Origin of the sequence: Phormidesmis priestleyi ULC007, from assembly GCF_003003695.1 — a bacterium.
GTDB lineage: Bacteria > Cyanobacteriota > Cyanobacteriia > Leptolyngbyales > Leptolyngbyaceae > Phormidesmis_A > Phormidesmis_A priestleyi_A.
The window spans coordinates 54,320-280,893 of record NZ_PVWG01000002.1 but is presented as its reverse complement, the minus strand read 5'-3'; the positions used below and the strand labels follow the sequence as shown (position 1 = coordinate 280,893).

Below are 226,574 nucleotides of genomic sequence, written 5' to 3'. Positions count from 1 at the left end.
AACTCCTTCAGTTGTGGTGCGATAACGAGGAGTCGTTTCATCTGCAATATAGGTGGGTTCTTGCGAGACTTCGGTGACTCGCTCTCCCAATTCAGTCCGCTCGATCACGTCTACGATCTTGTGATAGTCGCCCGTCCCAACCAGCGCGACAGCTTCGGGGAGTTCGTCTAACAGTTGCTCTTGAAAGTGCTGCGCCATGCAGCCCGTGATCACAATCTTTTTGTTGGCTTCTGCCAGTTCTACTAACGTCCGAACTGACTCTTCTCGCGCCGCTTGAATAAAACTGCACGTGTTGACGATTACATAATCTGCGAGTTCATCGTTTGCGTCAACCTCATAACCTGCTTGCACTAGCAGACCGAGCATATGCTCGGTGTCAATTCTGTTTTTTTCGCAGCCTAAATGAGAGATGGCAATAGTTGGCTTGTTGCCCATGAAAAACCTGATGGAGTGAATAACGAAGGGTTAGTATCGGTTTAAACCGTAGCGATCGTCGGTGCGACGGCTCTTCCCCTCGCTTCCCATCCAAGGAGCCAAATGCTTAATGGATACAGATACTCGCAATCGCTTTGTTACGTTGATCTCTATGATAGCGCAAAATTGGAAATATTACGTTCTGTTAAATAGATTCTTTTTCAATCAGAAAAGGGGAAAGGCAAAAATCTACGTCTATACACTGTTTTGCGCTTTTTCAAGCTTAAACCCTAAACCGCTGCAATCCACCTTTTCTCCTTCGTCTTTTACACTTCTTAATCTATCTGACTGAGAACGCTTCGCTAAATTTCTTAGTCACAGGTTCAATCAGGAAGCTGAGAATTGACTTCTTACGGGTCACGATCTCAGCGGCACCTGTCATACCAGGAGTTAGTGCAACGTCTTGACCCCGGACGCTAATGGCACTTTTGTCGAGCCGAATCTTAGCCAAGAAGACCGGACCCATATCGCGACCGTTTTCATCTTTCTCAACGACGGCATCTGGGCTGATCTGAAGCACTTCACCCTCGATAACGCCAAACTCTTGATAAGGAAAGGTCGCTAATTTAATTTTCGCATTCATGCCGGGCCGAACAAAGCCAATATCTCGGTTGAGAACTTTAGCTTCTAGAACGAGGTCTTGATTGTTAGGCGAAATCGAAAGCAATTCTTCGCCCTGCTGCACTGGGCCTTGAGTCACTTTAATGTTGTAGACTGTTCCATCAAAGGGAGCGGTGACGGTTTCTTTGTCAGACTGCTGCTTTTTGGCGATCGCAATCTCGCCGAGCTTTTTCGTCAACTCTTCACGGCGTTGGTTGAGTTGAGTCAGAATTTCGCCTTGACGCTGAGGAGCCAAGCCCTGAGACGTGCTTTTTGCTGACTCAAAAGCTTGCTGCGCTTGATGAATTCGATCCTGTTGAGCTTCGGCTTCTTTCGCTAGAGACGTAATTTTATCTTCTGCATCGTTGATCTGGTTTTTGGCATTGGTGACCTGATCGATGGCGTTGAGATAATCTAACCGGGGAACAGCATTGCTGGCAATCAGCGTGCGGAGGCTTCTCTCTCGCTCTTGAGCCGTGACGAGATTGGCTTTAGCATTTTGCAGCGTTGTCTGAGCATTCGCCAGGTTTTCTTGATATCGCTCTAGGCGAGTTTGCGCTTCGTTAATCGTCGCGATTTGACGATTGGCTTCGGCGATTGCTCCAGCTTGCTTTTCAGTAAATTCTCGTTGACGTGCGTTCAACAACTGATCTTGGATGGGATTTCCCCCTGAAACCGTTTGCCCTCGGCTCTCTGCTTCTAGACGATTGACATCTTCTTGAATCTTTTGGGCATCTGTTTCTAGACTCGCGACATTCGTTTCGCTAACTCCTGGATCGATTTCGACTAAGATATCTCCCTTTTTGACAACGCTTCCAGCTTTGACTCTAGTTTGAGAGACGCTGCCGACCCCAAGTGCTCGAATTGGTCGAACTTCGGTCGAGGGAACGGTTTTGCCTTGAGTGATCGCCACTTCATCAATTTGGCTAAAGTGCGCCCAGCCGATCGTGCCAAACACGATCGCGCTGACCGTTCCTGCCAGAATGCGAGTGTAGAGAGGTGGCAACTCTTGAACGGCTTTGCCAAGCTCAAACGAGAGCGAATCTTCAGGGTTAGCAAGCTGTTGTTTGACTTGCTGAGATTGAGCGGGAGTGGAAGAAAGAGAAACGCGCATAAGTCTTTTGTTTTACCGGGGCAGAAATAAACAGCCAGGTACACTAGCCTCAAAGATAGCCGATCGACCGGAAAGTCTATCAAAGGTTACAGAATGTAACGACACCTGAATAACTCTTAAGCGAGGCGACGATCGTAGACCAGCCTACTAATATGAATCCAGAATGCCCATTTATGTCAATGGTGACACACCTGTGTTTCAACTCCTTTATCCACTAGTTCATGCCATTCAACCGTTTTTGGTGCCAATTTGCTTTGTGTCTGCCTGGTTATTTGTGATTCTCACAGTCTGGAGTTTGTTTTCAACTGTGTTTGAGGGCGTGGGCAGAGCTAGACAGATGCACCAGATCCCTTGTGCAAACTGTCAATATTTTACGGGTGATTACGGGCTTAAGTGTACGGTTCACCCCTCGATCGCGCTGTCTGAAGATGCCATTCACTGTCCTGACTATGATCCGGCTCCCAATCTCTACTAAGATTTTAGAGAAGAATTTGGAACGGTGGAGACGATCGTCATGTTGGTGCAAAAACTCAGTCACTGTCCAGAGTTTGTAGCTGGCGACGGAACGCTGCTGCGTGAGTTATTTCACCCAGACAAGCAGCCGTTAGATTTGAGATATAGTCTGGCACATGCGATCGTCCCAGTCGGACAAACCTCGATTCCCCATGCGCTGACTACATCTGAAGTCTATTACATTCTCACGGGCGAGGGAGAGATGCACATTAACGACGAAACCCAGACCGTAGAGCCTGGGGATGCCATTTATATTCCGCCCAGTGCAACACAGTTTATCTACAACAGTGGCAACGAGCCGCTAGTTTTCATCTGTATTGTTGACCCAGCTTGGCAGAAGGAAGATGAAACGGTCTACCAATGAGCGATCGCAGGGTGATGAAATTAATCTTCACCCCTGACGATTGCTAATCTTGGTTTAACTCTGGGTAATGGCGCTTAGGAAGCTGTTCGGCCTCTGGACAATCATCCGAAACTAGGGGATCGACATTTCCTTTCGGTACAGAAGCAAGCTTCTGAGTGACAGCCCCAATGCTTTCTAGGCGCACCATTTCCTCCCAAGAGCAATTTTCGTCGTCTTCTTCGGTTTCATAACGCAACGTGACCAGATCGCCTTCGATATCTAGAATCTTGGCACGCTCAATCCAGCGTTGCTGATCCCGCAAGAAAATCCAGACTTCTCGACCATCGCAACAGAGTTGATAGATCTTGCGGTGTAGCATGTATTGCTTCTCCTGAGCAAATGACTCTTAAAACTGCATCTTGAAACTGCGATTCCCTAAGCTTTAGAGTGGCAGTGTTCTTCAAATCTGGCAAGGAAGAATCCGATCTCCTTGTCGGCACCATTTTTCATTTTCCTGCTGAGAGAGGATTGCTGACGTTGGTACAAATCATTTAAGGTAGGCAAAGGTTGAAGTGGCTCAGTTTAATAAAGTGCAGGGATTGAATCAAAAGAGCAAGGGTTGATCAGACGGGTGAGAAGCACAGGCATATCGGCATCGGTCAGGGGCTTGGGATGGGGCATCGATGAATCTAGCCATTGTGCAAAGCGTTCCCATAAGTTTACGAGCCTTTCAAGGTCTTGCTAGTTAACTGCCTCTAAGTATCGGATTGTACCAACTATTCTAGCCATTGTTAAGCAAAGTGACTAAATATAGACTAACAAGTTTTGAGGTCAAGGAAGCCAACGGGGATGAAATCCGGGCATGGGCAGAGCTTCGGGTTGAACTTTAGCGGTTAAATTGCCAGTGAGAGGCAAGAGCCAGAGACGGCCGTTAGCCAGTGATTTGCCATCGGGCGACTGAGCATCTCCATCGGTTTGGTCAAAGATCAGCGCTAACCCATCGGGGGCAAGGCTCATCTGAATATCTCGCTGTTTAGGCAGCAGCACCATTGGATGCAGGGCACGTTCACCGCCTTGGGTCATGGCAGTTTTGAGGTCGATCGCGGCGAGATAGGGCTGTTCTTGATAAGTGGCACCCGGAATGAGATTAGTCAACAAACAATAGAGAATCTGCTCGGTGGGGTCAAACTGAGCGCTGACGATCGAGCCTGTGGTTTTAAAGATTTCTTTTGAGTCTCCTTGATTGGTCACGAGAAACAGCGATCGGGTGTAATCAGTGTTGAACTTTAGCATTGCGGCGCTGGAGCCATCTTTGGAGAAACTCAGCACAGTGCCAAACTTGGGTAAAAAGTCTAGCGGATCAGCCTGGGGTTGCAGAGGAATGATGGCGAGTCCTTGCCCTTGCGCGATCGCGAGAGACGAACTGTCGGGCGTAATTAAAAATTCACCGCCAGGCTGTTTATTATCTAACGGCTGGGGCGCAGAGCCTTGACGAATGATCCACGGCCCAAAATCGTTGGGATTTTTGCGACTGACGCGCTGCACGACAATCACGTTTCCATCGGGTGACACATCGAATTTGAGATTTTGGTAATCTTGATTGTCGAGAACGCGCTCAATTTGTCCAGATGACGGGCTAGGCGAGGGTTTAACTGAGTTAAAGAAATCCCAATCAGATTTTTGAATATCACTGGGTTGGGCAGGGGAATTGATCGCAAGTCCGGTTGTAACGGTGTAGAGTTTTTGATCCACTAACGTTTGGGACTGATTGGCGCGCTCGATGGCAGAAAAAAGAATCCGATCGCTTTGGGTATAGGGCTTAAAGTCCATTACCACTAGATTTTGAGGAGTCAGGATTTTTTTCTCCTGCTTTGTCATGTTAAAGAGAATCAGCCGTCCCGCTTCGTCTCCGTCAACCCCAATGTAGGCAAAGGCACGATCGCGGCTCTGAAAGTTTCCGACAAATGGCTGAATGCTGACGCGATCGCTGCCCTCTTGAGTAAAGCGGTCTTGAGCGTTTTGCAGCTTGACATTAAAAGACGTGCCATAAGGAGCAGGCGCATTCAGGGTATACGCCATTCGTCGCCCTGCCCAGCTTGTCTTTCCGGGCAAAGATGGCTCGATTTGCAAGTTTTGCTCAACGCTGTTGTGATCCATCGGGCGACTAAACGTCAGCACAAACGCACTATCATCTGAGCCAACTTGCTTGTTTTGCCAGCTAAAATCACGGACTCGTGGGGCACTGCGATCGCCGCTCAATAACAGCAGCCCAATCACAACGCTCAAAATTGCCATCACAAATAGCGCGGCACGATCGAGCGGTTGAAAAAACTGCTTGGGCGGAGCGGTTGGCGTGGGTTGCATACTCAATGATCAAACACTTGAGAATTCAGTATAGATTACTGCAAATCGTTTTCAGGCAGGGTTAACCCTAATCGCTGCTGAAGCGCCTGAATCACTTCTTCACCCGATTGCGGGTCTAAAATTTTTAGATCTTCTTCGGTGTAATTCATCAGATCGCCGATCGTCTGGATTTGAGTGCGTTTAAGCGAACCGAGTGCCTTCATCGAAAGCTGAAGATCTTCAATGGGTCTGCGATCGAGCGCGTCATTCATAACTCTAAAAGTGTTTGAAAATAGGAGTTTTGAATTCTAGTCTAGAGCTTTCTGAAGAATTGCCTTCTCGATCGCCCCTATCTCACATTCAATCACTCAATCTGATCGTCCTCATTCTTATCCGGGAACTCTAGAACTCGATCGCGCTCCACAAAGCGAGTCGGCAAGCCCCATTTGCACCTGTTTTAAGAGATCTTCTCATGAATTTAGAGTCAAAAGCGCCAGAACATTCTAATCCCCTAACGCAGGAAATTTTATCATCAGATCCTCAAGAGAACCTTGCTGTAGAAATTGCCGAGCAAGCTTTCTGGAGCGATCAAGATTCGGATGATGATGAGAACAGCCCCGCTAAAGCGCAAACTTTATTACTCAACGGTAGACCGATTCCTGAAGCTGATTTCCCTCACTTGTTTGCCGCAGAGAGAAAGCTGAAATATGTTCAAGGAGTCTCGCAGTCAGGGCAAGTTTATCTGCTCACAAACCTGCTGCAAGATGTGTCAGAAATGCTGTTGCAGTCTCAAAACGTCTGGACGATCGGGCGACATCGCGGAGCCGCTATATCTCTGAGCGATCGTAAACTGTCGCGCCGTCATGCCGTGATTCTCTACGATGCCGATCAAGGGTTTTATCTGATTGATCTCAACAGCATGAATGGCTCTTATGTAAATGGCGATCGAGTTCAGCAGCGTCATCTTTTACACGATGGCGATCGAGTTTGTTTGGGCAGCATCGAGTTTTTCTTCTTTATCAGTCAACAGCAACACTTTTTAGAGCCAATTCACCCAGAAGTGTTGTCTCGCCTGCACAACTTGAGGTCGCGCTCAACGCCTTTTGCTGACTACTCAGAAGAACAGCAGGCGATCAAGTCCAAGCTTTAGCGCCCCAATCATGCCTTTATCAAGTTGCGTAGAGACATTCTGGCGGAACATCTCTACGGGGGTTAGCGATCGCTAGATCAACAAAGGGCTGAAGCCGTGCTTCACAGATGCCGCACCAATTTCCTCCATCTTTTCAACGGTGATATAGTTCCGCCCCCAAGAAAAGTTAGTGTGCAACTTCTCAAACTCTAGCAGCATCGACTCAGCAAAACAGGCAAATAGCTGACGAGCAGGCACGTCCATATTAACGATGCTCATAATCCGCCAGTCAATGTCTAGCGAGTGTTCGACAATGCCGCCATTCAGAACGTGCACACCGGGATACTGCACCTTCGTCCCCAAATTTTTGGGATAGCCACCATCGATCAGCAAGCAAGGCTGCTTAAGAACGGCTGGATTGATCTCAACGCCTTTGGGCATACTAGCAACCCAAACGATGATGTCTGCTTGGGGTAGAGCTTCTTCCAGCCCCATAATTTTGCCGCGACCGAGTTCGGCTTGCAGGTTTTGCAGACGTTCTTGGTTACGAGCAATCAACAGCAGTTCAGCAACGTCGGTGCGCTTGTCTAACCAACGGCAAACCGCGCTGCCAATATCGCCCGTTGCGCCACAGATCGCCACCGTCGCTTCAGACAAATTAATGCCCAATTGTTTAGCGGCTTGCTCGACTTGACGGCAGATGATGTAAGCGGTATGGGTGTTGCCTGTGGTGAATCGCTCAAACTCCAGCATCACATTGCGGACTTGGCGAACCTGACTGAGGTTAAAGTTTTCAAAAATAATTGATGAAAATCCACCTAACGCAGTAATGTTGATGCCGTGCTTTTGGGCGTGTGCCATCGCATTGATAATTTTGCGAGTAGCTGCCTTGATCCGACGGGTCGCTAACATTTCTGGAAGAAAACAAGACTCGACGTATCTGCCCTCGATCTTTTGCCCAGTAATGCTTGTAACGGTGATGTTGTCAACAATTTGCGGAGGAGCGCTGCACCAAAAATCCAACCCTTGGTCGGCATATTCGGGATAGCCTAACTCTCTAGCAACTGATTGAGCGTGCTCTAGACTCGTGAGATGACCAATTAAACCAAACATCGACGAATATATATGTAGCCTGCGGGTAAGGCTGAAATGAGGTGGATATCGAAGGAGATTTCAGGTTTCAGGGTCAGAGTACTTGCGCTCTGTCCGACTTCTGAAACCTGGAACCTTTAGACGGTTGCTAATCCGTAGGCTGACATTCGCATGATGTCGCGAGTGGTAAACCCAATATTGCTGAGAGCTTCACCGTATTGGATCATGAAGTCTTCGACCAATGCTTCTCGCTCCATGCCGAGAACTTTGGCATCGACATCGACTTGGTTTAGCATCTTCCAGACGATCGGAAGGTTAGCGCGGTTGGCTTCTTCAAGTTCGGCTTTTGAGGCTTCAAAGTTTGCTTTGAGCCACTCTTCACCAAAGTTGAGGTGTAGATATTCGTCTTTGACAACTCCTTCGGTGATCTTGCGGGCGAAGTCATCTGCAACGGGGATATAGATGTTGTAGGCAGCGATCGCAAAACATTCAATGATCAAAGACTGAATCAGCAAACAGGTGACGGTCTTATTTTCTGCTGCCGCCGTTTGAAAATTCTCGTGTAGTGGAGAGAAAAATTGACGGGCAAACTCCATATCTGGAGTCACTTTAAGATTGCGACCACAAGCTTCAAACCCTTTTTTGTGACGGCTCTCCATTTTTGCCAAGCCGACAAGCTGATCTTTTTGATCAGGCAGCAGCCCGCCAAGACTGTGGTAGTTTTCGTATGCTTCTTGCTCGCCCTCAATCACGATCGCGTTGATGCGGCTGTAAGCGTCTTTATAAGTTTCGCTGTGGAAGTCAATGTCTTGAATCGCCTCAAGTTGGGGCATAAAACAGTAGTCTCCTGGTCATGAATAAGTCGTCACAAATCGATCCGGGGCTTTGAAAGTTAGAAAACAAGGGTCGCGCAACGTGTTTAGCGCCCAGTCTACACTTTACCGTCTCTCGTCAAGGGTGAAGATGAGAATCGTTAAATTCTGCTCTATTTTGCACGTTTGGGGGCTAAAATGCCAGACTCTTAATTTTGTATCATTCAGCGTTAGTGTAGCCTGTGAAGATATCGTTTTCCTATAGAGAAGCTGTTTATCTACCTATTTACTGAGCACAATGCTGTTAGAAAGCTCCGATCGTCAGCCTCCCAATCCTCGCTTGAACTTTAAATCTGGATTATTCGATCAAGATAAAATCCTTCAGAAACTGAGTCTAGTTTTGCTAATTGTCGGCGCAGGTTTGGTGCTGTTGCCGTTGGGCATCGTGGTCAAGACTTCGTTAACTTCAGAAAATGGAGGCTGGTCTTGGGCAAATTATCGTCAGGCTTGGCAGCGAGGCGGATTTTTGCTGGCGTTTGCAAATTCGACCTTTGTAGCGCTAGCGGTCACGGCAGTTCAGATTTTTACGTCGGCGCTGTCGGGTTATGCGCTGGCTCGACTAGAGTTTCGCGGCAAGCAAGCGCTGTTGTTGATTATTTTGACGACGCTGGTGATTCCGTTTCAAATTTTGGTGATTCCGATTTTTTTGGTTCTGAAATGGGGACATCTCATCAATACTTACGGAGCGTTGATTTTGCCAACGGCGGTGAATGGGTTTGGAATTTTTCTGTTGAGGCAGTTTTTTCTAACGATTCCGATCGAGCTTGAAGAAGCGGCGATGCTCGATGGCGCAAATCGGTTACAAATCCTCTGGCGGGTGATGTTGCCGTTGGCGCGTCCAGCGTTGGTAACGCTATTTCTATTTAGTTTTATCGGCGAGTGGAATGATCTGTTTAAACCACTGGTGTTTACGACGCGTCCAGAATTGCAAACGGTGCAGTTAGCGCTGGCGGGGTTTCAAGAGCAGTTTACTAACGATTGGAAACTGATGATGGCGGCGGTCGTGATTGCAACGATTCCAGTAGTCGTGCTGTTTTTGTTAGGTCAGCGGCAATTAATTCGCGGCATCGCAACCACTGGAATTAAAAACTAGCAGATGAAAAACTTAGGAATCGGCTTAATATTGGTGTCATTTTTGCCCTGGGTTACAGTCGCGGCTGTGCCTTTTTTGGCAGTGTCGATCGCTCAAAAAGCAGTTCTGGTTCCCGTGTTGTTAGGAAGTGCTGAAGTGATGTTTTGGCTTGGTATTTTGATCGTTGGTAAAGAGGTCGCTGAACGATATCGACGCTGGTTAAATCCACGTTATTTGTGGGAGAAGATTCGGCGATCGTTTCGCTAGCTGAAAGTGAATTATTCCCAGGTGCCAACGTCGGATGCTTCCTGGTCGTCGTCTAACTTCAAGCGAATGGTGCGCGAAAAGCCCTCACCTTTTGGGTCGCCGAGACAGAACTCGATCGAGTGGCTAGATAACCTGTCCAAGCAGCTTAACAAGGTTCTCAAATGGGGAGAACTGGCTCCAGTATCAACATATACTCGCTCAGACAAAGTGTTGATACGCTTCCAGGTGGTGTAGAGTTTGGCGATCGCTTGCTCTAACTGTGCGGCTTGGCTGACTAATTCTGCGGTCGAATTCAAACAACCCAGGCGAAGCGCTTCTTCGAGTGCCAATTCTAAGTTTAAGGATTCGTTGTTCAATGCTTGAACTTGAGTTGCTGATTCTAGATAACGAGACAAATAGCGGGCTTCTGAAGTGACTTGTTTAAGCGTATCGACATCGGGATTTTGAGCCACCGCGTCTCGAATTGAGACTTGATGAGACTCTGGAAGCTTTTCTAACTGTTTGACTAACGGCGCTAAATAACGAGTCGGAATGGTTTGATCGGCAGCTTTTTCGCGAACTTCAACGGGCAGCAAATCAGAAGTCATTGCCGTCCAATCATCAGAGAGTTGCCGGACTTCTCGACGAGTAATGCGATCGCCCTTTCGTGCCGTGTCGCCAATCATCTGCTGCACTTCGGGCGCAGCTTGAGCCGTTTCAACAAATGCCCGTTTGGTAAATTGATTCACATCTTCAGGCTCTAAACAGCCGCTATCGAGCAGCGTGTCGGCACTGTTGGCTAACTCAATTAAGTTATAAGCCTGACTTTTGCTGATTTCCCGATCTTTGAGCCAATTGAGAAACCCCACACCTCGCCCTTCGCCGCGCTTTTTCTCTCGATCGCGCACGGTTTTGAGAATGCGCCCACGCCAAATGTCGGTTTGTAAGTCAAAGCGATCGCACACCTGCCACGCGGTCTCAATCTGCTGCTGAAATTCGAGGTCTAAAATCTGGTCGTCTTCTGGGTCGGGTAGCTGAAAGCCGAGATCTAAGAATGGCTCTGAGTCAGACGGAGCAAGGTTTGTCGGAAGTTGAGGCGCTTGAACCATCGGGACGTTTTAATGACAGCCGCACCATTATTGCACGATCGCTTTCCACACTAGCCCAATCACAAAAACGCTGAGGGCTGCAATGCTAACCACTAATAATAAAAATCCGAATAGCAATAGCAACACAAATCCTTGGTTTGCTTTTTTCTGATGCTGAGGTGAATCGAGGTGAGCCTCTAATAGACGAATATTTTTGCTGTTGGCTTTCCAAGTGACATCTAATAAATCTCCGGCAACCGGAACTGTCCCGGCTAGCGTGTCAAATACAAGATTAGACACCATTTGCGTCACGGTCGATCGCGGCAGCCCCAATCGAGCCGACTCCCACACAATGTAGACCGAAAATCCTGCCATCACCAAATCTCCCCCACCGGGAATTAAGCCAACGATCGGGTCAATTCCAACTCGGTAAGGAGTGAAGGGAATGGGAATAGCATTATCGAGGATGTGAGCGATCGAGCGTAATCGTTGCAGAGAAGCCGTTTTAGAATCGGGTCGCATAGAGGCTCAAAAAACATCAGCATAGAGGAAGTTAAAGCGATCGGTATAGTATCGAAATCCTTTTGCCCTTCGATGATCTTGGATCAAACTAACAAATCTTTCCCAACTAAGCGCAGCGATCGCACCGTTTCAATCACAACCTCTGCCGCTCGATCGAGGTCTTCAACTGTATTGAATCGCCCGATCCCAAACCGAATCGAAGCATAGGCTAATTCGTCTGAAACTCCCAAAGCTTGCAGGACGTGAGACGGCTCAATTTTGGCAGACGTGCAGGCAGAACCCGAAGAAACGGCGATCGTGGGCTGCAATCCTAATAAAAGTGCTTGCCCGTCTACACCTTCTACACTGATGTTGAGATTTCCGGGTAAGCGTTGAGTGGGATGTCCATTGAGATGAATGCCGTCTAGTTGAGACACTTGCTGCCACAGGCGATCGCGCAATTGGGTCAAGCGCTGCGATTGGGCGGGCATCTCTGCGATCGCTAACTCAACTGCCTTGGCAAATCCGACAATTTGGGGCGGATAAAGCGTGCCCGATCGCAGCCCTCGCTCGTGCCCGCCACCATGCATTTGAGGTGCCACCTGCACTCTAGGATTTCGTCGCCGCACATACAATGCCCCAATGCCCTTTGGTGCGTAGACTTTGTGAGCGGTTAAAGACATTAAATCGATCTGCATCGCCTCCACGTCGAGAGGAATCTTGCCGATCGCTTGGGCTGCGTCAGTATGAAACAGAACTTGATGCTCGTGGCAGAGATGCCCGATCGCCTCTAACGGCTGCAACACCCCAATCTCATTATTTGCCGCCATCACAGACACTAAAATTGTGTCTGATCGCAGGGTCTTTTCTAACAAATCCAGGTCGATTAAACCATCTGATTTCACAGGCAAAAATGTCACCTCAAATCCTAACGATTGCAAATAGTGGCAAGGATCAAGAACGGCATTATGTTCGGTTTGAAGGGTGATAATGTGTCGTCCTCGATCGAGATATGCTTCTGCAACGCCCTTGATTGCTAGATTGTTGGCTTCAGTTGCACCACTCGTAAAAACAATCTCTTCAGGTGCCGCGTGAATTGAGTCTGCCAGAATTTCTCGTGCTTGCTGAATCGCGGCTTCGGCTTCCCAACCGTAGATGTGCCCCACACTCGACGGGTTGCCAAACTGCTGGGTGAAATAAGGCAACATCGCAGCTAACACGCGATCGTCTACTGGGGTTGTCGCTTGATTGTCAAGATAGATCGGACGTTGAGCCATCATTTGCCTATTCTAACTGAGTGCGCGTTTGCGAAAGATAGACGTTTTGCTGCTGTTGATCGCACTCATCTTGAAACACAGTTCTGCTGCAACTGATATATCAATGTGTGCTACTAAAGGTACAAAATTATTCGCAGCCCTTCATCTACTTCCTCTTGCAAATAGTCTGGTAGTGAACCAATGCGCTCAACCAAAAACGTTTTATCAAGCGTGAGAATTTGAGATACGTTAGCAACAGAATCTCTGGGCAAACCTGATGCTTCATGCGGTAACAAGACATTGCCTGGGGCTTCTGCCAACTGAATGTTGGAAGTGATCACTGCGACGATGACCGTATTGATTCGGCTTTGAGTAAAAGTATCGTCTTGAATCACCAAAACGGGACGGCGATATCCAGGCTCTGAAGCTACTGGTTCAGGAAGGTTTGCCCACCAAATTTCTCCTCGATACATTACCAATCCTCACGCGGCAAGGACATGATTTGCATCCTTGCCAACATGGGTTCTAAATCAGAAGACTCTTCAGCATAAACTTCGTTCAGCTTGTTGAGGATTTGATTACGGTTGTGCTTTCGCAGATAGGCTTGCAAAGCTTGTTTATAAAGCTCACTGCGTGACAGCCCCAACTGTTCAGCGAGTGCTTCTGCCTCCTCAAAAACTGAGTCTGGAAGCGAAATAGCAGTTTTCATAGTGACCCTGAGCTGGATTGCTACACTATTAGTTATACTTTAGTTATACCAAAATTACAAGAGCCATTTATGCTGTAACGCCTACAGAAAAATTTGAGCGATCGGGGTGCTGAATCCTGGCAGCAAAGGTGAGGTGAGACTGTCTCCGTCGAGTAGAGTGGCAACCAGTTGAAGTTGGGCTTCGTTACGGCGATAAACTTCTAGAGTTTTTAGTTGCCAATTAACAATCCAATATTCCTGGACACCGTGCAAGGAGTAAAGCTTGAGTTTAACTTCCTTATCTCGCTGTTCGTTGAGATCACCAGGAGAGAGCACTTCAACTATTAGCTCAGGGGCAACGGTTAGATGCCCTGCTTGATCAATGCCGCTGTCAAGGCTTTCTCGGCTGATCCAAACGACATCAGGAATCACCGCATCAGTTGGGGTGAAAATAACGCCTGGTGTCTGAAAGGCGTTCCCCATCCCACTTGTCTCTGACCAAGTTTCTAAGCGAACGTGCAGTTTGCCTGCTGCGCCTTGATGGCGAATGTGAGGGGCGCGGGTCACAAGCAGTTCTCCATCAATAATTTCATAGCGTTTCCAACCGCCATCGTCGGGCATGGCATCAAGATCACGGGTTGTCCAGCGCAGGGATTTGGCGACCATAGGGTTGACCATTGAGCTTGTTTTTTAGTGTAGTCGATCGTAGAAACGGCTGCTGATTGTCAATAAGCGGTTTAGCTCAACAACGCTCGATCGAGGCTGCTTAACTAAGTCCTGTTCAAAGAATCACCAACTCAAATTTTGACCGATCGCTTTTCATCAACTTATTTAGAAATGCGCTTTAAGGGTAAAGTTTGAGAACCTCCTCTACCTTTTTTCTAGCAGCTAATGGCGAAAACTGTTCTCATTACTGGCGCTTCAACAGGCATTGGGCTGGCAACTGCAAAACTATTTCAGCAGCAAGGCTGGAACGTGGTTGCGACCATGCGATCGCCCGAAAAAACCTCTGACCTAACAACACTCGATAACACGCTGTGCCTACGATTAGATGTCACCGAGCCGGACTCGATCGCCCAAGCCGTCACCGATGCCCTAGAGAAATTCTCAACGATCGATGTACTAGTCAACAATGCCGGATATGCTTTGCTAGGCGCATTTGAAGCCTGCACACCTGAACAGATTGAGCGACAATTTGCGACTAATGTTTTTGGATTGATGGCGGTGACTAGAGCTGTGTTGCCGCACTTTCGAGAACGGCGATCGGGCACCATTATTAACGTCTCCTCGATCGGGGGCAAAACGGCGTTTCCGCTCTATAGTCTCTATCATTCTACAAAATGGGCGGTTGAAGGCTTTTCAGACTCGCTGCGATACGAATTAGAGCCGTTCAATATTCGGGTAAAAATTATTGAGCCAGGCCCGATTAAAACTGATTTTTATGGGCGATCGACTGACCTCGCAACCCGTCCGGGATTGATGGCTTATGATGCCTTCGTTGCAAAAGTGTTGCCCAAACTCAAGCAGGTAGGCGACAGCGGCTCACCGCCAGAAGTTACGGCAGAGGTGATTTATCAAGCCGCGATCGATTCATCTCAGCGACTTCGCTACCCGGCTGGCGGCAATGCGGGGGCGTTGTTGCTGTTGAGAAAACTATTGCCCGATCAGATCTTTAGTACAATAGTTCGGAGCAGCACGATCGGATAATCGCGACTTATGATCAAAATCCTCCATCTTTCCGACATTCACTTAGGAAGCGGATTTTCTCATGGGCGAATCAACCCAGAAACCGGACTCAACACGCGACTAGAGGATTTTGTTGCGACACTGGGACGGTGTATCGATCGTGCCCTCTCTGAACCCGTCGATCTCGTCTTATTTGGAGGCGATGCCTTTCCTGACGCAACGCCGCCTCCGTATATTCAGCAAGCCTTTGCCCGTCAGTTTCATCGCCTGGTTGAGGCGGGCATTCCCACTGTGCTGCTCGTCGGAAATCACGATCAGCATTCTCAAGGAGCGGGCGGCGCGAGTCTATGTATTTATCGAACTTTGGGTGTACCGAATGTGATTGTGGGCGATCGCCTCGATTCTCACACCATCCAAACCCAGAATGGTGCTGTTCAAGTCATCACTCTGCCGTGGCTGACGCGATCAACGCTGCTCACCCGCCCCGAAACAGAAGGGCTGTCAATGTCAGAAGTGGGGCACTTGTTGCTTGATCGTCTCCGCGTTGCCCTCGAAGGTGAAATTCGTAAACTCGATTCTGCCCTGCCGACCGTTTTGTTGGCTCACTTGATGGCAGATTCTGCCACCTATGGCGCAGAGCGATTCCTAGCCGTGGGCAAAGGGTTCACCATTCCACTTTCTCTGATCACGCGCGATTGTTTTGATTATGTGGCGCTGGGTCACGTTCATCGTCACCAGATTCTTTGTCAACAGCCTTTGATTGTTTACCCTGGCAGCATTGAGCGAGTCGATTTTAGCGAAGAGAAAGAAGAGAAAGGATTTGTTTTAGTGGAGCTAGAGCGGAGAAAAGTTGAGATGGAGTTTTGTCCGCTTCCGGTGCGATCGTTTCGCACCATAGAACTCGATTTGTCTGAAGAAGATGAGCCACAGGCGACATTGCTCGATGCGATCGCATCCGAACTCGTTGAAGATGCTGTGGTGCGACTGATTTATCAACTTCGCCCCGAACAGGTTGATCGCGTTGACGATTCTCTGATTCACCAAGCTCTGAGCAGCGCTCATAATTACACCATTCACCCTGAGCTAATCAGTCAACTCTCTCGTCCGCGTCTGCCAGAATTGGGACTTGGCACCACGATCGAGCCATTGCAAGCCCTCCAAGCTTATTTGCAAAACCGCGAAGATTTGCGCGACCTGCAAGAACCCATTCTCGAAGCGGCTCAACGATTGTTGACTGACGAGACGGTTTGGGCAGGTTCGATCGGGTTGACGATTAACTTAGAGGACGCATTACCCGTTGAGTTAGAAGAGACGCAACTGCGATTGCTATAGTGCGATGCAGTTGCATTTCTCCAGTCATGTCAGATTCTCCGAACTGTTTTCACTGAACTTAGGATCGTGGATTAAATGGTATCGGTTACTTGCGATGGCAATGGGCACGGCAATGCCATGCCCCTACTTATTTCTGCTTAACTAGGTTTTGGATCTCTTGACGCAATTGAGGACTCTTTTGCACTGCCTCAAAAATTTGGTTAAAGCGCGGCACCTCTAACCCTTGAGCCTGCACCGCTTTCTCCATCTTGGCATCGCTGTCTTTTTGAATTTGCACTATCTTGGTCACGACTCGATCGTAGCTTTGCCGTTCTTTAGGCTGAATCTGCACAGCAGGAGCCGCCTTGGGATCTTTCTGTGCTTTGTAAATCTCATCAAAGCGCTGCTCGGTCAACCCCTTCTCGTCTTTAATTGCTTGAGCGGCTGCTTTCTCAGATTCACGATTGATCACCAAAATTTGCTTAATGGCATTCGCAAACTTCTGCACTTCATCTTTGCTGACGGATGTAGTTGGGGCTGCTTGAGACGCAGGGGCTGAAGTTTGTGCCTGAGCCGGGAGATGAGCAGCACCTAACAGAGCAACGGTGCAACAAGCGACCAAAACACGCTTGATCATGTTGAATTCTCCTATAGACGTGGGGAGGTGAACTTGTCGCCAACTGCACTGGCTTAAAGTGGTTAAAAAACAACGGCTTTAGAGTGGGTTGTAGACTTGCTTTGACCTATAGTACCGAGAATTGATCGAATCAACATCCGATCGTGACAGTTTTCTCGATCGTCCTCGGCTCAGTCAATTTATCTCTCTAGGCATATCTGAACAACCGCAAGTCAGAACCCTTGATAGAGATAACTTTTTTAGCGCATCGATACAAATTAAAAGCATAGGTGGCGTGAGTTGTCACCCAGTTTCACGCACGAGTTAACCTCTATGCAGTCTTCTGATTTTAACCAGCCCGCTGACTTTCAGTTCTCTGCTCAGTCAGCCCTAGCTGAATCTCCTCCTTTATCCGCTTCTCAAAGTGCCACTGCGATCGCGACTCAAGACGCAGCGCTGTTAATCATTCCACTTTGCTTTGTGGCGATTTGGGCAGCCGTTGTCTGTGTCATCTCTAACACCTGGAAGCCCAGTCGTAAAGAGATTGAAAGCAACAAGCACACGTCTCAACTTCCTTGTAAAAAATGTGCTTACTTTAACAATAATCCTTATATAAAGTGTGCGGCTAACCCTCACATTGCAATGACAAAAGCTGCCAACGATTGTGGTGATTTTCAATCACGAGATCAGAAAACATTACGTTAAGAAAGCACTTCAAAACAGATAGAGTCTCTACCCCTTAAGACCACAACTCCAAAATTCAAACTGGCATGAAATCTCTGGCGATCGTTCCGGGTCGAGCAGGGCAAAGCGTGGATGTTGGTTAAGTAGGCACTGTTTGCTTGCTAACCACGTCAACTTTGCCTGTAGACTAAAGGGCTAGAAAAGTTTAGCCCTTTGTTTCAGACGAGCGAAACCTAGACCCTCAGTGATTGATGCCTATGAAATTGCAGTTTGTACTCCCAGGTTGGCGACGATGGGTTCGGCATCTCCTCCCATTCCTGCTTTTGCTGTCGTTTGTGACGGTCTTGCTGGTCGGTCGCGTGACTTCTGCGATCGGACAAGATGCCCGTCAAGAGATTCGAGGGGTTTGGATGACCCTCAACGACATGGACGTTCTCAAAGACCACACCAAACTGCAAAATGCAATCGGTCAACTGCGACAGCTAAACTTCAACACGGTTTACCCCGTAGTCTGGAACTCTGGCTATGTGATGTATCCCAGCGCGGTGGCACAACGCGCCGGAATTCAACCCTTTGTCTACACAGGTTTGACTGGGCAAGACATCATCGCTGATGTGACGGCGCAAGCCCATCAGCAAGGCTTACTCGCCATTCCCTGGTTTGAGTTTGGGTTGATGGCCCCCGCAACCTCAGAGCTGGTCTTAAACCATCCAGAGTGGCTGACGCAAAAGCGAGACGGCAGCCAGACCTCAGTGAGCGCTGCGGGTGAAGTGATGTGGCTAAATCCGTTTCTTCCTAGCGTGCAGCAATTCATTACCGATCTGGTTGTAGAAATCGTCACTCAATATGATGTTGATGGCATTCAGTTCGACGATCATATGAGTCTGCCTTATGAGTTTGGTTATGATGACTACACAGTTGCGCTGTATGTGAAAGAAACTAAAAAAGCGCCGCCTGCAAATGCCGCCGATGCCGCCTGGATGCGCTGGCGTGCCAATAAGATTACGGCGTTTATGGCACAACTCAACCAAGCTGTAAAAGCCAAAAAGCCCAACGCGATTTTTTCGATTTCTCCTAACTACTATGACTTTGCTTACCGATTTCACTTGCAAGACTGGCTAGGCTGGGTGCGGCAAAACCTAGTTGATGAGCTGATTGTGCAAGTTTATCGACCTGATCTGCAAAGTTTCACCGAGCAGATCAACCGATCGGAGATTCGAGAAGCTCAACAAAAAATTCCGACTGGCATCGGCATCATGGCTGGCTTGAGAAATAGCCCAGTTTCAATGGAGCAAATTCAGTCTCAGGTGCGGGCATCTCAAGATCGCGGGTTGGGCACGTCTTTCTTCTACTATGAAAGCCTCTGGAACGATGCTCCAGAATCGGTTAGCGATCGTCAGGCTGGGTTTCAAGCCATTTTTGCGGCTCCTGCTTTGCGATCTGCCAACAAATAGCGTAGTTGGTCTTCCAAAATTACAAATGCTTTACCATAAAGACGGGCGAGTTGTGAACTAACCGATTATGGCAAAGCGCAAAAAAGACGACCTCAAATGGATTAAAGAAACCCTCGAACTCAAAGACGATCATCGCTGGCAGTGCAGCCCTGGCTATAAAGTGTTTGTGGCCGATCGAGGTGCCGTTCGTTTCGATGTGCCTCAAAATTGGTTTTTTGAGCCAGATGTTAAGTCGTTTAAGTTTCTCGATCGCGAACCCCCCGATGATGATTGCCGTCTCGAAATGTCGTTTACTCGCCTCCCTGACGCAGATTGGAGCCTGTTTCCGCTCCAACATACCCTTAAGAAGATTTTGCAAGATGACGAACGCGATGTGATTGAGCGAGGGGAAGTGATCACGCTCAAACGTCAAACGGCTCGCATTGTCTGGGCAGAAATTAAATTCATCGATACTCAAGACAGTCGAGAAGCCTTTTCTCGCACTTGCATTGGCTTGGGATCAAACGTCCAGTGCCTGATCACGTTTGACTATTGGGCAGATCAAGCCGAGGAATTGACCCCCGTTTGGGATGAAGTCTTGCGATCGCTGACTCTGGGGCTTTATATTCGTGACCCCATGAGCGGCACCGCTTTCCCTGACTGAGTTGTAACGAGACTAGACCGCTTGCAAAAGCCAATTTGGGTTCTGCAAGCGGTCTAGAGTGTGAGTTACCCCATTGCTCCAGGCAGGAGACTCCGCGAATTTAATGAAGGCAATAGCTACTTAGCTTCAGAGCCTACGCCTGCCTTCTCGATTTTTTTGGCGGCTTGAGCTAACGCCTTGCCAACGCTGTGCAGCGGGCCTTTGACTCCTCTCCCGGCTTCGTCACCGATCGCGGTGGTCTGTTCACCTAACTGCTCTAAAACCTCAGCAATTTCACTGGCTTCAGACTTCTTTCCTTTCAGAAGCTTCTTTAGTTCCTTCAGGCTGGCAGAGAGTTCTTTAAGGTTTTCTTCTTTGTGACCTTTGAGAAAGTTCACCCACACATCGACCGACGCGATCGCAGCATCAGACTCGATCTCGGTCAGATCACCATGCAGAACTTCTGCTAGAGAATCCACATCAGGAGATGCGTCATCTTGATCTGCGTCTACGTGTTTTGCTTCTTCAGATTGAGCTTTTGTAGATTGCTTTTCTTCTAGGGTCGAGTCATCTTGCTTGCCTTTCGTCTCTTTTTGAGATGCCATCTTAGTGATTCCTTATGTTAAAGGTTGTCATTACAGTCACTAACTTAAGCCCTTGACAAAGGGCTTTCCTCTCTCTGGAGAGCAACATTAGAATTCACTTGAAATCGTTCAATAGAGAGACGCAAATCAAAAACTTTATCGACTCAAGCCACTAATTAAACAGCGTTGAAAGCGTCAGTACGGTCGTGACATATTACGTGTTTCTGCTGACCGTCTAAAGCATAGATCTGGATCAGTACCGTAGATCGACGATGGCTGATCACTTTCCATAAACAGAGAATAAGCTCAACGCTGATGTGGATGACGACCCCTTAAAAAAGATGATGGCAACTCAAACTTCCCTTCGTTCTCGTGGCATGGAACTGTTAGTGTCCTACCACAATAAACCTTCGGTTCGTGTGCGAAATCAGTTGGTGCAGTTAAATGCGGGTCTTGTCCGCAAGATTGCTCATCGAGTTAGCCATCAGTGCGCCGAACCCTACGAAGATCTAGAACAAATTGGCTACATTGGTTTAATTCGTGCCATTGAGCGGTTTAACCCTCATCAAGGCTGTGCGTTTAGCTCGTTTGCAGTGCCTTACATTCGAGGTGAAATGCTTCACTTTTTGCGAGATCGGGCCGGTACTGTTAAGATTCCCCGTCGCTGGCAACAACTCAACAAAGAAGGGCAACGAGTTCGCGAAAGATTGACCGAGGCATTGGGTCACCAGCCGAGCGACGATGAAATCGCCAACGAGATGGGCGTAGAAGTTCACGAATGGCGTGAGAGTAAGCTAGCAGCTAGAAATCGGCTGCCGTTGAGCTTGGACGCAACGATTAGTCAGCAACTCGATTCTCCGATGACGTTGGGTGACACGCTGCCCGATGCCCATTATCAGCAGCTTCAGCACTTAGAAGAAGACCGTCAGCAATTGCACAAAGCGCTAAACCAGTTAGAAGACAAAACTCGGCAGGCGATCGAATACGTTTTTTTGCACGACTTGTCTCGCAAAGAGGTAGCCGAACAAATCGGAGTTAGCCCGATGACGGTGACTCGTCGCATTCACCGAGGCATTCAGCAGATGGTTGGCTTGTTGCAGCCTCAAGTTTTGCAAACCGATCCTTAATGATTGACTCGTTCTGATCAGTTGCTCATCATTCACGAAAGCGCCGGGTTGAATCTAGTTCAGTCCGGCATTTTCTATACAAAAGATTGTTTGAGGATCGTGAATTAAATCGTATCGGTTACTTGCATAGGCAATGGACACGGCAGTGCCATGCCCTTACGCAGATTTTGAGTCATCGGGTTTTCATGTCAGCGATCGCATTCCGGGTCATGGAAGCGATCGCCTGATCGCTTGCTTTAGGTAAGTGATAATACTTACCTCCCGCTTGTTTAGCGAGTTCCTTGGCAAAGCCTGTCGAGACAAATTTGTTTTCGGTGTCAATCACGAGGAGTTGAGTGCCCATCGCCCGAATTTTGCCTGCGATATCTAGCAGTTCGGCTTTGATGTCGGGCTTTTCACCTTCAGGAATGGTTTCGCCGAGCGATCGCGCCAGCGGCACATTTCCCCGACCATCTGTAATCGCCACAATTACCACTTGACCAATATCTCCCGACTGTTGGGCATTGATCCCCACCCGGACGGCTTGAGTTAACCCGTGTGCTAAGGGAGAACCGCCTCCGCAAGCCATGCGATCGAGACGACGTTTTGCAGCTTCGATCGATCGCGTGGGTGGCAACAAAACCTCTGCCTGTTCTCCCCTAAACGGAATCAGCGACACTTGATCACGATTTTGGTAAGCCTCGGTTAAGAGCGTCAACACCGCTCCCTTTGCGGAGTTCATGCGGTTGAGCGCCATTGAACCAGACGCATCGACGACGAAGATAATCAAGGCTCCGGCTTTGCGGGCAAGTCGCTTTTGTCGAATATCACTTTCTTCAACAAAAACGCGCTTGCGGGAAGCGGCACTCGTTTCGGGTCGGTTGTCTTCAGCACGTTGACGGCGAGACTTTTGGTAAGGAGCCGCCGATCGTAACGTGGCATCGACTGCAACTCGGCGCACTTTTCCTTTGGGCAGCATCGGTTTGATGTAGCGTCCTCGATCGTCAGAAAAGATAACCGAGCGACTCCCAGATTTGCCTTGACGAGTTGCCATTTGAGCAAAATAAAGCACGTCTGGGTCAAGAATCACGCCTTCTGCATCAAAGACAAACTCTTCAGGAATGCTAGGTGGTTCTTGTTCTTGCTGATCTTCAGGTTCTTCTTTTTCTTCCTGCTCGTCTTGATCTTGTTCAGATTCGTCTTGGGGTTCGTCTTGGTTTTGAGGGGGCGGCGGTGGCGGTGGCGGATTCTCGTCAGGTGGAGTTTGGACGATCGTCGATCGTGGCACGATCACCAGTTTGACGGCTTGGTGCAAATCTTCTGCCACTACATCTATGCGTCCGTCTAGCGCGGCGTGGGCTTTGGCAACTCTGAGGGCAAATAGTTCGGCTCGATGCCCCTGAACGCCACCTCGAATCGCTTCATTCACTAAGTAATTAATCTGTTCAGTGGTGATGCGGACATCTTTTAACCACTCTCTCGCCAAAATAATCTGAGTTCTCAACGAGTCGAGATCTTCGGCATATTGCTGGAGAAATGCTTGTGGAGAGTCAGAATAGCGAGTGGCTTGCTCAACGGCTTGCACGCGATCGTCTAGTTCTAAAACCGCGTCGGCAGAGAGTGCGATCGCGATCCGATCCAGTAAATGTTCTCTCAGTGATCCTTCTTCAGGGTTGTAAGTAGCAATCAGTAAGGGCTTACACGGATGCTGAAAGCTAATGCCTTCTCGCTCAATCTGGTTACGTCCATCCGTTAAGGCAGTTAATAGGAAGTTAGAGATCTGATCGTCTAGCAGATTAATTTCGTCGATATAAAGAACGCCTCGATTGGCTTCTGCTAAAAGCCCTGGTTGAAAAACAGTTTCACCTTGTCTAATCGATTGGCTGACATCGACGGAACCAAGCAGCCGATCTTCGGTGATGCCGAGCGGAATTTGTACAAAAGGTGCCCGAATTACCTCAGTTGGAATCTCTGACAAATTTTTTATTTTTTCTAAAGTCAAGTCGTCCCAATCTTCGGGAGTGTTGGGGTCACAATTGCTGAGAGAATCTTTGACGACCTCGATCGGAGGCAGCAACGCATGAATTGCCCGTGCCATCACTGATTTGGCGGTGCCTCTGCGCCCAGCAATCACGACTCCTCCCAATGTCGGATCGACCGCCGCTAAAAGGAGTGCCATTTTGATGGCTTCTTGACCCACGACCGCAGCCAGCGGAAACGTGGTAATTGGGGAATCAACTACGGACATATCATCTCAAAAATAATAATTAGTACATTAAAGAAAAGAAATTGCGCTCAGGGTTCTCCAGCTTTCTGAGATTGTTGGATCACGGCGCTCCAATCATCGTTTTCGACGGCGGCTTCTAGGTTTTGACGACGCTCGGCTTCTGAGGTTGAAAGCTGATCTGACTCTTTGCTGAGTGCTTGATCTGCCATTGCCTTACGAAGTTTCAATTTTTTCTCCTCATATGCCTCTCGATCGGCAGCAGACATCACCAGTTTTGCCGCTTCTCCGACGGTGCCAGCCCAGCGATCGCTCTCGTCTCCATTCCCAGATGGAACTTCACCATTCTCAGCAATCCACGCATCCCTTAACTGCTCCATTTCTTCGCGCTTAGGAAACTTGAAGGTTTTTAGCCGCAAAAAGGCACAGGTCTCGTCGCCAACTTGAGACACATGACCACTGAGAGAAAGCGGCACATTGCGCGAATAGCCCACGTATTGAAGTTGAAGACTGCGATCGAAGACTGCGTAAACTCCCGCAATTTTGGCATTTACCGCTTGAGCAGACCAGTCTACGACAGACATCACTTCATTGCCCTGACTTTCTAAGTTAGGAGCGCTGGTCGTTGTCTCAGTATGCTCGTCATCAGAGCTATATAAGAAGCTGTGTAAGCCTTGGTGCGCTTGGGGGACATTTTGATGCTCGATCGCAACTGAGTTATCTGCTTCCACTTGAGTTGATCTCCGTTTCGCACTGCATCAGATTCATTTTATTATCGGAGATCTAGGCAACCGAATTTTGCGAGATCGGAGATCATCCCCTCCCATTCTTTCTAAAGATGGCGTAAACTTTTGTAATCAAGTTTTAAGGTAATTTTCAGAAATGGCAACTCCTGCTGGATTTGGGAAGGCGAAACCGCAGACACAGAAGCAGCCGAGTAAGGGTGCTGAAAAGCGGGCTGAGGCATCGCAGCTTTACGATCGGTTCAAAGATGATGGCACACCTGAATATGAGATTTACATTCGGGTTCAGGGCAAGAAAAGCTGGTTTCCGGTCGGTGCGATCGCGGTGAAGCGCTCAAATCAAATCAATCATGCCATTTTTGACAACTTAGAAGAACTACAAAAAGGGGCGTTTCGGCTGTTTCCGGTGCTGAAGAAAAATCAGGCTCAGTTGGAGTATGGCTATCGTCTGAAAGGCTTTAAAGACGACGAGATCGAGTTAGCCGAACGTCCTTCAGCCGGGTCAAACGCGGGAATTGGCGTTCAGAATGCGCTGTCGATGATTGGCGATCGTGTCTTCTCAATCTTCAAACGCAAATAAGATCTATAGCAATCCTATTTCAGTTGTCAGAGTGGGACAGCCTTCTAGCCTGTACGGGCAAGATGCCCATCCCACAATTCACCTAGGATTGCTATAGAACTCGTCATTTTGCGAAAAATTAGCCTAGATTTCTCTGTAGCTGCAATCCCAAAAGTCCAATTTTGATGTGTTCTAGCAAGCTGTCTTTGCCCGATGCCCGATCGCACTGTGTCAAGGGTTTACGACAATTCTTGGCAACTCGTTTGGCGCTAATAGTTTGCTTGTGAGGTGTGCCACGGCCGGTAATGATCACGACAAGATCAGCCTGGGCAATGTGGCTCTCAGTTTGTTTCGCCCACTGATCGCCATCCTCGGCGGTGCACCAGACCAGATGCACTTTTGACTGCCGCAAACACTCTTCTACCTGCACTTTGACGTTGTTTTGACCTCCAAAGATCACCACTTTTCCGGCTAATTCTGCATAAGGGTCAGGTTTTTCGTCTGATTGGCCGCAATCATCAGCCGCCGCACGAGAGCGAGAGCTAGGGTTTCCACTGGGCGGCACTAAGGTCAGATGAGATGGATATTTTTGTTGACGTAGCTTAGTCGCCTTTTCATACATCCGAGACAGCTTCCATTCTGGAGTGCCCGCAATCACGATCGCCTTTCCGTCCCGATTACAGTCGTTGATTTTGTCGAGTAAGGCGTTAACCACTTCTTCGAGCGCTTCTAGTGACTTCAGATCTTCTTTGGCGTAGTGAACCTCGATCGCTAAATCGGCGGCTTCATAGTAGTTTTCTTGAGCGGCGATCGTGTCCAGTAGCTGACGCTTTTTCTCGTGTCGTCGGCGCTGAAGCTCTTCTCGTTCACGCCGTCTCAATTGGGTGTCAGACTCTTCGCGCTCTTGTCGCTGCCGTCGCTCTTCGATCAGTTGCCCGACCCAATCAATGGGTTCTTGAGGTTGACTCTGACGAATCTCTAATAATTTTTCTGCCAGCTTAAGCAACTCATATTTAAGCTGATAGCGATAGTGACGAATTCTAACCTCTAGCTGCTGATAGCGATCGTCATCGATCGGCGTGTTGACCCGTTGCAGTTCCCGTTGCAGGTTTTCTAACTTGATGCAAAAATGTTCTAGCTTTTGCTGAATCTCAAGACAGGCTTCTCGCTTAACAATTTCTGTTTCATAACTCTGGACAAATTGCTCGAAGGGATCAAAGCTTTGCATACTGGTACAACCTTTTTTGAGTTGGGTGAGAGAACCAGACCAATGTCAGGATGTTGCTCAAAAGATAAATATTCTTAATATCTCTGTCTAAACTAGGTAAGGTCAGCGTGGAAGTACGGAATCATTCTTTGTCTGCCATCCAACGAGTCCTTGTCTTTACTTACGTTTCATGAAATACAGACGTTTTGGGCGCACTGAGTTACAAATCCCAGTCTTCACCTGTGGCGGAATGCGCTATCAGTACAAGTGGCAAGATGTTTCATATCAGGAAGTCCCAGCCGATAACCAGAAAAATTTAGAAGCGACGATTCACCGATCGCTAGAAGTGGGGATCAACCACATCGAGACGGCTCGCGATTATGGCACGTCAGAGTTGCAGCTTGGAAAAGTTTTGCCAAAGTTGCCCCGTGAAAAGCTGATTGTGCAAACCAAGGTTGGGCCGATGGCAGACGCGAAAGCGTTTTTAAAGACGTTTGAGCAATCGCTGCGGCTGCTAAACCTGGAGTATGTGGATCTGCTGTCAATTCACGGAATCAATCTCGACAGTCACTTAGATGAGTGCTTGCGATCGGGTGGCTGCTTAGAAGTGATGCAAAAGCTTCAAGCTCAGGGAAAAGTCCGATCGATCGGGTTTTCGACTCACGGCCCGACTGATGTAATTGTGAAGACGATCGCGACTAATCAGTTTGATTATGTCAATCTGCACTGGTATTACATCAATCAAGTCAATTGGCCCGCGATCGAAGCCGCAAACCAGCTTGATATGGGTGTCTTCATCATCAGTCCTTCTAATAAAGGAGGGTTACTTTACCAACCTTCGCCGAGGCTAGTAGATCTCTGTGCGCCACTCAGTCCGATCGTGTTTAACAATTTGTTTTGTCTCAGCCATCCGCAGGTTCACACTCTGAGCGTGGGGGCTGCCCGTCCTGAAGATTTTGACGAACACTTGAAGACGCTAGACTGGCTTGATCGAGCAGACGAAATTCTGCCGCCTATTTTGAAGCGACTAGAAGATGCTGCGATCGAGCGATTGGGCGCTGACTGGGTTAACACTTGGCGAACCGGATTGCCATCGGTCGATGAAACCCCCGGTCGATTAAATATTCCGATCATTTTGTGGCTACGAAATCTGGCGATCGCTTACGACATGGTGGACTACGCCAAAATGCGCTACAACCTGCTGGGTCAAGCAAGCCACTGGTTTCCGGGGGCAAGAGCCGACGCGATCGACCCCAAATCTCTACAAAAATGTCTAGTCAACAGTCCTCATGCCGATAAAATTCCAGGCATTTTGCAAGAAGCTCACGAGCTGTTGAGTGATGCGATCGTCAAACGCATGGGCAGCTCATAACTTTTAAATTTCTGTCTAAAGTTGTATGCCACAAGCAAGACATTTGTATCAATCAACTAAGTCTATGATTAGAGACAAATACGGGTCGGTTAAGGAAGCTATCGATTCTTGTCGATTAAAGAAGTTGCAGGTTAGCAACCTCAGTGAATCGACTGGATTGAAAGTGGTGGCATTGCAAAAAAAAGCAGACAAGCTAACACTTAGTCCAGTAGTTATCTGTCGTGCTTCAGTTAACGTCAGTTCGATGAGTTCTTTCGCTTCGTTCTTCAGGGCTTCAGCCCCCTAAATCCCCCAACTCTGGGGGACTTCAAGCCCAGAATTTAGGTTCAAAGTCCCCCAATTTGGGGGGATTTAGGGGGCAACCCGGATTGGCAACCGTAGCGAAAAGCTTCATCGAATTCACGCTTAGTTATGTTCTAAAAACTATAGGAGCTTACTTTGATGGAGACTGATATTCGGATTACTCTTATTGAAGATCATGACCTGACCAGAGTTGGTATGAGAACTGCACTACAGCAGAGACCTGGGTTTAAAGTGGTCGGCGAAGCCTCAAATGGCACCGATGGCTTGAAGCTGATGACTTCTGCAAAGCCAGATGTCGCGATCGTTGATATCGGCTTGCCTGACATTGACGGCATTGAGCTAACTCGTCGCTTTCGCCAAGCCCAAGCAGCAATGGAAGACGAACCCATTACCAAAGTTTTGATCTTGACGCTGCAAGACAACGAAGATGTCGTATTAGCCGCTTTTGCAGCCGGGGCAGACTCCTATTGCATGAAAGACGTGAGCTTAGACCAGCTTGTAGAAGCGCTGCGCGTCACCCAAGAAGGCAACTCTTGGATTGATCCCGCGATCGCTCGTGTCGTCTTGCGGCAAGCGCGAGACACCCAGCCCGAAGACAGCGCAGTGGTTGAATTCAAAACGGTTTCGATCAGTGCCGCCGAGCCAGAATATAACCAAATTATTGAAGCTTACCCTCTGACCGAGCGAGAGTTAGAAGTCTTACAACTGATTGTTGATGGGTGCAGCAACGCCGCGATCGCTGAGAAACTCTACATCACGGTGGGAACAGTTAAAACTCACGTTCGCAATATCCTCAATAAACTGTGTGCAGACGATCGCACCCAGGCAGCCGTGAGAGCACTGCGATCGGGCTTAATTGGGTGAAGAGAGTTAAGCAGCCATTCCAGAAACCTGTGCGATCGCTGATTCGTCATCTAGCAGCGCTGATGGTTTGCATTTCTCTTTGTCTGTTGGCTCCGATCGCGAGTTGGGCATCTGATGCCGATCTTTCTTCTATCACTTCACCTAGCAGCAATTTGGCTAGACCCGACACGAATAATATTCCGTCTGAAAAAGTGACTCAATTTGTCAATGTCTATCTGCAAGTTGTAGCGTTGATTGAGCGGCGAGAAGGAGAGCTACAGGCAGCCGAAACTGAATCTGAGTCACTCCGCATTCAGCGCGATATCGAAATGGCAGCGATCGTCCTGATTGAAACCGCAGGCTTAAATCGTCAAGAATATTTGCAACTTTTAAGTCTCGCCAACGTTGATCCTGAATTTGGCGAACGGGTTGTAACCCTCATACAAGAGACTGCTACCTGATCCCCAGCTATCTGAAGCAGATTGGAAACACAAAGGGCTGAACTTTCCCAATGAGGGAAGCCGCACAACTGGAAATGGGTGATTAAATAGAAAGACAGATTCCAGAAGTCGGCTTATAAATCGTGGTAGAGCAATTGTATTGTCACGATCGCAGCTTCTCTCAATATCTTGCTAAAACCCGATCAATGTAGATCAGTCTTGAAAAGATCCGTTCGCCTTTGCAGTGAGGGTTCATCGACTTGATTCTCTAATTTGCCCATTTTCTAGCTTTATTCAGTGAGCATTCACGATGACCAGCATTGCTCCCATTTCTCAGACTGAGTTAACCCAGCGACGGCAAAAACTGCGCCGTCAGCGACGAGTCAGGTTTTTTCAAACAAGTTGGCGCAGTCTCGCAGTTACAGGCTTGGCAGGTGGGGCGGTTTGGGTTGCCACCTTGCCTGCTTGGGTGATTCGCAAGCCAGAGCAGGTTACAATCAAAGGCAATCAATTTATTTCTGCTCAGACAATTCGCACCTTGCTGCCGATCGCTTATCCTCAATCTTTGCTCAAAATTCAGCCTCAAGCCCTTGCAGATGCGCTGAAATCAAAGGCTCCGATCTCTGAAGCAACCGTTGACCGTCAACTGTTTCCTCCAGGGTTGACGGTGAGAGTTCGTGAGCGCAACCCGGTGGCGATCGCTCAACCCAGTTCTAGAGTCTCAATCTCTAGCCCGCCTACTGCCTCAAAAGGCGGTCAACCTGCTCAAGCTTCTGACCTGCAAGCAAACCCTACTCAGTCTGGTCTTCTCGACGAAAATGGGATTTGGACTTCGCTTGAAACCTACACCGCGCTGAATCAAAGCTTTAAACTGCCAACGCTTAAAGTTACCGGGAACCTATCGCAATATCGCCCGAATTGGACTACCCTTTATCAAATGTTAAGCCGCAGCCCGGTCAAGGTTTCTGAAATTAACTGGGAAGACCCCAATAATTTAATTCTTAAAACTGAGATTGGTTCCGTTCACTTTGGAATGTATGGTTCTAACTTTGCAAATCAACTAAAAGCGCTTGATCAGATGCGCCGATTGCCTAATCATGTCAATCCTAGCCAACTCTCCTATATCGATTTAAGAAACCCAGATTCCCCATTTCTTCAAATGAATCCTTCAAAAACTCCTGTAAAATTAAGTACTCCTTGAGCCGAGCTATGAGAAAATTTGCAAATTAACTGCTAGAAAACTTAACCTGATATCGTTAATCTAAATACCTTTTCGCCGCGATCGATGTGGCAGCATCGTTCATTCTTCTGTCTTTTTCTCTGATTATCTAGCTTCGTCTAGCGCTGATCTCTTGTTCATAACCCTCGCTGAAATTCCAATGACGCTTAACAATGAGTCAGACACCTCAACCCCTCTCGACAGCCGACTAGAGCGCGGCTACGAAAGTTCTCATGAAGGACAATCTAGCTTCTCATCCATGGCAGAAAATCCTAACCCGTTTGGCGGCAACTCCAGTCTATATTTAAGTCAAAACTCCAGCCTCAAAGGTTTGCCTGAAGATTCAAGGAGTGGTGATATCGTGCCAGGAAGCGTAGCAAAGATTAAAGTCATCGGCGTGGGCGGGGGTGGCGGCAATGCAGTCAACCGAATGATTGCCAGCGATGTGTCTGGAGTTGAGTTTTGGACGGTAAACACCGATGCTCAAGCGTTGTCTCAAGCTCAGGCTCAAGCTTCAAAACGTTTGCAAGTGGGTCAAAAATTGACGCGAGGGCTAGGGGCAGGGGGAAACCCGGCGATCGGGCAAAAAGCCGCCGAAGAATCTCGTGATGAAATCGCCACAGCGTTAGAAAACTCAGATCTTGTGTTTATCACAGCAGGGATGGGGGGCGGCACGGGCACGGGGGCGGCTCCGATCGTCGCCGAAGTCGCAAAGGAGTTAGGGGCCCTGACGGTTGGAGTCGTGACTCGCCCCTTCACATTTGAAGGACGGCGACGCACCACTCAGGCCGAAGAAGGGATTGCCGCGCTGCAAAGCCGAGTCGATACCCTGATTATTATTCCTAATGACAAGCTGCTGACGGTGATTTCTGAGCAAACGCCTGTACAGGAAGCGTTTCAGACCGCAGATGATATTTTGCGTCAGGGCGTACAAGGCATTTCAGACATCATCACGATTCCCGGTTTGGTAAACGTAGATTTTGCTGACGTAAGAGCGATCATGGCAGACGCAGGTTCGGCACTGATGGGCATCGGCATCGGGTCTGGTAAGTCTAGAGCTAGAGAAGCAGCGATCGCCGCAATTTCATCGCCTCTATTAGAAGCGTCCATCAACGGAGCCAGAGGAGTTGTTTTCAACATCACGGGTGGCACCGATCTGACGCTTCATGAAGTCAATGCGGCGGCAGAAATCATTTATGAAGTCGTTGACCCCAATGCCAATATCATTTTTGGGGCAGTGATTGACGAGCGGCTTCAAGGCGAAGTCCGAATTACGGTGATTGCGACCGGGTTTTCTCCTGAACCTCAACCCCAGCAAGCTGCTGGAAAACCAACTGCGCTCCCGAAACGATCAGTGACTCCGACGACTCCGACTCCAGCTTCAACTCCCGATCCGAAAAGCAAGCCTCCAGGTTTAGATATTCCTGAGTTTTTGCAGAAACGCAGACCACCGAGATAAAGGTTAGGCTCTTCAAATCTGGAGCACTTGAAGTGATTCTCCTGCCATAATTTGAGTCTGCCCGATCGGAATGACTCCCAAACTATTTGTTCCAGCAAGATTAATTAAATTGCCGGAACTGCTGCTTCCTGTCGCGATCGTAAACTCGTAGGAGTCATTAACCCAGTGCAATTGACCCCAGAGATAAGACTCTCGCTTGCCGTCTGATCGTAAGTCTTGTTGAGCGATCGCTTGCACAAATGTCGGCTCCCATCCTTGGGGCAAGCCCGATAGTTTTTTGAGAGCGGGTTGGACAAATCGCCAAAACGTCACGAGGGCTGAAACGGGATTGCCGGGCAGCCCAAAATAAAGCGCTTTTGGAAACGTGGCAACCGTTAAGGGCTTTCCGGGTTTAATGGCGACCGCGCGGATGTGAATCTGTGCGCCTAGCTCTGCCAAAATGCGATCGACATAATCATAATCGCCAACCGAAACGCCTCCAGACGAGAGAACGACATCGGCGATCGCAACCGCATCAGCGATCGTGCGTTTCAGAGCTTCGGGCTGATCTGCCACAATGCCTAACGGAATCGCTTCTCCGCCCATCTGCTCGACCAGTGCCGCGAGTGCATACTGATTAGAATCAACAATTTGTCCGGGTTGCAACGGTTGATCGGGTGTGACTAACTCGCTGCCCGTAGACAAAATTGCCACGCGAGGACGACGATAAACTCGCACTTGACTACATTGTGCTGCTGCCAACACTGCGATTTCGGGTGCCTTCAGCACCAATCCTGCTGACAACAAGGGCGCACCTGCTTGATAGAAAGCCCCGCGATGACGTACAAAAGCTTGCGGCTCGATGGGAGGTTTCAGGATCAAAACTTGTTCATCTTCCCGCTTTGTCTCTTCTTGGATGACGATCGTATCTGCCCCTTCTGGCATCACAGAGCCTGTGAGAATTCGGGCGGCTTGTCCGGGTTTGACCGATCGCTGGGGTTGATATCCAGCCGGAATCTCTTCTACGATTTCCAAGACGACGGGCTTCTCAGCGCTAGCAGATTTGACATCCTCAAACCGCACGGCGTAGCCATCCATTGCCGAATTGTCCCAGTGGGGAAAGTCTAGATGACTGGTTACAGAGACTGCCAGGATGCGATCGCGCACGGATCGCAAATCCACATCCTCCACGTCCTGTATATTAAACGGTTGGACTAAGTTAAGAATTAGCTCTTCTGCTTGCTTTGCTGGCACCATTGTTTTCTCACCCACTTTATTCAGTCAGCGTAAACCATCTCTGACCTGACACTTAAACGGTTTTTTGCACAAGTTCGCTGTCATGTGGAATAATAGTTGTTTGTGTCCAAATCAGTGTCTTCACAATTAACCGATCATGGCTAAGAATAAGGGCGTTAGAATCGTGATTACTTTAGAGTGCACCGAGTGTCGCACCAATCCTGATAAGCGATCGCCCGGTGTCTCTCGTTACACCACCACCAAAAACCGTCGTAACACTACAGCACGGCTAGAACTAGCTAAGTTCTGTCCTCACTGCAACAAACATACTGCCCACAAAGAAATCAAGTAACTAGTAGATCGTTAACTAGTTATATCGGCTGTCAGCAATAAGCTGGTAACTTCTTGCCCGTAGTCTCTCAGCCCGACTACTGACCACTGACCACTCACCAAGGAATCACCATGAGCTATTACCGTCGTCGCGTCTCGCCTCTCAAGCCTGAAGAACCGATCGATTATAAAGATGTCGATTTGTTGCGGAAATTTATCACCGAGCGAGGCAAAATTCTTCCCCGTCGGATCACAGGACTCACCGCTAAACAGCAGCGTCATCTGACCGTTGCCATTAAGCGCGCTAGAATCATGGCGCTGTTGCCCTTCATCAGCCAAGAAGGTTAATCTGCGGGGTGTTAAGGTGTAGAGTGTGAGCGCGTTTTGCTGCTAGATATCAGGCACCACTCCCCGGCTCTCATTTGCTGTCCTTAACACCCTTAATTGCACTGACCTCAATGGAGAAGGGAACCCTAGTTGAATTTCGCCTCAATAGCGATCGCCGTCTTGCCGTTGCCGAACGTCCAGAAGGCAAAAAACATTGGATTGTGACCGACGATCGTGGGCAAGCTCACACCCTTCATCCTCGACAAGTCACTTACGAAATTGCTGACGAAACTTATAAGTCTGCCGACATTCCCAAGTTTTTGCAGGAGATTCAACCCTATCTTGATCCATCAAGTTTAGAAGTTGCCTGGGAGATCTTGAGCGAAACTGGCGAGAGCACTGCGCCGATCGAAATGGCGATGTTGCTGTTCTCAGAGAAGACCGCGCTCTTGTGTTATGCGGCGTACTGCTTACTTTCAGACGATAAGATTTACTTTAAGCAGAAGGGCGATCGCTACGAACCTCGACCTGCTAACCAAGTTGCCGAACTCAAGCACCAGATTGAGATGGAAGCTCAACGGCAACGCGACTGGGAGAGCTATCTAGAGCGCCTTCAGCAAGCCTTAAAGGGTGAAGCCGTCGAGTGGCAACCCAGCGATCGAGTTCGCCTCGATGCCATTGAGCGATTTGCGACCTTGGGAGATGAGGCAACTCATCGCACGCCTGCCCTTGAAACCTTGGGCGCTCTTAAACGGCAGGAAACTCCTCAATCCGCTTTTCAACTGCTGATCGATCTGGGTTTGTGGAGTCCTCACGAGAATCTGTCCCTGCGGCGCAGCCAGATCCCTACTCACTTTTCTACAAAGGTTTTGGAAGTGTTGCACCACCGCTTGGAGTTTCCGCCTGCTGACTCAAACGCCGATCGGTTAGACCTGACTCACTTAAAGGTTTATACGATCGACGATGAAAGCACCCGTGAAATCGATGACGGCTTGAGTCTAGAAATTCTGCCAGATGGTCAGCAGCGCCTCTGGATTCACATTGCTGACCCGACTCGCTGGCTCATCCCTGGTGATGACTTAGATTTAGAGGCTCGTCGTCGAACCACCACTATCTATCTGCCGACGGGAATGATTCCGATGTTTCCGTCTGAGTTAGCAACCGGGCCGATGAGCTTAAATCAAGGCGAAGTCTGCTGTGCCCTCAGCTTTGGGGTCGTTTTAGACGAATCGGGCGGCGTACAAGATTTTAGCATTCACACCAGCTTGATCAAAGCCACTTACCGCCTCACCTACGACGATGTAGACGAGATGCTGCAATGGGGCGTTCAGGCAGAGTCAGAATTGGAAACGATCGCGCGTTGGGCAAAACGCCGTGAGCAGTGGCGACAGTCTCAGGGAGCGATTAGCATTCACATGCCCGAATCGTCCATCAAGGTCAACGGCGACGGCGAGGTTGTGGTCTACGTCCTGGAAGATTCCGTTTCTCGGCAACTCGTGGCTGAAATGATGATTTTGGCAGGAGAGGTGGCTGCACGCTATGGTCAAAAGCACGGCTTGCCAGTGCCTTTCCGCGCTCAACCGCAGCCCGAATTGCCTCCTGAAGGTGAACTGCTGCAACTTCCGGCGGGCCCTGTGCGCTCCTGTGCGATTCGCCGCTGCATGCCTCGTAGTGAGTTGAGCATCACCCCTGCTCGTCATGCCAGTTTGGGGCTAGACACCTACACTCAAGTCACCTCTCCAATTCGCCGCTATAGCGATTTGCTGACGCACTTTCAGATCAAAGCGCATTTGCGAGGTGCAACGCTGCCATTCTCCCCGGACGAAGTGAAAGATTTGATGCTTACTATTGCCAGTACGGTGCAGGAAGCCTCTCTTGTCGAGCGTCAAACCAATCGCTATTGGGGCTTAGAGTTTCTGCGTCGCAACTCGTCTGAGGTCTGGCAAGCTCTAATGCTGCGCTGGCTACGTGAACACGAAAACCTTGGACTCATCTTGTTAGAAGATTTAGGGTTGGAGTTGCCGATTCGGTTTAGCCGATCGATCGAACCTGGCGATCGCCTCGATCTCAAAGTCAGCCACGTCGATCCGCGTCAAGACATCATCCAATTCCAGGAAGTGGTCACTCAAGCAGTGGGATGAAGAAGCAACAGAGAAGTCACGAACTCCTTAGTCTTTCTTAACAAACAAATAAACCTGGTCATGCTCGTATTGAAGCTGAAACTGGGGAGTCTTTTGGGCTAACTGAAAAACCTGATTCGCAAGCTCTAGGCTACTTGCCCACCCAGGATGACGGAGATTGAGCAACACGTAGTCAAACTGATTGAGAGTCGTAGGTGGCGCAACCAGATTTGTGTACTCCAAAAACGGACGATGGGTGAGATGAGGAGCGATGTAGCTGGTGGTGAGAACGGCACCTTTTGAATGCACTTGGGCGATCGCCTCTCGCGTCGCTTGCCAGGTATCGAGACGATCGAGATACTTCTCCCAAAAAAAACCGTACTTTGCCAACGCCAGAAATGCCATCAGCGACCAGAGGATTATGGTTCGTGAATTTTTGATCCACCCTTTGCCGGCTGCCATTGCCGAGATCACAGACAGCACCAAAAATGGTAGAGCAGGCAGTGAGTATTGGTGCACCAAGTTGCGCTGAGATTCTGACTCTGACAGAATGTTGATGACAAAAGTAGGTAGTGCTGCAACTAGGGGCGTAAGCGATCGCAGTGAAAGCCCCCAGGCGATCGGGATTACTAGTAAAAATACGTAGAATAGGGTGTCGATCGAGAACAACTTTTCCAAAATTAACCAAGGCTTGAGAAAAAGATTCTTCACAACCTCCGCCAAAGAAGTTCCCAGATATCCGTATCGCGCCACTGACTCGACTCCACCGGGACGAAAATAGGGAATCACAAGCTGGGTGGCGATCGCAAACCAGATACCGCCTAGCAGAATCGCGATCGTGCCACACTGTCGCTTTTTCTCGAATACCAAAAGCCAAAAACCCATCGCTGCAACGGTTAGCGACAAAGCATCTCGACAGCCCAAAATCAACACAATACAGAAAGTAAACCAGCCCACGCGATCGGCTCTTGCTGCTAAAACTGCGGTGAGAATTAACGGTAAAGCGATGACTTCTGGATGAAAATCAAACAGATTAAGGTTGAACAGTAAGGGGTAAAGAAGATAAGAGAGGGCGATCGTGTTTGCCTGTGACGCATTCAATCCCGCTTGTCGTGCCAGGTGCCAGATAGGTAAAGCACCCATGCTCAGAGAAATCGCCTGAATCGCAAACAGCCAATACACACTGGGATAGAGCTTGTAGAACACGGCGACCCCATACAGAATCCAATCTGCGTGACCGCCCATGAAGTGATAGCCCCAAAAAGACACGATCGGCGTGATTCCCTGACTAATCAGATAAATTGCCTGGTCAAAATATCCCAAATCTAGAGCGGTGGATTGAAACAGCAAATGGCGGACGCTACTGCACACAAAAAAGATCAGGCTGTTGATGGCAACTATTCGCGCGATCGCTGGAGGCACAATTTTCTGAAGGTAGGTGCGATCCAGATATTTTTGCCAAGCTTGGACTTTCTGAGTTTGCATGAGTTGAGAAAATGGAGCGATCGGGAGAGACAAGTTAAGTTTCTGCACAGTCTTCATCAATTTACCTGAACACAGCCAGTTAAAAGCTGTCGCACCATCTGGCTCTAGTAATTTCTTGCAGCGATCGCTCCCCGTTGCGAGAGAATGATAGATACTATCAGCCTTTGGGAATTTTTCCCGGTGGGAATGCCATCTGATAGAATTTATGAGGTTTTTATAAACTGAGCCAATGAGATCGACGCGGGTACGAATTGCAATTGATGCGATGGGGGGAGACAACGCCCCTGCTGAAATTGTGGCGGGCGCACTCAGGGCGCAAGAAGAACTAGGGGTAGATGTGTTGCTGGTGGGTGACCCTCAGCAAATCGAAGCCTCCTTAAAACAGCACACTCAATCCTCATCGCTAGAGATTGTGCCGTCAGAAGGCGCGATCGAGATGTCTGAGGAGCCGCTGATAGCTCTACGCCGCAAGCCCAAAGCCTCGATCAACGTGGCAATGGATTTGGTTAAAAAAAAGCGGGCAGATGCCGTGGTTTCGGCAGGTCACTCTGGGGCAGCGATGGCGGCGGCTCTGCTGCGGTTGGGCAGATTGCCAGGAATTGACCGTCCTGCGATCGGGGCTGTTTTGCCAACCATGATTGCAGGCAAACCTGTCTTGATTCTCGATGTTGGCGCAAACGTAGACTGTCGCCCAAAGTTTCTAGAGCAGTTCGCCTTAATGGGCAGCATCTATTCTCAATACGTGCTGGGAGTCGCAGAACCCAAAGTAGGGTTGTTGAACATCGGCGAAGAACCCAACAAGGGCAACGAGTTGGCGATTCAAACCCATCAGCTTCTCGAAGAAAACCCCAACATTCCTTTTATTGGCAACGCCGAAGGACGAGATGTGTTGTCGGGTCATTTTGATGTCATCGTCTGTGATGGCTTTGCGGGGAACGTGCTGCTAAAGTTTGCCGAAGCCGTCGGAGAAGTTGCCCTACAAATCTTGCGGCAAGAGTTGCCCCGTGGCTTACACGGCAAGGTAGGCGTTTCGTTTCTGCGTCCCAATCTGAAGCGGATTAAACAGCGAATGGATCACGCTGAACATGGTGGCGGCCTGCTGCTGGGGGTGGCCGGAATCTGCATCATCAGTCACGGCAGTTCTCAAGCGCCGACGATCTTCAACGCGGCACGGTTGGCAAAAGACGCGATCGACAATGAAGTCCTCGATCGCATCGCGGTCACCAGCCGTTTGGCAGAGAGCTAGGCGCACCACCAATCTAAGACCCGGTAATGATGGAGAAGGAATCTTGGAACAGTCAGGGGTAGGGATTGCAATCACGGGGAGCGGCTCATCGACTCCGACCGTTGCCCTCAATAATGTTGAGCTGAGTCGAGTTGTCGAAACGTCTGACGAATGGATTGCATCTCGCACAGGCATCCGTGAGCGCCGATTAGCAGAGCCGGGATGCTCACTCACAAAATTGGGAGTCGCGGCGGCGAAGGATGCGATCGAGATGGCGGGCATCGCTCCGACCGATCTCGATTTGATCATCTTGGCAACTTCGACCGCCGATGATCTGTTTGGTAGTGCCAGTCAAATTCAAGCGCAATTGGGCGCATCTAGAGCGGTTGCCTTCGATTTGACTGCCGCTTGTTCTGGCTTTGTATTTGGCATGGTCACGGCAGCGCAGTTCATTCGCACGGGCGTTTATAGAAATGTGCTGTTGATCGGAGCCGATGTGTTATCTCGCTGGCTCGATTGGTCTGATCGCCGCACTTGTGTGTTATTTGGGGATGGAGCCGGGGCGGTGGTGATGCAGGCAAGTCAGCACGATCGGCTTTTAGGATTTGAACTCCGCAGTGACGGCACGCAAAACAACTGTCTCAATTTGTCCTATCACTCTCAGCCAAAAGAACTGCTGGCAGGTGTGACAATTAATCAAGGCACCTTTCACCCGATTACGATGAATGGTCAAGAAGTTTATCGCTTTGCAGTCAAGAAGGTGCCTGAAGTGATAGAAAAAGCTCTATTTCGGGCAAATTTAACCGTTGCGGAAATTGACTGGCTCTTGCTGCATCAGGCAAATCAGCGCATTCTCGACTCGGTTGCCGATCGGCTCAAAATTCCTCCCGAAAAAGTGATCAGCAATCTGGCAAAATACGGCAATACGTCCGCCGCGTCGATTCCTTTAGCGTTAGATGAAGCCGTTCGACAAGGCAAAATTAAACCGGGCGATACGATCGTCACTTCTGGCTTTGGAGCCGGGTTGACGTGGGGTGCAGCCATCTTTCAGTGGGGATAGCAGGATTATGACTAAGACCGCATGGGTGTTTCCGGGACAGGGGTCTCAAGCGATCGGCATGGGAATGGATTTGCTTGAATTGCCAGAAGCGATGGCTAAATTTGAGCAAGCCGAACCGATTCTTGGCTGGTCAGTGATTGAAGTTTGCCAAAATCAAGACGACAAAGTTTCTCATACGCTCTACACTCAGCCTTGCTTGTATGTTGTGGAAAGCATTTTGGTAGACTTGCTGAAGGCGAAAGGGCAGCACCCTGATTATGTCGCAGGGCACAGCCTGGGAGAATATAGCGCACTTTATGCGGCGGGTGTGTTTGGCTTTGAGGATGGGTTGCGGCTGATCAAGCGTCGCGCAGAATTGATGGACAGCGCATCGGATGGCATGATGGCGGCGTTGTTGGGCTTCGATCGTCCCCAGCTTGAAAGGGTGCTCGCCAAAACTTCCGGTGTGGTGTTGGCCAATGACAATAATGCAGGTCAGGTCGTCATTTCTGGCACTCCAGAGGCGGTCGAAACCGTGTTAACTCAAGTCACGTCTAAGCGATCGATTCGGCTTAATATCAGCGGGGCGTTCCACTCGCCTCTGATGGCAGACGCGGCAACTCAATTCAAACCTGTTTTAGATTCTGTCCCTTTTGCGGCGGCTCAAGTTCCAGTCCTCTCAAATGTTGACCCGACTCCTAGCACCGATCCGGCAGTGCTTAAAGACCGTCTAGACCGTCAGATGACTGGCGCTGTGCGCTGGCGTGAAATTTCTCTGCAACTGCCTCAAGAAGGCGTTAAGCGTGTGGTCGAAGTGGGCCCTGGCAAAGTCTTGACTGGAATTATTAAGCGCACCTGCCCTGATTTAATGCTAGAAAATATCGGTAGGTTTGCCGATCTCTCTTCATGACTCGCGCTTCTCACTCAGAACCATTTCCCGATCGAGAACCGTTGATCAGCCTGCTGCTTTACCGTCTGTTCAAATGGTCGATCGTCAGCCCGGTGCTGCACACCTATTTTAGAGGACGGATTTATGGAGCCGAGAATGTGCCCCAAAAGGGACGCTTGCTCGTCGTCAGCAACCATGCCAGCGATTTTGATCCGCTTTTGCTCTCGTGCGGTGTGGGTCGTCCGGTGGCCTATATGGCAAAAGAGGAACTGTTTCAGGTTCCTGTACTGAAGCAGGCAATTCGAGCCTATGGAGCCTACCCGGTTAAGCGAGGATCTGCCGATCGCAGTGCAATGAAAGCGGCGATCGCATCCATTGAGTCAGGTTGGGCAACAGGCGTGTTTCTCGATGGCACTCGCACCCTTGACGGACGCATTGCAGATGCCAAACTCGGCGCAGCTTGGATCGCGGCAAAGACTCAATCGCCTCTACTCCCCGTCAGCCTCTGGGGAACTCATACCATCTTTCGCAAAGGCTCTGCTATTCCTCACCCGGCTCCAGTTACGGTGCGAATTGGGGAACTGATTGCACCCCCAGCATCGAGCGATCGCTCAGAACTCGAAGCTATCACTCAACGCTGTGCACTAAAAATCAATAGCCTGCATGACTTGGGACGCTAGAGTTGAAGTTTGAATTGCTAGAGTAAAATTCTGTCTCTCATCACGATTCTTGAAATGTCAGATTTAAGATCAGAACTCACCGAATCTCTAGACGAAGCCGAATGGAATTGGCTGATTCCCCACGTCGATCGAGATGCCGTGATCGTCGTCGCTCCTCAACTAAATTTAGTCGATGTGGGAATGGCGATCGTCAATGACCACTCCGCCTCAGTCCAACATTGGATCGCTGAAGGTCTGATTTACAAGCCGTCTGAGCAACAAAAAACTGACTGGAACGCGCATCAAGACAAGCGATTTCATGCCTTGATTGTTCAGCCTTATGTATTGGTGCAGGACTCGATCGCAGCTTGAGCTTTAGGATTCTCTGCCAACTATCGCCCTCCATGCAGTCGGCTCCAGCTTGCCCCCGTATGCCCTGTAGTCACCCAGAGAACTGCTCTACCTCCGTCTCGGAGTGCCTTCGATAAGGGTTCTTCAGGCTGCTCAGAAGGCACTGAGACGGGTTTGAGATGAATTCCTCGACTTCCCAGCACAATCTCGCCAATGATTTGAGCGCGTCGCATGTGATAGTCAGAAGTCACCAAATAGACGCTTTGAACGCCTTGCTGCTTTAACTCATCGACTAGCGTCGTGAAGTTTGTCACCGTATCTACGGCTTGATAGTCTAAATTGAGTCGATGCAGATCAACGCCCGCTTCTGAAAATACCTGTTCTGTATAATCTCTTGGGCTGCCTGAAGAAATCCAGATCGGCAAGCCAGGATGCTCACGAGCAAACTCCGCCGTAAACCTCTCACGCTCCAACGCCACGGTCGAACCGCCTAAGACGAGAATTGCTTGAGGCTTCTCAAAATAGATACGAACGGCTCGGAAGCCAAACCAAACCACTAAAGGCAAGATGAACAACATCCAGGGAAATCGTTTCCCTTTCGATCGAGTTTTCTTCTTTGAGTGGTGAAGCTGATGATTGTGAGACGCTTCTCTCGATCGCATGATGACACCCGAACTCAACCACTCACTCGATACAAAGTCTACTGCACACCCCTGATCAACTCAAGACCTCGCCGATTACTCAGGTCGCTGTGGCTGAACGGGAGGGGCTGATTGGGCTTGAGCGATCGTCGCCTGAATTCTCGGCACAGACAAGAACTTTTGGGTTGCCGCCAACAGCTTTTCGCCCCACAAATTGTCTTTGAGAAACTTCAAGTCACCATAGCGACTATCTAACCGAATGGCTGCTTCGCCCAGGGTTAAACCTTGCTCACGATCGCCTTTGTTATAAAGCGCGACGGCGGCTGCTAATTTAGGTTCTGCCGCTTTGGGGTCGATCGCTACCGAAGTCCGCCACAGCCGAATCGCATCGTCAACGTCTCCCTGCTCATATTTAACCAGCGCCACATTATTGATAGCGGGCCAATATTCTTTGTCTTGAGCATAAGCTTTTTCGTAACTGGCGATCGCTTCCCGATTTTGCTTCAGCATCAGGTAGGCGTTGCCCAGATCAAATAGCGCTCCAGGCACATTTGGTTTTAACTTCAGCCCAGATTGAATGTAGTCGATCGATTGCTGATAGCTGGCTTTCTGAAAGTGCGCTGTTCCCAAGGCAAATAAAATTGCGGCATTACGGGGATCAATCGTCTGTGCACGTTTGAGCGCATTAATTCCCGGATCAATCTGATTGGCTTGAAGATATAACCCGCCTAAAACTGCCCAAGCTTCAGGAATCTTTGGAGCTAATTGGGTTGCTAACCGTGCGCGCGATAATGCCAGATCAAACTGTTGAAACTGAGCCAGTTGTGTCGCTTCCTGCACTAGACCAATGCCCTGCTGCTCTAGCTTTTTGGTGTCAAGTTGCAGCATGTGGGGCACCAACGCCTGTCCGAAAGCGGGATGAGCGGCAGTCCACACACTCAAAATGGTCAGGGCAGAAAGAAAAGAAATACGTTTGGGCACGGTATAAGCTTGTCCGAAAAAACAGTGGGGCTTCAGTTAGCTTAATCCATCTTGCGGAGGATCGGGGCAAAAAAGCATCCGAAGAGAATCGAAAATTTAAGGATCAAAAAGTCAATATCGGGCACGATCGGAGCTAATCTTATTAACCTTAAACAATTTGTTCTCAACCGCCCAAGGCTAACCTGGCTCCTTTTATGGATCGTTTTAAAGTCGAAGTCATTTCCCAAACGCCAAACCCGCAGCAGACTATCTATGCAGCGATGCACCAAGATTATGCAGAGAATTTCGTCTGTGATGATCGCGATCGCTTTCCCGACGAAGCCAAGTGCGGCGAAGTGATCATCAAACAACTGCTGGCAGGCAATCGGGGTCACTACGGCCCGTTAGAACATCCGCAAATCGTGTTGAACTGCGGCTGGTTTCCCCATAGCACCATGCAGCAAATCCGCACTCATCGTGTGGGAATCTCATTTGATGTCCAATCTGGACGCTATACAGGGCAACGGGTTCTGGATGTGGTAGAAGGCAAGCGCGACATTGAAGAGGTGTTTTATTTGCGTCCGTTGGGCTTTTATAGCGATCGCCAGGGCAAAAAATATGAATACACGCTAGAACAGCGTCAACAAGATATTGAATGGTGTGTCACCGCCTGTCAGCGCTATAAAGACCGAATTGATCAGGGGTTCTCAGAAGAACACGCGAGAGGATTGATCCCGTTTGATGTGCGTCAGCATTGGGTGATGTCTGCCAACGTGCGATCGATGATGCACTTAATTGACCTGCGCTGGAAAGCAGATGCCCAGCTAGAAGCTCAAAAGCTCTGCGAATGCATTTGGGAACCCTTTCAGAAATGGGTGCCAGAGATTGCGAACTGGTACGAAGCCAATCGCCTCAAGAAAGCGCGTCTTGCACCTTAGCTTCATATAAAAGAAACCTTCTTGATGTGATCTTCACATCCGTACGGAACTTGTCACATTTCTAACAGGTCTCGTGAGCAAGAGATGATTCCATTCTACTGATCCGCAGAGCTTCCTCATTGGATTGGTAGAAGGCAGCTTTGCTGTGTCTACTCAAGTTCGATTTGACCATACTAAGCCAAACATTCACTGACAAAACCTATGAAGAATTCTGTGCCTAGTTTCGATTCACACAACGAGACTCTGAAAGATCGTGAGACTCGCAGGTCGATTTGGAGGAAAGCTGCGATCGCGCTCATGGCATCCACGTTGCTTTTGGGTAGCTACAGCACTCAAAAAGCAGTAACGGCGGCTCCCTTACAAGTCAGTCAACAACAAAGCTGGAATGCCGTTCTCAAAGTTGCGCGGCTGGTGCAAACTCGGCAAGATTCAGCCCTAGTGGTGCAACTGGGCATTCTTAACAAGCCGCAAACCAGCTACGCCAACGCGGTTTATCAGGTGTTTGCGCGTCGGAACGATCGGTGGGTGCAGATTTTCACCAGCACAGGGGCGCGTCTGATCACCAACGCTTCAGGACAGACCACTCTGCTACCTGAAGTGATCTCTTTTAATGACTTGCGACAACAACTCGGCAACGACGTAGACCTCAGCAAAGTAGACCTGCGCGTTACGGCTCAACTGCGCTACGACATTCGCGGCAGTGTGCGCGATCGCTCCGTTTTCTTTGAGCAAACTCAGTCTTATCAAACGATCGCCCAAACCACCAGCACTCAGCTAATTAGCAGTTCCTCGACTCAATCTGCGATCGCAGTTAATCAAGGCAGTTTTAGCTTGGCAATTTCTCAGAAAAAAGCCACTCTTTCTAAAGTGATTGCACGAGTTTCGGTTCGCAGTCGAGCGTCACAAGGCTTTTCCGCAGAACAATTTGTCGGCGATTTTAGCTACAAAATCAACAAGAAAGCCAAGTTCATGAAAGGACTGAAGGCAGGCGATCGGGTGATCGTTCGGCTATTCGACCCAGCAAATCAATTCATCGGCTACAGCGAATTTGAACTGCTGTCAGAAAATGCGACGGTGACGCTAGTCTTACCCGATCGCCCCAGCGCTACCCGCATCGTTCGCACCGTTTATGGAATGGATGTCAATCAGGACGGCTCGATCGATTCCAACACTCAGGTTTACGACTATTTCACTCAGGTTTCACAAGTCACGAGCCAGACTTATCGAAATGCACGGGTAACATTCTTCAACAGCGTTCAAAATCTGAATTTGAATGGGTTTACGCTGGCCGGGTTGCCAACTCCACGATCGAACTGTAGCTACCCGACCTCCTTTGAGAGTGGGGCTTTTTTGTTGGTGAATCGGTCGATCGACGTGTTCCAGTCTAGTCTGAATTCGGTGTTTGTGGCGGCTCCGGGGCAGGTCGTGCAGACCATTAATATCAGCAGCACTAACCTTTCGGTTTATGAAGTTAGTCAGTTACTAACCACCTATCAAACGGTCAACACGACTCAAACGATCGACTCGGATGATGACAAAAAAGGCAGAAAGCGTCACTGCAATCAAGGAATTGGCAACGGCTCAGAAGGCTGCGATCCGGGGAATTCTCGCCCTCACGGTGGTAGCAATGACGAAGATGGACGCAAACCAGGTAAAAACAAACGCTAATTTGGCATCCTCACATCTAAAATAAAATCTCCACATCAAGCCCAGTTGTGGAGATTTTTTTGAAATTTTCTTTTGCTCAAGAAGTTCTTTGCTGTTAGCAAAATCATTCATACTGGTTTACTGGTAGATGCGATCGAGGCTGTAACAAGAACGTCAGTTCGACTAGGTTTTTCGACTGCGATCGAACTGACGTTAACAAGAAGCAACGAAGTCTCTAAAATTAAAATGCCTCAGATTAGTGAGAGGCTAGAAGCCAGGATTTGCTGTGGGCACGACTAGAAGGAAGGGCAACGATGAACATCGTAGAACTATTTCAAAAAGGCGGCGTAACGATGCTGCCGTTATTGCTGCTCTCGATCTTGGCGTTGAGTGCAATTATTGAGCGATCGTGGTTTTGGTTTAACGTTCTCAATAAAGAGAAAGAAACGGTCAACCGGATTTTGGATGCCTCTCGCAAAGATTGGCAGATGGCAGGCGAGATTGCTCGGCAAGCCTATGATCAACCGATCGGCAGGTTTCTCTACGCCGCTCTTCGCTTGGAAAAACCTGATCCCGAATCGTTTCGTTTGGCGCTAGAATCAGCGGCTGATGAAGAGATTGTGTCGATGCGTCGAGGTGACAAAATCCTAGAAGCCGTGATCGCGCTGGCTCCTTTGTTAGGGTTGTTAGGAACGGTGATTGGTTTAATCACGTCATTGCGATCGATTCGCATCGGCGATATTGGCACCGCCTCGACTGCTGGGGTGACGACAGGCATTGGTGAAGCGCTGATTAGTACTGCAACGGGTCTAGTCGTGGCTGTTTTTAGCGTCGCCTTCTACCGCATTTTTCAAGCCCTAGTTTTCAATCAGGCAAAAATCTTTCGCAGAGCAGGCAACGAGTTAGAACTGCTCTATAGACAAAACTGGCAAGACAGCAACCGCTAGAAAATTTTAGAGTTTGTCATGATAGACAAATTCTCTGGCTGGCTCCACCCTTCACACTTGATGCTCATGAAGATTAATCTCGACGCTTCCCAAGATGAGGCACAAATTCAAATTATTCCTTTGATCGACGTGATCTTTTGCATTCTGACCTTTTTCATCCTGGCAGCTTTGCAGCTAACCCGTCGAGAAGGCATTAATTTAGATTTGCCCACAGCCAGCACAGGTACGCCCCAGAATCAGGAGATGTTGGTGGTCAATATCGACTCCACGGGGCTGACCTCGGTTAAGAATCAACCTGTCGATCGGGTTCAGCTTTATCAAGTTCTGCAAAATTATCACCAGCAGAATCCGCAAGGGTTGCTCGTTTTGAGTGCCTCCCAAACCTCTTTCTACAATGATGTGATTCAGGTTTTGGATGTATTACGCGCAGTGGGCGGCGATCGTGTTGCCCTCGAAACGGCTCCCCAAACTAGCCCATCGCCCAATCAGAATCCAGCGATCCCCGGTCAGACTCCTTTAAACCCAGGGTTGACGACTCCTGCCCCATCGATCGATCCCCTCAATCCTCAACCTTCTCTAAATCCGATTTCACCCACTAGTCCTAACTTACAGCCAACTAATCCTAGTCAGGTGCCTACAGGTCAATCTCCCGTTTCTCCTCAACAATCTACCCCAACAGTTCCTTCAATCCCTCCTCAATGAAAGCCACAAAAAAGGGTGAGATAGACTCACCCTTAAGAAAAGATTTGTAGGCTATCTCAATGACGGCTGTTGCGAATGGGAGTCCCGCAGGGATAGGTGGCAACAGGCTGCTTCGTCACACCGATCGAAATTGGTTCTGGGGCGGGATGGGAGGGCCGTTGTTTAGCCGCTTCATAATCTGCCTTCAGCTTTGCCAGCAGTTCGTCGCGCCGATCGTATAGCCGCTTTAACGGGCGAGGCTCACACTGGTTGATCACATAAGCAGTCAGGATGGGCAGCGCGATCGTGCTATCGGTGTAGCAGACGACCGTATTGGGCAGTTCTTCGGGATCAACCTTGCCCCAACTGACAGCTTCATTTGGAGTTGCACCTGACAACCCGCCTGTATCAGGACGAGCATCAGTGACTTGAATGAAGTAATCGTGTCCCCGCTCTTCTAAACCCAGAACTTCATGCAGTTGCGGCTGAGTTTGCAGCAAGAAGTTTTTAGGACTGCCGCCACCGATGATCAGCGCTGCGCTCTTGCCTTCCACATCTGGGATGTCAGACTCGCGGGCAGAATAGACGATCGCGGCGGTTTCATTCACATCTAGCATTGGGTCAATGACTAGCTTTGAGCCTTCTAGCGCCATCGCTGCCACATTCATGCCGATCGAGCTATCTCCCGGCGAAGACGTGTAGATCGGAACGCCACACTCATAAGCCGTTGCGAGTAGAGAAGGATGCTTTACGCCCAGTTTCCGCTCTACTTCAGACACATACCGACCCAGTAGATAGTGAAACTCAGCCGTGCCCATGCGCTTCTGAAACGGTTCTGCTTTGAGAATTTGTCGAATGAAGGCATCCGTTCCCAGTAGCACATCATAATCAAAAATGATGTCGTAAATGCGAATGCGACCTTCTTGCCGCAATTTCACATCATCCAAAAATGGGCTGCTGGCGTAGAGATCTAGCCCTAGCCCATAGTGCATATCGTGATAGAGGTTAGCGCCTGTGCTGATGATCCAATCAATGAATCCGTTTCGCATCAAGGGCGCTATCACAGAGACTCCTAGCCCTGCCGGGGTCATTGCGCCTGACAAGCTGAGTCCGACTGTGACACCCTCTTTCATCACCTCACGGCTGAGAAGATGACAAATTTCTCGCAACCGTGCAGAGTTATAAGCCGTAAAGTAACCATCAATCAGGTCAACAACGCTGATCTCGGCAGGCATGGGGGAGGGTGTGATTTTTTGACTGAGAAGTTTGGACATTTTTTTACTCCGAAAAGCTTAAGAAGCATAAAGTGAGGGCTAAACAGTGAGGAACAGCCCGACACCGGACTGAAATTTTTAGTAAGTCGCCAGAATGCAGAAAGGACTCTACGCCCTCAGTCAGAATGCTTTCAGGAATTGAGGACACAAACTTAGACTGACTTTAAGCAGTAGACAAGCAAAACCTACAAAGGCTGAAAATTTTGCAGAACCGAGTCCAAGCTCAGCCTGCGCCACATGATGACTAGCGGCAGAGCGCTTCAGCCATTAGGTTAAAGAATTCCCCTAAAAGAGAACTTGACCGATCCAGTTTGGGTCGGGGTTGAGAGCAGCCATGCTTTTGGATGCTAAAAGTCAACGACAGACGCAAACCTTGAGTTACAGATCGGTCAATTCATACTGGGAGCTTCGCAGCGATCGACCCACGAAAGTGCAGGGTCGCATTGCCGCTTCCGCTTTAACTTCATTTCGAGATACCACAAAGGTCGCCAAGGGTATCCAGTCAAAGAGAAAAATTTCAATGCTCTTTACGCAACCTTTTAGACACGAACGCTTTCATCCTACCATCTATCTTTGAAGATGATGATCGTCCAAAATACTGAGACTCTCCCATTTATTCATAAAGTGGGGTCTCCCTGTTGGTAGGCTAAGAGCAGTCGGCTTGTGACTTTTTTCTCAAATTTCACTCTGGTATGTCATGACTCTTGATTCTCAGCTTCCGATCAACTCAGATGTGTCTCCTGAACTGGACACAGGCGCACCGTCACCAGAAGCAGATCAGCACCGCAAAAAGATGCAGCGACGGAAAGAGGTGCAGGATCAGCGTCTCGCCAACATGACCTCCGAAAAGGGATTGATCATGGTTCACACTGGAAATGGCAAAGGCAAAACTACGGCGGCTCTGGGAATGGTGCTGCGATCGCTGGGTCATGGCTATAAAGTCGCGATCGTTCAGTTCATCAAGGGCGCATGGGAACCTGCTGAAAAAGCAGCGTTTGAGCATTGGGGCGATCAGCTTGAATTTCATGCCCTGGGTGAAGGTTTTACCTGGGAGACTCAAGATCGCGATCGCGACATTCTCAAAGCAACTCAAGCATGGGAGACGGCGCTGGCATTTATCAAAGACCCCGACTTCAAGCTGGTGCTGCTAGACGAAATTAATATTGCTCTGAAACTGGGTTACTTGAGCATTGAAGCCGTCATCGCTGGATTATCAGAAAAGACTGAAGACTCCCATGTCATATTGACGGGTCGAGGTGCGCTTCCAGCATTGATTGAGCGGGCAGATCTCGTGACAGAAATGACGTTGGTTAAACATCCGTTTAGAGAGCAAGGGGTCAAGGCACAACCGGGAATTGAGTTCTAGTGCAACCCCAGGCAAGCAGCTTCTTGTAACGGACGATTTCTTATAAAGCTGATGAGAGAAATAACTGACATGAGTTTTCTACTGAGGCAATAATCTCAGTAGCAATTCTGACGTAACTGGTGCCGTTGTTGTATAAATTTAGACTCAATCTCAATAAATTGTACAGATCATTTCAATTGATTTCATCTTGATTACCGCTCAAATCTTGCTCTGACTTAATTTTCAGCCCGAATTTGGGAACGCTAAAGAATCTATTTCGGTCGAACCCGTCATTAGCTCATAGAGAGTCCAGCCATGCCGCCTACCGACAACAACACCTTTGCTACAGCGACTCCAATCACAAATCTGATTGGAACACCTCCTCTTTCAGGGTTGCTGAACGCAGGTGACAAAACCGATTTTTACCAATTTACGCTCAACGGCAGCAGCAGCACCAGCGTTACGCTAACCGAACTGACTGGTAATGCCCGTCTCCATCTTTTTAACGGTGCAAAGGTTGAGATCACTCCAAACCCCACAAGCAACTCTAAACAGCTTTCAGAAGCCCTCTCAACCCCTCTGGCTCCTGGAACTTATTATATCCAAGCAGAGTTAGACCCCAGCGATGTTACCGCGATCGAAGCTAACTACAAGTTAAACCTGTCTGTCAGCACAGATGCAACGCTTAATAATTTGGTTTGGCGCAGCAAGCCAGATGGCGGTTTTTCGGTTGTGCAGACAGATGGCAAAATTGTGCAATCTAGTGACCCGATCAAATTAGGCGCTACCCCGCAAAGCCTTTCTACCGATTGGCAAAGCCAGTTTGGTGACTTGAATGGGGACGGCGAAGACGATATTCTGTTGCGAAATCAGAAAGATGGCTCGATCGGCTATTGGATTATGCAGGGCGGCACCCTTTTACAGTTTGCAGGATCTCCTTATAAAGTGCCTGCGAGTTGGCAGTCAACCCTAGCAGATTTTAACAATGACGATCGCGCTGATATTTTCTGGCGCAATAAACAGACTGGTGAAACGGCTATTTGGCTCACCAACAGCACAGGTTTGGGGTTTAGCAGTGCGGCACCTCTCCCTGGAGTTCCTAGTGGTTGGGATCCGACTCTAGGCGACTTTAACGGTAAAGATGGGAAAAAAGATATTCTTTGGCGCAACACCCAAACTGGAGAAGTTGCCGTTTGGTTGATGGATGGCACCAAAATTATCAAAGGAGGAGCCGCGTCTCTTTCGAACGTTCCAGATAGCTGGAAGCCTCAGTTGGGTGACTTTAACAAAGACGGCATATCAGATATTCTTTGGCGCAATACTCAGACTGGAGGAGTCGCCATTTGGCTAATGAACGGCAATCAGATCGCCACTGGCGGAGCGGCATCGCTTTCGAGTGTTCCGATCGAATGGACTGCTCAAGTGGGTGACTTTGAAGGCAACAAAGCAGACGACATTCTTTGGCGCAATACTCAGACTGACCAGCTTGCCGTCTGGTTGTTAGATGGCACTCAAATCGCGCCTTCGGGGGCCGCCTTCCTGCCTTCTCCTCTTCCATCTCGATTCAATATTGAGCGACTCGCTGACTTTAACAACGATGGCAAAACCGATCTGCTTTTGCGCGATTCAGCATCGGGTGAAGTTGCTGTTTGGCTGATGAACGGCACAAGCCTTTTAGATGCAGCTTTTCTTCCTCAGCGTTCTAGCAGTGATCAACTTGATGGCATTCAGCGACGACAGTTTAAGTCCACTATTCAAAGCATCGGTGGCAAGGCAGAGCTTTCTGCTTTTAATATTGGCACCCTCAACACGGCTGGGGTTTATACCGACTCAATCAGTTCTGATGTGCCTGATTACTTCAAATTTAATCTTGGCTTCAGGTCTAACCTGGTTTTGTCTGCAACTGATTTAACGGGTCAGCCTCTCAGCTCGATCGGTCTGCAACTTTATAAGGCAAGCACTGATGGCACCGCCTCAACCCCTTTGTCAAACGATGCGACACAACTTCTAGAGCCTGGAGACTACTACATCAAAGTCTCCAGTAGTCTTGACGAGATCAACTATCGGCTAAACGTTGAAGGTAAGCCACAATTTACGGAACTTGTCGGCAATGGCTTTACAGGTGATTCTCAAGTTTTCTTGACTCTAGGAGCGAATGACACTGACAGCCCGGTTTCTACCGTATCGGTTAACTACAGCGTTAAGAATGCTGGAACGATTTTTGCCCCCAACGTCAAGGTTTCTTTCTACATCTCAAGAGATCAGACGTTTAGCCCTAACGATTACAAAGTTGTTTCTGACCTAAGTTTTGACCTTGCAGCAAATCAGTCTAGCCCCACAACGCCTCTAACGTTGAATCTACCCGCCTGGAGAGACACTTTTTGGGTAGTGGATGGAGCTTATTATCTTCTTGCGGTTGTCGATCCAAGTAACGCGATCGCCGAAACCGATGAAACCAACAACGTGAGTGTTCTGACCTTAGATGTTCAACAGATTCCGACCACTAACCTGAGAGGCAAGAGTCTGACCGTAAATAAAACAACCTTTGCTGCCGCAGAAACGGTAACTGCAACATTTGTGACTGAAAACAATGGGTTCAAAAGCGCATTCAATATGGTTCCAACAGATACGCGAATCCAGGTTGGCTTCTACCTATCTACAACTCCTGTCTTCAATAAGAGTAGTACTACTGCCTACAACCTTGCTCGACCCAGCATTGATGGCATCGCTGGTAAGAGTAACTCAGGGCCCCAAAACACCAGCTTCAAGCTTCCCCCCGCAAATTGGATTGGTTGGGCAAGTCCGTCTGGGCTGCAAACGGTTTACATTGGGATGATTCAAAACAATAATGAAGTCGTGAATGACATCGACCCAGACGATAACCAAAATCTCGGACAGGGTATTGATTGGGTGGAAATCACGGTGAACCTGTAGTTAGAGTCTTGATCAATTAATTAGAGGTCTTGACCTTAGTTGACTGAGGTAGAGGGAGAGGGGAAGTAATTCTCCTTTCCCTTTTTTCATTTATTCCTCTAAAACAGCCGGGGTTGAACACTGAGTTGAGATCTCCTGAGTTTTAGGATAGAAGCTCAACAAACGCGAAAAGTATTCTCCATCAAAACTTCTGGGATCTTTGCGCTGGCGCGATCGATCCACTGTTCGGTGAGTGGTAATTCGCGATTCGGGCACCCCTGTTTTTGCCACCAACCACGCCAGTGATTGATATTGGGCGCGGGTATATCCACTATGTCGATTGGTATTGTTGCGCCCATCAGGCGGAGTCACCAGGGAAATGTGATAGGCAAAGTTGTTAACAGATGGCGGAAAGTCTGGGTTTGTTTGAACTGCTTCTTGACCTGTTTCACCTACAAAAACGGAGTTTCCGGCTCCGAAGGCTCGTCTATCTGGTGGCACCAAATAGACGATCGTGCCATCTAGGGTAATTAGCGTATGGTAGCTAACTTGATCATTATCGTTAGGGTGAGGAGTTTGAAAAAAGCCGATCGTAGATTGGGCAGATCCGACGGTTTCATGGAGAACCACGATCGCTGCATTATCGGCTGGTTTACCGTAGAGATCTTGCACAAATCGTCTCCCAAAATTGGTTGGGTGAGCGAGTGCAACTTCTTCTCTGGGGTTGTACTTCGGCGTTGCCTTGCCTAGAGTTTCTTTTGTCGGGTCAGCAAGATTTGGATCTTGTCTAAATCGACTTAAGGGAACTGGGTCACGCACGGCAGCAACAGTTGATTTTGATTTATTCGCTCTAGGGATGGGCTTAAGGGCACAAGCAGAGGATAGAGCAGAACTAGAATCGCTGACTGTTTGAGGTTGTAAGCTGAGAATCGAAAAGCTAGGAAGCCTATTTTTTTGACCCTCGACCAGTTGAGCATCTCCAGAATTAACAGTCAGGATAAGGGCAGCGATTCCTAAAGCCAGGATAACAAAGACCTGTAGAAATTTTCTCATAGCAAATTTTTGTTGCCGGGTGTTAAGCAGCTAAGAAGACACTGCCAGGGATCTCAATTGAAGATACGGTTTTTTTGAACCTACTTTTAGAGAAAATTCTATGGAACCCCCAGAAATGTTTTGGGTATGTAAGATACGAAGATGTGAAGAACTTGCTCTGTTGACCCAAGAATTTCCCTCTTTACTAACGGCGTTCTCATCGATTAAGGCGGGTTTCTAAAGCTGTGACTCTTTCTTTGAGTTCGATCACCAGGGTCGCTAGCCGATCGAATTGAGGATCAGCCGACACAATTCGCCTATCTCCACGGCGATCGCCAGAGGGCAATACGGGAGCCGGGACAGCGACCCCTTGCCTTGAGCGACTCGCTTCTATCTGATTGAGTCGATTTTGAATGCCCAATAGTTCCGTCTCTAGTCTTGAGACTCGCGAATCGAGTCCGGCTTGTGCCTGAGCAGGAGAACACGCCTGTAACGGCAGGACGAGTAACCATGGGAGAACAGCGATCGCCAAGAACTTAGCCATGATGAGTATGATCAATAGGTTTAAAAGCTAACCATTCAACCCAATCGCACTTCAAATGCCTCAACGTCTGGCTGAAGAATGATCTTGGATGGCTGTATGGAGTGCTGCTCTCTACAGAGAATAAAGTCTAGGGCCGTGGATGATGCGCTCGACACTAGGAAGGTATTCACAATGCATTAAGGTGAGAACTATAAGTAATAAGACAATTTGTTACGAAGTATAAATAGATTTTATGTCCCAAGGCGACAATTAGACGATTGGAGTAAGAAGTAAACGTTACAATCATCTCAACTAGGCATTTACACCGCTTAGGGCTGTTTATTTGAAGTTTAATCATCTCTAGTTTCTACCTTTTTCCAGTCGAAGCCGATCAAGTCAGGAATTGACAGCTCTTTACAATCTGTTACAAACTAGTAAAGAACCGTTGCAAATAGAACTATGCTCAATGGCTTCACAAATCTAAAAAATGCTTCGGGCACCGACTTTGGTGAACGGATGCTAAACAAGGTTGCGAGTGAATCCATTCGTCGCCTGTTTTCAAAGAGCGAGTCTGTTGAGGTTTCGATTCGTTGCTCTCCTTCTAGCAAGCTGTTGCAGGGCAGTCTCGACAGCTTCAAGATGGGCGGACGCGGGTTGTTGATTCGCAAAGATTTTTGGGTCGAAGAGATGCGATTTGAAACCGATGCGGTCGCGCTCGACTTTGGCTCAGTTCTCAGTGGCAAGATTCGGCTCAAGCAACCAACTCAAGCGATCGCTCAAATTACGCTTACCGAAGCAGGCATCAATGAAGCGTTTAAGTCTGAGCTAGTCGTTAAAAAACTGCAAAATGTGACTGAACCCGCGCTGATGAATCTGTCAGGAGGTGAGCCTGTCTCCTTCTCAGACATTGCACTGAAGCTTTTACCCGAAAACAGAATTCAGATTTTTGCGAAAGCCTTGCTGCCAAACAACACCTTACCTGTGAGCATGACAGCGACTCTGGCGATCGAGCGGCGGCGGCGCGTTGCCTTTCAAAATCCTCAGTTTGAGCCAGAAGCGGTTCCAGAAGAGTTACGCAGCATTTCAGAAGTATTAACGATGGCATTTGCTGAGATTCTTGACAACATGGTCGATCTCGATCGCTTTGACCTCGATGGGGTACTGCTACGCATTAATCGTCTCGAAACGCAGGGAGACCATCTGGTTTTTAGTGGCTACGCCCAGATTGAGCGCTTTCCTAACATCGCCTGAATCTCTGCGTCCTAACTGAGAATTGTAGCGAGGAAGCCCACGAAGCACTAAAATGAACCCTCGTGACTCTTCAAGTGGCTGAACGATCGATATGGGGTCTAATAATTGGTTTGCTGCTGGCGGCGTTGTCATGGTTCCCCTGCTCGGATTTTCGATCCTGGCAGTCGCGCTAATCTTGGAACGAATTATCTTTTGGGCGAAAGTTAGAAAACGCCACGATCGGGTGCTTCGAGAAACACTAGTGCTTTATAAGCGCAGTCCTAGAGCCGCTTTCTTGATGTTAGAGCAAAATTCTGATTTGCCCGTTGCCCGCATTTTCATGGCTGCCCTAGAGTTAGAAGAAGCGACCTCAGAAGAGTTTCGGCTAGCGCTAGAAAGTGCTGCTCAGGCAGAAATTCCGCTTTTAAAGCGCTTCAATACCGTCTTTGAAACCATCATTAGTCTTGCGCCTCTGCTAGGGCTATTGGGCACCATTTTAGGATTGATCACCTCATTTGCCTCGCTGCGATTGGGAGATGTCGGCGGCACTAACACCTCCAATGTGACGGGTGGGATCAGTGAAGCGTTGATTTCGACAGCATCGGGATTGGTGGTGGCGATCGTGACTCTTCTCTTCGCTAACACCTTTCGAGGGTTATATATTCGACAGATTGCTCTGATTCAAGAGTATGGTGGACAGTTAGAACTGCTCTATCGCCGCCGCCACGAAAAGGGGGAAAGTTCCTATGCGTCTACCTGAAGAGCCTGATCTGCCGCCTCAGATTTACATCGTGCCAATGATTGATGTGATCTTTGCGCTGCTGACGTTTTTTATTATGTCTACGCTATTTTTAACGCGCTCTCAAGGGTTGCCCGTTAATCTTCCAAGCGCGGCTACGGCTGAGGCACAAAAATCGACTCAAGCAACGGTGACGATCGACCAAGGTGGCAAGCTTGCCCTCAACCGCAAACCGATTCAACTCAATAGTTTAGAAAATCAGGTTCAGGGGATCAAAGGCAAGAATCGCCAGATTTTAGTGATAATTGATGCCGATCGGCGGGTCAGTCACGGGCAGGTGATCACCGTGATGGATCGGCTGCGATCAATTCCAGGGGTGCGGCTGGCGATCGGGACGCAACCACCCTAGAAGCGATAAATTCACGATCAAGCAGGTTTGCCATCGGGACGATGAATAATGGTTTCGATCACTCGGCGACGATCGCGCGAATCAACTCCTACTAGACGTACATAGTCTCGCGGATGTTCGGCAAGGCAGGACTCTAATGCTGCGATCGCGTCGGCTCCATTCCCTTCAAAAGTGCCGTAACAACTCCAGGAATTGTTGCGAAAACGTCGATCGTCTACAAACTCGATTCCTAAGCGGTGTCCGTGTCCCAAAATGCGATTGAGTTCGCTCACCATTTCTGGATCGAGGCGCGTGCTAGAAGGCTGACCACTATAGCTGCTGGTCGATGGCGGCGTATGTCCATTTGATTTGATGGGAGCTGGGGCAGACGGCATCATGTTGACTTCGCCAAGCTTGCGATTGCCAATCACACGATTATATTCATCTACTAACCGCATTTCTTTTAATCGCTGCTGCTCACCGACCATCAACTGCCCCAGTTCTAGAAGATGTGACAGGGTGAAATCGGGTTTGCGGAACTCTGGCGGACGTTCGGCACTGTTGACGACTCGCATTGAGATGTGGTCTAAGCCAACTTCTTGAATGAGTTTGCGGACTTGTTCATCATAGAGGCGCGATCGCAGCGCTCCATAAAAGTCGATCGACTGGTCAGGAAACGCATCCACCAGTTGCTCAACGTCGCGGCGATCGAGGTGATCGACTTCAAAAATGCCGCTGACGATGCCAATGCGATCGTCGCGATCGGGTTCCCAGAAAAACTTCTCCATGCGTCCATCACGAGTCAACGGGGCGTAAAGAGTGCCTAAATCGTTACCCGTGACAATGATCGGAATGCGCTGAATCGGCTCAATTTCATAACTGCCCGGAAGTTGCACATTGGTTGGATTGTCGGCAATATTCATCAATGTGCCGTGAACTAGCTGTGTATTCACCGTGTATTGAGTGAATTGATCAACGCGCCCCGCTCCTGCGTCGATGTCGTTGATCATCAACACCGCCATTTTGCCGCGCACTTTGACAATATCTGCCGCCTCGCGATAGCGCAACCGAATCAACCGAGCCGGATCGCCTGCATCAGGGCTTTCTAGTTCTCCTGCTGACATATAAACGGCTTCGACTCCCATCCGCTCAAACACCAACTCGCATTGAAACGATTTGCCCTCTCCCTTGCGTCCGTGAACTCCCAAGATTAGAGGCACTTTGACCTGGGGGAGATCTAAGTAATTTTTGGTGATATGAACCGAAAGTTTATCGATAAAGCGGGGAGAGATGTAGTAACTCATGAAGCTAGAAACCAATGATTGGAGACATCAGAGAAAAGGCGAGTCAAGACAAAAAATAAGATGGGTATTACCCACCTGATCAGTCTCGCTATATTGTGCGATCGCTGTCTAGATCCTACAGAAGGAATGTGCCTGTATTTGAAGAGATTGAGCAGGTTAAAACCTTCAAGACGATTATTCGCTTCATCGATAGTAAGCCTGTGCCTCTTCTAACTCTTCCTGATCTAAAGACCAGGTGACTGACTCATAAGGCTGACTATAGTAAGCAGACGTGTCATGAGACATTCGAGCCATGTGACCCATACAGTTGCCCATCAAAAAATAGACAGTCATCAATGCGGCTGCCGAAGATGCCACAAGCGTGCCTGCCAACATTAGAGAAAATTCACGCTGCTCAACTGCCTCTTGCATTAATTGCAAAGACCAGGCGACAAGAGCAATCACAATCACGAGAATAATGATTAGCATAGTTTACACAGTGTAACAGACGCTCATAAAACGTTGCTCTCTTTTAATATTTGTCAGCACTTCAGATCCCAATAATAGTGCAAATTATTGATTTGGCAAATAGTTTGAAACGCTTATCAGTCGTGGAGTTTCTCTATGTGAAGCGCACCGGAATTTGGCGATCGCTCAAGTAGGTCTTGATCTGAGCCACGCTTAACTGTCCGTAATGTAATAAAGACGCAAGCAGCGCCGCCTCAGCTTTCCCTTCGGTGACTGCTTCATAGATATGTTCACAGTTACCTGCACCCCCCGATGCAATTACGGGGATCTGGACTTGCTCTGCGATCGTCCGAGTCAGCTCTAAGTCATAGCCAGACTGAGTGCCATCGGCATCCATGCTAGTGATCAAAAGCTCTCCAGCCCCGCGTTCTGTGACTTCTCTTGCCCACGCGATCGCGTCTAGTCCCGTGTTTTCTCGCCCTCCGCGCACAAACACATCCCAGCCTGGATTTGCGGGATCGGAGCGACGACGGGCATCGATCGCGACCACAATACACTGATTGCCAAATCGCTGACTTGCTTGATTAACAAAGTCGGGATCGCGCACCGCAGAAGAATTAATGCTGACTTTATCGGCTCCCGCTCGTAACAATTTCTTAATCGTCTCTAAGTTTTGAATGCCTCCACCAACGGTTAAGGGAATGAACACCTGTTCCGCCGTTCGATAAACCACGTCGTAGATCACGTCTCGGTCTTCGTGGGTGGCTGTAATGTCGAGAAACACCAGTTCGTCAGCGCCTGCCTCGTTATAAGCTTTCGCTAACTCAACCGGATCACCCGCATCCCGTAAATCAACAAAATTCACGCCCTTGACCACGCGCCCTGCTTTTACATCTAGACAAGGCAAAATTCTTTTAGCCAGCATGGAGCCTCTAAGACCTGAAATAGTCCTTGAATCCTATCATTCTGGCTTTTGTTCTTTGTGAATGACGAATTACCAAAAGCCTTAATCTGATGCAACATCCTGGTAAACTTTTGAATGGCTTGTATCAGTCTGTTTGCAATGGAAATCGGTCAAAAAGTTCGGGTTCGACGTTTGCGCGATCGGGTTTCTCAGGAAATCATTAAAAAACTGGGTAAAACTGGCACTATTCGCGACTTTAAAGTTGTGGACGGTTATGGAGTTGGGATGTTAGTTCAGTTTGAAGACAACACCGGAACCTGGTTCTTTGAAGACGAACTAGAGTTGTTTAATTAAAGCGCTCCCGATTCCGTGCAGTCGCTAACATGAGGAAATGAAAGAATTTTGAATTTTGAATTTTCGGTTGCGTTGGTTCAAAATTCAAAACTCTAATGGTTAAGTTGGCTCGGAATAGTTAAATATGGCTTTTATCTTGACGTTTTTAGGCAAAGGTGGCACCGGGCGAACGACGATCGCGATCGCGGCTGCCAAAAAACTTGCAAATCAGGGCAAGCGAGTTTTACTACTCGGACAGGATTCTAGTCCGGCGTTTGGGGCGGCACTGGGCACAGCTTTGAGCCTCGATCCCCAAGAGATTTCCCCCAACTTATACGCCGTTCAGCTACAGACTGCAACGCTTTTAGAACGCAGTTGGGAAGAAGTCAAAAAACTAGAAGCGCAATACCTTCGCACGCCTTTTTTTAAGGAAGTGTTTGGGCAAGAATTGAGCGTTTTGCCAGGAATGGATACTGCCTTGGCGCTGAATGCCATTCGAGAATATGAGAGCAGCGGCAAATATGACGCGATCGTCTATGACGGGTCTGGCGATCAAGCTACGCTGCGAATGTTAGGACTACCCGAAACGATTAGCTGGTATATTCGGCGATTTCGCAAGCTATTTGTTGAGTCTGATCTAGGTAAAGCGCTGTCACCTGTGATTCAACTCGCAGCAAGCACCGTCTTGACCAATGTCAGCTTTGTAGGCGACAACTTTGCTCAACCTACAGGTCAGGTGAATGATCTGCTAGAGCAGGGTAAGCAGGTGGTCGCTAACCCGCAGCGCATGGCAGCCTATTTAGTGACGACTAATGATCCGGCGGCGATCGCCACGGCTCAATATCTTTGGGGCAGCGCTCAACAAATTGGATTGACGGTGGGCGGTGTGATTCTCAACCGGGCATCTGGAGCCGATGAGGTGACGACTGCCTTTGATCCGCTTTTGGTGACGACGATTCCGATCCAATCCGTCAACGACTGGCAGCCCTTGATCGATGTCTTGCCAAACTTTCAAGATCAGGCAAGTCAGGCTCCACGTCCGATCGCGGTTAACGTCTCCGAGCGCAAAGTTTCGCTCTTTCTACCAGGGTTTGATAAAAAGCAAGTCAAACTGACCCAATCGGGCCCTGAAATCACGATCGAAGCGGGCGACCAGCGGCGTAATGTGGATCTGCCGCCGCAACTGCGGGGACAACCCGTTAAAGGTGCTAAGTTTCAAGACGGCTATCTAATTATTTCGTTCTAGACCTCTTCACAATCTTTCGTTATGTCTGACTCATCCCCTGAGATTGAAGTGACTTCTAGTTCCCCGGACTCTTTGCCGGGAGTTGTAGCGGATGACCGCAGCGCAAAAACTCGTCAACTCCTCGGCATGAAAGGAGCCGATGTAAAAGGGGCTTCGATGACGAAGATCCGATTGCAGTTGATGAAGCCGATCACCTGGATTCCGCTCATGTGGGGAATTATCTGCGGTGCAGCCTCATCGGGCAACTATACCTGGACTTTAGAAAATGTGCTGATTTCAGCCGCTTGCATGCTGTTAGCAGGGCCTTTATTAACGGGCTACACGCAGATTCTCAATGATTATTACGATCGTGACATTGATGCCATCAACGAACCCTATCGCCCGATTCCCTCTGGTGCAATTTCTTTGCCTCAAGTTGTAATTCAGATTTGGGTGCTGCTGCTGGCGGGGATCGGCGTTGCTTATGCGCTTGATCAATGGGCGGGGCACGAATTTCCGACCATTACAGCGTTGGCGATCGGCGGTTCTTTTTTGTCTTACATCTATTCTGCGCCGCCGCTCAAGCTCAAGCAAAATGGCTGGATGGGCAGTTTTGCGCTCGGTGCTAGCTATATTGCAATCCCTTGGTGGACGGGTCACGCTTTGTTTGGCGAGTTGGATAGCACGATCGTGCTGCTGACTCTCTTCTATAGCTTTTCTGGGTTAGGAATTGCGATTATTAATGACTTCAAGAGTGTGGAGGGCGATCGTCAACTCGGACTCAAATCGCTCCCTGTGATGTTTGGAGTCACTAACGCTGCCTGGATTTGCGTTTTGATGATCGACCTGTTTCAAGCCGGAATTGCTGCTTATTTGATCAGCATTCATCAAAACTTGTACGCGGTCATTCTAATTCTGCTGATAATTCCGCAAATTACTTTTCAGGATATGTATTTCCTGCGCGATCCGCTCAAAAACGATGTGAAATATCAGGCAAGCGCTCAACCCTTTTTGGTGCTAGGAATGTTAGTGGCTGCCTTAGCATTTGGTCATGCTGCAATTTAAGCCGCTTTAACATAGGCTCTAGGTCACCAGGCAGAAGTCATCACATTTTGATGCATACGGTTGACTATCTGAGCGCTTTCGGTCAATCTGAGTCTCAGAATTGCGATCCCAATATTTTGATCCAAAAAACTTGGTGAGATGAGTCGCAGATCATGACAAAGGATGACTCAAACTCTACAGGCAGATCTACCCATAACTCCCAAGCAACCAGGCTGGAAGCCATGACTGATGGACAAAATGATCAAAATCGGCAAATCGCACGACGCGATCGACGCGCCCGAAAAAACCGCAGATTTACAAGGTTGCTAAATAATCTTCGGCTACCAGGGTGGCAGGCACGCTTCGACAAAGCGGGCGGAAAGCTAAATGAATTTGAGCAAAAGCTGCCTCCTCCGCTCAAGAATCCTATCGTACGTCGGCGACTTCTTTGGCTAGGGATTTTGGTAGGAGGCTTTGGAGTTTTTAAAATTGCCACCTGGCAGATCGATCGTAGTCTGCCCAACCCTGCTGATTTGGCTGTGTTTTCGCGCCCCGGCACCCTCACGATCAAAGCTTCAGATGGCACCGTTTTGCACCAGCTAGGGCCGGCAACCCGCGAAAAGCTGACGATCAGCCAAATTCCTAAGCCTTTAATCAATGCGTTTATTGCCTCAGAAGATCGCCGATTTTATGAACACACAGGCGTTGACTATCAGGCGATCGTGCGAGCGATCGGGCGTAACCTGACCTCCGGCAGTTTGGTCGAAGGCGGCAGCACGATCACGCAGCAGTTGGCTCGCGTGGTGTTTCTTAACCAAGATCGCAGCATCGGACGCAAAGTCAAAGAGGCTCTACTCGCCCAAAAACTAGAGCGAGAAGTTGATAAGCAACAGCTTCTAGAACGCTATCTCAATCTGGTTTATCTGGGTTCTAACGCCTATGGGGTCGGCGACGCGGCTTGGATTTATTTCAGCAAGTCGGTCAATCAATTGACGCTCTCAGAGTCTGCTACGATCGCCGGACTTCCTCCCGCGCCGAGCCTCTATTCGCCCATAGTCAGCTTAGAAAAGGCTCGTGAGCGTCGCAATGTGGTACTTGATAAAATGGTTGAGGCAGGCTATATCACGCCTGCGGAAGCTGAAACTGCAAAAGCTGAAGACCTGAAAATTAAGCCGAGTTCGCCCAAGAAAATAGAAAGTGATTCGCCTTACTTCACCTATTATGTGCAGCAGCAGTTGCCGAAATATATCTCAAAAGCGGCACTCGAAGCAGGCGGAATCACGGTAGAAACGACACTCAGTCCGAAGTTTCAAAAAGCGGCAGACAAAGCGATCAAAGATGCCATTGAAGTAGAGGGTTCTGCTGAAAACTTTAAACAAGCGGCAATGGTGGCGATCGATCCCCGCAGTGGTGAAGTTCGAGCGATGGTTGGCGGCTACGACTTTTATAAAGAAAGTCAGTTTAACCGAGCCACTCAAGCCCAGCGACAGCCCGGTTCGACTTTTAAGTCATTTGTCTACACAACGGCGATCGCGGCTGGGTTTTCTCCCTATCGTTCCTACTTAGACGAACGATTTGTGGTAGACGGCTACCAGCCCAAAAATTACAGCAACAAATACAAAGGCTGGATGAACATCCGCAATGCGTTGACGGCATCGGTGAATGTGATTGCAGTTAAAACTCTGATTGATGTCGGCTTCAACCCCGTAATTAAAACTGCCGAGAGTATGGGAATTCATTCAAAGCTGAATCCTACTTACTCGATGGCTTTGGGTGCTTATGAAGTTAACCTGCTAGAGTTGGTCAGTTCTTATGGCACCTTGGCGGCTCAGGGGAAAGCGATCGAGCCTCACGGCATTCGTCGCATCATCAACAGCAAGGGCAAAGTGCTTTATCAAGCTGACGTTAAAAGTAAACAAGTCCTTGATGCCGAAACTGCCGCAATTATGACCTGGATGCTGCGAAACGTTGTTTCTGATGGCACAGGGCGACCCGCTCAAATCGATCGACCAGTCGCAGGCAAAACAGGCACTTCTGAGAAAGCGCGAGATCTCTGGTTTATTGGCTATATTCCTCAACTGGTGGCAGGGGTGTGGTTGGGCAACGATGACAATAGCCCGACTTGGGGCAGCAGTGGCACCGCCGCCTATGCTTGGCACCAATTTATGAAAGCCTCCGTCGAGGGGATGCCGATTCAGAAGTTTCCAGAGATTCCTGCAAATTTGGACGATCGCAAGGGTAGCCTCAAAGCTGAACCCGTCAAACCCAATCGCACACGATCGCTAGGCGGATCTGCTGACCCGGATGAGTCTCAAAGTCAAAGCGGTGATGCCCCCGAAAGCAGTTATTCAGAGCCAAGATCTGAGCGATCGTATGAATCTGTGCCTGCCGATCCACCCCCGGCTGAGACGGCACCAGAGCCAGCCCCTCGTCAAGAAGAGCCTCCTCCAGAGTCAGCGGCTCCCCTACCAGAGCCACCTCCTCGACGAGAAGCTCCGTTAGATCCGGCTCCTGCTTCTTCAGACCCACTACCCCCACCAGGGAACTAGAAGATAAACTGAGCGAATCAAACCTGTGGTGGATGTATTGATAAACTCACTCTAATATCCTGACCCTAGTAAAATATTTGAGGAATTGTGCAAATGAGTATTCTTATGGATGTGTCTAATTACGGCGGCATGAACTTTCCGGTGTCTGCCACTGTAGTTTATGTAGTGGGATTCATTGCCGCCGTTACCTTTGGGTCGCTTGCCTGGTATAACTCTAAGCGCCCAGTGGGTTGGGAAGATAAAGAGCGCCCTGACGTGGTGCCAGAAGTCAAAAAAGAAGAAACTCCGGGTCTGTAAACCGATCTGAGTTTTTACAGTTCAGTCAGCCAACGCTGATAAACTTTGCGGAGCGCAGACAAAACTTTGTTATAGAAACGCTCTGGGGTATCATTGCCTGTGTCGATTAGCTGCAATCTTGAGAGCAGTTTGGCTTCCTCGATCGCTACCGTCCCATCGCTGTAGATTAGAGCGCTAATCGACTCGATTAGGTTTTGACAGGTTTCAGAGGTGGGACGCTCACCCAGATAATCTCGCAGCCATTGATAGCATTCTTCTGGCTTCACTGCTCGGAGTTCGTGCAAAAGTGGCTGAATTTCGCGATCGTTTGCCATGCCTTTCTCTTGGGTAATCTGATGCAGATATTGCCGCTCTTCGGGCTGGATTTTGCCGTCGAGCCAAGCGACCCCAACTAAAATTTTGATCAGCGTTTTAATATCAGTTGCCATCGGTTTATCATTTCTCCCGGTCTTACACCCGCTTTAGTCTTATCATAAAAAATCCATCCATGACTTGCTGATGGGGCAATACTTTCGCCCAACCTTCAGGTTGCAAAAATGGCGCGATCGTTGCATCAGACTCTGGGCGCTCAATCCTCCAATCAGAATGCTGACTCAAAAAGTTTTGAATCACTGACTCATTTTCAACAGGATGAAGCGTACAGGTTGCATAAACTAAACTGCCCTTTGGCTTGACCCAAGATGCCGTGTGATTGAGAATTTCTCTCTGAAGCTGAGAGAGTTCTTGAACGGTTTCGGGATTTTGTCGCCAACGAGCATCAGCGTGGCGATTGAGAGTGCCTAAGCCAGAGCAAGGCGCATCAATGAGAACACGATCGCACTGTCCAACCAACTGCGGCAAGTCGCGGCTGTCTCCAATGCAAATCTGAATCGACTTTAAACCCAGCCGATCGACATTTTGCTGCAATCGTTTGAGGCGAGAAGGCGTGCGATCGCAGGCCCAAACCGTGCCATGATCGTGCATCAATTCTGCCAGGTGCATAGTCTTTCCGCCTGGAGCCGCACACGCATCTGCAATGACTTCGCCTGGTTGCGGATCGACGAGATAGCCCACAAGTTGAGCGCTACTGTCTTGGACGATCCACCAGCCTTCTTGAAAGCCAGGTAGATTTTGAATTGCCCCTGAGCCTTGCGGCAATCTCAACGCCTGGGGCAGATGGGGAACTCGCTCGACTGGGATGCCCGCAGACTGCATCGCGGCTTCGACTTCAGAGAGGGACGATCGCAGCGTATTCACCCTCAGATCAATGTGAGGCGGCTGGTTCATAGACTCGCAGAGCTTTTCGGTTTCTGCCAGCCCAAACTGATCGAGCCAAACTTGCACAATCCAATCTGGAAAGCTGTGCAAAACGCCTAATCGCTCGATCGGATCGTCAGGTAGTTTTAGGGGATCGCTGGCTTCACTAGCGCGCAGATATTGCCGCAACAATCCGTTGACAAATCCAGTTAACCCTGAAAATCCGTTTTGCTTGGCTAACTCAACAGTGGTATTGACCGCCGCCGATGCCGGGATTTGATTGAGATAGCGCAGTTGATACAATCCCAAATGCAAAATGATTCGCAGATCTGGGGGTTGATCTTTTTTGGTTGCAAGCTGGTCAATCAGAGTATCTAGCGTTCGCTGTCGTCTCACACAGCCATAGACTAGTTCGGTCAGCAGGCGGCGATCGACCGCACTCAATTCGGTCTGATGCAGCACTTTGTCAACGGCGACATCTGCAAAAGCGCCTTTTTTGATTAAGCGGAGGGCAAGAAATGCGAGTTGGCGAGAGGTTTGGGTCAAGAGAGCGATGTTCTAAAATTGCCATATTCAGAATAGCAATCAGAATGAAGCTTCGAGAGATTGTCAGTCAAATCAGTCGTGATCTGTGTTTTAAAGCTCATCTCGAATTCAAACTCTAACGGTGTGATAGCGTGTGAATATCCTCATTTGATGTGCCGCGTATAGATATGCAACAGGTTCAAATTTCCACCGACACATGGGTTAGCGCCACTTGGGAAGAGTATCTGCAAGTGATTGGTCATCAGGCTTATGCAAAAGCTAAAGGATATTATTATGACCACAGAATGAGGATTGAAATGGCTCCCCTTGGGCATGATCATGCTGCCGACAATACGATCGCGAGTTTTACAGTCAACTTATTTTGCGGTCTCAAAGCCATTCCAACTCAAGGGTTAACAAACTGCACATTCCGTAAAGTAGAGTTTGAGGAGGCTCAACCCGATATTGCGTATTACATCGGAGCCAATGCTGAAGCGATTCCTTGGGGGACTACTATTATCGACTTAGACACCTATCCACCTCCTGATTTGGTCATCGAAGTCGCAAATACTTCTCTCGCTGACGATCAAGGTGCAAAGCGATTGCTCTACGAAGATTTGGGGGTCAAGGAATATTGGGTCTTGGATGTGAAAAATGTTCGAGTGCTGGCGTTTGCAATTGAGAACCAAGGTAGCTATCGGATTACGGAATCTAAAGTATTACCTAAGCTGCAAATCTCTTTACTTCAAACAGCATTGCAGCAATCTCGTCAAACCAATCAAAGTCAGGTTGTTGCTTGGTTAATATCAGAGTTTGGAAAAGAATAGAGATTTCACTTTTCACTCACGCCGTAGATCTACGAACACACCGTTATGGTCACTCATCTTTCCATCTTCTTGTGTTGTGCCTTCCCAAGCCCCTACTTCTACCTGGTGAGAAATTAAACGCTCAGACAAACAGATATGATCAACGGTCGATCGAGAGAATCCTTTAAGTTGCAGATTTTCCTCAGTCACACAGACCATTGAAAGATCGTGTAAGGCTGCACTCAGCATCTCAACTGACTGCTTCTCTTCATACCAACCTGACTGATCTCGACTCTGATTAAAATCAGCCGAAACACACATTAAATGATTGGGATACTGTTTCTGAATCCGCAACCAATCCTCATGATGCCGTTGAATGAATCGACGATGTTCTTCCCATCGCTTTGCAGTTCCACTCATTCCTTTATCATTAGCGAAAGTAATCACGGTTCCATAAATAATCATGGCTCCGAGTGGCGAATCTACCTCAGCACAAACCGCCCAAGCTGGATCAAATGTGGGAATAGAACGCAGCACTTTCAAGCGTGACCAAATTGTTGAGAGATTTTCACCTGCTGCGTGATATCCAGAAATGGAAGCTGATGTGACAGCCTCACAATCACTGGGAAGCGCGATCGCCGTATTCGTCTCAGTCAGCACCCACACGTCTGCATCAATCTCACGAATTTTATCAAGACGACGCTGATTTTTAACCCAACCGTTTTGTTTGGGGCGTTCCAGGTTCCAAGTAGCAATGCGAAGCTGAGGGGATGAATTCATAGCAATGTATTATTTATCACTTCAAGACTATATTAACCACCAACTCAAATATTGATTGCGTCACGGGATGAAAATTCGCCTTGCGCCCCGATAGTCTTCGATGTCAACGACGATATCAACCAAACGGTTGACACAGCGCTCTCGATAATCTGGTTCAACCAGTAATCGATCGATGTTTCCGATCGTCACGACAGGAAGCGATATGGAAGTGTTTTCTTCTCGCATCACTTGTTCTAACGAGTCTTTTCCCTTCATGCTCCGATTAGCGGTCAGGAGAATCATTTCATTAGTTTGAGCGCACTGCCAAACAACGCGATCATCGCTAGTGATCGCTAACCCTACTTCTTCAAACAAGACGAAGCATATAGAGATTAAGTCAAGCCATCCACTCGCTGTAAGACTGCCTGCTAAGACAACAGAATGCCCTCTTAAATTATGATCAACCAGAAATTTCATGCCTGCGACTCAAGCTTCGCTCTTTCTGCCTGAAGTTTTGCTCGGATTGCTTCTGTTCCTGGTTTAGGAGGATTTGATGCAATGCGTGCAGTTCGTTCGCGATTTTGCTCTTCATAATACCGCCGTAGCTCTTCAGACTGCTGGAGAACAAGATAATATTCTGCTTCAACCTCTGCATAGTGGGCATCAATGTAGGACAAAGCAGCATTCACTTGGTCATCCGTAAGGTCGAGCATGGTGCGAATAAATTTAGGTGGATAATGTTCTGTCACATAATCCATCACGTCGTACAGAGTAATGCGTGTTCCAGAGATCGTCAATCCTCGCTCGGTACGGACAATATTAACTTGCTCGTTGGGTCTTGGAGTCATAGCCACAACCTTCTAGAAGTTAGCTCTATAGTAACTGGCTCCAAACCTACCCGGAGCGATATCTATTCTGTCTATATCGATTTTTCTCTAAATAATCGTAAAAATATACGGAAAATCAAAATTTCTTCGTGTAGAGCATAGCAAGTCACCATATTTACATTAATCAAAGATGAAAGTTTCTTTGCAACTCCTTTCTTCGGTGCTATCTTTTTGCCTTCTATCTGCAAGTGCTATCGTCGCTCAACCTAAACCAATAAATCCATCTCAATCGTCAACACAACCTTCTACGAGTTTAACCCAGCAAGATAAAGCAATCGAGGACAAAATATATCGGACGACTAGAGAGGAGGTTGATCGGCTTAAGAAAGATAATAAAGATCAGGTTGAGCTTTATATTCAAAACAAAGTTAACGAAAAATTTACCACTTCTGTAGGCTCTATCTCTCTGATCGCTTCCCTAGTCGCTGTGCTATTTGGAAGTACAGCAGGGCTAGTATTAGCTGATAGGTGGAAAAAGGAGTTTAAAGAAGAGTATATGCGAAAAACTGGAGATGATATCGAGAAAACAAGGAAGACAATTATCAATTTGCAGAAAGAAACTGTAGCTCTGTTTATGTCCTTGGTGCTTCCAACCTACTCAACTCTAAGCTTTGAAGAGAGTGTTACGCCTGACCAAAAGGGTGCGACCTCCATCCGATACATTGGAAAAAACCGATTACCTTTTGCTCCATAAGGGTTTTGAGTGCCTGTAAAATTGATCAATGAATAATCAAAAAGACTACTGTGAAATCGTTCAAAAACCTTATCAGCAGGAGGCTTGAGTCACTTTAGTATCAGGTAGAGGTCGCACCCGACCAAAAGGAACAATTTCGAGACTTAGCAAAAACATTAAGTACCCTAATTTTGCCTGAGTCATGCACAGAAAAGGATTTCGTAACTTTGGGGAAAATATTTTATTATGGTCGCCAGTATGAAAAAGCGTTTAATGCTTATGAGAAAGCAGTCGAAGCAAATTCTAACTCCTCCGATGCTTGGCTAGGTAAGGGAAAAGCGCTGAGATGGTTGGGAAGATACGATGAGGCAATTGCGGCACATAAAAAGGTTCTTGAGATTGACGATAAATACTATTCTGCATGGGTTGAGCAAGGTGCTGCTCTCAGACGCAAAGAACAATATGACGATGCGATTAAATCATGTGAACAAGCCATCAAAATTAAGCCTAATTATGCAAGAGCTTGGTACAACAAAGCTTGTTATTTGGCATTACTAAACAAAATTGAACCGGCGATCGAAAGTCTACGAAAAGCGGTTGAGCTTACAGCATCCGATGGAAAATATAAGAATATGGCACAAGAAGATTCTGATTTTAAGCCAATCAGGAACGATGAGCAATTTCAGAAATTATTGAGGAATTAAGTATGATGGCTTGTGACGATCAATCAGAATTTGCTTGCTAGTTAAACAGAATGCTAGGAATGATGCTTATCAGCAGATTCAGAAAAATAGCCTTGTTACCTATGTACATAAATCTCATCAACTTCATTTCGGCGAAAACTTATCTATTTGTTGAAGTTGCTGCACTTCTTCAAGCGATAATCCGCTAAGAAATACTTAAACGCGTAAGCAAAATTGTGTACACAAAAACGAAATCCTTGAACAGATTACAAAATCAACGATCGGATAAGCAAACTCTTGTATTTAAAGACGAGATCAAGAAAGCTGTAAAAAATAGTTATATTTATATTTCGTTTTCAAGTTTTGTATAAGCGATCGCTAATTGCAAACAACAAAACGCATCAATATAATAAAAAAGCCTTTATTCACTAAAAATTTCATCCGAGTGCCCCCAAATCAAATCCGATCGCTTTCCTCTTGCACCTGCAACACGCCACTTTCAGCCATTGACCTTGGATAAACCAACAGAAAAAAGCCCATCCAGGTCAAAATCGGAATCGCCACCAGCACTGTCACCCAAATCGCTTTAAACACAATCCAACTGCCGCTAATCAACGTGACTCCGGTCAGCAAAATTGACCAGGGTCGACACCACCAAGGCTTATAGTCCCAAACGCTAGAGGATTTGTTGATATCAGGCTGCATCGATCGCAATTCATAAACGTCACTCTGTTCAAGATAGCAATCAGAGACGATTTCAGGCGACAGCATTAGGTTATTGTGATCAAGTGACCTTTTATAGAATCTGCCCTCCCATGACTCTGGCGCATCCTCACAAAAAGGCAAAAGCCCTCAAATCGTCTAGCCGTCGCCCTGCTAAAGAACTGTGCAGCGAGTGTGGGCTGTGTGACACCTACTATATTCACTATGTTAAAGATGCGTGTGCATTTCTCAATCAACAGATTGCCGCCCTCGAAGAAACCGTTCACGGGCGCAGTCGCGATTTAGAAAACCAGGACGATTGGTATTTTGGCGTGAGTCAAGACATGATGGCAGCGCGGAAAAAAGAACCGATTCCAGGAGCGCAATGGACGGGGATTGTGAGTGCGATCGCCATTGAAATGCTGAATCGCGGCATGGTTGAAGGAGTCGTCTGTGTGCAAAATAGTGAGGACGATCGCTTTCAACCTAAACCTGTCATTGCTCGCACACCTGAAGATATTTTGGCTGCACGAGTGAATAAACCGACGCTTTCGCCAAATTTGTCGATTTTAGAAGAGATCGAACAGTCTGGAATGAAGCGATTGTTAGCGATCGGAGTCGGCTGTCAGATTCAAGCCCTTCGAGCCGTCGAACAGCAGCTAGGACTCGAAAAGCTTTACGTGTTGGGCACTCCCTGCACCGACAATGTGACCCGCGCAGGATTGCAGAAATTTTTAGATACGACGAGCCGATCGCCCGATACAGTCGTCTACTACGAGTTTATGCAAGACTTTAAGGTGCATTTTAAGCATGAAGATGGCTCGACTGAATTGGTGCCCTTCTTTGGCTTAAAAACCAATGAGCTTAAAGACGTATTCGCGCCCTCGTGCCTGAGTTGCTTTGACTATGTAAATTCCCTATCAGATCTGGTGGTTGGATATATGGGCGCGCCCTTTGGCTGGCAGTGGATTGTGGTGCGAAACGATCGCGGTCAAGAAATGCTCGATTTAGTGCAAGACCAAATCGAAACTCAGCCTGTGATGTCGCAGGGCGATCGCAAAAACGCCGTCCAGCAAAGCATTCCTGCCTATGATAAAGGTGTGACTTTGCCGATGTGGGCAGCCAAACTGATGGGTGTGGTAATCGAGAAAATCGGCCCTAAGGGATTGGAGTATGCGCGATTCTCGATCGATTCTCACTTCACCCGCAACTATTTATATGTCAAGCGCAACTACCCCGAAAAGCTAGAGCAGCACGTCCCAGACTACGCAAAACGGATTGTAGGGCAATATAAACTACCAGACTAATTTTGAGGTTTGAGTGAGGAATTCCCATTCAAACCCCAAACTTTAGAGCAGTTTCTCAAACGCCGTTTCTTCAGCAACTTGTTTGCCCTCATTCAACAAATAGTCAAAGAAAGCTTGCGCGATCGCGGATAGCTGTTTGCCTGATGGATAAACCACATACCAATAGCGCTCGATCGGAAAGCCTTCGACATCTAAGATCATCAACTGGTTATTGAGTCCTTCCAGCGCCAGCGTGTGTTTAGAGAGCACCGAAAGCCCTAAGCCGCCTACGATCGCTTGTTTGATGGCTTCATTGCTGCCCAAATCGAGTTTGACTTTCATCAGCAACCCCTGGGAGTCAAACAGTTGTTTCACCGCCTTGCGTGTGCCCGAACCTGGTTCTCGCATGATCAAAGGTTCTTCAGCAATCCGCTTTAGGGGAATGTTTTTCTCGTGAGCAAGAGGATGATTACGCGGGGCTAACATCACTAATGGGTTTTCCATAAATGAATGCGCCGTCGCGTCAGAATCTTCGGGCAACTGGCTGAGAATATATAAATCGTCGCGGTTGTCGTTGAGACTATCTAATACATATTGATGATTAGTCACCGTCAGAGAAATATCAATGCCGGGATAGCGCTGACAAAACGGGCCGAGAATGCGAGGAATCACATATTTTGCAGTGGTGACAACGGCGATTCGCAAACAGCCCTGTTTGAGTCCTTTAAGGTCAGCGATCGCGATCTCAAATTGAGCAATGCGATCGAATAAATCTCGACAGGTAGCATAAAGTTCTTTGCCAGCAGGGGTCAGATAAAGGCGTTTGCCGACTTGCTCAAACAGTGGCAAACCTACCGTTTTTGACAACTGCTTGACCTGCATTGAAACTGTTGGCTGAGTCAGAAATAGTTGCTCGGCAGCACGGGTAAAACTGCTGTGACGAGCAACCGCTTCAAAGACTTTGAGTTGGTGGAGGGTAGCGTTCTGCAAGGCGAATGGCTCCTGGCGATAAGCATCTACTCATAGAAAAAAGTCTATTGCGTCTATTGATAACAATGACTTTTCACTATGAATTTTGTAGATATGATAATCCATAAGAGCATATGCTCCCTTCCAATCAGCGTTGCACGATTCAAAGTTTTGTTGGAGCCGTTGCCCAGCTATTGCGGGTTTCTGACTTGCAGCGATCGCAGACTGGCACCTTCACCTCTGACGTGCAGCGCTTTTCTAATCAGGTTCAAAATCTGGTCGCGATCGCAAATCCGTTTCTCCTGTAGATTCTCAATTTTATATTTACTATGGCTGATATCGTTGACATTGCTGTTGGTGCAGGATCTTTTAATACGTTAGTGACCGCCGTCAAAGCCGCTAACTTAGTAGATGCGCTCAAGAGTCCCGGCCCGTTTACGGTGTTTGCGCCGACGGACGATGCTTTTGCTAAACTACCACCCGGAACGATTCAAACCCTGGTGCAAAATATTCCTCAGCTGGCTCGAATTTTGACCTTTCATGTGGTGGCTGGAAAATATACAAAAGCTGATTTAGAGAAGCTCGATTTTGTCACGTCGCTCGAAGGTTCGCCCATTAAACTAAATTTCACCGATGGTTTCGAGGTAAAGAATGCTACCGTGATCGCTCCCGACATCGAAGCTGATAACGGCGTGATCCATGTTATTGATACGGTGATTTTAATGGGTTAGCGATCGTAAATTAACGTGAGTTCGATAGAAGTGGTTCACTCCGATGATGAATTCGGGAAGCCCCCTAAGTCCCCCAATTTTGGGGGACTTTGAACCGGGAATTTTGGCTTGAAGTCCCCCAAATTGAGGGATTTAGGGGGCAGAAGCCGCTGACAACGCAGCGAAAAAACTCGTCGAACTCACGTTGAATTACATCACGTTGGTTACTTGGAACGACTCTGGGCACGGCAGTGCCGTGCCGATACGTAGATTTGCGGTTCACTCTGGGGTCACTTGTTGCAAAGTGGCGGTAAAATCAGGATAAGAAATCGCCGCCGCTTCTGCACGATGAATAGTTGTGACACCCGTCGCGTTGAGCGCCGCGATCGCTAAACTCATCGCAATCCGGTGGTCAGTATGACTATCGACTTCAGCCCCCCTTAACGACTTGCCGCCGACAATTTCCATACCGTCGGGCAACTCGGTGATGCTGGCTCCCATGAGATTAAGTTGAGTTGCAGTGATGGTGATGCGATCGCTCTCTTTGACCCGCAACTCTTCAGCGTCTCGAATCACGGTGGTTCCTTCGGCAAAGGTGGCGGCGACTGCCAAAATCGGAATTTCGTCAATCAGGCGAGGAATTAAATCTCCGGCGATCGTGCAAGCCTTGAGTTTGCTGTGACGCACTCGCAGATCTGCAACAGGCTCTCCGGCAACTTCGCGCTGATTTTCGAGAGCAATGTCTGCGCCCATTTGTGCCAAGGCTTCTAACACGCCAGTGCGAGTCGGATTCACACCGACATTCTCGATCGTCAAATCAGAACCGGGGACGATCGCCCCAGCCACGAGCCAAAATGCTGCCGAACTGATGTCTCCCGGAACGATCACGGTTTGTCCTTTAAGTCGGGCTTGTCCGGTAATCGTGACACTATTGGTTTCGGAATCAACGCTCAACTCTGCCCCAAATGCTCTGAGCATCCGTTCGCTGTGATCGCGTGAGAGAGCAGGTTCGGTGATGGTTGTTTGTCCTTGAGTCATCAGCCCCGCTAAGAGAATGCAGGATTTGACTTGGGCAGAGGCGATCGGAGAATGATAGTGAATCGGCTTTAAAGCCTGTCCTTGAATCGCCAAAGGTGCGAGGGAATTTTCGTTACGTCCCCAAATCTGTGCGCCCATTTGCTGCAAAGGTTTAACGACGCGAGACATCGGACGAGAACGAATCGAGCGATCGCCCGTCACCGTGAAAAACTTGCCTGGATGCGACGCTAAAATCCCCAGCATTAATCGAGTTGTAGTCCCAGAGTTCCCAGTGTTAAGCACATCTTCAGGTTCTTGCAGATTGCCCAACCCGATGCCATTCACCCGCACTTCTTCTGCATTAAGTTTTGAAATCGTTGCTCCCATTGCCCGAAAGCACTCTGCCGTGCTGCGCGGATCTTCACCCAGCAACAACCCGTGAATGATCGTTTCCCCTTCAGCGAGGGCACCTAACATCAGCGATCGATGAGAAATCGATTTGTCTCCCGGCACTCGAATTCGCCCGTGTAGTGCTTGCCCTGTGCTTTTGATGATTAACTCATGCTGCTGGTCAGTAATCTTTAAAGCGATCGAAGTAGGAGTTGTCATGGGGATCAGCTAGACTGACATCGCAATGCGTAAGTCATCCTACCATTCCATGCTGACCCACCATCACAGACTTGTCTCGCTTTCGATCGTGTCTACAGACTTGCCTGTTTGGTCTGACGTGCAGGCGATCGCCACAATCTATCAGCGAGATCAAGAACGGTTTCATCTGCTGTTGACCGAGCCTAAAGTCGCAGTGGATCACGAGCAGCGCGATCAGCCATCAACCCAGAATCAGCCATCCACGCCTCGATTGTTGTGGTTAGAAATGTCTCCCTACCGCATCACCATGACGATGCAGGGCGATGGCAAGCTCAGTTATCGTCACCACTGGGAGCGCGGCGTTTATGGCATCAGCCGCTATTGGCTGCAAGGCGGTCAGGCTGGGCTGGGCAGTCAGCTACAGCTTCGCAATTTTACGCGTCGGCTAAACCTTGATGGCAAGACTCTGCCTGAGCGCTTGCACTTAGAATATGAACTTTGGTCAGACAAGATTCAACTAGGCTCTTATGTGTTGAACTTAGACATTCAAGCCGATTAGCAGATTCAAGCACTATTGCCCAGTTTTCTGAGCCACTTGCTGAATTTGACTGGTGAAATAATCGGTTCGGTAGTTGAGTTGCTTTGCCACGGCTAACCCTTGATTAAACGCAGTCAACGCTTGTGGATAGGCTTTGCGCGCCAGATGAATCTGTCCAATCTGATCGTAGGTATCCATCAGTCCATAAGTGTCATAGGCCTGCTGCTCGACTCCAGCTAGATATTCATAAACCTGCAAAGCGGCATCTAAGCGATCGTTGGAGCGATACAGCACCCCCAATTTTCGCAAAGCATCCCCTGCATATGCCAGTTGAAAGACGGGTTGTGCCAGCTTAAAGGCTTCCTGATAGTTCTGCTCGGCTAAATTGATCTGACCACTCGTTGCGTAGTTATCGGCGATTCTGATTTTGAGAGCGGGAAGCAACTCAGGCTGTGAATTTTTTTGATAAAGATCAGCGAGTTGCTGCTGATATGGAATGGCTTGAGCAGGTTGTTTGGCTTGTTCATGAACATAGGCAAGCTGATTGAGATAGAAGGCTTCACCCGCTCGATCGCGCTGCCCCTGAGAAAGGGTGAGCAATTCTTGATAAGTTGCTGTCGCCTTGGGGTAGTCAAACCAACTGAGATGCAGTTGCCCGATCGTGTTGAGCAAACTCACTTCTTCGGTGGCATCTTTGCGCTGACGAGCTTCTGCTAGCATCTGCTCATAGACGCTGACTGCCAAACCGGGCGATCGCACCAGTTGATAGGCCGTCCCTAGGGCCTGCAAGATTTGAGGACGCTCTGACAGATTTGTCTTGGCGCTTGGGGCTTGCACCTGCTTCTGAATCGCTTGCAGCCGTCTCGTGATCACAATCACCTGATTGGGCTGATTTTGCTTCCAGGCGATATCGCCGACCCGACCCAGTGCTTCGACTTCATTCAACAAACCTAACGCTCGACGCAAGCGCAATTCGCGATTCCAGATCTCAAAGGCGTTGATAATATCGCCCGATCGATACTTTGCGATCGCTTGGGCGTTGAGATCATCCAAAGCAGTGCCAAGCTTCTGGCGCTCCGACTCACTTAAAGGACGCTGCAATCCTCCCGGCAATAGAGGATCAGGTGCCGTCAACTCTAGCGGGCTAGGCGGAAACTTGTCGGGTTGAGACGGTGGCTTTTGAGGTGCAGGCTTTCCGACAGGACTCGGTTGAGGCACGGGTGAAGTTGCGGCTTGTCCAGGCAATGTTCCTATCAAGCAAATAAACGCGATCGTTCCTACCCAGGGCTGTTGAAGAAAATTGGCGGTCATGATAAATAAATGTTAGCGATCCCTAATATTTAGGTGACTGACTCAAGACTAGAAGGTTTCAGACTCTCCATTGACCTCTAATTCCCGAGAGCTTCCCCAAAATTCCGTCCTCCCATGACATAATGGGATGCCATTTGCCAGATCATTAAAATTTTATCGGTAAGATGTTAAGTCTACCGAATAAAAACACCCCTTAAGGAAACCCGATCGAGGTTTCGATTAACGGTGGATGCACTGTCAAATGCTAACTAATAATTTCTGAGCGAGGGCAACGTGAGGGTTTTGATTGTCGGCAATGGGGGTCGTGAACATGCCCTGGCTTGGACGTTATTGCAGTCGCCACAAGTTCAGCAGGTGGTCTGTGTTCCGGGCAACGGGGGAACTGCCACGCTAGAGCGCTGTAGCAACTTAGCGCTGTCTCCAGACGATTTTGAGGGGATTGCGCGATTTGCGTTGGTGCACAATATTTCTATGGTGGTCGTGGGTTCTGAAGTTCCTTTATCTCAAGGAATTACAGATGCTCTGACTCAGCAAAACTTGGCGGTGTTTGGCCCCACTCGTGAGGGTGCTCAGATTGAGTCGAGCAAGGCATGGGCAAAAGCGCTGATGCAGGAAGCCAGAGTTCCGACCGCAAACGCAGAAGTGTTTACGACTGCGGAGGCTGCAAAGACTTATGTACGTCAGCAAGCAACCCCGATCGTCATCAAAGCCGATGGACTTGCCGCCGGAAAAGGCGTGACAGTGGCACCAACAGTAGCAGCCGCAGAAGCCGCGATCGACCTTTGCTTCGACGGGCAGTTCGGTGCTGCCGGATATCAGGTCGTGGTTGAAGAATGCCTGCTCGGTCAAGAAGTCTCAATTTTGGCAGTCACCGACGGGTTGACGATTCGCCCACTGTTGCCTGCCCAAGATCACAAGCGCATCGGCGAGGGCGACACCGGGGAAAACACAGGCGGTATGGGGGCTTACGCTCCGGCTGCGATCGTCACGCCCGCTTTGATGAACCGCATTCAGGCTGAAATTTTAGAGCCGACGATCACGGCGTTGCGCGATCGCAATATTGACTATCGCGGCGTTCTCTACGCAGGTTTGATGATCACGCCAGCAGGTGATCCAAAAGTGATTGAGTTTAACTGTCGGTTTGGTGACCCCGAAGCTCAGGCAATTCTGCCTTTGCTTGTCACTCCGCTAGAAAAACTGTTGGCGGCTTGTACTCAACAGAAGCTAGAGCAGTTTCCGCCCCTTGAATGGAAGCCCGGTGCTGCTGCCTGTGTTGTGGTGGCTTCAGAAGGCTATCCCGGCAACTTTAAGAAGGCGTTTCCGATCACTGGCATTGAGCAAGCTGAGACAACGGGAGCGATCGTCTTTCACGCGGGAACTCAGCGTAAACAGCAAGTTTTAGTCAGCGACGGTGGGCGAGTGCTAGGCGTGACTGCGATGGGTAATGACTTTGAGCAAGCGATCGCCCAAGCCTATGCCGCGATCGCGCAGATTCAATTTGAGGGCATGTATTATCGTCGAGATATCGGCTACCGAGTCCGAACGGTTAGCTCTCCTCAAAATTGATTTATATTTAGGATCAGGAAGTCGTCAAAAGGAAGCTTTTTAGCTTCTAGTCCCTCACCCCTGGTCTTGCTCTTGTTTTCCTTCTTCAACCCCGTTCGAGAAGTTTTGGTGCGCTGGTGGTCGGAGTTTACGCTCCAGACTAAGCTGATGGCGGCGGCAACCCTAGTCGTGTCGCTGATTATGAGTGGGCTGACTTTTTGGGCAGTCAACACAATTCAGCAAGATGCTCGCGTTAACGATACGCGGTTCGGCAGCGATTTGGGGCTGCTGCTGGCGGCAAACGTGGCTCCTCTGGTTGGAGAGGACGATCGTACTGAGTTAGCTCGTTTTTCGCATCGCTTTTATGGCAGCACTTCCAGCGTGCGCTATATGCTCTATGCCGATACGAATGGCGAAATCTATTTTGGGATTCCTTTCTCAGATTCTGAGGTGCAAAATTCGCTGACGATTCGCCGTCGCATTCAGCTACCCGAAAATTTTGCTGAAACCTCAGATTTACCGATGGTGCGCCAGCACTTAACGCCCGATGGTGAAGTCACCGACGTGTTTGTGCCCTTGGTGTATGAGGGCAAATATTTGGGTGTGTTGGCGATCGGCACTAATCCAAACCCGACGGTGGCCGCGTCATCTCACCTAACGCGAGATGTCACGGTGGCTGTGTTTGTCTCGATCTGGGTGATGGTGATTTTAGGGGCGGTGTTTAATGCGCTGCAAATCACTAAGCCGATTAAAGAGCTTGTAGTTGGCGTTAAAAATATTGCCAAGGGCAACTTTCAGCAGAGGGTTGATCTGCCTGTGGGGGGCGGCGTTGAGTTGAGCGAACTGATTGCTAGCTTTAACGAGATGGCAGAAAAACTAGAGCGCTACGAAGAACAAAACATTGAAGAACTCACGGCGGAAAAGGCGAAGTTAGAGACTTTGGTGGCGACGATCGCCGATGGTGCTGTTTTGCTCGATACCAATCTGCAAGTGGTGTTGGTGAACCCGACTGCTCGCCGCATCTTTGGCTGGGAAGGCAAGCCCGTGGAAGGAACCAACGCGCTTTACTGTTTCCCAGTGCCTGTGCAGGTCGAATTGACTCGCCCACTCTATCAGGTTGCCAGAGGTGAACTGCGTGAGGAAGCTGAATTTCGGATCACGCTCACCGAGCCAGTGAATCGCACCCTGAGAATTTTGTTAAACACCGTTCTGGATTCTTCTAAAGAAAACGTCAAAGGTGTGGCGGTGACGGTGCAAGATATCACCCGTGAAGCGGAGCTAAATGAAGCAAAAAGTCAGTTTATTAGCAACGTGTCTCATGAGTTGAGAACGCCCCTGTTTAACATCAAATCCTTTATCGAAACGCTGCATGAATATGGCGATGAACTAACTGAGACGGAGCGGCAAGAGTTTTTAGAAACGGCAAATCGAGAAACCGATCGTCTGACTCGACTAGTCAATGATGTGTTGGATCTGTCTCGCTTAGAGTCGTGCAAGATTTATCACTTAGAAGCCGTCGATCTGGCACAACCGATCGAGCAAATTCTTCGCACTTATCGACTCAACGCTAAAGACAAAGGCATCGAGCTACTGCAAGAAGTTGAAGCCGATTTGCCTGCGGTGATGGGGCACTATGATTTGCTTTTGCAGGTGTTTGCAAATCTGGTGGGCAATGCCCTTAAGTTTACTGAAGCGGGCGGCAAGGTGATGATTCGCGCCTCTCTGCATTCGCCCGAAACGGTTCGCGTTGAGATCGCAGATACCGGAATTGGCATTGACCAGGAAGACCAAAATGCCATCTTTGAGCGATTTTTTAGAGTTGAGAACCGGGTTCACACGCTAGAAGGAACGGGTTTAGGGCTGTCGATCGTCCGCAATATTGTGCAGCGTCACCACAGCCGCGTCTATCTAGTCAGTGAAGTGGGAGTCGGAACCACGTTTTGGCTTGACCTCCCCATTTATCAAGATGAGATTGCTGCGATCGCAGCGTTGAAGCTAGCCGAAGAATCTCACACCCTGGAGGCGGCTGTTTCTGAGGCGAGTATAGTCACCACAGGTTCATAACCAATGTGATTTCGTCACGCGATCGCTGAAGCCGATTTCCAGGTTTGCAATCCTTGCAGTACTTGATCGGTGGTGGCAGTCCAGCCGACGATGCCACCTTGGGCGCGCACCATTTCTAGCGTCGCTTGCTTGAATTCTGGAAAGTAGCTCTCGGTCGCATCTTCGACGAGCAAGCACTCATAGCCCCGATCGTTGGCTTCTCGCATGGTTGTTTGGACACAAACTTCAGTCGTTACGCCTGTGATCAGCAGGTGGGTCACGTTGCGCTCTTTTAACAACGGTTCGAGGTCGGTGTTGTAGAACGCACCTTTGCCCGGTTTTGGGATCACGATTTCTCCTGGAAGCGGAGCCAATTCGGGGATGATGCCGTTACCTGGTTCACCCAAAATGAGAATTCGTCCCAGCGATCCGGCATCGCCGATCGTCAATTTTCCTTTACCCCGTTTGCGCTTAGAGTCGGGACAGTCTGACAGATCGGGTTGATGTCCCTCAGTCGTGTGGAAAATGGGGAGGTTTCGCGATCGACAGCCTGCTAACAGCGTTTTTAGAGTCGGCACGATCGCTTGCAAAAGGCTAACATCGTTCCCCAAAATGTCACCAAATCCACCCAGTTCCATAAAGTCACGCTGCATATCAATCACGATCAGCGCAATGTTGCCGTCTTCAGGCAACTCGTAGTCATAAGGCTGTGCAGAAATAATAGTCATAGGGCTAATGTCCTGCCATGCTGCGACCGATCGCAGCAAAATCAGCCGTTGCGATCGGGCTTTCATAAGCAAATTTGCCTTCACTGATCACGAGGATGCGATCGGACAATTTCAGCAACTCGTCCAGATCTTCGCTGACGAGCAGCACCGCAACGCCTCGGTTTCGAGTCTCCAAAATTTCGCTGTGAATATAATCGACGGCGGCAAAGTCCAGACCAAAACAGGGGTTAGCGGCAATCAGAAGGTTAATGTGATCTGAAGAAAGCTCTCGTGCAAGAACGGTGCGCTGGACGTTTCCACCAGAGAGATTGCTGACTGGAGTTTCGGGAGAAGGCGTTTTAATTTTAAAGATTTTAATCAAGCGCTGGGCAGCCTCTCGAATCGGCTTAAAAAGCAGCATCCAGCCTTTGGCTTGAGGCGAACGATCAAACGTTCTCAGTGCCAAATTCTCTGCCACGCTCATTTGAGGCACACAGGCATTTTTAAGCGGCTCTTCGGGCAGCACAAAGACGCGATGCTTAAACATTTCGCGGCGACTGGCCCGATAGACTTCGCCATTGACCAAAACCTGCCCAGCGGTGGCGATGCGTTGACCTGCCAAGACTTCGACTAATTCGCGCTGACCGTTGCCAGAAATGCCTGCAATCCCGACAATTTCGCCACTATTGACGGTCAGATTTACGCCCGAAATCGCCTCTAGCCCATTGTCTTTATTGGCGTGAATCTCCTGAATTTGCAGCACCGGGGTCGGGTCGGGATGCACCGTCTTCTCAACTTTTTGAGGATCGCGTTTTTCGCCCATCATCATCTCTGCCATGTCGGCGATCGTCAGATCTTTAACGCTGCCGCTCCCCGCAAATTTGCCCTTTCGTAAGACGGTGATCTCGTCTACAAACGCTGTCACCTCGCGAAATTTGTGGCTGATTAGCAGCACGCTTAAATGCCCCGCGACGACTTCTTGGCGAATCAAGCCCAACACCTCATCGGCTTCACCGGGCGTTAGCACTGAGGTTGGCTCATCTAGAATTAGAATCTTGCTCTTGAGATAAAGCTGTTTGAGAATCTCTAGTTTTTGCTTTTCTCCAGCCGCGAGTTGAGCCACGATCGCACTCAACGGCAGCTTAAACGGAGCCGTCTCCATAAATGCGTTCAGCACCTCGTATTCAGCTTTCCAGTCAATCAGCGCGGCACTTTCATAGCGGCAAAGCACCAAATTTTCTGCCACCGTCATCGCCGGAACTGAGGTGAAGTGCTGATAGACCATGCCAATTCCGTGTCTTTGAGCGTCGCGGGGGCTAGCGATCGTTTGCACCTGCTGGTTAAAGCGCACCTCTCCAGAAGTGGGCTGATAAAAGCCCATGACGCATTTTACGAGCGTACTTTTTCCGGCTCCGTTTTCTCCCAACAGGGCGTGAAACGTGCCGGGTTTTAGGGTCAATGAAACCTGATCGAGGGCGATCAGTTGACCAAATTGTTTGGTCATATTTACGACTTCGAGTTCGGGGGGCAGGTCGAGTTCTTTGGTTTGGCTGATTTCGACGGCTGGATTCATGACTTTTATTGAAATTTAGAGTTTTTAAGTGAAAGTTCCTAAAGCGCCAGGTGCGCCTGTGAGCGTCTTCTTGGGAGAACAAGTAATGATCATGATCAGCAGCGTCAGAATGTAAGGAGACGCGTTGAAGAGATAATAACCGCCCTCAACGCCGACCGCTTGCAAGGCAGGGCCGATCGCTTGTGCGCCTCCAAATAAGAGCGATGCCCAAAGGCACTGAATCGGATTCCAACGGGCAAAGATCACCAGAGCAACCGCCATCAAGCCCTGACCGCTAGAAATGCGCTCTGACCAGCTACCGGGGTAGTAAAGCGACAAATATGCCCCGCCAATCCCAGCTAAAAAGCTGCCAGCGATGATGCACAGCATTCTCACTTTTGCGATCGAGATGCCCATCGCTAACGCTGCATCGGGACTATCGCCAACCGCTCGAATAAATAATCCCCAACGAGTAGACTTAAAAAACCAAGCCATTAACGGCGCGAGCAAAATTCCGATGATCAGCAGAGGACTGATTTTTAGAGCGGATTGAATTTGAGGAACGTTGCTCCAGGCACCCAGATCAAATGTTGGCAGTTGAGGGGCAGGCGGTTGAATAAACGGTTTTCCTAAAAAGAAGGCGATGCCACTGCCAAAGATAATCATGGCAATGCCGACAGCGACATCATTCACCTTGGGCTGCTGAGATAGCCACGCGTGAATAAAGCCTAAAACCATTCCGGCTAGACCTGCTACTAGAACGCCCAGCCAGGGAGAAATTGCCGGGCCGACGCTCTTTTCGGTCAGATAAGAGATCGCGTAGGCACTCATTGCCCCGGTCAAAAGCGTTCCTTCTAACCCCAAGTTGACTTTGCCGCTTTTCTCAGTTAGGCACTCGCCCAAACTCACAAATAAGAAGGGGGCACTGCCGCGTAACATACCCGCCATGATTCCTAAAGGAACGCCCCACCAACCTAGTGCTTCTGTTGCCATTTGAATATCTCCATTGAATTTGGGTGCGATCGCAAGTAATTTAACGTCAGTTCGACGAGGTTTTTCGCTTCGTTGTCAGCGGCTTCTGCCCCCTAAATCCCCCATTCTGGGGGACTTTGAACCGGAACTTGTGGCTTGAAGTCCCCCAATTTGGGGGATTTAGGGGGCTTCCAGAATTCACAACCGGAGCGAACCGCTTCCGTCGAACTGACGTTAATTTATACTGCCAGGGTTGCTGAAGGGGGAGGCAAACTCGGTGCTTCGGGTTCTTTAAAGATGGCGAACCGTCCGTAGAGAGATTCGCTGTAGAGAACGACGAGAAACACTAAGCCTTGAAAGACATAGACTGTGGCATCGGGTAAGCCTAACTGTCGCTGCAAGATGCTGCCGCTGGCGAGAATTCCGCCGAGTAGAATTGCCACAACGCTGGCAGCGATCGGGTTATGTCGCGCAATAAATGCCACCAAAATTCCCGCATAGCCATAGTTAGCATTGAGTGATTCGTTGGCTCGACCGTGTACTGCCGCGACTTCGACCATCCCGGCTAACCCAGCAGCAGATCCAGCTAGAAAGCAGATCGCGATCGTCAATTTGCCGACGGGCAATCCGGCAATTCGGGCGGCTTTGACGTTTCCGCCTGCCGTTCGTGCTGCGAATCCAAACGTGGTGCGCTGGATCAGGTAGTAAGCAATGATGCACACGACAATGCCGTAGAGCAACCCGTAATGGACTCGTGTAAAGGGAATGTTGCCTAGCTTATCGGCATCAGGAATCGGGAAGCTAGAGGGCTTGTTAAGAGAAGTCGGATCGCGCATCGGGCCGCCTACCAGATGGTTGAGGATCGCGATCGCGATGTAATTCATCAATAGGCTGCTAATCGTCTCGTTGACAGCTCGATAGTGACGCAACGCTCCGACTATGCCGATCCACACCCCTCCAGCGAGGATGCCTGCGATCGCCATGACGATTTGAACGACGAGCGCTGGGGCAGAACCCGCGACGGATAAGCCTGCGGCGATCGCGGCAATCCCACCCATGACTAGTGCCCCTTCGTTGCCAATGATTACCAACCCCAATCGAGCAGGAAGCGCGGTACACAAAGAGGTCAGCATCAACGGGGCGGCTCGAATTAGCGTATTTTGAAAGGCAAACCAACTGCCAAAGGCTGCTTTATAAATTGCCCCATAGACCGCAAAGGGATTGGCCCCCGCTGCCGCACAAAACAAGCCAAACAAAAAAAGTGAGAAGATCAGAGCAGCGATCGGAATCGAAACCGCTTCTAACGTTTTACGCCAATGAGCGCTAGTCAGCATACGCAACCGAGTGAAGGATGATGAAAGAATATAAGCCTTTTTATTCGATAAAAGTGCATCGTGATGTACCAAATTTAACGATCGTGGAAGAATAGCGATCGTTGAGGAAATTCTTTAAAGTTTTGTAACTAATTTGATAAGTTCTCTGAATGCCTAAATCTTGGCTGTTTGTGATAATCGCTTTCGCGGTGCTTCGTTTGGTGTTTTGGCTGACGGCGTTTCCAAACCCTGACGAAGCTTACTATTGGCTTTGGGGTCAGCATCTAGACTGGTCTTACTATGACCATCCGCCCTTAAATGCTTGGGTTCAAGGGGCTTTTACTGCGGTTTTTGGACGCTCTAATTTCACACTGCGGTTGCCCAACTTAATCAGTAGTGGCGCGATCGGTTATACCTACTATAGAATTGTTCATTATCTTTATCGAGATAAGATTGAACAACATTTTTGGTTAGTGATTATATTAGTGCTTGCGTCCCCGTTGTATTTTTTATTTTTGGGGTTGGCGTGGCACGATCACTTACTAATTACGTTTTCGTTAATTTCTGCATACTTATTTATTACGTTTCTGGATGGTTATGTTACAGAGCAAAAAGGTGAAAGTTGGCGACTCTATTCATCAGCTATTGCGATCGCGCTTGCTGGATTGTGCAAATATAATGCCGTGTTTGTGCCGCTTGGATTTCTCGCTGCGATGATTGCCGATCGCCGATTAAGACCATTTTTGCGTGATCGTCGGCTCTATTTTGCGATCGCGATCGCCAGCAGTGCGTTGATTCCGATTCTGGTGTGGAATCTCTCGAATGATTTTCAGTCGTTTCATTATTATGTCGATCGCAGTATTCATCCGGTTAATGGTGGAATTAAATTAGGTTCGTGTCTTGCTTTCATTGGCGTTTCATTTTTTGTAGTTTCTCCATTCTATTGGAGAGGCTTTTATCGGAGTTTTAAACAGCCCAGTCATTTGATTCGCACTGATTCTGTTTACCCGATCGTCGCATTTTGGATGTTCGCAGTCTCTACCATTATTTTGACGGTTATTTCTCTGATTTCGGCTGCGCTTTATTATTGGAATATTACTGCTTATCTTTTATTGTTTCCTTTACTCCCGGCCTGTTTTATTCGGGCTTCAAATTTCGGATCTAAAGCGTTATCTGGCTTTCAGCTTTATGGATTATTATTTGCAACCCTGCTAGTGGTACATTATTGTGCTTTACCGTTGTCAGCACTGGTCAGCAAAGACGCTGATCCAGATTCACGGATGTTGTTTGGCTGGAACGAAGTTGCTGTTGTCGTTACACAGCAGGCATCAGAACTTCAGACTTCGCCCTTGTTGATCACCACCGATTATCGATCGGCATCTGCTCTGGCTTATCAACTTAACGATAAAACTGTGAGAGCGATCTCCGATCGGGTCGATCAATTTGACTTTTGGTATCCCGATGATCTGCCCTTTCGAGACAAAAATGCAGTAATTTTGTCGGATGATTGGTTTCCGGTGCAGTCAAAGCTACTTGCAAAGTTCGATCGAGTTTCACCACCGATTACTGTTCCGATCATTCGGTTTGGCGTGTGGATCAAGAACTACTATGTTCAAAGAGGCTATGGATTGAAATAAATGGACTGTATTCACATAACAGGCATTCTCAGTTATGGCTACACGGGTGCATTGCCTGAAGAACAACGATTAGGACAGTGGTTTGAAGTCGATATAACGCTGTGGCTCGATCTCTCTCAAGCTGGAGAAAGCGATCTATTGGCACACACTTTAGATTATTGCGATGTGATCGAAATTGTGCAGAACTTAGTGAAGACTTCTCGTTTAATCTTGTTAGAGAGATTGGCAACGCTGATTGCAGAATCTGTTCTTAACTTCGATCGCGTCTCTCAGGTGCGGGTGCAGTTGATCAAACCTGCGGCTCCGATTCCTGACTTTGGCGGCAAAATCACGATCGACATCACTCGCACTCGATCATAAAACAACGTGAATTCGAGACTTCGTTACGAGTCCATCGCGCCCCCTAAATCCCCCAATTTTGGGGGACTTCAAGCCAAAAATTCCGGTTCAAAGTCCCCCAGAATGGGGGATTTAGGGGGCAGAAGCCGCTGAGAACGAAGCGAAAAAACTCGTCGAACTGACGTGTTAAACACGATAATCAGCCAGAAGCTAACTTGTGAGCAAAGCGAGTCGTTTCGGGCAAACGATATTTGGTCGTGCAGCCCATCACATAAGCGATCGCCGTTTCTAAACTAATGCGATGACCGGGAGAAATATAGAGCGGGTTTGTATTGGGGCGAGTTTTGAGCACTGCGCCGATCGTCTCGCCGCGATCGTACAGTGGCTCCCAAGTGCCTCTTTTGTCTGGTACTTCGGCGTGTTTGCCAATCAGACGAGATTTTGCCACTCCAATCGCAGGTAAATTGGTCAACACTCCCAGATGACACGCGATACCAAACCGTCGAGGATGCGCGATGCCTTGACCATCGCAGAGCAGTAAATCAGGCATAATTTTGACATTCTCTAACGCATCTAAAACCGCCGGAACTTCTCGAAACGAGAGAAACCCCGGAATGTAAGGAAACGTGGTGGGACGACGCGCGATCGCCTGATCACACAACTGCAATTCTGGATAACTCAGCACGGCAACGGCTGCACGAGTCACTGTCCCGTCTGCCTCAAAACCGACATCAACGCCCGCCACATAGTTCACCACCCCGAAGCGATCGCGCGTGATCACCTCAGTTCGCAGCGTTTGCTGAATCTCGATCGCGGCTTCTGCGGTCAAAACCCACTCATGTTTCTGCTCAATTTTCATGCTTCATCCCTCATCCTTCCTCTTGATATCGCCCTACAATCAAGTGGTCTACCATCTACGGGCGCAATGTTAGGACGACTGCTCAGTTCGCGCTATCGAATCGTCAGGGTGCTTGGGTCAGGCGGGTTTGGTCACACGTATGTCACTCAGGATACTCAGCGTCCTGGGAACCCTTTGTGTGTATTGAAACACCTCAGTTTTGCCAGCCATAATCCTGCGATTTTGCAGCAAGCGAGGCGGATGTTTCTCTCAGAGGCAGAAACCTTGGAGAAGTTGGGCGAACATGATCAAATTCCGCGACTGTTGGCATATTTTGAGGAAGACAAAGAGTTTTATCTCGTTCAAGAATTTATTGAAGGGCACCCGCTCAGTGACGAATTACTGCCCGGAAAAAAGCTCTCTGAAGCCCAGGTAATTCTACTGTTAAAAGATGTCTTAGGCATATTGAACTTTGTTCATGCTCAAAACGTTATTCATCGAGACATTAAACCTGAGAATTTAATTCGCCGCGATCGCGATCAAAAACTAGTTCTAATCGATTTTGGTGCCGTTAAAACCATCGAACATACGATCGCCGAAGCCACCGGAACCACTGAGATCAGTATGCCAGTCTACACGTCAGGCTATGGAGCAAGTGAGCAGTGTTTGGGCAAACCTCGCTTTAGCAGCGATGTCTATGCGTTAGGAGTGATCGGCATTCAAGCTTTGACAGGAGCGCGCCCTGTGCAGTTGCCGCAAGACCCCAACACCTGCGAACTCGTTTGGCAAGATTTGGTCGAAGTGCAGCCAGAACTCGCCACCGTGCTGGAAAAGATGACAAAGTTTCACTTCAACCAGCGCTATCAAACTGCTGATGAAGCACTAGAAGCACTGCAACATCTTCAGGAAACAGAGAATCAAACCCAAGCCCCGCTCTCTCGATTTGATGCCGTTCGGGGTGCTAATGTTCGTGCCGCGATCGTACCACCACGCCCTCGATTTTTAGCCGGGGCTGCAATGCCGCTGAAGATCGCGACTAGCATCGGTGCAGCGGCTTCTCTAGCTCTGGCCACTTGGACGGTGACTCGCACATTAACGCCCAAAGCACTTCCGATCGTCAGTCCGAGTTCGATTCAGACTCAGATTAGCGTAGGTGAAAAAATCCTCACACCCGGAACGGTTCTCCCGCTTAAGCAAGAAGCCACCGACCAGATCGCCGTCGGAAACCTCAAACAAGCGGTCACTCTCCTAGAAAAAGCGCGTCGAGCCAACGTCGCCGACCCCGAAACTCTGATCTATCTCAACAACGCGCGAATTGGTCAGCAGAAGTCTTACACCGTTGCCGTAGTGGTGCCCCTCAGCACTCAACCCGGTTCTTCGGCAGAAGTTTTGCAGGGAGTGGCGCAGGCGCAAAATCAGGTTAATCAAACTGGGGGTATTAATGGAGTGCAGTTAAAGGTGGCGATCGCCACAGACAACAGTGAACCAGAAATTGCTAAACAAGTGGCAAAAGCCTTTGTTGATGATGCAACAGTTTTAGGCGTAATTGGTCACGGCACGAGCGATACCACTCTCGCGGCTGGAACAATCTATCAATCTGGAGAACTTGTTGTTATCTCCCCCGTCAGTTCTGCTGTTGCGCTGTCGGGGTTTAGTCCCTATGTGTTTCGCACCATGCCTAGTGATCAACTGCCTGCAAAACAGCTTGGCAATTATATGGTGACGCAGCTTAAAAAACGCAAAGCTGTAGTGTTCTTTAATTCTGCCAGTGCTTATAGCAACTCGCTTAAAGACGAATTTAGTAAAGCTTTGTTCTATGGCGATCGTGGTCAAGTAATCGACGCGATCGATCTAAGCAAACCGGACTTTAACCCCGTTGAAAGTGTCGATCAAGCGATTAAGAAAGGGGCACAGGTGATCATGCTTGCACCCAATAACGAATTCTTCGATCGGACTCTTCTAGTCATTAACGCCAATCAAAATCGGTTGCCTCTTTTGGCAGGTGATGCGCTTTATTCACCTAAAACCTTACAGATCGGCGGCAAGACTATCGCAGGCATGGTTTTAGCCGTGCCGTCTTATCAAGCTGAGATCTCAAAATCTGCATTTCAAAAGCAAGCCAAGACACTTTGGGGAAGCCCAGTGCGGTGGCGAACAGTGTTGGCATACGACGCGACCGAAGCGTTGATTGGGGCACTTCAGCGCACACCAACTCGCAATGGCATTCGGCGATCGCTGGCAAGTCCTGATTTTGCGGTGATGGGCGCAATTCATCAAGTCAAGTTTTCTGAGAGCGGCGATCGCCCGATTGATCTCGAACTGGTGAAAGTGACGGCTGCTCGATCGGGCAAGCAATACGAATTTAAAGCGCTGTCGAACAAGAAGTAAAAGATTCGGCGTTGCTGAACAATGGTATGAATTCGCCCCCCAACCCCCCATTTTGGGGGACTCTTGGACTTTCAAAGTCCCTCACTTGTGGGGGATTTAGGGGGCGTTCCAGAAATGTCGCTACCCACCGATTCATACTTGGATTCAGCAACGCCAAAGATTCAAATGATTAAATCTGCTGGGGTCATGTCTTCATAACGCTCAAACGGCTGATGAATCCAAGGATTATCAGCCAAATAATCGACATAATAATCAGGCTTGATCACCGAGCAGGCTTTGTACCACAACACACCTGTCCGCACCTCTTCGATATAAAATCCGTAGTGATGCTCAAGCCAAGGAATCGTTTTTTGTAGTGTCACCCCAGAATCTACTAAATCATCCACGAGCAAGACATGGCTGCCCAAGTTAGGTGTGGTCATCGTCAAGTCGCGCGAAAACACTAAGCTACTGCGGCTTTTGCCACTTCGATAAGAAGAAGTCGCCAAAATTGCCAGGGGCACGTCATAGATACGAGCCAAGACATCTCCAACCCGCAAACCCCCTTTAGCAAGGCAGACAATTTGATTAAATTCCCAATTAGACTTGTAAACTTGAGCGGCTAGGTGCTCGATCGTGCGGTGATAATCTGACCAAGATACATGAAGATCTGACATGGGAAGGCATATTAAGTCGGTTAAAGATTTGGCACGATTTGGACGATCGAAACCCAAAGATGATGAAAATAATACAGCTAGTAACCCGGTTTCTATGATGTTCCTATGAATAATTCTGCCGATCAACCTGCCGCAATGTCAGGAAAACTCAATTTAAGCACCAAGTTGGCATACGGGGCAGGTGATTTTGGGCCAGCCGTCACTGCAAACATCCTATCTGTATTCTTGCTCATTTTCTTCACCAGCGTTGCAGGGCTAGACCCAGGAATGGCAGGCAGCATTCTGCTAATCAGCAAAATTTGGGATGCGGTGAACGATCCGATCGTGGGGATGCTGAGCGATAAGACTCGCAGCCGTTGGGGTCGCCGTCACCCCTGGATGATCTTTGGCGCAATTCCCTTCGGGTTTTTCTTCTTTCTACAGTGGCTGGTGCCCCAGTTTAGCAGCGACCCGACTACCAATCAGTGGAGTTTGTTTTGGTATTACATCGCGATTAGCATTCTCTTCAACAGCTTCTACACGGCTGTCAACTTACCCTACACGGCTCTCACACCCGAACTCACCCAAGACTATGACGAACGCACTAGCCTCACCAGCTTTCGATTTGGGTTTTCGATCGGGGGCAGCATTTTGTCGCTGCTTTTAGTAGGACGCATCTTCGATCTGCCATTGCTAAAAGATAATCCTCTTCAACAATACTCAGTCATGGGAGCAGCCTGTGCTGTAATCTCTGTTTTACCCTTATTTTGGTGCGTTTGGGGCACTCGTCAGCGAGTCAAAGAAACAGAGCACCTGCGTCAAGAAACGAGTAACGAGGTGTCGCTTCCCTATCTCGAACAGCTTAAAATCGTCTTCAGCAACAGACCATTTTTGTATGTGATTGGGATCTATCTTTGTTCGTGGCTTGCCGTGCAAAACACCGTGTCAGTCATTCCCTACTTCGTCAAGAATTGGATGGGTCTAACCACGCAGGATTTTATCAATGTCATTATTGCGGTTCAGGTGACATCTTTTATCATGCTGTTTGTCTGGAGCGAGGTCAGCAAACGAGTCGGCAAGAAAGCGGTCTACTTTATGGGTATGACCGTTTGGATCATTGGTGAAATCGGGCTATTCATGCTACAGCCCGGACAAACCGGACTGCTGTATGTCTTAGCGGTAATGGCAGGTTTTGGGGTCTCGACAGCTTATCTAATTCCCTGGTCGATGATTCCCGATGTAATTGAGCTAGACGAGTTGCAAACTGGGCAACGCCGCGAAGGAGTGTTCTACGCATTTATGGTGCTGTTGCAAAAAGTGGCACTCGCGATCGGGCTGTTCCTCGTCGGCTGGGTGCTGCAACAATCAGGCTTCTTAAAAACCATCACAGGTGAGGCAGACCCGACTCAGCCTGCTTCTGCACTCTGGGCAATTCGCGTTTTAGTCGGGCCCGCTCCTCTCGTCGTGCTGATCATTGGCTTGGTGCTAGCCTACTTCTACCCCATCACCAAAGAAGTTCACGCTGAAATCTTGCTCAAGCTGCAAGAACGCAACCGCGAAAGGTCTCAAGAAAATCAATAGCTCGGCTGCCTGACTCGTCACCAACCCCAAGAGTCAGGTTCCCCTTTAAAGGGCCCCACAATATCGCTAGTCACCCAGCCACCATAAAAGTTTCCAGGCTGCGGTGTCACCTTTTCACCATCGACATAACAAGCATCCATCGGTGCCGCATAGAAGGCGACATAGTGCGCGATCGCCGCAAACTCAGGAGTCGGATTGGCATAATACCAGGCGACATCTACCGCTTGTTTGTCGCCGACTGACACTGTGTAGTAATTTCCAGAACCCTTCCACTCGCAGTAGGTCGATCGGGCAGACGCAATTAAATACTGCATCTGGATATCGTCAGGCGGAATGTAGTAAACCGGAGGATGACTGGTTTCTAACACCCGCATCGCCCGTCGCGTGTCGGCAATCACTTCGCCATTCAACACTACTTGAATCGGCTTCTCAGTCAACTCTAACCGAGGCGGACGGGGATAATTCCAAACAGATTCTTGACCAGGCTGCGGGGCAATAGGTTGAGGACGCATGAAAAACTCTTGAAACATCAAAGGGACACAATTCGATCGTGTCCCTTTATTTACCAGTTATCTAAACCCATTGTCCAGCCTTACCAAAGGGCACGAACTCCTCCGCTTCCATCATCAGAAGTAGAAGACGGGGTGGTCGTGGTGTTGTCAGGGGTAGAAGATGGCGTGGTCGTACTGTCAGGACTCGTCGATGGCGTAGTCGTGCTATCAGGAGACGTTGACGGTGTGATCGTGCTGTCAGGTGTAGAAGATGGGGTGGTCGGATTACCAGGTGTGCCAGGGATGCTGTTGGGTGTCGTCGTCGAATCGGTAGGATTGCCGCCAGCCGGAGAGATAGATCCACCCGGAGCAGCCGTAGGCATACTCATGCCGCCCGGTGTCATAGAGCCGCCAGACGACGGAACCACGACATCAGCCCCAGTGCCACCCGAACCGCTCGGAGCCGCCGAAGGATTGGTAGGAGTGCCGCTCGGAGCCGCGCTCGGTGAATTTGGTGAACTGCCAGGAGTTGTTGAACGATCCATGTTCACACTGCCAGGACTCGTTGAACGATCTAAAGTAGGCCCTACATTAGAAGGTTCCGCAGTGGGAGCCGAAGAGGGATTCGTCGGGGTGCCACTAGGGGTTACGTTATTCATCCCGCCACCTGATGACTGGGAAATGCGGTTGTAGGGAGCTTCGTTAAAGATAGTAGGATTAGGATTGACCTTCGAGAGAGAAGGAGTGGCTGAGAAAGCAGGGAAGGCAAGCAGAGAGCTGGCACCAGCAAGCCCTAAAGTTCCGGCAAGTTTAGCGCATAGCTTTGCTGCACTAAAAGTGTTGACGCGTTTGTTAGTTCCGTTCATATTGATCTCCTTACTGTTGATGATCTAGCAACCACAGAGGCTGCTGTTCAAGAGCCGAAATCACGACTCATTGCTGCACGAATAATCTGATCTAGAATCATCGCCACTAGCCAGAAGTGTAAGGATTCACGAGTTGCGGATACTCTCCCCCCGGATATAGATCTATGTTTCTCAACAAATGCTCAACAAAGGGCTGATATTGGGATTCATTTCACCACTTTGACGACTGTTCCCACGTTGATCTTTTCAAAAAGTTCTGCCGCATCTTTGACATGCATGCGAACACAGCCATGAGATGCAGCTTTTCCAATTGAGAGAGGTGTGGGCGTACCGTGAAGCCCGATCGAGTTTTTGCCGTCTGTCCAAAAACCCAGCCAATAGCCACCTAAGGGGTTTTCAGGGTCTTTGCCCGCTACTTTCTCACCTGTGAAGGGATGCACCCAGACTGGGTTTCTGACTTTTTGCCTGACTCGAAAGTTGCCTGTCGGTGTTTCCCACCCAGGGCGACCCACTGCGATCGGGTAGGTTTTGACTTTGACATCTCCTTGATAAAGCGTGACCTGACGTTTGCTGAGACGAATTTCTAGCCGCAAAGGCTGAGTGACAGGCTGGGTTTGAGGAGTTTGAGGAGAATCGAGAGATTGGGTAGGAGTGGGTGTGGTTTCATTCAAGCTAGGCTCTGCGCCGATCGCCAGTCCTGATTGAGAAACGGTGAGGGCGACCATCATTCCTAACCAGCCCATTCGCCTAACAGAATACTTCAGCATTGACAAATTCAACAAAACTACACCGATGAGCGAAACAGGTTAAGCGTTTGTGCATCATCCATCTACAGGAAGACGATCGCCCTTAACCACTTCAAAAACCGTCCTAGGTCTTTAGGCACAGATTGCCAGAAAGTCTTTATGAGGTGGTGGCTAAAAATTGCTTTAGACTCAAAAGACTGATCGTTTGGCCTAAATTAATCGGCAAAACTGAAATGCCTTCGATGCGCGACTGCACCCAACCATCACCCCACGCCCATTCGTGAAAGCCATCAATGCCTTGACTGAGCAAAAACCGCACCCGATTAGGTTCTGCAATCTCGACCTGATGTTGAATCGCGATCGCACCTGCCCAACTCATAAACGTCAATCCGGGATGCAACGTTGTGGGCAAGCCAGGTGAGAATCGCTCAAACCAAAGCCACTTAGAAAACTGGGCAGGGTTGGCGAGACTCTGACGAAGCAGGGCTTCAGAGGCCGCAACTTCAATCCGCAAACTGCTTTGTTGAAAGATACCAAACATCAGGCAAATCAAAATTGGGAATGGTTTTAGTATGGCAAACTCTGAGGTTTAGCGACTGCCAAACTCTAAATCTCGTCTACCCTCTAGGGCGCGTGCCAGCGTCAACTCATCGGCATATTCTAAGTCGCCGCCCATCGGCAGACCAAACGCAATCCGAGTCACCCGTGTGAACGGTTTGAGCAAGTGACCCACAAACAGAGTCGTCGTCTCGCCTTCAACACTGGGGCTGATCGCCAATATCACCTCGTCAATCTTCTGTTGACTGACGCGGCGCTGTAGCGGGTGAATATTTAGCTGATCAGGGCCGATGCCGTCGATCGGAGAGATCAATCCACCCAAAACGTGATATTTCCCGCGATATTCACGAGTTTTTTCTAACGCGATCACGTCTCTAGAATCGGCAACTACGCAAATCGTGCTGCTATCGCGATTGGGAGCGCGGCAGATGTCACAAACTGGTTCAGCCGACAAATGAAAGCAAACCGAACAGAAGCCCACTTGCAGCTTTGCCTCTACCAATGCCTGAGCGAGTGCCTTCACCTCTTCTTCAGGGCGCTTGAGAATATGGAGCGCAAGCCGTTGGGCTGTTTTAGGGCCAACACCAGGGAGATGTTGAAGGTGCTCAATTAAACGAGCGAGGGGGCGTGTGTAAACCGTGATCTTTCCTCCGATTCTGTCCAGATCCTAGCGCATCGGGGCGGGTGTTTGCTTAACCGGGTGGCCAAGTCAGGGGGCGACCACCAAGGATGTGCAGATGCAGATGATCAACGGTTTGTCCGCTATCGTCGCCTGTGTTGATCACAACTCGATAGCCGTTGGTAAGCCCGACTTGCTCGGCGACTCGCTTGGCGGTTAAAAGTAGGTGCCCCATCAGCGCGTGATCTTGCGAGTCTGCGTTAGAGAGTTTGGCGATCGCTTGTTTAGGAATCACTAAAATATGCACGGGCGCTTGCGGATTCACATCGCGAAAGGCGAGGGCGAGATTGTCTTCATAAACAATGTCGGCAGGAATCTCTTTGCGGATGATTTTGCCGAAAATCGTGTCGTTGGTTTCACTCATGGCAGACTGCTAGGTGCGATCGCTCTCATTCTAAAAGCGGTGTGACTCTGAAATCATGCCATGAAACGACCTAGAGAGACTTATTTGAGATAGGTGCAGTCCGATCGCATTCTTTACGTTTCAGGCGATGGCATAAACCGTTGTCTTTCTGTTTTGCGTTGGTTTGTATTGAGTTGGAGCAGAGAGGCGGTTGTGCGTCCTTCTGGTGTAGTGCCGATAATTTCGTGATTTTGCAGCGTGAAGTGTTCTGACCAAATTTGAGTGCGCGGATTGAATAAGAAGCAAAACCGACGGGTTACGGGGTCGAACGAGCCAAGATCACTGCCTTTATGTCGATTGCATCGCCAGCAGACGAGGGCTAAATTTTCTGGTTCGGTCTTACCTTGATGTTTTTCGGCAATGATGTGGTCAACCTCGTGGGGAAAGAACGTAATGTCGATCGGGACGAGGCAAAGTTCGCAGCGATACCCTGCCCGTTCTTCGACTAACCGCCTGATAGCGGCAGGAATAGGGGTCTTGCTCATCCGACGGGAGGGAAGGCGTGAAAATTGCCGGACTTCAGCATGATGATGAGATGTTCAATGCGTTCAAATTCGTCGAGTTCGGATTGTTCTAGGGGGGTAAGTTGGTTAGCTTGGCCGCGATCGAGCAAAATCGATAGCCGCTCTCGCATAGCAGCAGTAGGGCAAAAGTTGGCGATTTGTTGGGCGGTGGGATTGCTAATGATGAAGTCGAAAATGTAGCGGTAAATGGCGGCAGGCACGGCAGGTTGCTGAAGGCTCAAGGTGAGAAGTTCGATTAGGCGATCTCGGCTACCGCTTTGGTTGATCTGTTGCAGGAGATCGTCTGGAAGATCTAGGGTGATTTGGGGCATGGCAGAGTTTTGTGTAAGCACTCTGTGGGTATTTTAGCAGGGCGGAATCCAGGCTGCGAATAGTAAATACTGCGCGCTCACTGCCATGCACTTGCAGAAGTTAGAGGCTTCAGTATGGTTTAGAGGTCGTTGCATCTAGAATGGCTCAACCTCTACGTCGCTTTGCGAAATCCCCCCAGCAGCCCGATCGCTAGAAACCCACTGTAAGGGCAGGCGACCGCGTTCGAGGGGGTGACAAACCGAGCAATTTGGCGCTTGATCGCCCGATGAAAAAGCGATCGCTTCCATTTTAAGGGCTGTGTAACCTCTGGAATCCTGCCATAAAATAGACAGCAAAATACCTTCTTAACAGATTCTAAGTTAAAGATCCAGGCTCTTTTAGAGGTATTTTCTCAGAAGGCTTTGCTGTTCCTGTATATCTTTCGATAAGGGTATTAAAGACACTATCCACAAAGCGATCGCTAAACCCAATTAGAAATGAGAGAACTAAAACGAGTTCGTCTTTAATGGACGGTTGAGGAGTGGATGCTTGAGAAGCTGCGCCGTTTGTAATCAAAAACAAGCCTGAAGTCAAAACTAAATAAAAGGCTGAACTAAGCACAATGCCTTGAACATGGCGAGTTAGCATCCACTTTATAGCATCGTTGAAATAGTAAACAGACTGACTGTTGAAACGGTGTATCATTGCCGCAAAGCTGCCAATAAAGCTCCAAATCAGAATAGGAGTAGGGATTCCCCAAAAAGAAACCGTAGCTTGGGTGAGTGGCTCTTCACTTAAGTTGATAGTTGAAACTGGAAGACTTGGAAAAATAGTTTTCAATAGGGGTAGGACAATAAGACATATTGCAATAATTACAATGTAAACAGAAACGCCAAAAACAGTATTTCTGTGCCGTTTTTGGTCTTCACGAACTAACTCTTCTATCCGCAATCTACGCGTCTCGATCGCAGTCATCGCCCCTATTAAAGCCGTTGCTCTATTGTCTAGGATATCTAAAGCTAACAAGCTTGTAGTATTTGTCTTAGGCAAAGTTAAGCTAGAATCTTCTTCTTTTTCTTGCAGTAACTGATTAATTGAGTTCAACAGTTGGCTAATGATTTCGCTGTTGCTTTCTGCTTCCTTAATTAACTCTGGATGACCAATTTTTGAAACTAGGATCTGAACGACTTTTCCTCTTATAGAAATCGGCAAAACAGAATGATTAAAAAGGCTACTTAGTCTTTGACGGACTAAATTAACATTGCTTTTAATGTCTAGTAATTGTCTTGTCTGTCTGGTGTTTCCATCTTCAGAGTCAGACCATAGAGCGTTTAGCTGTTTTCCGTACTCTTCTAAACTATTTGATTTTAGTGAAGATGCTAATTCAAGCAAAGGCTCATAGGTTATCTCGTGAGTTGCTCTTGCTTTAAAGTTTGGCAAAGATCTTGACTTATGATTCGGCTCTAATGGAAATCCTGTGGAAACTGCTCGCAGCTTTATCAGCTCGACTAAAGCATCTGAAACAGGAATCAGTTCGCTTATTTTATCCATCAGATCTTGAATTTCATTAGAATTCAGCGTGGATTTGATAGAAGGGTTACCATTCATAATCTCTAAGTCCAAAAGGTGAAATAAAAGTGTTTGGAGGCAACATTATCAAGCTGCTTTTATAAAACGGCGATCGCACAACATCAAAGCAGTGTAGTTGGATGATTCTTTAACCACACCGAAATTAGGGCAAGAATTGCATACCGCTTTGAGATGATTAAAGCCTCAACGCAGCACGAGTTTGCGGGCCGACAATGCCGTCAACCATTTCAAATCCTAAAGACCTCTGAAATGCTATGACTGCGGCTCTGGTGTTTTCACCAAAAAGACCATCTGCTGCTCCGGGCTTAAAGCCTCTAGCAATCAGAGCTTTTTGCAGTTGCAGAACATCTTCGCCTGTAGAGCCAAGTTTTAGCGATCGGATCGGACGATCGTTGCTTAATTCATCAGGACTCAAGTTCATCCCCAGCTTGTCTGTCACCTCTTTTCGCAGTTGGGGAAGCTGATTATAGAGCCAGTCACCCGGACAATCAGTATCGCTAAAGTCTCGGTGTCCTTTGATGTTGACAGGGCTGATTTGACAAGAGCTACAAAGGGAAGCACATAGCTCTACCAGGCTATCCCACTGGTTCTGCTCCATTTGAAACGTCATGAAATTTCCCTCATTCTCAATGCCGGGGGAGTCATTGCCGCCAGCTAGTTTCCCGTCGTCTTGGGCAGCGTGGGCAGAGCGAATGCAAAGTCCCTGCTCAACGGCATTTAGAGAACCATGTCTTCCTTCAAGAATGAAGCCTCCGGTCGTGTTGAGAAAGTTGTGTCCAGAATCTGACCATCCCCTACGAAAATGCCCGTGTTGAATGTTGCGGGCAAACTGCTTTGCTCCATCTAGAGTGCTTTGTGATGGGTCATTGGGAGGGTTTTTGTTGTCTGTGTGGTGAACAATGATGTAACGAGGGGAAGTGACTGGAAAGGGAAATGTTCCTGGAACGGGAGGTTTGGCATCCCACTCATCGGCTGTAATGACTTTGGCAGTAAAAGGCATGATGATCGTTCCTCAAAAATGACTTGGGATAGAAGGATGATCTGCGATCGCGACTTCGTGGGTTTTGATAGCTGCGATCGCAAGTATTGTTCGAGGAGTTTAGGGGCTTTCTGACTAAGCAGGTAATCCCAAAAACTTACTTTGGGTTCCTACAATTCTGTCTTTACCTAATCCGGTTATCTCTTGAAAATTTTTGACCGCGACCTGAGTTATGGAGTCATAAACGTCAGTCACCTTATTGGCGGTGAGAGAGCTACAAACTCGTCGAACTCACGTTTAGTTAAATCCTATCTGGATGAACTGCTCTTCGTCGGTCGGTAAAAGGTCGGATAAAAGTCAGATAAAAGAAAAGTAGATGACCTCTGTAAAGTTACTGAAAATTTCTCCGGGATTTTTCTGGAATCGAGAATTCTTCGGTGAATATAATCACCAACTTCCTCAATGTTCACCTTAGTCACGACGATCGACGAAACCTTGCAAACGATCGAGCGCCTGCTCCCTCTGGGACGTTTGGCAGGAGAAGGAGGCGTTCCCGGATGCGTGCAGGAGAGTCTACTCTTGCCTTGAGGTAAACACGAGGTCAACCTCTAGCTGAAATTACTTGCGTCGATCGTCCATCTAGGAATGCCAAAGCTCAAGTCAATGAAATGAAAGCGTTGGTAGGGAATGCCAAAGCTCAAGTCAATAGAATGAAAGCGTTGGTAGGGAATGCTAACGCTTAAAGCGATGTAATCAAAGCCTTCCTGAGAAAAGCCGAGGCTCAGGTTTGTTCAACAAAAGCATTCCTAAGTGAAACTAACACCCAAGTCGATCTAATTCAATATCAGTTCGATGAGTTTTCTCACTGCGTTATTCAGCGATTCAGCCCCCTAAATCCCCCAAAATTGGGGGACTTTGAACCGGAAAGCTTGGCTTGAAGTCCCCCAATTTTGGGAATTTAGGGGCAGCCCGAATCTGAAACCATAGCGAAAAGCTTGATCGAATTCACGTTAATTCCGTACAATTGCCAACTTTAATGCGAATTTACTCAAGCTCCACGGGAATGATCCTTGAATCCTCTGAGGGTTTGGCAAAACCCAGGCGGTTAGAGTGCAACTGTAAACATTAGCAAAGGGTGCATTCCGATGCCTCGGCAAAAACGCAATTCCCAATCATTAGACCGAGCGCAACACCGCGCTATTAGTCTACAGTCGATCGATCCTGCCCTCGATCTCGGCAGAAGCCTGACCTTAGCGGCTTATCAAACTGCGATCGCGACCCACAAAACCCATTTGGATGACTACAATCGCACCTTGTCTGCGATCGAACAACTGGCACTTGCGGTTGAGGAATCTGAGAAGGTGTTAAAAGATCTGAGTGAGCGGATGCTGCTGGGTGTGGCTGCCTTTTATGGCAAAGACAGCGAGGAATATGTAATGGCGGGAGGTGCCCGCAAGAGCGATGTGGCGCATACAATGTCGAAAGCTCGAATGGGCATACCCAAGAAAAAAGCGCCAGCGGATGCTGCCTGAGTCAATGGGTTTGAGGTGATCCGGTTGGTTTGAATTGCCACTTTGCTGATTGTTTAGCGGGGTGGTTTTTTGGGGCTGGTTGTTCAGCTAGGTTAGGTTATGTTGGCTGCTCTTTAAGTCCACTTGCGCCCGAATTGGTAGCTGCATTTGTTTTGGCATCTGATATGGAAGGGCAAGTAGTTTCTGTCAGCGCACCCACGATGATCTTCCAATTACCATCCACCTTACGCATGGTGTAATTTAAGTTGAAGCACTCAAGAAACGTTTCTGGGTGTTCTTCCTTGCACTGTTTGAAACGAATCACAACTCCAGTCACGATCGCCAGATTATCGCTGAGTTGCTGAACATGCAGCGATTCAGCAACACTTCGAGTAAAACAACGCCGCTTCAGATCTTTCATCACCTTGCTAAAGCCAAAGTAACCGATGATTGGGTTGCCGATTACAGCAGCTTTTTCAGGTGAAATCAGCATTGCCGGGAAGTGGAAAAAAGGTAGCACTTTTGCAGGGTCAAGCGCTTGAAAAGCATCTGCATATTGCTGAAATGCCTTCTCAATCAGGTCTTTTTCGTCTGTCATTACGAATGCTCCAAAAAGTTGATGATAGCTGTTGCGGTAGAATCTGGATGGCTGAAACAGAAAGCATGAGCGGCATCTTTGATGGTTTCTTGTTTAGCACCAGAGATTTTTTGGGTCAGAATATCACTGTTTTGTGGAGGAATGACGCGATCGCGATCTCCAGTGATCACCAGCGTCGGGGCTGTGATCTTTCCCAATCGATCACAAGTATCGTGACTGCTCATCGCATAAAACTGACGTGCTAAAGCATCCCCTTTGCTGTGAAGCGGTGTAGTTGTTTGGAAGAATGTTTCTAAGTCGAGTTGATGCTGTTGGATAAACTCTGGTGTGAAGAGTAACTCCAGGACATCGCTGTTGAACAAGTTACTCAAAGCTCCAAATTGACTACAGGTTCCTCCAGCCATTGTGCAGCCGAGAATCAGCTTATGCAATTTGTCAGCGTGATTGAGGGCAAAGTGCTGGGCAATCATGCCGCCCATGCTGACACCCAATACATTAACTTTAGACTCACCTAATACATTAAGTAAAGCTGCGGCATCATCTGCCATCTGATCAATGGTATAGGCATGGGGCGACCCTTGCGGTATCTGCGAAGCAGCGCGACTGGTTTCTCCTGCATCCCGATTATCAAACAGAATCACTTTGTAACGCTGTGAGAGTAGCTCAGGAAGTTCTGTGCCCCAATCTAATAAACTGAAGCTAAGACCCATAATCATTAACAGTGGATCGCCCTGACCTTGAATTTTGTAGTTGATATTCAGGTCGCCGATCGTGACTTTAGGCATATCGTTTAATTAAGAGAAGGGGCAACAATCAAACTCAGATATAGAGAAGATTCCATCACTTGGAGATCGCACCCCTAATCGATGAATTAAATGTAGCCGCCGACTACTCTACTTGGCAGTCGGTAAAAGGTCAGATAAAAGTCAGTTTTTCCTGAGAGGGGCGGCTGGATGATGGGTATTTTATTAAAGAAGAAAATAAAAAGGGCGATCGGGTCGATTCTGTCGGGTTTCACTGCACTTAATCGTTTGCAGGCGATCACTTGAGGGTGATCAATTCAATCGATGGCTAAGTAAATTAGACTTTTTTTACCTGACTCGGCGGTCTCTCTTTCGTTCGAGGATAGCTTTACTGTTGTTGTGGATCATGATTGGGGGGATGCCATCCGCCACGCATCCAAAGCCGACGGGCGCGACGAATAGAGCCATCGTCATGGCGATCGTCGTTTATATCTAGCCGATTAATTGTTGCGCGTCCCATTGGACTGATACCAATAATCTTTTGACCATCATGGTTCCAGATAAAGTGGTCTGTCCAATGATCTTGTCGAGGATTAAATAATCGCTGAGTGGTTTGGGTGTCTGGGTCTATGCCATCCATGAAGTTATAGCGGCGACCGTTGCAGCGGGTGCAGGCTAGGGCAAGATTGTCTTCATCATCACTGCCATTGAGAGACTGAGGAATGATATGGTCGAAGGTAAATAGCGCGGTGCTGCCTTCTTCTGCGGAGTGGCAGTATTCACACAAGGAATTAGCACGTTGGCGGACACGTTGACGGGTAGCACGACTAATTGTCACGAGTGGTTACTGGTGATTCCGCGATCATCCGAGCATTGATCAGTGTGAAGATGCGATCGAGTTCGGTAATGCCAGCAAATTCAGCGGCTTCGGCTTCGGTAAGCGTGTTGTCTTTATGCTTATCAAGAAGCATTTCGAGATGGGTTTGCAGTTCGTCGGTGAACTTGAAGAGGTTGAGTCCACGTACTTTTTGAATTTGAATTCCGGCTTCGACCCAAGAGGAGGGCTGTACCATTATTTGTGTGACCATACGTTTCCTTCCCACAATAGATGATAGGTTTTAGTTTATCGTATTGCTCCCATCGATTGTCGGACAAAACAGCGATCGTAACCTGGGTGAGTAATCTTCTGTAGGTTGGCTTGAGCTTGCGAAGCCCAACAATTCCAACCTTTCGTCAAACTTTCCGCACTGTTAAACAAAACCATCCATTCACCATTGATACGATCGCCCTTCACAAATTAAAGGACGATCGCAGCTATGTTCTATGCTCTATGCTCCTCTAAAATCGCTTGCGCCTGGTTAGCTTTGCGCTTCCGCAAAACTCCTAGACCTAGACTGACCAAACCAGGCAACAAGGCAGGGGTTGGCACAGGGGTTGCAGAAGATGAATTGGAAAAAGCGACATCCCCGTAGGTATAAGCGTAAGCAGGGTAGTTGCCAGTGGAATCGTACGAGTAAAACTGAGCAAAGGAGGCAACAGATTTCCAGCTAAAGGTGCAGTGAGAACTGCCTGTTATGCCACGCTTCTCGGCAAGCTTTTACAGACGTTTCCCGTATTAAGTCTTCTTCAACTTGATAGCAAAACCGATTCTAGGCTCGGGGACAGGTGGATTGCATTTATCTGTACCCGTAACACACATAACCCGATTAACTGGAACATTAACGACCTTGAATTCAACAGAACCAAGACTAGGAATACTTAAGCTTCCTGTCTTCGCAAGCTCAAGAAACTGTTCTAATGCAATTTCTGCCCCCACTTGAGTCGCAAACTGGGAGAAAAAGATGAACTCAGACTTGATTTTTTCTTCAAGCTCCAGCATGAGTTGGCTGGAGAGCGCTCCACCAGTAACACCAGAGAGTATGAGATTTGTAGCTAGATTTTTCGTGGAAGCCCACTCCACGAAGGAGCGCGACGAAAAATAGGTAGAAGTTTGTGATCCGGGTTCTGCTCCCGATTGCTGAGAGCGAATTTGATCGTAGGTGTCGTCAGACTTATCAGTCACGCCTGGAGGAATCATATTTACGGCTGCAACGATCGAACCCAACGAGGGAACTTCACCATTTAACACCCTAGCAAGTGCGCTAGCATTGATTGTCAAGTTACCAATTCCACCTTGACCACAGCTTATCGTTGGCGTTGATTCACTTGTGGTTAGGTTATAGATGTAAGTGTAGTTGCAGGTAGCCGAAATTGGTGGAGGTTGAATGGTTCGCCACTGCATCTCTACGTCTGGATATGGAACATTTTTCCACTGCATCTCTACGTCTGGATATGGAACATTTTTCCATTGCATTTCAACAACAGGCACTTTAACTGTCACTTCTCGCCACTTGTCTACTGGCACATCTACTCTCTTACGACATTTACCCCCGATACTGAGTACACACCTAGATTCCATCTCAATGTAAGGTACTCTCTTAGTCTGGGTTTTCATGACTGTGACAGGAACTTTTTCTTTCCGATACTTTGTGACTGTGACAGGAAACTGTTCTTTCCGGTACTTTGTAACCGGAACTGGAATTTGTTCCTTGATCTCGCCATAAACGTGCCTTGCCAAAATCACTCCTTCAACTTTGATTTCCTTGCCTGAAAGGTTGTAAGTGACGCGGCTCAACTCGTACTTACCTTCATTTCCAATTTCAGCACCAGATAGAGTAGATAGAGCGCCATTGATTTTAGATGCCACACTAGAAGATAAGTCGTTGACCTTTTTCAACTCAGGCACACAGGCTTCTAGTGTTGAGTCAACAGGTTTCAGTAGATCTAAAGTCTCTGGCATAGTTAAGTTAACGCACGAATTAACATCGAATGCTCCTGCCAATTCAGAGAACACAATTCCAGCGCCAGACATAAAAAAAGAGGTTGCAAAGATTTTCAGGCAAACTTTGTTCATGGATTTCCTTTAGTATCGATAGTTGAAGCTAAATGCCAACACGTAAATTTCAGGTGATGCCCCAGCGCCTACCCAACAAAATGACTTTGATCTGAACTGAGTTCAACTTAACTTCCGTTCATATGTTGGGATTTGAGTAGTTTCGTAGGTTGGATTGAGGAACGAAACCCAACCTACGGAAAGGATGCGATCTCACTAATTGGTCAGCGCAACGTAGAGGTCAGCAGTAACCTACCTGGGAATGATTTTAACTAGAACAACATCAAGATCTCCCGATGGCTTCTTTTGAAAGTCATACTGTTCCCCACCAGACAATACGCGCTTAAGCGAGTATCGAGGATTGCGACCATACTCGGTATAAAAGAGATAGGTAGAACGTCCAGAATAGGTACGGCACTGTTTAGCCTCTAAAGCCTCCACCTTACCGTCAAGCTTAAAGGTTGCTCTACCGGCTAGACTACTGCAAATGACAGTTTGATTAGGTGCAACTTGAGCAGAAGCAGTCAGTGGCAGAAGTCCTAGCAATGTGCTGAAAGCAGTCAAAACGGCTACATGAGCGCTCTTACGCATTGAAGCAATACTCCTTGGTATCTAAATGTTTGCTTGGACTGTTCAACCTTAATCTCTGTTCACTTGCTTTGTCAGTCGGAGAAAGTCAGAGAAAAGTCAGAGAAAAGTCAGATGTACTCCGCAAGCGATCTCCTAAATGCACTTCTATTGAGAATGTGCAGTTACTTGGCGATCGCACCCCGCACAAAAACCCTTACTCACTTGAACGAAAATCTTTGCCTGTTGAGCTATCCTGTGTTTTTTGTACAGATCGCTCCTCTTCACACTCTGATGACAGAACGCGATCGCGACCCCCTTTTAAGCAGGTCTCTTAGCTTCTAAGTAATCCAAAAAATGACGTTTCCCTGACTGCCTGCTGTTTCGATAACCTTAGCTTTTTGGCATTACGCTTGACTAGTCGGAAAAGTCGGATTAAAGTCAGTTAAAAGTCAGGGATTCTACTGAGGCGGCTGAACGGGTAGAAGTTTATAGAAGCTGAAGCCTTTGTCAAGACTGCATAACGAGTCAGTCTGTTCCTCCGGAAAAAGTTAGGTTGGATGCGGTATCTACTGAAGTAGCGAAATCAGTGACCTTCAAACGTCACACCATTCAATAGTGCCTGGAAGGAATTGAACTGATGACGATCGAAGAAGCCTTAGCAGTCGTTGAGCAAATCTTGGAGCGAGGGCGCTTAAACAAGGTCGAAGAATTGGTGCTGCGGCAGAGTTGGGAGGGTCTATCCTATGGAGAAATTGCTCGACTCTCTGGCTACGAAGCGGGATATATCAAAGATACAGGCTATAAACTGTGGAACGTCCTTTCAAAAGCTTATGGCGTAAAAGTCTCGAAGCACAATCTTCAAGGTGTGCTGAAACGAGCCGTCAAAGATGACCTGACTGCAATTCAAAACTCAAAGCCCAAAACTCAAAATCGCACTGACTGGGGCGACGCGATCGACGTTTCTATCTTCTATGGTCGCACTCAAGAAATCACGACGCTCCAACACTGGATTCTGGAAGACCGTTGCCGCTTGGTGACGCTGCTGGGCATGGGCGGCATGGGAAAAACTGCGCTCTCAGTCAAGCTAGCAGAGCAGATGCAAGGGGAGTTTGACGCTGTGATTTGGCGATCGCTCCGAGATACTCCAGCGATCGCAGATTTGTTAACGACTCTGATCAGATTTCTTTCGCCTCACCAAGATTTGTCTCAAGAGATCGGAGACAAGATTTCTCAGCTAGTTGAATTGTTGCGGCGATCGCGCTGTTTGATTATTCTCGATAACTTTGACGCATTGCTAGAAGGCGGCAAACGGGCAGGAGCTTATCGTGATGGCTATCAAGAATATGGCGAGCTCCTGAAGCGAGTCGGAGAGATTGCTCATCAAAGCTGTGTGGTGTTGACCAGTCGAGAAAAACCGCAGGAGGTCAGTGCGCTTGAGGGCGAAAAGTTACCGATTCGTACTTGGTCATTGGCGGGTGTGGATGCGATCGCTGGACATCATATTTTAGATGCTAAAGGCTTAACGAGTTCAAGAGTTGACACTGCAAAACTAATCGAACACTATCGAGGCAACCCGCTGGCGCTCAAGATTGCAGCTACCTCGATTCAAGACTTATTCTCAAGCGACATTGGGCAATTTTTAGAGCAAGGAACAGTCGTCTTTAATGGCATCGGCAGTTTGTTAACCCAACAAATGGCTCGTTTGTCTGATTTAGAAGCTCAAGTGATGGATTGGTTAGCGATTAATCGCGAAGCCGTTTTGCCCTCGGAACTGCGGGCAGATATTGTGCCGGAGTTGTCTAGCTCAAAACTGGTTGAAGTGCTGGAATCGTTGCGCTGGCGATCGCTGATTGAAAGCAGTCCGATCGGGTTTACGCTGCAACCTGTGGTGATGGAATTCGTCACGGAGCGACTGATCGAGCAGGTGAGCCATGAGATTATCACTCAATCACCTCAGCGCTTTCTCAGTCATGCTCTCGTGAAAGCTCAGGCGAAGGACTACATTCGAGACACTCAGATTCGCGTCATTGTCAGACCTGTGGTTGAGCAATTGTTGGCTGTGTTTCGAGTGCCTAAAGCGATCGAGCATCACCTCACCCAACTCTTAGTCAACCTGCAAGAATCGGCTGAATCTGGCTACGGCGGCGGAAATCTCCTCAATTTGTTCCGTCATCTCGGAACTGACTTAACGGGCTATGACTTTTCTCAGTTGCAGATTCGCCAAGCTGACTTGCGAGATATCAACTTACATCACGTCAACTTTGCTCACGCAGAATTCATCGACTGTAGTTTTGCTGCCACGTTTGGAGGCATTACCTCAGTTGCCTTTAGTCCTGATGGACAGCTGCTGGCGACCAGCGACACAAATGGCGATACTCAACTCTGGAATGCCTCTCAAGGTCAGCAGCTTGGAGTCTTCAAAGGTCACGCTGGTTGGGTTTGGCGAGTTATTTTCAGTTCAGATCAGCAGACTTTAGCGAGTTGCGGTCAAGATCACACCATTCGATTGTGGAACATTCACACAGGACAGTTACGAAGCATTTTGCATGGACACACCAGCATTGTGACTGACATCGCTTTTAGCCCAGATGCCCAACAACTTGCCAGCAGCAGCGAAGATCAAACCATCAAGCTATGGGATGTTGAAACCGGACAGTGTTTGAAAACGTTTTACGGTCATGGTGCTTGTGTCTGGAGCGTGATTTTTCACCCGCACGATCGCACGTTAATCAGCGCTGGAGAAGACAACGCAATTAAGGTATGGGACATTGCTACAGAAAACTGTTTAAAAACACTAATCGGACACCAACAATGGGTGAAAACAATTGTCCTCAGTTCTGATGGTCAAATGCTGATCAGCGGCAGTTTTGACAGCACTATCAAACTGTGGGATCTCCATACCGAACGCTGTCTTGAAACACTGGTCGGACATCAAGGCGTAGTGTTTTCAGTGTCGCTCAGTCCCGACGGAAAGATTTTGGCAAGCGGCAGCTATGACCAAACGGTAAAGCTATGGAGTTTGCAGACTGGGGAATGTGTGAGGACGCTGCAAAAGCACACCAATCGAGTCTGGTCAGTGGGCTTTCATCCTCAAAAAGACTTGCTTGCTAGTGGCGGAGATGACCACACGGCAAGACTTTGGGATATCTATACTGGGCAATGTACAAAAACGGTTCAGGGACACAGTAATTCGATTTATACGATCGCGCTCAATCCAACAAATTGCCTACTCGCCAGCGGGCACGAAGATCAGACCATCCGACTGTGGAAGGGCGATTTTAAATCACCGACTCAACCCTGCACAATCTTGCGAGGACACACAAACCGAGTGTTCTCAGTTGCATTCAGTCCCGATGGCAGCGTTTTGGTGAGTGCCAGTCTCGATCGTACTCTCAAACTCTGGAACGTCCACACGGGGAAATGTCTGAACACGCTGCAAGGTCACACTAGTTGGGTGTGGGCGATCGCGTTCAGTCCTGATGGAACCCTACTCGCTAGTGCCAGCTATGACCAAACGGTAAAACTTTGGGATGCTCATACTGGGAAATGTTTGCGAACATTGTCGGGACATACTAGCTCGGTGTTGGCGATCGCCTTTAGCCCTGATGGACAATGGCTTGCTAGCAGTGGCTATGAGCAAATCATTAAACTCTGGGATGTCTCAACAGGTGAGTGTTTCCAGACATTAGAGGCACATACTAATCGCGTTTGGGCAGTTGTCTTCAGTCCTGATGCTCAACGGCTTGCCACTTGTGGTGATGACCAAACCATCAAACTTTGGGACATCAAAACTGGCGATTGCCTTCAAACTCTGCACGGGCACACGAGCCAAGTTCTATCGATTATCTTTGATCAGAAGGGCAACAAACTGATTAGCAGCAGTGCTGACACCACAATACGAGTGTGGGATGTGGCGACTGGAGAATGCCTTAATCTCTTGCAAGGACATCAGAATTGGGTTTGGTCGATCGTCCTCACTAATGACGATCGCACCCTTCTAAGTGGCAGTCAAGACGAAACCATCCAGTCTTGGGATCTCACAACAGGGCAGCATTTGCAACGCCTACAAGCACCTCGTCCTTATGAGAAGATGAACATTAAAGGTGCGATCGGACTTACCCAGGCTCAAAAGGCAACTGTCTTTTCACTAGGCGCGATCGCTTCTGAAGCTGAAAATAGAACAGTTATATAGTACAATTGATCTAAATCAGTTTTCTTTCTATGACTACAAAACTCACCATTTCTGGCAAAGTTATGGGCAAGACTCGCCCAACTTTCGCCAATTGGGAATTGTTCTTATCAGAAGAAATGGGCGACGCAGAAGTGACGCTGCGATCGCTCCTCACTCACATTGTTCAAGCTGAGGTCGAAGCCTTTAAAACGCGGCAAAGTCAACGGCGACTGTTGACGATTTTGAGTCCTGAACAGATTCAACTGGGGGTAGAACAAGGCAAAATTGATGCGGGTGGCAGTGAGTTAAACCAAGCTGTTGACGTTCAAATAGCCGTAGAAACTGCACTTCAAGCGTTTATAGATGGGCTGTATTTTGTGTTTTTAGATGATGAGCAGATTGAAGATCTAGAAGCGCAAGTGGTGCTAAATGCGCGATCGCAGTTGCTTTTTCTGCGATTGGTTCCATTAGTCGGCGGGTGATTGGGAACAATAAGTCATATTTTGCTGCGTTGTTTTTGTAGGAGCCTTGGAAAGATGCTGAATCCTGAAGTTGCACAAGCTCAATTAAAGCAGGTTTATGACAAAAATTGGCGATCGCAGCGACTTCAACAAATTGCAGCATTGCCGGAGCCGAGCCGCACGATCGCCTATGCATTAATAGGTCATCGTGCGGATGGTCTTTCGTCAACAGAGATCTATCAATACCGAGACACAGCGCTGCAACAGTTAGACCGTGTTGATGATCCGACTCCAATTTTTGATTGCTTGTTTCCACAGTTTGGCACGATCGTCACTGCGGCTTGGAATCTTCATACTCAGTTGCCTTATCAATCGGGATATTCTCGGCGATCGTTTCGCGCACCTCATCACCCACAGTTTCAGCAAAATCGGAGAAATTGGCTCCTAATTTTGATTGAGGCAGCAGAGGGATATGACCAAGATCTAACTTGGTTTGCGGCTTGGGTTCCTTATCTGCGAAGAGGGATAGATTCATTTGGGATCTTGTTTGCAGCCGCGATTAATCAAGGCGATGAGCTAGGACAGACTATCTTTCAAATTCTGCTCGATTCGGCTCAGGGAGATCATGAAATTGGAGTGATGGGACGACATATCACTCGCGGATTGCTCGTTGCAAATCGACCAGAGGGTTGGGAGTTTGTTGAACGATTGTTGCTGGCAGCACAGCGGCAAGAAGGTTTAAGACAGACGATTTTAGAAACCATTGATGAAGCACACCCGATCGCCTTTGAGCGAATGTTGCGGCTGATTGTAGCAGAGAATCTGACCCGGTTTAGTGCTGTAGTTCGGGCGATCGATGTTTGGTTTGGCTTTGGGTTAGAGTCGCTGAATGAAAAGTTAGCCAAGCAAATTCTAATTCAAGTCAGCGAATTGTTAGGCGATGAAACGGCTCAACAATCGGCATTAGAAAGTTCTGATCCACAGACGGTTTATCTAGCACTTTGGAGCTTGGGATTTAGAGATGCGATCGCGGCGATCGAGACTGCTGTTCCTCTTTTGCAGCACTGCGAACCCACCCATCGCTTTGTTGTTGTCCATTTCTTAACTCAGTTAAGCATCACGCCTGCGCGATTGGCGTTAATCGATGCGATCGACGATCCCGATTTACAGGTTGCAACCCATGCAGTTCAAACATTTCAATACTGTGCAGACGAGGTATTGAAAACGTCTGAAGTGTTCGAGCATTTAGAGAAAAATCTACCGCGTTTTCCTGAAAAGCCAAAAACTTCTGCGATCGTTTGGGAATGGATGCGGCTAGAGTCAAGTCAGGGGCTAGTTGCAACTGCATTAGTGCATCATTTAGGAACACGATCGCCCAAACGGTTAATTCCGTTTTTGTCGGTGATGGATGCTTACAAACGGCAGGAAGTAGCGCAATTGTTAGCAGCAGTGCAACCTTGGGATGCGGAGATTCGAGACACATTGTTTAAGCTGGTTGGCGATGCGAAGCAGTGGGTTCGACAAGAAGTGATTCGACTGTTGCACCAATGCACGATTACGACTGACGAAAGCACTCAGATTGAACAGTTGATGACGCGCAAAGCGAGTGATCTGCGACGAGGGATTTTAGGATTGTTGCTAAATCAATCAGATAAAAGTGCGATCGCGTCTGCCAAACGACTTTTACAAGCAAAGCAAGCACCCCAACGGCAAGCTGGATTAGAACTGCTGAGAGAGCTAGTGTTGAGTCAGAGAACCGTTGAATCTTGTCGAACTTTAGCGATCGAGTATCAAGCACGACAATCAAAGCAAACAACAACCGAAGAACAATGGCTGGCAACAATTCTAGAACCTGAAACCAAAGAAGTAACACTAACTGATGCGCTGGGATTAATCAATGTTGCTGAACTAACACCGATCGCAACTCCAGAACCTACCGCACACGTCACGTTTAACACTCCAGCTTCGATGGCTTGTTTAATAGCACTCGATGAACTGATTCACGAACATCGACAAACCCCCGTGAAGTTTCCAGCTTGGGAGGGGGAACAAGAGGACTTACTGGGCAATTTGAACTCAGAATTTCCGAGCGTTGATCTTCGTCTCTCCCAATCCGAAAATCGTGCAAATCTACCTTTGAGCGATGTTTGGGAAAATTGGTGGCAGCAGCGAACTTCTAGATTACGCGACGAAGATGGGCTGGAATTATTTCGTGCGATCGCACCCGCATTTGGAAAGCGCGAACAAAATGATGAATTTGCTGTAGAAAACCAAATAAGCTTGCAATCTCTCACAACAACTCTGGAAAACTTAGTGACTCTACCAGAGCAATCGCTTCGGTATCCTAGTCTTGTAAATTCTGTAATCCGATGGCTGATCTATCAGCATCCGCCTGAGCAAGCCTCGGAGTTTATCTTAAACGCGATCGCTCACATTCTCCAACTGATTCCAGCGGAGACACTATCTACTAATCCAGAGTGGCTCAATAACCATTACTGGGGAGTTCGCAGTTGTGCTAATAATTTCCTAGCCAGTTGGATTCGTTATGCATACTCGTATGAGTTCTTAATTCCTGAAGACCAACAACAAGATTATCGAGTACGATGGTGGCAGCTAAATCGCTGGCTCGATCGCTGGATTCCGTCTTACTATTCAGTGACAACCGTGTGGGATGTTCATGCTGCTTATCAAGCTGGAGCAGCCAAGGAAGCAGATTTAATCTTTCATTTAGTCGGCGCACCAGAGCGAGATCTAACAGCACAGCCTGAATTGACACCCGGAACATTAGCGGAGGCAAAAGCAACCCTCAGAACCCATTTTTCAGAACTAGCCGAACTCACTCGACGCAAACCACATAGTTATGAAGCATTGCCATACTTACGTGAAATTGCCGATCGCATTCGACAACGCATTCTCGCAGTTGAACTTCAACGGGGCAACTTTCCTACAGCGGCTTCGAGTGCAGCTTGTTCTCTGCGATCGCTGACCGGAATTTCAACAATAGTCCAGTTAATTCAAGCGCTAGGACAAGAAAAACTGGTGCGAGGCTATAGCTACAACAATCTCAGCAAAGCGACTGTGTTTAGTCATTTAATGCGAGTCAGTTTTCCGGCTCCAGAAGACACGCCCGAAGAGTTTAAACAGCGTGTGATGTCGGCTCAGATCGCAGATGAGAAACTGATTCAGTTTGCATTCTACGCGCCCCAGTGGGTGAACTATGTTGAACATTCATTAAGTTGGGTTGGGCTGGCAGATGCAGTGTGGTGGATTCATGCCCACACCAAAGACACAAGCTGGTCAGTTGAGCAAGATGTGCGAGAAACGTGGGAGGCTCAAATTAGCGAACGCACACCGCTTTCAACTCGAAGTTTGATGGATGGCGCGGTTGATGTTGCCTGGTTTTTGAGCATTCGGAAGCGATTGAAAAAGGAACATTGGCAACAGATTTATGAGATGGCACAGTTTGCCTCGAGTGGAGGCGGACATCAACGTGCAAAACTGTTTGCAGATGCAATGCTGGGCAATCTTGAATCTGGAGAAGTTCGCGATCGCATCCTCAAAAAACGCCATCAAGATGCGGTTCGCGCTTTGGGATTGTTGCCCTTACCCAAAGGCAAGAAACGTGAAAAAGAACTGCTCGATCGCTATCAGTTGCTTCAGGAGTTTCTACGATCGAGCAAAAAGTTTGGCTCTCAGCGTCAAGCTAGTGAAAAACTTGCGGTCGAAATTGGCTTAGAAAACTTAGCGAGAACTGCGGGTTTCATCGATCCACAACGCCTGCAATGGGCGATGGAAGCGGCGGCTGTTGCCGATCTCGCAGGTCAGGCGCAAACTATTGCGATCGACACGGTGAGTATCAGCTTATCGATCAATGCACTAGGAGAACCCGAAATTGCAGTGTCTAAAGCTGGCAAACCGCTCAAATCCATCCCTATCAAGCTCAAGAAAGATCCTCAAATTCAAGTACTCACCAGCCGTAAACAAGACATCACCAAACAAGCTTCTCGAATGCGGATTTCGTTAGAGCAAGCCATGTGTCGCGGCGATCGCTTTGCTGTTAACGAATTGATTCAGCTTCGCAATCATCCCGTGCTTGCGCCAATGTTGAATCAACTGATTCTAGTGGACGATCGCGACATTGGTTATCTAGAGCAAACTGGATTACGTCACCATGACGAAACCATTCGAGCGATTCAATCTGACACACTTCGTATTGCTCACCCGTATGATCTACTACAATCCAACGAGTGGCATTTGTGGCAGCAAGATTGTTTTAATCAGTCTCGCGCCCAACCGTTTAAGCAAGTGTTCCGCGAATTGTATGTGCCGACTGCCGCAGAGCAATCTGAACAGATATCGCATCGCTATGAAGGACATCAGGTGAATCCGCGACAAGCGATCGCGCTATTTGGTCAACGCGGTTGGATTACGTCACCCGATCAAGGTGTGCGGCGCACTTTTCACACAGAAGGGTTAATCGCAGAAGTAGACTTTCTGAATGGATTTTATACGCCGCTGGAAGTGGAAGGATTAACGATCGCAGATGTGCGGTTCTACCGCCGCGATGAATGGAAACCACTGCCCTTAAACGAAGTCCCATCCGCTTTGTTCAGCGAAGTGATGCGAGATTTAGATTTAGTGGTGAGTGTGGCCCATCAAGGCGGAGTCGATCCAGAAGCCACTGCCTCGACCGTGGAAATGCGATCGACCTTGGTGCGAGAAACTTGCCGCTTGCTGAAGCTTTCAAATGTCCAAATTCAGAGCAAGCACGTTTTGATTGAGGGGCATTTGGGCAGCTATTCGATTCACCTAGGGAGTGCAATAGTTCACCGTCAACCTGGAGGAGCGCTTTGCATCATTCCAGTAGCTTCTCAGCATCGGGGTCGGATCTTTCTGCCGTTTGTTGATAATGACCCTAAAACAGCAGAAGTGATTTCTAAAGTGGTGCTGCTCTCAAAGGATAAGGAGATTCAAGACCCAACAATTTTGGAACAAATTCTTTAAGCCGGAAATTGTTGGCCAAAGGCTTACAGAATCTGAGGTTTTAGACATTGTTGAATGAGGGAATGAAATGGCTGTAGGGATAGCGCCCCCGTGCCTACCCCTGACGGAGGGCAACCACGGGGAGATTGCCCCTACCCAAATTATTCTTCTATTCAACAACGCTAGGTTTCGATGGGCAACACGATCGTAAACGTCGATCCTTTCCCAACTTCAGAAGTCACCGAGATCGTGCCCTGTAGTCGCTTCACTAGCAGATCAACGATCGCTAACCCCAACCCGGTGCTATCGGCTATCTGACTCGCATCAGAGGGCTGCCCTCGAAAAAAGGGGTCAAAAATTCGGGCTTGAACGTCTGGCAAGATGCCAATTCCAGTATCGATGACGCTCATAGTCCACTGCTCATTGTTCAGAACACAACACGCCAAAGTGACGCTACCCGTTTGAGTATAGCGAATGGCATTACTCATGAGATTAATCAAAATCTGTTGCAGACGAAACGAGTCTATCAACACTGAAGGGAAGTCTGGAGTGCAGTTCCATAAAAGAGGCAATGCTCGTGCGTCGGCTAGCGGCTGTACCACTTCTAGAACTGAATGAATCACCGATCGCACGTCTGTCCATTCTAGTTGAAGCTCAATTTCACTCGTCTCGTTACGAGAAAGCTCTAGAGCATCATTAATCAATCGCAACAAGCGGCGACCGTTTCGCACCACCCGATCGATATGCTCTAAACTGGGAACAGAATCTTCTAATTCCGATCGTCGCTGCTGTCTTAAAAATAGTTCTGAATAACCGATAATCGAACTCAGAGGCGTTTTTAGCTCATGGGCAAGATGAGAAAAGTTTTTTTGGCTTGCCCGGATTAATCGACTCAGTTCTTCATTATTAAACATCAGTTGAGTTTGCAGGTTCTCTAGTTCTTGCAATCGTTCTTGCATATAACTCTTAAAACACTGCGCGGTCGCTTCATCGATCACTTGATCAATCAGCGACATTACCCTAAATACTTCCGCTGTCGTTGTGTTAATCAGATCTGGTTGAAGATTTCTAAACAGCGCAGACCGCAGAAGATGATACTCTCGTGCGATCTCAGCCGCATCAAAGCCCTGTTCGGCTCTTTCAGAACCGTGAACTAAGCTGTCACGAATCACTGTCTGAGTGTCACTCACTTCTGATTGTGACAAAATCGTCACTAGCGCTTTAAGAACCATCGGAATATGGTTTCTAATCGCCGATCGAGGCAAAGAATCGGCGCTTTTAATTTGACGATCGTCGGAGACAGCTTCTACCCATTGTTGAGTAATGACCTCGATTTTCTCACTCAGAAGTTGACTCAGATCCAACATGGCATGCAATAAAGAGTTTGTTGGAAAAATCGCAGGGCTTTGACCAGTCTAGACAAACTAGAATCAGCTCGCCCGATCGTAACTCAATCTGTAATATACAGTCAAAAACTTTCGGCATTCCTGAACGTAGCGATGATTTGGGTAGGGGCGATCCCCCCGTGGTTGCCCTCCGTCAGGGGTAGGCACGGGGGCGCTACCCCTACAGCCATTTCATCTCCTCATTCTGCAACGCCTTTTCTTGCATACAAAGGGTGCAAGCGCGTGAACTCCGATTACTCAGGCAGGAGTTGCTTGAGTGCGACGCTGGATCAAATCTCGAATCGAGGCTTTCTCTAGAATTCCAACTAAAACCCCATTATCACGAACGACGGTTAACGCAGGCAGTTGCTTTTCTTCTAGCAGCTTCGCCACTTCTAGCAAAGGTTGACCCGATGCAACCGTTAGCGATGGCTCGATCGGCTTCATCAAGTCTTGAACCTGAGTATCAACCCACTGCTCAACCGATCGGGTTTGCAGAGCATCGATCGCAATCTCACCAACCAGTTGCCCTTCGGCATTGGTCACCAAAAACTTACGCCAGTTGTCGCGGCTCAAAATCTGCTGATCAGCAAACTCTCTGAGCGAAAGTTGTGCAGAAACGACTGGACTGTTCAGGGCAACCGCATCTGCCGCAGTCAGCCCGATAAACTGTTCTTGAATTTTGGCAGACTGTCCAGCTCGACCTGCATTTTGCAGTAAAAACACGCCAATTAATAGGTTCCAAACACTGCCAAGGCTACCTGAAATAACCAGCGGCAGCAGCCCAGAGGCGATCGCGACCCAACCAAAAATCTGCCCAACCCGGCTGGCAAACGCAACTCCTTTATAGGGGTTGCCCGTCACCTTCCAGACTAATGCTTTCAGAATATTGCCACCATCAAGCGGCAACCCAGGAATCAAGTTAAACAGGGCTAAGGCGAGGTTAACAGAAGCCAACAAACTGAGAATTGCAGTCAAAGGCGTAGCTGCGCCAGTTGCTAATGTCATCAGACTCAACAGCCCAAACAACAGAAGGCTGACAACTGGCCCTGCGATCGCCACCCAAAATGCTTCGCCAGGAGTCTTCGATTCTTGGTCGAGGCTGGCAAGTCCGCCAAACAAAAACAGCGTAATTGACTGCACCCCAATGCCTTGACGTAGTGCAACAAAGCTATGCCCCAACTCGTGTGCCAGCACTGAGGCAAACAACAGTAGAGAAGTTACTAAACCCAATAGCAGAGGCACCCCACTATTTAACGCTGGAAATTGAGCCGTAATGCCACTGCTATAGCTCCAGGTAAATAATCCCAGCACTAAAAACCAGGACGGGTTAACGTAAAAAGGAATGCCAAACAGATTACCGATGCGAATATTGCCGTTCATACAGCGACCTCTGACCCTATAGAATGTTCACGCTTAACTGATGTTTTTAGTGTAACGAAGTGTGAACAACTTTCTCAGGTTCCTGACGGTGTGAAAGCCGCCTAATATTCGTTCGGTTAGCGGCGAGAAATCAGTTCAGTCTGTCGCTTGGCAAGATATGATACCAAAGGAGTCAACAGAAGCAACCCATGGTAGAACGTCCCATCAAGAAATCTGAGCGGCAGACCGAGAATTTGTCAAATTCGTCTGATGCCACTTCCCAAGCTTCAGATTCTAAGCCTTCTGCTCCTGCAAAGCCTCAGCGCTCATCGAGTTCATCAGGCTCATCAGAACGAAGCGACGATCGTCCGGCCGGACGAAGCGACGATCGCTCGTCGGGACGGAGCAACGATCGTTCATCAGGCAGAGGCAAGAGAGGCTCTCAAGACGATGAACCCAAGCAGATGATGAATCCTGCTTTGATGCGGGGCCCAAAACCTGTCAAAGCTCCGATCGCGCCTGAACCTCAGCCAGAAGCGATCGTTGAAGAAGTGACAGAAGAAACCACCGAAGCGATTCCCGAAGAAATCACCGAAGCATAGCTGAGCCAATCCGTTTCTCAGCACGATCGGTTAAAGTCTTCTCGCTAATCGCAAACCTAAAATGCATCCTCTAGTCCTGGCTAAAGGGTGCATTGTTTTTTGGGCATTGCTGAATCAAAGTATGAATCTGCCTTCCCTTTCCTTGGGGAGAGGGAATTAGGGTAAGGGCGGTCTGCGGAATTTTGTCTTCAAACAATTAACTTAAATGGCTTTTCAGAAAGCACTGCCCCATTCCCGCTCCTTAAGTTCTTTTCGAGGCAATAATAAAGTGGTTTCAATCTGCTGCCGCACGGCTGCCGTTACTTCACAGTTGCTGTTGAGGCAGTCGAGCAACAATTGGTTTGCATCATAGTATCGCTGCAACACCTGCTGCTGATCAGGGTTGAAGTGCCAGCGAATTGCAGCAGGCGGCGGAGTGGCAAGATTTTGGCTTGTCCACGCTAAAAAATCTTGCAGGTAGGGATCATGAGCCACGATCGCATCAATTTGTTGCTTCATCAACTGCACTAGAGAGTCTGCACTTCGCAACATCGCAACCGTCAGCAGGAAGATTTCTCGCCAGCGGGGTTCAGTGATATGGCTGACTAGCCGTTCTAAAGCTCGATCGGAGGCTTGCAGACTGTGACTGGCTACAATCTTTCGAGCCGTAAAATATTCTTGAAATATCTGATAGGAGAAGGAGAAAACCCCTTGCACCCGTTCTGCCAAGAGTCCGTGCTGTAGCTCGATCGCCTTGAGGATGCCTTCACTCTCTAATTGCAACTCCTCTGGCTCGATCGCAGCATTGGGCAAATCGCGGATATAGTCACCAATTTGTTGTTCGACGGCTTCTTGTCCAAAAAAGTAATCTCCTTGCTCAAACGTGAGTGTGGCAACTTGACTCAGCAGCTTCAGCTTTTGGGGCAATAAAAAGCCGCGATAGATTTCGTCGCGCTCAATACCTCTAGTTTCGTCCCATCTGTTGAGCAAGAGATCTAAACATTGCTTATAAAACTCCGATCGCTTGGTAGGAAATTTTCCCTGGTGATGAAAGACCCAGCAGGCGAGGTGGAGAAATAGAGGCGTAACGGCAAGCCTGCGGAAGGGCATATTTTCAGCCAAGTCTAATGTCTCAATAAACCGAACTGCCTGTTCGTGCCCCGCTTGAATCGTGGTTTTTGTCAGAGTTGTAAACCACTTTTGAGCAAAAGCCACAATTTGATCTTGACTAAACGGAGCTATCTCAACATCTGTGAAGCGTCTAAGATTAATGGCTTGGGTCGCTGGGCGGCAAGCGACGACAAACAAATTCTTTTGATACTTCTCTGAGAGTCTGCGAATTTCGTTCACAACGACCCTGCGCTCTTGGTCAAGTACTTCGTCTAACCCATCGAGCAATAGCAACACTCTGCCCTCGCGAAATAGAGTTTCAGCCACCTCTGAAATCCCAGAAGTGAGAAATTCTTCACGAATATAGTTGAGTAAGCTAAACTCGCCTGCTGCCCTAGATTCATCAGCAAAATCTCTCAGAGTGATAAAAATGGGAACTCGATCGACCGCAAAGATACCTCGGTTGCAGCCGATCGCGAGATATTGCAAAAAAGTGGTTTTACCTGCCCCTGGCTTGCCCAACACCCGCAGTTTCGAGTAGATTTTGACTGCTTTCATGCCCGCAATTTGGGTTTGGGATACATCCCCTAGTCCAGATTGATCGCATTCTTTAGGCGTAAAGCGTTGCAAATCAGCCAACTCTAACCACTGCTGGCTCGGAATCTCCTCTAACGTGTTGACATCAATATAAATGTCGTCAATTTTAACAGGGTGGTTAACGTCTAATAACTGCAAGGTGCCGCACTGATCTTGAATTTTGTCTTGACGCTGCGATCGTACCTGTTGTACCAAAGTGTCGATATCTAAAACAGAAGCCTGAGCGGTTCCCTGGGAATTAAGCTTTGTGCCAAACGCTCCAGGTTCAGGAAAGTCTGCGGGAGGATCGACCGCAATTTCTCGCCAATGTAGGCTTAATATTAAACAAATTTCTAGAAAAACTTGACGCTCGATCGGCTGCCCCGTAAAAAACCGCCAGATTGATTGACGTGTCTTTAAACCGACTTCTCCTGCTAGATTTTCTTGAGTCCATCCCGTATGAGCAAAGGCGCGCTTTGCTTGCTCAACCCCAGAAAGTGATGCCCGTAGCGATCGCTTAACCATGAAATAAAACTTCTGGTCTTAATCTCAAGATCTTATACACTCCTCAACATCTACGAACTTACAAGCTTCTTCTCAATCGACAATCCATCGCTTGACTGAAATTGTATAAATTTAGAAGATTTTTCACGGGCAGATCGTCTTCATGAAATTTATTAAAAAAAGGGCAGGTCTAAACCTACCCTCGTAATTTAAATGTTGACTTGGACTAATTGTGAGATCTCTGTCACCCTTATTTGTTGGGTTGGGGAGTCATGCGTAGATAAGGCTTGAGTTCGGTCACGCCTTTAGGAAACTTTTTCTTGGCATCTTCAGTAGAAATCGAAGGCACCACCACACAATCGCCGCCATCTGTCCAGTTAGCCGGGGTTGCGACGCTGTGATCATCGGTGAGTTGCAGCGAGTCAACCACACGCAAAATCTCATCAAAGTTGCGCCCAGTGCTTGCGGGATAGGTGAAAGTGAGCCGCAATTTCTTTTGAGGATCGATCACAAACACCGATCGCACCGTCAGCGTATTGTTGGCGTTGGGGTGGATCATGTCATATAGATCTGAAACCTTCCGGTCTGGATCAGCCAAGATCGGATAATTGAGCTTGGTGCTTTGAGTTTCTTCAATGTCACCAATCCAGCCTGTGTGAGAGTTGACATCATCGACGCTGAGCGCTAAAACCTTGACATTGCGCTTGTCAAACTCAGGCTTAAGCTTTGCAACCGTGCCCAGCTCGGTGGTGCAGACGGGCGTAAAATCTTTGGGGTGTGAGAACAAAATCACCCAACTATCGCCAGCCCAGTCATAAAAATTGATAGTGCCTTCAGAAGAGTCTTGAGTGAAGTTGGGAACTGTGTCGCCTAGTCGGAGAGCCATAACCGATTTTCCTGTTGATCGCAGATAGTTACTTACAGATCATGCCATAAAACCCCGGTTTCCCGGTCGGAGTTCAGATCTATTTACGATTTTAGTTAAAGGTTGTGAGAGCGATCGCCCTCTCTAAATCTTTAACTTAAGAATGTGAATTAAATAAGATGTAGATCTTGTGGGGTAGGCATCTTGCCTGCCCAGACAACCGAGATGGCTATCCCACTTTATTTAATCCAGACTTCTTAGACTCGTAAATTTAAAGCTGAAGCCCAATTTATGAAGATACCGTATTTGTAGCGTGATTTTACGTCAGTACCCAGTAAGAATCATGAAGGTACAGCTTAATTTTTAAGATATTTGGTTGAAATTGCGGAGTCGGAAACCCTAGATCTTCAAGTTTAATCACGATAGCTTCCGTTAAATCTCTGAGACATTTCGTAAAGCACTGGTCGAAAATACCGTAGTTTTGGGCACGCTAACATCAAACTTGAACACCGGGTAACTAAACAAACTCATGGACGCTAAAGCCTTTCTCACCGTTGACGAGCAATCAATTAGTTTAAGAGAATGTCTGAAATATCTTCAGACTGCTGGGAAACTGCAAGGATTTTTGGGCGATATTCTACGGCAATATGTATTAGAACAAGAAATCGCAAATCGAGAAGATTTGGATATTAATTCGGCGGTAATTGAGCAAGCGGTGATTGATTTCCGCCTTCAGCAGCAGTTGACCGACCCGAAGGTTTTTCAAGAATGGCTCAATCGCAACGGGTCAGATTATTCGACCTTCCATAGTCAAATTAACTCAAACTTTAAAGTTGAAAAGCTCAAGAGTGTGATTGCAGACGCAAAGCTGCAAGAATATTTTATTGAGCGTAAGGTGTTTCTCGATCGCGTCGTCCTCTCTCGCATCATCGTCGAAAATCAAGAACTTGCCGATGAGCTAAAGATTCAGATTCAAGAAGGGACGAGTTTTGAAGAACTCGCTCAAGAACACTCGATCGCCGACGATCGCATCTCCAATGGCATGATGGGCCCGGTGAGTCGTGGCACGATGCCCGATCAGATTAGGGCGGCGATCGATTCTGCCGAACCGGGTGATCTGGTTGGGCCGATCGAGGTTGAGCAGCGTTGGGCATTGTTTAGAGTCGAGCAAGTGATTCCGGCAACGCTTGATAATCAGCAATTACGACAAACTTTGCAAACTGAATTATTTGAGCGCTGGCTAGCAGAAAAAATCCAAAAAATGACCGTCAAGCTTCAGGTAGAGTAAATTTTGAGAATCGCCTTTAACCCCCCATTTAGCCTTAATGCAAAAGCCCCATGATTACTAATGACGTTGCTGCAAATCTGCCCTGGGAGTCACCGCCCCTGTCGTTTCTCAGCCCAGAACAGCAGATTCAATTTAAGACTAAAGCCGAAATCCGTCGCTGTAAGCTTGGAGCGTTACTCTGGTCAGAAGAAACGCCCGATGTGCAACTGATTGTTTTAGCGGGCAAGGTGCGTCTGGTCGCCGATGACGGGCGATCGCTGTTGCTAAAGCCCGGTGAGTGGGTGGGCGACCTGCTAGAACTGCCGGGTTGGAAGGCACGAGCCGCCAGCAACGATGTGCAAATTGTGCAGTGGACGGCAAGTAACTGGTCATCGCTGTCTTCAGTGGAGATCGATCGCTTTTGGGCCATTCAGCGCCGCCGCTATCAGCCAGAAAGTGACCACTCTGCTCAGTCGGTGAATGGTTTTCCGTTTGTAGCCGGAATGAATACGGCAGCCGCCTGTCTGACGATGGTGTCTAATCATTTACAAAATCCGGCTCAGATGGATTGGGTGCAGCGTCAGCTTCGCGGGCAGCGCCCCACAAACGTCGTTGATGCAGCAGAGAAATTGGGGCTACAGCTTCGGCGCATTGAAACCAACTGGCAGAGTTTGCGACTGCTCAATTTTCCGGCAATGATGCTGTGGGGTAGAGAGCAGGAGGCAGGCGAGGGACAGGGTGCAGTTTCTTTTCAAGTGGAGCCACATTGGGTCGTGGCGTATGGGGTGCGGGGCGATCGCTTGATCATCGCTGATCCGATCAATCCGACGATGAACTGTGAGGCGATTCACCGATCGACCGTCCAACAGCGCTGGGATGGGCAACTCTGGCAAATCGAGCCGATTCAAAAACAGGAACGGTTTAACTTAAGCTGGTTTCTACCTGCGATTTGGCGATACAAAGGTCTGCTGGGCGAAGTGCTATTCGCGTCATTTACTTTGCAGCTTTTGGGATTAGCTACTCCTTTGATTACTCAGGTAGTCATTGATAAGGTGATGGTGCAGGGCAGCATCCCAACGCTGGATGTAATGGCGATCGCGCTGCTCTCGGTGGCAGTTTTTGAAGCGGTTCTCGGAATTCTGCGTCTATTTATCTTCACCCACACGGCGCGACGACTGGATTTGAGTCTGTCGGCGCAGCTTTTTCGTCACTTGATGCGGTTGCCTCTGTCTTACTTTGAGGCGCGACGAGTGGGCGATACCGTCGCACGAGTGCAGGAATTGGAGACGATTCGCCAGTTTTTAACTGGAACTGCTCTGACAGTGATTCTAGATAGCTTTTTCGCCGTAGTTTATCTAGCGTTAATGTTCTTCTACAGCGTTCCGCTTACCGGGATTGCGTTGTCCGTATTGCCGTTGTATGCAGCGCTGACACTGACCACCACTCCGATTTTGCGGAACTGGCTCAACGAGACGTTTAACCGCAGTGCCGACAGTCAGTCTTTCTTAGTCGAGACGATTACGGGCATTCACTCGGTTAAGGCGCACTCGGCAGAAAAGGCATCGCGCGATCGCTGGGAAGGTTTATTCGCCCGCTATATTCGCACCAGTTTTAAAGCGTCTACAACCTCCAACATCAGCCAAAATCTGGGTGACTTTCTCACCAACCTTTCATATCTGCTGATTTTATGGTTTGGTGCCCACTTGGTGATCGAACAGAAATTAACCGTGGGTCAGTTGGTTGCGTTTCAAATGCTATCGGGAAGGGTCACGGGGCCGTTGCTTCGCCTCGTGCAGCTTTGGCAAAACTTGCAGCAGGTGTTGCTGTCGGTCGATCGCATTGGTGACATTCTCAACGTCGCCCCTGAAGCAGAACCCGGATCAGGTTTGGTGCTGCCGCCGCTCAAAGGTCAAACGACGTTTGATCAAGTCTTTTTCCGCTACAACCCTCAGCAAGAGCCTGTGCTAAAAGGCATCTCGTTCACCTCAGAACCGGGAATGCTGATCGGCGTAGTTGGGCGCAGTGGTTCTGGTAAAAGCACGCTATCTAAGCTGTTGCAGCGACTTTATCAGCCCGAATCAGGTCGGATCTTGATTGATGGCTTTGATATTAAGAGCGCCGATCTGCATTCACTTCGCAGCCAAATGGCGGTCGTGCTGCAAGAAGACTTTCTCTTTAACGGTAGCGTTTTAGAAAATATTAGCTTAGGTCGCCCCGATGTGACCGCAGAGCAGGTGGTCGAAGCGGCGCGGCTAGCCGTCGCCCATGACTTTGTGAGCGAACTTCCGCAAGGCTATGAGACAAGTGTTGGTGAGCGAGGCACTGCCCTATCAGGAGGACAACGGCAGCGAGTGGCTTTAGCCAGATTATTTCTCTCAGATGCCCCGATGCTGGTTTTAGACGAAGCGACGAGTGCTCTAGACAGTGAAACCGAGCAGCAAGTTCTGCAAAACCTGCAAAAACTTGCCGAAAGCAAAACCGTGTTTCTGATCGCTCACCGATTTGCACCGCTCAAACGCGCTGATCTAATTCTGGTAATGGAGAAAGGCGTAATCGCTGAGAAAGGCACTCATGACGAGTTGCTGCGATCGAAAGGACTATATTGGTCGCTCTACCAACGTCAGCAAGCCTCGGTGTAAAAGCTCTACAAAACTCTGAAGGGGCGCAATTACAGCGCCCTTTTTTGGTTTAAATAGTAGGTTCTTGAGAACGCGATCGTTTCGTCAAATCGGCTATCAAAACGTCCTAAATTGCCTATGACAAATGAATGAAAAAGCCAATTAGAAGTCACTCCTTTAGGAAGGAGCAAAAAAGTTAATTCTTCTTATAAGCTTGAACAAATCGCACACTTCGGGGTAAATATCATGGTACAAGAACGTAACCTTGAGCGACCCAAATTTCAAGAGCAAGATATCGATCAGCGTTCACCTCGCCCTAATATTAGTCCTAATGTCACTCGTCCCAAGCCTAGTGAAGGAGTTGGGGGCAGCAACTTAGCAACCGATACGGCGGCTGGGCTAGCCTTGCTGCTCTCGATCGTGGCATTTCTTTTCAGCAGCATTGCAGTGGTTCAAGCTGTGAGAACCCACCGAGATGTTGAGGCAATTCTGCAAGCCGCTAACCGTCCGATCGCTGCTAATTCTGCGTCTCAAAAGAGTATCCGATCGTTTGCCCTTCTAGGCAATTTGCTGCCGATCGCGCAACGCATTGAGCCGGGTCGTTTTGTCCAACCTGTTTATAACGGAGATGGACGGATTGAGCTGCTGTCTGCCGATCGGGTCAACGGAGCCAGTGATTCAAATGTTGTAAATTTGAAACTGCGCGTTCAGCGGCTGCGTGAGAAACTGCGCGGCAGCGATATTGATCTCGCTCAAACCGCTGCCATTAATTCTCGAACCAATATGCGATATCCAGCCCTCAACTTCCGCACGCCTAGTGGCAACGCGCTTTCGCTCTACAGTTTGCGCCCGGGTGAGTCGGTTGATGTGATGGTGATGCTGCGAGTTCCAGCCGGGTTAAACCGGGTTGACTTGCAGATTCCTGAAACGGTTCCCTTTCGAGGCGTGCCGATCGCGACTGTTGCTAGTTCGACTAATGTTCGATAGTGCGATCGAACGCTTCTTGAGAGTGAGAAACTGTCACACTATTTTTTGCAGTCGATCGCGGTTGTTTTACGCATAAGTAGGACTTACGCAAACCTCGGAGGTTTTAACCAAAAATCAAGCATCGGGACCGACAGAGTGGCTTAAACCTCCGAGGTTTTGGTCGAATTTCCAATTATTCCTAATTGATGGATTGGTGAAAATTTGGCATCGTTTCAGCGATCGTCCTTCAACAAAGTGACTGTTAACAACTACGTGCAGGAGAGGGAAGCTAGAAATCTTGTTCCCTCTCCCGCAGGAGAGGTGCCATTGTTTGAGTTTGTCTTTGTCTAATCTTCGGGCAATATCCACTGTGGAGGAGCCGTCATTTTTTTGCGGGCGGCTTCTTCTGCGATCGCGATCATCTGATCGAGCGACGTTTCTTGAATGAACTTGGATGTCTGATCTTTATATTCTAGATTGGGACATTTGTCTCCCAAAACGCAGCCGTTTTTGCAAGCTTCGGCACAGTTGATCTCCATAGTCTCGTCTCCAATTCTCAAAGCTCGGCTAATAGCAGTGTGTTCATTGATTATCTTAAACGCTTGCTAATCGAGGTGAGGGTCTCTAATCTATTAAGAAGGCTTATGAGGCGATCGCATCTCAAAAATTCTAAATGAATGACTTCAAACTATTATTGAGTCTCTGTCTTCTCGCCGTTGCCGTGCCAGTTTTGGCAGCCGATCCAGGGCAATCGATCGAGCAAGTCAATGATGTGGTGAACCGATTGTCAGGGGTGATGGATACTTCTGCTCAAGCCGCCGCAAACTCCAAAGCTCCAAATGTCAGAATGACGACCTGCAAGATCAGCTTGAGCGATGCGTCGCCAGAAGCCAACACGGTTTATCTTTATCAAGAACAAGCGCTTTCAGCAAAGTTAGCCAGCCCCTATCGCCAACGGTTTCTGCAAATCTCTCCCAGCGCCTATAGTCAGACGATTCGATCGCGCTCTTTTCGCCCCGCCAACCCAAAGGCATGGATTGGGTTGTGCAATCAGCCAGAAGCCGCCCGTGTGGTTAAATTGAGTGACCTCGGCAAGCCCGTTTGCAATGTTTTTCTCAAACGATCGGGCAACGATTATGCCGGAAGAACGCCGATCGATGGCTGCCCCGCTAACGTCAGAGGAGCCGTGAGAATCACTAATCAAATCACGCTTCACTCAGTAGGAATGGACACCTGGGATCGCGGCTATGGGGCTGACGGCAAACAAGTTTGGGGCGCAAAAACCGAATCCTATCAGTTTAGAAAGTGATCAGTTGGCTCTTGAGCGCATTCAGCTTCCCAACTTAAACGCATCGATAAATAAGCTGTAGGTCATGCCGATTTTGAGGGTGTTGATCAGTTCTGCGGGCAGCGATCGCCGGACTCGATCGCTGCGACTATAAACTACCCGGCTAATCACCTCGGTCAACACCACTAGAATAGCTGCCGCCACAATGTCCAACTGTGCCATCTGCCCTGCGGTGGTTGAGATCGCGGTGCCTACATAAAAACCAAAGAGCAGACTAATCAACAACAGCGAGGTTCGCCGCCACGGATTTTGAAACAATTGACCGATTTGATCAGTCACAGCTCCTAGCAGACCATTGAGGCGAGTATTTTGCATCAAAAAAGGGGAGGGGTAAAGGTCAAGCGATCGAAAAAATTCTCCCCGATCGGGGCTGGAGATTGCTATTACTAGAGTAGAAGAAGAGGCTGCGGGGTGGATGAACGAAATGAAGACAAGAGGGAACCCTGCGATCAAAATTGCGTTAGCGATGGCTGTCTTGCTAGTCGGTGGATGGCTAGTGTCGAGGCGATTTCAAATCGAAGTCGGAGTCACAGAACCCGACTCAATTCCAATTATCAAGACCGATCCTTCTCAAGCAAGCGAGCAGAAAGCCTTTGAGACAAGACCCTCTGGGCAAACTTCCAGCACTGCTTCACCCATCGATAAGCCTGATCCTGCTATGACCGCCGCCCATCAAGGCACCTTGCGGGTGAGTAATCGATCGAGTCATCCCCTCCGAGTTGCCTTACTCTCTCGTCAACCTAAAACGACCAATACAAAATCGGGCGAGACCGCTCCTGCGGGGTTTGGCTCTCCGGTTCACTGGGATTTTTCACCTAGTGAAGGCAGCGAAAAGGGATTATTGGTGTCTCTGCCCGATCGTACCGTTAGGCTCAAAAAAGGCGATGTTGTGGTTGCCTTTGCTCAAGATGGGTCACAGCGTTATTGGGGCCCTTATATTGTCGGAGAAACCGCCCAACCTATTTGGAATAGTCAGTCAGCAGAGTGGGAATTAGCGTTAGACCCATAGAGCTTCATCACATCCGACACAGGCAATCGTGACTGTGCGCCCAAAGTCAGCGGTGAGCGATGTCCTTTCTCAAAATGTTCTGCTGCCGCGCAGCCAATCATTGCCGCATTGTCGGTGCAAAATTTCATTGGGGGAAACAGCACTCGTAGATTGTGCTGGCTGGCTACATCTTGTAGGTGTTGCCGTAACCCACTATTTGCCGCCACGCCACCGCCGACCACGATCGTGTTCAGTCCATAATCTAAAGCACAGGCGATCGCTCGTCTGGTTAGCGCTTTTGCAACGGTTGCCTGAAAACTGGCGGCGATGTCATTCACAGGTAACGGTTGACCTGATTGCTGAAGCGTTTGGGTTAGTCGCAAAACAGCCGTCTTTAAGCCACTAAAGCTAGAGTCATAGCGATGAAATCCACCTTCTGGCTTTGAAACTTTTCCTTCTGGGAGCGGAAAGGCTTTGGGATTGCCTTCGGTAGCGAGACGATCGAGAATTGGGCCTCCCGGATAGCCTAAATTCAGCAATCGGGCCACTTTATCAAAAGCTTCTCCTGCTGCATCATCGCGAGTTTGTCCCAAAATCTCGTATACACCGCACTCTTTGACGTAAATCAGGCTGGTGTGTCCGCCCGACACCAATAAACAGAGAAAAGGCGGCTCTAAAGTCGGATCAGTCAAATAAGAGGCGTAGATGTGTCCCTCTAAATGATGAACGCCAATCAAAGGTTTTTGGTGAACCAGTGCCAGCGTTTTGGCAGCCGTCAACCCGACCAAGAGCGCACCGACTAATCCCGGCGCACAGGTGGCTGCGATCGCGTCAATGTCTGACCAACCAAGTCCCGATTCTGTGAGCGATTGCGCGATCGCTTGATTGACAATTTCGACGTGCTGACGAGATGCGACCTCCGGCACCACGCCGCCATATTGACGATGAATGGCAATCTGAGATGAGACAATGCTGCTGATCACATGACGATTTTTAACGATCGCCACCGCCGTTTCGTCACAACTTGTTTCAATTGCTAAAACCGTTGCCATTTGCTGGTAATTTTTTGAAGGAATGGGCTATTCAACAGTAGCTTAAACTCTGTCTGAGCATCTCTAATCACCATTAGAACGCTGCACAGGTTAGAGAATTCAGTCCTACAAAAGTCTCGTCTTTTTACATCGCTCACTCTTCTTATTTAAGGGGAAACAATTCTATGCGACAGTTGTTTGCTTTAATTTTGGTCTTTGCCCTTTGGGTTGGGGTTGCTCCGTCTGCCTCGGCTGAATCAGACGTGTCTGGTTTGCTCGTTCCTTGTCGTGATTCTGAGATGTTTGCTCAACGCGCTAAAGATTCTGTCAGCGCAACGGCGGCCGATCGGTTTCAAAAATATGCAGATTCTGGGTTGCTGTGCGGCAAAGATGATGGATTGCCACATCTGATCACAGACGGTCGTCTTAACCATGCAGGCGAGTTTATTATTCCTGGCTTACTGTTCTTATATTTGGCTGGCTGGTTAGGCTGGGCAGGCCGCAACTATCTGCAAACCGTGCATAAGAATGGCACCAATGAATATAAAGAAGTTCAAATCGATGTGCCTGTTGCGATTCAAAGCTTCATTGCTGCCCTGTTTTGGCCTTTGACATTCGTCAAGCAAATACTCACAGGTGAAATCCAAGAGGATGATTCTAAAATTCCTGTTTCGCCCCGTTAGCACTTGAGAGTGAGTAGATTTTGAGTCTCAAATCATTCTTAGCCTCAAAATCTAAAGTTCAAACTAAAGCGTTATATCTCTAGGAGGTTTCAATATGCCATCTGCTCTCTTGAAATATTTTTCTAACGCTGCTGTGTTAGCCGTGTTGTTTACGAGTCTTGTGCTCACCGTGTTTATTTTGATCAACTCGGTTTCACCAGACTTGCTGTCTTTGGGTCTGTAAGAACAGGGCGATCGATCGCGGTAATGGGTCAACCGATTATCCGCGATCGATTCCCGGTTGCCTTAAAATCAGGGAATGATGAACCCAGAGCCAGAAATTCGCCGCTTGTTAGATGTGATGCCAGCCTCTGGGCGCATGGCTACTAAGCTTGTGAGCAAGCCAGAGCAACGGTGGGTGATTGATGCCCCATTTCCGATGCCGTGGATGCGCGATCGCCCCATCTATATCAACTTTGACCTTTGGAGTCGCCTACCCAGAACCCAGCGAGATTTGCTGATCTTACGCACGGTTAGCTGGCTAGGGGCTGTCAAATGGTTTCAGCCCAACCTAAATTTTGGACTCGTCGCAGCAGGCGTAGTAGGAACGGGCATAGAGCTTTTTCAGCAAGATTTTGTGGGCGTTGCGCTAGCGAGTGCCTTGAGCGCGATCGCGGCCACTCAAATTTGGCGCAACAACCACAGCACTAGCCTCGAACTCGATGCAGATGAGCGTGCGCTTCAGGTGGCTCAACGGCGAGGCTATAGCGAAACGGATGCAGCCGGGTATTTGCTATCTGCAATCGAGTCGGTGGCTCAATTTGAGAAACGTCCGCTAAGTTTTATTGAGTTGTTAAGGGGTCAAAGTTTAAGAGCGATCGCGGGGCTTTCTGCGATCGGCATTCCAGAAGAGTTGCGACGAGACTAAAGAAGATTTAATCCTTACTTCGTAAGTTTAATTCGGCCTACTTACAGGAAAGCTAGAATTATCGAGAACTCTGAAGATCATCTAAACAATTAAGTCTTTTGCTACCCAAACTAAATCAGGTTGTGCATAATCTTATTATCAACTGAAGAGTGCTATCAGCCCGCTACATCGATAGGCTGCTCTCCCACACAATCTACCTAGCTTAGAGGTGAATTTTATGAACCTTCCCAAAGTGATTAAAGATGTGATTGGTTACGTCTCTGGAGCCTTAACTCGCATTTTTGGGCTTAATGATGATTCCTACCCTGAAACTGGGGTTCAGCCTTACGAAGGTGAGCTTTCAGACAAAAAGCAGTCTTCAGACTGGTAAAATTCGTCTCTGCACTCCTAACGTTAACTACCCCTTGATCTACTCAGGATCTGGATCAACGTCAGTTAGATAGAAGGGGGTTGCTCCGGTTGTGAATTCGGGAGAGCTACCTAAATCCCCCAATTTTGGGGGACTTCAAGCCAAAAATTCCGGTTCAAAGTCCCCCAAAATGAGGGATTTAGGGGGCAAAAGCCGCTGACAACGAAGCGAAAAAACTCGTCGAACTACGTGGATCAATAACCTGTCAAATTTGTAGGTGTCTTCTGCCTTATCCCTAACCTTTCTAAGGAGAAGAAGGGAGTTAGAGTCTTTAGTTCCCTCTCCCTAGAGTGAGGGCGATCGTACAAAACTACCTTTAAAAGGGCAATGAACCTGACGGAAACGTGTCAGGTTCATTGAAGAAAGATTATAAACAAACGAAGGTTTTATAAGGGGACAGTGACTACAATTCCGTAGGCATGAAACTAGAGCTATTCCTCCTTTTTCAACAACACTACGACTAGACTAGTTGCGAGCTAAAACGTACTTTTCGGGAATTGCAGGCGCTTTGGGCAGGAGACACAGACCCAAAAGCAAAAGATTTAAGAGAGTGAAGATACTGCATCTCTTTGTGTCTATATAAACTTTAGCACCGCTCTCTAGAAGTGGGGTCACTTTTAATAGATAAAGACTGAATTTAATAGAAGTTAACGATCGCTTAAATAACAACACAAAGCAAGCTAGATAATGAATCGATTAAACTGAACCTAATCTGCCCTAACGATTCGCTGCTTTTAATTTAACCAAAACTATTTCTGATGATGATTCGTCGTTTTGCGCTGTCTATAGGAGCTGTCTCTCTCGCTGTAGTGGGCGCGATCGCCACGCCTCACTCACCCACTCAAGCGGTACAACTCTCAGACGGAACTGTATTTTTCATTGCGCCTCCCCGATTTGTGGGAGCCTCCAGCACTAACAATTCTGTCAATGCTTGGTCGGTGACTTACTATTTCACCCTCAACCACTTAGAAAATGCTGGAGAACCCTTGCAGCGGGTGACGATCATGCAAGACGAGGGCACCGACACTGTAAGATTTTCGCCCAAAGAAATTGAGGCGTTTGAGGGCACCCGCCAGCGACTCGGCACAAAATTGCCACTCGGAGAGATCACAACCGATCGTAAATCGCGCACGGTGACGGTTAACTTCAATCCGCCTCTGCCACCTGGAAAGATCGTGACGATCGCGCTGTCTCCCGATCGTAATCCTCTCTACGGCGGCGTTTATTTGTTTGGGGTCACAGCATTTCCTCCCGGTGAGAAAACCCACGGGCAATTTTTAGGATTTGGGCGGCTCAACTTCTATGAAAGTGGACACCCCTTCTTTTTTAGATAAAATGCTGAACTTAGAGTTAACCGCCGTATTGCCAGCCTGTGGTTTCGAGTAGGAGAGGGTTGCCCTCGCGATGCACTCCGGCCGCAATCACTTCACCCACAAAAACGGTGTGGTCGCCTTTGTCTACCCTGCCGACTACCTGACACTCAACATAGCCCAGCGAGTCGGAAATAATGGGGCAACCTGTTTCGCCCAGATAAAACTCGATCTCCTCAAATTTATTGCCAACGCGCCGCTGAGGCTTAAAAAATTTCTGTGCCATGTCTTTTTGCCCATCTTCTAAAAGGCTAAGGGCAAACACGCCACTAGAGTGGATCATGGCATGAGATTTTGAGTCTTGCTTAACGCAGTTGATCACGAGCGGAGGCGTAAAAGACCCCTGCATCACCCAACTCGCCGTAAAGCCATTGACTTCTTCTCCGTCTTTAACCCCACAGACATACAGCCCGTGAGGAATTTTCCGCAACATCGTTTTTTTAGCCTGTTCGTCTAGCATCGGAGCCTATACCTCGTTTGTTCTCTAGGGTTGAGCCTACTCATTTTAGAAGGATGGAACCGAAAAATCATCTCTAATAAAACTTACGCAAACCTCCGAGGTTTAAGCCACTCTGTCGCCTTGGTTAAAACCTCCGAGGTTTTGGAAAATGCGTAAGTCCTGTCTAATGGCAAAGCCGATGGTTCTAGCAATCAGAAGCATCGGCCTTGTGATAATCAGGAATCGAATTCAAATCAGGACGGAGCCAAGCTTAACTACTTTGCTAAGAAGGCTTGGATTTGCTTGACTGCGACTGGAGCAATCCGAGAAATTGCCCAACCCCCGGCGGCTAGGATCGGAAGCAAAACGATCAATATGCGAAAATCAAAATCCATACCAGTGTTCTCTCTTCAAAAACTTTTTAGAATTCTTACTCTCATTTTTATCTTATTTGGGCACGTTTTCAAAGCAGTTTTCTCAGCTTGGCGGATGCTGCACGTCAAAGCCGGGATCAGTGCCCCTTCCAGCGTGGACAAGTGCTAACTTTTCGTAATGTTGAGCGTGTTTGATCAGATCACTGACTTCAGTCTCTGACAAGTCACGCAGGGGTTTAGCCGGAACGCCAACCACTAGCGATCGTGCCGCCACGTCTTTTGTCACCACCGAGCCTGCCCCAATGATGCTGCCTGCCCCAACGCGCACTCCATCCAGCACGATCGCGCCAATTCCAACCAGACAGCCTCGCTCAATATGGGCACTGTGAATCACGGCCCGATGTCCGATCGTCACATAATCCTCAAGAATGGTGGGTTTGCCAGGATCTCCGTGTAGAATTGCCCCATCCTGAATATTCGTGAAAGCTCCAATTAAAATTCGTTCTATATCTGCCCGGACGATCGCGCCATACCAAATGCTGGCTCCTGGTGCCACCTCTACCCAGCCCATAACTGTTGCGTTGGGGGCAATAAATGCTGCTTGAGAGAGATCGGGCGGCGACCAGTAAGAGGGAGAGGCTGATAGGAAAGATTCATCAAAGTGAGTCACAGTTACACCGAATTGCTCTAGAGGGTGGGAAACTTCCCTAGTTATAATAGTTTCACGATGACGCGCCCCCTTACATGAACGCTAGCAATTCATGACCAGCCCAGGCTTTCAATACCCAATTTTTGGTCCAGAGATTCAGTGCCCTCACTGCCGTCAGACGATTCAAGCATTGACTTTGACAGACACTTATCTGTGCCAGCGTCATGGTGCCTTTGAAGCTGATCCCAAAACGAGTGAGCTAATTCACCTGCAATCTGGACGACACTGGCGACTGTGGAAAGACGAGTGGTATCGTCAGCATACTCACCCAGATGGCATTCGGTTTGAGATTCACGAGGCGCTCGATCGGCTTTATACCCAAGGTTATCGAGCCACAAAAGTGATCATCGCCCAGCGCTATCAAGATCTAATCAGCACTTATCTTGAGCGCAGCACTCCTTGGCGGGGTCAGAGCGACTCTCCTAAACCGCGACTCTATGGTTTAACCGTTGAGTTTAGCCCTGATCCTAAAGACGAGCCTTGCTGGGATGTGATTAACTTCGATTTAGAGAAAGAACCCGGAGCGCCCGTTAGGTATCCTTATTTTCGATTGTTTGAGTAAAGAAGGGTCAGACTGAAACCTGGAACCTGCCTTTTATGCATCACGCTTCGATTCGGACTGCTGATATTTTTCGGGCGATCGCTTTTTATGAGCAGCTTGGCTTTACGGTCGAAGAGCGATTTACAACGGGCTACACGCTGGCTTGCTGGATGGCGGGGCTAGGCGGGCGCATTGAGCTGGTGCAAATTCCTGAGCCGCACCCGGCTGCCGATGCGTTTGGGGATGAGCATTATGTAGGTTATTATCATTTGTCGTTTGATTTGACTCAAGCCACCGACAATTTACCTCGCTGGTTAGACGAGTTGAAACAGCGCTTTTCTGATTCGCCCTTAAAGATACTTTTAGAGCCAACTCAGCAGATGATCGGCGATCGCGTCTATGAAGTCACGTTTATCGCTGATGCCGACGGCTTGCCACTCGAATTTATTCGCGAATTGGGGAAAGAATAGCGGGATATGCAAGCCGAACCCTTTCCAGACAATTGGACTTATCTAAAAGTTGAGCTTAACTGGCTAGAACGACTGCTGTTAACCGCAGTAGCGAGGCAGCGCAAAGAAACCAGGGAAATCGATCGCGTTGCCAAAACCGCCGCCGATCGTGCGACTAGCCACTGGTGGAAAGGAATCGTCAGCTTGGAAGGACAGATCGCGCACGATTCTCCGGTAGAGCGGCGAAAATCTAACCCGTCGGAAGCGAAGGGCAATTATCATCAGCAGATTGAGGCGAGAATTCGCTCCAGCCAGCAGCAGGGAATCGAACTCGCTTTGCCTGCTTTGTGCGATCGCTTGAGCCTCAGTCCCTTCGAGAAGAACTTGATCTTGATGGGACTTGCGCCCGAAGTGCATCGCCGCTATGCCCAACTCTATGGATATTTGCAGGGCAAAGAATCTGAGCGCTCTGATCTGCCCAATGTTGATTTAGCGCTGCGGCTGTTTTGTCGAACCGATATCGAGTGGAGAGCCGCTCGATCGAGTCTCACAGCATCGAGTCCGCTAATTCAACATCAACTGATTAAGTTACTTTCACCGACTACACCATTACTGAATCGCTCGATCAAACTCTGTGATCGGCTGGTCGATCTGCTACTAAGTGATTCAGTTCGCACCCCTCAACCTCATCATTCTGAGTCTGCATCTTTCTCAACCTTGGTGCTGCCTGAGAGTTTGCTGACTGACCTTAAGCACCTTTGTCATCAGATTCAGTTTTGTGTTCAAGTGGATGAAGAGTGGGGGTTTCAGAATTTAGACACTGGGCGACTTCCTGGGATTGTGGCATTGATGGTCGGCGCGGTTGGAACGGGCAAACTGAGTGCTGCTAGCGCGATCGCTCAAGCGCTCAACACTCCATTAATGCAGATCGATCTTGCGAAACTAACTCCTTTAGAGCAAGCTGATCTGATGGGTACGATCGTCAGACAAGCCCCAACGGTTCTACTCATCAAGTCGGCTGAGATTGGGTTGAGCAGAACTTCTCCTATGAATCAATTTCACCAATTTTTAGCCGCACGACGATCGAGCCGCAGTCTCACTTTGTTGAGTGTGCGACGGCTTCCCATCATTGGACAGAGGTTGCGGTCGCAGATTCAGCAAACGCTGCAATTTCCAATGCCCGATCGGGCAGCTCGATTAAAGTTATGGCAGCAAGCCTTTCCGCCTCAAGCTCCCTTAAGTGATATCGATTGGAATGAGTTAGCCAAATTTTCTTTAACAGGCGGAGAAATTGGTACGATCGCCCGTTCTGCTGCCTTTTTTGCCGCCGCAGATTCTGCAACTTTAGAAATGAAACATCTCCGCCAAGCACTCGGAAAAAATAAACTTTCCGCTTCAAGGCAACCGTCCCACCCGTCCTAATAGCGGTAGCTCGATCGCTTTGCGTCGCCACAACTGCACCATCATCCACAAATTCACCAAGAAATAGCCTGAAGTTAGGAGGCTACTCGTCAATAGCAGAGGAATTTGCAGCGATTCAGAAGTCGTCGCGCCTGCCCCCAATAAAAAATAGGCGACTAGCCAGCCCAATGCCAGCTTAATCACTAAACGACTTAACGATCGTTCTGGTCGGGTGCCCTTATTTCGATATAACGTCCACAGTGCCGGAAAAAAGCCAAACACAGGCAGCAAATAGAGAAATAGCTTCAGGTGTTGGATGTCCTGATTTTCAAGAGAATCAAGTTCGTTCATGAAGAATCGCAATTAAGGAAGATGAACTAGATGCAGTCAGCAAGAGATAATGTATGAGGCTCTCGTGATTTTCGGGCAGTTCCTGTTATTTTTAGCTGCAATATGCACAAAAGCAACAAAGTGCTTAACTGGTGGAATTTAATGACCCCGGTCGCTCGTGCGGTGACGATCGCACTCGTGGCACCTCTGTTAGTTTTAAACGCCTGGGCGATCTCGTCGATCTTCGACTATTTTCACTCGCTGCTGGTGATTTTAATTGCTGCCTCCCTGCTGACGTTTCTCCTTAATTACCCTGTGAGCTTTATGCAGGCTCATGGTGCAACGCGTGGACGAGCCGCGATCGTCGTCTTCCTCTTCACGCTCTCGATCTTTTTGGGGTTGGGCGTGACGCTGGTGCCCCTGGCGATCGAGCAGGCACAGCAACTCGTCCTCCGATTGCCTGAATGGTTTGATTCAGGACAGCGCCAGTTATTTTTGCTGAATGATCAAATTGAGAGTGCCGGGTTTCCGATCAATTTGGATATTTTGGCAGAACAGATCACCGATCGGCTCAAAAGTTCGCTTCAGGGCATCACCGGAGAAGTCTTGAATCTAGCGGTGTTCACGGTGACGAGCCTGCTAGATCTTCTGCTGACGCTGGTGCTGACGTTTTATTTATTGCAGCATAGCGATCGACTCTGGCAAAGCCTGATCGAATGGTTGCCGACTTCGATTCGTCAACCCTTTTCGCAAACCCTGCGCCTCAGCTTTCAGAATTTTTTCTTTGGACAACTGATCTCAGCCACGTTGATGGGTTCGACGCTAACGATCATTTTTCTAGTGATGCGAGTGCCGTTTGGGTTGCTGTTTGGGCTGACGATCGGCACGATGGCGCTGGTGCCGTTTGGTGGCTCAGTAGGCATTGCGATCGTCACACTCCTAGTAGCACTGCGAGATATTGGGGTCGGCGTTGAAGTGTTGATTGCTGCTCTAATCGTGCAGCAGATTGTAGAAAACCTGATTGCCCCTAGAGTGATTGGCAGTGTGACGGGCTTAAACCCAGTCTGGGTGTTCTTGGCGATTTTAACCGGGGCGCGAGTGGGTGGGCTGTTGGGCGTTGTGATTGCGGTGCCGACTGCGGTTGTGGTTAAGAGTGCGCTAGTGGCGTTGCGATCGCCCACTCCGGTGATTGTCACGCCCGCCGATCATGCCGCGATCTCCCAACCCAACACAATTGCAGAAAAGCCAGAACAGAAAGCAAAAGAGATTGCGTCAAGCCAACCCGTAGAAAGCTAGCGCGATCGTTAAAACAAAAACGGCATTGCTAAATAGTGACATGAATTGCCAGATTCGCCCCGCTTCGCGAGGAGGACGTTCTATTTAATTTCACCTAGCTACTTACTACTGAGTACGAGTATAAACACTGGGTATAAACTGCGAGATCCGTTGAATCTACTGAGAAAGAATCCGTAAAATCCCGGCTTCTTTCTCAGCAAACCTGGTAGAAACTTTATAGTTAAGTCAGGCTCAAGGCAACGAATAAAACTGATAGGCTCAAGTCAGTGCCTCTCCCTATAAATGTGTTTCTACCGCTTCTTTCAATTACTTAAATTAACTGGTTACGATGTTGAAACAAGACAGTCTGCTTCAAGATCAATTTCTCCGCATTGGCACTGTAGAAATTAGTTTAAGTCAGTCAGAAGAGCTTTTTCGGGCGTATGTAGAAACCGCCAACGACATGGTATATACCGTAGATTTAGCAGGGGCCATGACCTACATTAATTCTTATGGGCAAAAACTCCTAGGGTGCCACGAAGATGAGATTTTAGGACATTCTTGCTTAGATTTTGTAGCCCCTGCTTATCGAGCCAGAACGGCAAAAGCATTCAACAATCTGATCAAAACTGGAGAGCTTAGAGATTTTGATTTTGTGCTGCAACCCCGCACGGGTCCAGAAATTCACTTAGAAGTCAATGGCAAACTGCTATATCGAAAGGGCGAACTCGTCGGCGGCATGGGCATTGGGCGCGATATCAGTGAGCGCAAACGCATCGAAAAGCAGTTACAGATGTTTTCGAGAGCGGTGGAATCTGCTTATGATGCTGCGGTGATTACTGATTTGAGAGGCGAAGTTCTCTACGCTAACCCGGCGGCTGGTCGAATTTTTAGCTGGCGATCGGGGGTTTTGCAAGGCAAAAGTGCCGAGATCTTTTACCCAGAGCGGCGACAAACTCAGTGGCTCGTTCAGCAAGCGATCGCAGGCGGCTGGAGCGGAGAAGTGATTTGCAGCCGTCGCAATGGAGAGCGGTTTCCGGCACTCGTCTCGGTTGGGCCGATTTATGACGAAAAGAATCATCCCATAGCGGTCTCGTTTATCACGCGAGATATCACTCAGCAAAAGCAAATCGAAGCAGAGTTAGCTTCCAAAAATATCGAGCTAGAACGTGCAAGCCGTTTGAAATCAGAATTTTTAGCTAATATGTCTCACGAGTTGCGAACGCCGCTCACCTCGATTTTAGGATTTTCCTCCATTCTAAAGCAGCAAATCTTTGGGCTATTAAATCCTAAGCAGCAACTCTATACTCAGCAAATTCACAAAAGCGGACAGCATTTGCTGAGTTTGATTAACGACGTGTTAGATCTGTCAAAAGTTGAAGCAGGACAGATGCGGCTAGAGATTAGCCCGATCGTCGTCAACGATCTATGTGAAGACACGTTAGCTCTAGTGAGTGAGCAAGCTAAAGCCCGCAAAATCAAAATTCATTACACCGTGCAGCCCCACTTGCCTTACTTGATGGCTGACGAGCTACGAATCCGTCAAATGCTGTTGAATTTGCTGGCAAACGCCATTAAATTTTCAGAAGAAGAGAGCGAAATTGGGCTAGACATCAAAATGCAAGCTGAAGAGGTGCAGATGACCGTTTGGGATCGAGGCATCGGCATTCCTGAAGATAAGCAGCATCTTTTGTTCAAGCCGTTTCAGCAGATCGATGGCTCGCTCTCTCGCCGTCATGAAGGCACTGGGCTGGGGTTAGCGTTGACTCGCCGCCTAGCTGGGCTTCACTCTGGCACCGTCGAGGTAAAATCGTGCGAAGGACAGGGGAGCCAGTTTGTGATTCGCTTGCCTTTCAACGCCAGTCTGGTTAGCGATGCGGGTGGATATGACATTCCTCAAGGCTCGATCGTGCCTCACATTAAATAGGGATCGCAAATTAAATAAAGGATCGTGAATTAAACCACGTTGGTTACTTGTAAGGTCAATGGGCACGGCAGTGCCGTGCATGCAGATGCTGGGTTTATTGAATTTGCAATCTTAGCCTTGGAAGAATTGCTCGATCGGAGTTCTGATTATTTATAGAGTTGTCGCGAAGTGGTATCGTTTGGATGCCCGATACGAATCTCGTCTGAGTCTTCATGCTCTCTGATACTGCTCTTTTGGCGTTTCAATTTACGTCTCCTGGCCCGATTTTGGTCGAATGGGGTCCGATCGCGATCCGGTGGTATGGGTTGCTGATCGCCTCGGCTGTTTTAATTGGGGCAACCCTCTCTCAGTCACTAGCGGCTCGGCGGCAAATCGACCCTGACTTGCTGAGTGATTTGGCGGTTTGGTTGGTGATTGCCGCCATTCCGAGCGCTCGGCTTTATTATGTGCTGTTTCAGTGGCAAGATTATGCCCAGCAGCCTCAAAAGATTATTGCCATCTGGGAGGGAGGCATCGCGATTCATGGAGCCATTTTAGGAGGCGCGATCGCCTCGCTGATCTTTGCAAAACTGAAGCAAGTTTCATTCTGGCAACTGGCTGATCTGGTGGCACCTTCGCTGATTTTGGGCCAAGCGATCGGGCGGTGGGGCAATTTTTTCAATTCCGAAGCGTTTGGCGCACCCACTGATCTGCCTTGGAAACTGTTCATTCCTCGCTATGTAGTCGAAGGTGGCAGACAAATTGCCCGTCGCCCACCCGGATTTGAAACGATTGAATATTACCATCCCACCTTTCTCTATGAATCACTGTGGAATTTGATGGTGTTTGGGCTATTGATGACGCTGTTCTTTCGAGATCTGCAAGGCAAGCCGCGTCTAAAAGTTGGCACGCTATTTTTGGTCTACTTGATAGGCTACAGTTCGGGTCGCGTGTGGATTGAAGGACTCCGTACCGATAGTTTGATGTTGGGGCCGTTGCGGGCAGCACAGATGGTCAGTTTAGCGGGGATCGCGATCGGCACGATCGGACTTGTCTGGCTCTACGGCTTGGGGCGATCTCTCCCCGATGTGGTGTCTGATCCCAATGCTCCTCCAGAACCCTTGCATTGAGTAATAAAAAACCCCCAAAGAGTAACTCTCTGGGGATAGTCAGGGTGCATCTACCATATCCTTTTACTCAGATTGCCCGTATAGATCCGGAAAAACTCATGTCATCAAAAATCATTTTTTTATTGAGCTAGTTAAGTAGTTGTGACGAGAGGGTTGAGCAATGCTAAATGCGTCAGAAACATCTCGTTTAAAGTCGGTTCCCCTAGCGGCAGGTGTTTATATTGTGGGTGCGGGGCCAGGAGACCCGGATTTATTGACGGTCAGAGCGCAGAAGTTAATTGCTCAAGCCGATGTAATTTTGTTTGCTGACTCTCTGATCCCGCAGCAGATTCTTGAAGAAGCTCGATCGGATGCCGAAATTATTCAAACTGCCAGCAAAACCTTAGAGGAAATCTTGCCACTGATGATTGCACGAGTGCGATCGGGTTGCTCAGTGGTGCGGCTGCATTCAGGCGATCCTAGCCTGTATAGTGCGGTGCAAGAGCAGATGCAAGCCTTGGTTGACGCTCAGATTCCGTTTGAGGTGGTGCCCGGAATCAGTGCCTTTCAGCTAGCGGCGGCTCGGCTGCGGGTCGAACTCACCATACCGGGAGTCGTGCAGTCAATTATTTTGACTCGGATTAGTGGACGCACCGAAGTTCCGATCGCGGAAGAACTCTCGACGCTGGCGGCTCATCGTGCCAGTTTGTGTCTTTATTTGAGCGCCCGTCACGTCGAAAATGCTCAAGCAAAATTGATGCAGCACTATCCGGCGGAGACTCCGATCGCGATCTGCTTTCGGCTGGGCTGGGCAGACGAAAAAATTCGGCTCGTGCGGCTCGACCAAATGGCGATCGTCACCCACGAGCAAGACCTGATTAGAACGACGCTTTATGTAATCAGTCCGGCTTTAGCAGCAGAAACCGTTCCCCTAGAGTTTGGGGTAGTTGAGCGTGGGGACTGGACGGATCAGCGATCGCGGCTCTATCACCCTGACCATAGCCGATTGTTTCGACCAGAGCAGACTGCCCTCACCCTAAATCCCTCTCCCCAAGGAGAGGGACTTTGAATCTTGCCCCCTTCTCCTCGTGAAGGGTTGGCGAGGGTTTCGCCCCGCTTCACGAGGAGGGTTTTCTTAATTCCACCGCTACTATGGGTAAAAACTTAGCTTTGGTAATCCTAATGTTTCTTCCCAACCCATCATCAGGTTGAGACATTGGATGGCTTGTCCTGCCTGTCCTTTCATTAGGTTATCGATCGCAGACATCACAATCACCCGATTGGTGCGCGGATCGACTTCGACCCCGATATAGCAAAGGTTAGTGCCCCAAGCCCACTTTGTCTGTGGGTAAACCCCTCCTGGCAACAGCTTCACCCACGGAGAGTTGCGATAAAACGCGCCATAGATGGTCAACAAATCTTCTCTGACCAGCCCTGGGTCGCGCAGCGTTGCGTAGACCGTCGCCAAAATTCCCCGAACCATCGGAATCAGGTGAGGCGTGAACTGCACCAATACTTCGTGCCCCGCTAGGTCGCTGCAAATCTGCTCAATTTCGGGCGTGTGACGATGCCCTGCAACGCTGTATGCCCCTAACGAGTTGTCTGCCTCAGCCAGCAATAAGCCAGTTTTGGGCTGCCGTCCACCGCCAGAGGTGCCAGATTTTGCGTCCACGATCGCCGTTTCGGTCAGCACTAAGCCTTGCTTAAAGAGCGGTGACAATGCCATCAAACTCGCCGTCGGATAGCAACCCGGACAGCCCACCAACTGTGCTTCGGCAATGCGATCGCGATACAACTCTGGCAGACCATAAACGGCGGTCTCAGCGACCTCGCGATCGTCTCGCTCCAGCCCATACCAGTGAGTGTAAGTATCGAGGTCAGAAAATCGATAGTCTGCCGATAGATCCAAGACTTTGCAGCCTTTCTCTAACAGTGTCGGAGCCATTTTGCACGCCAAGCCATTCGGCAGCGAGAGAAACACAGCCTGACAGCGATCGGCAATCTTTTCAAGGTCGATCGGCTCGATCATCTGTTGCACTTGATGCCCCAGATGCGGATAAAGGCTCGAATATTCTTGCCCTGCACTGCTGTCGCCGCCCAAATAGGCAAGTTCTAACTTTGGATGGTCGGTCAGGAGCCGCACTAACTGCACCCCTCCATAGCCTGATGCACCAATCACACCAACGGGTACACGCTCTAAGTCACCCATGTTTCTTGACCTTTACGACAGATGAACTACTAGACTTCTGCTGCATTGTAATCCTCAAATTGTCGAAGTGGAGAATGACTTGAAGGTTTTAAGCGATCGCCTTTCACTCTAGCGTTAGTTTGAGCTTAACTTTGGCTTCATAAGATACGGAGAAGCGATTGTTATTCTGAAAAAGCTCCTGAAATGAGATGACTTGCGACGTAGTAGGTAATTAATGCCTGGAGTTTTTGAGTGGAGGAATTTACAATACTTAAATATAAAGAGTGAGTTCAAGATACTGTACTCTGATTTTCTATTCCTGCATTTACCTAGTTGATTCTCTGAGCGCCCAGAAATTAGTAGTTTCTAGGTTGAGCACTTCGGTTCAAGCATTCTTCGGCAACAGAAATCCTTCCCAGATCAGAACGCTTCCGAAGTCAAAGAATTACAATTAAAGATAAAGCCGCTTCAAAAAACTTTACGGTGTTACCGCTTTGAACCTCTCCGTTAACGCTCAACCCCTTTCTAACCAGCCGTTTCCTTTTGATTTGATCGAGGATGCTCTCGTGGATCTAAAGGCAGGGAAAGCGATCGTCGTCGTCGATGATGAAAATCGAGAAAATGAAGGAGACGTGATCTGTGCTGCTCAGTTTGCGACTCCAGACTTGATCAATTTCATGGCAGTCTATGCGCGGGGTCTAATTTGCATTGCCATGACTGGCACCCGTTTGGATGAACTAGACGTTCCTCTGATGGTGCGAGAAAACACTGACAGCAATCAGACTGCTTTTACGGTCAGCATTGATGCCTCTCCAAAAGTTGGAGTCACGACTGGAATCTCGGCAGACGATCGCGCCCGCACCATTCAGGTGGCTCTCAGTCCAGATACCCAACCTGCTGATCTTCGTCGTCCGGGTCATATATTTCCGATTCGCGCGAGAGAAGGCGGTGTTTTAAAGCGTGCGGGTCATACTGAAGCAGCCGTCGATCTGTCTCGCCTTGCTGGACTCTATCCGGCTGGAGTGATCTGTGAAATTCAGAATGCTGATGGCTCAATGGCGCGGCTCCCTGAGCTTGTGAAATACGCCAAGATGCACGATCTAAAAATCATCAGCATTGCAGATCTGATTAGCTATCGGCTGCGGCATGAGCGCTTTGTGTGCCGCGAAACGGTTGCCGATATGCCCTCCCAATTTGGGCAGTTCAAAATTTACGCCTATCGCAATTTGCTCGATCACTCTGAGCATGTGGCGATCGTCAAAGGCGATCCCGGAGAGTTTGGCGATCGCCCTGTGATGGTGCGGGTGCATTCAGAATGTCTGACGGGCGATGCCCTCGGTTCACTGCGCTGTGATTGCCAAATGCAGCTACAAGCCGCCCTCAAAATGATCGAAAATGCTGGGATGGGGATCGTCGTTTATCTGCGGCAAGAAGGGCGCGGCATCGGTTTAGTTAACAAGCTCAAGGCTTACTCGCTGCAAGACTTAGGACTCGATACCGTCGAGGCAAACGAGCGATTGGGCTTTCCAGCCGATTTGCGAGACTACGGCGTGGGGGCGCAAATTCTCAACGATCTAGGAGTTAAACAAATTCGTCTGATCACGAACAATCCTCGTAAAATCGCTGGCTTAAAAGGATATGGCTTGGAGATGGTTGATCGCGTGCCTCTATTGATCGAAGCCACCTCCTACAATTCTTCTTATCTAGCGACCAAAGCCGAAAAAATGGGTCACTTGTTTCTGCAAACTTATCTGGTGACGATCGCGCTGCACTTTGAGCATGAAGAATCGGTGACAGAACGCTATGAACGGCTCGAAAAGCTGCGGCATCTGGCTAAAATCTACGACTTGACGCTGCAAGAAGAAGCGCGACCTGTAGCATCGGCGTTGTTTGGTGAGCGATCGCTGATCGTGCATCTTGGATTTGAGCAAGCCTTAGTGAGTGGTGCTGATTGGTATCGATCGCCCGGACATCCTTATATTTCTGCGATCGGGCAGATTCTTGACAATGTAACCTGCTGGTCATCAGTACAAACGCTGGAGTTTATTATTTCGCCAGGGTCTGATCCTTTGATCGGCTTGCAGATGCAGATCGATCGACAGACGTTCTCGATCAATCAGTTGCCCTCGTCGATCTGCGATGCGCTGGAAACTCAAACTATCTATAGTTTTTCTAGAGGCTAAAATCAGTTCACCCTTAAGATCTCTGCCTGACAACCGATGTGCCACTCAGCCATCTGCGTGAATCTAATCGAGTAGGTTTTGTGCAGTTATCATGCGGGCTAAAAAATCGCTTGACCTCACGGTCACACCAGAGCTTCAGCAAAAATTGATTCAGGTGCACGATCGGCTCTGTCAGACTTATGGGTGTCCGATTCCCTACTTTCACGAGCTAGACCCACTCAGTGAACTGTTTTCAGCCTTGCTGTCTCACCGCACTCGCAATGCCGACTCTGCCAATGCCTTTCATGAACTGCGGCGACGGTTTCCCACTTGGGAGCTAGTGCGCGATGCTCCCGTTGCCGAAGTCGAACAAGCGATCGCTCGCTGCACTTGGGCAGAGCAAAAAGCGCCCCGCATTCAACAGATCTTGAAACTGATCAGCGATCGTCGGGATGGCGATCTCTCGCTAGATTTTCTCAAAGATCTTTCTGTCACAGACGCAAGAGCGTGGCTCGAATCGCTTTCTGGAGTCGGACCTAAAACGAGTGCTGCGGTGCTGTCATTTAGTGTGCTGCGTCGTCGCGCCCTCCCAGTCGATAGCCATCATCACCGAGTTGCGATTCGATTGGGGTTGATTGTGGAAACGATCGCGGTTGCCCCATCACACGCCATTTTAGAGGCTCAATTGCCGTCAGACTGGACAGCCCAGCAAGTCTATGACAATCATGAAGTCTTAATGCTTCACGGTCAGCGCTGTTGCTATTATCAAAAACCCGCTTGTCAGCGTTGCCCAGTGTTCGACCTCTGCCCCTTTGGACAATCTCGACACCCTAAGGGAGCTGCATGAAAATGAAATCCCAATTTACAAGTTAAATCTGCCAGTTTTTGAAATTGAAGCGGGTACTTGATGGAGCTGTAACTCTCTGAGCGCAGAGCCTAAACTCCAATCAGGATAATTGCCGAAATAGGGGGGTTATTCTGTGAAGATTCGGTGTAAAACCTAAAAAAAACAGGAGTTATCCGGTTTCCACACAGCATAATTTCCTTGTAGAGGGCATTTATACTTTATGTGAGGAGTTCAAACGGCAGAAATAGTAGTTAAATTGCAGTAAAAACTACACTTGTACTATCTGCTACAATTACTCTAACTGCAATTTAACTACTCATTGCAGCCGATGCAACAAATAAGTCACGCGCAAGATTTTGACACACTCAAGCACGGCTGAATTCGCTTCAATTAGGCGGCTTGAATTTCTGGTGGGGACAACAAGAAGATCGTTCGTCTGAGGTCGGTATAGTTGTTAGAAGGGCTACTCTTAAGGCATATTTGGAGTTATTGAAACCATTGAGATCATTAGCAATTGCTGATTGATTTAGTCTTATGTGAGAGGCATCTATTCTAAGCTTGTAAAGCGTATCAGTTCTAAATTTGAAGGGTTAAAAATGGTAAAGGATCTACTTGATTTAGCGAAAAATCTCCTGGGTCTGAAAGCTGATCTCGACAAATCTGTCCTTGAACGTCGTCAGCGTGTGGCAACGTATCTTAATAATATTTCAGATTGTTTGAATCAGTCTGTTAAAAAGTTTCGTGAGGGCGAAGTTCCAGCTAGTTTGTGTTCAGAAGTTGATGAATATTTATATAGCCTGTTTGACATAGTTGGGGAGGAGGTTGGTGAAGAGAAGCTAGAGCGATATAAACAAATACTTGCCAACGCATTAGTTTATAAAGGACGAACGATAAGTGCTTTCCTTCAAGGTACGTCTCTTGAGTCCGTTGCAGATTCAGGTTCACTAGATGTCATACCAAAGTCCAAACTACAAACTGTTGAAGCAGATTTGCGAGTGCTTGAAGATGCTGCCGGACGGTTTAAAGCTTTAGCAAACTCAATGCAGGTCTGACTCAGTTTTTGGGATGACCACCGCCTAACAACCGCGCTGCACCGGAACGATGAAGTATTGTCGGTTGGTTGCAAAGGTTATCTGCGTCCGGTGAGCGCGACCGTTAGCTGTCTTCTATCGAGACTCTCGTTACCGAAAAATAATCGATTTGTCGCGGAGGTTAAGGGCTTTGGTGAGCAGATATTGACAGGAAATACCTCAAGCAAAATAACCCATTTTTATATGAGCAACGTCTACTGTATAGCAACTTTGCCTTTGCGTGCTGCTTAAACGACAGACCCGAAATAGCTGTTTACTAAATTGATATCAAGAATTAAGAAAATGACAAACAATCGACCTGATGAAAGACCTGTTCAACAAGTAAAAGCAGGAAGGAATGCAGAGGTAATTGGCGGAAATAAAATTGCCTCTACACGAGTCAATGTTTGGATTCCATTTTTTCTATTTGGTGTTTTGGCTTCAGGAGGATTAGCCTGGGCAGTGAATTCTGGATGGCTTACTGGTTCAGGAAATCCTCAACAGTCTTCACCCCAACCCGGTTCGACCTCAACAGAAAGAACGACAAAGCCATAGGGGAAATAGCCGTGTCTCAAAAAGGGAATGCAGGTCGAGATCTGATTCAAGTTGGTCGAGATTATTTTCGGTATCTTCAAGTCAACATTGAAGCTGGTAATTGGGTCGTTATCCTATCCAATCTTTTCCTCATCTTTTTTGTATCGGGAATGGTTGGACTTGGAGCGAAGACTGGCGTAAAAGAGATACAATCTCGCATTCAAGAAAATTCATCCATACCTCCTTCTATAACGCCTTATTCTCCTGTACCATCCCCTTCTCCATCCCCGACTCCTTCTTCTGAAGCATCAACAGAATCACCTCAATCTTCTATAACGCCTTATTCTTCTGTACCATCCCCTTCTCCATCCCCAACTCCCTCTTCTGAAGCATCAACAGAATCACCTCAATCGCCCTCTTATACATCTGAATTGAAACCGAAGCCAGAGGATATCGAACTCAACGCAAGAGTAGTTAAAGGTTCAGACTTTTCTACATTTGACGGAACAGTAACAAATACAAGCAATATTGATGTAAAAGAATTTTCAATTAAAGTCAAAGGCACTGTATCTGGTTGGGGAATATACCCTAAGGAAGGTTCCAACCTTCTGCCTATTTGTCAGAGTTTAAAAGGGAGTCAATTTGTAGATAATATTGGTAGAGTTAAGAATTTGAAAGCTGGAGAAACAAGACCCATAGTTTTATCCTTTAGATATGATGAGGCGACGTTCTATTTTCCTAAAGATTTTCCCGAAGATTATAAAAATAGTCCAGATCTTGATAAGTGTGGGATTACGTTGAGCTATGTCAGCCAATACCAATTGGAGGTTGTGGATTTGAATTAGTTATATAGTTTTCCATAGCAAAAGATACGAAAAAGAGATCTCGGAAGAATCAAAACTCACCTAGCAACTTTGGATTAATAGGAGACGTTAAGTTTTGAGGGCGAGCGATTCTGTAGTTCAGGATTTAGAGAGGTTGATGCCGGGAGGAGGCGATCGCTCACTTGTAGGTCAGATAAAGTGTACCGAAACCTAACATCATCTATTCTCTGGACAATAGTTACGCCGAATGCTCAGGTTAGAATAGAGGAACAAAAGTTGGAATAAGGTCAAACCTATGGCAGTCCGGCAACCCCGCTACAGCAAAGAAGAATTCGCTCGATATGGCGATGAGACCTATGAAACTCAAGTGCGCCCTCAAGTCGAGGAAGGCAATTATGGCAAGATTGGGGCGATCGATATCAGCGCTTGTTAGAAGCGAGTAACTTCGATCGTGCGTCGCGATCGCTGAAAACAGACATCGAATTCTCGAAAGAAGTTTGTTTGTCCAAGGATTAAGGGTATCTGAGAGGCTTGTGCCCAAGCAAATGCTAGGCGAGCGGGTTCCAAATTTCCAATTTGAATATGCACAAACATACCTCGTGCTTCAACCCTTGCAAGATTCCCAGCCAATGGCAAGCGGACAGTTTGTTCCTCCCAAATTGCACCCAATTGTAGCCCGATGTCATAAGGTAATAGATTAACCGTAGACCCACAGTATCCAGCAGTGCATTCGTGGAGACAGAAAAGCTTGAATGACTCAGAGTGATGGGAATTGTGGGTAATGCTTCATCGTCAGAAAAGGGAAATTCGATTGTACTAGGCATGAGTTGATGCCTCTTGGTCATCCTGGATCATCTGCATCAGAATGTGTGCAGCTTCTGTTGCATCGTAGGGCGACCAAACTGGATACTCTGATGCAGAAAAGATGACTTGTAGTTCAGCGTCTGGGATTTGTGCGGCTAGAAGTTTGAAGAGTGATAATTTGTCCGACTGGCTCAGATTGTTCACTAAAGGAATCAACTCAAAGAGAGACATAGTTCAAACTCCCAAACATACGAGAATGCGTTTATCATAAGCGAGACCAGTGAGAAGCGGTCTAACAATCCGTTGCACACTGACCGTATAGAGTCTCTTCGCGGAGTTCGAGAAGCTACTAGCGGCGGGTGAACGGGGTCGTTAGCGTTCCGTTTGCGGGGCGCTGTTAAAGAGAAAGAAAAAAGTAAAGGGAAATGATAGCATTCGGTCAACAGTCAAAAGGGCATGAACAGTCTACTATTCAGACAGTTATGCCATCGCAGAATGGGTGCCATATTAGCTCGATCGTCAGCTTGTCCCTGCTGATGAATCATTTAGCCATTGGTGATGTAATCTCATTTTCATGCGACTCCCTAGGGAGACGGCGACGCTGAAGGAAGGGGTAATGGACTAGCACCCCCGCTCGGAGACGCACTAGGGCTAGGCAACACTCCAGGCTGATTGCCTTTTTGCAAGGTGACAAAAATGTCGTAACGAGTAGTGCGATCGCTCGTCACAGCCGATGTGACCCCGATCGATTTTGTGGCTTCTAGCACCATGCGATTCATTGGGGGCAATTGCAGTAATGGGAAGAAATTATTGAGGCTGAGGGCGCGATCGACATCCATAAAGAAGTGCCCATTATTCTGCTCTAGCGTGGTTTTGGTCGTTTTTCTAAACGCTTCATTTTCAGCTAGCGAATTTGCAGGCTTTGGTAAGAAGCTCGGAGCCGCAGAAGCCCCCAGATTGAGGCTGAGAAATGCGACATCGCCATCTAGCCAACCGTGAGTCACGCTGATATCCCCCGTTGGCAGCGACCAGTTGACCACCGACTGACCCTCAACTTTTGCGTCCTCGACTTTAAAGGTATATTTGCTTGCCATCACTTCGTCTAGCTGTTTTAGCGTTTTTTCTGCGCTGCGACGATCGTTGCTTTGCACCATAAATACCAAACTGGTCGGTGAAGGGGATGACGATTTTTGAGGAGACGGAATCAGCGCGATCGCAAATTCTCCCTGCATCCAGTTAAGCAAGTCTTGATCTAGATCTAAACCCACTGATGATTTGACTCCCTGGCGCAGCTTTTCTGGGTTGCTCAATAGTCCCTGCGGAAAAATATAGCGCACCAAACTTGAAGAAGCCCCTTGGGTAAACTCTTGCCAAAATTGCTTTAAGTCCCCGCCGGATGCCATTCTTAGTGTCTCTGCTGGAAGACGACTTGGCATGATCTTGGCGGTGTTTCTGCCCTCAAACCGTTGCTTGCTGTTGGGAGTCAGCCACCAAATCGTTTTAAATTGAATGCCGTCAGGCTCGATCGTTGCCGTGGCAGCAAGCCCTTGGTTTTGCTGAAGCTGGTTCATCAACCCTTGGGACGGCACTGGACGATTAGAGTTTGCCGACGACGAGTTAACCAGTGCAGGAATATTGACATACACACTTCCCAAAGATTGCTCGGCTTTAATCTGTTCTAAAGCGTTCCCATAACCGGGAGTGCCAGAGAGCGCTTTGCCCCCTTTATAAGTGTCGATCGCTCGGTCGATCGCCTTTGGAGTTGTTGCAACGACCAACTGGGTATCTAGCGCGGCGATCGACACACTTTGCGCCGGGGTGCCCAGCATTTCGCGAACGTCTACGGCCTTATATTTGCGGACTGACCACCGACCAGTCTTAGTGGCTGAAGACTGATCTAAAATCTCTTTTGCCTTGGCGGGATTAGCGATCGGCAGCACCATCACCGTCGGTTCAGGGTTGGCAGGTAGAGCGGGCTGAGACGGAGCGGGCACCGACACTCCTAACTGAGGTGATAAAAACGCCAGCGTCACTTCTTTGCCCACCCAGGGCTGCACATCTCGCTGAAAATCTAGCCCTTTGCTGGTGAGAAAGCGATCGCGCAACTGCGCCAAATTTTGGTCAAAAGCGGCTTGACTGCGAGGAGTGCCAAACGATCGCAGCCGCTCCCACTGACTTGGCTCGGTCGAGACTGACACGACCATCAGCGCATCTTGAGGAACGACATTCGCGCCGACTGGCATAACGCTCAAGCGCCCTTGCCGAGACACCAGCCAATAAGTCACCGCTCCGCCACCAATGAGAAGAGCAGAGGCTCCGAGTGTTAGCAACAGAAGAAGCTTTTGCGATCGAGGTTTAGTTTTGGCTTTCATCAATAGCAGAAAAATGTTAGCAACGCCGTGATCACTTAGAAAGTATGCACGTTCTTTATGAATCTTGCTAGGGGTTTGTCAAAGTGCCAGCTTTCTGTCTGATCATGGGCGACTTTGTGACCACTTTTCTGTAAAGCGTATCTCGCTGCTGATGCGGACGATCGATCGCTGCGATCGCTTGTTGCAATGTCTCCACTTCCATACAGGTGCCGCCCAAAGCGCCTGCCATCGTCGTAATGTGCTCCTCCATCAGGGTGCCGCCGATATCGTTACAACCCCATTGCAGCGCTTCTACGGCTCCTTCTAGCCCCAGTTTGACCCAACTTGGCTGATGATTGGGAATCCAGTTACCTAGAAAGATCCGGGCGACTGCCATCAGCAAGAGGGCATCAGAGAGAACGGGCTGATCGCGTCCGACTCGCCGACGTAGAGGTTTTGGCGCTTCTTGCCCGACGAATGGCAGCAGAATAAATTCAGTGATCCCTGTGTAGCCGTGGGTTTTGGCAGATTGTTGGAGCGATCGGATCAATTCTAGGTGTCGCATCTGCTGCTTTGGGGTTTCGATGTGCCCTGAGAGCATCGTGCTAGTGGTGGGGAGTCCTTGCTGGTGGGTGGTTTTGACAATTTCTAACCAGGTTTCTGAGTTGATCTTTTCAGGGCAAAGAATTCGCCGCACTTCGTCGTCTAACACTTCAGCCGCCGTTCCGGGCATCGAACCGACTCCGCCTTCTCGCAGTGCAACAATCACTTCTGCAAACGTCAAGCCATCTTTTCGGGCGATAAACTCGACTTCTTGCGGCGAAAATGCGTGGAGATGCAGATCAGGAAACTCAGATTTAATCGTTTCAATCACTTTTAAGTAATAGGGGAGCGATGCCCCGTTAATCTGCGCCTCTGGGTTTAAGCCACCCTGCATACAAATCTCAGTTGCTCCACGATCGACCGCATCAGTGGTCTTTTCTAAGATTTGTGCCCGATCGAGCCAATAAGCGCCTTCATCTCCACTGTCTCGTCGAAATGCACAAAAGCTACAGTGTTGCTCACAGATGTTGGTGAAGTTAATATTGCGATTGATCACGTAAGTCACTGTTTCGCCCGCTTGTCGTCGTCGAAGTTGATCGGCAGTGTCGCGAATTTGCTCGATCTTCCCCTGCTCAGTTTGCTTCAGCAACACTACCCCTGCTTCAGGCGACAGGTCATCGCCTGCGATCGCTCGTTCTAGAATCTCTGTGACGTTCATCGTTTGCCCTTTATCTTTCACCTGGCGCTCCCAACATTCGCAACACCCGATTGACATCGTTGAGGTCTCCCACAATTCGTCGCACTGGGCGCGGATAAACCTTGACCAGCGTTGGAGTTGCCGAAACCTGATCGATTTCTGCCTGTTCTGGGTGTGTAAAAATGTCGATTACTTTCAGTGTATAAGGGTGACTGAGCGACTCTTCTAAGAGTTGATGCAAGTTCTCTAAAATTCGCTGAGTTGCTGCACTATAGCCCGACACAAACAGCCGCAACACATAGCCCTGAGTGTAATTTTGAGAAAACGCGATCGCAGGACGATGAGCAGATTCGGGGCGCTCGATCGGGCTGTCAACTCGAATCACCAAATCGTGGCTCTCCCAAAGTTGGGGAAACTGCGCTCGATAGGTGGCCAGCAGCGCTGGTTCGCAGACCTCTTCTGGTAAGGGTGCGATCTGCCAGTTGATGTGCTGAGTCTCAAACACGGCATCTAATAGCGCCCGATAGCGAAAGACGAGCGGATAGGCTTCGGCAAAAGTTCTCACTTGTCGAGTGGCAGAATCAAGCCAGCGATCGAGCGTCGCCGTATAGCAAGGCACTAAAAAATGGGGCGGTTCAGGTAGCTCTAAAATTTCCTGTAATGTCGCACACAGGTTTAAGTGCCACCGTCCTTGTTTGCCGGGGTCGATGCAATAGACCAAATCTCCACCGGGCGTAAACAGAGCGATGCCTTTAAAGACTGACGGAACGGAACGCTTGAGATAAGGATTCAAGGGCTACCAGCAAAGATAAAAGTAATTGGAAGCGATCGCTAACAACCTCACGAGAATATTCTCTTACATTCGCTGGACAATCTGCGACCAAAAAGTCGTTCAAAGATTAGCTCACCACAGAATCAACTGCGCCGCCTGGTTAAAAAACTGTCGCAGCAACCCCTGGGTCACGAGTATTGTAGTCAGCAACGTGGCAAACGCCAACATAAACAAAATCAACATCTGAAACGCCGCCGCCTGGATCGGATCTGCCCCACCCAGCAGTTGACCTGTAATAATTCCAGGAAGCGTCACCAGCCCCACCACCATCATCGAATTGATAGTCGGAATTAACCCCGCTTTGATGGCATCTCGGCGATATTGCGCCACCGCTTGTTGAGGAGTTGCCCCCAAACTGAGATGCGTCTCAATTTCGAGTTGACTAGAGTTAAGCGTGCTGACCAAGCGATCGCCCGCGATCGCCGCTCCATTCATTGCGTTGCCCAACACAATGCCCGCGAGGGGAATCACCGTCTGCGGATCATACCAGGGCTGTGGTTGCACAATCAGCAAACTGGTGTAGGTCAACGTCAGAGCAGTGCTAACTAAAATCGAGCCAGCAATCAACGGCAGCAAGCGAGGAATCTTTTGACTGATGCGATTGCGAGCTACGATCGACGCAACGATGAGCATTCCCCCTAAAACCGCCAACACCGCCCAAGGACTTTTGAAGGCAAACACGACCCCCAAAAAGTAGCCGACTACGGTGAGTTGGGCGATCGTTCGCCCTGCCGCGAGTGCCAAGCTGCCTTCTAAGCCGAGCTTTTGCCAAGATGAAAGCGCGATCGCTGCTAAAATCAGCCCCAGCGCCCAGGGAAGTCGAATCAGTAAATCCATACCGTGTCAATGCTCTTCTCAACCTCCCGATCTTGCCAGATAGTGGATTTGTTGAAACAATTGAAAGGTTTAATAGTCTAACGCCTAAGAAAACCGTTTCTGAAAGCGGCATTAGCAATTACGGCGCGTGGTGCAATTGAGTGAATATCATCCCCCCTTTTGACCTGTCAGAACAGTATAAAATCATCGGTGAAGAGATTAATCAAGCGGTTTTAGATGTGCTTGCCTCTGGTCGCTATATTGGCGGCACGATCGTCGAAACGTTTGAGAAACAGCTTGCTGGTTATGTGGGGGTTTCTGAGTGCGTGTCGTGCAACTCTGGCACCGATGCGCTTTATCTGGCACTCCGCGCCTTAAAGATTGGAGCCGGAGACGAGGTGATCACCACGCCTTTCACTTTTGTTGCCACAGGCGAAACGATCAGCGCAGTCGGAGCTACGCCAATTTTTGTCGATATCGATCCGCAGACGTTTAACTTAGATCTGAGTCAAATCGCAGCGGCGATTAACCCTCGCACAAAAGCGATTATTCCCGTCCACTTATTTGGGCAGCCAGCGGATATGACGCGGTTGATGGCGATCGCCAACGCTCATCACCTAGCCGTGATCGAAGATTGCGCTCAGGCAACGGGTGCAGAATGGGCAGGTCAAAAAGTCGGCAGCTTTGGGCAGATTGGCTGTTTTAGCTTCTACCCGACCAAAAATTTAGGCGCTTGTGGCGACGGCGGCGCAATCACCACGAATGATCCGGAAATCGCCGCCACGTTAAGAATGCTGCGCGATCACGGGCGACGGAGCGGCTATTATCACGAAGAGTTTGGAGTCAACAGCCGACTCGACGCAATGCAGGCAGCCATTTTGCAGATCAAACTGCGCTATCTCGATGGCTGGAACGATCAGCGTCGAGTCGTTGCCGATCGCTATCATCAACTCCTTCAGCCCATTTCTAGAGTGGTGACCCCTCAAGTGCCTGCTAACGGTCGCCCCGTCTGGAATCAATACACCGTCAGAATTGTGGATGATTTGAGTCAACCTGAAGGCGAGGAACTGCTGCGCGATCGCGTCCGTACTCAACTTCAGGCAAAGGGAGTCAACTCAATGGTTTATTACCCATTGCCATTGCACCTGCAACCGATTTATCACTCGCTGGGTTATCTGCCAGGACAGTTAGCTGTGTCCGATCGGGCTGCCCATGAGGTGCTGTCTCTGCCGATGTTTCCAGAACTGTCGATCGAGCAGCAAGACCAGGTTGTTTACAGTTTGAAAGATTGTTTGGTGTGAGCGATCGTCTGCAACAATCAGCACAAGGTCTAGAAACTTCACGGTTGACAATCTGAGGCGAAAGAGTGGCATAGAGGACGCAAAGCAAAAATTTTGTAGTTTTCCATACTAGAATTAAACAAAAGGTAACAATTAGTAATCATTAATTAGTAGCAGTTCTTTTTTAGTCTTGAGAGGCACAGCAGAACGTGGGTCGAAGTCCCCTGAGTCAACTTAGACGCTATGACGCGGGCACGATCGCCCGATATTATCGCTACCGTCCGTGGAGGGCTATCTGGCGTGCCCTCAGAGTCACCGGATTTTTTGTTGGATTTATCCTCGGTCTCAAGTGGGATGAATGGCAAGGGCAAGAGGAGCGGAACAAATATCGTCGCGCTTCTCAGCTACGGCAGATTCTCACTGATTTAGGGCCGACGTTTATCAAGGTTGGTCAGGCGCTCTCCACTCGTCCTGACTTGGTGCGGCAAGACTTTCTCGACGAGTTGGTAAAGCTGCAAGATCAGTTGCCGCCGTTTTCTAACGAGCTTGCTCTGCACATTATTGAGACGCAGCTTGACAATACGATCGGTGATATTTTCAGCGAAATTTCTCCTGACCCGGTTGCAGCCGCAAGTTTGGGTCAGGTCTATCGCGCTCGTCTCTATAGTGGCGAAGAGGTTGCTGTCAAGGTGCAGCGTCCCAATCTTCACCCGATTTTGACCCTCGATCTCTATCTGATGCGTTGGGCAGCAAGCTGGCTATCACCGTGGCTGCCGCTCAATTTGGGGCATGACCTGACGCTGATTGTCGATGAGTTTGGCACCAAACTGTTTGAAGAAATCGACTATATCAACGAAGGGCGAAACGCTGAAAAATTTGCCGATAATTTTCGCAGTGACCCCACCGTTAAAGTTCCGTCGATCGTGTGGCGTTACACCACTCACACCGTTCTCGTGTTGGAGTGGATTAATGGCTTTAAGCTGACTGATACCGATCGCATCAAACAAGCGGGGCTAGACACCGATGCTCTGATTCGGATTGGGGTCACTTCTGGCTTGCGGCAATTGCTCGAACACGGCTTTTTTCACGCCGACCCCCACCCTGGTAATTTGTTTGCTGTCGCCCCGCCACCTTCGACAAACGGCAATCACCCGGTAACAGCGCAGATGGCTTACATCGACTTTGGCATGATGGATCAGCTAGAGGAAAGCGGTAAAGAAACGCTCGTCGATGCTGTCGTTCACTTGATCAACAAAGATTACGTTGAGCTAGCCAAAGATTTTGTAAAACTGGGATTTCTGACATCTGATGTTGATATTTATCCGATCGTTCCAGCATTAGAGTCGGTGTTGGGCAACATCATGGGCGAGAGCGTCCGAGACTTTAACTTCAAGACGATCACCGATCAGTTCTCGAAGCTGATGTATGACTATCCGTTCCGAATTCCGGCAAAGTTCGCGCTGATCATTCGATCGCTGGTGACTCAAGAAGGGTTAGCGCTCACCCTCAATCCCAATTTTAGAATCGTCGAAGTTGCCTATCCTTACATCGCTCGTCGTCTGTTGACGGGCGAATCGGCTCAACTGCGGCGCAGGCTAATCGAAGTGCTATTTAAAGACGGCAAGTTTCAATGGCAGCGACTAGAGAATCTGATCGCGATCGCTCAGTCTGATGCCGGGTTTGATCTGCTGCCAACCGCTCAGCTAGGGCTGCAATACATTCTCTCTGGTGAAGGTCAGTTTTTGCGGCAACAGTTGCTGCTGGCACTCACCGAAGACGATCGGCTGCACACTGAAGAAGTCCGGCGCTTGTGGGATCTGATCAAAGACGACCTCAAGCCCGATCGTCTGCTCAGTGCTGCGGTTGGTGCGATCGCAGAGTTTTCTGCTGCCCGTACTGCTGCTATTATTCCCTCGGTGGCTGCTTTGACTGATCCCTCTGCGAACGGTAGGATGAAGAAGTTTTAAGCGACGAACCATCAACTCCATTACCTTCTTAACCAACCGTGTATAGCTTTCCCGAACCTCCTTACCTGCTTCTCGTTGTCGGACTGCTGGCGAGTCTCGCTTCTGGCACCGCCTTTGATGCCGTCCTTAAACAATCGGTGCGCGAGTGGTCAAAAAACCGATCGACGCGCACACTAGCCAATGTGCGAGGAATGCAGCTTTTAGTCCCATTTTTAGGCATTGCGGGCGGCTGTTGCTTCTTTCTGTCTGCTGGCATGGAGATTTTTGGACTTCCTACGTTTCTGGCTTATGGAATCGCGGTGCCTTTGACGATCGGAATCACCTGGCTAGTCTGGTGGCAATTAGGCAAGATTTTGGCAGAGCTTGAGCAAGGTGGCTCTCAAGCCTTGGATTTAGATTCGCCCGGTTGATAAAACTGAGTTGACGAGGGGCTTAAGCCCCTTGTTTGCTGGGAGGTTTTCTAGCGATTTCTAAGCTTTTTAAGCTGCTGCTCTGCTTTTTCTGCCCAAGGCAGATTTTTTTGTGCTGTAAAGAGATTTTTGGCATAGTTCAAAGTTTGTTGAGCGTCGCTGATCTTGTTTTGACGGACAAAGACTAACCCTGCTCCATAGTAAGCATTGGCATAGTTAGGGTTCACCTGGCTGGACTTGCGAAACGCGGTCAGAGCGCCGCCTAAATCTCCTTGACTAAACAGAGTTGAACCCAAGCTGTAATGAGCTTCTGCATAGTTAGGGTTGCGCTGCACCGCTTGCCGAAATGCCGCGATCGCCTCACTCGGTTTTTGCTGTTTTTGATACACCAACCCCAAGTGATAGAGTGGTTCTGGCGCGTTGGGCGTAAACTGGGCTGCCTCTCGAAAGGCACCAACCGCCCTTGGCAAGTCGCCTTGAAGCTCTAGCACCAGTCCTAGATTGTAGTGAGCGAGTCCTAGTTTTGGGTCGAGTTCGAGCGATCGCTGCAAATAATCTCGCGCCTGATTGAGGTTGTTTCCTTCAATCAGTGCGGCTCCTAGATTGGCATAAGCGAGGGCAAAATTGGGATCAGCCTGGGTCGCTTGATGGAATGCCGTTGCCGAGGCTTGCAGTTGCCCTTGTTGCCGCAGTGCCAGCCCCAAATTATAGTGAGCGGCTGCCATCTTGGGATTGATCTGCGTTGCCTGCCGAAATGCGTCGATCGCCTCGTTGAGTCTGCCCTGCTGGATTAGCTGTAAACCCTGACTGACTTTAGCTTCTGCCGCCTGCTCGTTGTTTTGCGCCATCACAACTGGAGTGACCTCGCACACAGGCAAGATCACAAAGCCTGAGACGATCAATCCGCTTGATAAGACGCTGAGAGATTTGAGGAAGAACGACGACATACCAAATTTATTGAAGCTGAGAGGGGCGATCGCGGCCAATCATAGCAGCAATCGATCGAGGTGAAGTAGGTTGGTGGCGATCGTGTGTCTCTAATTTAATCGACTCTTTATCCTAATATTTAAGGACATTGCAGAATGAAGGAATGAAATGGCTGTAGGGGTAACGCCCCCATGCCTACCTCTGACGGAGGGCAACCACGGGGGATTGCCCCTAGCCAAACCATTCCTCTATAAAAATCTGTTTGAGAATTTGATCCGTTTGAACTTTATGCAATTTGTTCCGTGTGCCATTGCGCTGGGTAGTAATCTGGGCGACTCTCAGACCATTCTAAAATCGGCGCTTGAAACCCTCGATCGCACACCGGGGATCAAAGTCGTGCAGCGATCGCACCTTTACTTAACTAAAGCGCTCACCTTGCCTGACAGTCCTCCTCAGCCTGATTATCTCAATCAGTGTGCATTACTGAAAACTACGCTCACTCCGCACAAATTGTTACAAGCCCTTCTAGAGGTCGAGCTTGGGTTTGGGAGAGTCAGACAGCAGCGATGGAGTGCGCGAACCCTTGACTTAGACTTGCTCCTGTTTGATGATGTAATCTTAAATACGTCTGATTTGCAAATTCCCCATCCTCGGATGTGCGATCGGGCCTTTGTTTTGGTTCCGCTCGCAGAAATTGCCCCTGATTGGGTAGAGCCTGTGACGGGCGCGACGATCGCTCAACTTGCCCAACTCGTCGATCGTTCAGGGGTCAGACAGGCGAGCAGTTAGAGACTTTTTGCCCTTTACCCTTTTTGCTCATGGCTTTGGGTTCAGAACCGCCTCAGTTGCTTAGACAGCGCCTTTCTTATAAGGGGCGCAAGTTTAATTTTGAAGTCAATCGGTTGCGCTTGCCTAACAAATCTGAAGGCGAGTGGGAATGTGTGCGCCATCCGGGAGGTGCTCTAGCAGTTCCGGTTACGCCTGATGGCAAACTGGTGCTGACTCGGCAATATCGCTTTACAGTGCAGGGGCGATTGCTAGAGTTTCCAGCAGGAACGCTGGAAGTGGGCGAAGCTCCGGCGGGAACGATCGGGCGCGAGATTCAAGAAGAAGTCGGCTATCGAGCAGGGCAATGGAAAAAGCTCGGTGAGTTCTTTTTGGCTCCGGGCTATTCGGATGAGATTATTTACGCATTTCTGGCAACGGATTTAGAACTGCTAGAAAATCCTCCTAAGCAAGATGACGATGAGGATATTGAAACAGTTCTGATGACCTCTAAAGAAGTAGAACAGGCGATCTATTCAGGCGATTTGACCGATGCTAAGTCAATCTGTAGCTTTATGCTGGCGAAACCATTCCTGAGTTAGGGGATAGTAGAAAGTGTAGCCATTCGCTCTCTACTGATTTCTATGTCTGATCTGATTTTGTTTTTGCACCGTCGAGATTTGCGAACTGCGGATAATGTCGGGCTGTCGATCGCGCGTCAACGATCGCCCAAAGTCGTTGGCGTTTTTTGTCTCGATCCCAATCTTTTGCAGCGAGATGATATCGCTCCTGCACGAGTCACTTATATGATCGGGAGTCTACGATCGCTCCAGCAGCGCTATGCAGAAGCGGGAAGCCAATTACTGATTCTCAACGCCGACCCACGAGTGGCAGTTCCCAATCTGGCAAAAACCCTGAACGCCAAAGCGGTTTTCTGGAATTGGGATGTTGAGCCATATTCTCAGGAGCGCGATCGGGCAATGATCTCCGCCCTTAACCAAGCCGGAATCGAAGTCAAAACTTCCTGGGATCAGCTACTGCATTCTCCAGAAGAAATCAAATCAGGTTCGGGTTCGCCTTACACGGTTTATTCTCCGTTTTGGCGGAATTGGGTCAGCAAACCCAAAGCAGAACCGATGCCTAACTTTGTGGGTGCAGAAGGGCTGACTGAAGCCGAGGCAGAAACAGCAAAGTCTGCGGGCGCGATCGCGCTTCCTACTGCAAAAGATTTGGGCTTTGTTTGGGACAATGCTTTAATGCTGGAACCGGGAGAACAAGCTGCCCAAGCGCGATTAGCAGAATTTTGTGACGCGGCAATCAATGCTTATCAAGAACAGCGAAACTTTCCGGCAAATCCGGGGACATCGCGGCTGAGTGCGGCGCTTAAGTTTGGGGTGATTGGCGTACGATCGGTGTGGGCGGCAACGGTGACGGCATTAGAGCAGAGCCGCAGTGATGAAACTCAAGCCAGCATTCAGACGTGGCGACAAGAGTTGGCGTGGCGAGAGTTTTATCAGCACGTGATGTATTTCTTCCCAGAGTTGGCAGAAGGGGCTTATCGCAAAGTTCTCAAAACCTTTCCGTGGGAGAACAACGAGGAGTATTTTCAGGCTTGGTGTGAGGGGCGGACAGGGTATCCGATCGTCGATGCTGCCATGCGCCAAATGAACGAAACTGCCTGGATGCACAACCGTTGCCGGATGATTGTTGCCAGTTTTTTAACTAAGGATCTGCTCGTAGATTTTCGGTTAGGCGAGAAGTATTTTATGCAAAAACTCTACGATGGTGATCTGTCTGCTAATAATGGCGGCTGGCAGTGGAGTGCATCAAGTGGCATGGACCCTAAGCCGTTGCGAATTTTCAATCCTGCGAGTCAGGCAAAAAAGTTTGATGCAGACGCAGACTACATTCGTGAATGGTTGCCAGAGTTACGCGGCGTTGATACTAAAGATTTGATTACGGGAGAGATTTCGCAATCCGATCGCGATCGCTGTGGTTATCCGGCTGCGATCGTCGATCACAATCAACAACAGCGCAAATTTAAAGAACAATATCAACAGCAACGAACCATTACAGGCAAAGAACCAGAGGTCGATTAACCAAGCTGCTCGATCGCTTGCTCAAACGCTTTTGAAATCACACTTTCTGGCATTGTTTTAATGACCTCCTGCCCTTGCTGGATTAAGAACTGCCTAAAAAACCAATCCTTTTTAGCCTCTGCTAATAGCACTTGCTGAACTAGTTCGGTCTGAGTATCAGGCGTGGTTGCAATCTGCTGGCTGGCGAAGTGATTTAAGAGAGTTTCGGCGGCGGTTGCGGGCTGATCAGTAGGTCTACCCGTTGCTGCTGCTCAAGAGCAACAAAAACCTTAACCTCATTCTACCGATGGACGAATGCTTCATATAAAGAAGTTAACTTGTAAGCGGCTATCTATAAAGATGAACCATGTTGAAACTGACACCAACCCCTAAGATAGAGATTGCAGTTGTTGCGATCGCAGTCCTGACCGCTACAGTTGCACCCTTCATTTCTGCGCTGTCAAATTCGGTCACTGCCCAAACTGTGAGCTTTCCAGACACGTCAGACCACTGGGCGCAACCTTTCATTGCTAGACTGGCAGACCGTAACATTGTTACCGGATACCCAGATGGCACTTATCGTCCAAATAGCCCGGTTGACCGAGATGAATTTGCAGCGATTATTCGAGATGCTTTTAATCAAAGTAAAGAGCGAAGCATTTCTAGCGGCAGCGCCTTTAAGGATGTGCCCCAAGGATATTGGGCAGCACCTGCGATCAAGGAGGCATACCAAACGGGATTTCTCTCTGGCTATCCAGGCGGTTACTTTCGTCCGAGACAGCCTGTGAGCAAGGTAGAAGCAGTCTCATCACTGGCGCGAAATCTAGAGTTGCAAAAGGCAGCACAAACGTCACAGCAATCTGCGACCCCTACTGCCTCAAGTCAGTCAACTCGCCCTCAGCCAGCTAGACGACAAGGGCTGATGTTTCCGATCGCGTCAACAGCGCTTTTAGCACCATTGATCCGTCCTGTAGTTGCTGCTGCTGCAAACACTCAATCTAGCGCCGCAACGCCAGTCACCCCAAACACCCCCAATCAACCTAAAACTCAATCGCCCTCTGCGTTATTGAACCAATACTATCAGGATGCAAACCGAATTCCTGCTTACGCGGTGGATGAGGTTGCCGCTGCAACGAGAGCAGGTATTGTCGTGAATCATCCGAATGTTAGAGTTTTGAATCCGAACCAACCTGCGACTCGTGGAGAAATGGCCGCTTTAATTTATCAAGCCCTAGTCAGTCAAGGTCGGGCTGAACCGATCGCTGATCGGACGACCGCTCAATATATTGTAGGACAACGCTAACTGCGAATAATCAGCAATTCCAAATTCAAAAGTTTCTGACGATCCTTGAACTCGACAAGCCTTGGTTTATCGTCGGCTTGTTGAGAATGGGTTCAATAAGCCAGAAACAGATCACGCAAAAAGTGGCTTTCGAGCTTGAATTTGGAATTGCTGGCGAACAATAGTAAGGCTGACGCGCTTGTGTCAATATAGTATTTCCTTGCGCTAGATGCTCAGTGATAGATCAAGAGTGGGGTTGCGATCGAGCATTTAAGGAGAGCGCTCTATAGAAAATTGGCAATCGCGCTACTGTGGGCTAACTTATAGCACCGCCAACAAAGCATGAATCCTTTGAACCCCCTGGAAAAATCCCTATCGCAAGTCCGCAGCGAAGTTCTTCAACAGCTTGAAGACTGGCTTGATGTGCCAATGCTAGTGTTAAGCTTTGGCTGGCTAACTCTACTTATTATTGAACTCATTTGGGATACCAATCCATTTCTCAATGCTGTTAGCCTCACGATTTGGATTCTCTTTATTTTTGATTTTCTATTAGAGTTTGTCCTGGCTCCCCACAAAGGCGCTTATCTGCGGCGGAATTGGTTAACGGTCTGCTCACTGGTTTTGCCTGCCCTCCGCACCTTGCGAATTTTCCGGGTGATGCGGGCAGCGCGAGGAGTCCGATTGTTAGGCGTGATGACCCGCACCACTAGAGGAATGCGATCGCTGAGTGCTAGCTTTCAACGGCGCGGATTTGGCTACGTTGTGGCTTCGACTGCGATCGTCACTTTAGGCGGCGCGGCGGGAATGTATGCCTTTGAACGAGACCTGCCAAACGGTTTAGAAAGCTATAGCACTGCTTTATGGTGGACTGCAATGCTGATGACTACCATGGGGTCAGACTATTTTCCCCAGTCGCCGGAGGGTCGTATTTTATGCTTTATATTAGCGGTGTATGGTTTTGCAATCTTCGGTTATGTCACCGCTACGATCGCCACCTTCTTTGTGGGTCAAGATGCTGAAAATGAACAAGCAGAGATTGCTGGGGTAAAGTCGATACAAGCTTTACAAACAGAAATTGCTGCACTACGAACAGAAATTCAAAGCTTGTCTCGCAATCATCAAGTTGCTAATTCATCGTTTGAGCAAACCGACTTGGAGCAGTGACCATCTATTGATATTAGGGATTTTAATGCTACGCCCCTCGTCAACATAACCGTTCTAGAAGCGCCTTCTCAACCTCAATTCCAGAACTAGAGATAGATGGCAACTTTAGATTGTTTGTCTATTATTTCTGTTGACTTAGAGGTAGCTGAACAAATGAGAATGCTTGACCTATCCGCAATTTGGAACAAGCTCCAGGGCATGGTTAGTGGCTTTTTAGCCTTGCTGCCCAATGTTGTCCTAGCCGTAATTGTCTTTGCCATTTTCTTTTTTGTTGCTAGAAGCATCAAGCGAATTGTTCGACGCGCAACCGCCAATCGTCGTCGTGCCCGAAACTTAGGGTTAGTTTTAGGACGGCTAGCTCAAGGTGCAATCATTCTCATTGGATTGTTTGTCGCGTTGTCGATCGTCATTCCATCTCTAAAGGCAGGTGATCTCGTTCAGCTTCTGGGAATTAGTGGCGTTGCGATCGGGTTTGCGTTTCGCGATATCCTTCAAAATTTTCTATCTGGCATTCTAATTTTGTTAACGGAGCCATTTCGGATTAACGATCAAATTGTCTTTAAAAGCTTTGAAGGAACGGTTGAACGGATTGAAACTCGCGCAACGACGATTAAGACTTACGACAATCGCCGCATTGTGATTCCCAACTCCGAACTCTTTACCAATTCGGTCACGGTCAACACGGCATTCGAGAATCGGCGGATGGAATACGATGTGGGTATCGGATATGGAGACGATATCCAGCAGGCAAAACGACTGATGCTCGAAGCGATCGCGAGTGTGGATGAAGTTCTCAAAGATCCTGCACCCGATGTTTTGGTCGTAGAGCTTGCCGAAAGTGCGGTCAACATCCGAGTACGTTGGTGGATTGCGCCGCCGCGCCGCATTGATGACCTAACGTCTCGCGATCAGGTACTGAGCGCCATTAAACAGAAACTATACGTTGAGAATGGCATTGATCTGCCCTATCCAACCCGGCAAATTCTGTTTCATGATCAAACCGAAGCAACCGACGGCGATCGTACTCAACAACGGGAAGGATGGCCCGCTGGACACGATCGGCACACTCCAAAAGCTCGAAGCATCGGGGGCGCATTGCGATACCTTGCAGAACAAAAGCAGCAACGCAATGGGCATCAACCCACCGAATCGGCAAAAGACTCATGAAAAACACGAAGTTAACGAAACTGTGGGACTCGCTGCAATCAAGTTACTGGTTTTTACCAACTTTAATTGCAGGAGTTGCGGCAGTACTGGCGTTGATTCTGCTCTATGTTGACTGGATGGGCAAATCGCCAGGGTTTTGGTGGCTTTACACAGGCGGCCCTGATGGGGCGCGATCGATGCTCTCTACGGTCGCAGGTGCTATGGCAACAGTTTCAGGAACAGCGTTCTCCATTACGATCGTAGCGCTCCAGCTTGCATCATCGAACTTTGGACCTCGATTACTTCGCAATTTCATGCATGATGTTGGCAATCAAATCGTTCTGGGGACGTTCATTGGCACGTTTCTCTATTGCCTGCTGGTGCTGCGAACTATTCGAGGCGAAGGCTTTGATAAGTTTGTGCCGCAGCTTTCCGTTACCGTTGGCATGGGGTTAGCAATTTTTAGCACCCTCGTTTTGATTTATTTTATTCATCACGCTTCTACAATTATTCAAGCCTCTTCCGTGATTTCCAACGTGAGCGATGAGCTAGAGCGGACAATCAATCAACTGTTTCCCCAACAAATTGGACACAGTTCACGGGATACTCAACATCAAATTGGAGAAATCCCAACCCAGTTTGAGCAGCGATCGGCTCCCATTAAAGCTACTAAAAAAGGCTATCTGCAACTGATCGACGATGAGAACTTAATGAAAATTGCGCGTCAAGCAGATGTGTTGCTGTGCCTCAAAGTTAGACCTGGCAGCTATTTAATTCCAGGAATCCCCCTTGCTCTGGTGTACCCACAGGAGCATGTTTCTCCTAAGTTAACGAAGCAGATTAACGATGTCTTTATAGTCGGTAAAGAACGCACCGAAAAGCAGGATATCGCCTTTCCGATCGAACAACTTGTAGAAGTTGCTTCGCGAGCGCTTTCTCCGGGGATCAATGATCCCTTCACAGCGATTCGCTGTATTGACCGTCTGGGTGCAGGCTTAAGTCTACTGGTTCAGCGAGACTTCCCCTCTCCCTACCGTTACGACAACCATCACACTCTACGGGTGATTGTAGAGCCTGTGACGTTTGAGTTTCTGGTTGATCGTGCCTTTACCCAGATTCGTCAGTATGGGCAGTCAGATTCAGTGGTGATGATGCAATTGCTGGATGCGATCGCCCTCGTTGCTGCCTATGCGGAAACGCCAAAACAACAAATGGTTTTACAACACCATGCAGAGATGATTTTGCGAGGAAGTCGCCAAGGGTTATCTGAAGAGTACGATCGCAGCGAGGTCGAAAAGCACTATCAAACGGTTTTAGGTGCTTTAAATAATAGACCTCCGGCACCAATCAAATGGGATGAGCAAGCTCATCAAGCAAGTCTGCAATCAGAGGGGTAGCCCAGACCGCTTGGGATGGTTAGGATCTTCATTGGATATCTCCTCCGGGTAGCGATCGTTTGCTCAAAATTAAGAGACTAGGATTTAGCACCCGAACTTGGCACTCGAAACCTGGTTTTTCTACCAGAGGTAGGACTGTAGAAATTGTTAAGTGCTTGTAACCTAGCGATAAAGGAACTAGAAGAGTACTTGTGCAAATTCACACCAGATTGGGTTAAGCACGCGGTTTTTTATCAGATATTTCCCGATCGCTCTCTCTAAGCAATGCCAGCATTTGAGGAATCCAAAAATCCGCCCAAGTCATTATCTCGGTTTAGCCAACCCACCAAGAAGACTTCTTGACTGGGGTTAGAATTCACTCGCTGATTGCGATAATTGACGCGACCCCGAACAATTTTTTGAGCAGTCTGGGCATTGTTGTGGGCTAAAAGAGCCTTTTGAGTGCCTGGGCCAAAGATGCCATCGGCGCTAATGCCCAAGGCTTCTTGGAGAAACTCGATCGCGCCTCCCACTCCAAAATTAACCGCCGTATCGAAATGCACGATCGCTAAAGGCAACACCATGATCGGCGCTTGTGAGGGTTGCCAATACATTGAAAAATAGATGTCATGAACTTCTTTGTCAGTAATCCGGTCTACCCCTTGAGTCGGCAGTCGATTGTTGATGCGGTAAGTGTTGTAGGTGTTTTGAGTCACGCCCTTATTAGTCGCTCCGCCCGGATCATCAGGATGGTTCACATATCCGCCTTCCCATTGCAAGGTGAATTTAAGAGCAGTTGCCAGCGCATCAGAAGTCGGCTGTTTTTTTGCCCCTAGAGTGGGCGTAACTGGCATCACGGGCGGACGCGTATCAATCAGTTTTCGAGCAAAGGTGGCTCCAAATACGCCTGTGCTGGAGTTGTTGAGATGTGCCGCTTTGCAGAAACGATCGAGCGCATCTTTGGTCGCTGCCCCAAACACGCCATCAATGGCAGTGCTGATGTCAGTTCCTGGCATAAACCCGATCGCGCTTAAGCGAGTTTGCAGATCGATAATCAATTCTTTATCGCTCGTCAGCGTTGCTAGATTGACAACCGCATTATGTTCAACCAAATCTTTTAGATGCATGGCTTAACTCCTAAACTATGCGTATGGTGCCCTACACGAGAAATGAGGATTAGTTTTATGTCCAAAATTTAATATTTGGCATCTGAAACCTGCTTTTTCTACCAGAGGTAGGACTGTATAAATTGTTAAGTGATTGTAATCTAGCGTTGAAGGGAATAAAAACACACTCATGCAGATTCAAACACCAGACTGGGTTAAACACGCGGTTTTTTATCAGATATTTCCCGATCGCTTTGCCAAAAGCCAAACCTTACGCAAACGGCTGCATCATCACGATCGCTGGGAAGATTGGCACGAACTGCCGACGCTGCAAGGCTATAAGGGAGGCGATCTTTGGGGCGTAATCGAAAAGCTCGACTACATTCAAGATTTGGGCATCAATGCCATTTACTTTACGCCCATTTTTCAATCGGCTAGTAATCATCGCTATCACACTCACGATTATTATCAAGTCGATCCGATGCTGGGCGGAAATGCTGCTTTTCAAGAGTTTTTGGATGAGTCACATCGACGCGATATAAAAGTCGTTTTAGATGGCGTATTTAATCACTCTAGTCGCGGCTTTTTCTTTTTTCATGACGTGTTAGAAAACGGTCCGCATTCGCCTTGGGTCGATTGGTTCAAAGTTCATGACTGGCCCGTCAATGCCTATAACGGCGAATATCCCGCAAATTATGAAGGGTGGGATGGCAATCGGGCGTTGCCTGTGTTTAATCACGACAATCCTGAAGTGCGCGAATACATCATGGAGATTGCTGAATATTGGATTAAACTCGGCGTGGACGGCTGGCGGTTGGATGTGCCCTTTGAGATCAAAACGCCGGGATTTTGGCAAGAGTTTCGCGATCGCGTCAAAGCGGTCAATCCCGAAGCCTATATCGTGGGTGAGGTGTGGGGAGACTCGCGAGAATGGCTCGACGGAACGCAGTTTGATGGCGTAATGAACTATCTGTTTACAGGGCCGACGATCGCGTTTGTGGCGGGCGATCGCGTCGATCTCGATCAGGTGCAAGGTCGAGACTATAAGCCCTTTCCTCCTTTATTTGCAGCGGAGTATGCTGAAAAAATTCAGGCACTTTTAGCGCTTTATGACTGGCAGATTCAACTGACTCAACTCAACCTGTTAGCCAGTCACGACACGGCTCGTTTGCTGTCAATTGCAGGCAGCGATCGCCCCAGTGTTGAGCTTGCAACTCTCGTGCTGTTGACCTTCCCAGGTGCGCCTAGCATTTATTATGGTGACGAAGTTGGGTTGCCCGGTGCGCTCGATCCTGATTCTCGTCGGGGCTTTCCGTCTGAAGCAGATTGGGATTACAAGATTTTTGAGTGTCACCGTCAACTGATTGCGCTCCGTCATGCTCATCCTGCTTTGCGAACCGGAGATTACAAAGTTCTTCACGCTGAAGGAACAGTTTATATATTTGCTCGCAGCTTAGGAGATGACAACTTAGTGATTGCAGTCAATGCAGGAACAACTCCAGCTAAACTCACGCTCACTCAATCCGACCTAAAGCCCCAAAGTAAGTTGTTGTATGGCTCTGCTGACCTCCAGTGGGTTGATCAACACCTGGAATTGCATTTGCCTGAGCGATCGGGCTGTGTGCTGGGCTAATCTCAAGGTAGAGGTGATTTTGTAACACAACCTACAATTGGGAGGAGGAGTTCAACTGTGAGGTTATCTACTATTATTTCTAGGTTTTAATCTAGGAGTATTAATATGACGGACACACAAACTGGAACAGGCGCCCCGATTGGAGAACCTTCTGAGAAGGCAATGTCTAACCGAGATTTCGATCAAGAAGCTGCAAAACGAGACGATGTAGATGAGAAAAACACAGGTCTACCTGCTGAAGTAACCGACAAACTAATGGACGGTTCTGAGCAGGTCTTCTTAGCCGCCTTTAGAAACTCTCAAAAAGATGGTCTGAGTAAGGAAGCTGCCATGAATGTTGCTTGGAATAGTGTCAAGCAGGGTTTTGAGCGCGGTCAAGATGGAAGCTGGCACCGCAAGCAAAAGCCCGGTGATCAAACCATTAGTTCGGGTGTTGAGTCTAGCGCTAACTAGGCTGATGGTTGACGAGTTATTTTCTAATTCGTCTAGCGATAAGATCTTTATTTTATTGAATTATTAGGTGTGTTGTACAGTTGTTACAATACACCTAATTTTTTGATAATGAGTTCGGAAACGCTTTATCTGTTCGATCGTCTGCTAATGCAACTCGTTTAACCACAGCTTTAGAGCGATCGAAAACGGGAATAATTCAATCTCAGACCATTAACGAACTCTCTAAGAAGTTTGGGTTTGAAGAGGACAATATCGATGATGCTTTAGCATCTATTTGGTTAAGTCAATCACCTGAAACGCCCCAAAGAATTAAAAGTATTTCAGCAAGGTTTCTAACTTGGCTAGACGCTGCTCTAAAGATGCTTTAGTCGCCTCGACTTGTTCAATCCTTGCTTTCAATGCATCTACTAGGCGAATGTGAACCTGTTTATCGATCGAATGCTGAAAAACTGAAGCCATGTCCTGCTCGATTAGTGCGGCTTGAGCTTTGTTGTGGCTAGCCGTCGCCTTGCTCATGCTAACTCGACATTTACTTCTAAAGTCTGAACAGAAATTCTCTAAGATTTTGATGCTTTCTTGCAGACTTTGAGTTCCCAACTTTAGAGATTCTTTGCAAGTTGATGAGTCTGGCAGATTTCCAGGATGTAAGAGTGCTTCTTTCAATTGCTGTAGCTCATCATCGAGATCATCGTAACTTGTCAAAATTCAACACCTCAAGTCTCAGAACTTTATAACTCAAAACACTCAAAGACTGGTAGTTGTAAGATAAAAAACGTGTTCGCCTAAAGCCTAAGATAGCATTGATACCTGCCTAGGCTAGGATTAGGTCGTATGTAGACGAAGAAAACTATGTCTGAAGCAGTGCAATACGTGACAAATCAGCAAGGCGAGCGAGTCGGAGTCTTATTAGACCTCGAAACCTACCATCGCCTTTCTAATATTTCTGCTTCCGATGAAGATCTTTTGACAGGCTTGAGCCTAGAAGAGTTACAGGCGCTAGCAGACAGCCAACTTGCCTCTACTGAGCAGGTTCAACTCGGTGAACTGCTCATTCAAAATGCTGACGGGCAACTACCGCCCGAAGCAAATACAAAAATCGATCTGCTTTTGACACAAGTTGACAACCTGAACATTCTGAAAACCAGAGCTAGATACACTCTAAAGCAGCTTTACGGAGTTTCAATATAACGTGAGCGCTTATATCTCCGTTAAGTTGCAAAGTCAAGTTCGTTCTCGTTTTGCAAATTGTTGTGCTTACTGCCGGACTGCTGAATCTCTGACAGTTACAACCTTTGAGTTTGAACATATCGTTCCAGTTTCAAAGGGTGGAGAGACCATCTTTGACAATCTCTGTTTAGCCTGCTCATCCTGCAACCGCTACAAAGCTATTCGCCAAACCGCAACCGATCCGATTACACAAGAAGAAGTTGGATTATTTCATCCTCAGAAACAAGCTTGGAGCAGCCATTTTAAGTGGAATGAGGAAGCGATAGAAATCATTGGATTGTCCCCTACTGGTAGAGCAACCGTTGTTGTGCTGAAGATGAATCGTCCTCAATTGCTTCGTGTCCGACGAATGTGGGTGAAGATGGGTGAACATCCTCCAACAATTTAGATGCCAGAGCAAGTTTGACGGAGCAATCAAACTCGATTAGGCATTTTCTGAGAGTTAATTGCTCCGCAGTGATGTGGGTGAATCAGCGCAATTGAACTGATTCACCCACATCACAGAATTTTGGCATAACGCTGAGAACTACTCAATGACGCTACAGCTTGATTACAACCTTAATGCAATTATCTTTTTTGTGCTTAAAGGTCTCATAAGCTTGGGGCGCTTCGTCGATCGAGATCCGATGCGTGATCACAAACGAGGGATCAATGTCGCCATTCTGAATGTGTCTCATTAACGGGTCAAGGTATTTATGAACGTGGGTTTGTCCCATTTTCATCGTTAGACCTTTGTTAAAAGCAGCCCCAAACGGCATCTTGTCCAAAAAGCCTCCATATACCCCTGGAATTGAAACGGTGCCCCCTTTGCCGCAAGCGACCATTACCTGTCTCAATGCAGTCGGACGATCGGTCTCTAGTCGGACGGCTTGTTTAACCTGGTCATAGAGATAATCGGGGCCCGTCCCGTGAGCTTCCATGCCAACTGCATCGATACAAGAATCGGGCCCACGTCCTCCGGTCATTTCTTTAAGCGCTTCTCCTGCATCCACTTCTTCGTAGTTGATCACCTCAGTTGCGCCTGCTTGCTCTTTGGCCATTTTTAAGCGGTCAGGAAATCGGTCGATCGCAATCACACGTTCGGCTCCCAGTAAAAAAGCGCTGCGAATTGCAAACTGCCCAACGGGGCCGCAACCCCAAATCGCAACGGTGTCTCCAGGTTTAATATTGCAGTTTTCAGCCGCCATATAACCCGTCGGAAAAATGTCAGTTAGAAACAGCACCTGATCGTCAGTCAAGCCTTCAGGAACTTTGTACAAACCAACATCTGCAAAGGGAACGCGGGCATATTCTGCTTGACCGCCAGCATAACCACCAAAAATGTGAGAATAGCCAAATAACCCGGCGGCTGAATAACCGTATAACGCTTCTGCCATAAAGGCGTTGGGGTTAGAGTTATCGCAGAGTGACCACTGAGCAGTTTTGCAGCTATAACAGTTTCCACAGGAGATGGTGAATGGAACGACCACACGATCGCCAATGCTTAAATTCTTGACACCGGAACCGAGTTCGACAATTTCGCCCATAAACTCGTGTCCCATAATGTCGCCCGACATCATACTGGGAATGAACCCGTCATAGAGGTGCAAATCAGAGCCACAAATCGCGGTTGAGGTGATTTTGACAATGGCATCGCGAGGGTTAAGAATTTTGGGGTCAGGCACGTTTTCGACTCGAACGTCTTTCGCACCGCGCCAGCAAACTGCTTTCATTTAAGGGTTCTCCTAGTGAGTTTATGAATTGTGGGTAATGATTTTTGCGGCGATCGCAGCGTTCCATTACCCACCAAGGGTTTATTTGAGATCTGTCAGGTTTAGCAATCTATCGCTCTGTCTGGTAGTAACCAGGCTTTGATGTGTTTTCGATCGCTTCCTTGCTTTCTTTTGCCGCAGCTTTAGACTTGTCGGCGATGTCGTTAATGACTTTTCGAGATTTGCCTGTGACCGTATCGGTAGCCTTTTCAGCTTTGTCTGCGGCATCGTTCGCTTTCCCGGTCAGTTCTCTGCCAAACTCTTTAGTGCTTTCAGGAATCGGCTCATTAAGGTTGAGCTTTTCTTTGATATTCTCAACCGCTTCTTTGAGGCTATTTTCAGCGCTGCTGATTAAAGGATCGCGTTGTGGCTGGTCAGTAACTCGATCCTGGGCGCTCGTTTTTAGAACGTCTTTTGTCGGGTCTAAGGTGCCATGATTTTTAAGAATGTCTGAAGAATCTAATGCCTTGAGATTTCGAGCGGCTTCTTGAGCGCTATCAGCCTCTTTGATCACTTGTTTGGCTGCATCAGGAGTGACGGCTGCCACCGCTTGAAACGTTGCAGGATTGCTAAACAAAAGACCAACAAACAAGAAGATGCCAAATAGGAGAGTGGTTAAAGATTTAATCATTTGAGTCACAGTGAGTTAATGGGAAATTGCAAAGATGAACTATGGTTTCAGCACAACTTTGATGCAGTTGTCTTTTTTGTGCTTGAACGTCTCGTAGGCCTGACTAGCTTGGTCTAAGGGCATCTGGTGCGTAAACACAAACGAGGGATCGATCTCACCTTTAACGGCCCGATCGAGCAACATCGGCATATATTTTTGCCCAAACATTTGCCCCATTTTGAAGGTCAAGCCTTTGTTGAAGGCGGCACCCATTGGCATTTTGTCGAGGAAGCCCGCATAAACGCCCATGATTGAAAGAGTGCCACCCTTGCGACAGGCCAGAATCATTTGACGAATGACGTGAGGCCGATCGAGAGACAGTTTCACGGCTTGTTTCACTTCGTCATAAGCGCCCATGAAGCCCATGCCGTGAGCTTCGAGTCCGACAGCATCAATGCAGGCATCGGGTCCACGTCCTCCGGTCATTTCTTTGAGCGCTTCGCCTGCGTCCACTTCTTCGTAGTTGATGGTTTCGGCTCCACTCTGCTCTCTTGCCATCTTTAAGCGTTCAGGAACCCGATCGATGGCGATTACTCGCTCGGCTCCTAACATATAAGCACTGCGAATCGTGAATTGACCGACTGGACCGCAGCCCCAGACGGCAATAATATCGCCGCGCTTGATGTCGCACAGATCTGCGCCCATAAACCCAGTTGGGAAGGCATCAGAGATCGGCAAGGCTTGCTCGTCGGTGAGTCCGTCAGGAATTTTGACCGCACCATAATCGGCAAAAGGAATTCTCACATATTCGGCTTGTGCTCCTGCATAACCGCCGAACAGGTGAGAATAGCCGTAAATTCCAGAGGTGCTGAAGCCAAAAAGTGGCTCTTGTAGCGCTCCTTTAGGATTTGAGTTGTCGCACAATGACCACTCTTGATGCTGGCAGTAGCGACACTGACCACAACTCACCATCGAAGAAACAACAACGCGATCGCCCCTTTTCAGCTTTTTGACTTCGCGCCCTGTCTCGACGATTTCGCCAATGAATTCGTGACCGATAATGTCACCCGGCACCATTGAGGGAATGTAGCCGTCGTAAATGTGTAGGTCAGATCCACAAATCGTCGTTGCCGTCACTTTGAGAATGGCATCTCGTGGATTGAGAATCGTCGGGTCAGGAACGTTATCGACCCTGACATCGTTAGTACCGTGCCAGCAAACGGCTTTCATTTAAGATTTCTCCTGTAAGCTATTGACCCCTTGATTGCCCTTCAGTCGTAGCAATTTCGCCCGTTTCCATCAGTTGTTTAAACCGACGCAATTCGTCGCCGATCTGCTGTTCGGGTTCTTCACCAAATAGCTTGGCGATCGTGGCTGTTAACATCCCTCCCGGTACGTTGTATTCCATTACAACTTTGACTTCAGTACCCCGATCGCCAGGAGCAGGTTGGAATCGAACAAAGCCAGAGTTATCCACCTCTGCACCCTCCTCAGATGCCCAGGCGATCAGTTGATTGGGCTGGTCGTTGATAAGGTCGGCATTCCATTCGATCGTTTGACCCATCGGAGCGTTTGCGACCCAATGCGATCGACGCAGATCGAGCACCTGCACTGATTTGACGTGTTTCATAAACGTCGGCAGATTCTCAAAGTTGTGCCAATAGTTATAAAGGTCTTCAGCAGATCTATTGATCGTGACCGTCTTCTCAACTTTGATCGCTTTATTGATACCCGTGGCATCGGTTACTTTTTCTTGAAGGCTTTTATCTGTGGTTGCGCCGTGATAAGCGAGGCTACCACCCGCGATCGCTGTTAGGATTCCTCGTAGCGATCGCTGTTTCAATCCCATTAGCACCATTGCACTGCCCCCAACGATCGATGCCCAGCGTTCTGTGTCAGAAACAGTTGCATCACCTTGAGATTGACTTTGATTAGTTTTGTCTGATTCTGTTTCCATGATGTTTTGTATAGAGGAATGAGTGTGATGGCAAATCTGTTCGTTGTCTATGAACGCTCTATAGAACGTTTCTCTGTTCGTTGTTTAGGGACACTTGATCAAACCCCGTCCCTAAACCACAATCGTTGCTGCTCAACCGCCACTGACAGCAGGTCTGCTGGTTGGTTTAGGAGCCTCTGGCGTGCCCACTAACCGAGCTTTATAGAGGTCAGCGATGCGCTGCTCGTCTTTGGCAAGCGTGACCTCCATTGCATCAAAGATGGCGACCGTAGCCGGATCGGTGAGCTTGTTTCGCAAGTTGTAAACATCGACAACGCCCGTTTGCAGGTCGCCTAGAGCGCGTCGTAGAATATCAAGATCCTGCTGACTGGTTTGAAAGAAGGTCTTCAAAGTTGCAAAAGCACCGCTTGCATTGGCTTGCAGTGAGGGAGTTTCGCCCAATACATTTAGGCGCGATTCAAGGGTCTGAATATGACGCGACTTGTTTGCCCGAATTTCTTGAAAGAGTTCTCGTGTTGCTTCATCAGGCGCGTTTGAAGCGTAGTGTTCAAAGGTTTCAAACCCGTAGCGCTCACCTGCGATCGCTGTGTTAATTGCGTTCACGATTTCGCCCTTGCTAGACCCGCCCCATTCTTCGCCCAGCTTCCACCAACCTGCGTCCACATCGCTGATATCGGGCAATGTCGTATCGGCAACCGACAATCCTAAAGTGGTCAAAATTGCAGTGGTGAAGATTGGCAAATCTCCAGGACGACGCGAGGTAATCAGATTGTCGTCGATGACTAACGGCTCATCGACAAATTCGGCTCCGGCGTTTTGCATGTCTTTGCGAATGGCGCGAAAGCCAGTTGCTCTGACCCCTTTGAGCAAATCGCCCTCGATTAGGACTTGCGGGCCGTGGCAAACCGAAGCGACTAAAATCCCCCCTGTAAAGGCATCTTGCACAAAACGAACCGTCTTCATGTTGGTTCTCATTTTGTCAGGAGCCATGCCACCGGGAATGATTACTGCGTCAAAATCAGCCGCGATCGATTCCGTTGTAGTCGCATCCGCTTTGATCGAAAGCTTACCTTCTTTGCCTTTATACTCCTCATTCATCCGAGAACCCAGCACCACCACATTGGCTCCCGCTTTCTTCAACGCATTATAAGGAATCTGAAATTCTGAATCTTCTACGCCTTGCTCAATGAGAATAGCGACTCGTTTCTTATCACTTGTTTGACCGTTCGTAACCATTGCGGCATCTCCTTGCATTCTGACGCTTCCTTGATGGAGCGGCCCGTTTAGACGAGCTTTGTTCTACAGACCTCGCCTTATCAAGCACTGTTAAGCCTATGTCTGCAACCCAATCTCTCTCCTCGCTCTAGGGAGATAAGCCCGTCTCTCCCTAGAGAAGGATCTCAGGCTTAAATCACTGGCGATCTACCTAATTGAAGATTTGCGTAAATTTTGAAATTCGTTAACGTGCAGTCATAAGCGGATAGTTTTGGAGGAATCATCATGTCTGACGCAGAATTTGCCGAAGCTAGCCCCACCGATCGCGATGATCTTGAGTCAGCGGTTCACAATCTTGGCGGCAATCTTGAACGGCTAGAAGAGCCAGAGAGCGACGAAGAAATTGCTGACGATGACGTACCGCAAGAGGTCACAGAGTCTTACGGGACGGGCGTTCACGATGTGCCGGGTTTTAGCATCGGCGGGCGAACCATGCGCGATCGAATGCACGATCTCAACGAAGCAACCCCCGACTTAACGGGCGGTGATATTGATGCTGACTATGAGCAAGCTAATGCAGATGGTGACGAGTCGGTAGGTGGCACCGTCAACACGCCTGATATGGATATTGTGGATGATTTGGGTAAAGCAGTTGGTCTGGAAATGAATGATTTCAACTATCTGCACACTAATGAAATTTTAGAACAACGCGACGATCGACGCTGGGAGCTAGAGCCAAAGTCATCAGACGATTATGACGATCGCAAAGCGTTAGAAGAGGAAGAAGAAATTCTTTAACCTAGCCTTGCTTATAATTGCTCGATTACGAAATCAGCTACTCAATGACAACTGATAAACCACCAAAGATAAAGGATGAAAATGAACTTAAAATCAATTGATCAACAAGTTGTTGTTGTCGTGGGAGCCTCAAGCGGAATTGGCAGAGACACGGCCTTAAGGTTTGCTAAAAAAGGCGCAAAAGTAGTGGTGTCTGCCCGCAGCAAAGAAGGATTAGCCACCTTAGTTGAAGAAATTTCTGCTATGGGAGGAACCGCGATCGCGGTTCCTGCCGATGTCGCTGATTTTGAGCAAGTTAAAGCGATCGCAGAGAAAACCGTTGAGCACTTTGGGCGGCTGGATACCTGGGTTCATCTCGCGGCAACGAGTGTGTTTGCCACCTTTGACAATGTGACCCCCGAAGAATTCAGACGCGTCATTGATGTCACCTTAATGGGACAGGTTTATGGCGCAATGGTAGCCTTGCCTCATTTGAAGCGAGAAGGACGAGGCGCGTTAATTCACATTACTTCCCTAGAGGGACGACGATCGCTGCCTTATCAAAGTGCTTATTCGGCTGCTAAACATGGCTCGATCGGGTTTATTGACGCAATGCGGCTCGAACTCAAAAACGAAGGCTATCCAATCAGTGTCACAAACATTATGCCAGGTGTGATCAATACACCGTTCTATAACAAAGGCAAAACTAAACTAGGTGTAAAACCAACAGGAGTTCCGCCTTACTATAGTGCAAGTTTGGTCACAGATGCCATTCTTTATGCAGCAGAACATCCGGTTCGTGACTATATCGTCAGTGATGTCGGTCGCATTCTAGATATCGCCCAAAGAATTTCACCAGGACTCGTCGATCTATTGCTGTTAGCGATCGCCTTCCCATTCCAAAAAACTGATGAGCCTAAGTCTGAAGATGATCCCAATAACTTGTATGAGCCGATTCAAGGCTATGACAAAGTGAATGGTGATTTCGATCAGTTAGAAATTCCTAGCATTACTGACATGCTGGACAAGGGCCCAGCGTTAGCGATCGGCGCATTTGCGGTCGCTGCCTTGGGCGTAGCTGCCCTGCTAGGCGGATTGGGCGATCGCTAAAACTGATCGCAAGAGAACCCGTACGGGCATGGCACTGCCGTGCCCTCATGCGGATCTGCCACATTCACAAATCAAATGGGTATGACAAAGACTCCCAAGCAGACACCCTCTCTTCAGAAGATTGCTCACGATCGACTCGGCTTTAACGACCTGCGTCCTGGTCAAGAAACGGCAGTGCGATCGGTTTTAGAAGGCAGAGACACGCTTGCTGTCATGCCCACAGGCTCAGGAAAATCAGCGATCTATAAACTAGCAGCGTCTCAAATTCCAGGAGCCACTGTAGTTATTTCACCCCTTCTGGCACTTCAACACGATCAGGTCGGCATGATCGATCATCAAGATGTGGGTGTAGCAGCAGTGGTTAACTCCACGATTAACCCCCATCAGCGAACTGAAATCTTTGAGCAGTGGGCAGAAGGCAAACTTGAATATCTCTTCTTAGCACCCGAACAGTTTAACAACCCCGATACGATCGAGCGGTTGAAAACCACAAAACCATCGCTATTTGTCGTCGATGAAGCGCACTGCATCAGCGAATGGGGACATGATTTTCGTCCTGATTATTTGCGCTTAGGCACGATTATTGACTCGCTAGGTCATCCTCCAATTTTGGCACTGACAGCGACAGCATCTCCCCCCGTGCGAGAAGAAATCGTTCGACGACTGGCGATGCGCGACCCGCAAATTTTAGTCCGTGGGTTCGATCGCCCTAACATCTGGCTGGCGGTTGAGCGATTTGGAGATGATGACGAAAAGCGTGAGGTGTTTATCAATCGAGTCAAACACGCAGAGAAACCCGGAATCGTGTATGCTGCCACTCGCAAAGTCACTGAGCGAATTGCAGAATTGCTAAAAGCAGAAGGAATTAACGCCATTGCTTATCATGCTGGACTGAAACCCAAAGAACGGGAACAGGCACAAGATACATTCATGAATGATCAAGCAGACGTGATCGTAGCGACTACTGCCTTTGGAATGGGAGTGAACAAGCGGAACGTTCGCTTTGTATTTCACTACAACATTAGCGATTCTATCGACTCTCATTATCAAGAAATCGGACGGGCGGGGCGCGATGACAACCCTGCAAAAACCATTTTGTTCTATGTGCCTAAAGACTTGAATCTGCGGCGATTCTTTTCTGGTAGCGGCAAACTTGATGCCCAGCAAATCGAGCGCGTTGCTCAAACGGTGCAAAGTCAGGCGACTGCGATCGAGCTTAAGCGCCTGCAAGAACTCACCGATTTATCAAAGTCTAAGCTCAAGAAAATGCTCAACCAGTTGCAAAGCGTAGGAGTCGTCGAAATGCTGCCGACTGGCGAGGTAATCGCTGCAAAAAATAGCCCCGATCTTCATAAAGCAACGGCTGATATGCTGCAAGCCCAAGAACGCAACACCAAAGTTGAGCGATCGCGCTTGGAAATGATGCGAGGCTATGCAGAGGTGCGAGATTGTCGTCGCAAATACTTACTCAATTATTTTGGAGAACAAGTTGATCGGGCGTGTGGTCATTGCGACAACTGCAAAGCAGGAATCGCTGCCAGCAAAGATGGGCTGAAGCCCTATCCAATCAACAGCCAGGTGATTCACAAATCCTGGGGTGAAGGCACTGTGATGCGCTATGAAGCCGATAAGGTTGTCATTTTGTTTGAGGAAGTTGGCTACAAAACGTTAAGCACAATGACTGCTGTGCTGCGAGGTCTTTTACGTCGAGCCGACATTAACTAGGGATCGTGAATTAAATAAACGCGTAGGGCATGGCACTGCCGTGCCCATTGATTATGCTAACCCACACGATTTAATCCACGATCGCCAGAATTCATTTCGTTCTAAATCACAAACTCTGGCAACGCCCGATCGTGCCACTTTCCCTGAAACCATTCCGACACAAACGGACGAATCACAAACTTCACAGGCTCGCCTGCCTGCACGTCGATTCGCAAAAATGAGTAAGGTCGGTGCTTTTGAGAGCCTCTGCCCTCGCGCCCAATAAATAGCTGTGACTTTGCGACCAGAGTCTCTTCTCTTCCATCCAACGATTCGGTCAACTCTGCTCCTTCAACTCTTTGACGGCGCAAACTATAACCACTGCCGCCGCACACGATCCAATTAGTGTTGGCATCGGCATGACCCGTGTCAGTGGTTCGCAAATATTCTAAGCAGTGAGCGTGACCATTGAGAACAAGATCGATGATCGCTCGTCCTTTTGTTAAATTGCCGACTTCTTGAGCCACTTCGTCCAAGACTTGCCGCACTCTTCGCCGCACCGCTAACGTTTGTGCTTGTTGCCATTTAGTCGCCTCAGTCACATAAGGCGGATGGTGAAAAAACAGGACTCTGCCTCTTACGCCTGCCGTTCTCCAAGATTGAATCAGCCGATCGCGCAACCATTCCAACTGTGCGACATCTGCCACAGTGTTCTCGTCTACATTGAGTTGCTTATAAATGTCTCGCTGAACTTCCTCAAGCTGCTCTAATTTGGCCCGAATATCATCCATTTGTTCAGCATCTTGAGGTTGGTTGGGATTCAGTTTTCCCGATCGCTCCAGCATTTGCTGCATTTCTAGCTCTACGGCTGCATATCGGGTTTCTAAAGTCTGACGATAAGCGTGCCCCTCAGATGTTTTGGGCAACGGTGCAGGCGCGTTAAACGTGTTGGAGTCTAGCGCAAAGAAATCAACCCCACCACTGCGAAAGGTGTAATAACGATTGGGCAGCCGCGTAAATTTTCCAGGCTCATAGCGCAAACATCGCCCCGTGTCTGTCTCAGCGGTGTAGTGACGATCGAGATGGTTTCCTAACCCGCCGCGCATCTCGATCGATCGCAACCCATCTAAAAACGCCTGAGCATAAGCTTTGCCCTGAAACGAACCGTGCCAACCGATATCAAAATCTAGGCGCGATTGCAGCAGTCGTCGAATGGGATAGGTTAGCTGAATTGCCAACCCATAAGCAAATGGAAGGTCATAGTAATCATGATTTCCTGGCACCACTAAAAATGGCAGATTAAACACCATTTGATCATGAGAAATTCGGTTGTAGTGTTCACCTCCAACGATGAATTCTCGATAGGGCTTGATGAAATTTTTGAGATAAAACTCGCTAGAGCCAACCAGATAAATCACATCGCCCGTGTGCAAAATAAAGCGCGAATCTTGCCGATGGTCGAGCATCTGCTTGGCAATTTGCCGTTGTGGACTGTGACCCCGATGCTGCCCAGAGCCGCTATCGCCAATCACCAAAAACGAAAATTCTGGAGTGTCTTCTTGCCCGTCTGCTAAGACGAGCCGCGTCTGATCAATTCCTCGATCGACGATCTCACCCGCTTGCCACCGCACTCGCTCCTCCATTTTCTGGATCTTGACCGCGATCGAGGGATCAGACACAAACTGCATAATTTCTCGCCTATGTAACTCTGCTATGCGCGATCGTACTCGGATACCCACCTAGCTCAACATCTACCGTGGGCTTAGGATCTTCAATGATCAAAGTTAAAGAACTTGTTGACTGAGGTTAAGAAGTTAAAGATGTGACAAATTTATTTTGTATTTTAAACCACACCATAGATTGCAAAAACTGCTCAAAGCAAGTCCCAGACTCCTTCAAAAGTTTTGACCCCGATAGAGATCAAAAACTGTACTGGGGTATACTGTTGAAGACTCCCTGAAAAACTCTTCAGTCAGATCTGGAATCTCTCTAGATACTATTGTTGTAGTCCAAAGAATTGCGAGTCTTCTCAATCTACGGTGTGAATACGGAAGTGATCATGAAAAACATTTTGTGGAAGTCGCTACTTGCGACCCCAGCACTTTTGAGTGCTACTCTCACTGTTTCTGCTGCGATCGTCACGGCTGGCGTTGCCAGTGCTGCTGATGCACCCAAGTCTGTCGAAGTCGCTCAAGCAGCGACTGCTGAGACCAGCGATACCTCCCTCGACCCAGTAAAAGCTTACGGCAGCGAAGGCGCAGATAACGCCGAAATCAGCCAAGTTACCTCAGTTTCGCAACTGTCTGACGTGCGTCCGACTGACTGGGCGTTTCAGGCGCTTCAATCTTTGGTTGAGCGCTACGGCTGCATCGTCGGCTATCCCGACAAAACTTTTCGCGGCAACCGCGCTCTGACTCGCTTTGAGTTTGCGGCTGGCTTAAATGCCTGTCTCGATCGCGTCAATGAGTTAATTGCGGCAGCAACGGCTGACCTGGTTAAGAAAGAAGACCTGGTAACCCTGCAAAGACTGCAAGAAGAGTTTGCGGCTGAATTAGCTACCCTGCGCGGTCGCGTCGATGCGCTCGAAGCTCGCGCCACTACCCTTGAAAAGCAGCAATTCTCGACCACCACCAAGCTCAGAGGGGAAGCAATTTTCTCATTCTCTGGTGCTTTGGGTGATTCTAAAGCGATCGGTTCTTTTACACAAAGACAGATTGATAACACCTTTCCGCCAGGTGCAGCCAGAGATGCCGCAAATGCCGCCGCTCGTAGGAACGTTGATGAAAACCAAACCTTTAGCGATCGGGTTCGTCTTAGCTTTGCGACCAGTTTCACTGGCAAAGACAGCTTGTTGACTCGTCTACAAGCTCGCAACATTACCGCTTTTGCAGATGCTACGGGCACCAACATGGCGCGGCTCTCCTATGAGGGCAGCAGTCCTTCTGGTACGCCTGCTAACAACTCGCTCTCTGTAGACAAGCTCTTCTATCGCTTCCCGATCGGTGCTGGAACCGTGACAATTGACGCGATCGGCGGTGAGTTCTACAACAACGTTCCCAACTTTAACCCGCTACTTGCCAGTGATGGGCAGGGCACGATCTCTCGCTTTGGTCGGTTTAACCCCATCTATCGCCAAGGCAATAGCAACAGCGCTAGTGGTGCGGGTGTGACCTTAAACTATCCTCTCAGCCAAGCGCTCACCGTGTCTTTGGGCTACCTTGCTGACAACGCGTCTAACCCAACCAATGCCAATGGGTTGCTTAACGGTTCTAACGCTGCTCTGGCTCAAATCGCGTTTAAACCAAGTTCAACTATTGACTTAGGTCTAACCTACGTTCGGGGCTACGATCGTGGCGGCAACGTTAACGTCAGCAGTGGCACTGGCAGCCTCTTGGCAAGCCAACCCTTTGGTAACGCTGCAACCTCTACTGATCAGTTTGGTATAGAAGGTTCTATCCGTCTCACTCCTGGCTTCACGTTAGCAGCTTGGGGGGGCTACACTACAGCTCGCCTGGAAAGCCGAACCGCTAATGCAGATGCCGATATCTGGAACTGGGCAGTCACGCTTGCCTTCCCCGACCTGGGTAAGAAGGGCAACTTAGCAGGGATTGTTTTTGGTCAGCCTCCTAAAGTGACAAGCAATAGTCTTGGAGGCGCTTTTAGAGACCGGGACACCTCTTTCCACCTCGAAGGTCTATATCGCTATCAGGTGAGCAACAACATCTCGATTACGCCTGGCATTATTGTGATTTTTAACCCAGAACACAATAGCGTCAACGATACTGTTTACGTCGGCACTGTTCGGACGACCTTCACTTTCTAAGCCTCTTAGTTAAGCTGAATTTTAAGCCCTGCCTCGTGCGGGGCTTTTTTGGTGTTGACAAATCTACTAAACCCCAGTGGAAAACCGGGGTATACTAAAAGAGTTGGTCTTGCCAACAGAACCGCTCTCCTACCCTGTGATGTTATCCGTGGAACTTTCTTGTAAGAGCGAGTACGCCCTTCTAGCATTGATAGAACTGGCGGCTCATTATGACACGGGCGAACCCTTGCAAATTCGGCAGATTGCAGCTCAACAAAACATTCCCGATCGCTATCTAGAACAACTGCTGGCAACTCTCAGACGCGGCGGCATCATTCGCTCTCAGCGCGGGGCAAAAGGCGGCTACACGTTAGCCCGCGAACCTTGGAAGATCAATATTTTAGATGTGATCATTTGTCTAGATGGGTTAGAAAATCAACCCAAAGATCAAGACAACGACACCCAAAATGATAAAACGGTAGAAGGTGCCGTTATTCTTGAGATCTGGCAAGAAGCCCATCACGCCGCAAATGAAATTCTGCAAAAATATACTTTGCAAGATTTGCGCGATCGTCGCGACTCTCGACAGCAACTCGATTTTATGTATTACATCTAACCTCTTCTCGCCATGCGTATTGCCCAAAATGTAACTGAACTGATCGGTCGCACTCCTCTAGTGCAGCTAAACCGAATTCCGCAAGCCGATGGCTGTGTCGCCCAAATTGTGGTCAAGCTAGAGGGCATGAATCCCTCTGCTTCGGTGAAAGACCGCATCGGCATCAGCATGATCAATGCCGCAGAGCGCGAAGGCTTGATCCAACCAGAAAAAACGGTTTTGGTAGAGCCAACTTCAGGAAATACTGGAATTGCCCTAGCGATGGCGGCAGCAGCCAAAGGCTATCGCTTGATCTTAACCATGCCTGAAACCATGAGTTCTGAGCGACGAGCGATGCTGCGTGCCTATGGAGCCGAACTAGAGCTAACCCCTGGCATTGAGGGAATGGCGGGCTGCATTCAACGAGCGCAAAAAATTGTAGACTCAACGCCTCATGCCTATATGCTGCAACAGTTTCGCAACCCAGCTAACCCGCAAGTGCATCGGGAAACCACCGCCGAGGAGATTTGGCAAGACACCAACGGACAGGTCGATTTTGTGGTCGCGGGCATTGGCACGGGTGGCACTATTACGGGCGTTGCAGAGGTGTTAAAACAGCGCAAGCCCTCATTTCAGGCGATCGCAGTTGAACCTGCTACTAGCCCCGTTTTGTCAGGTGGTCGTCCGGGTGCTCACAAAATTCAAGGCATCGGTGCGGGCTTTATTCCTCCAGTTTTAAACGTGAGCTTAATCGATGAAGTGATTGCCGTTAGCGACGATGATGCGATCGCTTATGGTCGTCGCCTTGCCCGCGAAGAAGGGTTGCTTTCTGGGATCTCTAGCGGAGCCGCGTTGAAAGCCGCGATCGTAGTCGGCAAACGTCCCGAAAATGCAGGCAAGCTGATCGTGATGATTCAACCCAGCTTTGGTGAGCGTTATCTCAGCACTGCCCTTTTTCAAGACCCAGAACTCGCGATGTCTAGAGAAGGTTAAGGAAGAGTGAAGGTTGAATGGGAAGTTTTTTACTGCTTACTCTTCACCCTTGACCCCTCATCCCTTTAAAATGGCACCATGCCACATCCATCTAGTTATTATCAAACGTTAGACGTTGAGCCAAACGCATCTCAAGCGGAGATTAAGAAAGCCTATCGGCGGATGGCAAAGCGGTTTCACCCAGATGTCAATCAAGAAGCCGCAAACCACGACAAGATTACTCGAATTAATCAAGCTTATGAAGTGTTGGGTGATCCGCAAAGTCGCCGCTCTTATGACTATCAGCTTCAATATGCGCTAGACCTAGAAGCAGAAGAGGTTGTGGGTGAGAGCGCCAGCGATCGCCAAAAGCGCACCGCAGCCGCCCAAGAATTCTATCGTCAGCAGCGCCAAGCCGAACAAGATGTTGATAGTCAGCTTAAGCTATGGCTGAATCGAGTTTACACGCCAATCAATCGACAGATAAATCTGATTTTGCGCCCTTTTAAGGCTCAAATGAAAGAACTTTCTGCTGACCCGTTTGACGATCGGTTGATGGAGGCATTTCAGGCATATATTGAAGATTGTCACAAAGCCCTGAGCAAAGCTCAGACGGTTTTGCGTTCTTTGCCTAATCCTCCAATCGCAGCAAAGGCTGCTGCCAATCTCTACCATTGCCTCAATCAAGTCTCTGATGGCATCGAAGAGCTAGAATATTTCACCAATAATTACGACGATCGTCATCTCCATACAGGACAGGAGCTATTTAGAATTGCTGAACGACTGCGGCGAGATGCTTTGGCAGATGTGCGAGAACTGCGTTAGTCAAATCGAATACTAACAATCTTTCTTAATCACATTAACATTTGGTTAACTAGTCGTTAAGATAGGAACGTTTCTTATGAGTTGCTAAGAGTCTCTGCGATCGAGCGGCGAGATTTCTAGAAGTCAGAAGTTCTGCAAAGTTCCCCAACGCTAGAGGAAAGCACAGACGGCGATGCTCTGTACAAGGACGCTTTTTAATAAGGAGATAAAAAATGGCTAATCAATTCGACTTTTTGCATCCCCGCAGCCGCTATCGGGGTGAGGTTAAGCCTGAGAACCTAGTTTTTAATGCAAACTTACAGGAGTTTTCTCAGCGCATTACCTATATTTGCTGCTTAGAGACTGGCGGCAAGCTGACCCCCGAAGAGTCTTATCGAGAAATTAAATCTCTTTGGAAACAACTCAAGAGAAGCAAGAAGCAGCTTGGCATCGGCAGCACTCCGACTCAAGAAGGTGGAGATGCAGCTATCTAAACAGAATGGTTGAGTCGCTTAGGCTACAGATGTCATGTTGCGATCGAGAGCGGTCGTCTAGCAACCACCCGTCGATAATAACTTTGTAGTTGACGGGTCGCGGCTGCCCAACTCCAGCGTTCGGCTTCTTGGCGGGCATTGCGACGCAGAGTTTCGCGTTCTTCTTGACTAGATAGAAGGCGTTGGGTTGCTGCGATCGCGCCCCAGTCGTCAGTTGGATCAAATAAATAGCCGTTGACCCCATCTTCTACAATGTCAGGAATGCCGCCCGATCGAGCCGCCACCACTGGGCACCCTGCCGCCATCGCTTCTAACAAAACTAACCCCAGCGTTTCAGTTCGTGAAGGGAAGACAAACGCATCAGCAGAGGCAAAGGCAGACGCTAATTCTTGACCGCCCAGATAGCCCACAAAATGAGTGCGGGTTTCTGCAAAATATTTTTCTAAGGTTTGACGATTTGGCCCGTCACCCACGAGTGCCAGTCTAGCGTTGGGAATGGCTTCTAGGATTGGCTTGATGCGATCGATTTCTTTTTCGGCACCGAGGCGACCCACATAGAGCAATAGCGGATCTTCTGGGTGTCCCTGACTTAGCCGATTTCGCATTTCTAGGCTAGCGAGATCGGGCTGAAACGTTTCAGTGTCAACGCCGCGCTGCCACAAATCAACTCGCTCGATTCCATGATCAGTGAGGGTTTGCACCATTACGGTTGAGGTACACAGATTTAGCTCTGCCTGATTGTGCCCCGCTTTGAGTAACTCCCAAAGCAGCCCTTCTAAGGCTCCTAACCCATAGTGCTGAAGATATTCGGGGAGGTGAGTGTGATAAGAGGCGACGATCGGAATGTTGAGAGTTTTGCCATAAAACAACCCAGCTAGACCGAGAATGGCAGGATTAACGACGTGAATAATATCGGGTTTAAAGCGCGAAAGTTCTTCTCCGATCGCGGGGCGAGGCAGCGCTAGCTTTAACTCTGGATACATTGGCAGTGGAAACCCAGATACCCCATAGATTTTGGCTCCTTTATGCTCGGTTAGTCCACCGTCGGGAGAGAAAATCAGGACTTGATCTCCCAAGCGTTGAAGATGGTCAACGGTATGACGCAATCGAGTCACAATGCCGTCAACTTTGGGTAGAAACGTCTCAGTGAATAGAGCGATTCGCATAAACAGGGAAGTGAAGGGTATGAAAGGTTACGCAAAGATAATCAATTTTTAGGAAGCGTACAGATTCCATGAACTCCGATCGCGAAGATTACACCTCCTAACAAAACACCAATCCCTTCAGCAAAACAATTGAGCCGATGTCGCATTTCTGCTGACTCTGCGATCGCTAGCTCTTTCACACTTGCGTTTGTTGCTGCCAGTTTTGCATAGTTTTGATAGCTCTTATCTAGCGCTGCCCATTCGGAAAACAGAAAGAAGGCACTGAGTATAATGGCACCTAAGCCTGGTGCGATCGTGAGTGTTAGCAAAACCAGAGTTCGATTCATACTCAACTGATTGGGTAACTTAGCGCTTCCACGTTACTTTAGGCAAAATTTGCGAATCATCAACGCGATCCTTATATTTGACTGCAAAGTTTAGCAGCGAATCTAACAGTGAGTCAGAAAGGTAGTGAGGCTGTAGCCCCAGGTTTAACAGGTTTGTATTTTTAGCGTTGAAGTAGTGTTCTTCTTTTTCGATTCTAGGATTGTCGTAACTCTTGACTTCAACGTTTAAGCCGACTGCGCTTCCGGCTTTTTGCACCATGGTTGCCAAGTCACCAATGCTAAATAGTTCTGTGAATTGGTTAAAGACCCGAAACTCTCCAGGGTTGGCTGGGGTGGCGATCGCTAATTCAACACAGCGCACGGTGTCACGAATATCTAAGAATCCGCGAGTCTGTCCACCTTTGCCATAGACCGTGAGCGGGTGCCCAATGGCGGCTTGAATGCAAAAACGGTTCAGCGCAGTTCCAAATACGCCATCGTAGTCGAGACGATTAATCAGCAGTTCATCCATGCCAGTCTCTTCGGTGAGAACGCCGTAAACCACTCCCTGATTGAGGTCAGTGGCTCGTAAGCCCCACATTTTGCAAGCAAAGTGAATATTGTGAGAGTCATGCACTTTGCTGAGGTGATACATACTACCTGGCTGTTTGGGATAGGGCAGCGTATCTTTGCGACCGTTGTGCTCGATCGTGATGTAGCCTTCTTCGATATCAATATTGGGAGTGCCATATTCGCCCATCGTCCCTAGCTTGACCAGGTGACAATCGGGGAAACTCTCTTTCATGATGTAGAGGAGATTCAGTGTCCCCACCACATTATTGACTTGGGTGAGAACGGCGTGTTCGCGATCGATCATTGAGAACGGAGCCGATCGCTGTTCTCCAAAGTGCACGATCGCCTCTGGCTCAAATTTGTGAAGCGCTTTGCTGAGAAATTCGTAGTTTGTGATGTCGCCGATGAAAAGCTCAATAGACTTGCCTGTTAGGCCATGCCAGCGCTGAAGGCGTTGCTGAATGGGCGCGATCGGGGTGAGGGTTTCGACGCACAGTTCCATGTCCCAATGTCGCCGCACTAAGCTATCTAAGATCGCGACTTCATGACCTCGATTCGACAAGTAGAGCGCTGTCGCCCAACCGCAATAGCCATCACCACCAATAACTAAAACTTTCATCTTGCTAAATCTTCACGAATACTTTGCCAAATTTACCAGGTTTGGTGACGCTGTGGGATAGGAGTTTTGCGAATTGAGATCCAGATTAAGACTCGAATCTGTGGATGGGCATGGCACTGCCGTGCCCATTGACATTGCAAGGAACCGATATTATCTAATTCACCCTCCTAAGCTTTCACTTCATCCGCGAAGCTTGCTCGGCGCACAAAATGGAACGGCCCGGCTACAGAACCCCAAACTAGTTCATCAGTTTCGGGATCTCTGCCGCGATCAAGGCTGATCAATCTTTGGTCGTCTATCTCAAATTCGCTGTCTAGATAAGTGCTCTGACCTTTACGGACGATGAGACACGCTTTTCCTGGCTCAACTCGTCCTTTAAAGCTTTGCCCTGTCCATTCGACGATCATGCTACAGCCAGACATTTTCTCAAGCTGGTCGATCGTTAGGGTTTGCAGAAGATTGATATCGCGGGCCGCACCATAAAATTTGGCTTCGTCGCGAACCTGGTAATGCTCAATTTCAATGTATCCATCTTTTTCGACGAATTTTAGGACACGTATCCGATAAGGGTCGTTGAGCGTATAGTCGTGAGCTTGTTCTAGAAAAAGACTGGGTTCCGACAGTAGCTCGATCGGCAAAGGACGCATGCAAACACGAATGTGAGCGTAAAAGGGCGGATTTTCAAACGCTTGTTCTTGATTGCTAAAATCGGCTGACATTAGGCGAAGCAGAGAGGCAATGTCGGTGGAATGGCTCATGAATCAAATCGGGTTGCTAAATAACAGGGTAGGAAGGTCGAAAGCGTCTGACAAATATTCTAAGAATCGTGAATTTGTAAGGGCATGGCACTGCCGTGCCCATTAGCGTTGCGAGTGACGGATATCATTTAATCTACGACCCTAAGACTTGAAATTACCGCTTTCCGTTTAGTTTAAAGAGCAAAAATTGGGTAACCTGCGTGAGGTTATTAAAATTATCATCGCTAACAATCACGAGGCTTTGAGAACCATCTGGGAAAAGAGGGCCGAGCGTCATTCCTTCCAGATTATCTAACGAAAGGTCTAAATCGTTTAAGTCCATCACCAATCTTTTTCTAATAGGCGCGATACTTTTTGAGCCGCGCAAACTTTCGATCGTCGAAATATCGGTCGCTCCTCCGCTCGCTGCTTGAAAAATTTTGATTTGGAAGCCTTGCATCCCAAACGATCGCTCTAAGCTGAGAAAGTGCCCTGCTTGGTCGATCGCCAGCATTTCGCAGAGTCCTTGATCAAAGGCGTAAGCGGGTTTGGGATCTAGCTGATAGAGATGTTCTGAAATCAGAGTGGCACGATCGTTCTCAATTAAATAGTGTAGGAAGCGATTTTTTGCCCCTTGCTTTAAATCTGACAAATCTTGATCTTGTGCCAGTGAAGACTCGGTTGCAGTAAACAGTCGAAATGGCTCTGAGCCTTTCATGCTGGCTGCTTGTGCATTGAGCGTCAACGACTCAAACGCCAGATTATCTTGCACGCCTCGCGGCTGAAGTGGATGGTCGGGATCGGGCAAAAACGCTTCGGGTATGGGAAGTTTGCGCCGCAGTTGTCCTGTTTTAAGGTCGAATTCTCCGATAAAAGGCAGCACTCCATCGTGAATAACTCCCTCACTAGAGATAAAAACCGAGTCTCTTGACGAAAGAGCGATTCCTTCTGGATCGATCGTGTTCTTTCCAAAAGGCTGTCCGTCTTCTTGCTTGAGAATCGTGACATCCTTTACAACCACTTCGGCGATCGTGGAATGAGTGGAATCGAGTTCTAGCTTGAGCGTGTAGAAACGAGCGGGGGCACGATCGCTACGATCATCTGAAACCGCATAGAAAAGATTTTGTTTGCGATCGTACGTCAATCCCGATAACCCGCCAACCAGCGTCTCTTTAACTGTGGTTTTAGGAAGGGTGTAGGCTCCCGAAAACTCCAGTGACAGCGGCAAAAATAGCCGATCTTCTGCACTGACTTGCGGCAAATTGCAAGCCGTTAACAAAGTCAGCAATGCGATCGTGATCAATCTCAAAACCCAAGAAAAAACGTGGTGCTTCACTACTGTCTTTGCGCTCCTAAACTCTCAAAGCTATTCTATTCTCGCTTCCTTCTCTGCCTGCTTGTCTCCTTTTATGCCCGACCAAAGATGATTAAATGAATGGAAGCCATTTATCCCTCACTCGCTCGTGTCTGAATCGCCCAAGTCTTCTCGCTCCCTGGCAGGTATTGCTGGAATTGTGGCGATCGCCACTCTGATTAGCAAAGTTTTTGGATTGGTGCGCCAAGTCGCGATCGCGGCTGCCTTTGGCACAAAAGCGGCTTACGGTGCCTACCAATATTCCAGTATCATTCCAGGCTTTTTCTTGATCCTGCTAGGCGGAATTAATGGGCCGTTTCACAGTGCGATGGTCAGCGCACTTGCCAAACGAGATAAAGCAGAATCGGCACCTTTGGTAGAAACGGTTTCGACGCTGGTCGGAGGCGTTTTGGTTGTGATCACCCTGGCTTTGATGGCGCTTGCCCCTCAGTGCATTGACCTGATCGCACCGGGACTGCACCAAACCGCGCACGGGCTAGAAATTCGAGAGATTGCCATTCAGCAACTGCGAATTATGGCTCCGATCGTCTGGTTTGCAGGCATGATCGGCATCGGGTTTGGAACGCTAAACGCCGCAGACTTATATTGGTTGCCGTCGGTGAGTCCTTTGTTGTCAAGTGTGACGATCATCGCAGGCGTGGGTGCCCTCGCGCTGACGCTAGGGCCAAAGATTGGAGAACCTGAATATGCAGCGCTTGGAGGCATTGTCTTAGCGTGGGCGGCGCTCATTGGGACGATTTTGCAGTGGCTGGTTCAGGTTTGGGCACAGCACAAAGCGGGGTTGAGTCGGCTGCGTTTAGGGTTTGACTTCAAGCATCCGGGCGTAAAGGACGTGATGAATGTCATGGCTCCTGCCCTGTTTGCGTCTGGAATGCTGCAAATTAACGTCTACACGGATATGTTTTTTACCTCGTTTTTACCCAATCCGGGGGCAGCGGTTTCGGCACTAGACTACGCAAATCTTTTGGTGCAGACTCCTTTGGGCATTCTCTCAAACGTGATTTTGGTGCCGTTTTTGCCCGTGTTTTCTCGATTGGCAGACCCCAGAGATTGGCCAGAATTGAAAATGCGGATTCGGCAAGGGTTGCTGTTGACGGCGATCGCCATGTTGCCGATGAGTGCCCTGATTATTACGTTGGCAAACCCGATCGTGCGAGTCGTTTACGAGCGGGGTGAATTTCAGCAGAGCGATTCTGATTTGGTGGCGGTTGTTTTGATGGCGTATGCGATCGGCATGTTTGTCTATCTCGGTCGAGATGTCTTGGTTCGCGTCTTCTACGCGCTAGGAGACGGAGATACACCCTTTCGCATCAGCATTGTGAGCATTTTTCTCAACGCTCTTTTTGACTTTATTTTGATTAAACCGCTCGGCTTACCGGGGTTGGTCTTGGCAACGGTGTCTGTGAATGTGATTTCAATGATTGCGCTGTTGTGGTTTCTCGATCGCAAGTTAAACGGGTTACCGTTGAAAGAATGGGCACTGCCATTGGTCGGATTAGCGATCGCAAGTGTCTTTGCGGGTCTTGCTAGCTGGGGCACTCTTCTTGCTTCTGAACACTTTCTAGGAACGAACGGTTTACTGATTCTGATCGGACAACTTAGCCTATCTGCTCTGACTGGATTGGGCGTTTTTGCCCTGATCGCCAGTCGCCTCAAACTACCCGAAGTTGACATGTTCGTCGGTCGCATCCGTCAGCGTTTTGTAAAGTAGAAGAGAACTAGATTTTTCTCGTGACCGAATGACTTACACAGTGATCTACGACGGACAGTGCAATCTCTGCTCAAATCTGGTGCAACTGCTCGAAACCTTAGACAAGGGCGATCGCTTCCAATATCTCCCCATGCAAGACCAGGCGGGACTCGATCGCTACAAAATCACGGCTCAAGATTGCGAAATGGGAATGATTCTAATCGATAATGACCATCTCGATCGCCGATGGCAAGGCAGCAGCGCCGCCGAAGAAATTGGTCGCATCTTACCTTTTGGAGAGTTGTTTGTGACCGCTTATCGAACTTTGCCAGGCGTGAAATGGATGGGCGATCGCGTTTATGAACAAGTCCGAGACAATCGATATAGTCTGTTTGGGCGGCGACTCAACACTTATCAAACTGCCTATCCCGCCTGTGACACCGCTTGTGAAAACTATTTCTCTAAATGACCGACCATCCTTGGCAGCAAGAAGCTGTGATTCAACACAGTCAACGATTGATCAACAGCTTTCAATATTGGACAAAAAAACCGCTGATTGCGATCGCGAGTTCTGCTGAAGAACAGGCACGATCGCTCTTTGAGGCTTCCTTTGTCGTCGTTTCTCACGGAACTGAAGCCGATCCGATCTTTAACTATGGCAATGCTCAAGCTCTGAATCTATGGGGATTTGATTGGAAGACTTTCACGAGATTGCCTTCTCGACGATCGGCAGAGCCAATAGAGCAGACAGAGCGCGATCGGCTCTTATCAGAAGCCAAGATCAGAGGCTACATCGACAACTACCGGGGTATTCGTATCTCTAGCATGGGGCAACGCTTTTCGATCGAAGACGTAATTCTCTGGGATGTGCTAGACGAAAATCATCAGTGCTGTGGTCAAGCCGCCACTTTCGCTCATTGGAACTTGATTGATTAGAATTTACTTTGGCTAGTCTGCATCTCAAATCGACCTTCTCGCCACGTTCCCTCGATCCGGGCATTGTTACTCAGGAATTTGCTTCGCGGTTGCCACAAATTATGGCGGGCGGCAAGAAATTTTAAGGGCGTGTCGAGCGATCGCGATTCAAGTTCAGCAGGGACTTGTGCAACCCGAAGACATTGACGAAAGTCTGTATTGATGTGACCGATACGTTGTGGCCCGACTTCGATCGTCGCGAGTTTAGTAAGAAATCAAGGAATGCCCCTTTGATGTAGATTTTGTGCTTAAATCTTCAAGGCGTAAGCCTAAAACCAAGCGCATTAAATGAGCTATGGAGACCTTGAAATGCCTTATCATCAGGAACCTAGTCTTTTTGGAATTAAACATTCAAATCGCAATTTTGCAAGTAAGGAGAATTGGGGTAAAAATCAATTTAATTCATCTTTTCCAGCATCATTAGCTGCTTTCCTTGAGCATCAAGGATTGGAAAACGTGTACTTGAAACTTAATAAAAGTCTGCAAATTTATCACAGTAGTATCAGTACAGCAGAGCTTTACGGAGCCAACCCAATTTCTGAAGATATCTTCTATTCTTTTGAAAGTCCTTATGTTCCGTTTCAACAGCTTGTTATAGGAAACTTTCCAAGAGTTGATTTAGTGACGTTAAGTAGAAACAACAGACTCTGTTTAAAGGGAATTGAAATAAAGCTGACAGCCCTTCCAGATAATTCAACCTGTGATTTAGCAGAAGATAAATTTGGCTGTGAACTAGTAATTAGACCTGATACCATCGTCTACTTAGCCTGTAGTATTGCGATACATTTTCGAGATAATTTAAGTGATTTAATAGCCCTAATTGGCGAAGGATTTGAAGCGATCGAAGATTGGCAAGAGGGGATACATATTCGTTCTTCTGTATTTAAGATGAGAGAAGCAATTGACAGAATAATTTTGTCTATCTTAGATAAGCAGGAGCCTTTAGTGATGCAGCCAATATGGAAAACAGAGGGAAAAAGCCCCAAGCTTTCTGAGAATTGCTTAGATGTGTTCGTTTGGAGCAATCTTGCTTTTACCCAACTGTTTCTTGATGTGGCAAGAAGAGAACTTATTGCATTGAGAACGATAACCCGTCAAGTCAGAACAGCCGTCTGGCTCTTTAAAATGCTCTATGATTTTAGTCTAAACGGTCAAATAGACCATAGACGCGTCATTGACGAGTTGTCGTATGACACCAAGAACGACAAGGCATTTGCTGTAAGCGGTAAGGTCACATATCCATATATGCGGAGTGAAATTTTAACAAAGCCAAGAATTACCAAGCAGCAAATTAAAGAAATCATTCTTGGCGGTGGACAAAACCTCTTGAGTCCTGAGCGGCGATTTGATGCGATTATCTTCAACTCGCCAGAAATTTTTGAGCCTATCTAAACTGCACGAAAAAATGAGAGTGATTGACTTGTTTGCGGGTTGTGGCGGTCTTTCAATGGGGTTTCAAAAAGCTGGCTTTGAAGTCGTTGCAGCTTTTGATAACTGGAAAGAAGCTTGTGATATTTATGCAGCGAACTTTGATCACCCTATTTTTCAAACCGATCTTTCAAACCTTGAAGATTTAAAGATTCTTAAAAAGTGGGAACCAGATATGGTTATCGGTGGCCCCCCGTGCCAGGATTTTTCAAGCGCTGGGAAGAGAGATGAAACTCTAGGTCGAGCAGATTTAACGATTTCCTATGCACGAATTATTTCGGAAGTGAAGCCCGAATGGTTTCTGATGGAGAATGTAGAACGGATTAGAAAGAGCCGTGTTTTACAAGAAGCAATTTCACTTTTTAGAGCAGGCAGCTATGGATTAAGTTCTACCGTTTTAGATGCCAGCTATTGTGGAGTTCCTCAAACTAGAAAAAGATTTATTTTGATTGGACATCTACATTCAGAGGATGGATTTTTAGACGAGTATCTTATTAGAGATAAGTCTGATAATCCCATGACAATATTTGATTATATGGGTGAAAAGTTAGACCTTAACTATTATTACAGACACCCTAGAAGCTATGCAAGAAGGGGAATTTTTAGTGTACATGAACCAAGCCCAACGATTCGAGGTGTCAACAGACCTTTGCCCAAAGGGTATAAGAAACATGAGGGCGATCGCTGTGAACCAAGTGACAATATTCGACCCCTGACGACTCTAGAAAGAAGCTATATCCAGACTTTCCCAGAAAGCTTCAAATGGTTTGGGTCTAAAACTTGTATGGAACAAATGATCGGCAATGCTGTTCCTGTAAATCTTGGCAAGTATATCGCCGAGTGTGTTCTTCAATATGTTGAAGCCAAGAAGAGGGGTTTACCGATATCAGAAGCTATTCAGCAGTTAGAACTCTTTAGCGTCTAACTCAATTAAGGCCCTGCAAAGATCGCGTCTTCAAGGTCTTGGCGACTGAGAGAATATTTAAACGATCGCTGAATGTCGGGTCCGTCGTCTTGAATGTAGCGGATGTTAATTTGATCAACATCCAGGCAAAGTTCGGCGCGCCACTCAAGTTTCTCAATCAGCCAGCAGTGAACATCTTCTGAATCTTGTTGGCACCCGTGTTGAGTGAGCCACGACTCGATCTGAGGCAGCGGATGATTATATAAAGGCGTATCAGCAGAGGGCAAAGTCATGCAGTCTTTAATCTTTAGGTAGGATTGGATAAATCGATCGAGTCGGATGGAGCCGGAATCACAGGGGTAACTGTCGCTGTCGAGCTTGCTGAAGAGGATTCCAGATCAGGCACGGTTTCTTGCAGAATGGGAACGTCTGCGGTGATCGGTTGAAAAGCAGATTCACCTCTAGTAAACCCGATCGTGATTGCCAATAGCAAACACGCTAAAAAAGTTAGCCCTAAAATAAACAGGGCAAACATCTCGCCCGGTGAGAGCGGACGATCGGTGGCATCGATATATGCCGAAGAGTTGGCGGGTTTAGGCTGAGGACGATTGAGACTCGGCAGAGGTTGAACCACGACAACGCGTGAATATCCAATCTTTAAATCGTAAGCAGTTTTGCGATCGGGGTTGCTCAACGTTGCATAAGCCTCATTGAGTTGCTGAAACTTTTGAGTCGCGATCGGGGCTGGCAACTGCGTGATATCTGGGTGATAAAGCTTGCTTAACTCGCGATAAGCCTGTCGAATATCTTGCACCGATGCTGAAGGATGTAACCCTAGCAAAGTATAGTAGCTAGAAGAAACTGCCTTCTGATCAGGCACTTGTCCGTCGCTATTGGGAGTTGCTCTATCCTGAGTCACCTGCAAGTCTGCCCTCATTTGCTTCTTAGTTATTGTAGCGAGGTTGAGGAGCCTGCAAGACGAAGAAACTTTTTGATTTTTGCACGATGTGACTCTACTCAAACCTCACAAGTTTCACCCAAAGCTTAACCAGATCCCAACCTGCAAATTACCTTCCCTTGAGGTTCAGGCTTTAGAGTGAATCCGAGGATTCGCTAGACCATCATGATTTCCCATGATCCAATCTTTTGCTTCAGAAGCTTCCCATCCCTCTGATTTGCGTCAAATTCTAGAACAGCGCTATCAAGGACGCACTTTGCATCCTTATCGCAGTGGTCAGCAAATTCAAATGTATCCCCACGAGATTTGGGTGGTTTGTCGGGGAGTCGTTTTGCTCAGTACGCTTTATCCAACCGGAGACGAGGCACTGCTGGGTTTGGTAAGTGGCTCCATGCCGTTTGGTTTGCCCCTAACTTATATCAACCCCTATCAAGCGATCGCCCTGACTGATGTCGATTTGATGGGGGTCAGCATGGTCGATATTGAGCAGTCTCCTCTACTATCTCAAGAGATTTTTCGTCATTTGAGTCGCCGATTACAGCAGTCAGAAGCTTTTCTGGCGTTAGCGGGGTGCCGCCGGGTAGAAGATCGGCTAAGGCAATTACTCATCCTGCTTCAGCACGAAGTTGGGCAACCCGTGAAAACCGGAATGCGGCTCAACGTGCGGCTGACCCATCAGCATTTAGCAAACGCGATCGGCACGACTCGCGTCACCATTACCCGACTACTCGGACAGTTGCGCGAAGAAGGATGGCTGACGATCGACTCCAGTCGCCACATTATTTTGCCGTTTGACATCGCTGTTTAGAGTCTTGCGACTTCCTGACTCGTTGTCGGCAGCATAATTTCGGCCTCGATCGGCACGACCCCTTTATCTTCACTGCCAATACAGTGAGCTGCTCGGTTAGATAGGTCTAAAATGCGATTGTCAAAATAAGGGCCGCGATCGTTGACTCGCACGACGACACTCTGTCCGTTGAGTAAGTTGGTCACTTTTAGAAAAGTCCCGAACGGAAGAGAAGGATGGGCGGCTGTCAACTCGTTTTGGTCAAAAATCTCACCCGTTGCCGTTTGTCGCCCGTGAAAATAAGGGCCATACCAGGAGGCGAGTCCACCAATGCTGCTGCCAGTATCTTGCAAACTGTGCATTTTCACTTGAGCATCTGCCATCGAAATGGGTTGTTGCCCCAAAGCGATTCGCAAATTGTTAACCCAATCAATTGCCACTAGCTCAACAGGACGATCGAACTGATCTGCAAGGTCGCGATCAAACCTCAACACCACGCAATCGCCGAGTTTAACGATCGGCATATCTTGCTCAAAAGCAGGAGTCAGTTGCGACGCATCCAGATCAGGATTCTCTAGCAAACGGGTTAGACTCTCTGCAACTTTGTCAGCAGTGGATTGATCCGTGATTTCTGCCACCAAACATCCCTTCACCCAGATCTGAAAAACCCCCAATGCAGACTGCGATGGGGGGCGTTCTTGCCAAGCGGCACATCTCCAATAATTGATCTGGCTTACCGAGTTGTTACTTGACTGAATCACCACCACAGCAGGAATCGGATTTGCAAAATCGGTCGCTGCGATGCCAGGCGGAACTGCCCAGAAAAAGCTTTGCACCACTCCTAACAAATAATTGAGGGGGTTCCCGTGGGGTTGACTAGCCGTGGTTTCGTTGAGAGCAATGGAATAACCATCAGAATGACTCAACGCTAGAGAGTAGTTCGTTGGCTGAAAGGCAGGAGTCAACAAAAGCGTTTCGATCGCGCCTAACCAAACAGTGGTTGATGTGGGTTGGCTGACGCGATCGCTGATCAAGCTAAACCTTGAATTCAGTCTCTCAATCGAAGACGACGTAATACTTTGAGACACAAGTTTAGATTCGTTAGAGGAATCGTCAGGGGTCAAAGATTGCTGGCTGAAGAAAACGTGTGACAGGTATCGAGGCGCTTCTAACACTTTTTCTGTCAGCGACGAAAAGGAGCCAAACCAGGAGGCTACCCAAACAAGTCCAAAAATTGACATGAGTATTTAGATCTGATTTGTAGTAGTAGATACAATTGACTGTGCAACAGTATAAAGTTTTTGTAAAGCAAAAATATCTATCCTAAGTAAAGTAGTTTTTCCTGGTTAGAATGTTTGATCCCCGATTTTAATCTTTAAGTTTTAGACTTTAAGCACAAATTTTTTGGTATCAAATTTCAGCCCTAAGATGAGGGTTGAAATGAGTTCAAATTGCAAAACTGATGAATGCTTTTCGTATGCAAGCCGTCCAGCTACCGATCATCCCAGTGGTGGGAGCATTGATACGTAGTTGCCCCGGTACCATTTCTCTCGGACAGGGGATCGTTGGTTACTCACCGCCACCGCAGGCGATCGCGCAAATTACTCAATTTTTGAGTCAGTCTACCAATCACGCTTATCAAGCTGTCGAGGGAATTGCAGAATTGCAAAGCGCGATCGCTCACAAACTGGCCACTGAAAACCAAATTAATCTTGATCCCTACAGCCGAATTGTCGTCACCGCCGGAAGCAATATGGCATTTATGAATGCCGTTCTGGCCATCACCGATCCGGGCGATGAAATCATTCTGCAAACGCCCTATTACTTCAATCACGAGATGGCGATCGTCATGGCAAGCGGTCGGGCAGTTTTGGTGCCGACTGATGAAACTTATCAGCTTCAGCCTGATGCGATTCGCCAAGCAATTACAGCTAAGACTCGTGCGATCGTGACAGTTTCGCCTAACAATCCGACGGGGGCGGTTTACTCAGAGGCGGCTTTGCGCGAGGTGAATGAGATTTGTCGATCGCACAATCTCTATCACATCAGCGATGAAGCTTATGAATCCTTCACTTATGGGGCTGCTCACTTTTCGCCGGGGTCGATTCCTGATAGCGGCAAGCACACGATTTCGATTTACACCCTTTCAAAAGCTTATGGGTTTGCCAGTTGGCGCATTGGCTACATGGTTTTGCCCAAACATTTATCAGAATCGGTGAGAAAAATTCAAGACACGATCGTCATTTGTCCTCCCGTAATCTCGCAATATGCCGCACTGGGAGCGTTGGAAGCTGGGGCAGAATTTTGTCGAGAGAAGTTAGCCGCGATCGCTCAAGTGCGTGAGATTGTCTTGCAAGAACTCGATCGGATTCCTGATCTTTGTACCGTTCCTCCTGCAAAGGGTGCGTTTTATTTTCTAATCAAAGTCCACACTGATTTAACCTCAATGGAACTGGTAGAACGTTTAATTCGTGAACATGGCGTTGCCACCCTTCCAGGTTCGACGTTTGGCTTAGAGTCAGGCTGTTATTTGCGAGTTGCGTATGGGGCTTTGCCGAAAGAAACGGCGATCGTCGGCATCGGACGATTAGTGCAAGGTCTGAAAGCAATTTTAGAAAAGTGATAAGGTTATCCACATCTCGCGCTAAAAAAGAAAGTAATTAGCGTTAAAACTTTTATGATCTCCAGTTCTCCTGTTACTACGGCTTTACCGTTAGGTTATTTGCGTCGTGTTCATCACTTTGCAATTAATGTGAAAGAGATGCAAAGGTCACGTCACTTCTACGGCAAAATTTTGGGACTTTATGAGTTGACTGGGGCGGAGGTGCCCGAAACCTTGAAAGCAGAAGTCGCCGCCGGAAAAGTGGCAAACTTTAGAACGCCTGATGACACGATTCTCGATTTGTTTTGGGAACCCGATTTGTCTCCGCCTAATGCTGACCCGAAGCAGCAGTTTACTCGTGCCAATCATCTCGCCTTTGATATTGCGCCTCAGTTTTTTGATCAGGCGGTTGAAGTCCTTCAGCAAAATCAGATTCTCATCGATCACGGCCCGGTTAGCCGTCCGACGGGCAGAGGCATTTACTTCTATGACCCGGATGGTTTTTTGATTGAAATTCGCTGCAATGCTGAATGAATTTTTTGATGAAGTGAGAGGGGTCCCAGACCCTTTCTCTCACAAACAGGAATCTAAGCGAAGTTAATTAGCTGTAATCAGTAGAAAACCCCTCTCATCGTCGCCATGAGTCTAATTTTCCACATCACGCACAAAGACCAGTGGCAACAGGCGCAGCAGCAAGGGTTTTACCGCTGTGATTCCTTAGAATCTGAAGGCTTTATTCACTGCTCCAGACGTGAACAAGTCGTTTGGGTGGCAGATTCGTTCTACCGCGCCCAACCCTCGCTGGTGCTGTTGTGCATTGATGCTGCTAGAGTTCAAGCCGAAATTAAATACGAAACGATTGAAAACGGCGAACAATTTCCTCACCTTTATGGCGTGCTGAACCTGGATGCAGTGGTAGACATTCTGAATTTTGCACCCGGAAAAAATGGGCTGTTTGAACTGCCAGAAATGAAGGTTTGAGTCAAAGCAGCGTGAGGCGAGACCGTGCTTAAAGCTATCCTCCCAATTCGGGGCAATAGTGGGTCACTGCCAAGCTTGAGGTGATCTGCTGTTTGGCTTGGGCACTGGGAGCAGCATCGTAGGACATCAGCGCTCTTTTGCGGGTTTCTTGGGCAGAAGCGCCTCTCAACTTGATGACTCGACAAGTGCTTTTGGCGGCGGCGATCGCGCTTGCTTGATTTTGCCCAATGTACTGATTTAGCGCTTGGCTCACTGGTGTTGGATATCCGCTTGCCAACTTCTGAAAGCTGCTCAAAAATGCCGCATCTGAAGATAAGGGCGGGGAAACAGACTGACCACACAATTTAGAAAGATCGACAATTCCGTGATTTGAACTTTGAAAGTAACAGGGGTAATCAGCTTCTTGAGCCAAAACAGCAGGGATAGATAGCAGGAAGAAACAAAATGCTGCGATGAGAGCGATCGTAAGTTTCATAAAAGAATTCTCATGAAGAAATAACTCGTTCAAACAAAGGCGCAGTGAGATATAGTCAGCACTTCAGACATCTGTTTATCTATTATTAAAGTAGCAATGTCTTCTCCCGTGAATAACTTGTGTTAAGGAATATGAATAATGGTTCCTGGCTTGAGAAGGTTTCTTCTATTAGCTGAGACTATTTCTCAATAAATTTGTCAGAATTAAAACTTTATAAATATCAGACGGATTTACGTAGAGAATATTGAACAAGAAGGTTATTACAGCCCTCTCAAGCTGAGTAATACTGCATAGTCATTTGGCAAAGAAGAACTGTAAAACGGGTGCAACCTTTCGCCTAGTCATGATCTCGATAATGCTCTAAAAGACTTGTCTCTAAAAGACTCGGAGAGAGATCGCAACATTTTTATAGGGTGAGCGATCGCAGCAGGCATCTACTTAGAATTCGCTCGAAGTAAGTTTTACAAATCTTAAAAATAAAATTCACAGACGCAAAAGCATTCAATTGGCAATTCTTTGAATGAGGCACCGTTGAATCAACGAGAGGTCAGCTTTTGCGAACCGTTGAATCAAATTTGAGTAGGAGAACCTTATGCGTCATCGTCGGACAATTTTTCTCTTTTTCCTTAGCCTTTTGGTCAGCTTTTTGGCGCTTCTGTTATCCAACCTTTTGATGAAGCCAAGTGCCTCGATCGCCACTTCACCGTTGCTTGCCCCTGCGCCAATTCAGCCAATCGGTTCCTATGATTATTTTGGGCGATCGTTGACGGCTCAAGAAGCGGCTAATCTGGTTCGCGAAAAAGGGCTGAACCCCAACAGTTCAACCTCTTATGCTCGAATTGGGGCGGTAAAAATCACTCAACCACTCATCGATAGAGGAGAGAAAATCTTTCTCGATCGCAAAATTGGCGATAGTTTTGGTTTGCAGAAAGTGTTTGGTTTTGGGCAAGGCATCGCCAAAGTTTTGCCAGAATTTACCGTGGCGATTCTCAAGTTAGGAGGACAACCCACCAGCAATCTAAAAATTGTGCTTCAGAAGAACATTACGCTAGGAAGTCAAACTTTTCCCAAAGGAACCACCGTTAGTACTGGGCTAGACGTGCCTCGCGGGGGAGTGTTGCCGATCGGACTCAAACTGGACGGCAACCTAACCTGTGCAGTGTGTCATGTAGCACTTTCACCCAAAGGCGATCGCCTCAAGGGAGTTCCTAACGGCGATCTTGGTATTCCTTTATTAATCGCGCTGGCTCCCAACTCAGCCGCCGGGTTTGCCCGTCTGAAGTTCAATCCGCTTGACCCACAGTATCAGGGCAATGGTAAGACCATCCTTGACAGTGCAGGTCAGCTTGTGAAGCTTCCCGATCCCCAAAAGTTTGAACAGGCGTTTGATAATGCGGTGTTGGCAGTTCCTTATGGTCACTTTGAGAGTTCGCCTGACGGCATTGATAATACGACTCAAATTCCGACGGTGTTTACCTTCCAGTCGGGTCCCTATACGTCGGGCGGAGAGTTTGCGGTGGGGCCATTTGGGGGGCTGAGTTCCGTTAATAATGGCGTTCACTCGTCCGAGATTAATTTGCTGGCGGCGGCGCAAAGAAGTGCAGAAACCCTGGGACTCGATCGCGAAGTCTACCTAGGCACTGTTCTGCAAAATGCGGCTGACCCCAAAATTCGGTTGCCCGAAGGTTCGCCTGTTAAGCCCTCCGATTGGCTGAGAAAGGTAGCGCCAGACCCCGCGAAAGCCGAACTTGAAGATCAGATTGCGGCTCCGGGTGTGGGGAGCTATCCCAATCTCAAACTATCGCTGTTTACTTACAACGGTCTGATTTTCAGTCCCAATACATATAAGTTAGATATTGCCAGTGGTCCGTTCTTGTTTGCGGCAAATGCGATGGCTGCATGGCAAAACAGTTTGGTGCCGCCTCCTAACCAAACGCTTCAAAATCAGCAAGCTTTGCAGAGCGGCTCGGTCGATCGCGGTGCCCAAGTTTTTGAACAAGCCCAGTGTCTTGCCTGCCATAAAGCACCATATTTTACGGATAACAAGATTCACCCGATCGCTGAGATCAAAACCAATCGCGCCCGCGCTGAGTCGCGCCTTGCCCAAAATGAGTTGCTCGTTCCGCCCAAAATCTACACGTTGAATACCTCGGTGCCGATTTCAGGCAATGCCGAAGTCATCGACGTGCCAACCGCGGGAATTTCTGACACGCCGACTACGCTGCCCAAAGGGTTGCTTCCAGACGGTGGCTACAAAACGCCGTCGCTTCGAGGACTCTACCTGACGGCACCCTACCTACATGATGGCGGAGTTGCCGTTCGTAAAGGGGCGCTACAAGTTGGAGCAGATGGCAGTTTTGGGATTGCTGACCCTACGGGATTGGGACTCTCAGGCACGCTCAGTCGGGCGATTCCGGCAGATGCAGCAGATAGTTTGCGGGCACTGCTCGATCGCACCCTCCGTGCCCAAGTCATTGCTACTAACCAAGCGAATCCGGCTCTCCAGTTAAGCAATCTTGATGGCACAGGTCATGAATTCTATGTCGATTCGTCAGCCGGGTTCTCGACCTCTCAGCAAAACGATCTCGTCAATTTCTTGATGGCACTTGACGACAACCCAGGAAGCTTTTAGGGTCAAGCCGTCACCAACCCACCCGGTTCACCCGCCGCTAGTCCTCTTTTGACTCAATCAGTCACTCTGATGTGGTTAGTGCAACCGGGTCTTTTAGTATTGTCCAGTAGTTCTAGCAGTCCACCTGTGAGATACGATGAGGAGAATTCAATTTTCTACCTGTCTCAAGTTATGGAATCGTCGGACAGTGCATCAGAAAAAGTTGCTTTAAGCGAGATTGACACCGCTTTAAAACGCCTGATCAAAGTGTGGGCGGCGGTCAAGAAATCTCGTAAAGAATGGGATTTTAAAACCTCGACTCAAACGCTAGAGGTGTTGACAGAAGAACTCGGCAAACTGAGCGATCGCTGGCTCGAACAACAAACTGTGATTCGCGAGGCGCTGCAAGCCGATCAAGATTTTGTCTCGTCTAATGATTACCCAACCGAGTTAGAGAATGCTCTCAAAGCTGTTGGAATTCCAGTCAGAGGTGAGTTTCCTAACTACGAGTTTCCCCCCTTTAAGCTGACGTTTAGTCGTGAGCAAGGCGTGGTGCGGTTGAGCATGGGGCGACGATCGCAGCAGATCAAAGCGTTTGCACCTGAACAGTTAGCACCCTGGGTCGAGGGACAATATCGGCGGGTGATTGACAGCAAGTTCGATGCTTTGCGCTTTTGTCGAGAGCTACTCAGCACTTATGAAATGTTGAATCGGCTGATGCTGCAAAAAGAGGAGGTCGTTTGGGGGCAGTCTGTGCCGCTCAAAGACATTTATCGCCTCTTGACGCTGAAGCAATCCACCAAACAAGATTATCCTGAGCCGCTGTTTACCTACGATTTGGCGCGGCTAAAAGAACAGACTGAAATTCGCTACGATCGCTATCAGTTTGCGCTAGAACCCTCTCGTAACCAGTCAAGTAGTTTTTTGCTCGTCAACAGTCAGGGGCAAGAAAGTCGAGTCAGCACCTTGGCAATTCATCTAGTTGAAGAGGGATAGAGGCTACCCATGCAGATTGACGAACTGGATATCGAGGCATTGCTGTCGGGTCAGCCTCCGGTGAGCCAGGAACTTCTGATCGGGATGACGCTGGGGCGCGATCGCTGGCTCGACTATCTGCACAAACACTATCTAACCAACTACATTGCCGATGGCGGCAGCAAAGTCAAAGTTTTGGTGGGCGGTGTAGGAACGGGAAAAACTCATCTCTTGCGCTGTGGGCTGCAAGATGCCCAAGCTAGAGATTACCAAACCGTTTATCTCTCAGCACGAGAATATCGCTTGAATGATTTGACAGGGTTTTATCGGGCGATCGTTCAACAACTCGACAAAGAGCGCTTGGTGAGTGGGCTGTGTCAACTCGTCACCAAAAAACTGGGCTATGGGCAATATGACGACAGCGATCGAATTCTGTCTCTGCTGATTGAAGATCAAGGACTGACCCGTGATTTGGCAGTGCATGAGATCAAAAAAGCGATCGGGTTGACGCTCAGAGATGTTGATTTTGGGTCGTCGTTTCGGGCATTTGCTTACGGTGTGATCAACAATCGGCTGATCAGTGGCAACGAAGACAGCATCCGACTCGCGTTGAAGTGGCTGTCTGGCGAGAAACTAGAGCGCTACCAAAAGCAATCTACCCTACTCTATGAACGGCTGCAAAAACCGAACGCTCGATACTGGTTAAACTCCTTGATTCGGCTGCTGCATCTGGCAGGAATGACTGGGCTAGTGGTCGCGATCGACGATCTAGAAGTCATGACCGAACGCCATCCTGAAACTCGCCGCTTCCGATACACTGCCAACGCCATCAAAGACACCTGCGAACTGTTCCGCCAAATCATTGATGATGTAGAACTGCTCGATCATTTTCTGCTGCTGCTGGCAGGTCGGCGCGAAATGATTGAAGACGATCGTCGGGGCTTTAAAAGCTACGAGGCACTGTGGATGCGATTACAAACTGGCTTGCTGCCGATCGACAAATTTAATCCCCTGTCAGACATTGTAGACATCGACAGTCATCTGGTGGCTAACGGCAAAAGCTTTCCCGAACAGGTGCAGATGAGACTGCGGCGATTATTTCAAGAAGCGGGATTTCAGGTGGTCGATCGCGATCTCCCCACTTTAGATGAACAAAGTCAACTTCGAGCCAGCGTAATTGGTGCAACTTTAATGGCACTCAGCGACGGATGAACCGAGTCCAAAATTCAAAATCTTTGAGGTAGATGCAATGGAACGATATGACGCTAATCGCAGAAAATCGATCGCCGTTGTCGAATCTCTCCGCGCTGGAATTCCCACCCGCACTTCAACTAGAGAATTGCCCGATTTGCGAGAATCGCTGACCGACCTGATTCGGCAAGATTTAGAGCAGTTCTCTCAGGGTAAGCGCCCCGATGGACGGCTAGCGTGGGGCCCTTATGGGCAAGGCAAAACTCATGCTCTGACCACTGTTGAACACGTCGCACTGGATCTAGGATTTGCTGTCAGTCGAGTTTCTCTCAGCCGCGAGGTGTCTTGTCATCACCTGCTCAACTTTTATGGACGAGTTGCCTCGGTGCTTCGTACCCCTGATTCTAAAATGGCAGGACTGACTAAAGCTTTGAGCGCTAAAAAAGCAGGAGATTTGCTCAATAGCCCACTGGCTGATCGCGATCGCTACAGTCATCCTCTCCCAGAAATCGTTTTAGAAGACTATTTTTTCACGTCTGGCGAAGAACAAGATCTTCTTTACGGCGATTTGATGGGAACGCGGATTACCAGCCCCGAACTGAAGCGCATTCATCGCAACTGCCGGGGCGAGTCGCTGCCCAAATTTGAAATGAACTTTCGCACCACGCAGCATGGAAGCGCTTATTTTGGCGTGATGGCAGACGCGATCGCCCTATGTGGCTATAAAGGCTGGGTGCTGTTGCTGGATGAAGTCGAGCTAATTGGACGACTGGGCAAAGTCGGACGGCTTCAGGCATATCGCAACCTCAATTGGCTATTAAACTGGTCAGATCGTCCCGTGCGTCGAGATGGGGATCAAGAATTATTCTGTGAGAATCCCTACCCGATCTACACCTTTGGGGTTGTCGCCTCCAGTTTGCGAAACGATGTCTGGTTTAGTGGCACCAGCACACCAAGCGCTAAAAACGATCGCAGTCAAATTCCTGAGTTGGCGATCGAAAAATTTGGCGCCGATGCTGGGCAGGTGATGCAAAACTTTTTTGAAACCGCGATCGGATCTACCTGTCCCACCATTCGCCCCTTAGAAACTGGTAACTTAATTCAACTGCTCGATCGCTTGGTCAAACTTCACGGCGTGGCATATGCTTGGAATGCCAAACTAGAAGTTTCTGACTTGATTCGAGCGATCGGGAGTCAACCCATTCGCACCCACATCCGGGCAACTTTAGAAGCGTTGGATATCGCCTATCTCTATCACGAAAACGTCAACCTAGGCGCGACAGATTTGCTCGAAGCCTCCTTGCAAGAACAGACAGATTTCTTCGCGATCACCGAAGAATCAGACCTCTAAAAACCATAAACCAACCAATCCTCCGTACGGACATGGCACTGCCGTGTCCATTGCCCCTGCAAACAATCCACGATTTCTGATTAGAGGATCACAAATTGATGAAATCCGCCTAACCAAATCCCGTTCGATCGAGCCAGCTTTTGTTAAGATTTAGTTACGATTTTACAATTCTCAACCGATTCTCTGGAGCCTCCCTCATGTTGCGACTCGAACACGTCAGCAAAATCTATCCGACTGGCGAAGTGTTGAAAGACATCAACTGGGAGGTCAAAGTTGGCGATCGGATTGGTTTGGTCGGCGTAAACGGGGCAGGAAAATCGACCCAGCTTAAAATCGTAGCAGGCGAAATGGAGCCGACTACGGGAGAAGTGATTCGTCCTTCAAGTTTGCATATCGCTTACTTAACGCAAGAATTTGAAGTCGATCCGACGCGCACAGTCAGAGAAGAGTTTTGGCGAGCGTTTGGAGAGGCAAATGACGTTCACGACGCGCTAACTCAAGTGCATCGTGATATGGAGACCGCGAATCCTCAAGAGTTAGACAAGCTGATCCACAAAATGGACAAGCTCCAACGGCGCTTTGAAGGCATGGACGGCTACGGCTTAGACGCTCGAATTGAAAAGATTATGCCAGAGTTGGGCTTTGAGATCGAAGATGGCGATCGCTTAGTCAGTGCCTTTAGCGGCGGCTGGCAAATGCGAATGAGTTTAGGCAAGATTTTGCTGCAAAAGCCCGATTTGCTGCTGCTCGATGAGCCGACCAACCACTTAGATTTAGAAACGATCGAGTGGTTAGAAACTTATCTCAAAGGGCTGTCAACCCCAATGGTCATCGTCTCTCATGACCGCGAATTTCTCGATCGTCTCTGCACCCAAATTGTTGAAACCGAGCGCGGTATTTCAACAACTTATCTCGGCAACTACTCCGCCTACTTGCAGCAAAAGCAAGAACAGCGCGATGCCCAGATGAGTGCTTTTGAGCGTCAGCAAAAAGAATTGGAGAAACAACAAACCTTTGTCGATCGCTTCCGGGCCAGTGCCACTCGCAGCACCCAGGCAAAGAGCCGCGAAAAACAACTGGACAAGATCGAGCGCATTGAGGCTCCTGATAGTGATATGCGAGGGCTGCATTTTCGTTTTCCTCCCGCCCCTCGTAGCGGGCGAGAAGTGGTCATGATTGACAACCTTGTTCACACTTACGGAGATAAGATTCTGTTTTTAGGAGCCGATTTGCTGATTGAGCGGGGCGATCGTATTGCCTTTCTCGGGCCCAACGGCGCAGGCAAATCAACGTTACTGCACTTAATTACAGGCGCAGAAAAGCCCACCGATGGCAGCATCAAGTTAGGAGATCACAACGTGATCCCCAGTTATTTTGAGCAAAATCAAGCCGAAGCGCTCGACTCAGACAGAACGGTGATCGAAACCATTCATGACGAAGTTCCCAAATGGACAAATGAGGAAGTTCGGACGCTTTTGGGACGGTTTTTGTTTAGTGGCGATACCGTCTTTAAAAAGGTAGAAGCTTTGAGCGGCGGCGAGAAAGCGCGGTTGGCTCTGGCAAAAATGCTGCTTCGTCCTGCCAACCTATTGATCTTGGATGAGCCGACTAATCACTTAGATATTCCAGCTAAAGAAATGCTGGAAGAGGCGATTCAAAACTATGATGGCAGCGTGATTATTGTCTCCCACGATCGCTATTTCATTTCTCAGACAGTCAACAAAATCGTCGAGATCCGAGATGGCGAACTGCGCCTCTATCGTGGAGACTATCACTACTATCTCGATAAAATTGCCGAAGAGAAAGACAAAGTGCGGTTAGACGCGATCGAAGCCGAGAAAACCGCCAAAATTGAGTCAAAGCGAGAAAAACAGAAAGAGAAAGAAAAGACAAAGAAAACTCAAAAGAGCCGTTAATTTCGGTAAAAGTAAGAGGTAAGTCATGACAAAGCTTTGAAAACTCGCACTCAGGTGAAGTGATAGAACGCTCACCATTCCAAGCGGTTAATCAATAGTCACCTCAGCGATCGAGATCCCATCATTTCCACATCAGCACAACCTAAGATTTACTTCTTATATAGAGTGAATCTGCTGGGAGTGAATCGTTTTAAGGATCTCGATCGCAATGGTATGATTTGCGGAAGAAATTATTCATTAGAAGGAATTCTTTATGGCACAGGTGCCTGTCTCTCCTGTAGTGCTGATCATCCTAGACGGTTGGGGTTACCGCGAAGAAACAGACGGAAACGCCATTGCCGCCGCTAAAACACCCGTGATGAATAGCTTGTGGGCAGCCTATCCCCACACGTTGATTCGCACAGCCGGGAAAGATGTCGGGTTACCCGATGGGCAAATGGGCAACTCAGAAGTCGGGCACCTCAATATTGGTGCGGGCAGAGTGGTTCCTCAAGAGTTAGTGCGAATTTCAGATGCGGTTGAAGATCGCAGCTTATTAAGTAATCCCAACCTAGTGAAAGTTTGCCAAGAGGTGCAGCGCAATCAGGGAAAATTGCACCTGGTTGGCTTATGTTCAGACGGTGGAGTGCATTCTCACCTCAGTCATCTATTTGGTTTGCTCGATTTGGCCAAAGAGCAAGGCATCGAGAATGTCTGCATTCACGCCATTACCGATGGACGAGACACTCAGCAAACTGAAGGGGCAGACGCAATTCAACGGCTGCAAGACTATTGCGATCGCATTGGCACGGGTCGCATTGTCACTCTGAGCGGTCGTTATTACAGCCTCGATCGCGATCATCGATGGGATCGCGTCAAACTGGCTTACGACGTGATGACTCAAGATGGCGAAGGCGATGGTCGATCGGCGCTAGACGTTTTACAAGCCTCCTACGCTGAAGGTAAAACCGATGAGTTTGTGATCCCAACTCGCATCGCACCGGGTGCGATCAACCCTGGGGATGGCGTGATTTTCTTTAACTTCCGTCCCGATCGAGCGCGTCAACTGACTCAAGCTCTGGCTGATCCCAAGTTCAAAGGCTTTGAGCGAGAGCAGATTCGCCCCCTGCCCTTGGTGACGTTTACGCAATACGACGCATTGCTTCCGGTTCTGGTAGCGTTTGAGCCGCAAAACTTAAATAACATTTTGGGTCAAGTCATTTCTGAGCATGGGTTACGCCAATTTCGCACCGCAGAAACTGAGAAATATGCCCACGTCACTTACTTTTTTAACGGTGGTTTAGAAGAGCCGTTCCCCGGTGAAGATCGAGAACTGGTGCCGAGTCCGATGGTAATGACTTACGATAGCGCTCCGGCAATGTCGGCAGAGAAAGTCACCGATGTCGCGACCGCGGCAATCGAGAAGCAAGTCTATTCTCTGGTGGTCATCAACTATGCAAACCCCGATATGGTGGGGCACACAGGGCAACTGGATGCGACAGTCACTGCTTTAGAAGCGGTCGATCGCTGTTTGGGTCGCCTGTTAGAAAAGGTCAATCGCGCTGGAGGCACTGCCATAATCACTGCCGACCACGGAAATGCTGAACTGATGTGGGACGAAAACGGCAACCCCTGGACAGCTCACACCACTAACCCGGTGCCGTTTATCCTGGTAGAAGGAGAAGGGCTGAAGATTCCCGGCCACGGAACAGACGTTGCTCTTAGAGAAGATGGTCGGTTAGCCGACATTGCCCCGACGATTTTAGATATTCTCAGGCTGCCGCAGCCCACTGAGATGACGGGTCGCTCGATCGTAGAATCTGCTGCATTTGACGTGCGGGCAAATCGAACTCCGGTCAAGATTGCGCGATAATGAATCTAGCGACGAGTTGTAGAAGTCACGATCAACTCACCTAATTGTTTTAATTGGATTTGTCATCATGACGCTGGTTTTGATTCTAAGGACGATTTGGATGTTTTGTGCAGTCGGGATCATCATTCTCGTGCTGCTGCACAGCCCTAAAGGAGATGGTTTGAGCGGGTTGGGCGGACAGGCTCAATTGTTTACGAGTACCAAAAGCGCTGAGACGACCCTCAACCGCATCACCTGGACGCTTACCGTTCTCTTTATGGGTTTGACGATCGTGCTCAGTGCGGGTTGGGTAGGTCGATAAGCATTGGCTAAATGGAATTTACGTCGAGGCAGAATGCACCCTCTGGCAATGGTTTGCTGGTTTGGGGGCATTTTTCTGACGCTGATTTTGGTGATTTTGCAATCTTCTTCTCTCGCCCAAGAGACACTTCCAGTCCTTAAAGCTCACCCCTTACCGCCGCTGCTAGCCCAATGGAGCGACCCTGCAAATCGGGGAGACTATTTCGATCAAGTCCAAAAAACTCAGCCTGACTATTTAGTGTGGTCAGAGTTTCCGATTAAGGTTTATGTGCAGCCGATCGAGGCATCAGAAGTCGCAAATCCTGCCCGCGCCCAAGCCTGGATTAAGGCAGTGAGTCAAGCGGTGCAAGAGTGGGCTGTTTACCTGCCTTTGCAAGTCGTCAATCGAGTAGAAGTAGGCGATATTGTGGTGCAGCGATCGTTCTTGCCGCTTCGAGTCGCACCTGGACAGCCCTTCGGTTCACAGCGAATTCGGGCGGCTGAAACACGATATGAACTCTATAGAAAATCTATACCCAACGCGCTGCCAGTTTTGGCGCATCGCTGTCTGGTTGTAGTGCAACCCAATCAGGCAGAGAGCTACGTGTTGGCATCGGCTCGTCATGAATTGGGTCACGCCTTGGGAATTTGGGGGCACAGTTCTCTAGAAACGGATGCCCTATATTTCTCTCAGGTTCACAATCCGCCGTTGATCTCACCCAGAGATATGAACACCTTAAAACGAATTTACGAACAGCCGACTCGTTTGGGTTGGGCAGTGCCTGAGCAAGGCGCTGAGTGACTGATATCTAGCGCTCTAAAGCAAAACCTGGTGGAATTTTAAAGTCGAGAAGCAAGATATCTCGGTGGCGATCGCTCAGATTCCAGGCTTCATGCTCAGAGGTGTCATCAAACACAAGACACTCACCGTTGACCCACGCTTTGATGTCTGACGAGACTCGAAGGGCGCATTTCTCAGGCACTGACAGCCCTAAGTGACACCGCAAGACACTGCTTGGCTTGCCAGAATGAGGCACAATATGCGCGCCTGGTGCCAGTCGAGAAAAGCCTGCTGTGACCATTCCAGGAATGCTTTTGACTAATTTGGCGGTTTCTGGGCAGAGTTCGCAGTTGATGTCTATTTTAACACCTAAAAAATAAATGCCAAAAATCTCCCACCCGGTTTTCTTTTGCAGCAAATATCTTTCAGGATAGGGAACGAAATCTTCAGCCGTTAAGCGACTGAGTTCATCTTTGATAACGAGCCAATTAGACTCAAGTCGATCGACAAATTCAAACTGATGCGGGTCGTAATACATGACGTTGCTTGAAACTCAACACACAACACTCAAAACTCTGCAATGCCTCTACTGATCATCGGGCAAGAAAGGCTTCCAAAAAATTAGCCCAACGATAAAACGAATGCGGTTTTTGCCTCCCCGAATTCGCTTTGAAATACGCCAGACAAACTGCACAAACGCCCATCCTTGCCCGATGTCTTCTTGCAAACTCGATCGGTAGGGTTCGCGGGGCGGCGGCGTTAGCCCAGAATTGAGGCTCTCATCAAAGCTTTGCTCGATCGGCTGATTACTCATGACTCACCTGTTTGCTTCGATAGAATCGCCTTAGGTCATCGAGCTTATCATTTTGGCTGAGTTTCTGTACGACTTGATTGATGGTAAAGCAACATAATATTAATCTTTATAAAGATTTTATTGGAGAGTTCTCTAAGATTTTGAGTTTGTCTTCACAGATACTTCAAAGTCCTGACCGAATTCTCCTGATCTTAGCGAGTTACCCTAGAATATAGTTGCAAGGTTAACTGTCTGTGGTTAAAAGACCGTTATACTGATGTCTTTCGGTTACAGCAAGGGAGCCAGGTAATTTGGGTAGCTTGGTGCTTAATGTTGTGACAATTTGACTTCAACTGCTAAACTGCTCCCTCATCTGCCATAGCCGTGTTACCAGCTTTCAAGGCTTCGACCGTATGAAAAACGAGAGCCTGAATCATCAGGGCGTTGTCGAACCCGCGATCGTGCAGGATATTTTGACTCAACTAAACGATGGAAAGTTGCTGGTCGTTAACAGTCGCAGACGCAATGGGTTGATCATTTATAAGCGATTTCACGCTGAGTTTGCTGGTCCTGGTGCTGCTGTCGGAAGCTTTTTTGACCTCAACTGCGAAGGAATTTTGCCCGTAGGTGATCTTTCTTTGATCCACCCCGCAGATCAAGAGGAACGTCAGAAAGCCTATTTAATTAGACGGCAGTGGATCAGACTAACTCAGCAATTTACCGACAACCCTGTGCCGTTGCAGCGCGCTCAGTTGATTTTGAATCAGTTTGAAAATTATTTTGGAGCAGACACGATCGCGCAGTTGCCCGATGATGCTTTCGCGCTGTTGGTTGGGGTTCTGCCTCATACAATTCAAATGGTGCGTCAAGGTTCGGGCAGTTTAGAAATCATCCCTAAAAATTAGTACTTTGAAACTTTTTTGAATCGCGCAATGGTTCGCTGATTTTCTTCAGGTGTGCCGATCGAGATTCGCAGCCCGTTGCCAGTGTGCCGAATCAAAGTTCCCTGGTCTTTAAGAGTTTGACAAATTGTAGCCAGTTTTTCGTTAGCATCTGCGTTTTTTAGACGTAAGTAGACAAAATTAGCGGCACTCTCCCAAACCTGAAATTCTGGGTGCTGGGAAAGGGCTTGGGTGAGTCGGGTTCGCTCAGTCAAAGTCAGCGAAATTGTGGAGAGTAGCTGACGGCGATGAGTGACCGCCACCAAAGCTGCTGCCTGAGTAAAGCTGGAAAGATTGTAGGGGAGACGGACTTTTTCTAAAGCTGTGATTAATTCGGGATCGGCGATCGCATACCCCACTCGATGGGCGGCTAGTCGAAATGCCTTTGAGAACGTTCTCAAAATTACCCAATTTGGATGTTGCAACAGCTCGTCGGCTACGCTCGTTTGACTAAACTCAAAATATGCCTCATCTACTGCAACCAAAATATTTTGAGGAAGACTTCGCAACCAAGATAACTCTGCAAAGGTGAGCGCGTTTCCAGTAGGTGAGTTGGGGTGAACGACAAAAACGGCTCGAATCGGAGGAGTCTGGGTGACTGCGATCGCGGTTTGAGCCTCTGTTAAGTCCATCTCAAAATTGGTGAGAGAACGCCCGATCGTCACCACCGAAACTCCTAAAGTCTGTGCCAGAATTCTATACATCGAAAAGGTTGGGTCGGCGACTAGAATTGAGCCTTCTCCCCCAATACAAGTTGCGATTAGTAGAGAGCGGATTAACTCATCCGAGCCGTTGCCGATCGAGATATTAGCGGCGGTGATGTTGTTAGCTGACTCATTTACATAGTCAGCGATCGCGCGTTTCAAGCTTTCATATCCACCGTCGGGATAGCGATTATTTTCGATTGCTTGCTGATAAGTCCAGCTAAGTTTTTGCTTGAGTTCATCGGGCAAGTCATAGGGACTTTCGTTGACATCCACTCGATCGACCAAAATTTCTGAGGATTTAGATTCCTGAGAATTGTCGGTGTGTTGAGTGTTATAAGCCGCAAGTTGGGCAAGGTCTGAGCGAATGAACTCAAGCATGGCAAAGAGAGTTTTGAGGGGATGAACAGCAATCTGTGAGAGTTTTGAGTCTAGCAGCGACGTGCCTAAATTCAAACCTCAAAACTCTTGATTATGCTGGGTAGATTCGCAGTCTGCGGTTTGGTTCGTCTCCAAAACTGCGGGATTGCAAGTGGTAGTGCTCTACAAGCTCATGCTGCATTTTGCGAACCAGCCCAGAGCGTGGCAAGAGTTCGACTGGTTGCCCTTTGGGAATGACAATCTGTTCCACCGCAAGTCTGGCTTCTTCGAGTGCCTCAAGTTCGTCTTCGCTGTCTCCTCGTACAAACAGGTCTAGTTCGGCTGCGTCAGGCATGGCGGGGTCATCCATATTCAGCAGTCGGCGCAGAGAATGGGCAATCTGCGGCACACTGCTAGCCTTGAGTGTGTGAATGGGAATTTGACGAGATTTTGCTAAATGGCGCAGTTTAGAATGATTTTTGACGTGCGATCGCAGTGCCAAAACTGCATCCGCGTTATCAATGTCTTTGGTCAACACGACCGGAAGATTCAGCGTGCGAACGACTTGATCTAACTGATGCCGACTCACGCCATAGGGATAGATATGTAACGGCAAATCCTCGCCGTTGGGGCCGGGAATATACTCCCCATTCTCAGAATCTTCGCTTCGTAGCCCTTCATCTCTCGCGTCAAACGCTCGGCTCAAAGACACATCCAGCAATTGCTCAAAGGTTTGCTGTTCGGGCGACAGAGGCGCGGCTTGAGTCGGTTTGATCTTGCCAGACGATCGCCAGCCGCGCCCTTGAGGAGGAGGAGTAAAAAATCCTTCCTGAGATGACGTTGGCGCGATCGAGAGGGGATTATGGCGAACACTGCTCGATCGCGATCGCCCTCCAGTTTGCATCTCTGGGCTGCTCGACAACTCATGAGTCACCGTGACTTCTCCAGTCTCGTTAACGGTTCTGACTTCAGGGTTGGGCTTCCTGCCCCGAAGCAGCATATCGATCGTTTCTGCAACCTGTTCATGCACTACCCATTTTTGCCGCTCTGTCATTTCAACTGCAATGTCAAATGTTGGCGGGGCTTTGCGTTCTAAAACACTCTTTTGGCTGCCGCGCCGTCTCGCTTCTTCATCGCCCAATGTCACAGACTGAATGCCTCCCACTAGATCAGAGAGGGTGGGATTTTTGATCAAGTTTTCTAACTGATTTCCGTGAGCGGTGCCGACGAGTTGAACGCCACGTTCTGCGATCGTGCGGGCTGCTAGAGCTTCTAACTCGGTGCCGATTTCGTCAATCACGATCACTTCTGGCATGTGGTTTTCGACGGCTTCGATCATCACCTGGTGCTGAAGCTCAGGGCGAGAAACTTGCATTCTTCGGGCCCGTCCGATCGCAGGATGGGGCACGTCTCCATCTCCAGCAATTTCGTTTGAAGTGTCAATGATCACGACGCGCTTGTCTAACTCGTCTGCCAACACGCGCGCAATTTCTCTTAAAGCCGTTGTTTTGCCGACCCCAGGACGACCCAGCATCAAAATTGAGCGACCGCTCTCGACTAGATCGCGAATCATGCCGATCGTGCCAAAAATCGCCCGTCCCACGCGGCAGGTCAGACCAATCACTTCTCCACGACGGTTGCGAATCGCGCTAATCCGATGCAGAGTGCGCTCAATGCCAGCGCGATTGTCTCCACCAAAGTCGCCCACTCTGGTAATGCTCTCGTTGAGGTCGTTTTGGGTGATGGGTGTTTCAGACAAATATTCTGCTTTGCCAGGAAACCGGGCTTCGGGTCGTCTTCCCAGATCCATCACTACTTCGATGAGGCTGTCAAGTTGAGGGTGTTCTTCTAAACGCACTCGAATCGGATCGGGCAAGATGCTCAGGAGTTTATCGAGATCGTCCGTGTTTTGCATAGTCAGTACAACAGGGCTTTCAGCATTTTCACCATCTCCAGCACTAGAAATGTCTGGTTGAGATTGGCTTGCAGACGTTAAATGAAGAGAAGATTCAGCGTTGAATGAGGGGTCTGAGAAGTTAATATCGCTACGATTCACCATGACAATTTGTGAAACAGCTTGAGGAAACGAAACCGAGAACGTAAGCAGCCTGTCAGCTAGCGTAGAGAGTCTTTGACCTTAGTAGATGTATTCTGAAGCACCTGAGTCGTTTGAAGGTCTAATTTCTGCTAACAGGCGCTTTTGAGTTGGGAAACTAACTGATGGGCTAGATCAACGGCTTCCCACAAGAGAGCAGGACTCGATTCAAGACGAGTTAGCAGCGAGTTGATGTTTGGATCACTGGGCGAGGGGCTGTTGTGATATATCTTTTGAGCAATCTTCAATGGTTTAATCTCCATCGCGTCTAATTGGCTGAGAATAGGCAAAAGCAAACTCCGGGCATAACTTCCGTAAGCGATTCCTGAAATCGATTTTGATACTATTGTACTACTTTTATTCTTTAGCAGCCCTAAAGTCCTGAGTTTAGGAACGGTATGACGATTTGTTCCACCAGCTAGCTGCACCGATCCGGGTAGCCCTGCGGCGAGAACTTTTTGCCCTAACTTAACGCAGGCACGTGTGGCTCCATCACCAATGTCACCACTCATTGGGCGACCATCAGTTTGCCAAATCAGATGACAGGGAAGCGGAGAAATCGTCTCGTGGATTGCCCATAGATAATCAATCAAGTCTTCGCCATCAGGACAGCTAATGGCTATAAGCTTAAGTTGATGGGCTTGTGGCGCGATCGCCTTCCACAATCGCTTAAAATCGGCTAACCGTCCAGGCTGAGTGTGAATCTCGATCGCATCTATCCCTGCTTGCAAAATCAGCGGAGATATCGCCTCTGGCGTGTAAACATAAGAGCGAGTAGAAATGTGTTGGATCGGGCAAATTGGCAAACAGCGACCGCAGCCGTAGCAGAGGGTATCAATCACTCCAGAGAAATGGTCTGGACGATCGAACACGATCGCGTCAGCAGGACAAATTGATTCGCAGGGTCTTGAACACTCGATCGGACAGTTGGCAGCGCTAAACTCAGCCTTTCTAAAATGAGGGTCTTCCCCATCGTTGAGACTCACCATTAACCAAGGTGATTTTCTAGCGGCAAATCCTTTTTCTTGCGCCTCTTCAGCCAAACTATTTGCCACGGCTAAAGCTTCGCGCGCAGTCGAGATAATGGCCGGGTCAGCGGCGACATCAATGCAGTCTGCCCCCGCGATCGCATAGGCGAGCGTAAGACTCCGAATGGCAGGAAGGTGGTGGGAACTCGCTCCACAAATGAGCTTGAACCAGTGACCTTCCTTGAGTGAGCGTAGAGGGTTTAAGAAATCAGTCACTTCTCTATGCTAATGCGCCAGTCAGATAATTACGAGCCGAACGGCACAAATTTTCATACTACGAAACGATCCCATCCTCGTTGCTGTGAAGATGGGATCGGTGAGACGACAATTTTTTTGGCTTTATGCAGCAGCGATCGCGTCTTTGAGCGGAGTCCATCGGAAGTAGCGTTCTCCTCCTAACTCAATCACAATTTTGAGTCGAGGTTCTAAAGAAGGCAGGTTAGAGAGAAACTCTAGCTCCTGGCTAGAAAGAATGTGTCCTTCAATAATCCACAGCAGCAAGCCTTTTGATTTGGGAGGAAGATTTTCGATTTGGGTATTGACGATCGGAGGAATAAAGTAGGTGTAACCCACGGCTGCTCCAGAACCCGAACTTTTCTTGCCTAAGTGAGGAGGACGAACGCCGTGTACACCCGTCAAATACATGGCAACGTCACCCAATCCTCGTGCGGTGATGCTCAAAGAGGTGTAGCCTGCTGCCCGAATTCGCCGTCGATAGCGTCCTTCAAATCCGCCTTCTAGCGGGACGTATACGCCCAGTGCTCCAAATTTTTCTAAGTCTCGAATCAGTTGTCCGCCTGTTGTGATCAGTGCCATAGATTTGTGTTCCGCCCCTTGGTTTTGTGCTGTCTAAAACAAAATAGTATTTCCGCTTCTACGACCTCAATTTTTGGGAGAGAAGCCTTGAAGACATGCTATAGCTTTAATCTTAAGTTTCTAGAGATCATTCTACTGTTCAGTGAGGAGCTTCACTGATTAAAAAGTTCTATCCATACGATAGGTGAGACGCTAAGGATCGTGGATTAAATAACCTGTAAAAGTCCTCTGATTTGTCATCGCCGAGACTTTTGCCCCCTAAATCCCCCACGAGTGAGGGACTTTGAAACCAGAGTCTTAGCTCAAAGTCCCCCAGAATGAGGGATTTAGGAGGCTGAAGCCGACCCAAACGCAGCGACAAAGATTGGTGTACACCGTAACTCCTTAGGGAGATGGCGAGAAGTTACACCTTAATAAATCCACGTTCCTAAGTCATTTGCGAAGGTAGCCGCCTGATCATCATCAATTCAACTTATGATGGCTTTGTTTTCTGCGGCTAGTTTAATAGCACGTTTCTCCAGATCGAGAAGTGCCTGTTTGCGGCTGACTCCCCAGCGATAACCTCCTAGCCCGCCCGATTTAGGAGTGACTCGATGACACGGAACCAGAAGCGCGATCGGGTTAGTTGCACAAGCACGAGCCACCGCCCGAACTGAAGTTGGCTGTCCGATCGTGCAAGCAACATCGCTGTAATGAACAGTGGTTCCGATCGGGATCTTTTTAAGCGCCTCCCAAACCTGAATCTGAAAGGCAGTCGCTCTGACATCACAAGGCAGATCCGGTAAGGGCAAATTGCCGCTTAGGTAGTTCACGATCGCTTGCATCCAGTTCTGAAGGTCATCCGTTTCACGAATTGAAGCATGACGGAATTCAGTGCGGAGTTGGTCTTCAAGTTCTGCGAGCGAGTCGCCAAGTTGAACGCTGCATAGTCCTCGGTCTGTGGCTACGATCATAAGGAAATTGAGGGGAGAATTGACGATCGCATAACGAATTTCTTCCCCTTTGCCATGTTGCTTATAAGATGCGGGAGTCATTCCAAAGTTCTCCGATGAAGTTTCGTAAAGTCGGCTACTCGATCCATAACCCACTTCATAAAGAGCATAAGTAACCGCTTCCCCTTGATGAAGATGTTGCTTTAAATGCTTGATTCGATGAGCAGTTGCATACTCAAGAGGAGTCACGCCAATCATTTGCTTAAAGAGTCGTTGCAGATAACTCGGACTCATTTCAACGCGATCGCTTAACTCGGCGAGAGTGGGAATGTGTTCGGATTGGTCTTCGATGTAACGGCAAGTTGCAATGACGTTATCTTTTGTGGGATTGGGAGCGATCACAGTCTGCGGATGACATCGCTTACAAGGACGAAAATTGTCTGCTTCGGCAGCTTGGGGCGATCGATAGAATGAAACCTGATTTCGATTGGGTCTACGGCTGGGACAAGGTGGACGACAATAGATTTTCGTGGAGTGTACGCCGTAAAAGATTTTTCCGTTGAAACTGGGATCGCGATCGAGCACTGCTTGCCAAAAGGTTTCTTCAATCAGTTGAGTCATAATGTTCTGAGCAATCGTCCGGCGATCGCTGCTAGACCTACAAAGATTGATATCGTGCCTGCGAACGTCTTCCAATGCAAGTGTTTACGGAGAATAAACACGCTAAGAAATAAAGCACTGATTGGAATCAAAAACGTAACCATGATCTGTGTAAGCGATTGCTGTGTTAAAAAAACAATGCGAATAAAGCACTCCAAGGAATTGCACTAGGGTTTAACGTCCAGGGACTTCCTAACACGAAGGTTAATGGCAACATGATCACAGCGAGTCTTTTTCAGGATGACCCTAGAATAAGCATTTCTCGAATTGTTTTCTATCCGATCGTTGTGATCAAACTTTGTTAACTGTTCACCTGAGAAAAGAAATTTGGGCAATTTAGTAGACGATCGCCACACCACTGTATTACACTACTTAACTGTCGCTAAATTTCTAATTGTGCAATTTCCGTGAGAGAGCAATCAAATTTGAGCTATAGTAATAAGCTGTAGCGCATCTCGGAAAGCTTTTTCACCTCGCGTGAGGGAAATTGTTTCGAGACTTCGGGCGAAGGAGCGAGAAACTTCTTCAGGGTTTGCAAAACCCAGCTTGCGCGTTTGACCCCAGCCATCAACGGATACTGAGCAACTATTTGTTCAAGTCCAGGCGGGAGAAGCACAAAAGAGCAATGCCAGTCAGCAGCTCTCAAGCAGCTTTGCAGAATCGACCAAAGTGTCTAAAGGAATGCGGAATCCGCTGCCTCTTAAATCACGAGAGGTAAGATTCATCTGGTCTCAGACCGTGGAATCCGTTCGATAACGAAGCTGCGTCCTCAAAGTCGTGGTTTCGCTATGTTCAAGTGTGTAGAAAAGGAGACCAGTTACCGTGGCTGTCGGCATTCTCGGCACAAAGCTCGGCATGACTCAAGTGTTTGACGAAACAGGGAAATCAATTCCTGTGACCGTCATTCAAGCAGGGCCTTGCCCCATCACCCAAGTCAAAACTCCTGAAACAGATGGCTATACTGCCGTTCAAATCGGGTTTGGTGAAACACGAGTCAAGTCATTGAGCAAACCTGAATTGGGGCACCTCGCCAAATCCAATTCTGCTCCCCTGCGGCATCTTACTGAGATGCGCCAATACCTACCTTCAGAAGATTACAGCGCCTACGAGTTAGGTCAAGAGATCAAAGCTGACATCTTTGAAGCAGGTCAGATCGTCGATGTGACAGGCACCAGCATTGGTAAAGGCTTTGCGGGTTATCAGAAGCGTCACAACTTCGCACGAGGCCCCATGTCTCACGGTTCTAAAAACCACCGCGCTCCCGGTTCGACCGGGGCAGGCACCACCCCCGGACGTGTCTACCCTGGTAAGCGGATGGCGGGTCGTTTGGGCGGAACTCAAGTCACGATCAAGAAGTTGACCGTGGTGCGTGTAGATACGGAACGGAACTTGATTTTGATCAAAGGAGCAGTTCCCGGCAAGCCCGGTGCTCTGGTGCAAATCATGCCCGCTAAGAAAGTTGGGCGCTAGGGCAGAAGGAGACAGAAATGGTTGATTGTGTAGTGAAAAATTGGCAGGGAGACGATGCGGGGCAAGCCTCGATCGAGCTTAAAGTTGCCAGAGAAGAAAGTGCGGCTCATGTCGTCCACAGAGCATTGGTTCGTCAGTTGGCGAATCAGCGTCAAGGCACCGCTTCCACCAAGACTCGTGCAGAAGTGCGCGGGGGCGGACGCAAACCCTGGAGACAGAAAGGAACAGGTCGCGCTCGTGCGGGTTCTATTCGTTCTCCTCTATGGCGTGGGGGTGGCGTAATCTTTGGACCGAAACCCAGAGATTACACCCTGAAGATGAATCGCAAAGAGCGACGTTTGGCACTGCGGACGGCATTCCAAAGTCGCGTCGCTGATTTGATTGTCGTTGAAGACTTTGCGGCTCAGTTGTCCCGTCCCAAGACTAGAGAAATGGTGCAAGCCCTTAGCCGATGGGGTGTTGAGCCAGATAAGAAAGTGCTAATCATCATGGCAGAGCGGAACGAGATGGTCTATCTATCTGCTCGCAACATTGAAAAGCTCAGACTGATCTCGGCAAATAATCTAAACGTATTTGATTTGCTAGCAGCCGACCACATTGTGGCGACCCCTGCTGCTCTTGAGAAGATCCAGGAGGTATACGGTGAGTGATTTCAGCCCCCGCAACTTAGCGGATTTAATTCGGCGTCCAATTATCACTGAGAAAGCGACTCAGAGATTGGAACTCAACCAATACACCTTTGAGGTTCAGCCTAAAGCCACCAAGCCTGAGATCAAGGCAGCCGTCGAACTGATGTTTGAGGTGAAGGTGACTGGAGTTACCACTCAGCATCCTCCTCGCAAGGCTCGTCGTGTCGGCAAGTTTGCAGGTCACAGACCTCACTATAAGAAAGCGATCGTCACCCTAGCAGACGGGGATTCAATCACCTTGTTCCCAGAAGTTTAGAAACCCCTGAGAGTAGCAAATTATGGGCATCCGAATTTATCGACCCTTGACTCCTGGTAGTCGCCAGCGTAGTGTTTCTGACTTCAGTGAGATCACGAAGACCGAGCCTGAAAAGTCTCTAACTACGACTAAACACCGGGATAAAGGACGCAACAACCGAGGCGTGATCACCTGTCGTCACCGGGGCGGCGGTCACAAACGCCTCTATCGCATCATTGATTTTCGTCGTGACAAGTTGAATATTCCGGCGCGAGTGGCGGCGATCGAATATGATCCAAACCGCAACGCTCGTCTGGCTCTGGTGTTTTATAGTGATGGTGAAAAGCGCTATATTCTTCATCCCAACAACCTTAAGGTCGGCACTGTAATTCGTTCCGGTCCTGATGCTCCGATCGAGATCGGCAACGCATTGCCCCTCGAAAA

At 48.4% G+C, this 226,574-nt stretch carries 231 protein-coding genes (2 of these 231 running past the window's edge); 125 read left to right on the top strand and 106 right to left on the bottom strand.

Translation table 11 applies throughout. The features are described 5' to 3' along the window. Both rimO and C7B65_RS03705 read right to left on the bottom strand, forming a co-directional pair. Nucleotides 1-435 carry the 5' end (the start) of a 30S ribosomal protein S12 methylthiotransferase RimO gene (rimO, locus tag C7B65_RS03710; RefSeq protein ID WP_073069541.1) on the bottom strand. 921 nt of this gene lie to the left of the window's left edge, so only the first 435 of its 1,356 coding nucleotides appear in the window; its start codon is at nt 433-435; its stop codon lies off the left edge, out of view. Between the two features lie 319 nt (nt 436-754). Then, complete coding sequence (locus tag C7B65_RS03705; protein WP_073069540.1) at nt 755-2,188, bottom strand: HlyD family type I secretion periplasmic adaptor subunit; 1,434 nt, start codon at nt 2,186-2,188, stop codon at nt 755-757. 163 nt (nt 2,189-2,351) lie between these two features. On the opposite strand from C7B65_RS03705, the gene C7B65_RS03700 reads away from it, so the two are divergent. Further along, nucleotides 2,352-2,663 carry a hypothetical protein gene (locus tag C7B65_RS03700; RefSeq protein WP_223257278.1) on the top strand — a complete coding sequence of 104 codons (312 nt, stop codon included), beginning with the start codon at nt 2,352-2,354 and terminating at the stop codon, nt 2,661-2,663. A 39-nt stretch (nt 2,664-2,702) separates the two neighbouring features. After that, a complete protein-coding gene (locus C7B65_RS03695) occupies nt 2,703-3,065 on the top strand; it encodes a cupin domain-containing protein (protein WP_073069539.1) in 363 nt (120 codons plus the stop codon). 43 nt (nt 3,066-3,108) lie between these two features. On the opposite strand, the gene C7B65_RS03690 is transcribed toward C7B65_RS03695, so the two are convergent. The 3 genes from C7B65_RS03690 to C7B65_RS03680 form a co-directional block, all read right to left on the bottom strand. Then, complete coding sequence (locus C7B65_RS03690; RefSeq protein ID WP_073069538.1) at nt 3,109-3,423, bottom strand: DUF6679 family protein; 315 nt, start codon at nt 3,421-3,423, stop codon at nt 3,109-3,111. A 452-nt stretch (nt 3,424-3,875) separates the two neighbouring features. Continuing rightward, complete coding sequence (locus C7B65_RS03685) at nt 3,876-5,408, bottom strand: hypothetical protein (RefSeq protein ID WP_073069537.1); 1,533 nt, start codon at nt 5,406-5,408, stop codon at nt 3,876-3,878. Between the two features lie 35 nt (nt 5,409-5,443). Next, nucleotides 5,444-5,659, bottom strand: coding sequence for a DNA-directed RNA polymerase subunit alpha C-terminal domain-containing protein (locus C7B65_RS03680; RefSeq protein ID WP_073069536.1), 216 nt, complete (start codon nt 5,657-5,659; stop codon nt 5,444-5,446). Between the two features lie 200 nt (nt 5,660-5,859). Here C7B65_RS03680 and C7B65_RS03675 point away from each other — a divergent pair, with 200 nt between their 5' ends. Beyond that, a complete protein-coding gene (locus C7B65_RS03675) occupies nt 5,860-6,537 on the top strand; it encodes an FHA domain-containing protein (protein WP_073069535.1) in 678 nt (225 codons plus the stop codon). A 72-nt stretch (nt 6,538-6,609) separates the two neighbouring features. Here the strand turns inward: C7B65_RS03675 and C7B65_RS03670 are convergent, their stop codons facing one another. Both C7B65_RS03670 and C7B65_RS03665 read right to left on the bottom strand, forming a co-directional pair. Continuing rightward, on the bottom strand, nt 6,610-7,629 hold the full coding sequence (locus C7B65_RS03670) for a long-chain acyl-[acyl-carrier-protein] reductase (RefSeq protein WP_073069534.1): 1,020 nt from the start codon (nt 7,627-7,629) through the stop codon (nt 6,610-6,612). Nucleotides 7,630-7,745: 116 nt separating this feature from the next. Next, nucleotides 7,746-8,441 (bottom strand): aldehyde oxygenase (deformylating), encoded by a 696-nt coding sequence (locus C7B65_RS03665; protein ID WP_073069533.1) that lies wholly within the window; start codon nt 8,439-8,441, stop codon nt 7,746-7,748. Nucleotides 8,442-8,718: 277 nt separating this feature from the next. Here C7B65_RS03665 and C7B65_RS03660 point away from each other — a divergent pair, with 277 nt between their 5' ends. Further along, on the top strand, nt 8,719-9,573 hold the full coding sequence (locus C7B65_RS03660; protein WP_083582662.1) for a carbohydrate ABC transporter permease: 855 nt from the start codon (nt 8,719-8,721) through the stop codon (nt 9,571-9,573). 3 nt (nt 9,574-9,576) lie between these two features. Beyond that, a complete protein-coding gene (locus tag C7B65_RS03655; RefSeq protein WP_073069532.1) occupies nt 9,577-9,819 on the top strand; it encodes a transporter suffix domain-containing protein in 243 nt (80 codons plus the stop codon). 11 nt (nt 9,820-9,830) lie between these two features. Here the strand turns inward: C7B65_RS03655 and C7B65_RS03650 are convergent, their stop codons facing one another. From C7B65_RS03650 to C7B65_RS03625, 6 genes are all read right to left on the bottom strand, one after another. Next, nucleotides 9,831-10,907 (bottom strand): hypothetical protein, encoded by a 1,077-nt coding sequence (locus tag C7B65_RS03650; RefSeq protein WP_073069531.1) that lies wholly within the window; start codon nt 10,905-10,907, stop codon nt 9,831-9,833. A 27-nt stretch (nt 10,908-10,934) separates the two neighbouring features. Further along, complete coding sequence (locus C7B65_RS03645; protein WP_073069530.1) at nt 10,935-11,408, bottom strand: DUF4112 domain-containing protein; 474 nt, start codon at nt 11,406-11,408, stop codon at nt 10,935-10,937. Nucleotides 11,409-11,491: 83 nt separating this feature from the next. Beyond that, the gene (locus tag C7B65_RS03640) at nt 11,492-12,667 is read right to left on the bottom strand and encodes an IscS subfamily cysteine desulfurase (RefSeq protein WP_317615785.1); all 1,176 of its coding nucleotides are present in this window, start codon (nt 12,665-12,667) and stop codon (nt 11,492-11,494) included. Between the two features lie 110 nt (nt 12,668-12,777). Then, nucleotides 12,778-13,116, bottom strand: a complete 339-nt coding sequence (locus C7B65_RS03635) for a type II toxin-antitoxin system PemK/MazF family toxin (protein ID WP_083582660.1) — start codon at nt 13,114-13,116, stop codon at nt 12,778-12,780. Further along, nucleotides 13,116-13,352: a ribbon-helix-helix protein, CopG family gene (locus C7B65_RS03630; RefSeq protein ID WP_073069528.1), complete on the bottom strand. Its 237-nt coding sequence runs from the start codon at nt 13,350-13,352 to the stop codon at nt 13,116-13,118. The genes C7B65_RS03635 and C7B65_RS03630 overlap by 1 nt, the downstream gene beginning before the upstream one ends. An 81-nt stretch (nt 13,353-13,433) precedes the next feature. Beyond that, on the bottom strand, nt 13,434-13,997 hold the full coding sequence (locus C7B65_RS03625) for a Uma2 family endonuclease (protein WP_083582670.1): 564 nt from the start codon (nt 13,995-13,997) through the stop codon (nt 13,434-13,436). Between the two features lie 225 nt (nt 13,998-14,222). Between C7B65_RS03625 and C7B65_RS03620 the strand changes: the two genes are divergently transcribed. Further along, nucleotides 14,223-15,038 (top strand): SDR family oxidoreductase, encoded by an 816-nt coding sequence (locus C7B65_RS03620; protein WP_073069526.1) that lies wholly within the window; start codon nt 14,223-14,225, stop codon nt 15,036-15,038. 9 nt (nt 15,039-15,047) lie between these two features. Further along, nucleotides 15,048-16,349 carry an exonuclease subunit SbcD gene (gene sbcD / locus C7B65_RS03615; RefSeq protein WP_073069525.1) on the top strand — a complete coding sequence of 434 codons (1,302 nt, stop codon included), beginning with the start codon at nt 15,048-15,050 and terminating at the stop codon, nt 16,347-16,349. Between the two features lie 127 nt (nt 16,350-16,476). Here sbcD and C7B65_RS03610 read toward each other — a convergent pair whose 3' ends face one another. Then, nucleotides 16,477-16,965 (bottom strand): DUF4168 domain-containing protein, encoded by a 489-nt coding sequence (locus tag C7B65_RS03610; RefSeq protein WP_073069524.1) that lies wholly within the window; start codon nt 16,963-16,965, stop codon nt 16,477-16,479. Nucleotides 16,966-17,277: 312 nt separating this feature from the next. On the opposite strand from C7B65_RS03610, the gene C7B65_RS03605 reads away from it, so the two are divergent. The 3 genes from C7B65_RS03605 (at nt 17,278) to C7B65_RS03595 (ending at nt 19,725) form a co-directional block, all read left to right on the top strand. After that, a complete protein-coding gene (locus C7B65_RS03605) occupies nt 17,278-17,649 on the top strand; it encodes a hypothetical protein (RefSeq protein ID WP_073069523.1) in 372 nt (123 codons plus the stop codon). Between the two features lie 236 nt (nt 17,650-17,885). After that, on the top strand, nt 17,886-19,082 hold the full coding sequence (locus C7B65_RS03600) for a glycoside hydrolase family 10-like protein (protein ID WP_073069522.1): 1,197 nt from the start codon (nt 17,886-17,888) through the stop codon (nt 19,080-19,082). Between the two features lie 67 nt (nt 19,083-19,149). Continuing rightward, nucleotides 19,150-19,725, top strand: coding sequence for a hypothetical protein (locus C7B65_RS03595; protein ID WP_073069521.1), 576 nt, complete (start codon nt 19,150-19,152; stop codon nt 19,723-19,725). Between the two features lie 116 nt (nt 19,726-19,841). Here the strand turns inward: C7B65_RS03595 and C7B65_RS03590 are convergent, their stop codons facing one another. After that, the gene (locus tag C7B65_RS03590; RefSeq protein ID WP_073069520.1) at nt 19,842-20,309 is read right to left on the bottom strand and encodes a hypothetical protein; all 468 of its coding nucleotides are present in this window, start codon (nt 20,307-20,309) and stop codon (nt 19,842-19,844) included. A 323-nt stretch (nt 20,310-20,632) separates the two neighbouring features. Here C7B65_RS03590 and C7B65_RS03585 point away from each other — a divergent pair, with 323 nt between their 5' ends. Further along, entirely contained in the window at nt 20,633-21,415 is a 783-nt protein-coding gene (locus C7B65_RS03585) for an RNA polymerase sigma factor SigF (protein WP_073069519.1), read from the top strand. Nucleotides 21,416-21,587: 172 nt separating this feature from the next. On the opposite strand, the gene bchD is transcribed toward C7B65_RS03585, so the two are convergent. Next, on the bottom strand, nt 21,588-23,642 hold the full coding sequence (bchD, locus tag C7B65_RS03580; protein ID WP_073069518.1) for a magnesium chelatase ATPase subunit D: 2,055 nt from the start codon (nt 23,640-23,642) through the stop codon (nt 21,588-21,590). Nucleotides 23,643-23,689: 47 nt separating this feature from the next. Next, complete coding sequence (locus C7B65_RS03575; protein WP_073069517.1) at nt 23,690-24,349, bottom strand: GIY-YIG nuclease family protein; 660 nt, start codon at nt 24,347-24,349, stop codon at nt 23,690-23,692. Nucleotides 24,350-24,500: 151 nt separating this feature from the next. Here C7B65_RS03575 and C7B65_RS03570 point away from each other — a divergent pair, with 151 nt between their 5' ends. Further along, nucleotides 24,501-24,941 (top strand): HHL1-like protein, encoded by a 441-nt coding sequence (locus C7B65_RS03570; RefSeq protein ID WP_073069516.1) that lies wholly within the window; start codon nt 24,501-24,503, stop codon nt 24,939-24,941. A gap of 118 nt (nt 24,942-25,059) precedes the next feature. Here the strand turns inward: C7B65_RS03570 and C7B65_RS03565 are convergent, their stop codons facing one another. Beyond that, nucleotides 25,060-26,148, bottom strand: coding sequence for a DUF2325 domain-containing protein (locus tag C7B65_RS03565; protein ID WP_073069515.1), 1,089 nt, complete (start codon nt 26,146-26,148; stop codon nt 25,060-25,062). A gap of 169 nt (nt 26,149-26,317) precedes the next feature. On the opposite strand from C7B65_RS03565, the gene C7B65_RS03560 reads away from it, so the two are divergent. The 5 genes from C7B65_RS03560 to ftsZ all read left to right on the top strand — a co-directional run bounded on the left by C7B65_RS03560 (nt 26,318) and on the right by ftsZ (nt 31,763). Continuing rightward, complete coding sequence (locus C7B65_RS03560; RefSeq protein ID WP_073069514.1) at nt 26,318-27,499, top strand: aldo/keto reductase; 1,182 nt, start codon at nt 26,318-26,320, stop codon at nt 27,497-27,499. Between the two features lie 441 nt (nt 27,500-27,940). Then, nucleotides 27,941-28,666 (top strand): response regulator, encoded by a 726-nt coding sequence (locus C7B65_RS03555; RefSeq protein ID WP_073069513.1) that lies wholly within the window; start codon nt 27,941-27,943, stop codon nt 28,664-28,666. Then, nucleotides 28,663-29,106 (top strand): DUF4168 domain-containing protein, encoded by a 444-nt coding sequence (locus C7B65_RS03550; RefSeq protein WP_223257277.1) that lies wholly within the window; start codon nt 28,663-28,665, stop codon nt 29,104-29,106. The genes C7B65_RS03555 and C7B65_RS03550 overlap by 4 nt, the downstream gene beginning before the upstream one ends. A gap of 289 nt (nt 29,107-29,395) precedes the next feature. Next, entirely contained in the window at nt 29,396-30,286 is an 891-nt protein-coding gene (locus tag C7B65_RS03545; protein WP_073069512.1) for a cell division protein FtsQ/DivIB, read from the top strand. Between the two features lie 178 nt (nt 30,287-30,464). After that, nucleotides 30,465-31,763, top strand: coding sequence for a cell division protein FtsZ (gene ftsZ / locus C7B65_RS03540; protein ID WP_073069511.1), 1,299 nt, complete (start codon nt 30,465-30,467; stop codon nt 31,761-31,763). 12 nt (nt 31,764-31,775) lie between these two features. Here ftsZ and C7B65_RS03535 read toward each other — a convergent pair whose 3' ends face one another. After that, nucleotides 31,776-32,999 carry a molybdopterin molybdotransferase MoeA gene (locus tag C7B65_RS03535; protein ID WP_073069510.1) on the bottom strand — a complete coding sequence of 408 codons (1,224 nt, stop codon included), beginning with the start codon at nt 32,997-32,999 and terminating at the stop codon, nt 31,776-31,778. A gap of 136 nt (nt 33,000-33,135) precedes the next feature. Here C7B65_RS03535 and rpmG point away from each other — a divergent pair, with 136 nt between their 5' ends. The 3 genes from rpmG (at nt 33,136) to C7B65_RS03520 (ending at nt 35,776) form a co-directional block, all read left to right on the top strand. Beyond that, entirely contained in the window at nt 33,136-33,330 is a 195-nt protein-coding gene (gene rpmG / locus C7B65_RS03530) for a 50S ribosomal protein L33 (protein WP_073069509.1), read from the top strand. A 110-nt stretch (nt 33,331-33,440) separates the two neighbouring features. Continuing rightward, nucleotides 33,441-33,656 carry a 30S ribosomal protein S18 gene (rpsR, locus tag C7B65_RS03525; protein WP_073069508.1) on the top strand — a complete coding sequence of 72 codons (216 nt, stop codon included), beginning with the start codon at nt 33,441-33,443 and terminating at the stop codon, nt 33,654-33,656. A 110-nt stretch (nt 33,657-33,766) separates the two neighbouring features. Next, nucleotides 33,767-35,776, top strand: coding sequence for a ribonuclease catalytic domain-containing protein (locus tag C7B65_RS03520; protein ID WP_073069507.1), 2,010 nt, complete (start codon nt 33,767-33,769; stop codon nt 35,774-35,776). A gap of 27 nt (nt 35,777-35,803) precedes the next feature. Here C7B65_RS03520 and C7B65_RS03515 read toward each other — a convergent pair whose 3' ends face one another. Continuing rightward, nucleotides 35,804-37,297, bottom strand: coding sequence for a DUF2079 domain-containing protein (locus C7B65_RS03515; protein ID WP_223257276.1), 1,494 nt, complete (start codon nt 37,295-37,297; stop codon nt 35,804-35,806). A gap of 172 nt (nt 37,298-37,469) precedes the next feature. Here C7B65_RS03515 and plsX point away from each other — a divergent pair, with 172 nt between their 5' ends. The 5 genes from plsX to C7B65_RS03490 are packed head-to-tail and all read left to right on the top strand — an operon-like array spanning nt 37,470 to nt 41,424. Continuing rightward, the gene (gene plsX, locus C7B65_RS03510) at nt 37,470-38,486 is read left to right on the top strand and encodes a phosphate acyltransferase PlsX (RefSeq protein ID WP_073069506.1); all 1,017 of its coding nucleotides are present in this window, start codon (nt 37,470-37,472) and stop codon (nt 38,484-38,486) included. After that, nucleotides 38,437-39,525: a beta-ketoacyl-ACP synthase III gene (locus tag C7B65_RS03505; RefSeq protein ID WP_181314322.1), complete on the top strand. Its 1,089-nt coding sequence runs from the start codon at nt 38,437-38,439 to the stop codon at nt 39,523-39,525. The genes plsX and C7B65_RS03505 overlap by 50 nt, the downstream gene beginning before the upstream one ends. Before the next feature lie 7 nt (nt 39,526-39,532). Further along, nucleotides 39,533-40,414 (top strand): ACP S-malonyltransferase, encoded by an 882-nt coding sequence (gene fabD, locus C7B65_RS03500; RefSeq protein WP_073069505.1) that lies wholly within the window; start codon nt 39,533-39,535, stop codon nt 40,412-40,414. Next, entirely contained in the window at nt 40,411-41,073 is a 663-nt protein-coding gene (locus C7B65_RS03495; protein ID WP_073069504.1) for a lysophospholipid acyltransferase family protein, read from the top strand. Before fabD ends, C7B65_RS03495 begins: the two co-directional genes overlap by 4 nt. A 54-nt stretch (nt 41,074-41,127) precedes the next feature. Continuing rightward, entirely contained in the window at nt 41,128-41,424 is a 297-nt protein-coding gene (locus tag C7B65_RS03490) for a DUF2288 domain-containing protein (RefSeq protein ID WP_073069503.1), read from the top strand. A gap of 20 nt (nt 41,425-41,444) precedes the next feature. Here C7B65_RS03490 and C7B65_RS03485 read toward each other — a convergent pair whose 3' ends face one another. Continuing rightward, nucleotides 41,445-42,083 (bottom strand): YdcF family protein, encoded by a 639-nt coding sequence (locus C7B65_RS03485; protein ID WP_244913152.1) that lies wholly within the window; start codon nt 42,081-42,083, stop codon nt 41,445-41,447. Between the two features lie 57 nt (nt 42,084-42,140). Then, complete coding sequence (locus tag C7B65_RS03480; protein ID WP_073069502.1) at nt 42,141-43,025, bottom strand: tetratricopeptide repeat protein; 885 nt, start codon at nt 43,023-43,025, stop codon at nt 42,141-42,143. Nucleotides 43,026-43,219: 194 nt separating this feature from the next. Between C7B65_RS03480 and thyX the strand changes: the two genes are divergently transcribed. The 4 genes from thyX to C7B65_RS03455 all read left to right on the top strand — a co-directional run bounded on the left by thyX (nt 43,220) and on the right by C7B65_RS03455 (nt 47,238). Next, nucleotides 43,220-43,942: an FAD-dependent thymidylate synthase gene (gene thyX, locus C7B65_RS03475; RefSeq protein WP_073069501.1), complete on the top strand. Its 723-nt coding sequence runs from the start codon at nt 43,220-43,222 to the stop codon at nt 43,940-43,942. A gap of 201 nt (nt 43,943-44,143) precedes the next feature. Next, a complete protein-coding gene (locus C7B65_RS03470) occupies nt 44,144-45,610 on the top strand; it encodes a hypothetical protein (RefSeq protein ID WP_073069500.1) in 1,467 nt (488 codons plus the stop codon). Between the two features lie 293 nt (nt 45,611-45,903). Continuing rightward, nucleotides 45,904-46,536 carry a MotA/TolQ/ExbB proton channel family protein gene (locus tag C7B65_RS03460; RefSeq protein ID WP_073069499.1) on the top strand — a complete coding sequence of 211 codons (633 nt, stop codon included), beginning with the start codon at nt 45,904-45,906 and terminating at the stop codon, nt 46,534-46,536. A 66-nt stretch (nt 46,537-46,602) separates the two neighbouring features. Beyond that, the gene (locus C7B65_RS03455; protein ID WP_073069606.1) at nt 46,603-47,238 is read left to right on the top strand and encodes a biopolymer transporter ExbD; all 636 of its coding nucleotides are present in this window, start codon (nt 46,603-46,605) and stop codon (nt 47,236-47,238) included. 56 nt (nt 47,239-47,294) lie between these two features. Here the strand turns inward: C7B65_RS03455 and C7B65_RS03450 are convergent, their stop codons facing one another. Beyond that, on the bottom strand, nt 47,295-48,491 hold the full coding sequence (locus C7B65_RS03450; RefSeq protein ID WP_073069498.1) for a homospermidine biosynthesis protein: 1,197 nt from the start codon (nt 48,489-48,491) through the stop codon (nt 47,295-47,297). Nucleotides 48,492-49,188: 697 nt separating this feature from the next. Between C7B65_RS03450 and cobO the strand changes: the two genes are divergently transcribed. Both cobO and C7B65_RS03435 read left to right on the top strand, forming a co-directional pair. Then, a complete protein-coding gene (gene cobO / locus C7B65_RS03440) occupies nt 49,189-49,857 on the top strand; it encodes a cob(I)yrinic acid a,c-diamide adenosyltransferase (RefSeq protein ID WP_083582656.1) in 669 nt (222 codons plus the stop codon). 294 nt (nt 49,858-50,151) lie between these two features. Further along, a complete protein-coding gene (locus tag C7B65_RS03435; RefSeq protein WP_073069496.1) occupies nt 50,152-52,770 on the top strand; it encodes an FG-GAP-like repeat-containing protein in 2,619 nt (872 codons plus the stop codon). A 90-nt stretch (nt 52,771-52,860) separates the two neighbouring features. Here the strand turns inward: C7B65_RS03435 and C7B65_RS03430 are convergent, their stop codons facing one another. Together C7B65_RS03430 and C7B65_RS03425 are read right to left on the bottom strand one after the other, a co-directional pair. Then, entirely contained in the window at nt 52,861-53,802 is a 942-nt protein-coding gene (locus tag C7B65_RS03430) for a peptidoglycan recognition protein family protein (RefSeq protein WP_073069495.1), read from the bottom strand. Nucleotides 53,803-53,998: 196 nt separating this feature from the next. After that, a complete protein-coding gene (locus C7B65_RS03425) occupies nt 53,999-54,325 on the bottom strand; it encodes a hypothetical protein (RefSeq protein WP_073069494.1) in 327 nt (108 codons plus the stop codon). 438 nt (nt 54,326-54,763) lie between these two features. On the opposite strand from C7B65_RS03425, the gene C7B65_RS03420 reads away from it, so the two are divergent. The 3 genes from C7B65_RS03420 (at nt 54,764) to C7B65_RS03410 (ending at nt 56,682) form a co-directional block, all read left to right on the top strand. Next, the gene (locus C7B65_RS03420; protein WP_073069493.1) at nt 54,764-55,555 is read left to right on the top strand and encodes an LmeA family phospholipid-binding protein; all 792 of its coding nucleotides are present in this window, start codon (nt 54,764-54,766) and stop codon (nt 55,553-55,555) included. A 91-nt stretch (nt 55,556-55,646) separates the two neighbouring features. Beyond that, nucleotides 55,647-56,294, top strand: a complete 648-nt coding sequence (locus C7B65_RS03415) for a MotA/TolQ/ExbB proton channel family protein (RefSeq protein WP_073069492.1) — start codon at nt 55,647-55,649, stop codon at nt 56,292-56,294. Further along, entirely contained in the window at nt 56,281-56,682 is a 402-nt protein-coding gene (locus C7B65_RS03410) for an ExbD/TolR family protein (protein WP_073069491.1), read from the top strand. Before C7B65_RS03415 ends, C7B65_RS03410 begins: the two co-directional genes overlap by 14 nt. Nucleotides 56,683-56,699: 17 nt before the next feature. On the opposite strand, the gene C7B65_RS03405 is transcribed toward C7B65_RS03410, so the two are convergent. From C7B65_RS03405 to hisF, 3 genes are all read right to left on the bottom strand, one after another. After that, on the bottom strand, nt 56,700-57,965 hold the full coding sequence (locus C7B65_RS03405) for a RuBisCO small subunit-like domain-containing protein (protein ID WP_073069490.1): 1,266 nt from the start codon (nt 57,963-57,965) through the stop codon (nt 56,700-56,702). Between the two features lie 183 nt (nt 57,966-58,148). Beyond that, nucleotides 58,149-58,433 carry a hypothetical protein gene (locus C7B65_RS28650; protein WP_073069489.1) on the bottom strand — a complete coding sequence of 95 codons (285 nt, stop codon included), beginning with the start codon at nt 58,431-58,433 and terminating at the stop codon, nt 58,149-58,151. Nucleotides 58,434-58,566: 133 nt separating this feature from the next. Then, nucleotides 58,567-59,337: an imidazole glycerol phosphate synthase subunit HisF gene (gene hisF / locus C7B65_RS03395; RefSeq protein WP_073069488.1), complete on the bottom strand. Its 771-nt coding sequence runs from the start codon at nt 59,335-59,337 to the stop codon at nt 58,567-58,569. A 114-nt stretch (nt 59,338-59,451) separates the two neighbouring features. Between hisF and petP the strand changes: the two genes are divergently transcribed. The 5 genes from petP to psb35 all read left to right on the top strand — a co-directional run bounded on the left by petP (nt 59,452) and on the right by psb35 (nt 64,764). Beyond that, complete coding sequence (petP, locus tag C7B65_RS03390; RefSeq protein WP_244913151.1) at nt 59,452-59,670, top strand: cytochrome b6f subunit PetP; 219 nt, start codon at nt 59,452-59,454, stop codon at nt 59,668-59,670. Nucleotides 59,671-59,794: 124 nt separating this feature from the next. Beyond that, complete coding sequence (locus C7B65_RS03385; protein WP_073069486.1) at nt 59,795-60,895, top strand: Get3/ArsA fold putative tail anchor-mediating ATPase NosAFP; 1,101 nt, start codon at nt 59,795-59,797, stop codon at nt 60,893-60,895. Nucleotides 60,896-60,916: 21 nt separating this feature from the next. Further along, a complete protein-coding gene (gene chlG, locus C7B65_RS03380) occupies nt 60,917-61,939 on the top strand; it encodes a chlorophyll synthase ChlG (protein ID WP_073069485.1) in 1,023 nt (340 codons plus the stop codon). A gap of 221 nt (nt 61,940-62,160) precedes the next feature. Further along, the gene (locus tag C7B65_RS03375) at nt 62,161-64,467 is read left to right on the top strand and encodes a transglycosylase domain-containing protein (protein WP_106253898.1); all 2,307 of its coding nucleotides are present in this window, start codon (nt 62,161-62,163) and stop codon (nt 64,465-64,467) included. A 93-nt stretch (nt 64,468-64,560) separates the two neighbouring features. Next, nucleotides 64,561-64,764, top strand: coding sequence for a photosystem II assembly protein Psb35 (gene psb35, locus C7B65_RS03370; protein ID WP_073069483.1), 204 nt, complete (start codon nt 64,561-64,563; stop codon nt 64,762-64,764). 14 nt (nt 64,765-64,778) lie between these two features. On the opposite strand, the gene C7B65_RS03365 is transcribed toward psb35, so the two are convergent. Next, nucleotides 64,779-65,192: a tellurite resistance TerB family protein gene (locus C7B65_RS03365; RefSeq protein ID WP_073069482.1), complete on the bottom strand. Its 414-nt coding sequence runs from the start codon at nt 65,190-65,192 to the stop codon at nt 64,779-64,781. Nucleotides 65,193-65,214: 22 nt separating this feature from the next. Further along, nucleotides 65,215-66,546, bottom strand: a complete 1,332-nt coding sequence (locus C7B65_RS03360) for a 16S rRNA (cytosine(967)-C(5))-methyltransferase (protein WP_073069481.1) — start codon at nt 66,544-66,546, stop codon at nt 65,215-65,217. A gap of 167 nt (nt 66,547-66,713) precedes the next feature. Between C7B65_RS03360 and C7B65_RS03355 the strand changes: the two genes are divergently transcribed. Further along, nucleotides 66,714-67,352: a Uma2 family endonuclease gene (locus tag C7B65_RS03355; protein WP_073069480.1), complete on the top strand. Its 639-nt coding sequence runs from the start codon at nt 66,714-66,716 to the stop codon at nt 67,350-67,352. A 12-nt stretch (nt 67,353-67,364) separates the two neighbouring features. Here the strand turns inward: C7B65_RS03355 and C7B65_RS03350 are convergent, their stop codons facing one another. From C7B65_RS03350 to C7B65_RS03340, 3 genes are read right to left on the bottom strand one after another with little or no spacing between them, the layout of a single operon-like run. Continuing rightward, nucleotides 67,365-68,111 (bottom strand): endonuclease/exonuclease/phosphatase family protein, encoded by a 747-nt coding sequence (locus tag C7B65_RS03350; protein ID WP_073069479.1) that lies wholly within the window; start codon nt 68,109-68,111, stop codon nt 67,365-67,367. Nucleotides 68,112-68,171: 60 nt separating this feature from the next. Beyond that, entirely contained in the window at nt 68,172-68,567 is a 396-nt protein-coding gene (locus C7B65_RS03345; RefSeq protein WP_073069478.1) for an ACP S-malonyltransferase, read from the bottom strand. Further along, on the bottom strand, nt 68,564-68,938 hold the full coding sequence (locus tag C7B65_RS03340; RefSeq protein ID WP_073069477.1) for a DUF433 domain-containing protein: 375 nt from the start codon (nt 68,936-68,938) through the stop codon (nt 68,564-68,566). The genes C7B65_RS03345 and C7B65_RS03340 overlap by 4 nt, the downstream gene beginning before the upstream one ends. Before the next feature lie 169 nt (nt 68,939-69,107). Between C7B65_RS03340 and C7B65_RS03335 the strand changes: the two genes are divergently transcribed. Both C7B65_RS03335 and C7B65_RS03330 read left to right on the top strand, forming a co-directional pair. Further along, entirely contained in the window at nt 69,108-69,671 is a 564-nt protein-coding gene (locus C7B65_RS03335; RefSeq protein ID WP_073069476.1) for a hypothetical protein, read from the top strand. A gap of 206 nt (nt 69,672-69,877) precedes the next feature. Further along, nucleotides 69,878-70,354, top strand: coding sequence for a TPR end-of-group domain-containing protein (locus C7B65_RS03330; RefSeq protein WP_073069604.1), 477 nt, complete (start codon nt 69,878-69,880; stop codon nt 70,352-70,354). Between the two features lie 435 nt (nt 70,355-70,789). Here the strand turns inward: C7B65_RS03330 and C7B65_RS03325 are convergent, their stop codons facing one another. Further along, nucleotides 70,790-71,104, bottom strand: a complete 315-nt coding sequence (locus tag C7B65_RS03325) for a DUF6737 family protein (protein WP_280523171.1) — start codon at nt 71,102-71,104, stop codon at nt 70,790-70,792. Between the two features lie 44 nt (nt 71,105-71,148). Between C7B65_RS03325 and C7B65_RS03320 the strand changes: the two genes are divergently transcribed. Beyond that, nucleotides 71,149-72,342, top strand: coding sequence for a Coenzyme F420 hydrogenase/dehydrogenase, beta subunit C-terminal domain (locus C7B65_RS03320; RefSeq protein WP_073069475.1), 1,194 nt, complete (start codon nt 71,149-71,151; stop codon nt 72,340-72,342). A gap of 42 nt (nt 72,343-72,384) precedes the next feature. Here C7B65_RS03320 and C7B65_RS03315 read toward each other — a convergent pair whose 3' ends face one another. Further along, the gene (locus C7B65_RS03315) at nt 72,385-73,311 is read right to left on the bottom strand and encodes a LysR family transcriptional regulator (protein ID WP_073069474.1); all 927 of its coding nucleotides are present in this window, start codon (nt 73,309-73,311) and stop codon (nt 72,385-72,387) included. A gap of 113 nt (nt 73,312-73,424) precedes the next feature. Here C7B65_RS03315 and C7B65_RS27610 point away from each other — a divergent pair, with 113 nt between their 5' ends. Next, the gene (locus C7B65_RS27610; RefSeq protein WP_181314321.1) at nt 73,425-73,598 is read left to right on the top strand and encodes a hypothetical protein; all 174 of its coding nucleotides are present in this window, start codon (nt 73,425-73,427) and stop codon (nt 73,596-73,598) included. 21 nt (nt 73,599-73,619) lie between these two features. Beyond that, nucleotides 73,620-74,021, top strand: coding sequence for a fasciclin domain-containing protein (locus C7B65_RS03310; protein WP_073069473.1), 402 nt, complete (start codon nt 73,620-73,622; stop codon nt 74,019-74,021). Between the two features lie 258 nt (nt 74,022-74,279). On the opposite strand, the gene aroA is transcribed toward C7B65_RS03310, so the two are convergent. Beyond that, nucleotides 74,280-75,626: a 3-phosphoshikimate 1-carboxyvinyltransferase gene (gene aroA, locus C7B65_RS03305; protein ID WP_073069472.1), complete on the bottom strand. Its 1,347-nt coding sequence runs from the start codon at nt 75,624-75,626 to the stop codon at nt 74,280-74,282. A 25-nt stretch (nt 75,627-75,651) separates the two neighbouring features. Here aroA and C7B65_RS03300 point away from each other — a divergent pair, with 25 nt between their 5' ends. After that, nucleotides 75,652-76,164 carry a hypothetical protein gene (locus C7B65_RS03300; protein ID WP_223257275.1) on the top strand — a complete coding sequence of 171 codons (513 nt, stop codon included), beginning with the start codon at nt 75,652-75,654 and terminating at the stop codon, nt 76,162-76,164. A gap of 12 nt (nt 76,165-76,176) precedes the next feature. On the opposite strand, the gene C7B65_RS03295 is transcribed toward C7B65_RS03300, so the two are convergent. Then, nucleotides 76,177-77,454, bottom strand: a complete 1,278-nt coding sequence (locus tag C7B65_RS03295) for a hypothetical protein (protein ID WP_073069470.1) — start codon at nt 77,452-77,454, stop codon at nt 76,177-76,179. A gap of 273 nt (nt 77,455-77,727) precedes the next feature. Here C7B65_RS03295 and purD point away from each other — a divergent pair, with 273 nt between their 5' ends. Both purD and nblS read left to right on the top strand, forming a co-directional pair. Further along, nucleotides 77,728-79,020 carry a phosphoribosylamine--glycine ligase gene (gene purD, locus C7B65_RS03290; protein ID WP_073069469.1) on the top strand — a complete coding sequence of 431 codons (1,293 nt, stop codon included), beginning with the start codon at nt 77,728-77,730 and terminating at the stop codon, nt 79,018-79,020. Between the two features lie 72 nt (nt 79,021-79,092). Continuing rightward, nucleotides 79,093-81,063, top strand: a complete 1,971-nt coding sequence (gene nblS / locus C7B65_RS03285; RefSeq protein WP_073069602.1) for a two-component system sensor histidine kinase NblS — start codon at nt 79,093-79,095, stop codon at nt 81,061-81,063. Nucleotides 81,064-81,077: 14 nt separating this feature from the next. Here the strand turns inward: nblS and C7B65_RS03280 are convergent, their stop codons facing one another. The 4 genes from C7B65_RS03280 to C7B65_RS03265 form a co-directional block, all read right to left on the bottom strand. Then, the gene (locus C7B65_RS03280) at nt 81,078-81,836 is read right to left on the bottom strand and encodes a cysteine hydrolase family protein (RefSeq protein ID WP_317615784.1); all 759 of its coding nucleotides are present in this window, start codon (nt 81,834-81,836) and stop codon (nt 81,078-81,080) included. Then, nucleotides 81,775-83,322, bottom strand: coding sequence for an ABC transporter ATP-binding protein (locus C7B65_RS03275; RefSeq protein WP_073069467.1), 1,548 nt, complete (start codon nt 83,320-83,322; stop codon nt 81,775-81,777). The genes C7B65_RS03280 and C7B65_RS03275 overlap by 62 nt, the downstream gene beginning before the upstream one ends. Nucleotides 83,323-83,346: 24 nt before the next feature. After that, nucleotides 83,347-84,294 (bottom strand): ABC transporter permease, encoded by a 948-nt coding sequence (locus tag C7B65_RS03270; RefSeq protein ID WP_073069466.1) that lies wholly within the window; start codon nt 84,292-84,294, stop codon nt 83,347-83,349. A gap of 218 nt (nt 84,295-84,512) precedes the next feature. After that, complete coding sequence (locus C7B65_RS03265; protein WP_073069465.1) at nt 84,513-85,607, bottom strand: ABC transporter permease; 1,095 nt, start codon at nt 85,605-85,607, stop codon at nt 84,513-84,515. A gap of 149 nt (nt 85,608-85,756) precedes the next feature. On the opposite strand from C7B65_RS03265, the gene C7B65_RS03260 reads away from it, so the two are divergent. Together C7B65_RS03260 and folB are read left to right on the top strand one after the other, a co-directional pair. Continuing rightward, nucleotides 85,757-87,223, top strand: a complete 1,467-nt coding sequence (locus tag C7B65_RS03260) for an ArnT family glycosyltransferase (RefSeq protein WP_073069464.1) — start codon at nt 85,757-85,759, stop codon at nt 87,221-87,223. Continuing rightward, a complete protein-coding gene (folB, locus tag C7B65_RS03255; protein ID WP_073069463.1) occupies nt 87,224-87,583 on the top strand; it encodes a dihydroneopterin aldolase in 360 nt (119 codons plus the stop codon). 178 nt (nt 87,584-87,761) lie between these two features. On the opposite strand, the gene nfi is transcribed toward folB, so the two are convergent. Further along, a complete protein-coding gene (gene nfi / locus C7B65_RS03250) occupies nt 87,762-88,421 on the bottom strand; it encodes a deoxyribonuclease V (RefSeq protein ID WP_073069462.1) in 660 nt (219 codons plus the stop codon). Between the two features lie 66 nt (nt 88,422-88,487). Here nfi and C7B65_RS03245 point away from each other — a divergent pair, with 66 nt between their 5' ends. Further along, nucleotides 88,488-90,788, top strand: a complete 2,301-nt coding sequence (locus tag C7B65_RS03245) for a bifunctional serine/threonine-protein kinase/ABC transporter substrate-binding protein (protein WP_143161994.1) — start codon at nt 88,488-88,490, stop codon at nt 90,786-90,788. A gap of 161 nt (nt 90,789-90,949) precedes the next feature. On the opposite strand, the gene C7B65_RS03240 is transcribed toward C7B65_RS03245, so the two are convergent. Beyond that, the gene (locus C7B65_RS03240) at nt 90,950-91,444 is read right to left on the bottom strand and encodes a phosphoribosyltransferase (protein WP_073069460.1); all 495 of its coding nucleotides are present in this window, start codon (nt 91,442-91,444) and stop codon (nt 90,950-90,952) included. Nucleotides 91,445-91,549: 105 nt separating this feature from the next. On the opposite strand from C7B65_RS03240, the gene C7B65_RS03235 reads away from it, so the two are divergent. Continuing rightward, complete coding sequence (locus C7B65_RS03235) at nt 91,550-93,004, top strand: MFS transporter (RefSeq protein WP_073069459.1); 1,455 nt, start codon at nt 91,550-91,552, stop codon at nt 93,002-93,004. Between the two features lie 17 nt (nt 93,005-93,021). Here C7B65_RS03235 and C7B65_RS03230 read toward each other — a convergent pair whose 3' ends face one another. The 11 genes from C7B65_RS03230 to C7B65_RS03185 form a co-directional block, all read right to left on the bottom strand. Beyond that, entirely contained in the window at nt 93,022-93,516 is a 495-nt protein-coding gene (locus tag C7B65_RS03230; RefSeq protein ID WP_073069601.1) for a DUF427 domain-containing protein, read from the bottom strand. Nucleotides 93,517-93,596: 80 nt separating this feature from the next. After that, nucleotides 93,597-94,361 (bottom strand): hypothetical protein, encoded by a 765-nt coding sequence (locus tag C7B65_RS27295; protein ID WP_146135821.1) that lies wholly within the window; start codon nt 94,359-94,361, stop codon nt 93,597-93,599. Nucleotides 94,362-94,567: 206 nt separating this feature from the next. After that, nucleotides 94,568-95,128 carry a L,D-transpeptidase gene (locus C7B65_RS03220; protein ID WP_073069457.1) on the bottom strand — a complete coding sequence of 187 codons (561 nt, stop codon included), beginning with the start codon at nt 95,126-95,128 and terminating at the stop codon, nt 94,568-94,570. Between the two features lie 136 nt (nt 95,129-95,264). Beyond that, nucleotides 95,265-95,648, bottom strand: coding sequence for a hypothetical protein (locus tag C7B65_RS03215; RefSeq protein ID WP_073069456.1), 384 nt, complete (start codon nt 95,646-95,648; stop codon nt 95,265-95,267). Between the two features lie 48 nt (nt 95,649-95,696). Further along, nucleotides 95,697-96,308: a recombination mediator RecR gene (gene recR / locus C7B65_RS03210; RefSeq protein ID WP_083582650.1), complete on the bottom strand. Its 612-nt coding sequence runs from the start codon at nt 96,306-96,308 to the stop codon at nt 95,697-95,699. A gap of 49 nt (nt 96,309-96,357) precedes the next feature. Next, nucleotides 96,358-96,708 carry a histidine triad nucleotide-binding protein gene (locus C7B65_RS03205; protein ID WP_073069454.1) on the bottom strand — a complete coding sequence of 117 codons (351 nt, stop codon included), beginning with the start codon at nt 96,706-96,708 and terminating at the stop codon, nt 96,358-96,360. 113 nt (nt 96,709-96,821) lie between these two features. Next, on the bottom strand, nt 96,822-97,232 hold the full coding sequence (locus C7B65_RS03200; protein WP_073069453.1) for an HNH endonuclease: 411 nt from the start codon (nt 97,230-97,232) through the stop codon (nt 96,822-96,824). Beyond that, entirely contained in the window at nt 97,229-97,582 is a 354-nt protein-coding gene (locus C7B65_RS03195; RefSeq protein WP_073069452.1) for a hypothetical protein, read from the bottom strand. The genes C7B65_RS03200 and C7B65_RS03195 overlap by 4 nt, the downstream gene beginning before the upstream one ends. Nucleotides 97,583-97,717: 135 nt before the next feature. Further along, entirely contained in the window at nt 97,718-97,918 is a 201-nt protein-coding gene (locus C7B65_RS27290) for a hypothetical protein (protein ID WP_143161992.1), read from the bottom strand. A 19-nt stretch (nt 97,919-97,937) separates the two neighbouring features. Further along, complete coding sequence (locus C7B65_RS03190) at nt 97,938-99,170, bottom strand: hypothetical protein (RefSeq protein WP_073069451.1); 1,233 nt, start codon at nt 99,168-99,170, stop codon at nt 97,938-97,940. A gap of 157 nt (nt 99,171-99,327) precedes the next feature. Then, entirely contained in the window at nt 99,328-100,152 is an 825-nt protein-coding gene (locus C7B65_RS03185; protein ID WP_073069450.1) for a peptidoglycan recognition protein family protein, read from the bottom strand. Between the two features lie 441 nt (nt 100,153-100,593). On the opposite strand from C7B65_RS03185, the gene C7B65_RS29170 reads away from it, so the two are divergent. Together C7B65_RS29170 and C7B65_RS03180 are read left to right on the top strand one after the other, a co-directional pair. Then, a complete protein-coding gene (locus C7B65_RS29170; RefSeq protein ID WP_262983517.1) occupies nt 100,594-100,719 on the top strand; it encodes a hypothetical protein in 126 nt (41 codons plus the stop codon). Nucleotides 100,720-101,276: 557 nt separating this feature from the next. Beyond that, the gene (locus tag C7B65_RS03180) at nt 101,277-101,663 is read left to right on the top strand and encodes a hypothetical protein (protein WP_073069449.1); all 387 of its coding nucleotides are present in this window, start codon (nt 101,277-101,279) and stop codon (nt 101,661-101,663) included. Nucleotides 101,664-101,760: 97 nt separating this feature from the next. Here C7B65_RS03180 and C7B65_RS03175 read toward each other — a convergent pair whose 3' ends face one another. From C7B65_RS03175 to C7B65_RS03145, 7 genes are all read right to left on the bottom strand, one after another. Beyond that, nucleotides 101,761-102,240, bottom strand: coding sequence for a nuclear transport factor 2 family protein (locus tag C7B65_RS03175; RefSeq protein WP_073069448.1), 480 nt, complete (start codon nt 102,238-102,240; stop codon nt 101,761-101,763). Further along, on the bottom strand, nt 102,240-103,025 hold the full coding sequence (locus C7B65_RS03170) for an alpha/beta fold hydrolase (RefSeq protein ID WP_073069447.1): 786 nt from the start codon (nt 103,023-103,025) through the stop codon (nt 102,240-102,242). Before C7B65_RS03170 ends, C7B65_RS03175 begins: the two co-directional genes overlap by 1 nt. A gap of 346 nt (nt 103,026-103,371) precedes the next feature. Beyond that, nucleotides 103,372-103,821 (bottom strand): HNH endonuclease, encoded by a 450-nt coding sequence (locus C7B65_RS03165; protein WP_073069446.1) that lies wholly within the window; start codon nt 103,819-103,821, stop codon nt 103,372-103,374. Further along, entirely contained in the window at nt 103,811-104,071 is a 261-nt protein-coding gene (locus C7B65_RS03160) for a hypothetical protein (protein WP_073069445.1), read from the bottom strand. Before C7B65_RS03160 ends, C7B65_RS03165 begins: the two co-directional genes overlap by 11 nt. 233 nt (nt 104,072-104,304) lie before the next feature. Then, entirely contained in the window at nt 104,305-104,412 is a 108-nt protein-coding gene (locus C7B65_RS29535; RefSeq protein WP_181314320.1) for a PTPA-CTERM sorting domain-containing protein, read from the bottom strand. 186 nt (nt 104,413-104,598) lie between these two features. Beyond that, nucleotides 104,599-105,894: a hypothetical protein gene (locus C7B65_RS03150; RefSeq protein ID WP_181314319.1), complete on the bottom strand. Its 1,296-nt coding sequence runs from the start codon at nt 105,892-105,894 to the stop codon at nt 104,599-104,601. 273 nt (nt 105,895-106,167) lie between these two features. Continuing rightward, nucleotides 106,168-106,506 (bottom strand): hypothetical protein, encoded by a 339-nt coding sequence (locus tag C7B65_RS03145; protein ID WP_073069443.1) that lies wholly within the window; start codon nt 106,504-106,506, stop codon nt 106,168-106,170. Between the two features lie 616 nt (nt 106,507-107,122). Between C7B65_RS03145 and C7B65_RS03140 the strand changes: the two genes are divergently transcribed. The 3 genes from C7B65_RS03140 to C7B65_RS03130 are packed head-to-tail and all read left to right on the top strand — an operon-like array spanning nt 107,123 to nt 116,121. Beyond that, on the top strand, nt 107,123-110,677 hold the full coding sequence (locus C7B65_RS03140) for a helix-turn-helix domain-containing protein (RefSeq protein ID WP_073069442.1): 3,555 nt from the start codon (nt 107,123-107,125) through the stop codon (nt 110,675-110,677). A gap of 29 nt (nt 110,678-110,706) precedes the next feature. Continuing rightward, on the top strand, nt 110,707-111,138 hold the full coding sequence (locus tag C7B65_RS03135) for a hypothetical protein (protein ID WP_073069441.1): 432 nt from the start codon (nt 110,707-110,709) through the stop codon (nt 111,136-111,138). 54 nt (nt 111,139-111,192) lie between these two features. Then, complete coding sequence (locus tag C7B65_RS03130) at nt 111,193-116,121, top strand: DUF4132 domain-containing protein (RefSeq protein WP_073069440.1); 4,929 nt, start codon at nt 111,193-111,195, stop codon at nt 116,119-116,121. A gap of 161 nt (nt 116,122-116,282) precedes the next feature. Here the strand turns inward: C7B65_RS03130 and C7B65_RS03125 are convergent, their stop codons facing one another. Both C7B65_RS03125 and C7B65_RS03120 read right to left on the bottom strand, forming a co-directional pair. Then, nucleotides 116,283-117,467, bottom strand: a complete 1,185-nt coding sequence (locus C7B65_RS03125) for a sensor histidine kinase (protein WP_073069439.1) — start codon at nt 117,465-117,467, stop codon at nt 116,283-116,285. 276 nt (nt 117,468-117,743) lie between these two features. After that, nucleotides 117,744-118,868: a site-2 protease family protein gene (locus C7B65_RS03120; protein ID WP_073069438.1), complete on the bottom strand. Its 1,125-nt coding sequence runs from the start codon at nt 118,866-118,868 to the stop codon at nt 117,744-117,746. Nucleotides 118,869-119,056: 188 nt separating this feature from the next. Here C7B65_RS03120 and C7B65_RS03115 point away from each other — a divergent pair, with 188 nt between their 5' ends. Then, nucleotides 119,057-119,449 (top strand): hypothetical protein, encoded by a 393-nt coding sequence (locus C7B65_RS03115; RefSeq protein ID WP_073069437.1) that lies wholly within the window; start codon nt 119,057-119,059, stop codon nt 119,447-119,449. Nucleotides 119,450-119,662: 213 nt separating this feature from the next. Here the strand turns inward: C7B65_RS03115 and C7B65_RS03110 are convergent, their stop codons facing one another. Both C7B65_RS03110 and C7B65_RS03105 read right to left on the bottom strand, forming a co-directional pair. Beyond that, nucleotides 119,663-121,639: an NACHT domain-containing protein gene (locus tag C7B65_RS03110; RefSeq protein ID WP_073069436.1), complete on the bottom strand. Its 1,977-nt coding sequence runs from the start codon at nt 121,637-121,639 to the stop codon at nt 119,663-119,665. 229 nt (nt 121,640-121,868) lie between these two features. After that, nucleotides 121,869-122,504, bottom strand: coding sequence for a peroxiredoxin (locus tag C7B65_RS03105; RefSeq protein WP_073069435.1), 636 nt, complete (start codon nt 122,502-122,504; stop codon nt 121,869-121,871). A 508-nt stretch (nt 122,505-123,012) separates the two neighbouring features. Here C7B65_RS03105 and C7B65_RS03100 point away from each other — a divergent pair. From C7B65_RS03100 to C7B65_RS03090, 3 genes are all read left to right on the top strand, one after another. Then, entirely contained in the window at nt 123,013-123,771 is a 759-nt protein-coding gene (locus C7B65_RS03100; protein WP_073069434.1) for a foldase protein PrsA, read from the top strand. Nucleotides 123,772-123,821: 50 nt separating this feature from the next. Further along, a complete protein-coding gene (locus tag C7B65_RS03095) occupies nt 123,822-126,389 on the top strand; it encodes a peptidase domain-containing ABC transporter (protein ID WP_073069433.1) in 2,568 nt (855 codons plus the stop codon). Nucleotides 126,390-126,614: 225 nt separating this feature from the next. Then, on the top strand, nt 126,615-127,355 hold the full coding sequence (locus C7B65_RS03090) for a hypothetical protein (RefSeq protein ID WP_073069432.1): 741 nt from the start codon (nt 126,615-126,617) through the stop codon (nt 127,353-127,355). Between the two features lie 326 nt (nt 127,356-127,681). On the opposite strand, the gene C7B65_RS03085 is transcribed toward C7B65_RS03090, so the two are convergent. Then, entirely contained in the window at nt 127,682-127,873 is a 192-nt protein-coding gene (locus C7B65_RS03085) for a hypothetical protein (protein ID WP_073069431.1), read from the bottom strand. A 134-nt stretch (nt 127,874-128,007) separates the two neighbouring features. On the opposite strand from C7B65_RS03085, the gene C7B65_RS03080 reads away from it, so the two are divergent. Next, nucleotides 128,008-128,643: a chromophore lyase CpcT/CpeT gene (locus tag C7B65_RS03080; RefSeq protein WP_083582648.1), complete on the top strand. Its 636-nt coding sequence runs from the start codon at nt 128,008-128,010 to the stop codon at nt 128,641-128,643. A gap of 21 nt (nt 128,644-128,664) precedes the next feature. Here C7B65_RS03080 and C7B65_RS03075 read toward each other — a convergent pair whose 3' ends face one another. After that, nucleotides 128,665-128,997, bottom strand: a complete 333-nt coding sequence (locus C7B65_RS03075) for a DUF565 domain-containing protein (protein ID WP_073069430.1) — start codon at nt 128,995-128,997, stop codon at nt 128,665-128,667. Between the two features lie 109 nt (nt 128,998-129,106). Here C7B65_RS03075 and C7B65_RS03070 point away from each other — a divergent pair, with 109 nt between their 5' ends. Beyond that, on the top strand, nt 129,107-129,691 hold the full coding sequence (locus C7B65_RS03070) for a hypothetical protein (protein ID WP_073069599.1): 585 nt from the start codon (nt 129,107-129,109) through the stop codon (nt 129,689-129,691). Here the strand turns inward: C7B65_RS03070 and tsaD are convergent. Beyond that, complete coding sequence (tsaD, locus tag C7B65_RS03065) at nt 129,655-130,722, bottom strand: tRNA (adenosine(37)-N6)-threonylcarbamoyltransferase complex transferase subunit TsaD (RefSeq protein ID WP_073069429.1); 1,068 nt, start codon at nt 130,720-130,722, stop codon at nt 129,655-129,657. The two genes, C7B65_RS03070 and tsaD, sit on opposite strands and share 37 nt — an antisense overlap. A gap of 164 nt (nt 130,723-130,886) precedes the next feature. Between tsaD and C7B65_RS03060 the strand changes: the two genes are divergently transcribed. The 5 genes from C7B65_RS03060 (at nt 130,887) to C7B65_RS03045 (ending at nt 134,034) form a co-directional block, all read left to right on the top strand. Continuing rightward, nucleotides 130,887-131,384 (top strand): Photosystem I reaction center subunit III, encoded by a 498-nt coding sequence (locus C7B65_RS03060; protein ID WP_073069428.1) that lies wholly within the window; start codon nt 130,887-130,889, stop codon nt 131,382-131,384. Nucleotides 131,385-131,478: 94 nt separating this feature from the next. Next, nucleotides 131,479-131,607, top strand: a complete 129-nt coding sequence (locus C7B65_RS03055; protein WP_106253895.1) for a hypothetical protein — start codon at nt 131,479-131,481, stop codon at nt 131,605-131,607. A gap of 75 nt (nt 131,608-131,682) precedes the next feature. Beyond that, the gene (locus tag C7B65_RS03050) at nt 131,683-132,291 is read left to right on the top strand and encodes a DUF3318 domain-containing protein (RefSeq protein WP_219898322.1); all 609 of its coding nucleotides are present in this window, start codon (nt 131,683-131,685) and stop codon (nt 132,289-132,291) included. A gap of 217 nt (nt 132,292-132,508) precedes the next feature. Beyond that, nucleotides 132,509-132,661, top strand: a complete 153-nt coding sequence (locus tag C7B65_RS27600) for a hypothetical protein (protein ID WP_181314318.1) — start codon at nt 132,509-132,511, stop codon at nt 132,659-132,661. Between the two features lie 797 nt (nt 132,662-133,458). Continuing rightward, complete coding sequence (locus C7B65_RS03045; RefSeq protein ID WP_106253894.1) at nt 133,459-134,034, top strand: DUF2808 domain-containing protein; 576 nt, start codon at nt 133,459-133,461, stop codon at nt 134,032-134,034. A 16-nt stretch (nt 134,035-134,050) separates the two neighbouring features. Here the strand turns inward: C7B65_RS03045 and C7B65_RS03040 are convergent, their stop codons facing one another. The 3 genes from C7B65_RS03040 to C7B65_RS03030 form a co-directional block, all read right to left on the bottom strand. Next, complete coding sequence (locus C7B65_RS03040; RefSeq protein ID WP_073069426.1) at nt 134,051-134,530, bottom strand: flavin reductase family protein; 480 nt, start codon at nt 134,528-134,530, stop codon at nt 134,051-134,053. 254 nt (nt 134,531-134,784) lie between these two features. After that, nucleotides 134,785-134,904, bottom strand: coding sequence for a photosystem II protein Y (locus tag C7B65_RS03035; protein ID WP_073069425.1), 120 nt, complete (start codon nt 134,902-134,904; stop codon nt 134,785-134,787). Between the two features lie 82 nt (nt 134,905-134,986). Next, entirely contained in the window at nt 134,987-135,553 is a 567-nt protein-coding gene (locus C7B65_RS03030; RefSeq protein ID WP_073069424.1) for a gamma carbonic anhydrase family protein, read from the bottom strand. A gap of 91 nt (nt 135,554-135,644) precedes the next feature. Here C7B65_RS03030 and C7B65_RS03025 point away from each other — a divergent pair, with 91 nt between their 5' ends. The 3 genes from C7B65_RS03025 to C7B65_RS03015 are packed head-to-tail and all read left to right on the top strand — an operon-like array spanning nt 135,645 to nt 138,004. Further along, entirely contained in the window at nt 135,645-136,154 is a 510-nt protein-coding gene (locus C7B65_RS03025) for a TIGR02652 family protein (RefSeq protein WP_073069423.1), read from the top strand. Between the two features lie 35 nt (nt 136,155-136,189). Then, nucleotides 136,190-136,603, top strand: a complete 414-nt coding sequence (locus C7B65_RS03020) for a VOC family protein (protein ID WP_073069422.1) — start codon at nt 136,190-136,192, stop codon at nt 136,601-136,603. Nucleotides 136,604-136,609: 6 nt separating this feature from the next. Then, on the top strand, nt 136,610-138,004 hold the full coding sequence (locus C7B65_RS03015) for an AAA family ATPase (protein WP_073069421.1): 1,395 nt from the start codon (nt 136,610-136,612) through the stop codon (nt 138,002-138,004). Here the strand turns inward: C7B65_RS03015 and C7B65_RS03010 are convergent. Further along, nucleotides 137,978-138,334, bottom strand: a complete 357-nt coding sequence (locus C7B65_RS03010; RefSeq protein ID WP_073069420.1) for a hypothetical protein — start codon at nt 138,332-138,334, stop codon at nt 137,978-137,980. The two genes, C7B65_RS03015 and C7B65_RS03010, sit on opposite strands and share 27 nt — an antisense overlap. A 102-nt stretch (nt 138,335-138,436) precedes the next feature. Between C7B65_RS03010 and C7B65_RS03005 the strand changes: the two genes are divergently transcribed. From C7B65_RS03005 to cobM, 4 genes are all read left to right on the top strand, one after another. Further along, complete coding sequence (locus C7B65_RS03005; RefSeq protein ID WP_073069419.1) at nt 138,437-139,609, top strand: AI-2E family transporter; 1,173 nt, start codon at nt 138,437-138,439, stop codon at nt 139,607-139,609. A 328-nt stretch (nt 139,610-139,937) separates the two neighbouring features. Next, complete coding sequence (locus tag C7B65_RS03000) at nt 139,938-141,515, top strand: sensor histidine kinase (RefSeq protein ID WP_083582644.1); 1,578 nt, start codon at nt 139,938-139,940, stop codon at nt 141,513-141,515. A 212-nt stretch (nt 141,516-141,727) separates the two neighbouring features. Continuing rightward, a complete protein-coding gene (gene lgt / locus C7B65_RS02995; RefSeq protein ID WP_073069418.1) occupies nt 141,728-142,624 on the top strand; it encodes a prolipoprotein diacylglyceryl transferase in 897 nt (298 codons plus the stop codon). A gap of 160 nt (nt 142,625-142,784) precedes the next feature. Next, nucleotides 142,785-143,672, top strand: coding sequence for a precorrin-4 C(11)-methyltransferase (gene cobM, locus C7B65_RS02990; protein ID WP_073069417.1), 888 nt, complete (start codon nt 142,785-142,787; stop codon nt 143,670-143,672). 81 nt (nt 143,673-143,753) lie between these two features. Here cobM and argC read toward each other — a convergent pair whose 3' ends face one another. Then, entirely contained in the window at nt 143,754-144,812 is a 1,059-nt protein-coding gene (argC, locus tag C7B65_RS02985; RefSeq protein ID WP_073069416.1) for an N-acetyl-gamma-glutamyl-phosphate reductase, read from the bottom strand. A 473-nt stretch (nt 144,813-145,285) separates the two neighbouring features. On the opposite strand from argC, the gene ribBA reads away from it, so the two are divergent. The 6 genes from ribBA (at nt 145,286) to C7B65_RS27595 (ending at nt 150,661) form a co-directional block, all read left to right on the top strand. Continuing rightward, on the top strand, nt 145,286-146,974 hold the full coding sequence (ribBA, locus tag C7B65_RS02980) for a bifunctional 3,4-dihydroxy-2-butanone-4-phosphate synthase/GTP cyclohydrolase II (RefSeq protein WP_073069415.1): 1,689 nt from the start codon (nt 145,286-145,288) through the stop codon (nt 146,972-146,974). Between the two features lie 91 nt (nt 146,975-147,065). Beyond that, on the top strand, nt 147,066-147,800 hold the full coding sequence (locus tag C7B65_RS02975; RefSeq protein ID WP_073069414.1) for an endonuclease III domain-containing protein: 735 nt from the start codon (nt 147,066-147,068) through the stop codon (nt 147,798-147,800). A 596-nt stretch (nt 147,801-148,396) separates the two neighbouring features. Further along, nucleotides 148,397-148,852, top strand: a complete 456-nt coding sequence (locus tag C7B65_RS02970; protein WP_073069413.1) for a hypothetical protein — start codon at nt 148,397-148,399, stop codon at nt 148,850-148,852. Between the two features lie 321 nt (nt 148,853-149,173). Continuing rightward, nucleotides 149,174-149,425, top strand: coding sequence for a hypothetical protein (locus tag C7B65_RS27285; RefSeq protein ID WP_073069412.1), 252 nt, complete (start codon nt 149,174-149,176; stop codon nt 149,423-149,425). 11 nt (nt 149,426-149,436) lie between these two features. Further along, nucleotides 149,437-150,249: a hypothetical protein gene (locus C7B65_RS02965; protein WP_143161991.1), complete on the top strand. Its 813-nt coding sequence runs from the start codon at nt 149,437-149,439 to the stop codon at nt 150,247-150,249. Nucleotides 150,250-150,523: 274 nt separating this feature from the next. Further along, nucleotides 150,524-150,661, top strand: coding sequence for a hypothetical protein (locus C7B65_RS27595; RefSeq protein ID WP_181314325.1), 138 nt, complete (start codon nt 150,524-150,526; stop codon nt 150,659-150,661). On the opposite strand, the gene C7B65_RS28645 is transcribed toward C7B65_RS27595, so the two are convergent. The 6 genes from C7B65_RS28645 to C7B65_RS02935 form a co-directional block, all read right to left on the bottom strand. Further along, entirely contained in the window at nt 150,658-150,822 is a 165-nt protein-coding gene (locus tag C7B65_RS28645) for a hypothetical protein (RefSeq protein WP_223257274.1), read from the bottom strand. The genes C7B65_RS27595 and C7B65_RS28645 overlap by 4 nt on opposite strands. Before the next feature lie 222 nt (nt 150,823-151,044). Next, nucleotides 151,045-151,263 carry a hypothetical protein gene (locus C7B65_RS02955; protein WP_073069410.1) on the bottom strand — a complete coding sequence of 73 codons (219 nt, stop codon included), beginning with the start codon at nt 151,261-151,263 and terminating at the stop codon, nt 151,045-151,047. Between the two features lie 353 nt (nt 151,264-151,616). After that, nucleotides 151,617-153,404, bottom strand: coding sequence for a DUF3352 domain-containing protein (locus tag C7B65_RS02950; protein ID WP_073069409.1), 1,788 nt, complete (start codon nt 153,402-153,404; stop codon nt 151,617-151,619). A 67-nt stretch (nt 153,405-153,471) separates the two neighbouring features. After that, nucleotides 153,472-154,644 carry a 7,8-didemethyl-8-hydroxy-5-deazariboflavin synthase subunit CofH gene (gene cofH, locus C7B65_RS02945; protein WP_073069597.1) on the bottom strand — a complete coding sequence of 391 codons (1,173 nt, stop codon included), beginning with the start codon at nt 154,642-154,644 and terminating at the stop codon, nt 153,472-153,474. Nucleotides 154,645-154,654: 10 nt separating this feature from the next. Further along, complete coding sequence (locus C7B65_RS02940; RefSeq protein ID WP_073069408.1) at nt 154,655-155,416, bottom strand: circadian clock KaiB family protein; 762 nt, start codon at nt 155,414-155,416, stop codon at nt 154,655-154,657. 111 nt (nt 155,417-155,527) lie between these two features. Next, nucleotides 155,528-156,292 (bottom strand): ABC transporter permease, encoded by a 765-nt coding sequence (locus C7B65_RS02935; protein ID WP_073069407.1) that lies wholly within the window; start codon nt 156,290-156,292, stop codon nt 155,528-155,530. 140 nt (nt 156,293-156,432) lie between these two features. Here C7B65_RS02935 and C7B65_RS02930 point away from each other — a divergent pair, with 140 nt between their 5' ends. The 3 genes from C7B65_RS02930 to C7B65_RS02920 all read left to right on the top strand — a co-directional run bounded on the left by C7B65_RS02930 (nt 156,433) and on the right by C7B65_RS02920 (nt 159,928). Continuing rightward, nucleotides 156,433-157,572: a DegT/DnrJ/EryC1/StrS family aminotransferase gene (locus tag C7B65_RS02930; protein WP_073069406.1), complete on the top strand. Its 1,140-nt coding sequence runs from the start codon at nt 156,433-156,435 to the stop codon at nt 157,570-157,572. A gap of 188 nt (nt 157,573-157,760) precedes the next feature. Then, nucleotides 157,761-159,518: an ABC1 kinase family protein gene (locus tag C7B65_RS02925; RefSeq protein WP_073069405.1), complete on the top strand. Its 1,758-nt coding sequence runs from the start codon at nt 157,761-157,763 to the stop codon at nt 159,516-159,518. Nucleotides 159,519-159,556: 38 nt separating this feature from the next. Then, nucleotides 159,557-159,928 (top strand): hypothetical protein, encoded by a 372-nt coding sequence (locus C7B65_RS02920; RefSeq protein ID WP_073069404.1) that lies wholly within the window; start codon nt 159,557-159,559, stop codon nt 159,926-159,928. A gap of 50 nt (nt 159,929-159,978) precedes the next feature. Here C7B65_RS02920 and C7B65_RS02915 read toward each other — a convergent pair whose 3' ends face one another. After that, entirely contained in the window at nt 159,979-160,875 is an 897-nt protein-coding gene (locus tag C7B65_RS02915) for a tetratricopeptide repeat protein (RefSeq protein ID WP_073069403.1), read from the bottom strand. Nucleotides 160,876-161,143: 268 nt separating this feature from the next. Between C7B65_RS02915 and folK the strand changes: the two genes are divergently transcribed. The 3 genes from folK to C7B65_RS02900 are packed head-to-tail and all read left to right on the top strand — an operon-like array spanning nt 161,144 to nt 163,719. Next, on the top strand, nt 161,144-161,644 hold the full coding sequence (gene folK / locus C7B65_RS02910) for a 2-amino-4-hydroxy-6-hydroxymethyldihydropteridine diphosphokinase (protein ID WP_073069402.1): 501 nt from the start codon (nt 161,144-161,146) through the stop codon (nt 161,642-161,644). 29 nt (nt 161,645-161,673) lie between these two features. Further along, nucleotides 161,674-162,222, top strand: a complete 549-nt coding sequence (locus C7B65_RS02905; protein ID WP_073069401.1) for an NUDIX hydrolase — start codon at nt 161,674-161,676, stop codon at nt 162,220-162,222. A 42-nt stretch (nt 162,223-162,264) separates the two neighbouring features. Next, nucleotides 162,265-163,719, top strand: coding sequence for an FAD-binding domain-containing protein (locus tag C7B65_RS02900; RefSeq protein WP_073069400.1), 1,455 nt, complete (start codon nt 162,265-162,267; stop codon nt 163,717-163,719). On the opposite strand, the gene C7B65_RS29165 is transcribed toward C7B65_RS02900, so the two are convergent. Then, a complete protein-coding gene (locus C7B65_RS29165; protein WP_262983513.1) occupies nt 163,716-163,850 on the bottom strand; it encodes a hypothetical protein in 135 nt (44 codons plus the stop codon). The two genes, C7B65_RS02900 and C7B65_RS29165, sit on opposite strands and share 4 nt — an antisense overlap. A gap of 215 nt (nt 163,851-164,065) precedes the next feature. Here C7B65_RS29165 and C7B65_RS02895 point away from each other — a divergent pair, with 215 nt between their 5' ends. The 4 genes from C7B65_RS02895 (at nt 164,066) to C7B65_RS02880 (ending at nt 168,687) form a co-directional block, all read left to right on the top strand. Beyond that, entirely contained in the window at nt 164,066-165,001 is a 936-nt protein-coding gene (locus C7B65_RS02895) for an S-layer homology domain-containing protein (RefSeq protein WP_073069399.1), read from the top strand. 321 nt (nt 165,002-165,322) lie between these two features. Beyond that, nucleotides 165,323-166,144, top strand: coding sequence for a potassium channel family protein (locus C7B65_RS02890; RefSeq protein ID WP_073069398.1), 822 nt, complete (start codon nt 165,323-165,325; stop codon nt 166,142-166,144). A gap of 96 nt (nt 166,145-166,240) precedes the next feature. Then, nucleotides 166,241-167,311 carry a mechanosensitive ion channel family protein gene (locus C7B65_RS02885; RefSeq protein ID WP_244913150.1) on the top strand — a complete coding sequence of 357 codons (1,071 nt, stop codon included), beginning with the start codon at nt 166,241-166,243 and terminating at the stop codon, nt 167,309-167,311. After that, nucleotides 167,308-168,687: a DUF2254 domain-containing protein gene (locus tag C7B65_RS02880; RefSeq protein WP_073069396.1), complete on the top strand. Its 1,380-nt coding sequence runs from the start codon at nt 167,308-167,310 to the stop codon at nt 168,685-168,687. Before C7B65_RS02885 ends, C7B65_RS02880 begins: the two co-directional genes overlap by 4 nt. Nucleotides 168,688-168,944: 257 nt before the next feature. On the opposite strand, the gene C7B65_RS02875 is transcribed toward C7B65_RS02880, so the two are convergent. After that, the gene (locus C7B65_RS02875; RefSeq protein WP_073069395.1) at nt 168,945-169,793 is read right to left on the bottom strand and encodes a glycosyl hydrolase 108 family protein; all 849 of its coding nucleotides are present in this window, start codon (nt 169,791-169,793) and stop codon (nt 168,945-168,947) included. 169 nt (nt 169,794-169,962) lie between these two features. Between C7B65_RS02875 and C7B65_RS02870 the strand changes: the two genes are divergently transcribed. After that, nucleotides 169,963-171,405: a glycoside hydrolase family 13 protein gene (locus C7B65_RS02870; RefSeq protein WP_073069394.1), complete on the top strand. Its 1,443-nt coding sequence runs from the start codon at nt 169,963-169,965 to the stop codon at nt 171,403-171,405. Between the two features lie 105 nt (nt 171,406-171,510). Then, nucleotides 171,511-171,858 carry a ChaB family protein gene (locus tag C7B65_RS02865; RefSeq protein WP_219898320.1) on the top strand — a complete coding sequence of 116 codons (348 nt, stop codon included), beginning with the start codon at nt 171,511-171,513 and terminating at the stop codon, nt 171,856-171,858. Between the two features lie 309 nt (nt 171,859-172,167). Here the strand turns inward: C7B65_RS02865 and C7B65_RS02860 are convergent, their stop codons facing one another. After that, nucleotides 172,168-172,560: a hypothetical protein gene (locus C7B65_RS02860; protein WP_073069393.1), complete on the bottom strand. Its 393-nt coding sequence runs from the start codon at nt 172,558-172,560 to the stop codon at nt 172,168-172,170. 147 nt (nt 172,561-172,707) lie between these two features. Here C7B65_RS02860 and C7B65_RS02855 point away from each other — a divergent pair, with 147 nt between their 5' ends. Together C7B65_RS02855 and C7B65_RS02850 are read left to right on the top strand one after the other, a co-directional pair. Next, the gene (locus C7B65_RS02855) at nt 172,708-173,046 is read left to right on the top strand and encodes a hypothetical protein (protein ID WP_073069392.1); all 339 of its coding nucleotides are present in this window, start codon (nt 172,708-172,710) and stop codon (nt 173,044-173,046) included. A gap of 1 nt (nt 173,047) precedes the next feature. Beyond that, nucleotides 173,048-173,473: an HNH endonuclease gene (locus C7B65_RS02850; protein WP_073069391.1), complete on the top strand. Its 426-nt coding sequence runs from the start codon at nt 173,048-173,050 to the stop codon at nt 173,471-173,473. A gap of 151 nt (nt 173,474-173,624) precedes the next feature. Here the strand turns inward: C7B65_RS02850 and C7B65_RS02845 are convergent, their stop codons facing one another. From C7B65_RS02845 to C7B65_RS02825, 5 genes are all read right to left on the bottom strand, one after another. Then, a complete protein-coding gene (locus tag C7B65_RS02845; protein WP_073069390.1) occupies nt 173,625-174,797 on the bottom strand; it encodes a zinc-dependent alcohol dehydrogenase in 1,173 nt (390 codons plus the stop codon). A gap of 109 nt (nt 174,798-174,906) precedes the next feature. Then, the gene (locus C7B65_RS02840) at nt 174,907-175,467 is read right to left on the bottom strand and encodes a hypothetical protein (RefSeq protein WP_073069389.1); all 561 of its coding nucleotides are present in this window, start codon (nt 175,465-175,467) and stop codon (nt 174,907-174,909) included. A 39-nt stretch (nt 175,468-175,506) separates the two neighbouring features. Beyond that, complete coding sequence (locus C7B65_RS02835; RefSeq protein ID WP_073069388.1) at nt 175,507-176,676, bottom strand: zinc-dependent alcohol dehydrogenase; 1,170 nt, start codon at nt 176,674-176,676, stop codon at nt 175,507-175,509. 19 nt (nt 176,677-176,695) lie between these two features. Next, the gene (locus C7B65_RS02830) at nt 176,696-177,403 is read right to left on the bottom strand and encodes an SRPBCC family protein (RefSeq protein ID WP_073069387.1); all 708 of its coding nucleotides are present in this window, start codon (nt 177,401-177,403) and stop codon (nt 176,696-176,698) included. 132 nt (nt 177,404-177,535) lie between these two features. Beyond that, on the bottom strand, nt 177,536-178,639 hold the full coding sequence (locus C7B65_RS02825) for a DJ-1/PfpI/YhbO family deglycase/protease (RefSeq protein WP_073069595.1): 1,104 nt from the start codon (nt 178,637-178,639) through the stop codon (nt 177,536-177,538). A 264-nt stretch (nt 178,640-178,903) separates the two neighbouring features. Here C7B65_RS02825 and C7B65_RS02820 point away from each other — a divergent pair, with 264 nt between their 5' ends. The 3 genes from C7B65_RS02820 (at nt 178,904) to C7B65_RS02810 (ending at nt 182,230) form a co-directional block, all read left to right on the top strand. Next, complete coding sequence (locus C7B65_RS02820; RefSeq protein ID WP_181314317.1) at nt 178,904-179,416, top strand: DUF6335 family protein; 513 nt, start codon at nt 178,904-178,906, stop codon at nt 179,414-179,416. Nucleotides 179,417-179,497: 81 nt separating this feature from the next. Next, nucleotides 179,498-180,505, top strand: a complete 1,008-nt coding sequence (locus C7B65_RS02815; protein WP_073069386.1) for an SDR family oxidoreductase — start codon at nt 179,498-179,500, stop codon at nt 180,503-180,505. Between the two features lie 81 nt (nt 180,506-180,586). Then, a complete protein-coding gene (locus C7B65_RS02810) occupies nt 180,587-182,230 on the top strand; it encodes a RecQ family ATP-dependent DNA helicase (protein WP_073069385.1) in 1,644 nt (547 codons plus the stop codon). Between the two features lie 101 nt (nt 182,231-182,331). On the opposite strand, the gene C7B65_RS02805 is transcribed toward C7B65_RS02810, so the two are convergent. After that, complete coding sequence (locus C7B65_RS02805) at nt 182,332-183,897, bottom strand: metallophosphoesterase family protein (RefSeq protein WP_073069384.1); 1,566 nt, start codon at nt 183,895-183,897, stop codon at nt 182,332-182,334. A 371-nt stretch (nt 183,898-184,268) separates the two neighbouring features. Here C7B65_RS02805 and C7B65_RS02800 point away from each other — a divergent pair, with 371 nt between their 5' ends. From C7B65_RS02800 to C7B65_RS02780, 5 genes are all read left to right on the top strand, one after another. Further along, complete coding sequence (locus C7B65_RS02800; protein ID WP_073069383.1) at nt 184,269-186,032, top strand: iron uptake porin; 1,764 nt, start codon at nt 184,269-184,271, stop codon at nt 186,030-186,032. 139 nt (nt 186,033-186,171) lie between these two features. Next, nucleotides 186,172-186,627: an RrF2 family transcriptional regulator gene (locus tag C7B65_RS02795; RefSeq protein WP_317615790.1), complete on the top strand. Its 456-nt coding sequence runs from the start codon at nt 186,172-186,174 to the stop codon at nt 186,625-186,627. A 12-nt stretch (nt 186,628-186,639) separates the two neighbouring features. Then, nucleotides 186,640-187,599, top strand: a complete 960-nt coding sequence (gene cysK / locus C7B65_RS02790; protein ID WP_073069382.1) for a cysteine synthase A — start codon at nt 186,640-186,642, stop codon at nt 187,597-187,599. Nucleotides 187,600-187,677: 78 nt separating this feature from the next. Next, nucleotides 187,678-188,403, top strand: a complete 726-nt coding sequence (locus C7B65_RS02785; protein ID WP_073069381.1) for a DnaJ domain-containing protein — start codon at nt 187,678-187,680, stop codon at nt 188,401-188,403. Between the two features lie 212 nt (nt 188,404-188,615). Next, on the top strand, nt 188,616-188,876 hold the full coding sequence (locus C7B65_RS02780) for a DUF7219 family protein (protein ID WP_073069380.1): 261 nt from the start codon (nt 188,616-188,618) through the stop codon (nt 188,874-188,876). 32 nt (nt 188,877-188,908) lie between these two features. Here C7B65_RS02780 and C7B65_RS02775 read toward each other — a convergent pair whose 3' ends face one another. The 5 genes from C7B65_RS02775 to C7B65_RS02755 all read right to left on the bottom strand — a co-directional run bounded on the left by C7B65_RS02775 (nt 188,909) and on the right by C7B65_RS02755 (nt 193,612). Beyond that, on the bottom strand, nt 188,909-190,042 hold the full coding sequence (locus C7B65_RS02775; RefSeq protein ID WP_073069379.1) for a glycosyltransferase: 1,134 nt from the start codon (nt 190,040-190,042) through the stop codon (nt 188,909-188,911). 41 nt (nt 190,043-190,083) lie between these two features. Further along, the gene (locus C7B65_RS02770; RefSeq protein ID WP_073069378.1) at nt 190,084-190,368 is read right to left on the bottom strand and encodes a hypothetical protein; all 285 of its coding nucleotides are present in this window, start codon (nt 190,366-190,368) and stop codon (nt 190,084-190,086) included. Between the two features lie 19 nt (nt 190,369-190,387). Next, complete coding sequence (locus C7B65_RS02765; protein ID WP_073069377.1) at nt 190,388-191,539, bottom strand: NAD-dependent epimerase/dehydratase family protein; 1,152 nt, start codon at nt 191,537-191,539, stop codon at nt 190,388-190,390. Between the two features lie 167 nt (nt 191,540-191,706). Next, nucleotides 191,707-192,297: a chromophore lyase CpcT/CpeT gene (locus C7B65_RS02760; RefSeq protein ID WP_073069376.1), complete on the bottom strand. Its 591-nt coding sequence runs from the start codon at nt 192,295-192,297 to the stop codon at nt 191,707-191,709. A 154-nt stretch (nt 192,298-192,451) separates the two neighbouring features. Then, nucleotides 192,452-193,612: an esterase-like activity of phytase family protein gene (locus tag C7B65_RS02755; RefSeq protein ID WP_073069375.1), complete on the bottom strand. Its 1,161-nt coding sequence runs from the start codon at nt 193,610-193,612 to the stop codon at nt 192,452-192,454. Nucleotides 193,613-193,739: 127 nt separating this feature from the next. Between C7B65_RS02755 and murJ the strand changes: the two genes are divergently transcribed. From murJ to C7B65_RS02725, 5 genes are all read left to right on the top strand, one after another. Then, nucleotides 193,740-195,362, top strand: coding sequence for a murein biosynthesis integral membrane protein MurJ (gene murJ, locus C7B65_RS02750; RefSeq protein WP_073069374.1), 1,623 nt, complete (start codon nt 193,740-193,742; stop codon nt 195,360-195,362). Between the two features lie 28 nt (nt 195,363-195,390). Continuing rightward, a complete protein-coding gene (locus C7B65_RS02745) occupies nt 195,391-195,810 on the top strand; it encodes a thiol-disulfide oxidoreductase DCC family protein (RefSeq protein ID WP_073069373.1) in 420 nt (139 codons plus the stop codon). Continuing rightward, entirely contained in the window at nt 195,807-196,277 is a 471-nt protein-coding gene (locus C7B65_RS02740) for an MEKHLA domain-containing protein (protein WP_073069372.1), read from the top strand. The genes C7B65_RS02745 and C7B65_RS02740 overlap by 4 nt, the downstream gene beginning before the upstream one ends. Before the next feature lie 348 nt (nt 196,278-196,625). After that, a complete protein-coding gene (locus C7B65_RS02730; RefSeq protein ID WP_073069592.1) occupies nt 196,626-197,708 on the top strand; it encodes a HindVP family restriction endonuclease in 1,083 nt (360 codons plus the stop codon). Then, a complete protein-coding gene (locus C7B65_RS02725; RefSeq protein WP_244913149.1) occupies nt 197,665-198,669 on the top strand; it encodes a DNA cytosine methyltransferase in 1,005 nt (334 codons plus the stop codon). The genes C7B65_RS02730 and C7B65_RS02725 overlap by 44 nt, the downstream gene beginning before the upstream one ends. 5 nt (nt 198,670-198,674) lie before the next feature. Here C7B65_RS02725 and C7B65_RS02720 read toward each other — a convergent pair whose 3' ends face one another. Together C7B65_RS02720 and C7B65_RS02715 are read right to left on the bottom strand one after the other, a co-directional pair. After that, nucleotides 198,675-198,941, bottom strand: coding sequence for a DUF3143 domain-containing protein (locus C7B65_RS02720; RefSeq protein WP_073069370.1), 267 nt, complete (start codon nt 198,939-198,941; stop codon nt 198,675-198,677). A gap of 14 nt (nt 198,942-198,955) precedes the next feature. Continuing rightward, nucleotides 198,956-199,567 carry a J domain-containing protein gene (locus C7B65_RS02715; protein ID WP_244913148.1) on the bottom strand — a complete coding sequence of 204 codons (612 nt, stop codon included), beginning with the start codon at nt 199,565-199,567 and terminating at the stop codon, nt 198,956-198,958. Nucleotides 199,568-199,781: 214 nt separating this feature from the next. Between C7B65_RS02715 and C7B65_RS02710 the strand changes: the two genes are divergently transcribed. Then, nucleotides 199,782-200,414 (top strand): Crp/Fnr family transcriptional regulator, encoded by a 633-nt coding sequence (locus tag C7B65_RS02710; protein WP_073069369.1) that lies wholly within the window; start codon nt 199,782-199,784, stop codon nt 200,412-200,414. Here C7B65_RS02710 and C7B65_RS28640 read toward each other — a convergent pair. Continuing rightward, complete coding sequence (locus C7B65_RS28640; protein ID WP_073069368.1) at nt 200,411-201,634, bottom strand: septal ring lytic transglycosylase RlpA family protein; 1,224 nt, start codon at nt 201,632-201,634, stop codon at nt 200,411-200,413. The two genes, C7B65_RS02710 and C7B65_RS28640, sit on opposite strands and share 4 nt — an antisense overlap. A 221-nt stretch (nt 201,635-201,855) precedes the next feature. Here C7B65_RS28640 and C7B65_RS02700 point away from each other — a divergent pair, with 221 nt between their 5' ends. The 3 genes from C7B65_RS02700 (at nt 201,856) to C7B65_RS02690 (ending at nt 203,976) form a co-directional block, all read left to right on the top strand. Then, a complete protein-coding gene (locus C7B65_RS02700; RefSeq protein ID WP_073069367.1) occupies nt 201,856-203,016 on the top strand; it encodes a pyridoxal phosphate-dependent aminotransferase in 1,161 nt (386 codons plus the stop codon). A gap of 54 nt (nt 203,017-203,070) precedes the next feature. Then, a complete protein-coding gene (locus C7B65_RS02695) occupies nt 203,071-203,529 on the top strand; it encodes a VOC family protein (RefSeq protein ID WP_073069366.1) in 459 nt (152 codons plus the stop codon). A gap of 105 nt (nt 203,530-203,634) precedes the next feature. Continuing rightward, complete coding sequence (locus tag C7B65_RS02690) at nt 203,635-203,976, top strand: DUF952 domain-containing protein (RefSeq protein ID WP_073069365.1); 342 nt, start codon at nt 203,635-203,637, stop codon at nt 203,974-203,976. Nucleotides 203,977-204,010: 34 nt separating this feature from the next. On the opposite strand, the gene C7B65_RS02685 is transcribed toward C7B65_RS02690, so the two are convergent. After that, nucleotides 204,011-204,451 carry a DUF732 domain-containing protein gene (locus C7B65_RS02685; RefSeq protein ID WP_073069364.1) on the bottom strand — a complete coding sequence of 147 codons (441 nt, stop codon included), beginning with the start codon at nt 204,449-204,451 and terminating at the stop codon, nt 204,011-204,013. A 592-nt stretch (nt 204,452-205,043) separates the two neighbouring features. Between C7B65_RS02685 and C7B65_RS02680 the strand changes: the two genes are divergently transcribed. The 8 genes from C7B65_RS02680 to C7B65_RS02645 all read left to right on the top strand — a co-directional run bounded on the left by C7B65_RS02680 (nt 205,044) and on the right by C7B65_RS02645 (nt 215,428). Beyond that, nucleotides 205,044-207,083, top strand: coding sequence for a hypothetical protein (locus C7B65_RS02680; protein WP_073069363.1), 2,040 nt, complete (start codon nt 205,044-205,046; stop codon nt 207,081-207,083). A gap of 48 nt (nt 207,084-207,131) precedes the next feature. Next, nucleotides 207,132-208,058 (top strand): hypothetical protein, encoded by a 927-nt coding sequence (locus C7B65_RS02675; protein ID WP_181314316.1) that lies wholly within the window; start codon nt 207,132-207,134, stop codon nt 208,056-208,058. A 9-nt stretch (nt 208,059-208,067) separates the two neighbouring features. Beyond that, on the top strand, nt 208,068-209,249 hold the full coding sequence (locus C7B65_RS02670) for a BREX system ATP-binding domain-containing protein (protein WP_073069361.1): 1,182 nt from the start codon (nt 208,068-208,070) through the stop codon (nt 209,247-209,249). 37 nt (nt 209,250-209,286) lie between these two features. Then, nucleotides 209,287-210,579, top strand: a complete 1,293-nt coding sequence (locus C7B65_RS02665; RefSeq protein ID WP_073069360.1) for a BREX system ATP-binding domain-containing protein — start codon at nt 209,287-209,289, stop codon at nt 210,577-210,579. A 197-nt stretch (nt 210,580-210,776) separates the two neighbouring features. Next, nucleotides 210,777-212,495, top strand: coding sequence for an ABC-F family ATP-binding cassette domain-containing protein (locus tag C7B65_RS02660; RefSeq protein ID WP_106253893.1), 1,719 nt, complete (start codon nt 210,777-210,779; stop codon nt 212,493-212,495). A gap of 253 nt (nt 212,496-212,748) precedes the next feature. Next, nucleotides 212,749-214,347 carry a 2,3-bisphosphoglycerate-independent phosphoglycerate mutase gene (gene gpmI, locus C7B65_RS02655; protein WP_073069359.1) on the top strand — a complete coding sequence of 533 codons (1,599 nt, stop codon included), beginning with the start codon at nt 212,749-212,751 and terminating at the stop codon, nt 214,345-214,347. A 67-nt stretch (nt 214,348-214,414) separates the two neighbouring features. Then, a complete protein-coding gene (gene secG / locus C7B65_RS02650) occupies nt 214,415-214,648 on the top strand; it encodes a preprotein translocase subunit SecG (RefSeq protein WP_073069358.1) in 234 nt (77 codons plus the stop codon). 33 nt (nt 214,649-214,681) lie between these two features. After that, nucleotides 214,682-215,428: a peptidase gene (locus tag C7B65_RS02645; RefSeq protein ID WP_106253892.1), complete on the top strand. Its 747-nt coding sequence runs from the start codon at nt 214,682-214,684 to the stop codon at nt 215,426-215,428. A 7-nt stretch (nt 215,429-215,435) separates the two neighbouring features. Here C7B65_RS02645 and C7B65_RS02640 read toward each other — a convergent pair whose 3' ends face one another. Both C7B65_RS02640 and C7B65_RS02635 read right to left on the bottom strand, forming a co-directional pair. Then, the gene (locus C7B65_RS02640; protein WP_073069356.1) at nt 215,436-215,945 is read right to left on the bottom strand and encodes an aspartyl/asparaginyl beta-hydroxylase domain-containing protein; all 510 of its coding nucleotides are present in this window, start codon (nt 215,943-215,945) and stop codon (nt 215,436-215,438) included. Between the two features lie 48 nt (nt 215,946-215,993). Further along, nucleotides 215,994-216,221, bottom strand: a complete 228-nt coding sequence (locus C7B65_RS02635) for a hypothetical protein (RefSeq protein WP_073069355.1) — start codon at nt 216,219-216,221, stop codon at nt 215,994-215,996. 392 nt (nt 216,222-216,613) lie between these two features. Between C7B65_RS02635 and C7B65_RS02630 the strand changes: the two genes are divergently transcribed. Next, nucleotides 216,614-217,105, top strand: a complete 492-nt coding sequence (locus C7B65_RS02630; RefSeq protein ID WP_073069354.1) for a hypothetical protein — start codon at nt 216,614-216,616, stop codon at nt 217,103-217,105. Here C7B65_RS02630 and C7B65_RS02625 read toward each other — a convergent pair. The 6 genes from C7B65_RS02625 to C7B65_RS27280 all read right to left on the bottom strand — a co-directional run bounded on the left by C7B65_RS02625 (nt 217,102) and on the right by C7B65_RS27280 (nt 223,840). Beyond that, complete coding sequence (locus C7B65_RS02625; RefSeq protein ID WP_073069591.1) at nt 217,102-218,226, bottom strand: histidinol-phosphate transaminase; 1,125 nt, start codon at nt 218,224-218,226, stop codon at nt 217,102-217,104. The genes C7B65_RS02630 and C7B65_RS02625 overlap by 4 nt on opposite strands. Nucleotides 218,227-218,317: 91 nt before the next feature. Further along, a complete protein-coding gene (locus C7B65_RS02620; RefSeq protein WP_073069590.1) occupies nt 218,318-220,120 on the bottom strand; it encodes a R3H domain-containing nucleic acid-binding protein in 1,803 nt (600 codons plus the stop codon). Nucleotides 220,121-220,392: 272 nt separating this feature from the next. After that, the gene (gene ldpA, locus C7B65_RS02615) at nt 220,393-221,544 is read right to left on the bottom strand and encodes a circadian clock protein LdpA (protein WP_073069353.1); all 1,152 of its coding nucleotides are present in this window, start codon (nt 221,542-221,544) and stop codon (nt 220,393-220,395) included. A 123-nt stretch (nt 221,545-221,667) separates the two neighbouring features. After that, nucleotides 221,668-222,144: an NAD(P)H-quinone oxidoreductase subunit N gene (gene ndhN, locus C7B65_RS02610; protein WP_073069352.1), complete on the bottom strand. Its 477-nt coding sequence runs from the start codon at nt 222,142-222,144 to the stop codon at nt 221,668-221,670. A gap of 467 nt (nt 222,145-222,611) precedes the next feature. Beyond that, nucleotides 222,612-223,697, bottom strand: coding sequence for a bifunctional transcriptional activator/DNA repair enzyme AdaA (locus C7B65_RS02605; protein WP_073069351.1), 1,086 nt, complete (start codon nt 223,695-223,697; stop codon nt 222,612-222,614). Beyond that, a complete protein-coding gene (locus C7B65_RS27280) occupies nt 223,694-223,840 on the bottom strand; it encodes an EamA family transporter (protein ID WP_143161989.1) in 147 nt (48 codons plus the stop codon). The genes C7B65_RS02605 and C7B65_RS27280 overlap by 4 nt, the downstream gene beginning before the upstream one ends. A gap of 718 nt (nt 223,841-224,558) precedes the next feature. Here C7B65_RS27280 and rplC point away from each other — a divergent pair. The 4 genes in view from rplC to rplB are tightly spaced (at most 22 nt apart) and all read left to right on the top strand, a layout consistent with a single transcriptional unit that may run on beyond the window. Beyond that, nucleotides 224,559-225,206, top strand: coding sequence for a 50S ribosomal protein L3 (gene rplC, locus C7B65_RS02600; protein ID WP_073069349.1), 648 nt, complete (start codon nt 224,559-224,561; stop codon nt 225,204-225,206). Between the two features lie 17 nt (nt 225,207-225,223). Next, nucleotides 225,224-225,856 carry a 50S ribosomal protein L4 gene (gene rplD / locus C7B65_RS02595; protein WP_073069348.1) on the top strand — a complete coding sequence of 211 codons (633 nt, stop codon included), beginning with the start codon at nt 225,224-225,226 and terminating at the stop codon, nt 225,854-225,856. Further along, nucleotides 225,849-226,151: a 50S ribosomal protein L23 gene (locus tag C7B65_RS02590; protein ID WP_073069347.1), complete on the top strand. Its 303-nt coding sequence runs from the start codon at nt 225,849-225,851 to the stop codon at nt 226,149-226,151. Before rplD ends, C7B65_RS02590 begins: the two co-directional genes overlap by 8 nt. Nucleotides 226,152-226,173: 22 nt before the next feature. Continuing rightward, nucleotides 226,174-226,574 carry the start of a 50S ribosomal protein L2 gene (gene rplB / locus C7B65_RS02585; RefSeq protein WP_073069346.1) on the top strand. Its footprint extends 463 nt past the window's final position, so only the first 401 of its 864 coding nucleotides appear in the window; it begins with the start codon at nt 226,174-226,176; the stop codon falls past the right edge of the window.

Bases quoted from the DNA above. Each gene is read 5' to 3' on its own strand.
- C7B65_RS03665 (WP_073069533.1), bottom strand. From the start codon at position 8,441: ATGCCCCAACTTGAGGCGATTCAAGACATTGACTTCCACAGCGAAACT.
- C7B65_RS03170 (WP_073069447.1), bottom strand. From the start codon at position 103,025: ATGCCTAAAGTCACGATCGGCGACCTGAATATCAACTACAAAATTCAA.
- C7B65_RS03650 (WP_073069531.1), bottom strand. From the start codon at position 10,907: ATGGTTCAAGCGCCTCAACTTCCGACAAACCTTGCTCCGTCTGACTCA.
- C7B65_RS03325 (WP_280523171.1), bottom strand. From the start codon at position 71,104: ATGCTGTCGCCTGAAATCGTCTCTGATTGCTATCTTGAACAGAGTGAC.
- C7B65_RS03430 (WP_073069495.1), bottom strand. From the start codon at position 53,802: ATGAGAAAATTTCTACAGGTCTTTGTTATCCTGGCTTTAGGAATCGCT.
- C7B65_RS03205 (WP_073069454.1), bottom strand. From the start codon at position 96,708: ATGAGTGAAACCAACGACACGATTTTCGGCAAAATCATCCGCAAAGAG.
- C7B65_RS02810 (WP_073069385.1), top strand. From the start codon at position 180,587: ATGACAAAGACTCCCAAGCAGACACCCTCTCTTCAGAAGATTGCTCAC.
- C7B65_RS03110 (WP_073069436.1), bottom strand. From the start codon at position 121,639: ATGGTTAAGCGATCGCTACGGGCATCACTTTCTGGGGTTGAGCAAGCA.
- C7B65_RS03675 (WP_073069535.1), top strand. From the start codon at position 5,860: ATGAATTTAGAGTCAAAAGCGCCAGAACATTCTAATCCCCTAACGCAG.
- C7B65_RS27600 (WP_181314318.1), top strand. From the start codon at position 132,509: ATGAACCTTCCCAAAGTGATTAAAGATGTGATTGGTTACGTCTCTGGA.
- C7B65_RS03220 (WP_073069457.1), bottom strand. From the start codon at position 95,128: ATGCTGAAGTATTCTGTTAGGCGAATGGGCTGGTTAGGAATGATGGTC.
- C7B65_RS02645 (WP_106253892.1), top strand. From the start codon at position 214,682: ATGCACCCTCTGGCAATGGTTTGCTGGTTTGGGGGCATTTTTCTGACG.
- C7B65_RS03595 (WP_073069521.1), top strand. From the start codon at position 19,150: ATGGCAAAGCGCAAAAAAGACGACCTCAAATGGATTAAAGAAACCCTC.
- C7B65_RS03340 (WP_073069477.1), bottom strand. From the start codon at position 68,938: ATGACTCCAAGACCCAACGAGCAAGTTAATATTGTCCGTACCGAGCGA.
- C7B65_RS02800 (WP_073069383.1), top strand. From the start codon at position 184,269: ATGAAAAACATTTTGTGGAAGTCGCTACTTGCGACCCCAGCACTTTTG.
- C7B65_RS02950 (WP_073069409.1), bottom strand. From the start codon at position 153,404: ATGAAAGCCAAAACTAAACCTCGATCGCAAAAGCTTCTTCTGTTGCTA.
- C7B65_RS02905 (WP_073069401.1), top strand. From the start codon at position 161,674: ATGGCTTTGGGTTCAGAACCGCCTCAGTTGCTTAGACAGCGCCTTTCT.
- C7B65_RS03160 (WP_073069445.1), bottom strand. From the start codon at position 104,071: ATGGTCACACAAATAATGGTACAGCCCTCCTCTTGGGTCGAAGCCGGA.
- C7B65_RS02765 (WP_073069377.1), bottom strand. From the start codon at position 191,539: ATGAAAGTTTTAGTTATTGGTGGTGATGGCTATTGCGGTTGGGCGACA.
- C7B65_RS02775 (WP_073069379.1), bottom strand. From the start codon at position 190,042: ATGCGAATCGCTCTATTCACTGAGACGTTTCTACCCAAAGTTGACGGC.
- rpsR (WP_073069508.1), top strand. From the start codon at position 33,441: ATGAGCTATTACCGTCGTCGCGTCTCGCCTCTCAAGCCTGAAGAACCG.
- C7B65_RS02785 (WP_073069381.1), top strand. From the start codon at position 187,678: ATGCCACATCCATCTAGTTATTATCAAACGTTAGACGTTGAGCCAAAC.
- C7B65_RS03310 (WP_073069473.1), top strand. From the start codon at position 73,620: ATGGCTGATATCGTTGACATTGCTGTTGGTGCAGGATCTTTTAATACG.
- C7B65_RS02815 (WP_073069386.1), top strand. From the start codon at position 179,498: ATGAACTTAAAATCAATTGATCAACAAGTTGTTGTTGTCGTGGGAGCC.
- C7B65_RS02700 (WP_073069367.1), top strand. From the start codon at position 201,856: ATGAATGCTTTTCGTATGCAAGCCGTCCAGCTACCGATCATCCCAGTG.
- C7B65_RS27285 (WP_073069412.1), top strand. From the start codon at position 149,174: ATGACAAACAATCGACCTGATGAAAGACCTGTTCAACAAGTAAAAGCA.
- C7B65_RS03140 (WP_073069442.1), top strand. From the start codon at position 107,123: ATGACGATCGAAGAAGCCTTAGCAGTCGTTGAGCAAATCTTGGAGCGA.
- C7B65_RS03015 (WP_073069421.1), top strand. From the start codon at position 136,610: ATGCAAGCCGAACCCTTTCCAGACAATTGGACTTATCTAAAAGTTGAG.
- C7B65_RS03495 (WP_073069504.1), top strand. From the start codon at position 40,411: ATGACTCGCGCTTCTCACTCAGAACCATTTCCCGATCGAGAACCGTTG.
- C7B65_RS02620 (WP_073069590.1), bottom strand. From the start codon at position 220,120: ATGCAAAACACGGACGATCTCGATAAACTCCTGAGCATCTTGCCCGAT.
- C7B65_RS02845 (WP_073069390.1), bottom strand. From the start codon at position 174,797: ATGAAAGCAGTTTGCTGGCGCGGTGCGAAAGACGTTCGAGTCGAAAAC.
- C7B65_RS03590 (WP_073069520.1), bottom strand. From the start codon at position 20,309: ATGGCATCTCAAAAAGAGACGAAAGGCAAGCAAGATGACTCGACCCTA.
- C7B65_RS02760 (WP_073069376.1), bottom strand. From the start codon at position 192,297: ATGAGCCATTCCACCGACATTGCCTCTCTGCTTCGCCTAATGTCAGCC.
- C7B65_RS03185 (WP_073069450.1), bottom strand. From the start codon at position 100,152: ATGCCTTTTACTGCCAAAGTCATTACAGCCGATGAGTGGGATGCCAAA.
- C7B65_RS02885 (WP_244913150.1), top strand. From the start codon at position 166,241: ATGGCAACTTTAGATTGTTTGTCTATTATTTCTGTTGACTTAGAGGTA.
- C7B65_RS03600 (WP_073069522.1), top strand. From the start codon at position 17,886: ATGAAATTGCAGTTTGTACTCCCAGGTTGGCGACGATGGGTTCGGCAT.
- C7B65_RS02710 (WP_073069369.1), top strand. From the start codon at position 199,782: ATGATCCAATCTTTTGCTTCAGAAGCTTCCCATCCCTCTGATTTGCGT.
- C7B65_RS03005 (WP_073069419.1), top strand. From the start codon at position 138,437: ATGCACAAAAGCAACAAAGTGCTTAACTGGTGGAATTTAATGACCCCG.
- C7B65_RS03470 (WP_073069500.1), top strand. From the start codon at position 44,144: ATGAAGAATTCTGTGCCTAGTTTCGATTCACACAACGAGACTCTGAAA.
- ndhN (WP_073069352.1), bottom strand. From the start codon at position 222,144: ATGGCACTGATCACAACAGGCGGACAACTGATTCGAGACTTAGAAAAA.
- C7B65_RS03035 (WP_073069425.1), bottom strand. From the start codon at position 134,904: ATGGATTTTGATTTTCGCATATTGATCGTTTTGCTTCCGATCCTAGCC.
- C7B65_RS03000 (WP_083582644.1), top strand. From the start codon at position 139,938: ATGTTGAAACAAGACAGTCTGCTTCAAGATCAATTTCTCCGCATTGGC.
- C7B65_RS02805 (WP_073069384.1), bottom strand. From the start codon at position 183,897: ATGCAGTTTGTGTCTGATCCCTCGATCGCGGTCAAGATCCAGAAAATG.
- C7B65_RS03260 (WP_073069464.1), top strand. From the start codon at position 85,757: ATGCCTAAATCTTGGCTGTTTGTGATAATCGCTTTCGCGGTGCTTCGT.
- C7B65_RS03180 (WP_073069449.1), top strand. From the start codon at position 101,277: ATGCCTCGGCAAAAACGCAATTCCCAATCATTAGACCGAGCGCAACAC.
- C7B65_RS03025 (WP_073069423.1), top strand. From the start codon at position 135,645: ATGACCAGCCCAGGCTTTCAATACCCAATTTTTGGTCCAGAGATTCAG.
- petP (WP_244913151.1), top strand. From the start codon at position 59,452: ATGGCTTGTATCAGTCTGTTTGCAATGGAAATCGGTCAAAAAGTTCGG.
- C7B65_RS02770 (WP_073069378.1), bottom strand. From the start codon at position 190,368: ATGAATCGAACTCTGGTTTTGCTAACACTCACGATCGCACCAGGCTTA.
- C7B65_RS02835 (WP_073069388.1), bottom strand. From the start codon at position 176,676: ATGAAAGCCGTTTGCTGGCACGGTACTAACGATGTCAGGGTCGATAAC.
- C7B65_RS03345 (WP_073069478.1), bottom strand. From the start codon at position 68,567: ATGAAATTTCTGGTTGATCATAATTTAAGAGGGCATTCTGTTGTCTTA.
- C7B65_RS03455 (WP_073069606.1), top strand. From the start codon at position 46,603: ATGAAGATTAATCTCGACGCTTCCCAAGATGAGGCACAAATTCAAATT.
- C7B65_RS03070 (WP_073069599.1), top strand. From the start codon at position 129,107: ATGAAGACAAGAGGGAACCCTGCGATCAAAATTGCGTTAGCGATGGCT.
- C7B65_RS03020 (WP_073069422.1), top strand. From the start codon at position 136,190: ATGCATCACGCTTCGATTCGGACTGCTGATATTTTTCGGGCGATCGCT.
- C7B65_RS03690 (WP_073069538.1), bottom strand. From the start codon at position 3,423: ATGCTACACCGCAAGATCTATCAACTCTGTTGCGATGGTCGAGAAGTC.
- C7B65_RS27610 (WP_181314321.1), top strand. From the start codon at position 73,425: ATGCTCCCTTCCAATCAGCGTTGCACGATTCAAAGTTTTGTTGGAGCC.
- C7B65_RS03275 (WP_073069467.1), bottom strand. From the start codon at position 83,322: ATGAATCCAGCCGTCGAAATCAGCCAAACCAAAGAACTCGACCTGCCC.
- C7B65_RS02780 (WP_073069380.1), top strand. From the start codon at position 188,616: ATGGCTAATCAATTCGACTTTTTGCATCCCCGCAGCCGCTATCGGGGT.
- gpmI (WP_073069359.1), top strand. From the start codon at position 212,749: ATGGCACAGGTGCCTGTCTCTCCTGTAGTGCTGATCATCCTAGACGGT.
- C7B65_RS03270 (WP_073069466.1), bottom strand. From the start codon at position 84,294: ATGGCAACAGAAGCACTAGGTTGGTGGGGCGTTCCTTTAGGAATCATG.
- C7B65_RS02975 (WP_073069414.1), top strand. From the start codon at position 147,066: ATGCGGGCTAAAAAATCGCTTGACCTCACGGTCACACCAGAGCTTCAG.
- C7B65_RS03040 (WP_073069426.1), bottom strand. From the start codon at position 134,530: ATGCTAGACGAACAGGCTAAAAAAACGATGTTGCGGAAAATTCCTCAC.
- C7B65_RS02865 (WP_219898320.1), top strand. From the start codon at position 171,511: ATGACGGACACACAAACTGGAACAGGCGCCCCGATTGGAGAACCTTCT.
- C7B65_RS03150 (WP_181314319.1), bottom strand. From the start codon at position 105,894: ATGTCTGGCGCTGGAATTGTGTTCTCTGAATTGGCAGGAGCATTCGAT.
- C7B65_RS02855 (WP_073069392.1), top strand. From the start codon at position 172,708: ATGTCTGAAGCAGTGCAATACGTGACAAATCAGCAAGGCGAGCGAGTC.
- C7B65_RS28645 (WP_223257274.1), bottom strand. From the start codon at position 150,822: ATGTTTGTGCATATTCAAATTGGAAATTTGGAACCCGCTCGCCTAGCA.
- C7B65_RS03215 (WP_073069456.1), bottom strand. From the start codon at position 95,648: ATGTTTGGTATCTTTCAACAAAGCAGTTTGCGGATTGAAGTTGCGGCC.
- C7B65_RS02870 (WP_073069394.1), top strand. From the start codon at position 169,963: ATGCAGATTCAAACACCAGACTGGGTTAAACACGCGGTTTTTTATCAG.
- C7B65_RS03115 (WP_073069437.1), top strand. From the start codon at position 119,057: ATGGTAGAACGTCCCATCAAGAAATCTGAGCGGCAGACCGAGAATTTG.
- C7B65_RS03085 (WP_073069431.1), bottom strand. From the start codon at position 127,873: ATGGAGATCAACTGTGCCGAAGCTTGCAAAAACGGCTGCGTTTTGGGA.
- C7B65_RS03620 (WP_073069526.1), top strand. From the start codon at position 14,223: ATGGCGAAAACTGTTCTCATTACTGGCGCTTCAACAGGCATTGGGCTG.
- C7B65_RS02605 (WP_073069351.1), bottom strand. From the start codon at position 223,697: ATGACTCAACTGATTGAAGAAACCTTTTGGCAAGCAGTGCTCGATCGC.
- C7B65_RS27595 (WP_181314325.1), top strand. From the start codon at position 150,524: ATGGCAGTCCGGCAACCCCGCTACAGCAAAGAAGAATTCGCTCGATAT.
- C7B65_RS03130 (WP_073069440.1), top strand. From the start codon at position 111,193: ATGCTGAATCCTGAAGTTGCACAAGCTCAATTAAAGCAGGTTTATGAC.
- C7B65_RS03195 (WP_073069452.1), bottom strand. From the start codon at position 97,582: ATGCCCCAAATCACCCTAGATCTTCCAGACGATCTCCTGCAACAGATC.
- C7B65_RS03505 (WP_181314322.1), top strand. From the start codon at position 38,437: ATGAAGTCCTCGATCGCATCGCGGTCACCAGCCGTTTGGCAGAGAGCT.
- C7B65_RS03700 (WP_223257278.1), top strand. From the start codon at position 2,352: ATGCCCATTTATGTCAATGGTGACACACCTGTGTTTCAACTCCTTTAT.
- folB (WP_073069463.1), top strand. From the start codon at position 87,224: ATGGACTGTATTCACATAACAGGCATTCTCAGTTATGGCTACACGGGT.
- C7B65_RS29170 (WP_262983517.1), top strand. From the start codon at position 100,594: ATGTTCACCTTAGTCACGACGATCGACGAAACCTTGCAAACGATCGAG.
- C7B65_RS03585 (WP_073069519.1), top strand. From the start codon at position 20,633: ATGGCAACTCAAACTTCCCTTCGTTCTCGTGGCATGGAACTGTTAGTG.
- C7B65_RS02670 (WP_073069361.1), top strand. From the start codon at position 208,068: ATGCAGATTGACGAACTGGATATCGAGGCATTGCTGTCGGGTCAGCCT.
- secG (WP_073069358.1), top strand. From the start codon at position 214,415: ATGACGCTGGTTTTGATTCTAAGGACGATTTGGATGTTTTGTGCAGTC.
- C7B65_RS03050 (WP_219898322.1), top strand. From the start codon at position 131,683: ATGATGAACCCAGAGCCAGAAATTCGCCGCTTGTTAGATGTGATGCCA.
- C7B65_RS03625 (WP_083582670.1), bottom strand. From the start codon at position 13,997: ATGGTCGCCAAATCCCTGCGCTGGACAACCCGTGATCTTGATGCCATG.
- C7B65_RS03375 (WP_106253898.1), top strand. From the start codon at position 62,161: ATGACTGATGGACAAAATGATCAAAATCGGCAAATCGCACGACGCGAT.
- tsaD (WP_073069429.1), bottom strand. From the start codon at position 130,722: ATGGCAACGGTTTTAGCAATTGAAACAAGTTGTGACGAAACGGCGGTG.
- C7B65_RS03175 (WP_073069448.1), bottom strand. From the start codon at position 102,240: ATGACAGACGAAAAAGACCTGATTGAGAAGGCATTTCAGCAATATGCA.
- C7B65_RS02895 (WP_073069399.1), top strand. From the start codon at position 164,066: ATGTTGAAACTGACACCAACCCCTAAGATAGAGATTGCAGTTGTTGCG.
- C7B65_RS03280 (WP_317615784.1), bottom strand. From the start codon at position 81,836: ATGAAAGCCCGATCGCAACGGCTGATTTTGCTGCGATCGGTCGCAGCA.
- C7B65_RS02915 (WP_073069403.1), bottom strand. From the start codon at position 160,875: ATGTCGTCGTTCTTCCTCAAATCTCTCAGCGTCTTATCAAGCGGATTG.
- hisF (WP_073069488.1), bottom strand. From the start codon at position 59,337: ATGCTGGCTAAAAGAATTTTGCCTTGTCTAGATGTAAAAGCAGGGCGC.
- C7B65_RS03565 (WP_073069515.1), bottom strand. From the start codon at position 26,148: ATGCAAAGCTTTGATCCCTTCGAGCAATTTGTCCAGAGTTATGAAACA.
- C7B65_RS03685 (WP_073069537.1), bottom strand. From the start codon at position 5,408: ATGCAACCCACGCCAACCGCTCCGCCCAAGCAGTTTTTTCAACCGCTC.
- C7B65_RS27280 (WP_143161989.1), bottom strand. From the start codon at position 223,840: ATGGTTACGTTTTTGATTCCAATCAGTGCTTTATTTCTTAGCGTGTTT.
- C7B65_RS03265 (WP_073069465.1), bottom strand. From the start codon at position 85,607: ATGCTGACTAGCGCTCATTGGCGTAAAACGTTAGAAGCGGTTTCGATT.
- C7B65_RS03060 (WP_073069428.1), top strand. From the start codon at position 130,887: ATGCGACAGTTGTTTGCTTTAATTTTGGTCTTTGCCCTTTGGGTTGGG.
- C7B65_RS03080 (WP_083582648.1), top strand. From the start codon at position 128,008: ATGAATGACTTCAAACTATTATTGAGTCTCTGTCTTCTCGCCGTTGCC.
- C7B65_RS02740 (WP_073069372.1), top strand. From the start codon at position 195,807: ATGACCGACCATCCTTGGCAGCAAGAAGCTGTGATTCAACACAGTCAA.
- C7B65_RS03610 (WP_073069524.1), bottom strand. From the start codon at position 16,965: ATGATCAAGCGTGTTTTGGTCGCTTGTTGCACCGTTGCTCTGTTAGGT.
- C7B65_RS03385 (WP_073069486.1), top strand. From the start codon at position 59,795: ATGGCTTTTATCTTGACGTTTTTAGGCAAAGGTGGCACCGGGCGAACG.
- C7B65_RS03645 (WP_073069530.1), bottom strand. From the start codon at position 11,408: ATGCGACCCGATTCTAAAACGGCTTCTCTGCAACGATTACGCTCGATC.
- C7B65_RS02890 (WP_073069398.1), top strand. From the start codon at position 165,323: ATGAATCCTTTGAACCCCCTGGAAAAATCCCTATCGCAAGTCCGCAGC.
- rpmG (WP_073069509.1), top strand. From the start codon at position 33,136: ATGGCTAAGAATAAGGGCGTTAGAATCGTGATTACTTTAGAGTGCACC.
- chlG (WP_073069485.1), top strand. From the start codon at position 60,917: ATGTCTGACTCATCCCCTGAGATTGAAGTGACTTCTAGTTCCCCGGAC.
- folK (WP_073069402.1), top strand. From the start codon at position 161,144: ATGCAATTTGTTCCGTGTGCCATTGCGCTGGGTAGTAATCTGGGCGAC.
- C7B65_RS03350 (WP_073069479.1), bottom strand. From the start codon at position 68,111: ATGAATTCATCCCCTCAGCTTCGCATTGCTACTTGGAACCTGGAACGC.
- C7B65_RS03450 (WP_073069498.1), bottom strand. From the start codon at position 48,491: ATGTCCAAACTTCTCAGTCAAAAAATCACACCCTCCCCCATGCCTGCC.
- cobM (WP_073069417.1), top strand. From the start codon at position 142,785: ATGCTAAATGCGTCAGAAACATCTCGTTTAAAGTCGGTTCCCCTAGCG.
- C7B65_RS03075 (WP_073069430.1), bottom strand. From the start codon at position 128,997: ATGCAAAATACTCGCCTCAATGGTCTGCTAGGAGCTGTGACTGATCAA.
- C7B65_RS03570 (WP_073069516.1), top strand. From the start codon at position 24,501: ATGGCAACTCCTGCTGGATTTGGGAAGGCGAAACCGCAGACACAGAAG.
- C7B65_RS03145 (WP_073069443.1), bottom strand. From the start codon at position 106,506: ATGCGTAAGAGCGCTCATGTAGCCGTTTTGACTGCTTTCAGCACATTG.
- plsX (WP_073069506.1), top strand. From the start codon at position 37,470: ATGAGATCGACGCGGGTACGAATTGCAATTGATGCGATGGGGGGAGAC.
- C7B65_RS03520 (WP_073069507.1), top strand. From the start codon at position 33,767: ATGGAGAAGGGAACCCTAGTTGAATTTCGCCTCAATAGCGATCGCCGT.
- C7B65_RS03695 (WP_073069539.1), top strand. From the start codon at position 2,703: ATGTTGGTGCAAAAACTCAGTCACTGTCCAGAGTTTGTAGCTGGCGAC.
- bchD (WP_073069518.1), bottom strand. From the start codon at position 23,642: ATGTCCGTAGTTGATTCCCCAATTACCACGTTTCCGCTGGCTGCGGTC.
- C7B65_RS03295 (WP_073069470.1), bottom strand. From the start codon at position 77,454: ATGACCGCCAATTTTCTTCAACAGCCCTGGGTAGGAACGATCGCGTTT.
- cobO (WP_083582656.1), top strand. From the start codon at position 49,189: ATGACTCTTGATTCTCAGCTTCCGATCAACTCAGATGTGTCTCCTGAA.
- C7B65_RS02685 (WP_073069364.1), bottom strand. From the start codon at position 204,451: ATGAAACTTACGATCGCTCTCATCGCAGCATTTTGTTTCTTCCTGCTA.
- C7B65_RS02680 (WP_073069363.1), top strand. From the start codon at position 205,044: ATGCGTCATCGTCGGACAATTTTTCTCTTTTTCCTTAGCCTTTTGGTC.
- rplD (WP_073069348.1), top strand. From the start codon at position 225,224: ATGGTTGATTGTGTAGTGAAAAATTGGCAGGGAGACGATGCGGGGCAA.
- cysK (WP_073069382.1), top strand. From the start codon at position 186,640: ATGCGTATTGCCCAAAATGTAACTGAACTGATCGGTCGCACTCCTCTA.
- aroA (WP_073069472.1), bottom strand. From the start codon at position 75,626: ATGACAACTCCTACTTCGATCGCTTTAAAGATTACTGACCAGCAGCAT.
- C7B65_RS02730 (WP_073069592.1), top strand. From the start codon at position 196,626: ATGCCTTATCATCAGGAACCTAGTCTTTTTGGAATTAAACATTCAAAT.
- C7B65_RS03535 (WP_073069510.1), bottom strand. From the start codon at position 32,999: ATGGTGCCAGCAAAGCAAGCAGAAGAGCTAATTCTTAACTTAGTCCAA.
- C7B65_RS03640 (WP_317615785.1), bottom strand. From the start codon at position 12,667: ATGATGGCTCAACGTCCGATCTATCTTGACAATCAAGCGACAACCCCA.
- C7B65_RS03090 (WP_073069432.1), top strand. From the start codon at position 126,615: ATGGTACAAGAACGTAACCTTGAGCGACCCAAATTTCAAGAGCAAGAT.
- C7B65_RS02630 (WP_073069354.1), top strand. From the start codon at position 216,614: ATGAAAAACGAGAGCCTGAATCATCAGGGCGTTGTCGAACCCGCGATC.
- C7B65_RS03670 (WP_073069534.1), bottom strand. From the start codon at position 7,629: ATGTTTGGTTTAATTGGTCATCTCACGAGTCTAGAGCACGCTCAATCA.
- C7B65_RS28650 (WP_073069489.1), bottom strand. From the start codon at position 58,433: ATGCTAATCATTATTCTCGTGATTGTGATTGCTCTTGTCGCCTGGTCT.
- C7B65_RS02900 (WP_073069400.1), top strand. From the start codon at position 162,265: ATGTCTGATCTGATTTTGTTTTTGCACCGTCGAGATTTGCGAACTGCG.
- C7B65_RS02970 (WP_073069413.1), top strand. From the start codon at position 148,397: ATGGTAAAGGATCTACTTGATTTAGCGAAAAATCTCCTGGGTCTGAAA.
- sbcD (WP_073069525.1), top strand. From the start codon at position 15,048: ATGATCAAAATCCTCCATCTTTCCGACATTCACTTAGGAAGCGGATTT.
- C7B65_RS02795 (WP_317615790.1), top strand. From the start codon at position 186,172: ATGTTATCCGTGGAACTTTCTTGTAAGAGCGAGTACGCCCTTCTAGCA.
- C7B65_RS28640 (WP_073069368.1), bottom strand. From the start codon at position 201,634: ATGTCAATTTTTGGACTTGTTTGGGTAGCCTCCTGGTTTGGCTCCTTT.
- lgt (WP_073069418.1), top strand. From the start codon at position 141,728: ATGCTCTCTGATACTGCTCTTTTGGCGTTTCAATTTACGTCTCCTGGC.
- C7B65_RS03100 (WP_073069434.1), top strand. From the start codon at position 123,013: ATGGACGCTAAAGCCTTTCTCACCGTTGACGAGCAATCAATTAGTTTA.
- C7B65_RS02665 (WP_073069360.1), top strand. From the start codon at position 209,287: ATGGAACGATATGACGCTAATCGCAGAAAATCGATCGCCGTTGTCGAA.
- C7B65_RS02820 (WP_181314317.1), top strand. From the start codon at position 178,904: ATGTCTGACGCAGAATTTGCCGAAGCTAGCCCCACCGATCGCGATGAT.
- C7B65_RS02625 (WP_073069591.1), bottom strand. From the start codon at position 218,226: ATGCTTGAGTTCATTCGCTCAGACCTTGCCCAACTTGCGGCTTATAAC.
- C7B65_RS27295 (WP_146135821.1), bottom strand. From the start codon at position 94,361: ATGAACGGAACTAACAAACGCGTCAACACTTTTAGTGCAGCAAAGCTA.
- C7B65_RS02825 (WP_073069595.1), bottom strand. From the start codon at position 178,639: ATGGTTACGAACGGTCAAACAAGTGATAAGAAACGAGTCGCTATTCTC.
- C7B65_RS02830 (WP_073069387.1), bottom strand. From the start codon at position 177,403: ATGGAAACAGAATCAGACAAAACTAATCAAAGTCAATCTCAAGGTGAT.
- nfi (WP_073069462.1), bottom strand. From the start codon at position 88,421: ATGAAAATTGAGCAGAAACATGAGTGGGTTTTGACCGCAGAAGCCGCG.
- C7B65_RS03125 (WP_073069439.1), bottom strand. From the start codon at position 117,467: ATGTTGGATCTGAGTCAACTTCTGAGTGAGAAAATCGAGGTCATTACT.
- C7B65_RS03235 (WP_073069459.1), top strand. From the start codon at position 91,550: ATGAATAATTCTGCCGATCAACCTGCCGCAATGTCAGGAAAACTCAAT.
- C7B65_RS02875 (WP_073069395.1), bottom strand. From the start codon at position 169,793: ATGCATCTAAAAGATTTGGTTGAACATAATGCGGTTGTCAATCTAGCA.
- psb35 (WP_073069483.1), top strand. From the start codon at position 64,561: ATGAGTATTCTTATGGATGTGTCTAATTACGGCGGCATGAACTTTCCG.
- C7B65_RS03240 (WP_073069460.1), bottom strand. From the start codon at position 91,444: ATGTCAGATCTTCATGTATCTTGGTCAGATTATCACCGCACGATCGAG.
- C7B65_RS02635 (WP_073069355.1), bottom strand. From the start codon at position 216,221: ATGAGTAATCAGCCGATCGAGCAAAGCTTTGATGAGAGCCTCAATTCT.
- C7B65_RS03230 (WP_073069601.1), bottom strand. From the start codon at position 93,516: ATGCGTCCTCAACCTATTGCCCCGCAGCCTGGTCAAGAATCTGTTTGG.
- C7B65_RS03680 (WP_073069536.1), bottom strand. From the start codon at position 5,659: ATGAATGACGCGCTCGATCGCAGACCCATTGAAGATCTTCAGCTTTCG.
- C7B65_RS02695 (WP_073069366.1), top strand. From the start codon at position 203,071: ATGATCTCCAGTTCTCCTGTTACTACGGCTTTACCGTTAGGTTATTTG.
- C7B65_RS02745 (WP_073069373.1), top strand. From the start codon at position 195,391: ATGACTTACACAGTGATCTACGACGGACAGTGCAATCTCTGCTCAAAT.
- C7B65_RS02935 (WP_073069407.1), bottom strand. From the start codon at position 156,292: ATGGATTTACTGATTCGACTTCCCTGGGCGCTGGGGCTGATTTTAGCA.
- C7B65_RS03010 (WP_073069420.1), bottom strand. From the start codon at position 138,334: ATGAACGAACTTGATTCTCTTGAAAATCAGGACATCCAACACCTGAAG.
- C7B65_RS03300 (WP_223257275.1), top strand. From the start codon at position 75,652: ATGCGTAAGTCATCCTACCATTCCATGCTGACCCACCATCACAGACTT.
- C7B65_RS02720 (WP_073069370.1), bottom strand. From the start codon at position 198,941: ATGACTTTGCCCTCTGCTGATACGCCTTTATATAATCATCCGCTGCCT.
- C7B65_RS02880 (WP_073069396.1), top strand. From the start codon at position 167,308: ATGAAAAACACGAAGTTAACGAAACTGTGGGACTCGCTGCAATCAAGT.
- C7B65_RS03245 (WP_143161994.1), top strand. From the start codon at position 88,488: ATGTTAGGACGACTGCTCAGTTCGCGCTATCGAATCGTCAGGGTGCTT.
- C7B65_RS02690 (WP_073069365.1), top strand. From the start codon at position 203,635: ATGAGTCTAATTTTCCACATCACGCACAAAGACCAGTGGCAACAGGCG.
- C7B65_RS03605 (WP_073069523.1), top strand. From the start codon at position 17,278: ATGCAGTCTTCTGATTTTAACCAGCCCGCTGACTTTCAGTTCTCTGCT.
- C7B65_RS03660 (WP_083582662.1), top strand. From the start codon at position 8,719: ATGCTGTTAGAAAGCTCCGATCGTCAGCCTCCCAATCCTCGCTTGAAC.
- C7B65_RS03120 (WP_073069438.1), bottom strand. From the start codon at position 118,868: ATGAACGGCAATATTCGCATCGGTAATCTGTTTGGCATTCCTTTTTAC.
- C7B65_RS03705 (WP_073069540.1), bottom strand. From the start codon at position 2,188: ATGCGCGTTTCTCTTTCTTCCACTCCCGCTCAATCTCAGCAAGTCAAA.
- C7B65_RS03635 (WP_083582660.1), bottom strand. From the start codon at position 13,116: ATGTATCGAGGAGAAATTTGGTGGGCAAACCTTCCTGAACCAGTAGCT.
- thyX (WP_073069501.1), top strand. From the start codon at position 43,220: ATGGATCGTTTTAAAGTCGAAGTCATTTCCCAAACGCCAAACCCGCAG.
- C7B65_RS02725 (WP_244913149.1), top strand. From the start codon at position 197,665: ATGCGATTATCTTCAACTCGCCAGAAATTTTTGAGCCTATCTAAACTG.
- C7B65_RS03415 (WP_073069492.1), top strand. From the start codon at position 55,647: ATGGGGTCTAATAATTGGTTTGCTGCTGGCGGCGTTGTCATGGTTCCC.
- argC (WP_073069416.1), bottom strand. From the start codon at position 144,812: ATGGGTGACTTAGAGCGTGTACCCGTTGGTGTGATTGGTGCATCAGGC.
- C7B65_RS02840 (WP_073069389.1), bottom strand. From the start codon at position 175,467: ATGATTAAATCTTTAACCACTCTCCTATTTGGCATCTTCTTGTTTGTT.
- C7B65_RS03355 (WP_073069480.1), top strand. From the start codon at position 66,714: ATGCAACAGGTTCAAATTTCCACCGACACATGGGTTAGCGCCACTTGG.
- C7B65_RS03420 (WP_073069493.1), top strand. From the start codon at position 54,764: ATGCTCAATGGCTTCACAAATCTAAAAAATGCTTCGGGCACCGACTTT.
- C7B65_RS03410 (WP_073069491.1), top strand. From the start codon at position 56,281: ATGCGTCTACCTGAAGAGCCTGATCTGCCGCCTCAGATTTACATCGTG.
- fabD (WP_073069505.1), top strand. From the start codon at position 39,533: ATGACTAAGACCGCATGGGTGTTTCCGGGACAGGGGTCTCAAGCGATC.
- C7B65_RS03555 (WP_073069513.1), top strand. From the start codon at position 27,941: ATGGAGACTGATATTCGGATTACTCTTATTGAAGATCATGACCTGACC.
- C7B65_RS02660 (WP_106253893.1), top strand. From the start codon at position 210,777: ATGTTGCGACTCGAACACGTCAGCAAAATCTATCCGACTGGCGAAGTG.
- C7B65_RS03405 (WP_073069490.1), bottom strand. From the start codon at position 57,965: ATGAGTTACTACATCTCTCCCCGCTTTATCGATAAACTTTCGGTTCAT.
- C7B65_RS03105 (WP_073069435.1), bottom strand. From the start codon at position 122,504: ATGGCTCTCCGACTAGGCGACACAGTTCCCAACTTCACTCAAGACTCT.
- C7B65_RS03655 (WP_073069532.1), top strand. From the start codon at position 9,577: ATGAAAAACTTAGGAATCGGCTTAATATTGGTGTCATTTTTGCCCTGG.
- C7B65_RS02955 (WP_073069410.1), bottom strand. From the start codon at position 151,263: ATGTCTCTCTTTGAGTTGATTCCTTTAGTGAACAATCTGAGCCAGTCG.
- C7B65_RS02640 (WP_073069356.1), bottom strand. From the start codon at position 215,945: ATGTATTACGACCCGCATCAGTTTGAATTTGTCGATCGACTTGAGTCT.
- C7B65_RS03320 (WP_073069475.1), top strand. From the start codon at position 71,149: ATGACTCTGGCGCATCCTCACAAAAAGGCAAAAGCCCTCAAATCGTCT.
- C7B65_RS03135 (WP_073069441.1), top strand. From the start codon at position 110,707: ATGACTACAAAACTCACCATTTCTGGCAAAGTTATGGGCAAGACTCGC.
- C7B65_RS03335 (WP_073069476.1), top strand. From the start codon at position 69,108: ATGAAAGTTTCTTTGCAACTCCTTTCTTCGGTGCTATCTTTTTGCCTT.
- C7B65_RS03365 (WP_073069482.1), bottom strand. From the start codon at position 65,192: ATGGCAACTGATATTAAAACGCTGATCAAAATTTTAGTTGGGGTCGCT.
- C7B65_RS03055 (WP_106253895.1), top strand. From the start codon at position 131,479: ATGCCATCTGCTCTCTTGAAATATTTTTCTAACGCTGCTGTGTTAGCC.
- C7B65_RS03560 (WP_073069514.1), top strand. From the start codon at position 26,318: ATGAAATACAGACGTTTTGGGCGCACTGAGTTACAAATCCCAGTCTTC.
- cofH (WP_073069597.1), bottom strand. From the start codon at position 154,644: ATGAACGTCACAGAGATTCTAGAACGAGCGATCGCAGGCGATGACCTG.
- C7B65_RS03045 (WP_106253894.1), top strand. From the start codon at position 133,459: ATGATGATTCGTCGTTTTGCGCTGTCTATAGGAGCTGTCTCTCTCGCT.
- C7B65_RS03095 (WP_073069433.1), top strand. From the start codon at position 123,822: ATGATTACTAATGACGTTGCTGCAAATCTGCCCTGGGAGTCACCGCCC.
- C7B65_RS03460 (WP_073069499.1), top strand. From the start codon at position 45,904: ATGAACATCGTAGAACTATTTCAAAAAGGCGGCGTAACGATGCTGCCG.
- ftsZ (WP_073069511.1), top strand. From the start codon at position 30,465: ATGACGCTTAACAATGAGTCAGACACCTCAACCCCTCTCGACAGCCGA.
- C7B65_RS03545 (WP_073069512.1), top strand. From the start codon at position 29,396: ATGACCAGCATTGCTCCCATTTCTCAGACTGAGTTAACCCAGCGACGG.
- C7B65_RS03425 (WP_073069494.1), bottom strand. From the start codon at position 54,325: ATGGCTAAGTTCTTGGCGATCGCTGTTCTCCCATGGTTACTCGTCCTG.
- C7B65_RS03490 (WP_073069503.1), top strand. From the start codon at position 41,128: ATGTCAGATTTAAGATCAGAACTCACCGAATCTCTAGACGAAGCCGAA.
- C7B65_RS03630 (WP_073069528.1), bottom strand. From the start codon at position 13,352: ATGAAAACTGCTATTTCGCTTCCAGACTCAGTTTTTGAGGAGGCAGAA.
- C7B65_RS03515 (WP_223257276.1), bottom strand. From the start codon at position 37,297: ATGAAGACTGTGCAGAAACTTAACTTGTCTCTCCCGATCGCTCCATTT.
- C7B65_RS03200 (WP_073069453.1), bottom strand. From the start codon at position 97,232: ATGAGCAAGACCCCTATTCCTGCCGCTATCAGGCGGTTAGTCGAAGAA.
- C7B65_RS03435 (WP_073069496.1), top strand. From the start codon at position 50,152: ATGCCGCCTACCGACAACAACACCTTTGCTACAGCGACTCCAATCACA.
- C7B65_RS03190 (WP_073069451.1), bottom strand. From the start codon at position 99,170: ATGAATGGTAACCCTTCTATCAAATCCACGCTGAATTCTAATGAAATT.